Here is a 230,686-nt window from a genome sequence, read left to right on the forward strand (position 1 = left end):
CTGCTCAATGTTTGAGCAGGTCATTCAAGCACGTGGGTCAAATTTCAACGATATTTAATGCCTCAAGTGGGTCAATTCTGGACGATCGTCAACAGACTGTGATCTGATCTTCGTTATTGACAGGTTTGCGTTGCCAACTTAGCATTCAACATATCGCTAAGACAACGAAAGCAATCAAAAATGGAGGACGACATCAAGCAGTCAGCTAAGGGAACCGGCATCATCCAAGTTAGCGGTGACTTACATATCTTCAATATTGCAGCACCTATTCAACCCGAGAAGACATTGAGCTGGGATCAGCGCCAACAGTTGACGAGGCTGGTAATTGAAGTAGAAGACGCCGAAAAATCCATCATCAGTCAAATGCGCATTCGTGTCGCGCTCAACAAAGAGATGGGTGTGAAGGGCGTACAGCAGATGACGCCGGAAATATTTCCAAAGGCGGTTACGTATTTATCTGGCTGGCGCTCTTGTGCTTTAGGTGAGCACCAGTATGAAACCGCAATGATCGCCCAGGTAATACGCATGTGGATAATCGTTCCAACCTTGAAGGCAGAAGTGGAGCAATTCGCATTGCGTCAGTTCGCTACATCCACACTTAAGGATTTGGACTTTTGGAAAATGCGCTGCGTTTTGTCCTTTGTTATGACTTCATGGTCTGAGCATTGGAAGAGGAAAGATTCTTGACGGATATCGTTTATCGCGCAGAAGACATTTGCGCATGGCCAAAACAGCTGTCTCGCTCTATCAAATATTTCTAGTTAGCTTTCAGATTATTCTAGAACGCGGCGCCATAACAATGAGGAAAGAAAACCGCTTCCCATTTTCCACATGGCTAAGCCGCGACTTCAGCGCTAACGTCACTACCTCCACGCATACTCTGTGAAGCATTTCACAAGTACAAAACAATTCCTACCCCGTAATCTGACTGTGTTGCTAACCACACAGTCCGGTTATGGGCGCCACCACAAGCGCGCCCTAGTTGTTTTAGAACGCGCTCATGCCCATCAATACATCAGGTCAACTGACCGATCATTTCAGCATTGCCGAAATGACGTTCAGTCCGACTGCCAACGAAAAAGGCATCGACAATTCTGCGAATGCCTCGATACAAAATAACCTCATACGCACCTGCCAGACGCTTGAGCAAGTTCGCGCGCTGCTAGGCAGCCGATCCATTCGCATCAATTCCGGTTATCGCTGTGATGCGCTTAACCGCGCTGTCGGCGGCTCGACCACCAGCGCCCATTCGTTCGGCCTGGCGGCTGATTTTGTATGCCCTGGCTTTGGTTCGCCATTGGCTATCTGCCGCAAGATCGCCGCCAGCGACATCATGTTTGATCAGCTTATCTGGGAAGGATCCTGGGTACATATCGGCTTGGCGACCGCCGATGCCAAGCCGCGTCGACAAGTATTGACTGCACACTTTTCCCCTGGGAAGTCGACGACTTACACGCCCGGTCTACCAGCATAAAAAACACAAGGGAGAAATATGCCAATTAATGATCATGAAAATGAATTTATCACGCTGGTCACGATCGGCGCCGTCATCGCCTTCGGCAAGTTACTGGTGGGTGGCGAAGCGCTGACAATCCGGCTAGTTTTGGGGCGCGTGATTGTTGGAGCTGGCTTGTCCGCAAGTGCTGGGGCGATGCTGATGCTATTTAAGGATTTGCAACCTACCGCGTTGATTGGTTTGGCATCTGCGCTGGGCATTTTGGGGCAATCGTATTTGGAATTGATTGCAAAAAAAATGATTAACGGAGGCCGCCATAGCGACGCTAACAAGAATGACGGCAACCCATCATGATTGCTCTGTTGCGTTTGTTGTTGGCGTCGTTCCTCGCCGCTTCTCTGGGCTTCGCATCAGGCACATATTTTGGAACATACAGGGCGAGGCTCAAGTGCGATACGGAAAGAAGCGCAGCCACTCTGGCCGGATACCAGACGGAGTTCACCAGGGCGGAGCAGCAGCTAAATCGAAATCAGGAAGCCGGGCATGCCGTCGAGATCAAGCGCCAGAAAATTCATTCCACTTTTCAAATGCTAGAGAGGGAGGCGTCCAATGATGCACCGCATGCTGTTGATCTTTGTGTGCTACCTGCTGAGCGCCTGCAGCGCTGGCGTGCAGCCAATGCCGGCGGCGCCGTTGCGCATACTACCACCGGCGAATTTGACCCAGGCGCTGCCGATCCTGCCACAACCGGCCAGCGGTAAGTTACGCGACCTGGAAGCAAACCATCGGGATGTAGCGTACTTATACCACCAGGCTGCGGCACAAACCTGCGGTCTATTGCACTGGCTTGGCGTTGAGCGCGTCGAATGCCGGACCTTTATTGAAGAGCTGGGTAAACATGAATGAAAACCAATTTGAATTCGCACAAAAAATGGAAGAAGCGGCAAGACTTAGCGGCATCGAACAAAGCCGCCGCGCCTGCGCCGGGACAGGGTGTGCCATCTGTATCACATGCGAGGAACCAATTCCAGTCGCACGCCGCGCCGCAGTCCCACACGCGCAACGCTGTACCGGTTGCCAACAACATCATGAAGGCGTAGGCCGCGGAAGATAAAAAAAGTGCGTCTGCTACTGGGAGGGCTCTTGGTGAAATTCAAAGGCCGTGACATTTGAACGGTCATCAATCACAAGGTAAGAACCGAGGTGCGCAGTAAACCGGAGATCGACGGCGAAGACCGGAGCACTGCATGCGACATGACACATGCGTGGCGAGGAAATCTGATCGAAACGACCTACGCGGCCGTGAACAAGGTCCCAATACATCGCAACCATTTATTTTGATAAATGCGCCACGCTTATAGTAAAAATCGGATCAAATTAAACGTCTGTTGATAATTCTTCAAATCGTCCGTAAAGTCCGTTTAATCAAGCCTTTACGGACATCTCATCTTTCTTCATTCGGATCAATCTAAACATCCCCCCACTGCCGCTAAGAAATGTCAGCAGTTGGCATGAACAAACGCCCCGAGCCATTTTCCATTACCTCGAACGGACATCCGAATGCGGCCTGCAATATATCCGGCTGCAATACGCTATCGGTGCGGCCCTGCCACGATTTTCCGTCGCCCAGCAATAGCACGTGGGTTGCGTAACGGGACACCAGATTGATGTCATGACAGGCGGCGATCACGGCTTTCTGTGACGGTAGCGTATTTGCCAGCTTATGCAGCAATTCCATCACCACGATTTGCGCTGCGGCATCCTGATGGGCAGTTGGTTCATCGAGCAATAACAATAACGGGTCTTGCGTCAGCAGGGTTGCCAACGCCACGCGTTGGCGCTCGCCGCCGGACAGGCGCAGCACATCATGCTCACTGAAGGCCGCCATCCTGACCTGCTCCAACGCTTGCATCGCCAGCTCGCGATCGTCTTCCTTGTCCCAGCCGAAACCGAACTGGTAAGGATGGCGACCGGCGATGACTGCGGCCAGCACACTGCTGGAAAACGCATCGGCCTGCTGCTGCGCCTGCAATCCGCGCAGACGCGCCAGTTGCTGCGCCGAAGTGATCTGGATGTCTTTGCCATGGATCAGGACCCTGCCGCCAGCCGGCTTGTGCAATCCGGCCAGCGTATGCAACAAGGTGGATTTGCCGATGCCGTTGCGGCCCAGCACACACCAGAACTGGCCCGATTCGATTTGCCAGTCGAGCCGTTCGCACAGGATTCTGCGGCCGACGCTGACGCTCAGCTGCTCGGCTCGCAACAATGGCGTAGTAAGTTCGTTCATGCCCGGCTCCGCGACAATAGCCACAGGAATACCGGTACGCCGACCAATGCGGTGATTACGCCTACCGGCAGTTGGGTCGGTGCGACGACGGTGCGCGCCGCCAGATCCGCAAGTGCCAGAACGGCGCCGCCAGTCATGACGCTGGCCGGCAGCAAGATTCGCTGGTCGTTGCCGACCAGCAGGCGGATTGCATGCGGCACCACCAACCCGATAAAGCCAATGGTGCCGGCCACTGTGACCGCTGCTGCAGTTGCCAGCGAAGCCGCAGCCAGCGTCAGCAAACGCAACCGCACCACTGGCACACCGAGCAGTTGCGCAAAACCTTCACCATGCGCCAGCAGGTTCAGTTGGCGTGCATTGAACACACTCCATAGCAGAAGCAGGAACAATAGCAGCGCCGCTGGCAGCAGGAAATGACCATCTTCCAGGTCGCCCATCAACCAGAACAGCATGCCGCGCAATTGGCCGTCCGGCGCCAAGGTCAGCGCCAGCGTCACGATCGCGCCGAAGCCGGCGGCAATCATCACGCCGGTCAAAATCAAGCGATGGCCGCTATGCTGGGCGACGGTCGGGAGACGGCGCAAGGCCTGGCGCGCCAAACCAAACAACAGCAGCACCGCGAGGCCGGCGCCCACAGCCGCACCGAACGCGGCAACCCCGTCGCCCATGAAGCCGAAATGCCCGGCCGCCAGCAACGCCACCAAGGCGCCGGCAGCAGAACCACCGGATAAACCCAAGACGTAGGGATCCGCCAGCGGATTGCGCAATAGCACTTGCATCAATGCGCCTGCAAGCGACAGCAAGCCGCCGACAATGAAAGCGGCTGCCACACGCGGCAGCCGCAAGGAAAGAAAGATTTGATCCGCCACCAGTCTGCAACCGCTGCTGCCGCAAGATGCCGACAAGGCCAGCGCCAGCATCGCAAAGACAGCGAGGCAGCACAAGATGACGGCGGCGCGGCGCAAGGTGATTGTGCTAGTCAATTTGGTCGAATCAAATCGTGGATTAATTGGTGAACGTACAGCAAGTGGGGTGGGCCGTTCTTTTGTGACCGTGAACTCCCATGATAAGCGTTGCCGAAGATTTGGGGTAGCGCCCCACATCCTTGCAGTAGCTCGATAGGCCGTAGCGAGCGCCCCAAGGTCTGGTAGAGAAGCGCAACTGTACTTTAGGGCCTGTTAACATTTAATTTAGGAGTGCGAACGCGCGGCAGGCGTTGCGTGCCTAGGCGCGACGACGCGACGTAGTGGTGCTACGGCAAGGAGAAGCAACAACGGCATGCGACGCCTGCAGCCGTTCCCGAAGGGTTCAAGTCAAAACGTGCGCTGGCCGCGTTGCATGGCTTGTTGGGGCACCAGCCCCAACTGCGCCACGCGCCTTGCCATCACACGTTTTGGCTTGAACGCATCTCCCAAATTAAATGTTAACAGGCCCTAGTACAGTGAGCATCGCAGACCAGAGATTGGGGCGCGCAGTAGGCCTATCGAGTTACTGCTGCCAGCCTATGCCGACGAAAAGCCCTCGCGACGGCTGGTTGTAGCCGTATGCGGTTTGGTAGTCACGATTGAACAGATTCTCGATACGGCCGAACAGGGATACTTGCTTGTTCAACTGATAGCGCGCATTGGCGTTGGCCAGCCAATATGCCGGCAGTTGCGGATTGCCGGGGATATCGGAACGGCTGTCGGTGTACTGCACGTCGCCGCCGATACGCCAGGCGCCGAAGCTCTTGGCGGCGCCCAACGATCCCAGGGTCTTGGCGCGGCGCACCAAGGTCTGGTCGGTCGATTCGTCTTTCGGATCCTGCAAGGTCAGGCTGGCGCGCCAATCGATATCTACCAGCGTGGTGCTGGCGCTCAGCTCCAGGCCCTGGTTCTTGGCACGCGCGATATTGATGGTCTGGAAGGTCACCGGATCGTAACCGAACTGGTCACGGGTACGGGTATCGAACAGGGTCGCACGCAGCAAGGTCGCGCCGGCGGCGTATTGCACACCCACCTCGAAGGACTTGGAACGCTCGGCCTTGAGATTGGTATTGCCATACAGCGGGTCATACAGTTGCACCGGCGTCGGCGCGTTGAATGCGGTCGACGCGTTGGCGATCAGCTTGACGCTATCGGTCAGCGCATAACCGTAGCCGAGATAGCCGGTATTGTCCGAACCGGAACCGCCGACATCGTCATGGCGCAGGTTCAACTGCAACTGATTCGCGCCGATTTTGCCGAGGACGCCAGCGTACACGCTGGAGGTCGAACGCGAATAGCTGTTGCTACTGTTGCCGTAGCTGCTGTTGGAGTTGACGTCGGCCTTTTCGCGACCGGCATCGACGCCGGCAGTTGCCGTCCACATCGGCGACAGGCGCAGTTCATTGGCCCATTGCAGCAGGTTCTGCGTGCTCTTGTAACCGTTGCTGCTGTTGCCGAAATTGGTCAGGTCTTCCAGGTTGTCGCGGTTGACGTTTTGCGACAGCGTCAGGGTCGAAGTCCAATCCTGGGTGAATTGGTTTTTCGAGAACACTGCGATCGACTGGCTCTTCGAATGACCGTTGTTCTGGTCGGTCGGCGTGCCGTAGGCATCGTCGAAAGTGTATTTGGCGTCGTTGGCATAAATGCGCGCGCCGATTTCATTACCCTTGCTCCACTCCTGCGATACCGCTCCGGACACGCTGGTGTTGCCGTCGCCGTTGCGGTTCGGATTGACGTTCGGACTTTGCAGTGGATTCTGCGCGGAAAAGCCGTCGGTCTTGAAGCGGGTCAGCGACAATGCATAACTGGTGTCGCCGCTCTTGCCGCTAACGCCGATATTGCCTTGATACGTACCGCGCGAGCCGGCCTCAACCGATGCGTTGAAAGACGGTGCGCCGCTGCCGCGCTTGGTAAAAATCTGCACCACGCCGCCGATGGCGCCGGAACCGTAGATTGCGGAAACGTTGCCGCGCACGATTTCGATGTGATCGATCTGGTCAGGCAGAATATTTTCCAAGGCCGGCAAACCGTAGGAAGCCTGGCGGCGGATTGGCACGCCGTCGATCAGGATCAACGCTTCCGACGAGTTGGCGCCGCGCATGAACAGCGATGCCTGCTGGCCGGGACCGCCGACGCGGGTGATCTGCATGCCGGCTTCACGTTCCAGCAATGCCGGCAAGTCAGGCGCCTGCGAATTGCGGATGTCTTCGGCGCTGATGACCGTGGTGTGCGGCAATGCATCGGTTTGCGGTTGCTCGACGCGCGCGGCAGTCACAACGACTGGCACCAGGTTCTGGTCCGGCGCGGTTTGCGCGATAGCCGTGCCGAAGCCGATAGAGAGAATAGTAGAAGCGAGCGCAAGCGGCTTCAAGGTCGCGCCGCAGCGGCGTGATAAAGATGAGGTCATGTTTGGATACGATAAGAGTCCCCGGCCTGCTTCCCCGCAAGCCCGGTTGCAACAGCAGCAGTGAATCAGCGCACTGCGCTTCTTCCCCACTCCCCCTGATCTGGCCGGTATCCGGGCTAACAAGTCGGAGCGCATTACCTTCCCATGCCAGGCCAAGCTGAACTCAGCTGGACCGAAACACAGTGGTAGAAGATACGCCCTGTCGACCGATGAAAAAGAAAATATGGATTTCAACCGGCGACGCTTGTTTTACCGTTGCGGGGGCAGCACACGTTGTGCCGGCAATCCTGTCGATCGCGCAGCGCCGTGTTTCCCGTTTAACTGCGGACATGGACATGTCCGCGTGCACCAAAACCCTGCCATTGTACGGCCAGCAACGGTTTGCGGCAATTACGGCATGCTTTGAACGGCTCAGACTGTGGTTAGAACTCATTTCATGAATATCCGTGATATGCGTTCTTGCCAGAAAAGGCTCTGGCAAGGCGTGCGACGCGTCCAATAGCGAGCTATTGGCAAGGAGCGGGAGCGCAACGCGGCCAGCGCCTTTTCTGGCAAGAACCCGAAGGGAACGGGCTATTTGGGCGTATTGCTGCGTTGCGCCGCTTGCCAAGGGAACCACCCTTGGCTGCGCGACGCGCCTTGCACTACATCCCAAATAGCCGCGTTCGCACTCGCGGATATTCATGAAATGCGTTCTAAATTCGCGTTGCCGCGGTACAAGGCGGCCACCATATCGGACTGCGTCACCATGCCCACCAGGCGGTTTTCATCGTCGACAATCGGTATGTGATGGATGCCCAACTCCGACAAAGGCTGTACCAGTTCGACGATGTGCATGTCGTGGGCCGCGCTCTTCACCGTGGAAGTCATGATCTGGCCGACAACTTCCGGCTTGTCCGAATGGGTGCTGGTGGTGCGCCGGATGAACTGCTTCAGCTTCTGATCGAAGCCGGGATACACCTGCAAATCCGCCTGCCGCATGAAATCGGTCTGAGTCACGATGCCGACCAAACGCCGCGCCGTATTGATGACTGGCAAAGCCTTGATGCGATGCTTCAACAGCAACGCCCAGGCGTCTTCCAGCGAGCTGCCGTATTCGACGCTGACGACATCGCGCGACATGATATCGGCGCAGGTGATCTCGCCAAGGCGGCGCCGGTACGCGTGCATTTCGGTTTGCCGGATCAGGCTTTCCAGGTCGTCGCGGCTGACATCGAGCACCTGGTTGTACTGCTGCAGCACGTGGTCCAGATCTTCCTGGGTAAAGCCGACGCGCGCGCCGCTTGGCTGGTCCTTGGTCTGATGCAGCTTGCCGGGATCGGCTTGAGCGACATGCGGATAGCGACGGCGGGTGCCATTATTGAACAGCAGCGCCACCGTCAGCAGCAAGAATGAATTGAGCAGCACCGGCGTCAACACGAAATGAAAGCCCTGGCTAGTCACGGCCGGACCGCCCAGCACCGCGGTCAATGCCACCGCGCCGCTCGGCGGATGCAGGCAACGCAGCGCGAACATCGCGCCGATTGCAGCGGACACGGCAATTGCCGTAGCCAGTACCGGATCGTGAATCCAGCGTGCGCAACCGACGCCGATCACTGCCGCCACCAGGTTGCCGCCGATGATCGACCACGGCTGCGCCAGGGGACTGGCCGGCACGGCGAACAGCAGCACCGCAGAAGCGCCCATCGGCGCGATCAGCAAGGGCAACGCAGCGCCGGGTCCGAGCGCCCAATGACTAATCAGCCCGGTCAGCAATATCCCGAGCAAGGCGCCGCAACAAGCGCGCAGACGTTCGGTGGCGTTGACCACTACTGGTCCTGGAATAAAGCCGCGCAACCATAATTTAAATAAACTCATTATTTTTACTTGTTGTTTTTGTTTCGTGGCGACTAAAAAATCGGCACTCTAAAACGGCTAACCGCCATAAGCGTAGGTGAACTTGTTATTCACAATCCGCCCCATCACGCGCGAGCGCTGGTCCAATCCAACGTGATCCTTGGGATTCATGTTGACTACGCCTTGTGGAATCGTCAGGTCATGCGTATTTTCCAGAGCACCGCGCAGCGCCTCCCGGAACGCCTTGCTACCCGGCTGCGCGGATTTCAGCGCCTGCGGCACCGCGTTGGCGATCAGCATGTAGGCGCCCCACGCATCGGCGGCGAACTGCGTCATGGTGTCGACGCCGTAAGCGGCTTCATAACGCTTGGTGAAATCGAGCGCCGTCTTCCGCACCGGATTGGCCAGCGGCAGCTGCTTGGCCACCACCGCTGGGCCGGTCGGGAAGAAAGTCCCCTCGACATCCTTGCCGCCGACGCGCAGAAAATCGGCAGTAGCGATGCCGTGGGTCTGGTAGATGCGGCCCTTGTAGCCGCGCTCGACCAGTGTCTTTTGCGGCAGCACCGCCGGCGTCGCCGAACCGGCAATCAGCACCGCGTCCGGTTGCGCCGCCATGATCTTGAGGATCTGCCCGGTCACGCTAGTGTCGTTGCGGTTGTAGCGTTCACTGGCCACCACCTTGATTTTCCTAAGCTCGGCCAGATGAGAAAATTCACGCCACCAACTATCGCCATAGGCATCGGCGAAACCGATGAAACCGACGGTCTTGATGCCATTGTCGGCCATGTGCTGGGTCAGGATAGTGGCCATGTGAGAATCGTTTTGCGGCAACTTGAACACCCAGGCGCGCTTGGCATCCTGCGGCTCAACGATGGAAGCCGACGCCGCCAGCGCCAGCATCGGCGTGTGCGCCTCAGCCACCACATCCACCAGCGCCAGTGCTGCCGGCGTGGTGTTTGGGCCGACGATCAGATCGACCTTGTCTTCGCTGATCAGCTTGCGCGCATTGCGCACCGCATTGGTCGGATCGGAAGCATCGTCCAGGATGATGTATTCGACCTTTTGCCCGGCGATCTCTTTCGGCCACAGCAGGATCGCATTTTTTGTCGGCGCGCCGATGGCCGCCGCCGGACCGGTGACGGCGATATCCACGCCTATCCTGATTTGGGCCGAGGCAGCGCCACTCCACAACGACAAGAAGACGGTGGATGACAATAGACTGCAGCGCATGAATTGATTCATCGAATGGCGATCCTGATAGCGGTGACGTGACTGGCGGGCATTTCTACAAGGACAGGATTCTACTGGAATGCGATGCCTCGCACCTAGACCTCCAGGCCCTGCTTGCCATTGCGTTATCCCATATTAATGCGTAAAAGCCGGGCGTTCCTTGATGTGCAACAAGAATGGAATCTTCTGCATTACCCATAGGAAACACTGGCTTTGCGCAGCCAGCGGCTTTGAAACAGGCCTTGATTTTTCGAATAATTCGTATGATGATATGGTCACATTACGATAAAAACATGCTGCTGGAAGAGACAAAATGTTCAATAAACTGAATGCCAACAGAACTTCCCTGAGCGACACCGTCGCCCAGGAACTGCTGAAAAAAATCGAAACCGGCGAGTTCGGTCCCGGCGCAAAACTGCCGACTGAACCGGTGCTCTCCGAGCAATTCGGCGTCAGCCGCACCGTGGTGCGCGAAGCGATTTCCCGCTTGAAGAATGAAGGCGCGGTCGAGCCGCGCCAGGGCAGCGGCGTCTACGTCAGCGAGCAAGGCCATCTGCGGCCGTTGCGCATCCAGTTCGATCAGGCCTCGTCGGCCGATGCGGTGCTGCAGATTGTCGAACTGCGCCGCGCCATCGATGCGGAAGTAGCCGCATTGGCAGCCACCCGCCGCACCCCGCGCCAGCTGAAAGCCATCGAAACCGCGCTGAAAGGCATCGAAGCCGATGTCAACGCCGGTGGGGATGGCGTAATGGCCGATGTCATGTTCCATCGCAGCATCGCCGAAGCAACCGGCAATCCCTTCCTGCTGCAAACGCTGGCCTTCCTCAGCCAATATCTGGAAGCCGCCACCGCGGTCACCCGCAGCAACGAAGCGCGGCGCGATGACTTCATGCGCCAGGTCTACGAAGAACACGCGGCGATTGCAGCGGCGATTGCAGCCGGCGATGCGCTGGCCGCCCGCAACGCGGCGCAAAACCATATGTTCAACGCGGCGCGCCGCCTCGCGCAAGGCGCAACCGACGCCAAGGCCAAAGCGCCACAAAAGAGCAAAGCCAAGAGCGTTACGGCTACCAAAACTCGCTAACCAGATAACCCGTCAATCAGGATCAACAATGACTATCAACGTAGGTGTAATCGGCCTTGGAGCCATGGGCTTGGGCGTCGCCCGTTCTTTGCTGCGCGCCAACCTGCGCACTCATGCGTGCGATGTGCGTCCAGAAGTATTGCAACAGTTCGCCAGCGAAGGCGGCATCGTCTGCCAGACACCCGCTGAACTCGGCGCCTTGTGCGACGTCGTGATCACCGTAGTGGTCAACGCCGCGCAAACCGAGCAGGTGCTGTTCGGTGAGCAAGGCGCAGCGGCGGCAATGCGCCCCGGTAGCCTGGTGATTGCCAGCGCAACCGTGGCGCCGGAATACGCCGTCAAGCTCGGTGAACGCCTGGCCGCACTGGATTTGCTGTTCCTCGACGCTCCACTGTCGGGCGGCGCCGCGCGCGCCGCTTCCGGCGAAATGACCATGATGACCTCCGGCCCTGCCGCTGCCTATGCCAAAGGCAAGACCGTGTTGGCAGCGATCGCCGGCAAGGTTTATCAGCTCGGCGACGCCCACGGTATCGGCTCGAAAGTCAAAATCATCAACCAGTTGCTGGCCGGCGTGCATATCGCAGCGGCGGCTGAGGCGATGGCATTGGGCATGCGCGAAGGCGTCGATCCCGATGCGCTATACGAAGTCATCACCAACAGCGCCGGCAATTCATGGATGTTTGAAAACCGCGTGCCGCATATCCTGAAAGCCGATTACACGCCGCTGTCGGCGGTCGACATTTTCGTCAAGGACCTGGGGCTGGTGCTCGATACCGCCCGTGCCAGCAAATTCCCATTGCCGCTATCGGCTGCTGCACACCAGATGTTCATGATGGCATCCACCGCCGGCCATGGCGGCGAGGACGATTCCGCCGTAATCAAGATTTTCCCCGGCATCACGTTGCCGACCGCGCAGGAGTAATCGATGTCAGCACCACAAACCCAGGCAACAAAACCGCTGCTCGGCTGTATCGCCGATGACTTCACCGGCGCTACCGACCTCGCCAACATGCTGGTGCGTGAAGGCATGCGCACCGTGCAAACCATCGGCGTACCGGACAGTGCACCGCAAGATGTCGACGCCATCGTGGTCGCGCTCAAATCGCGCACCGTGCCTGCGGCAGAAGCCGTGGCCGATTCGCTGGCAGCGCTCGACTGGCTGCAACGGCAAGGCTGCCGCCAATTCTTCTTCAAGTATTGCTCCACCTTCGACTCCACCGCACAAGGCAACATCGGCCCGGTTGCCGATGCGCTGCTGCAAGCGCTGGGCAGCGACTTCACCATCGCTTGCCCGGTGTTCCCGGAAACCGGACGCACGCTGTATCGCGGCCATCTGTTCATCCAGGATCAGTTGCTGAATGAATCAGGCATGCAGAATCATCCGCTGACGCCGATGACAGATCCCAACCTGGTGCGCGTGCTGCAACAGCAAACACCGTCCAAGGTCGGTTTGATCGGCTATCCGATTGTTTCCAAGGGCGCTGAACAGATCGCTACCGAGATCGCCACCTTGCGTCGACAAGGCGTGCGGATGGCGATTGTCGATGCGCTGGAAAACCAGGACTTGTACGCCATTGGCGCTGCCTGTGCGGATTTGCCGCTGGTCACCGGCGGTTCCGGTATCGCGCTTGGCTTGCCCGGCAATTTCATCCGCGCCGGCTTGCTCAAGCCGCAGCAAGGTGCGCAGGCTAGCGCACTTCCAGCGGTAGACGGTTTGTCGGTGGTGTTGGCCGGTAGCGCCTCGAAGGCGACTAACGCCCAGGTCGGTGCGTGGATTGAAAAGCGCCCTGCATTCCGCATCGATCCACTGGCGCTGGCGCGCGGCGAGCCAGTGGTAGCGCAAGCCCTGGCTTTCGCTCAGCAGCACTTGCAACAACAGCCAGCACTGATCTACGCCACCACCACACCCGAACAGGTCAAGCAAGTGCAAGCCGAACTCGGCGTCGAACGTGCTGGCCAGTTGATCGAACAAGCGTTGGCCGATATCGCCGCCGCACTATTGAACAACGGCGTGCGGCGCTTCGTGATTGCCGGTGGCGAAACCTCCGGTGCGGTGGTCAAGGCACTCGGTGTACATGCGTTGCGCATCGGCGCACAAATCGATCCCGGCGTACCGGCGACAGCATCGATTGGCGCGTCGCCAATTGCGCTGGCGCTCAAATCGGGAAATTTCGGCAGCGTCGATTTCTTTGAAAAAGCGCTGCGTCATCTTGGTGAGACACGCATATGAATACACCGGCCAATCCTTCCAGCAGCAACGGTTCACTCAAGGAACAGGCGCTGCGCGAAGAGATCTGCGAGATCGGCGCCAGCCTGTACCGGCGCAATTACACAGTCGGCTCGGCCGGCAACATCAGCGCCCGCCTGGATGACGGCTGGCTGATCACGCCGACCGATGCCTGCCTCGGCAGACTCGCTCCAGCGCAGATCGCCAAGGTCGACTTGAATGGCCAATGGGTCAGCGGCGACAAGCCATCGAAGACATTGACCTTGCACCGTGCGGTGTACGACAACAACCCGCAGATGCAAGCGGTAGTGCACACCCATTCGAGCAATCTGGTAGCACTGACACTGGCCGGTGTCTGGCATGAAAATGAGATTTTGCCGCCAATCACGCCGTACCAGGTGATGAAGGTTGGACGCATTCCGCTGATTCCGTATTGCCGTCCTGGCGATCCGCAAGTGGCGGAGCAGGTCAAATTATTGGCGTCTACCGTGCGCGGCGTATTGCTGGAGCGCCTCGGACCGGTGGTGTGGCATGAAAGCGTTTCGCAGGCGGCATTCGCGCTGGAAGAGCTGGAAGAAACGGCGCGTCTCTGGATGATGTTACGGGATAAGCCGGAGCCGTTGAGCGTTGCGGCCCTGGAGGAATTGCACCGGGTGTTTGGTGCACGTTGGTAGGTGTCACGAGTCAGTACAAACAAGCAAGTACAAGTTGGTAAGTTTCAAATAATAGAAACATCCAGTTCTTTTAAAATCACATATAAGTGGGGATGAAATGTCAGCAACGATCACACAGGCTAGCGCCAGCCTGCCGGCTGAACAAGCCGAAAATCTGTACAAGAAAGTCTTCTGGCGCTTTGTGCCATTCATCATGCTGTGCTACGTGGTGGCCTATCTGGACCGCGTCAACGTCGGCTTCGCCAAGCTGCAGATGTCGCAGGACCTGGGCTTCAGCGAAACCGTTTTCGGCCTTGGCGCCGGCATATTTTTCCTCGGTTACTTCCTGTTCGAGTTACCCAGCAACCTGCTGATGAACAAGGTCGGCGCCAAGCTGTGGATCGCCCGCATCATGATCACCTGGGGCATCCTGTCGGCATGCTTTGCCTGGGTCCAGACCCCAACCCAGTTCTATGTGCTGCGTTTCCTGCTGGGCTTGGCGGAAGCCGGCTTCTATCCCGGCATCATCCTCTACCTGACCTATTGGTTCCCTTCGCATCGGCGCGCTAAAGTGGTCGCGACTTTCATGGCGGCGATTCCGATTGCCGGCATTTTCGGCAATCCCTTGTCGGGCTGGATCATGCAAGCGTTCCACGGTTCCAGCGGCTGGCATGGCTGGCAGTGGATGTTCATGATCGAAGCGATTCCAGCCATTGTGGTCGGCATTGCGGTGGTTTTCGTGATGGACAACAGTATTCGCAAAGCCAAGTGGCTGACTGAATCGGAGAAGGATTTCCTCGAAGCGGAAATCCGCGCTGATCAAAAGGACAAGCACAGCCCGAAATCGACCGCGGCCGTATTCAAGGACATCCGCATCTGGCATATGTGCCTGATCTATTTTTGCATCGTCATGGGCCAATACGGTTTGACGTTCTGGCTGCCGACACTGGTCAAGGCATCCGGCGTGGTCGGCGATTTCAAGATCGGCCTGATCAGCGCGATTCCCTTCCTTTGCGCAGTGTTCGCGATGATCCTGATCGGCCGCCGTTCGGACCGCATGCGTGAGCGACGCTGGCACCTGATCGTGCCGGCATTGCTGGGTGCGATCGGCTTCGTGGTATCGGCCATCGCCGCCGACAATACCGTGATCGCCATCATCTTCCTGTCGCTGGCCGCGATGGGTGTGCTGACTTGCTCACCATTGTTCTGGTCGCTGCCGACTGCTTTCCTTTCAGGCACCGGCGCCGCCGCCGGCATCGCGGTCATCAATTCGGTCGGCAACCTGGCGGGCTTCGTCAGCCCGTTCCTGGTCGGCTGGCTGAAGGATACGACGCATAACAACGAGACCGGCATGTTCATGCTGGCCGGGATGCTGGTGGTCGGCGCGATTGCCATCCTCAAGACGCCAGCCAAGATGGTCAACCGCTAACATGCCGCGTAGGGTGGGCATGTAATGCCCACGCGGATACACAGTCGCTACTGCGTGGGCACTTTGTGCCCACCCTACAAATTACTTTTTTGGAGTTTGCAATGCCACGTTTTGCCGCCAACCTCACCATGATGTACAACGAACACGCCTTTCTTGACCGCTTCTCGGCTGCAGCCAAGGATGGTTTCAAAGGTGTGGAGTTTCTTTTCCCGTATGAATATGCCGCCGCCGACCTGCAAGCACGATTGCAAGACAACGGCTTGACCCAGGCATTGTTCAACGCCCCGCCAGGCGATTGGGCCGCCGGTGAGCGCGGCATCGCCTCGCTGCCGGGACGCGAAGAAGAATTCAAGCGCAGCGTTGCAACCGGACTGGAATATGCGCAAGTGCTGGGCAACAAGAAATTGCACGTGATGGCCGGCCTGATCCAGCCGCAGCAAGATCGCGCCCAGCATCGCGCCGTGTATCTGGAAAACCTGGCCTACGCCGCCGCCCAGGCTGCTGCACACGGCATCACGATTGTCATCGAACCGATCAATACGCGCGACATCCCGGGATTTTTCCTGAACCGCCAGGATGACGCACAAGCGATCTGTGCCGAAGTCGGCGCACATAACCTGCAAGTGCAGTTCGACCTGTACCACTGCCAGATCGTCGAAGGCGACCTGGCAGTCAAACTCAGGCGCGACATGGTGCGTCCGCAGGCTGGCATCGGCCACATCCAGATCGCCGGCGTACCGGAACGGCACGAACCCGATGTCGGCGAAATCAATTACCCCTACCTGTTCGAGCTGATCGATGCGCTCGGTTACCAGGGTTGGATCGGCTGCGAATATCGGCCGCGTGGCGCCACCTCCGCAGGGCTGGGCTGGCTCAAGCCGTGGCTGTAACCAGAACTCATTTCACACAAGGATTCACTCATGCAAATCGTTATCACCGGCGGCGCCGGATTCCTCGGCCAGCGCCTGGCCCGTAGCTTGCTCAAACAAGGCAGCCTACCCGACCGCAGCGGTCAGTTGCAAACCATCAGCAAGATTATCCTGGTCGACGTGGTCGCCGCGAACGGCTTCGACGATGCCCGCATCGAGCAAGTCACCGGCGATATCACCGACAGCGTCTTGCTGGAACGCGTGATCACTACCCAGACTGCCGCCATCTTCCATCTGGCAGCGATTGTCAGCGGCCAGGCGGAAGCGGATTTCGATCTCGGCATGCGCATCAACCTGGACGCCTCGCGCCTGCTGCTGGAACGCTGCCGCGCCTGCGGTCATGTGCCGCGCGTGATTTTCACCAGCTCGGTGGCGGTATTCGGCGGTGTACTTCCTGCCGTGGTGCAGGACGATACCGCGCTCAATCCGCAGTCGTCCTACGGTACCCAGAAGGCAATTGCAGAGCTGCTGCTCAACGACTTCAGCCGCAAGGGCTTCGTCGATGGCCGCGTACTGCGCCTGCCGACCATCAGCGTACGCCCCGGCAAGCCGAACCAGGCCGCGTCATCGTTTGCCAGCGGCATCATCCGCGAACCACTCAACGGCCTGCCTTCGGTATGCCCGGTCGGGCCGAATGTGCGCCTGTGGCTGCTGTCGCCTCGCAAGGTGATCGCCGCCCTGATACATGGCTATTCGCTGTCTGCCGATGCATTGGGGAAAAGCCGCACCATCAATTTGCCGGGCATCTCGGTCACCGTCGCAGAAATGGTCGCGGCGCTGGAACGGGTTGGCGGGAAAGACGTGGCGGCACGCGTGGAATGGAAACACGATGCGGCCATCGACAGGATCATTTCAAGCTGGCCGGGGGCATGGGATGCCAGCCGTGCCAACGCCTTGGGCTTCAGCGGCGACAGCAGCTTCGATGACGTGATTCGCGCTTATATCGAAGACGATTTGCCGGCGGCATAAACGCATGTCGTCAGCCAAATAAAAAAGGCGGCGCCGGGGGACGGCGCCGCCACAAGTCGACTATCTGAGGAGACTCAAAGAGCCGAATTCATTATTTCTGTATATCGTGCAAGGGCATCAGATCGCCCAACCGCCTGCATAAAACGCCGCCAGTGCGACGGCAATCGCCACGGTGCCGAAGTTCAGCTTGCGGTATTCACCGGCAACGATGCGACCGATCACCAGGGTGCAGAAACCCAGCATGATGCCGGTCACGATATTGCAGGTCAGCACGATGAATACGGCGCATACCAGGCCAGCCATGGCGTCGACGGTATCTTCCATGTGCATCCGGCTGACGCTGCTCAGCATCAGCAAGCCGACATACATCAATGCAGGAGCGGTTGCGTACGACGGCACCAGCCCAGCCAGCGGCGAGAAGAAAATCACAGCCAGGAACAGCACGCCGACCACGACTGCAGTCAGGCCAGTCTTGGCGCCGGCAGCAGTGCCAACCGTTGATTCAATATAAGCCGCAGCAGGAGCACCACCGAACAGGCCGGCAAAAATCGAGCTGAGCGAATCCGCCGTCAATGCCTTGCCACCGTTGTGGATGTATCCCTTTTCATTGACTTGCCCGGCTTGGCCGGCTACGGCGCGGATCGTGCCAGTCGCATCGAACACCGCAGTCATCACCAGCGCCAGAACGCTCGGCAACACGGCCATGCTCAGTGCGCCTTTGATATCCATTGCGCCTATCAGCGAAGCATGGCCAGGAGTGCTCAGTGCCGGCCAGGCAAACACACCCGTGTACTTGACGGCTGGATCGAAAATCAGGCCGACGACCGACAGGGCGACAATGACCAGCAGGATACCGCCCGGCACACGACGACGCTCAAGGCCGAAAATCGCAGCCAGGCCGATGACGCTCATGACAACTGGGAACGCAGTGATATGGCCGAGCGCAACCGGCAAGCCATCACCGGCGTTCTTCACCACCAGGCCGACTTCATTCGAAGCGATCAACAACAGGAACAGGCCAATGCCGACGCCAGTGCCGTGCGCAACCCCGGCCGGCAGGTTTTGCAGGATCCAGGAGCGCACGCCGGTTACTGAAATCGCGGTGAACACCAACCCCATCAGGAACACCGCACCGAGGGCGACGTTAGGCGACAATCCTTTGCCCAGCACCAGGCCGAAAGCGGTGAACGCCGTCAGCGAAATCGCGCAACCAACCGCGATCGGCAAACGCGCCCACAAACCCATCAGCAGCGAACCAAACGCGGTTGTCAGACAGACGGCAACGAACACCGCACTGACATCAAAACCAGCCTTGCCCAACATGCCGGGCACCACGAACACTGAGTACACCATGGCCAGGAAAGTGGTGATGCCGGCAACAACCTCACGGCGCTGGGTGCTGCCGCGTGCGCTAATCTGGAAATATTGATCTATTTTGCTTTCGCTGACAGCGATCGCCTCTCCCATGCCCTGGGTGGGCTGGAGTTGTTGTTCAATCATGATCGAATTGCTCCTATGTATATCCGCTGAAGCAGCCGTCGCGCGGCTATCGTCAGGGTGTCTCGTCTTATGTTTTTGTTCGAAGAGCCAGTTACCTGCTTCCCAACCCCTTGGTAACTGCACTGCCGGTCAAATGAATGTAGATAGTTGAACCTGGCGAACAGAGCTTATGGCCATTGGGTAGGTCAACCCATCATTTGAGTTGAATAGCTGCCATTTGCATTTCCATATGCGCAAAAAGGAGCAGTATCAATCCGACAATATCGTACCCGGCGGCGGCGGTACGGTAAGATCACCACTTTATGACTTATGCCCCGCCGACATGAAAACCTGCCATTTTCGAGCCATACCGGCCCGCATGTTAACCGGTCTGCTGACGGTCTTGATGCTTTGCCTGCTGCTGGCACACAGCGGTTCTGTTCATTCAGCACCGGCTGCTGCAGCCAGTGCTAGCGCCAGCACGCCTCCTGCCGCGCCAGCCGCTCCGGCGTCGCCGCTGGAATCGCTGTCCAAGGTCCTGCAAAACTCGCCGGGAACAGGCAGCCTGGTGGCTACGCTGATCCAGGCCGAGCAACAAAACAGCAAAGCCTCGCCAACACAAAAGGGCTTCATCGGGCTGATCTCCAACAGCCTCGGCACCTTCCAGTCGCACCTGCACCAGGTGATCACGCCGGAGAAATACTGGAGCCAGCAGTTCGCGCTGGCCGGGCAGGATTTGTCGACCATACTGGACCGCCAGGATTCTGAAACCGGGCTGCAGGCATTGGCCAACTTCCTGGAAATGCTGGCATTGTTCGGCGTTGTCGCTTTTGCCATCCAGCACATCGGCAAACGCGTGCATCAGCACTTCAAGGTCGATGTCACCTTGCCGCCCGACCCCAGCATGAAGGAATTGTTGCTGTACATCCTGCGCCACATCGCGCCTATCCTGCTAGCCTTGGTGGTTGTCATCTCGGTGGTGATCAGCCTGGAGCCGTCGCTCGGCCGCACGCTGGCTACGGTGCTGCTGTACACATTGATCGGCGGCCGCCTGTTCCAGGCGGTGTGCGCCATCATCTTTTCACTGACGCATGGCGGCCATCGCATGGTGGCCATGCGCATCCTGTTTCAACGCGCCTGGAAACTGCTGTTTGTCATCGGCTGCACCGGCTGGCTTGGCGATGTGCTCGACAATCCGCAAGTCAACGAAATTATCGGCGTGCACCTGTCCAGCGTAGTGGCGACCTTGTCGAGCCTGGTTGCCGCAATCCTGGGTGGTGTATTCGCGTTGCGGTTCCGGCGCCCGGTGGCGCATATCATCCGCAACCGGCCGCTTGAAGTCCGCCGCAATCATCCCGCGCGCATGGAAACCCTGGAAGTGGTTGCCGCACTCTGGTATGTACCGATACTGCTGTTAAGCATCGTGGTCAGTGCCGCCACCATCCTCGATCTCTCCAGCAGCAATTCCGCACTCAACCATGCCTTGGGCAGCGTTGCTCTCATGGTCGCGACATTCTTCATCAACGCCTTGCTGCGGCGGGTACGCAACCGCAAGACCGCGACTGTCCCGTTGCGCCGGCAATCGCCTTACATCGAACGCCTCAAGAATGTCGGTTTCAACCTGCTGCAACTTTGCCTCTGGATCGGCTCCTTTGAGTTACTGACCAGGATCTGGGAACACTCGCTGCTGGAATTCGCGAACGCTACCTTGATCGGCCAGATGATCGTCGCCGCCATCGGCAAGATCGGCATCACGCTGGTGGTAGCGTGGCTGGTCTGGATCATGCTCGATACCTTCATCCAGGAAGCGATCAACCCCAGCCGCACCAGCCGCTATTCGCGCCGCAATCCGAGTACCCGCATGCGCACCATCCTGCCGTTGCTGCGCAATGCGCTGATGCTGACGATCCTGACGATAACGGTCATCACTACCCTCGCCAACCTCGGCATCAACGTCACGCCGCTGCTGGCTTCCGCGGGCGTGGTCGGCCTGGCCTTCGGCTTCGGTTCGCAATCGCTGGTCAAGGACTTGATCACCGGCGTTTTCATTTTGATGGAAGATTCGATGTCGGTCGGCGATTGGGTTGACGTCGGCAACGGCCATGCCGGCACGGTGGAAAACCTGACGATCCGCACAGTCCGCCTGCGCGACAGCAACGGTTCAGTGCACAACGTGCCGTTTTCACAAATCGCGGCTATCAGGAACGATTCGCGCGAATACACGTACGCCACGCTGAAACTGAATATTACCCACGACTCAGATGTCGATCAGGCGCTACGCCTGATGCGCGAAACCGGCGCCGAAATGCTGGAAGACCGCCGCCTGCGCCGCCTGTTGCTGCAACCGATCGAAATCTATGGCGTCAACGGCTTCGACCTGAACGGCGTAGCGCTGCTGGCCGGCATCCGCGCCAAGCCGCAAACCCAGAGTGAAGTAACCCGCGGCTTCAACCTGCGCATCAAGAAGAAAGTCGACGACGAGCCGAGCGTGCACTTTGCCAATGAGTGGTCGAACTTCCCGCTGACGGCGGTGGGGCAGCCGGCGCCGGCAGAGACCGTTGCGCCGGACTTGCCGGCCGCCGGCGCCAAGACTTGATGAGGATTATTTAATACGGCAGCTCAATAACCAGTAATACTCCAGGCGCAAGATGCGCAACTCGCGGGTGATCGGCGAGAGCTTCTTGCGCAAGCCGCTGTCGGTTGGGAAGTTCTTCATGATTTCGTAACGCTCGCCGTTGGGCAAGGTACGGAACTGGTAGGTATTGCCTTCGGCATCGGTGCGCGCGATCGGTGTGCTGACCTCTTCCACGTAGCCGTTGTCGATCATCACCAGCAGGATGTCCTTGCCGAGTTTTTCGCGCAGCTTGGCGATGAATTTCACCTGGTCCTGGCGGCCGACGTGCGACCACCAGAATCCCAGGAAGCAGGCGGTGAACTGCCGCTCCGGCTGAAAATCATTGATGTCCTGCAGCGCAAAACTGGCTGTGTCGGCCGGCAAATTCCTGGACTTGGCCAACGCGATCATTTCCGGATTGATGTCGGTCGCCAGCACCGAATTAGCCGATGCGGCGATCTGCTCGGTCCAGAATCCAGTGCCGCAGGCCAGCTCCAGCACATCGTGGCCTTCCATCAACTCTTGCACGCGCACCTGCAGCGTCAGCAATTCATCCTGACGCTCCGGGCGCTGGTAAATCTCATCGTAAGTTGCGGCACGTTTGGCGTAGTAAGCCACCATATCAGTATTAATCATTTTTCCGACTCATTTTCTAATTTTTTAACTTCTGTTTTTTCAAAATTCTCGACCACTTCAGCTGCCGCCACGCGATACCGCTCCGACAGCGCGTCGTACAGCGGCGGTGCGAAGAAGCGCGAAACGCGGCTGGCAATCAATGCCGTCGCCATCAGCGAGATCACCAATGCATGGCCGTTAATCATTTCCATCACGATCACGAATGCCGTGATCGGCGACTGCGTGACCGCCGCCAGGTAACCCACCATCGCCAATGCAATCAGCATCGGCAGCGAGGTGTGATCGAACAACTGGTGCAACAGGTTGCCGAAGCCGGCGCCGATCGACAGCGACGGTGCAAAAATACCGCCCGGAATGCCCGGCAGATAGGATGACACCATCGACGCCATTTTCAGGAACGGGTAAAACACTGACAGATGCTGCTGCCCTTCCAGCACACCCTTTGCCTCGACATAGCCGCTGCCAAAGGTCGCACCGCCGGCGATCACGCCGATGACCGCCACCAGCAACCCGCACAAGGCGCCAAAGGCAATCGGACGATCACTGCGCAATTGCTGGAGCTGCGCCGGAATCCAGCGCTTGGTATTCAACAGTAGCCAGCAGAATATGCCGCCGGCAATCCCGGTCAGGATGCCGGTGACTAATACCGCCAACGCCAGCATGTCGGTCAACCTGCTGTCGATGTTGATCGTGCCGAAATAAGTGTAATTGCCGTTCAAGCCAAGCGCCACCGCGCCGGCAAAGATGATCACGGTAATCACGACGCCGCTGGCGCGATGTTCGAAACTGCGCGTCAGTTCCTCGATCGCAAACACGATCCCTGCCAACGGTGTGTTGAACGCAGCCGACAAACCGGCCGCCGCACCCGCCAGTATCAAGCGCCGTTCCAGCGCGGCACTGGCGCGTGGATACAGGCGCCGCAGGTTGAACATCAAGGCCGCCCCGACCTGCACTGTCGGCCCTTCGCGACCGATGGTAAAGCCGCCCAGGATGCCGATGAAAGAAATGCCGATCTTGCCCGCCAGGATCTTCAGCGACAATAACGATTGACCGCGCTTGGTGGTGTCCTCTTCCAGCGTCGCGATCACTTGCGGGATGCCGCTGCCTTCAGAACCGGGAAAATAACGGCGCGTAGCCCACACGCACAAGGCGCCGATCGCCGGCGTGATAAACAGGGGCAACCAGAAGTGGGATTGCTGCATCGAGCGAAACATGCCGAAACCGACGTCCATCAGCCAGGCATACAGCACGGCGATCAAGCCGACCAGCACCGCTCCCATCCATAAAATGCCGTATTTACGCCATGCACGCCGCACCTGGCGCAGCGTCTGATCGGAAAAACTGGGGGGGAGCGGATTCATTGGAATTGGGCGCAAAGACATGATTATAAATTATCCCCGCTTGATTCCGGCCAATTCAGCCATCGACATGTCGATCAAGACGGCGCTGGAGCGGCAGGCTGGCCCCGTAAAAACATGATAAAAAAGACAATTTCACGCCACACTTGACGATGCTGCCCAGAGAAACAGGCCGTCTAGATGTGATAACTCTTGAGCCACGCTTTGATGTTTTTGACATCTTCAAATGCCAGCAAATCGCTCTTGAGCGCATTGATGTTTTGCTGGACGCCCTTGATCGCGCTCTTCAGGTGACGCATCGCCAGCGCCGGCGACATCGCCTCCTGCTGATCGAAGTTGAAGCGCATCCGGAACTCCGCCTCCAGCCCGGCAATCTCGTCACGCAGTTCCGCCGACTGCTCGGTCAATACCTTGCTGTAGTGCCGAAGATGCTGTTCCGACAGGGAGTTGATGCGGCTCTGGTCGATCTGCTCGATTTCCAGCTGCAATTCCAGCAAGCCGAGCAGATCTTTCTTGTCATAGGCGATATTCACTCTTTGCATCAACGCGGTCTTGCGCACACGTTCCAGCGGATCCTGCTCGCGGTCGGGATGCAAGGCGCTTGCCAACTTGCGATAGACTTCGCGCACTGATTGACTGGCGTTTTGCAGTTCTTCCTGTTGCTTGGCTTCCCGGGCGGCAGCCTTGGCCGATTTCTTTCGTTTTTTTGAGGCGCGCTCGTGCGCATGTTCCGCCGACGCATGGCGGTCGCTTTCTGCCTCCTGCTCGAATTCCACGAAATCCTCTTGCTGCCATTCCGCTGTATCGACATCGGCGCCGCCATGCATCCGGTAGATCCGTTTCAAATCCGCAGCGTCGCTGTCGCCGATGATGGCGGCACCGACCGAACAGATGATGTGGCTGATCTTTTCCTGATCGTGCCGGCTCAAGCCTTTCGCCGAATAGGCATCGTCGAGCAAGCGCACCAACTGCGCCACCAGCGCGTGGTAGCTGCGCATCAGCGGCTGGTATTGATTGACATGGTGCTGCTGAAGCAAGGGGATCATTTGCTGCCACGCTGCCAGTAGCTGGCGCTCGGTTTCCAGCTTCTTGAGCAGCGCATTGAAGCTTTTCTGTGCCGGCGACAAGCTGGCCTGGCCGTGCTGCTCGACGACGTTGAGCGCCTTGGTGTCTGTTTTTTTCATCGCTTGCGTTACTACTTCTCAGGGTGTGATTTTTCAGATAAAAAAATTGGCTTGGGGCCGTGATTATAAGTTGCCGCGGACGGCGCGCAGCAGAAACCGGCCAAGGGGCGTATCATCTTGTCTGCGCAATAAGTATCAATCCGTATCAAGCTGAACCTTCAAGCTGTGCCTAACAGCAATCAATTACAGATTCCATGCACTGTTCCATCAACCGGCGACTCCGCCGATAAACAATCATATGGCCATCCATTCTGCCTCCGCTCATTCGAGCGACCAGGTTTTACCTTTCCGTGAATCATTGCTTGCCATGCTCGGCATCGCCTTCGTGGTGATGTTGGTGGCGCTTGACTCGACCGTGGTCGGCACCGCCTTGCCAACCATCGTTGCCGAATTGAAAGGCTTCGAGCTGTATGCCTGGGTCGCCACCTCGTATCTGCTGACTTCAGTAATCACTGTGCCGATCTTCGGCCGGCTCGGCGATTTCTATGGACGCAAGCCGTTCGTGCTGGTCTCGATCATCCTGTTCACCGCCGCCTCGATCCTGTGCGGCATGGCCGACAGCATGCTGTGGCTGGTGATTGCGCGCGGCTTGCAAGGCATCGGCGGCGGTATGCTGGTCGGTACCGCATTCGCCTGCATCCCCGACCTATTCCCCGGCGCCCACGTGCGCTTGCGCTGGCAGGTCCTGATGAGCACGGCATTCGGCATCGCCACCGCGGTGGGGCCTTCGCTGGGCGGCTTCCTGACTCAATACTGGGGCTGGCGCTGGGTGTTCTATGTCAACCTGCCGGTCGGCGTGCTGTCGCTGTTCTTCGTCTACAAATACCTGCCGCACCTGCGCCACACCCACCCGGACGCCAAGATCCGTCTCGACTGGCCGGGCGCGCTGCTGATCACTGCGGCACTAGGTTCCCTGCAGCTGTTTGTCGAAATGCTGCCCAAGCACGGCCTGTCGCTGGCCATGTTGGGCCTGCTGGCTTTCAGTATCGTAGCCTTCATCGTGCTCTGGAAATGGGAGCATCATACGCCGCAGCCGATCCTGCCATTCGATCTGCTGTTCGACAAGAAATTGTCGACGCTCTTCCTGCTGTCGGTACTCAGCGGATTTTCCATGTTTTCGCTGATGTTCTACGCGCCACTGCTGTATCAGGGCGGTTTCGGCCTGTCGCCGCAAGAGGCCGGCCTGCTGATTACACCGCTGGTGGCCTGCATCATGGTCGGCAGCATTTCCAACGGCCGCATCATCACCAGGCTGAAGAATCCGAACATCATGCTGTATATCGGATTCTCGTTGCTGGCGCTGTCCTGCCTCGGCGTCGTGATATCGAACCGCTGGACTTCGCATGGCGTCATCGCCGCTTTCATGCTGGTCGGCGGATTGGGCCTGGGTTTCATCCTGCCGAACCTGACCATCTTTATTCAACAGGAAGCCGGCCGTGAACACCTCGGCATCGCGACGGCGCTGATGCAATCGCTGCGCATGATCGGCAGCATGCTTGGCACCGCGATCATCGGCACGCTGATCAATCACATGTATGCCGGCAGCGTGCATCAGGCGCTGAGTGAACAAAAAGCGGATGACTGGTTCAGCAGTTTTTCCGATCCGCAGATCCTGATCAGCCACGAAACCCAAACCACGGTGTTGGCACAACTGGCGAATGCCGGCCATCAAGGTCAGCTATTGCTGGTCGCTGCGCGCGAAGCCTTGATCGGCGCCATTCACATGGGCGTCGGGCTCGCTGTGATAGTGACCGTGATCGCCCTGTGGCTGGTGCGCAGAGTGCCTGCCATCACCTTGCACAGCAAGCTCGAACCGGCCGTCGTCGGCGAATAATCGTATCGATCATCCGGACATTTCTTGTCCGGATGATGTCTACAAACGGTTACATCTCACACTCCCTCGAAGCACATGTAGCAAGATGTTAGTGGCATTCTGAAGTCCTGGTAACTCAAACAGGAAAGAAGGCCAAAATGAAAAAGCTCATCGGACTCGTGGTGCTCGGCATCACCTTGTGTACAGCCATTACCGGCTGCGTCGTCGTGCCCGCACGCGGCTATTACGCTCCCCATCCCTACTACTATCGCTACTAATTTGAACGGCGCGGACTGTATAATTGCCGCGCAGAAATTTTCCGTCTGAATAGCGTCGAATCGAAGCCTCAATCTATTTTCGCCATACAAGAATAATCACGGAGCTGTCATGAAATTGATACACAAACTTACACTATCCCTGCTGTTGATCCCAGCGGTATTACCGCTCGCGGCACAAGCCGACGAACCAGGCCACCACGGCGCGTATCAGCACGCGTTAGCCGACCTGCACGCAGCCCGCTGGTTGATCGACCATCGTCCTGGCGACAACTGGGAAATGGGCAGGAATGAGCAAGTGGCTCTATCTGAAATCGATGCCGCCACGCGCGAAATCACCCAGCTCGGCGAGTATGTAGGCAAGGACATGTACCGCGGAGAACGCCCCGACGCCAACCTCGACCACCGCGGCCGCCTGCATGACGCCGCCGACGCCCTGGCCCGCGCCCGCAACGACGCCGCCCAACGCGAAGACGACCCACGCGTGCTAGAGCTGCAACGTCATGCGCTGCATCGTATTGAAGTGGCGTTGCATGCGACGGAAGATGCGATGCGGGATGCTGGTTATTAAGTAACGGCTAAGAAGCATTGAGTGCCACGGTGTGCACTCCGTGGTTCGTTAAATGGGGTCAGAGTAATTTTCGCAAAAACCGCGAAAAAAAACTCTGACCCCATTTAACTTCTCGGTGTTGGTTTTGATGTTGCAGTTGCTGTTGCTGTTGCTGTTGAAGTTGACGTTGTTTTTGACGTTGCCGTTGTTTTTGACTTTTCGCATGCTGACGTTGCCAAATGAGCCGTGCGACAGTCGGGAATTATGGGACACATGTTTGAGCGCAGCGAGTTTGTGTCCCATCCGACTGGCGCGCGGCTCATTTGGGGACCCGCCGAAGGCGGGCAACGGCTGTGCGATCGCCTTTCTTTGCTTACTTTCTTTGGCGAAGCAAAGAAAGTGAGCGGCCGCCGGGCCGCCCCCGGCAAGCCCCCACGGAGTAGCGACAGTATTAAGTAACGATGATCGCAGTTGTAGATGCACCACCGCACTCACTCCGTAGGCCGTTAAAAGGGGTCAGAGTAATTTTCGGCGAAACCCTGCCGAAAAAAAACTCTGACCCCATTTAACTCTGTCCTATTTAGCTAGTTGCCATTTAGCTGCAACAGCGCATGACCGGCGATCCTACAACTCGTACATATCCTTCTCGCCATTCATCACCTGCTCAATCAACTTGCGATTCATCGTCGGCGCCAGCAACTCGATGAAGGTATAAACATAACTACGCAGATAAGCCCCCTGCTTCACCGCAGCCCGCGAAATATTGGTGCCAAACAGATGCCCAACCGGAATCGACCGCAAGCCAACATCCCGCTCCGCATCGAATGCCATGCCAGCAATGATCCCCACCCCCATGCCCAACTCGACATACGTCTTGATGACATCGGCATCAATCGCCTCCAGCAGCACATCCGGCTTCAAGTTGCGCAAGGCGAACGCGTGGTCGATCTTGGTGCGCCCGGTAAAGGCGCTATCGTAAGTAATCAGCGGGAAAGCAGCGATTTCCTCCAGCGTGATCGCCTTCGATTGCAGCAAAGGATGATCCGGCGGCACCACCACCACATGTTCCCATTGGTAGCATGGCAAGGTCACCAGGCCGTCAGCGTTGACAATCGCCTCGGTCGCCAAAGCCAGGTCGGCCTGGTCATTGCGCACCATGTCGGCCACCTGTTTCGGGTTGCCTTGCAGCAACGACAAACGCACTTTCGGGAATTTCAAGGTAAACGCTTGCACCACCTTAGGGAGCGCATAGCGCGCCTGGGTGTGCGTCGTCGCAATCGTGAAGCTGCCGCTGTCATGCGCCGCGTATTCATTGCCGATGCGCTTCAAGCCGTCGATCTCCTGCATGATCAGCTCAACCGATTTCAGCACCGCCCTGCCCGGCTCGGTCAGGCCGCGGATCCGCTTGCCGTGCCGTGTGAAAATATCAACACCAAGCTCCTCTTCCAGCTCGATGATCGCCTTGGAAACACCTGGTTGCGATGTATACAGTGCCTTGGCGGCCTCAGTCAGGTTATAGTTTTGCCGCACTGCCTCACGGACAAAGCGGAACTGATGGAGATTCATGACTTTTCCTTGGTTTTCTATTTTCTATGTTTCTACTTAAGAATCTGTTTTATATTTCCAAAAAATTATCAAACAGACAAATTTAGAGCCAGGCAGCAAACGCATTCGCTGTATTTGCATATATCAAATGCGCATATAAGCAAATAAATAGTCTGTAGTTGGAGATAGATGTGAAGTTTATTACGATTCTGGGTGTTTAGTACGAGGTGATATGACTGTTTCTTATGTAGTAAGCGGTTTTGCCGTCGGATTACTAGTGGGATTGACTGGTGTCGGTGGCGGATCGCTGATGACGCCGCTACTGACACTGCTGTTCGGCATCCATCCCAGCGTCGCGGTGGGCACCGATCTTGCATTTGCATCGGTGACCAAGGTCGCCGGTACTGTGGCCCACCGCTCGCGCGGCACCGTGCGCTGGGACATCGTCAAATTACTGTCGCTGGGCGCGTTGCCGGCGGCTATCGCTACTGCATTGATACTCAAATATTTCGGCGGCATCAGCGCTGAAATCGGTCAGGTGATCCGCTATTCGATCGCCATCTCGGTGCTGCTGACCGTGATCGCGCTGCTGTTCAAGGGCAAGTTGCAAAAATGGCTGAATGCGCATCCGGAAAAGCATTTGCACGGCAGGAACCTGACGCTAGCAACCGTGGTTGCCGGTGTGGTGCTGGGCGCGCTGGTGACGATGTCATCAATTGGCGCCGGCGCGGTGGGTGCAACCATCCTGGTGCTGTTGTATCCTCGCCTGTCGCCGGCGGAAGTCGCCGGCACCGACATCGCCTACGCGGTGCCGCTGACCGCGATTGCCGCGCTCGGCCACTGGTGGCTGGGATCGATCGACTGGAGCCTGCTGGGATCGCTGCTGCTCGGCTCGGTGCCAGGCATCACGATTGGCTCGCTGGCGGCGCGTGCGGTCCCGGAAAAATTCCTGCGCGGCTTGCTGGCAGTGACCTTGACCACCGTTGCCGTAAAGTTGATTTACTGAATTACCAAGGGACTCGCGACAAGAGTCCCGGCATCTATTTATAAAGGCGTGGTGAGTCTGGCCACAACCCATAAGGAAGACGAAGATGTATCGCTACGATCAATACGATCACCAGATAGTCAAGGAACGCGTCGCCCAATACCGCGACCAGGTACGGCGCCGCTTGTCGGATGAACTGGCGGAAGACGAGTTCCGCATCCTGCGCCTGCAAAACGGCCTGTACATGCAGCGCCATGCCTACATGCTGCGGATTGCCGTGCCTTACGGCCTGCTGTCGGCGCCGCAAGTGCGCAAGTTCGCCCACATCGCGCGCAAGTACGACCGCGGCTACGGCCACTTCACGACCCGTCAGAACATCCAGTTCAACTGGATCAAGCTGGAAGAGTCGCCGGACATCCTGGCCGAACTGGCAACCGTGGAAATGCACGCGATCCAGACTTCCGGCAACTGCATCCGCAATATCACTTCCGACGAGCTGGCCGGTGTTGCCGCCGACGAAGTGATCGATCCGCGTCCGTATGCTGAAATCCTGCGCGAGTGGAGCACCTTCCACCCCGAGTTCGCCTACCTGCCGCGTAAGTTCAAGATCGCCATCAACGGCTCCGAAGAAGACCGCGCGGCGACTGCCGCGCATGATATCGGCCTGGCGATGGCAAGAAATCCGGCCGGCGACATCGGCTTTCGCGTGATGGTTGGCGGCGGCATGGGCCGCACCCCGATCATCGGCAGCGTGATCCGCGAGTTCCTGCCATGGCAGCATGCGTTGACCTACCTGGAAGCGATCCTGCGCGTGTACAACCAGCACGGCCGCCGCGACAACATCTACAAGGCCCGCATCAAGATCCTGGTGAAAGCCATCGGCGCCGAAGAATTCGCGCGCCAGGTTGAGGCAGAATGGCTCGACATCAAGGACGGTCCGGGTACGCTCACCGTCGAAGAACTGCAACGCGTGGCCCAGTATTTCACTGCGCCGGCCTACGAAACATTAGCGGCGACCGATGCCGGCTTCGAAGCCCGCAAGGCTGAGGATAAAGCATTCGCCAACTGGATCAAGCGCAACGTCAAGGCGCACAAGGTTGCCGGTTATGCCGCAGTCATCCTGTCCTTGAAAAAGACTGGTGTCCCACCGGGCGACCTCACTGCCGACCAACTCGATTTCGTGGCCGACCTCTCCGAGCGCTATAGCTTCGGTGAAGTACGCGTCACCCATGAACAAAACCTGGTGCTGGCCGACGTCAAGCAAAGCGAACTGTTCGCACTCTGGCAGGAAGCCAAGGCACAAGGCCTGGCAACCCCGAACATCGGCTTGCTGACCGATATCATCTGCTGCCCGGGTGGTGATTTCTGCTCGCTGGCCAACGCCAAGTCGATCCCGATTGCGCAAGCCATCGCCGAGAAATTCGACAACATCGATTTCCAGCACGACATCGGTGATATCGAACTGAACATCTCCGGTTGCATCAACGCCTGCGGCCACCATCACATCGGCAACATCGGCATCCTCGGGGTCGACAAGGACGGCGCCGAGTGGTACCAGGTATCGATCGGCGGCGCGCAAGGCAACAACACCAGCATCGGCAAGATTATCGGCCCGTCGTTCTCGGCCCACCAGATGCCGGCTGTGATCGAACGCCTGCTCGACGTCTATGTCAAACAGCGCGCCGAAGACGAGCGCTTCATCGATACCGTGCAACGTATCGGCGTCGCGCCATTCAAGGAATTTGTCTACGCCACACCGATCCTGCTGGATCAACCGCATGGGGAGGATGCCTGTGTCTAATTCGGAAATCATCAAGAACCGCGCAGTCGTCGCCGACGACTGGACCGTGCTGCGCCTGAGCGAAGGCGAAACCGCCGACAGCGTCACCATCCCTGCAGGCAAGGTCATCGTACCGCTGGCCGTATGGCAAGCGCGCCGCGCCGAACTGCAGGGCCGTGCGCCGCTGGGCGTATGGCTCAACAGCGACGCCCAGGCTGACACCATCAAAGACGACCTGGAACAGTTCGAAGTCATCGGCATCAACTTCCCGATCTTCACCGATGGCCGCGGCTATTCGATCGCGTTCAACTTGCGCACCCGCTATGGCTACACAGGTGAATTGCGCGCCATTGGCGACGTCCTGCGTGACCAGTTGTTCTACATGCAGCGCGTCGGTTTCAACGCATTCGCTGTCCGCGCCGACAAGAACATCCACGATGCATTGAAGGGATTGACCGATTTCTCGGAAAAATACCAGGCTTCGTGGGACGAAAAAACACCGCTGTTCCGTCGCGTGCAACGCCAGCCGGTTACCCAGGATTGATGATGGGCAGCCCAGCTTTCTCCCTGCCGGATCTGATCGCCGCCACCAAGGCGACACTGGAAAAAATCGCGGCCGAATATACACCCGCGGTATTTGCCTCCAGCCTGGCGGCTGAGGACATGGTGCTGACCGACCTCATCCTGCGCAATCAGTTGCAGGACCGGATCGGCATCTTCACCCTGGAAACCGGACGCCTGCATGCCGAGACGCTGGGCATGCTCGATCGCATCAAGCAAACCTACGACTACGAAGTCACGCCGTATCGGCCGCAAGCGGAAGCCGTTGCCGCCTATGTTGAACAGAATGGCTTGAATGCGTTCTACGACAGTATCGAGATGCGCAAGGAATGCTGCCGCATCCGCAAGATCGAGCCGCTCAACCGCGCCCTGGCCGGCAACAGGGCCTGGATTACCGGTCAGCGCCGCGCGCAATCGCAAACCCGCGCCGAACTGCATGTGCAGGAGCACGACGCTGCGCACGACATGGAAAAATTCAATCCGCTGGCCGACTGGTCGGAAGACGACGTCTGGCAATACATCCGCAGCAACAACGTGCCGTACAACCCGCTGCACGACAAGGGGTATCCGTCGATCGGCTGTGAACCTTGCACCCGTGCGATCCAGCCCGGAGAAGATGTCCGCGCCGGCCGCTGGTGGTGGGAAAACCCGGATTCGAAGGAATGCGGCCTACATGTGGTCGACGGCAAATTGATCCGCATCAAATCCGTCGCGCAATCGAACGCTTGAATCAACGCAGCCATCGCACCTCATCGCACCTTTACATGACAAGACCTGACATGAACACAGTTGTTGAAAAATTTTTCCTGGACAAGGCAGCCAACCGTCACCTCGATTGGCTGGAGTCGGAAGCGATCCACATCATGCGCGAAGTGGCTGCCGAGTGCAGCAACCCGGCGCTGCTGTTCTCGGGCGGTAAGGATTCGGTGGTGATGCTGCGGCTGGCGGAAAAAGCTTTCCGCCCGGGCAAATTTCCTTTCCCGCTGGTGCATATCGACACCGGCCACAATTTTGAAGAAGTCATCACCTTCCGCGACAAGCGCGCGGCCGAACTGGGCGAACGCCTGATCGTCGGCTCGGTCGAAGATTCGATCAAGCGCGGCACGGTACGCCTGCGCAATCCACAAACCGATTCGCGCAACGCCGCGCAAGCAGTCACCCTGTTGGAAACCATCGCCGAATACAAGTTCGACGCCTGCATCGGCGGCGCCCGCCGCGATGAAGAAAAGGCACGCGCCAAGGAACGGATTTTTTCGTTCCGCGACGAATTCGGTCAATGGAATCCGAAAGCGCAACGCCCGGAACTCTGGGACCTGTACAACACCCGCGTCCACCCCGGCGAAAACATGCGCGTGTTCCCGATCTCCAACTGGACCGAACTCGACGTCTGGCAATATATCGCCCGCGAAAAGCTGGAACTGCCACCAATCTATTTCGCCCATCAACGCCAGGTAATCCCGCGCAATGGCCTGCTGGTGCCGCTGACCGACCTGACCCCGGCACGCGAAGGCGAAACCGTGGAAACCCGCGAAGTGCGCTTCCGTACCGTCGGCGACATCTCCTGCACCTGCCCGGTAGCCTCCGATGCAGCGACGGTTGAAGCCATCATCGCCGAAACCGCGGTAACGCAAATCACCGAACGCGGTGCTACCCGGATGGATGACCAGACCTCGGAAGCGTCGATGGAAAAACGTAAAAAAGAAGGATATTTCTGATGAACGCCGTTGTGACAAAAGTTGCCGATACCGGCCCTGCAAACACCGCGCCCCTGGAGCGCGGCCTGCTGCGCTTCATCACCGCCGGTTCGGTAGACGACGGCAAGAGCACACTGATCGGCCGCCTGCTGTTCGACAGCAAGGGCATCTTTGCCGATCAGCTGGACGCCATCTCGCGCGCCAAGCACAAGCGCACAGTCGGCGACACCATCGACCTGTCGCTACTGACCGACGGCCTCGAAGCAGAACGCGAGCAAGGCATCACGATTGACGTCGCCTATCGCTATTTCGCCACGCCGAAACGCAAGTTCATCATCGCCGATACCCCGGGCCACGAGCAATACACCCGCAACATGGTGACCGGCGCGTCGACTGCCGACGCCGTCATCATCCTGATCGACGTCTCCAAGGTAAAGCTCGGCGACGACGGCAGCGTTGAACTGCTGACCCAGACCAAACGTCATTCGACGATTGCCCACCTGCTGCAGATCGAACACGTGATCGTGGCAGTCAACAAGATGGATCTGGTCAACTACGACCAGACCGTTTACAACCGCATCGTCGCTGCCTACCAGGAATTCGCCCAACAGCTCGGCCTGCGCGATGTGCGCCCGATTCCGCTGTCGGCACTGGCTGGCGACAACGTCGTGGTGGCCGGCGACAATATGCCCTGGAACCAGGGCCCGACCCTGATCGAACTGCTGGAATCGCTGAGCGTCTACGACGAATCGCATGACGAACCGTTCCGTTTCCCGGTCCAGCTGGTGGCCCGCCACAACGGCCACGAAGCCAACGATTTCCGCGGCTACATGGGCCGCATCGAAGCCGGCAAGGTCAGCAAGGGCGACAAGCTGGTGGTACAGCCTAGCGGCCAAAGCGCCACCGTCAAGGACATCCTGGTGCTGGAAGGTTCGCTGGAATCGGCCGTCGTCGGCCAGTCAGTGACCTTGCTGCTGGATGAATACTTGGACATTTCGCGCGGCGACATGCTGACTTCGGTCGATCGTGCGCCAAGCCTGCTGAAAACCGTAGCCGCGGATCTCTGCTGGCTGTCTGAAGACCCGCTCGACCTGCGCCGCAAATACTGGATGAAGCACAGCACCAAGCAAGTCGCTGCACGCATCACCAAGGTCGATACGCTGCTGGACATCAATACCCAGGAACGTCGTCCGGCCGAATCGCTGAAACTGAACGACATCGCGCGCGTCTCGTTGAATGTGCAGCAAGCGATTGCCGCCGATTCCTACGATGCGATCCGCGCCACCGGCGCCTTCATCCTGATCGATGAAGTGACGCACCAGACCGTCGCCGCCGGCATGATCCGGCTCGACTGACACCACACTGACGGAAGCGCACGCCATGCAAACCACTCGCCCAGCCAGCAGCACATCAAGCCCCCTCGGCAAGGTCTACCTGATCGGCGCCGGCCCCGGCGCTGCCGACCTGATCACGGTGCGCGGCGCCCGGCTCCTGGCGCAAGCCGACGTGGTGCTGCATGACGCGCTGGTAACCGAAGACATGCTGGCGCTGTGTCCACAAGCCGTGAAAATCGCGGTCGGCAAGCGCTGCGGCAAACTGTCCACCGCACAGCAGTTCATCAACAAGCAACTGGTCGACAGCGCCCACAAATATGCAGTAGTCGTGCGTTTGAAAGGCGGCGATCCCATGCTGTTTGGCCGCGCCGATGAAGAATTGCGGGCACTGGAACAACATGGCATCGAAGTTGAAGTGGTTCCCGGCATCAGCGCTGCGCTGGCGGCAGCGGCGGCTTCGCAGCAGCCGTTGACCAAACGCGGCGTGGCGCGCAGCGTCGCCTTCTTTACGTCGAGCACCGCGCCCGGCGAATCGGATCAAGTCAATATTCCCTCGTGCGACACGCTGGTGCAGTACATGGGTGGCCGTGAAGCAGCGGCAACGGCGCAGCGCTTGCTGGCGCAAGGCCGCGCTGCTTCAACGCCGGTAGTGGTGGTGGAAAACTGCAGCCGCGACAATCAGCGTATTTTGCGCTTGCAGCTAGATCAGCTGGAACAGGGTTTGCAGCAATGCGAAGGTCCGGTACTGGTGATGATCGGTGAAGCCTTGGCAACCCGCGCTACGCAAACGCTTGAGGAAGATCTAGAAAAAATGCAAGAAGCGCCGGCCGAAACGCGGCGCAGCGCAGCTTGACGAAGTAGCCGATCAACGCGCAGTGTGGGCGTTGGATTGCGACGCCAGCGCCTTTTGCAGGATCGGACCGGATTGCTCAATGCGTTCTTCCGGCGACAAGACATTGATCCAGCTGACCAGGCAGGCGGCAGTGACGATCAAGACCGCGAATACTGCTACTCTCTTATTGAAAAATTCCCATTTCATTGTTTACTCCTAACGTGCAGCATCGCATCTACACCACATGTGGCAAGCGATGCACTGTTGCACTCAAATAGCCAGCCATCCCGAGCCATCAAAATGGCATCGGGATAACCTCTTACTACGATTAATAATTTATTGAATATGTTGGCTCAGCGTCCGGAGACGCCGTGCGTCGCCAGTACGCCGTACATGCCAACCTGACGATCGGCCTGGCTGACGCCGCGCTTGACGGCTTTTGCGCCGGTGTTGGCGGACAGTACCGATGCCTGGCTGGAAGTCCAGCCGAAGGTCCAGTTGCTGCCGCTGTTGCCGCTGTTACGATTGTTGGATGTCATACCCAGCAGAGTCTTGATAGTCATCATTTCACCTTTTCATGCCTGGCTTTCCCGATGCTCTTTGACGGACGGGAAGCGGATTGATCATGCAAGGCGATTGCGCATCGTGCCTGCTGTGGCACAAGCGACGGCGACATGAAAATGTATGTCGGTTGTCGATTGCGAGCTGTTCAGCTCAGCCAATCGACACGGGAAAGTGGGAGTGGCTATGCTGATGCAGGCAAGTGCAGGTACGAAGCCGCCTTGCGATTTTTTATTGCTGATGTTTTTATCCGGTTACCCGGACAACTGGAACAGTCCATTTCAATAGCTCCTGATTCAAAATTTCCGGATTACGCCGGCAATGCTGCGCCCCTGGAGGGTGGCACATAGGCCGGTTGTGCGGCACGCGGCGAACGCTGAGGAATGCTTTCCCAACGCACGCTGCGCACACTGACTTCCTGCGCCAGGCGCGTCACCAGTTGTACCAGTCCGGCCCGTTCACGCACCGAGCACATCACTTCAACCGTGATGGCGGTGAGATGGGACTGCACCGCAGGCTCATTCGCCTGGTGAGTGACGTCATAGGACGCCAGCAGCCGACGCATCAATTCTTCCAGGTTTGCCACTTCCGAGTTGCGGCAAGTTGTGACGATGCGATAAGGCAGCCGTGAAGCCGCTTCATGCTGATCGCCGACGGCAAAGGTGGAACGACGCTTGCTGAAAAAAGCATGCAGTTTGTTGAATGGCATGATGTACTCCTTCCCGCTGACGTTGCGCGCGGCGGCCGGACGAATTGCTGCAGCCTGTGCCCACTTTCCGCGCATGCCAGACATCAGGCGTACACGTAGCCGAGCAGGTGCAATTCCTGTCCATCCGGCGTTGAACATCACGATGCCATGGCGCATACAACCGCCACGGGCAAGCCCGACAAGGTTCAAGACGAACTGGAACTGGAATAACACGGCTGAACGCAAACCGCCAAAATGGCAGCACGAACAACGGTATTACATTAAACGGATGGGAGTATCGGTGCGGATTGAAACGATGTTGCTACCGCGATACTACAGCTCGCATATACACAAGCTGTAGCGGAGGGAGGTCTGCTATAGACTATGCGTAATGTGCTGGGCTGAGGACCCATCCACGTCTACTACTAGAACAACTGTCCAAGATATGGACCTCCATGTGATGCAATGCCGGGGAGTATATTTCCGACTGTCCAATCTGTCAAGTAAAAAGACTTTACTTTCGACAAAAAATATGTATCGCCGCGCAACACCCCACGCGTGCTCCTCCCCGTTCTCGCAAATAAAAATACCGTTCAATCTTCACTGAACGGCATCGTATCAATGAGATCAATATGCGCCGACCTTCATCACCCGCAACGTGTGCAGCACCGATCCATGCCGGCACTCCAACACCTTCAGGCGCCGCTCCAGATCCTGGTGATCTGCGGCCGCTGCAAGATAGTTCTGCTCCGCATCCGCTGCACCAGCAATAGCCCGGCGCCGCCACGTGCGAGCCAGGAAGGAAAATAATTTAATATTAGAAAAATTATCGGTAACTGGCATTCGAAGCTCCCGTCGATGACTGCATGAAATATACTTCGGCAATCATTTTTCATTGCCGGTGCATGTAGAATAAGCCGGCCCCGGCTTTCCCAAAAGCCGTATTTTCCATTGGAAATATAAGTTTTTTTAATATGAAGACACGCCTGCCGCCCCTCAAGCCATTGCGCGTATTTGAAGCCGTGGTCCGCACCGGCAGCCTGACACTGGCTGCCGCCGAGCTGCACCTGACGCACAGCGCCGTGAGCCAGCAAATCAAATTGCTGGAGCAGCATTTCGACCAGACCTTGTTCATTCGAGGACAACGCGGGGTCGAGCCGACCGAGGCGGCAAGGGTTTTCTTTGCCGACGTCAAAGCCGGGCTGGATCGCATCGCGCTGGCGTCCGAACAACTGCTCAATACCGGCAAGCTGCGCATCATCCGGGTCAGCTGTACGCCGTCGATGGCGATGCGCTGGCTGATTCCGCGGCTGTCGTCATTCCAGATCGAGAATCCGCGCGTCGAGATTCGGGTCACCACCTCGACTGTCGCGGTGGATGCCATCAAGGAACCGTTCGACGTGCTGATACGGCGCAGCCCGATGCATAGGGCCGAGTACGAATGCATCCGCTTCCTGGACGATGTGCTGACGCCGGTGGCATCGCCACGCTATCTGCAGCAGCACAAGTTCGCCGTCCCGGCCGACTTGCTGCAGGCTTCCCTGCTGCATCTGTCGAGCCGTTCGGAAACATGGACCCGCTGGTTTGGTGAGGTAGGGGTGCCGATCAAAGGTCAATTGCCTGGGCAGATCTACGAACATTTCTTCTTGAACCTGCAGGCGGCGCTGACCGACCTTGGCGTGGCGATGGGATCGTTGGCCCTGATCGAAGACGATCTGGCCCATGGCAGCCTGTTGCCGCTATTTCCAGATCTGCGTTTGCAGGACAAGGGATTTCACTTGCTGTTCCGGCCCAGTCATCAAGACCCGGTACTAACCAACTTCATCGCGTGGCTGCAACTGAAGGGCAAGCAAACTTCCGCCAGTATCAGGAAGTCCCCAGAGGTAAGGTAGAAACGCAGTATTGGGCGATAGCGTTGAGCACATCAGGCTGCTCGCCAACCGCTTGCGCCACGTTGATCGTCATATGCGGATATTGCTGCCGGGCCTGCGCAATCAATGCCGGCAGGTCGCGCCGGACATGGCCGCCCTGCCCAAGGAATATCGGCACCACGCTGACCTCGACGATGCCGTCCGCGGCCAATTGCTGCAGCAAGTGCGGCAGATCCGGCTGCATCAACTCCAGGAAAGCCAGTTTCACTTGCAGGGCCGGCAATTGATGCTGGATCATTTTCTGCAAGGATTCAAACGGCGCCGCCCAGGCTGGATCGCGGGCGCCGTGGCCAAACAGCACCAGCGCTTGCGACACCGTGTTCGATGAGAGTGGTTGCGACATATCAGTCCGATCCTATCGCGGCGCTACTGCCGCTCGATCTTCCACAACGCCGCCATGGCGACCAGCAGGAACAAGCTGCTCGGCAATGCCGCGGTGATGAAAGGCGGCCAGGTATTGAGTAGCCCGAGGTGCGAAAACAGCGTGTTGACCAGCTGGAAGCTGACGCCAATCATGATGCCGGTGAAAATCTTCAAGCTGACGCCGCCGGCACGGAAATGCAGGTAGGCGAACGGTAAGGCCAGCGCCATCATCACGAATACCGACAACGGATACACCAGCTTCTTCCAGAACGCGATGTCGTAGCGCTCGCTGTGCTGGTTGTTCTCCGCCAAATGCCTGGAGTAAGACCACAAATTGTAAGCCGACATGTGATCCGGATCGGCAAACAGTACCGAGAGGATTTCCGGCGTGATTTCGGAAACCAGATCCTTGCTCGGGAAGTTCTTGGTGGCGATCGAACTGGTGATGTCGTCGGTCGAGGTGCCGTTGACGAAATCGGTCTGTACCACGTCTACCATGCGCCAGACATGGTTGCCCTGATAGTTGGCGCTCTTCGCACGGAGCTGCGCCGTCATGTGCAGGTTACGGTCAAACTCATACAGCTTGACGCCCTCCAGCTCGCCGTCCGGGCGGATTTCATCGATATTGATGAAACGCGAGCCGATGATATCGCCGCTCGTGCCATCGGTCCGGATCACATCCTTGCTCCACAGCCCGGTCTTGAATTTCTGCGAAATCGATGAGCCCTTGGATTGCAGTTTCAGCTGTTCCGCCCATTCCGCACTCTTGGGCGAAACGAATTCGCCGATCAGCACCGTCGCCACGACAAACAACAGGCCGATCTTGAACAGCGCCTTGGCTGCCATCATGGTCGACATGCTGGAGACCCGCATGATGGTGAATTCGGAACGCGCAGCAAACTGGGAAAGCGTATAGATGGTGCCGATCAGCGCCGCAATCGGCATCAATTCATAGGCATAGCTCGGCAGCCCCAGCAGCACGACCAGGAAGGCGTGCTGCAGCTTGTAGCCGCCGCGCCCCACGGACGGCAATTCGTTCATCAGGTCGAAGAACGCGAACAACGCCAGGAATGCCGCCAGCGTGAACAAGACAGAACGGACAATCTCGGCCCGGAAATAACGTTGCAGGACCTTCATGTTGCCGCCGATTGTTTGGTTTTGGTCAGGCGTGCATGCTTGATGGCAGACCAAATGACCAAGGGGTGGCAGCGGCTATTGACCTTCAGCCGCCACAGGAACAGCAGGGTAATGATGATCAGCACCGCGAGATGCATCGGCCACCAGGCAAGTCCGAACGACAGGCGTTTCTGCACCACCGCCGCCTGGAAAATATTGGCGACGTTGCTGTAGGTAACAAACAGCAGCAGCGCGATCAACAGGCTGGCAGAACGGCCGACGCGCGGATTGACGAAGCTCAGCGGAATCGCCAGCAGCATCAGGCACAGCGCCATGAACGGCAGCGACAGGCGCCACAGCAGCTCACCCATGTTGAAATTGTTCGGATCCTTCAGCAGATCGGCGGTCGGCAATGCGCGCGCAGACTTGTCGCCATTGACCGCTTGCGAGCCGCTGGCCACCAGCACGCCGTAGCGCTCGAATTCCATGACCCGGAACTCATTCTGGGCCTCAAGCGCGTCGTAACGGCGCCCCTTTTGCAGGATCAGGAATTTATCGCCGTTCTTGTCCAGCTCGACCATGCCTTCCTTGGCCACCACGATGCTGTTCTTGCCATCCTGCTGGGTATTGACGAAGACGTTCTTGACCTTGGTATTGTCGCCGGACATTCCCTCGACAAAGAAAATCCGATTGGCCGCCGCCGATTCCTGGAATTTGCCGGGCGAAACCTTGGAGATATCCTCGCGTTTTTCAAAACGCTCGCGGTATTGGGCACTCTGATTGTTGGCCCATGGCGTCGCCACAAAACTCAGGATTGCGGTCAGCACGATGATCGGCAAGCCGAACATCAGCACCGGCTTGACCCACTTGACCAGACTCTGGCCGGAGGCGAACCAGACCACCATTTCGGAATCCTGATAGCTGCGCGTGACCACCAGCAGCACCGAGATGTAGCCGGTCAGGATCAGCAGGATCGGCAGATAGTTCAAGGATTGGAAACCGATCAGCGCAACCACGTCTTGCGACGCAATTTGTCCTCCGGCTGCCTGTCCCAGAATCTTGATCAGCATCACCGTGATGATAATTGTGAAGAGCGTCGTGAAAACGGCACCAGCGGTGCTAATTAATTCGCGTCGGAGTGCGCGCTGAAAGATCATTGGGGAATATAATTGCGGATCAAAAAAGGAGTAAGTGATGGACTTTAGCATAAAAACCAACGACGCAAAAACCTCAATTGCCTCTCTGAAAGCCGGCTGTATCGCAGTCGGGATCTATGAAAACAAGAAACTCTCGCCACAAGCGCAAGCTCTTGACAAATCTGGTGAAATCACTGCTGCATTAAAGTCCGGAGACATTTCCGGTAAACCAGGCTCGACCCTGTTGCTGCGCAAAATCGCCGGCGTAGCCGCCGAGCGCGTATTGCTGATCGGCCTCGGCCAGGATGGCGAACTGAGCGACAAGGTCATGTCGATGGCAGCCCTGTGCGTGGCGCGCGCGCTGTCAACCTTGGGCGGCAGCGATGCTGTGCTGGCATTGCCGTTCGACGGCATCGCCAAGCAAACCCCGGAACGCGACCTGGCCTGGGCGATTCGCAACAGCATCCTGGTGTTGCGTGATAACAGCTATCGCTCGGATACCCTGAAAAGTAAAAAAGAGACAACATCGAGCGGCATCAAGAAAGTTGCTTTCCTGGTCGCCGCCGCCAAGGCCGTTGCTGCCAAGGAAGCTGTGGCGCAAGGCTTGGCGCTGGCCAACGGTATCGATTTGACCAAAGAATTGGGCAACCTGCCTGGCAACGTCTGCACCCCAACCTACCTGGCCAACACCGCCAAGAAACTGGCCAAGGAATTCAAGTTGTCGGTGGAAGTCCTGGACCGCAAGCAGCTCGAAGCGCTGAAAATGGGCAGCTTCCTGTCAGTTGCACGCGGCGGCGGCGAAGCGCCGAAATTCATCATCATCAAGCACCTGGGTGGCAAAGCCAAGGATGCGCCGACCGTATTGGTTGGCAAGGGCATCACTTTCGACACCGGCGGCATCTCCCTCAAGGGCGGTTCCGGCATGGATGAAATGAAGTACGACATGTGCGGCGCCGGCTCGGTGCTGGGCACCATCCGCGCCATCGCTGAACTGAAACTGAAGCTGAACGTGATCGGCGTCATTCCGGCGACTGAAAACATGCCATCCGGCACGGCGACAAAACCAGGCGACATCGTCACCTCGATGTCCGGCCAGACCATCGAAGTCCTGAACACCGATGCTGAAGGCCGCCTGGTGCTGTGCGATGCGTTGACTTACGTCGAACGCTTCAAGCCGGCTGCCGTGGTCGACATCGCCACCCTGACCGGCGCTTGCGTAACCTCGCTCGGCCATCACAATTCCGGCCTGTTCACTCGCCACGACAGTGCGCATGATGAACTCGCCAACGAATTGCTGAGCGCCGGCAAGGCAACCGGCGACACCGCCTGGCGCATGCCGATCGAAGACAGCTACCAGGAACAGCTGAAGTCGAATTTTGCCGACATGGCAAACATCGGCGGCCCGGCCGGCGGCAGCATTACCGCGGCTTGCTTCCTGGAACGCTATACCAAGAAGTACACTTGGGCCCATCTGGATATCGCTGGCACTGCCTGGAAAAGCGGCGCAGCCAAAGGCGCTACCGGACGTCCGGTGGCTTTGCTGACCACTTTCCTGATCAACCGCGCTGAACGCGCTGCTGCGGGCAAGTAAGCAATCCACGCAACACAAAAAACGGGCGGTTGGCATGCATGTGCCAACCGCCCGTTTTACGTAGGGTGGACACATTTTTGTGTCCACGAGCAGTGATTACTCCAGCGTGGCAACCACCGGTGCATGATCGGACGGCTGCTCCCATTTACGCGGCACCTTGTCGATCACGCAAGCGGTACACTGCGCCGCCAATGGTGGCGACAGCAAAATATGGTCAATCCGCATGCCGCGATTCAGACGGAAACCCATCTGCCGGTAATCCCACCAGCTGAACAGCTTCTCCGGCTGCTCGAACATCCGGAACGCATCAACCAACTCCAGCCCCAACAAGCGCACGAAGGCGGCACGCTCAGGCGGCGACACCAGATTCTGCCCCACCCATGCAGCCGGATCGTGGACGTCACGATCTTCCGGCGCGATGTTGTAATCACCCATCAAGGCCAGTTTCGCATGCTGCTGGCGCTCGCTCTGCAACCAGTCGTGCAAGGCATCCAGCCACTTCAACTTGTACTCGTACTTCTCCGTATCCGGCGCCTGTCCGTTCGGAATGTATGCGCAGACGATCCGTATACCTTCGATGGTGCCGGCAATGATGCGCTGCTGCGGGTCTTCGTAGAGCGGGTTGTTTTTGACCACATCGGTGATCGGATGGCGTGACAGGATGGCAACCCCGTTATAGGTTTTTTGGCCGCTGAACACCACGTGATAGCCGGCAGCTTCGATTTCCGCGACCGGGAATTTGTCGTCGGTCAGCTTGGTTTCCTGCAGGGCGAGTACGTCAACCGGGTTGTCGGCCAACCATTGCAGCACTTGCGGCAGGCGCACCTTGAGTGAGTTAACGTTCCATGTTGCCAATTTCAGCATAATTTCAAATCCTTGTTTGATGCGGGTTGCTCATGGCGCCTGGCACTTGCTTGCACCTGCTCCGCCATTCGGCGCCCCCGTTTTAACCCAAAGGGTTTCAGAGGTGAGGATGTTACCTCACTCGCCGCGTCGCCGGGACACACATCGGTCTTTGCATTATTTTTTATACCATTTTTCGCCCGATTCGCACCCATTCAGCGCCACAGGCCAAACAGCTGCCACAGCGCAAACCCGATCAGGAACAAGCCGGCCAACTGATTAATCCTGCGCATCGTGCCTTGGTCGATCTTGTGCCGCACGACCGCAATCCCGAGTGCCAACGTCAGCCACCAGAGCGCCGATCCGCAACCGATGCCGAGCACCATGATACCCGCATCGCCACCGCCGACAGCGGCGCTGCCGCTAATCGACGCAAACACCGCGACGAAGGACAGAATGGTCATCGGGTTGGTCAGCGTCAGTGCGAATACCGAAGCAAATGCCCGGTGCGGGCGCATCGTATCTACTGCCACTGCAGCTTCACCCGCCGGACGGGCGAACAACATCCGGATACCCATCCAACTCAAGAAAAAGGCGCCGCAAAGCGCCAGCGGTGTCGCCAATGCGACAAAAAAATGCGTCACCGCGGCCAGTCCAAATGCGCCGATAGCGCCATACACGGCATCCGCCGACGCCGCCCCGAGTCCGCTGACAAACCCAATACGCGGGCCATGCATCAATGTGCGCTGGATGCATAGCAAACCGACCGGCCCCACCGGCGCCGCGATTGACAGGCCGATCAGGAGTGCCTTCAGGAACAATATCTTTTCCACGCTGAATCCCTTGTATGTCTGTTCATGTCGACATCGATTATCTCAAGATGAGGGCGCTTCAAACATGGAGAAAATCAGGCGAAACTGCTAAATTGCAGTAACTATTTCTGAAAATATGGATTTCACCGGTGAATACCATGGATATCGATGCCAAAGGACGGAAAATTCTAGCGGCGATCCAGCGCGACGGCCGCATTTCGCTGAAAGCGCTGGCCGACGAATGCGGGCTTTCACTGCCGGCCACCTCGGAGCGCCTGAAACGTCTCGAAGAATCCGGCGTTGTCACCGGCTATCGCGCCGTGGTGGACGCCGCAGCAGTCGGCCGCGGTGTCATGGCGGTGATTGGGATCACTGCTGCGCAGGCCTATAAAACGCGCCTGATCAAATTATTGCAGTCGATGCCGGAAGTGCTGGAATGCCTGCACGTCACCGGCGCCGACTCATACCTGCTGCGCGTGGCGACGCAAGACATCAGCCACCTGGAGCGCTTCGTCGGCAGCATCAACCATTACGGCGAAACCCGGACTTCAATCATCATGTCGATGCCGATTCCGCTGCGCCCGATTGCACTTCCCGACGCCGACTGACCGTCAGCGCCCTGCTTGACCCAATCTGCCTGACCTAATCTGCCTGTCACCAATCTGCAACAGCATTTCCCTGAGAGCGACATCCAGGGAATGAATTTGCAATTCGCCGGTTGACAGAAGTTTCGCAGCATCTATATTATGCATATACATAGATGCATATGCATAAAAAAGGAAAGCGCATGATGGAAAGCCAATGCAGCTGCTCGACCCTGCGCCAGCTGACCCGCAAGATGACCAATATCTACGACCATCACCTGGCCGCGGATGGACTCACCATCAGCCAGTATTCGCTGTTGGCGCGGATCGGCAAGTATGGGCCGATCGGCGTGATTCCGCTGGCGAACGCCATGGGCATGGATCGCAGCACGATGAGTCGCACCCTCAAACCCCTGATCGGCGCCGGATGGATCGAGAGCATCGACCTGCCGCTGGAAATGCTGACCGACAAGCGTTCGTTCGGCGTCATCCTGAGCAGCGAAGGACAGCGAAAATGGAAAAAATCCATGCCCAACTGGCGCAAGGCGCAAGATGAAATCAACGCGATACTGGGCGATCGCACGCATCAGGAATTGAACCGCCTGGTCGACGACGCCAACGCCAAATTTGAACAATCCGAAAACACCATCTCATGAACAAGACCGTACAAGCCATCATGTCGCGCACACGCTTCAGCTACGTGTGGATTATCGTCGGCATCACTTTCCTGGTGCTGCTGTCAGCCGCCGGCATTCGCGCCACGCCATCGGTGATGATCCTGCCGCTGGAGCATGAATTCGGCTGGAGCGTCACCACCATCTCGTTCGTGATATCGGTCAACATCGCATTGTATGGTTTGATCGGGCCGTTCTCGGCGGCCGCCATGCAACGTTACGGCATCCGTCCGATCGTGCTTGGCGCGCTGGTGCTGTTAGCCGTCGGCACCTTCCTCAGCACCTTCATGACAATGCCATGGCACATGGTGCTGGCCTGGGGCATCCTGGTCGGCGCCGGCAGCGGCGTCGCCGCCAATACGCTGGCGGCAACCATCGTCAGCCGCTGGTTCGAAACCCGGCGCGGCCTGGCGATGGGCTTGCTGACCGCCAGCTCGGCCACCGGCCAGATGGTGTTCCTGCCGCTGATGGCCTACATGGTCGAGCATTACGGCTGGCGCTCGGTGGCGATACTGGTTTCCAGCGTAGCCGCGCTGGCGATCCCGCTGGTAGCGATCTTCCTGCCCGAGCGGCCCCAGGATATCGGCATGAAACGCTACGGCCAGTTCGACGAGCTGCCGCCGGACGCCACCAATAAATCGAAGAATCCGCTCAGCATCGCCTTCGAAGCGTTGGGCAAGGCGGTAAAAATCCGCGATTTCTGGCTACTGTTTTTCAGCTTCTTCATCTGCGGCATGAGCACCAACGGCTACATCGGCTCCCACTTCATCGCGATGTGCGGCGACTACGGCATTTCAGCCGTCGGCGGCGCCAGCATCCTTGCCACCATGGGCCTGCTCGATCTGTTCGGCACCACCATGTCGGGCTGGTTGTCGGATCGTTTCAATGCCCGCGTACTGCTGTTCTGGTATTACGGCCTGCGCGGCGTCGCGCTGATTTTCCTGCCGCATGCGTTCGGCCTGAGCTACTTCGGCCTGCCGATCTTCGCCCTGTTCTACGGCCTCGACTGGATCGCCACGGTGCCGCCTACAGTGCGCCTCGCCAATGATGTATTCGGCCGCCTGGCTGCACCGATCGTATTCGGTTGGATCGTCGCCGGCCACCAGCTCGGCGCCGCCAGCGCCACCATGCTGGCCGGCACGCTGCGCAACAGTCTGGGCAGCTATACCCTGTCGTCAATGCTGATGGGCGCGGCCTGCATGATTGCAGCGGTGATGGTGTTGCGCATCAAGGGGCATCATGCTGGTGGCGACTTGATACCCGTCAGTCCGGCATTGAACCGCTGAACGACGCTTGGCCGACCCGCAGTTTCCGGACGGCCTCACAAGACTGCCGTGTGAACTTGAATATTGCCGTTGTCGTCGATAATCTGAAATCGCAGTTCTGCCTTGCCATGCTGCTGCGATGGCAATCCCTTCAGCATGATCCTTCCGGTATCGCCGGGAGCAACCATGGACAGGCTTTCGGTGTTGATTTCCTGGCCATCGACCCCGACAGCAATGCCGGCGAACGAAACATGGTAAGCACTGGGGTTATGCACTTCCAGCGCATGTCCGGTTTCGTTCGCCATCAACTTCCACTGTAATTTTTCCGCCGCATCCGCAGCGTAGCCGGCCAGGTTTGTGGGCCGGAAAAATAATTTGATTCGCGTCCGGAGCGCGAACCGCAACGCATTTTTTGATGCTGCGTCTTCAGACTTTGGCGGCATGGCTCGCACGTTAATCCAGTATAGCGACTCCTTATCGCCAGACACCACGTTGCCCTCGTCCGGCGCGTAAGCGATGCGCAATATCTGGCTTTTTCCCGCATCGAGACGAAATATCGGCGGCGTGAGCGCAAACGGCACATCCATCGATTCAGGCGCCGTATCAGCATCGCCATCGTCGATCCAGGCCTGCACCAAACGCGCTTCGCTTGCTTCGTTATTGCTCAGCCTGAGCGTGATTTCACGACTCTGCGCGGGATAAATTGCACGCGTCGCGCCGATGATAATCTCGGCATGCGCGGGCCCTGCGAGCAAGGCGATGAGGCAAAAAGCAAGCGCATACAAGGAAAGGGAATGGATTTTCATTATGTCGATTTGCAAGGCAATCAGTTATACGACATGTTAATTTCCGCCACGCCATTCGCAACTCCGGGAACGACGTCAGGCAAGGTTTTCGTATAGCGCGCACGCATTGGGTAACTGCCCCCATTCGGAGCGGGCTCCCAATCCAATGCATTCATGCTGTTGGGCGCTGCAGGACGGCCATCCCGGGCCTGCAGTTCAATCCCGACGCCTCTGGCGCCGCCAGGAGTCAGGGCAAACAGATTGGGATTATCGGCGTTCGCCGTGCCGGCAAAACGCATATGCACTTTGACGACACCTGATTTGCAACCTTGCGATGTGATATTGAAATCTTTCCAAGGTGTGAAGCTGCCGACAGGACCGAAAACGCTCGCGCTATGTTCCTGCAAATCCACCGGGGGAACCGAGATGGAACATGTCGTACGAGGAGCATTAATGGAAAATGAATTAAATGTGATGACATGCAAAATGCCGAAAGCGGGCAAAACAGCCTGAAGCTGCCCCGAAATATTGACAGTACCTGCGCCGGTATCGCCAATTTTGACCAATTCAAAAGTTACCCCACCCCATGAACCACCACAATATCCTCCGGCACGGTTTTGATCCGCATAATAACAAGGCGGAGCTCTATTGATAGCGCGGGGAAGTGTCCCTGTATATTCTCCGCCGATACCTCCTGGCGTCACAATGCGTATTGCCAACCCCGAGATGCCGGTGGCATACAGCACTTCGCCCTCATACACAACCTGGCTTAAATTCTGTTCACTCCATACTGTTTTCATGGTGATGGGCGACACCGGACTGGTGCAGTAAATGAACTCCCCGCGACTTGCCAGTGCAGTTGCCGAAACACTGACTAAAACAGATCCTTCCGGAGTATACGGGTCGACTGTCATATCAGGAAATCGCACCACCTCGCTCGGTGGCGGTCCGCCGTTCTTGTACGTGCACTGCTGAGCCTTGAGCGGCAAGACAAGTCCAGTGGAGGCAAAAAATATTATCGTTAACAATAGCTTATTCATATTAATGGTTCAGTTGTTGGTGACTGCGCAGTACCGCCCGCATTTGCGTTCGTTCCAGCTCCGGCAGTGCGCACGCCTTCTTTAGTCAAGCAGAGTCCCTCCACCAAATCAGCTGCGCTTTGGCGCGTCCCTTTCGCCAGGGACGGCAACTGGTAACTGACGCGGCACTGGCTATCGGCTGTCTCACCCCACTTGACCGTGAATGTGCCACCATCGGCCGCGCCGCGCACAAAAGCCTTGCTGGCCTGCCCTACCACGCCGACCACGTCTCCGGCATCATTGAATACCTGTGCCGCGAACGGCATTGCTGCGCCATTTTCCCTCCTGGCTTTGATGATCACGGCGCGACCGCTGACAGTGGCGTACTTGAGCAACGAAACAGCTCCCAAACTGGGAGCCACAGTACGCGATGCTTCCTTCAACTCCACATCTTCGGCCATGCCTTTCGGGTCGATGCTGACAACATTGCGTTGAAACGGCGTGATCTGCGGCAAGACGGCATAACCGCTGCTGTCGATGCGTACGCCGGCGGCGTTGCTGAGTAGGGCGCCCTCTGCATTCGGTACGTAAACCAGAGCAATGGTGTCCCCCAGGGTTTGCGCAAAAGAGAGACCGCCCCCGTGCAGAATAGCGCCGCCATTAGCGCTAAACGACAGTTGGCCGCCACCGCTTGATTGACTCGCCCCGGCACGTAGATTGACTGCATTGCCGCGGTAGCCGACACTCGCATTGAAATTATCACTGCCGCCGTTGGCGTTGTTGTAACGACTGGCGGAAACGCCATAGCTGACATTGCGCTGCTCCCCCAGATTGCCGTTGATCCCGGCCTGCAGATTGCTACCGCGGCTGCTACCTGTATTGCGCGATAGATAGCTGTTCATGCTGGGAGCGTACGCATTTCTGCCCAATGGAATCGACAAGCTGAGCGTGATGCGATTGTCGATACGGCCTGCGTTAAAGGTGGGACCAAAGAATACGCTATCGCCCCGACGCTGTCGTTCAGCAGTCTGCGACGCAGCCTGGATGCGTGAGCGTTGTAGCGACAGGTTCCAGTTGAAACGCTGACCGTTCTGCCCGTATCCAGCGGTCAGCAAAGTTTGACGTCCCTGGCTATTGCCCCAGTAGTCGATCGAACTACCGGACAACATGATTGCGCCGTTACCAAATTTCTGGCTCAGGGAGATATCCAGGCGATTTTTCTGATGCGAGTAACGCGTGAGATCATAACCATGGCCAAAAAGATCGCGGACATTGATAGCATCTGACAAATTCAGATACCCGCTCGTCGAGAAGCGATACGCGCCCAGTGAAAAATTCGTTCCTGACTCCGGCATGTTCTTATTGTATGCAACGCCGTAGCTTTGTCCGTTCAAACTGGTGCCGCCCGCCATCTTGGTGCGTGCGGTGGTGGCGTCCAGCGAGACAGCGCCGATCCGCGTGGCGAATGCCGTGCCAAGCTTTGCCTGCGCATACCCTTGCGACATGGTCGCACCACCGTAGATACTCACGGCATTACTGACGCCATGCTGGATTGCCGCCTGCATTACAAAGGGTGTGTTATCCCGAACCCTGTATTGCTGCAACTGACCAGCGGCGATGCTGTACCTGGTGGTATCGGCGCGCAACAGTTGCGGTAACGCGGCGTAAGGAACCACGAAGGCATTCCTGCGGCCATCGGACTCAGTCACTGTGACCGTCAAATCACCGCCGTAGCCGGTGGGATAAAGATCATCGATGACGAACGGTCCCGGCGCCACGGTGGTTTCGTAAATGCTGTAACCGTTCTGGCTAATTCTGACGTGTGCATTACTTTCGGCAATGCCGCGCACGACGGGTGCATAACCTCTTTGCGATTGCGGCAGCATGCGCTCATCGGACACCAGGCTGACGCCACGCAGGCGCACGCTATCCATGATCTGGCCGCTGGTGAAATTATCGCCAATGATCAGTTGCGATTTCAATTCGGCAATGCTGCGCTGTAAATATGTTGCTGTGTTTTGATAAGGCGAGCGGCCTCTAGCGGAATTCCAGGCTTGTGCGCCTTGAAGGCGCAACCGCCATTCGCCGACATTGATCCCCCCATTCAATCCCAGATACGCTTGCGTACCGCCATTGTTACCAGTCGCCCTGATGCCGCTGAAATTGTAGCCGAGCAAAGCGGCGTTGATGCCATCGTCCCATTGTGAAGACGGAACATAACCTCGTGCCGAGATATTCATGTATATCTGCGGCACACTGATCGACAATCTTTGTTCGCTCGAATTGAACGACAGCACAGCGCCAGGAATCCAATTGCCCAGGTCTCCGCACAAAGCTCCATCCGGCAGCTCACGGGGAACGGCCACCTCACCGAGGCTAGCCACCCCGCGTGCAACCTTGTCCGGATCAACACCAAACTGCACCAGCTTGGCACGATCAAGACATGCCACAGCGCTTTCTTCGCCAGCCAATACGCTGAACGTGATGTCTTGCCTTCCTAAAGAACTTTGGTTGATCGTCACATCAACACGAGAAGTACCGGCCAATAGAATATTTCCCTTGTCAAAGCGCGACAGATCAACCTGCGAACTTGAGCTAGAGGTGAAGACCCCTGAATCGAACGACATCATTGCATGCGGCGCTGCTGACGCCGGCAGTAGCGTGCTAAAAAACACCCCCGCTATCAGGATGGGCGGACGCAAGGCTGCGCAACTGGCATGGAGCTCATTCAAGTTGTCGGAGGCTTGCATACCCATCAATTCGCTTCAAAAAAATGCAATAAAACAGGTTCTTTCGCACACGGACGCAGCAATTCATTCCCCGGCCTCGCGACCGAAGGCGGGAACCCGGACTGCAATGGCGAAAGGGTGTTGGAATTACAGTAGGAGTGGGGCTCGAATGGGGGCGGAGAACGCGCCAAAATCACTGACGACCGAGAATTCAACCTGAGCTCTGTCGGAAGCGACCCCAACCGCTTCCCTGAGTAGAAACTGCTGAGTTCCGCCAGGGGCAACCATCTCGTACTGATCGCTCTGGATCGTTCGGGCACCGTCCTCGTCCCCGGTGAGCAAAGCCACGCTCTGGAACGAAACGTAATAGGGGGAAGGATTACGCACTTCCAGCAGCCGCCCCTGACTGGCCTTGACCAAAGACCAGATCAACTGTGCAGGCGCATCTTCCGACCTCCCGGCCAGTCCCTCCGGTCGAAAAAACAGTTTCGACCGGATTCGAAAGGCAAAGCGCAGCCGGTTGGTATCCTCGCCACTATGTACGTCGGGCGGCATTTCCAGCACGTTCAACCAGAACAGCGACTCCCTATCGGTCGGCAAAGGCTCTTTGGCGTAAACCACGCGTAGTGACTGGGTTTGATCCGGCTCCATACGAAACACAGGAGGAGTGATTGTAAATGGCACATCGCTCTGCTCCGCTGTCGTATTGCCATCACCATCTGCAAGCCACACTTTCACCAGGCGCGGCAGATTTTTATCAGCATTGGTCAGCTTGATGGTTATTTCCCGACTCTGCGCAGGATAGATCTGACGCGTACCATCGATGACCACTCCTGCATGCGCCGGCATCCGTGTCAGCAACCCAACGAAGCAAATGTAAAACGCAAACAGAGACCGCGCTGCAATCTTTTCCCGTAAATAGTGCATCTTTAGCTCAACCTCATTTAACGCAAAGAGCCGCCCCAAAAGTCGGCAGCAATCACGAACATCAATTCATCACGACGGAATACAAAACAGATGTGATTACCGACCCACCTGTAACGGGGCCGCCGGTAGCGATATATTGTGCTGTAAAGTCCAGCCTGGCCTTATTGCCCACGACGACAACTTCGCGTGAAACAGGATTATTAAACAGATGCATTTGAGAATAACCGCCGTTGAGATCGAAAATCTGCACCTCAACATTTGTCGCCGTCCCGGTATTTTTCAGATTGCCGGTCACCGGATTGATCAATGGGCTAAGTGGATCGAAGCTGATTTGGGTACGTGTGCCGTCGGGGCAGCCTGAGTCGCCAGTCGCACCAATGTCTATGTGAAAGCCAGTACTACCGTCGGTTCTACCAGGAGTCGCCAACGAATCGGCCGAGATACTTGGCAGTTCCTTGTCTATGTCGTGGCTTCCCGATCCTGGAGCGCTGCCGTTAATTTGGCATGTCTTGGAGCTAATTGAGCCAGTGAATGTGATCGTGCCGTCTGCAGCAAGAACTGCGTTGGAGGTGAAACCTGCGGCGAATAACAGGGCGATGATAAGCGCTTTCTTTTTCATGAGATTTTCTTCCAGATATATTGATAATGACAGCATCTCCTGCCTCAAGCAGTCATTGCATTATCAAAAGTTTCCACAAAAAAATATGTCAGGGGAGTACGTTTACTTTGTAGGAACTTTCTCATTTCCGTACTTTTGTACGGATTTCAGATAGCCTGCCAAGTGGGCGCGCAATCGCTTTTTCACTCACAAATGAAGCATTTTCTATCGGACGACAGTACGTCTGAATCCACCCCAATTATTGTTGCCACACAACAACAATTTAATATCAAGACGACAATTTATGATTCCAATGGCCTTGGAATCAATCCGAAACGACTCCAACAAAATGAAGATCATCCTCCTGTCATTGTCCACTATCACATCTTCAAGAATGCAGGCACTAGCCTCGATCTGGCACTCCAACAATACTTCGGAGACCAGTGGACAAGCTACGAAGGCAGCCACTCGCATGATTTAAAAACGAGTGCGGACTTGTATGAATTCCTGAAAAAAAACCAAGCCATAAGATCGCTATCGAGCCATCTTGCGCGGCCTCCTCTGCCTCATGCCAATGCGCTGCCGATTGTTTTCTTGAGAAATCCATTGCTGCGGGCACGGTCGGTATACGAATTTACTCGCAAGGATCCGTCGCAGCCATTCAGGGACGCAACTTCAGGTACTTTTTCTGACTATCTTGAGTGGGCTTTATCTGGCGCTCCCGGCGGTGTCGTGATTCGCGACTACCAGGTCATTCACCTGTCTTCAGCATCCTTTGCCGACGGCGGGATACTTGCAGCGCAAGCCACCGAGGAGAGCTTGCGGGAAGCGCGTGCATTACTGGAAAGCTGGCCGGTGCTTGGCGTAGTCGAAAAATACGCGCAATCTCTCAAGGTTATCGAACGCGCTTATCGCACGTCGTTTCCTCAACTGGCGCTGCAGCCGGAACATGTGAACCGTTCCGAGACCTCCAGCCAGGAAGAAACCATCAGGCAAGAAATTGGCGAGAGCCTGTATCAGGAATTCAATCGACAAAACCAGTTCGACAATCAACTGTATCGATATGCAACAACAAGATTGAGCGACTTATGCAAGACTTACAACGTCGAGACGGCTTGCGAAACTGTCTAGCCGGAACTCTGCTTCACCTGCTTGATTGCTGAGCTTCGTTGCTTGCAACATCGGTATTCAAATCAACTTAATCCCGCATACCGCCAACTTGGCCATTTCGCATCTCTCCCGACCAATCTTGCACTGCTGCCAGCAAATCATCCGTCATCTGCTGCGAATTCATGATGATGGTATGGATGGTCGGCAGCAGTTGCAGCGGGAATGAAGCCAACTGCACTTCACTGACCGACAGGATGCCGTCGTTCGGCTCGTCGCCGAACGGCGTCCAGCTGCCGCGCGGGCCTTTGATGCCGGCGTAGATGCGCAGCGGAACCTGTGGGATCGGCAGAGATTCCATGAACTCCTGATTCGCCAGCAGCTGGCCCATTTCGCCAGTGATCAGCCGGAACAAGCGCCACTGTGACAGTTTGATTGCATAACTGGAGGCACGGGTCGGCGGCGCCAGGAAAAAACACATCTGCGGTGCCTGCGCCAATTGCGGTAATACGGCGCGCGTCAACACGCAGCCCAGCGAATGGCCGACCACGATGAAGCGCGCATCGCCGCTGCGGACTGCGATGAAACGCTGCAGGCGATCAACACAAGGTTGCCAGCGCTCGAATGCCGCCGAATAACCAAACAGATGGGGCTTGATGCCGGCCGCGCGCAAGCGTTTGGCCAGCAACAGCATCGACACCGGTGTGCGCCCCATTCCGTGCACCAGGATCGCATGCAACTGTGCACTACAGGTGGCGGTCTGGTTCATGATGCGAGCTAGTCTTTTTTCTGCAATTGCTTTTCAAACGCGACGTCCAGCTTGCTGATCCGCTTCGGTTTTTGCGGACCGTAGGCATTGACGAAACGTACGAAGTCGTCAAGCTCCAATGCCTCGCTGAGACGGATCGGCGCTGCCATGCCGGCGTTCTGGGTCAGGTAGAACAATTCGTCCGCCGTCCGCACCATCGAATAGCGCAGATCGGTGCTGCGGGCATTGAGGCGCTCGACCGCTGCGGTGGCTCGGGTTGATCTCATTGCGCACTCCTGGTGTTTTTCATTTTTTCCAAAACCTGTGTTCCTGTATGGTGATTGCGGCCGGCGCTGTCACAAGGTGCGAAGACTGGAGAAACGCCGCTCGCGTCCATCCAGCGGATCGATAAAGGCGATCTCGCGCGCCAGCAATTTCAACGGCGCCGAGAAGTCGTCGCCCTTGCAGGGATAGACATCCGGATAAAAGGTGTCGTTGATGATCGGTATCCCCAGCGCTGCCAAATGTACACGCAATTGATGCTTCCTGCCGGTCAGCGGATGCAAGCGGTACAAGCTGCAGGTGGCGCGCCGTTCGATCAGTTCGATGCGCGTTTCCGAATTCGGCTCGCCCTCAACTTCCTGCATCCGGAAGAACGGCGTACCATCCACCATGCGACTGCGATACACCAGCGGCAAGGCGAGCTGCGGCGCAGTCGGCGCCAATGCCTCGTAGGTCTTGTCGACCAGCCGTTGCTGGAACAACGATTGATACGCGCCACGGCTGGCGATGTCGTGCGAAAAGACAATCACGCCGGCGGTTTCCCGATCGAGCCGATGAATCGGCGTCAGGTCGGCCAGACCGGTTTGTTTTTTCAGGCGCACCAGCAGGGTTTCGTGCAGGAAGCGCCCGGTCGGAATCACCGGCAGGAAATGCGGCTTGTCGGCCACCAGTATCCGCTCATCCTGATAAAGAATGGAAGCCTCAAACGGAATCGGCGTTTCCGTCGGCGGCTCGCGATAATAGAAAATGCAGCTGCCGCGTCGATACGGGCTATCCGGCGCCAGCCGCAGGCCGTTGCCGTCAACTACCTCGCCGCGCGCCATGCGCGCCACCCAGGTGGCGCTGTCGATGGCTGGGAAGCGTTGTTCCAGAAAGCTCAGCAGATTCGGCCATTCGCCAACCGGCAGCCACAGATAGCTTGGTGCAACGCCATCGATGATCGGCAACGGCGACGATGCAGCCATCACAAAACCCGTTGCCAATAACCGACGTCAATCCAGCGATCGAATTTCTTGCCGACCTGGGCAAAGTGTGCGACTTTTTCAAATCCCATTTTTTCGTGCAAGGCAATGCTGGCGGCGTTCGGCAACGCTATGCCACCGATCACCGTATGCACCGGCAATTTTTGCAGTTCGGCGATCAGGGCGTGGTACAAGGCGCTGCCCAATCCCTTGCCGCCGGCTGCGCCAGACAAGTACACAGAACTCTCCACCGCATGCTGATAGGCTGCGCGAGCGCGCCACTTGGTGGCGTAGGCATAGCCGAGAATCTGGCCATCTTCGACGCATACCAGCCACGGCAGATGTGCCGTGATATCAGCGATGCGCTGGCTCATCTGTTCAGGTGTCACCGGCTCGGTTTCAAAACTGATGGCGGTGTCCAGAATGTAGGGATTGTAAATCTGGCAAATGGCGGCAGCATCGGCGATGGTTGCCTGGCGGATAGCGTGGGTCATGGCGATAAATAAGGTTGCACGGGTGAGTGTACAATCATACCGTGCAATCGCCTGTGCTTGAACGAATCGGCCAAATCAATGGCATCACCCACTCCACTCTATTAGCGATTACCCACGCAAGGCATCCTTGATCTGCTGCAGCGAAGACGGGTCCTCGATGGTTGTCAGGTCGCCCGGGTCGCGGCCTTCGCAGATCGCCTGGATCGAACGGCGCAGCAACTTGCCGGAGCGGGTTTTCGGCAGCAGGCCGACCACATACACCCGCGCCGGCCGGCCGACGCTACCGATCTGCTTGTCGACCACGCGCATGATCTCTGCCTCCAGGGCGGCCCGTCCCTCTGCCGTGTTGTCTGCGACCTTGGGAATCACGAAAGCAACGGCCACCTGGCCTTTCAACTTATCCTCGACACCGACCACCGCCACCTCGGACACATTCGGATGGCTCGAAATGCTTTCTTCGATTTCACGCGTGCCGAGCCGGTGGCCGGCGACATTGATGACATCGTCGGTGCGACCGAGGATGAAATAATAGCCATCGTCATCGCGAATCCCCCAATCGAATGTCGAGTACATCGGCCGCCCGGTTTCCGGGGACGGGGTCGACCAATAGGTATCGACGCAGCGCCGGTCGTCGCCGTAGATGGTTTGCATGCAGCCCGGCGGCAGCGGCCAATCAATCACCACCACGCCCTTCTCGTTGGCACCGCATAACGCACCGGTCGCCTCGTTCAGCAGGCGCACCTTGTAGCCATACATCGGCACGCCGGGACTGCCCAGCTTGCACGGCTTGTCTTCGATATTCTTGGCGATGGTCATGATCGGCCAGCCGGATTCGGTTTGCCAATAATTATCGACAATCGGCACGCCGAGCGCTTCCGATATCCAGCTGGAAGTCGTTTCATCCAGTGGTTCGCCAGCCAGATACAAGGCCTGCAACGACGACAGATCGTACTTCCTCATCAGTTCAGGCGGCTGCTTTTTCAATACCCGGATCGCCGTCGGCGCCGAAAACATGCGCGTCACCTTGTACTTCTCGACGATGCTCCACCAGATGCCGCCGTCAGGTCGGATCGGCAGGCCTTCATACAGTACCGTCGCCATGCCCGCGATCAGCGGCCCATAGACGATATATGAATGGCCCACCACCCAACCGATGTCGGAAGTGCAGAAATAGGTGCCGCCCGGTTTGCTGCAAAAGATGGCGTCCATCGACGTCGCCAAAGCCACTGCGTAACCGCCGACATCACGCTGCACGCCCTTCGGCTTGCCGGTCGTGCCGGAGGTGTACAGGATATAGGACGCTTCATTCGACTCCAGCCAGACCACCGGCACCTTGGCGTCGATATGCAATTGCCGTTGTTCGGCATAATCGGCATCGCGGCCTGGCACCATTTCCATCGGAGCCAGGCCACGGTTGACCAGCAATACGTGCGCCGGCTTGTGCTGCGCCAATTTGATCGCATCGTCCAGCAAACCCTTGTACGGAACCACCTTGCCGCCGCGCGAACCGGCATCGGCGGAGACGATCAATTTAGGCGTTGCATCATCGATCCGGCTCGCCAGGCTGTTCGAGGCGAAACCGCCGAATACCACCGAATGAATCGCACCGATACGGGCGCAAGCCAGCATCGCAAACATCGCCTCGGCAATCATCGGCATATAGATCAGGACCCGGTCGCCGCGGCCGACGCCAAGCGCTTGCATGATGGCGGCGGTGCGGTTGACCTCGGCATGCAGCTCGCGAAAGGAATAGGTTTTTTCAGTATTGGTTTCGGTGGAGATGGCAATCAGCGCCGGCCGCTCGCCACGCGTCCCGATCCAGCGGTCCACCGCGTTATGGCACAGGTTGGTGGTGCCGTCGACAAACCATTTGGTAAATGGCGGATGGCTATCATCAAGCACCTGCGAGAACGGATGGTGCCAGTCGATCCGCCTGGCTTGCTCGCTCCAGAATGCGGACGGATCATCAATCGACCGTTGGTAAAAAGTAGCAAAACTCATGCTGTCTCCTGGTTTTCTTATAAAGAATCGTAGCTTGGGCGCCTCTGCGGGCGCCTCGTGCAATGATCAAATTACATACAGGTCAACATATTCGTTGACAGCCATATCCTCCAGTTTCTTCTGATCCAAAGAAACGTCCAGTATCGCTTGTTGTTGCTTGGCAGGGAGCTGACGCGCCAGGTTGATCTTGAACTTGGCTTCCAGCAGCGGAATGCCCTCCTTGCGGCGGCGCGCATGGCCGAGCGGATATTCGACCACGATTTCCTTTAGCTTCTTGCCATCCTTGAATTCAACCGTCAGCGCATTGGCAATCGAACGTTTCTTTGGATCGTGGTAATCCTTGGTGAAAGCCGTGTCTTCAACACAGACGATCTTGTCGCGCAAGGCATCGATGCGTCGGTCCGAGGCGATGCCGTCTTCGTAATCACCGGCGTTGAGACGGCCGAAGATCAGCGGCACGGCGACCATGTACTGGATGCAGTGGTCACGGTCGGCGGGATTGCTCAGTGGGCCCTGTTTGTCGATGATGCGGATACACGCTTCGTGGGTGCGGATCGTGATCTTGCTGATGTCGTCGACCGACCTGCCGGCCTTGGCCAGCCCGGCATGCAACGTCATCGCCGCTTCAACCGCGGTTTGCGCGTGAAATTCGGCAGGGAATGCAATCTTGAACAGCACATTTTCCATCACATAGGATGCGTACTTGCGCTGGAATTTGAATGGCTGCCCGTCGAACAGCACATCGTAGAAACCCCAGTTCTTGGCGGTCAGTACCGACGGATAGCCCATCTCGCCGGTCTTGGCGATCAATGCCAGGCGCACCGCGCGCGAAGTCGCATCGCCGGCCGCCCAGGATTTGCGCGACCCGGTGTTCGGCGCATGGCGATAAGTGCGCAGCGCCTGGCCATCGACCCAAGCCAGCGACACGGCGTTCAGGATCTCTTCTCTCGTCAGGCCCATCATCTCGGCCACCACCGCGGTCGACGCCACCTTGACCAGCACCACATGATCCAGGCCGACCTTGTTGAAGGAATTCTCCAGCGCGATGCAACCCTGGATTTCGTGCGCCTTGATCATGCCGGTCAGCACATCTTTCATCTTCAGCGGTTTCTTGCCGGCGGCGATCGCATTGCGCGAAAGCCAGTCCGCAGTCGCCAGGATGCCGCCCAGATTGTCGGACGGATGCCCCCATTCGGCTGCCAGCCAGGTATCGTTGAAATCCAGCCAGCGGATCATGGCGCCGATATTGAATGCCGCTTGCACCGGATCAAGTTGGTGCTGCGTGCCCGGTACTTTGGCGCCGTTGGGCACCACGGTACCCGGGACGAGCGGCCCCAGCAGTTTTTTACAAGCCGGATACTCGAGTGCTTCCAGCCCGCAACCCAGCGTATCGATCAGGCAATTGCGCGCAGTATCGTAGGCCAGCTTGGAGTCAATCTTGTATTTGGTTACGTAGTCGACAATATCGACCAGTACCTTGTCGTATTCAGGGCGAACGTTGGAGACATGAGCGGACATTGCATTCCTTCTCAGACAAACATTTTGCAACTGGATGAATCCGTTATTGCATCATCGCCCCATCAGGACAATCAGGGCAATCAGGACATCAACGCACCTTGCATTCGTTGGCCAATTGCTGTCCCAGTTTGGAATTGAGCAGCATCGACTTGGCCGGAATCTGGATCCATACCAGGCCGCTGGCCTTGTCTTCCAGCCGCACCGCGCCGGTAGTCGTAGTGACCGTGATCATCGAATAGCTGCGCCCTTTCCAGTTCAGCTTGACGTCGCCATTGCTTTCATTGGACAAATCGACACGATTGCCCAGTTCACAATAAAAATTACCAACCACCAAGCTGGCCGTCGGTGTCGGCGCCAGGTTCAAGAGGTTCGATACTGCAGGTTCCGGCTTGGTCTCGGCCAGGGGCACGCTGGATCCGCAGCCAGCCAGCAAGGCCGTGAGTGTCAAAGCAGAAGCAATACGGGTGTTCAAAGCAGTCATGTTGTTCCAGTCCTGTGGCGTTAGGTTGCATACGGCGTCGCCGTAGCGACAATATCGGTGCAACGGGTCGATTGGTTGAGCCAGCGCAGGTATTGCCATTCTGCATACAGACGCTCTTTGCCGTTGCCAATCGAGATAAATTTTAAATCTTTCAGACCGACATCATCGGTTTAAGATTGGTTTAAGAACGAATAATCTCATTATTGGTTCCACGCCTGATGATATGCGTATTCCAGCTGAAACGGGGTGCCCAACCGTAGGGTGGGCAGATTTCTGCCCACGCCGAAATTACTCATCGCGTGTCCGGTCTTCCGCGTGGGCACAAGTGCCCACCCTGCCGGGTCTTGCAAATAAAAAATGCCGTTCAGTCTTCACTGAACGGCATTAAAACTTGCACTCCCCCCTGTTTTATTCTCGCTTCTGGCTAATCATCCTTGGCGCCGTCGATCCCCAGTTCCTGGATCTTGCGTGTGATGGTGTTGCGCCCGATGCCGAGGCGCACCGCGGCATCGTTCTTGCGGCCATGCGTGTGGCGCAAGGCGATCTTGATCAGCGCCGACTCGAACTGACGCCCCAGCACATCCATGACATCGGCATCGCCATTGCTCAGCATGTGAGCCGCTTCGGTTTCGAGCAAGGCAATCCAGCTCTGCTTGTCGATGACCGCTGAGCTCGGTGCTGCGGCAATCTCCTGATACGGCGTCGCTACAGCGGATGTCGCCGGCGCCGCCGAGTAATGCGGATCAAACGCCACCGGCCGATTGGCCGGGCTCTCCAATTGCGAGCCATGTTCCCGGCCGCTGACCAGATCCTGCGGCAGATCCTTGATCTCGACCGTCTGGCCGGGCGCCATCACGGTGATCCAGTTGCACAGGTTTTCCAGCTGGCGCACATTGCCCGGCAGTTCCAGGCCGCTCATGAAACGCATCGCATTGTCGGATACCCGCTTGCTTTCGACGCCGAGTTGCTTGGCGCTCTGGCTGAGGAAATAACGGGTCAGGATCGGGATATCTTCGCGCCGTTCGCGCAGACTCGGCAGGCGCAGGCGGATGACGTTGAGGCGGTGATACAAGTCTTCGCGGAACAAGCCTTCGCGCACCCGGGTTTCCAGGTTCTGGTGAGTGGCGGCGATCACGCGCACGTTGGCTTTCAACGACTGATGGCCGCCAACCCGATAGAAATGGCCGTCGGACAGCACCCGCAACAACCGAGTCTGCAAGTCGAACGGCATGTCGCCGATTTCATCGAGGAACAAGGTGCCGCCTTCGGCCTGTTCGAAGCGTCCGCGGCGCGATGCCTGGGCGCCGGTGAACGCGCCGCGCTCGTGGCCGAACAATTCGGACTCCAGCAGATCTTTCGGAATCGCCGCGGTATTGAGCGCGATGAACGGCTGCGATGCGCGCGGGCTGTGCTTGTGCAATGCGCGCGCCACCAACTCCTTGCCGGTGCCCGACTCGCCGGTGATCAGTACCGTCACATTCGATTGCGACAAGCGCCCGATGGCGCGGAACACGTCCTGCATCGCCGGTGCCTGGCCGAGGATTTCCGGCGTTTCGGCCGAGGCTTGTTCGACATTGGCTTCGCGCAGGCTTTCTTCCAGCGCGCGGCGGATCAGTTCGACCGCCTTGTCGACATCGAACGGCTTGGCGAGGTATTCGAATGCCCCGCCCTGGAATGCGGCAACGGCGGAGTCAAGATCAGAAAAAGCAGTGATGATGATGACCGGAACGCCAGGAAATTTGGCCTTGACGGTTTGCAGCAACTCCAGACCGGATGCGCCCGGCATGCGGATGTCGGACACCAGCACTTGCGGCGTGCTCGTTTGCAATGCTTCGATTGCATCGCGTGCATTGGAAAAACTCTTGGTGCTCAGATTTTCGCGGGCCAGCGCTTTTTCAAGCACCCATCGAATCGATTCGTCGTCGTCAACAATCCAGATTGGTTTCATATCTTTTCTCTTTATGCTGCATCAAGAATCCGCTCACGAACTTGCTTGACTGGTTTGTCATTACCACGACGGCCGGCGGGTAAGCCGACCGCAAGTTCACGGCAGCGGTATCAGAATTCTGAAATCGGTACATCCCGGCCGACTTTCGCATTCGATGACACCCATGTGCTGTTGCACGAAGGTTTGCGCCAACGTTAAACCCAAGCCGCTGCCGCCATCGCGGCCCGATACCAATGGATAGAAAATGCGCTCCTGGATCTCGGCCGGGATGCCGGGTCCATTGTCGATGATATGCAAGTCTAGTGCCAGCCGGTAACGGACCTTGGCCAGCGTCACTTGGCGCACCACCCGGCTCTGGAAAGTCAGCTCGGCATCGCCCGCTTTGATGCGTTCCTGCAGCGCTTGTGCTGCATTGTGGGCGATATTCAGGATGGCCTGGATCAACTGTTCCTTGTCGCCGCGAAACTGCGGGATCGACAAATCGTAATCGCGCTTGATGGTCAGCCCGCTCGGGAATTCAGCGACGATCAGGCTACGCACCCGCTCGCACACTTCATGGATATTGACGTCGCCGACGATCTGCGCCAGCCGGTGCGGCGCCAGCAGCCGGTCGACCAGCGTCTGCAGCCGATCCGCCTCCTTGATGATGACTTGCGTGTACTCGCGCAATTCCTTCAGATGGCGCTCCGGCAGCTCCAACTCCAGCAACTGTGCGGCGCCACGAATGCCGCCCAGCGGATTCTTGATTTCATGCGCGAGATTGCGGATCAACTCTTTGTTGACCTGGCTTTGATCCATCAGCCTTTCCTCGCGCTCCAGCTTGAGCTGCTGCACGTTCTCGCGCAACTCGATCAATACCGGCACATCAGGATTATCGAGCGCGGTGACGATAGTGTCGACCCACAGCGGCTCGCGGCCCATGCGCTCGAGGATCAGGTCCTGGCGCGAATCGTCGAACTGGTGCTCCAGCGCCTGTTGAAAAATCGCCAGCAACTGTTCCGGGTTGAGGAATAAGTCCGACAGCGTTTGCTGCACCAGCAAGCGGCAGGAGCTTTCCAGCAGGTTTTCGGCGGCGGCATTGGCAAATACCAGGCGTCCCTGCCGATCGAGCAACAGCACGGCAGACGCCAGCAGGTCGAGGCTGGCAAGCGCCGATCGTTCAGCGGTTTTTGTGGGCATCCGAGGTTCCTATAAGAAAACGTAGTGCAAGCGCATATCCGGCCGGATTCGACGCCGCCATCAAATCGCATTGGAGATGCTGGAAAACACGATGGCGCTGATGGCACCGGCACGATTCGCTGCATTTGAATGGTGCATTTTCCGAGCATAACAAGCTTTGCGAGCGATGTCGGCATGGAATATACAAGATCGCAACATTATGGTGCGTCCGGCATCGGCCTGGTCCGAAAATCGAACCGATTCCTGCCACGCCCGGCAGGCAAAAATAAAGGCCGCAATAGCGGCCTTATGAGTAAAGCAAGGTTGATACCAAGCAGATGAGTTATTTCAGATTCGCCAACTCGCGGTTGAGCGCCTCGATATTTTTCTCGCTGCGCGAGATGTCTTCTTTCATCGATGCCACACGTTCCTGATACTTGGCGTAGTTTTTCTCATTGCCTTGGCGCTCGGGCGCGCCATCGTTGTAGTCTTTCTTGAGGTCAGCCAGGCGCTGTTGTTCATTTCTCAATTCATCCTGCAAGATCTGACGGCGATCATTGTCGCGCGCTTTTTGCGTGCCGTTATCCACTTTAGGAAAATCCGACGGCGTGCTGGCTGCCGGCTTGCTCGAAGCTGCACCACCGCCACCACCCGTGCTCGGCTTGCTGGATGAACTGACAGTCAGCGGCGGCAGGCTCACGCGTTTGCAGCCTTTGGTGTCGCCGGTGTTCTTGTATTCCTTGACGCCATTCTGGTCAACGCACAGAAACACTTCGCTTTGGGCGTGAACACTGCCAGCAGCGATGCCGACCACGGCCAGCAGCAGAAATTGCCGGGAAAAACGCAACATAGGACGCTTCATAGATTTTCTTCGCAATTCAATGGAGACGCTAGTTTATGCCAAGAAACTGGCAATGACAAACCATCCTGCAGATTCATATCATTGCCGAAAACCAGTCTGAAAAAGCAAAAAGGACAGGAAAACCTTTCCTGTCCTTTTATTTCATCGATCTCGCTGAACTGCCGGCCTTGCATGATGCAAGAGCGGCGGTTCAAACTTGCGAAACGACTTATACCGAGTAGTACATGTCGAATTCGATCGGGTGGGTTGTCATGCGGAAGCGTTGAACTTCCTGCATCTTCAGATCCAGGTAAGCATCGATCATGCTGTCGCTGAATACGCCGCCACGGGTCAGGAACTCGCGATCCTTGTCCAAGGCTTCCAGTGCTTCGTCCAGCGAAGAGCAAACGGTTGGGATCAGCTTGTCTTCTTCTGGTGGCAGATGGTACAGATCCTTCGAAGCTGCCTCGCCTGGATGGATCTTGTTCTGCACGCCGTCCAGACCTGCCATCAGCAATGCCGCGAAGCACAGGTATGGGTTAGCCAGTGGATCAGGGAAACGGGTTTCGATACGACGGCCCTTTGGATTGGCCACGTGTGGAATACGGATCGAAGCCGAACGGTTACGTGCCGAGTAAGCCAGTTTGACCGGTGCTTCGAAACCTGGAACCAGACGCTTGTACGAGTTGGTGCCTGGGTTGGTGATCGCGTTCAGTGCCTTGGCGTGCTTGATGATGCCGCCGATGTAGAACAGTGCGAATTCCGACAGACCGGCATAGCCGTCGCCAGCGAACAGGTTCTTGCCGTCTTTCCATACCGATTGGTGCACGTGCATGCCGGAACCGTTGTCGCCAACGATAGGCTTAGGCATGAAAGTGGCAGTCTTGCCGTAGGTGTGAGCCACGTTCCAGACCACGTACTTCAGGTTCTGGGTCCAGTCGGCTCGCTCAACCAGGGTCGAGAACTTGGTGCCGATTTCGTTTTGACCGGCGCCAGCCACTTCGTGGTGATGCACTTCAACCGGAATGCCCAGCGATTCGAGGATCAGGCACATTTCCGAACGCATGTCCTGGAAGCTGTCGACTGGTGGCACTGGGAAGTAGCCGCCCTTGACGGTTGGACGATGGCCGGTGTTGCCGCCTTCGAGCTTGGCGCCGGTGCTCCACGATGCTTCTTCGGAACCGATCTTGACGAAGCAGCCCGACATGTCGGCGCCCCAACGGACGTCGTCGAAAATGAAGAATTCTGGTTCTGGACCGAAATAGGCTGTGTCGCCCAGGCCGGACGATTTCAGGTAGGCTTCAGCGCGCTTGGCGATGGAGCGTGGGTCACGGTCGTAGCCCTTGCCGTCGGATGGTTCGATGACGTCACATTGCATGAACAATGTGGTTTCTTCCATGAACGGATCGATGTTCGCGGTATTTGGATCTGGCATCAGCAACATGTCGGAAGCTTCAATACCCTTCCAGCCAGCAATAGAAGAACCGTCGAATGCATGACCCGATTCGAACTTGTCGATATCGAAATGGGAGACTGGAACAGTTACGTGCTGCTCTTTGCCCTTGGTGTCAGCGAAGCGAAAATCAACGAATTTGACTTCGTTGTCTTTTGCCATTTTCAAGACTTCTGCGGCCGTCATTGCCATGTGAATCTCCTAAAGATGAAAGTACTTGCATAAAAGTACTGCAGTTTTTAAATTGTTCGCCATGCTCAAGATCTGTTGCGCGCGGCTTGCAGCGTCGCAGTAACATCATGGTCAGGCAGTGAGCAAACTATGACCGGACAGCAATTCAGTACGACCAGAACTCAGTGCAGGATGATAGCAGAATCCATGCCACCATCCGTTTTAAGCGCGAGGCTTATTCGGCCTAGTAATATGCTTGCTTGAAAGGCTTAATATGGCGTTTTTCCTGCATCTGGCATGATGACTGCATCAATTTCGACTTACCACATTGGTGCACTTAATAACGGAAGCACTATTTTCGTGCGTTTACTGAATTTGAATTAAGTTACGCACATAATTGGTGCACTCAAATCCGGCGACATATTAATTTACTAATACAACAAATTTCTGGAGCGATACCATGACAACCCGCGACGAACTTCTCACCACAGCCAGGCAACGCGGCCAGGAAGGCCGTCTGCCCTACGCCGGCGCCGTCACGCCGAACGAAGCCTTTGCCTTGTTGCAGGATGATCCCGCGACGATATTGGTGGATGTCCGCACCAATGCCGAACGCGACTGGGTCGGCCGGGTGGTGATTAGTGAAGTGCAGCATGCAGCGGTGCAGTGGTCGCAATATCCGGGCGGTGTCCAGAATGCGGATTTCCTGGCGCAACTGGCGCAGGTCGCGGAAAAAGGCACACCGTTGCTGTTTCTCTGTCGTTCCGGCGTGCGCTCGCAACATGCCGCCAAACTGGCGACCGAGCATGGCTATACCAACTGTTTCAATATCCTGGAAGGCTTCGAAGGCGACAAGGATAACAACGGCCATCGCAAGAACGTCAACGGCTGGTGCAAGGCAGGCTTGCCTTGGTTAGGCGCTTAAGGGCTTAAGTTTTTTGCAGGGCCAGGATACGGTTCTCGTATTTCTGCTCTTCGAACTCGTGCCAAGTCATGCCGATATCGGCGAAGCCATAGGCCTTGTAAAAACCCAGGGCCTGCGTATTGCCGGCCCAGGCCGTCAGCCACAGCCGCTCGCCGGCATTCCGGATGGCGTGGTCCAGCAGCGCGCGGCCTATGCCGCGGCCATGGAAGTGCTCCTGCACATAAAGCGTATCGACCTCGACGCCGCCATAATTGTTCGTGGCGCATGGCGAATCGAGGTCGAGCAGGATATAACCCAGCAGATTCTCGTCGCTGACGTCGACGAACAGACGGTAATCGGGATCATCGATCAGGTCCTGGAAATACGCCGGCGTAAACGTCAACAATACTTCCCGCGCAAGATCGTCGCTGACGCCTTCGGTCGCGTAGGTGTGCAGCCAGACCTGTATCGACAACGCGGTCAGGCTCATGCAATCAGTTTTTAACGCGTCCCGAATCAAATGCTCTCCTCGTTTATCTAAGCGCGGCGTCAATCTGCAAACGATGCAATCGCCACCCGCGCAGCGGCCAGATCCCAGGCCGCCTGTCCAACGGTTTTATACACCGGCAACAACGGTTGCTGCACAAACCCGTGCGCCAGCACATCCGGCAACTCGCGCACTTTATCCCAATCGATCTTTGCCTGCAGCAGATCGCCAGCCTCATGTTTGGCGCTGGCCAGGCAATCCACCACCACCGTGCGGCTATGCAAAAGTTCGGCTGGAAACTCCACCATGTCGGGCTTGAACGCGCCGACGCCGATCGCCAATGTGTTCGCTGCGATATTCACTGGGATCACCGCGCTGCGTGACGTGGTTAGCGCTATCATGACATCGACAGGGGGTACATCCGAGGCCAGTGCAGCAGCAGCCAGCGGCTTGACCGTAATCTGTGGATGGCGCAGCTGCAGTGCATCGCAAAATGCCTGGGTCTTCTGCAAATCGCGCGCAGATACCCAGAACTCATGGACACCGAAATAATCGATCAAGCCATCAGCATGGGCGATCGCCTGCACGCCGGTGCCGATCAACAATGCCGATTTCGGCTTGACCGGCAACAACGCCTCGATGCCAAGCAGGCTTACCGCAGCGGTGCGCCGCGCGGTGACAGTTGGACCATGCAGCAACGCCAGTCGGCGGCCGCTGGCGGCATCGAACACCACCACTTCACCCTGAATTGCCGGCAGCTGATATTGCGCATTATTGGCGTGCACGGTAATCAGCTTGGTCATGCCGATATCGGCGGCGACAGCCGGCATGCACAGCAGCACGCTGGCCGGATCGATTTCCACCACCATCCGCTCGGGGGCATTGATCTCGCCTTCCCGCAGTTGCTGCGCGACCTTGACCAGCGCTGGCACCAGCTCGGAATAAGGCAAAGCGGCGGCGGTACTTGCGGCGTCAAAAATTTTCATGCTTTTCCTCTATGTGCCGAACCGGATTGAGGCGCCACCGCAGCGTGGCGACGTCCTATCTCCGTTCGACATTACGCTCAATCGGGTAACTGCTCAACGCAAGAAGAAACCTTGCGGGAAGGGATCGCTGTCTTCCAGCACCCACTGATTGAAGCCCATGATATGCGCATTGCCGGTGACTTCGGTAATCGCAGCGTCGAACTCGCCGACCTTCGCGGTCTCGATGACCTTTACCCGGAAACAGCTGCCGACGATGCTCTCGTTCACCAGCGTCTGGTTCAGGGCCAGTTTCCCGCGCAGGAACAATTGCGCAGCACGGCCCGAGGTGCCGGTGCCGGTTGGCGAGCGGTCCACTTCGCGATCGGCAAAGATGCAGACATTGGCCTGGTCCGCCGCCGGATCGTTCGGCGCGCCGTCGACAATGGTGCCGTACAGGCTGTCCAGCCCGGGTTCCAGCGGATGCTGGATCTTCACCTTGGCCTTGACCGCCTGCTTGGTTTCCGCGCCCAGCTGGATCAGGCTGCGCACTTGCTCCGGCTTGATCTGGACATTGGCCTGGTCGGCGTTCATGTAGTAGTAGAAGGCGCCACCGAAAACGATATCGCCGGTTACCTTGCCAAAACTTGCGGTCTCGACTTCAACATCGCGTTGGTAGATGAATGCCGGTACGTTGCGGAAGGTGACATCGCCGGCACGCTGGCCATCCCACTCGACCTGGGCTTCAATGAAACCGGCCGGCGTATCGAAGCCGATGCGCGTCAGCGGTACGGTGCGCTCAACGTGATTCAACTCCACCAGCACTTTGCCCAGCGCGATGATGCCGTGGCCGCACATGTCGCTGTAGCCTTCGTTGTGGATGAAGATCACGCCAAAATCGGCCGCCGCAGTAGTTGGCGGCAGCAAATACGCGCCGTACATGTCGGCATGACCGCGCGGCTCGTTCATCAGGAACTGGCGCAAGTCGTCGCGCTGCTCCTTGAGCCAGCTGCGGCGTTCCAGGATCGTCTTGCCGGGAACTGGCGGCAAACCGGAAATCACGATGCGCAGCGGTTCGCCGCCGGTGTGTGCATCGACCGTATGGATTGTGCGTGTGTAACTTAGCATGGGATTTTTTTGTGAAAAGTAACGAGGTAAATTATCGACCTGCGTTTTGAAATGCATAGGCTGGGCACTGCTGCCCGCGAGGAGCGTGAGTCGCACTGGCTCCGGCTATCACGGTAAGGATAGGCATGGGCAAAAGAACTTGCCCACCCTACTGACTCCATGAAGGAGCCCGGACCGGCCACAGAAAAAGGCCGGCTACGCTGACGCAACCGGCCCAGGTAATGCTTAGTAGCTGGTCAGCGCTTGTGGCGCGCCGTCCTTGAAGCGATACACCGTGACTGGCGATTGCTTCAAATCGTGGTTGGCGTCGAATTCATAAACACCGGCCACGCCCTTGTAGTGGATCTTTTCCATTGCAGGCAGATATTGCTTCGGCTCTACCGAATTGGCTTCCTTCATCGCCTGCGCAATCAGCATCATGCCGTCGTAGAACGATGCGGCATAAGTTTCTGCAGGACGGTTGTAACGCTTCTGGTAGTCAGTCGCGAAGGTTTTGCCGGAAGCCAGCTTGTCCAGCAACGCGCCGCCCTGGGTGCAATACACCTGGTCGGTAATTGCGTCGCCGCCCAGACGGCCCATTTCAGGTGCGCAGATACCGTCGCCGCCCAGCAGCAGAGTATTGACGCCCAGTTGCTTCATCTGACGCGTCATCGGGCCACCTTGTGGCGAGTAGCCGCCGTAGAAAATCGCGTCCGGTTTCTTCGACTTGATGGAGGTCAGGATAGCGGTGAAATCGGTTGCCTTGTCGTTGGTGAAATCGTTGCTGACGACCTGGATGCCGTTAGCCTTGGCGACTTTCGCAAACTCTTCCGCCAGACCTTGGCCGTAGGCTGTACGGTCATCGATGATCGAGACTTTCTTGATCTTCAGTTCCTTGGCTGCGTACAAGGCCATCTTGCCGCCCAGTTGGCTATCGCTGGCCGCTACGCGGAACACCGATTTGAAGCCTTGCAAAGTCACCTTCGGATTGGAAGCAACGGTGCCCATTACGATGCCAGCGTCGTTGTAGACGCGCGATGCAGGGATAGTCACGCCCGAGTTGTAAGGACCGACCACCGCCTTGACGCCCATGTCGACCAGCTTTTGCGCTACGCCGACGCCAGCACGCGGATCGGCCTGGTCATCTTCCATTTGCGCTTCAAACTTGATTTTCTTGCCGCCGATAACCAACCCTTGGCTATTCAGCTTGTCGATCGCCATGGCCAGACCGCCCTGGTTGTCGCGGCCTGCCGAAGCTTGAGGGCCGGTCAGCGGGCTGCTAAAGCCGATCTTTACTACTTGTGTCTCCTGCGCCATTGCGAGCGCTGGGAATGCTGCCAGCATAACCATCATCAGTTTGGTCCGTGCGTACATGGCTTTTCCTTTCGTCTGTCTTTAATAGTGTTTTTTTAATATCGGCACGCATCGTCGGGCGTGCGCGCCGGGAAGTCTCTTGCAGATCGAATCCTAGCAGGGACGCCGCCACATTAAATTCTTTTATGCGACGGCTTCCCCGTAGATTCGATGGCAAAATGATCCGATTCCTAGTTGATTTAAATTTTCCCTCATCTCACAAGAAAACAAACTGTTGGCGCACGGCATGCTGATGACGCAGGCCCCCCAGAGGAACTCTCCTGTATCGGCAAGCCTCATCAAGCGGCTGCTCAACTGCTTATTGACCACTAAGAAATTCATCGATCCCGGCTTGCGCAAAGCTGGCGTCTAGCTCTGGTGTGGCGCCGCTGATGCCAATACCTCCCAGGTGCATGCCCTCTTTAGTGATGATCGGCAGACCGCCTTCAAGCAGCAGGAATCCTGGAATGGAACCGTATGGGTTGCCCGGGAGTTTGGCGCTTCTTTCCGCCAAAGTTTTTGTCGATACGGGGAAGCGGGCTGCAGTCGAAGCCTTCATCTGAGACACCTCGATACTGCCGGCACTCGTATCATCCATGCGGCGGAAGTACTTCAGGTTGCCATGCTGATCAACGATGCTGATGACTATCCGAAAATTTTTTGCCGATGCCGCGGCCTCTGCCGCATTCGCCATCTTTTGCGCCATCTCTAGCGTGATCGTGCTTTTTCCGTCATGACGACGCTGTACCTGATCCTGTTTTTCGGGCAATGGCCTTGATGTATCGCGCGAGCCCTCAGGCACTTGCGCGGCTGCGCTGCTACAAACAAGCAGAAGCCCAATCAGAGGGAAAAGAGATTTCATGTTGCTTCCTGTGAAAAATTATCAGCTCCCGGTGCGCTTCCTTTCTTGCGCCATCGGGCTTTGCTCAATCACGGAAACGCATCTTGCCACAAGCAACCTAGTGTTATCTGCCTATGCCCGATGAGCCAATGCAGTCCGCGAGTGTGGGTAGCAACCCACAACATATTGCAATATACACAATATATGCCGCGAGGATAAAAGATTTACCAAAGCGATCTGCGAAGGTTCAGCAGCGTTACGCAAGACAAATAACGGATTATTAAGAGGTCCTGGTGACCAAGAGGTACTAGTGACAATCCGGAACGTTCTGCTCCAGATAGACTTCGAAGGCGACATCGTTGATCCACCTTTTGCGATTGCCGGCCCAGTAACCGTTGCCGCTCCACTCCCGCGATAGTTGCTGCAGGTAGTCGCCGAGGTCTGTATCTGCGGGCCTGACCGCGAAGGTCAATACGGCCGGATTGGCCTCAAGCGGCAGGCTGGCGGAAAATTTCTTCCACTCAGGCAGCTCGAGCAAGCCGTTCAACACGGCGTCGTCATGGACGGCAGCGTCGCAGGCGCCGGTCCTGAGCGCCAGCAAGGCGTCAGCCGGCGCCTTGTACATTTTCTCGCGCGCGCCATATTGCGCCGCCAGTGTGCCGACATATGCACCACCTGCCGCCACGCACAAGGTGCGCCCCTTGAGTTGCGCCACGCGTTTGATGTCGGTATCGCTGCGCATGATCAGCTTGGGGCGTGATTGATAAGCGGTAGGCAAAAGCCGAGCGGACGAAGCCAACGCATCGGCATCGTCTTTCTTCAAATTCAGCAGCAGCACGTCGACCTTCTGTTGCGCCAACAACTGCTGCCGATTTTTTGCCGTCACCTTGAGCATCACCAGACGGACGCCAAGCCGCTTTGCCAGCTCGGCTGCGACGGTACTGTCAAAATTTTCGGGGGTACGGTACTTCGCGCCAGCCGTGTACTCCGGCACCACATAGCCGACGCCGACCACCAACTTGCCGCGCTGCCTGATCTGCTCCAGCGTGCCAGCGGTAGCGGTCATTTGCAGCGCGCAAGCCAGCAGCAGCAGTGCTACGGCTTGGCGGAAGAATAATGACGGCGCGTTCATGGCAGCGGCTCAGACGTACTGGTAACGCAATACCCGATGCTTCAGGTTTTCCAGGATTACCTGATCGATCAAGGCAGCCAAAATGGCGATGGCGAGAATATTCGTCATCACGCCGACCATGTCGGCGGTTTCCCCGGCATAGGCCAGGGTGCGCCCCAATCCCTTGCCGAAACCAATCAGCATTTCCGCCGAAATCAATGCGCGCCAGGCATTACCGAACGCCAGCTGGGCGCCGGTAATCAGCTCCGGCATCACTGCCGGCAGATAAACCCGCTTCAGCATTTCCCAACGTGAAGCGCCCATCACGCGCGCCGCCGATACGTGCACCTGCTGCACGCTTTCAGTCGCATTCATGACGCTCAGCGCTGCCGGGAAAAATGCCGCGAGCGCCACCACCACCATGATCGGCAGATTGCCGAAGCCCATCAGTATCAGGAACAGCGGCACCCAGGCAATCGACGGAATCGATTGCAGGATGATGATGGCCGACTTCAATACTTCACGGAAGAAAAACAGCACCGCACCGATCAGGCCGAAGCCGATGCCGAACAACATCGCCGCTGCATAACCACCGCCGAGCCGGGTCAGGCTGCCCCACAATGCAGTACGAAATTCCGGCGTCTGCACTTCCTGCCACAAGCGTCCCAGCACCGGCAATACGCCCGGCATCAGGAAGTCAGGCAAGGACCACGCCGCGACCTGCCACAACAGAAAAATCAGCAGGATAGCCAGCAACATGGCGAGTTTTTTGCGGTAACCGACTAGTCGGCTTTGAGTACTCATAGATGAACCAGGACAATTCGTATTGATTGAAAAAATCGCGCTAAACAAGAGCAAAGAGCGCGTAAGTAATTCTGAAATGATGGTCTAGCCAACCCCGTCATTCCCGCGAACGCGGGAATCCATTTTCATGATCCTACTCAGTAACTTGGGTCCCGGCGTTGGCGGGGACGACATGCTCAAAGCTTGCGATCTTTCTGCCAATCCAGATCGATGATCGCATTGACGTTGAACGGCTTGCCGTCGCGCGTTTTCAATGAACCTTGTTCTTGCAGGATGTTGGCCAGTTCCTGCATCCGCGCCAGTTCCTTGGGTGTCAACGCGGCGCTGAAAGTCTGGCTCTTGATGGCATCGCGGATCACGGTTTCGCGCGGCAGGTCGCCCTGCTTCAGCGTCTTCAGGGTTGGATCGGCAATGAAGTAAGCGGCGATCAGCTTGGACGCTGCGCTCGGATCTTTTTGCAGCAGATCGATTGCTTCACGTTGCGCGTCCAGCGACTTCCACACCGCGTCGCGGCGTTTCGCCAACGTTTCGCCGGAGGTAATCACCACCATGCACGGGAAAGGCCAGACTTCGCCGACCTCGTAGATTTGTTTGACCGGCGCCACCAGTTTGGCAATGCTGGCCTGCGGTTCGAACAGGAAGGCCGCGTCGACGCGCTTGCCGACCAGCGACTGCACCGCCACTTGTGGACTGACGCCGAGGATATTGACATCGTCAGCTTTCAGGCCGGCGTTCTTCAGCGTCACGCCCTTGAGCACGGTGTCGGCAGTGCTGCCTTCAGCCTGCGACGCCAGCGTATGTCCCTTCAACCCGGCGACATCCTTGATGCCGCTGTCCTCACGCACCACGATTGCATGGTAACCATGCTGGGCGCCCGCCACCACTTTCAGATCGGCGCCTTTGGAAGCCCACGCTGCAGCATTGGTGAAACCCAGCACGCCACTGTCGAGCTGGCCGCCGACGATGGCCTTGATCAGGTCAGTGCCGGATTTGAATTCGATCAGTTCGACATCCAGCCCGTGCTTCTTGTAGAAGCCGCCTTCATACGCTGCGATCGCCTGCGCATCGTCCATCACGCGCAGATAGCCGATCTTGAATTTTTCATTGGCGGACGCTGTCCCTGTCAGCGACAGCAACAACGCCGGAATCAGTAACAACGGCTTCAAATTGAATTTCATGCTGCAACTCCCTCTAGTTTTTTTGTGAATTCATCCTGCTCGGCATGAATCCCGAGCAGGCAAAGAATTTCCCGGCGAATCGCGGCAAATTCGGAAAGATCGTGGGTCTTTTCGTGGTGATTCAGATTGAATTCGCGCAGCACCTTGGCCGGGCGCGGGCTGAATACCAGGATACGGTCAGCCAGGAACAAGGCTTCGTCGACATCGTGCGTCACCAGCAGCACGGTCGGCCGCTCTTCCCGGATCAGTTGCCGCAACGAGTCTTGCAAGGTCATGCGCGTCAACGCATCGAGCGCGCCGAACGGCTCGTCCAGCAACAGCACTTTCGGCTTGGTGATGAATGCGCGCGCCAGCGCCGCGCGTTGCCGCATGCCGCCGGAAACCTGATGCGGGAAATACGCCTCAAAACCTTGCAGGCTGACCTTGGCCAGCCAGTCGCGCGCCTGCTTGCGCGCATCGGCCTTGCCGACCTTTTGCAGTTCCAGCGCCAACGCCACGTTCGCTTCCAGCGTCAGCCACGGATACAGCGCGTTCTCCTGGAACATCAGCATGCGTTCCGGATGCGGTCCTTTGATTTGCTTGCCATCGGCCAGCACCGCGCCGCTGGTGGGCGAACCCAAACCAGCAGCCAAATGCAACAGCGTCGATTTGCCGCAGCCCGACGGGCCGACCAGTGCGACCAATTCACCCTCTTCAATCTCGCGACTGAAATCGTCGATGACCGGCAGGCCAGAGAATTCCTTATTGATTTGCTTAAAAGATAACTTCATCGGGAGCTGGCGGCCTTTGCAATGTTCTGCGCTGCGATTTTCTGTTGGACAGCCCGCTATCGACGATCTGCAGCGGACATAGTTGGCAAGCGTATATAAAGTGGATTTTTTATTTACTTTTCACTTTATCGGTCAACATTCCGCCTTACAACAACTTATAACTTCTATGCTTATGCGAAAAACAGATATAGAAATGCCGCCTTGTATCATTCCTGACTGGTAGCCAAACCCGCCGCCATCACAGGCAACGCCGTCTGCACATCCGGATAACGCAAACGCACGCCCAGTTCCGACTTGATGCGCAGGTTTTGCAGGCGGCGCGACTCGGACATGAAAGACAGCAGCATCGGCGAAACCTGCTGCGCCAGCTCAGCACGCGGCAGCCGGGGCGGCGGCGGCAACGCGAACGCCTGCGCCACCAGGTCGAAATAATCGGCCATTTTCAACTGCGAATCGTCGCTGGCGTGGTAAATACGCAACGGCGAAGCCCTGAAAATCGCGGCAACAATAATCCGCGCCAGGTCGTCGGCATGGATGTGATTGGTGTACACGTCATCAGCAGCGAGCAAGGCCGGCGTCGCCTTCTGCAGTCGCTCCAGAGGCAAGCGGTCAGGAGCATAAATCCCCGGCACCCGCAGGATCGCCAGGTTGCCGCCACGACGCCGGGCCCAATGCCGCAGCACCTGCTCAGCATCGACACGGCGCTTGGCGCGCGCATTGTGCGGACTCAGCAACCGCGTTTCGTCGATCAGTGCACCGCCGCAGTCGCCATAGACGCCAGTGGTGCTGATGTAAACAAGCGTGGTCCGCTCAGGTAAAATAGCGGCCAGGTTGCGGGTGCGCCGGTCTTTTTCCCCCGCAGACTGCGGCGGCGCCAGATGCACAACAATGTTTGCCAGGCGCGCCAATCGCGCCAATGTTGCCGGTTGATCAAGATCAGCCACCAGCGGAACCGCTCCGGCTGCGCGCAGTTCAGCGCAACGAGCGGGCTGGCTGGTTACCGCGAATATCCGGAAATAGGGTTTCAGCAAAGGCAGCAGGCGTAGTCCAACATCGCCACACCCAAGAATCAACAGGCGCGGCTTGCCAAACCGGGCAAGCCGGACGTCATGGTTTTGTTTAATATTTTTCATTACAGGATTGTATGAGTTTCCAGATAACTGTTCAGCCTAGTGGCCGCCAATTTAGTTGCGACGAAGGCGAAACCATTCTCAACGCCGCAATACGCGCCGGCGTCGGCCTGCCGTACGGCTGCAAGAATGGCGCTTGCAGCTCCTGCAAGGGCAAGCTGGTGGACGGCAGCATTACGCACGGCGCGCATCAGGAAAAAGCCCTGCCAGTGAAGGAAGAGGAACTCGGTTTCGCCCTGTTTTGCTGCGCTACGCCGCATTCAGACGTCACCATCGAAGCGCGCGAAGTGGCCGGCGTCGGCGAATTCCCGGTGCGCAAGATGCCAACCCGCGTCGCCAAGATCGACAAGGTCGCCGACGACGTCATCATACTGTCGCTGCAGCTGCCCGCCAACGAACGCCTGCAATACCTGGCCGGCCAATACGTCGAATTCATGCTGCGCGACGGCAAACGCCGCAGCTACAGCATGGCCAATGCGCCTTACAAGGACGATTTCCTGACCTTGCATATCCGCCATATGCCCGGCGGCCTGTTTACCGACCAGGTGTTCGGCAGCATGAAGGAACGCGACATCCTGCGCCTGGAAGGGCCGCTCGGCACTTTCTTCCTGCGCGAAGATTCTGACAAGCCGATGGTGTTGCTGGCTTCCGGCACCGGCTTCGCGCCGATCAAGGCGCTGGTCGAACAAGTTATCCATACCGAATCGCAGCGGCCGATCACCCTGTACTGGGGCGGCCGCCGCCCGCAAGACCTGTACATGATGGCCTTGTGCGAAGAATGGGCAGCCACGCTGCCGAACTTCAAGTTCGTGCCGGTGATTTCGAATGCCCAGGCCGAAGACCAATGGCAAGGCCGTACCGGCTTTGTGCACCAGGCCGTCATCGACGATCTTCCAGATCTGTCCGCCTACCAGGTCTATGCCTGCGGCGCACCGATCGTGGTGGAATCGGCACAGCGCGATTTCGTCGCCCTGTGCAAACTGCCGGCCGAGGAGTTTTATGCCGATTCGTTTACTTCCGAGGCGGATCTGGCTCAGTAAGGCCCTAGGGCATGCCGCGCGTTCGTACTCCTAAATTAAATGCTAACAGGCCCTAGATGGGAACGTGTGACAACAACGACGCAAATATTTTTTGACGCACCACACAAAAGGTCCTAATATTTGCGTCATGAACATGATCAAGACATTGTTGCGACGCCATAGCCCATTGCCATTGCCAGGTAAGCCGTGCGTGTGACCGCTGTCTGATCACGAAGCCACAGGCGATGCCTGTGGTTTTTTTTTGCCCTTTTTTTGGAGTAACGAATATGGAGCACAGCGTGAAATTCAGCGAATACCCGGTCAACGACCTGATGTACATCACCAACCGCCCACCGCTGGTATTTGTGGAAGGCGACGGCATGTGGATGACGGATCACACTGGCAAGCGTTACCTGGACTATTTGCAGGGCTGGGCCGTCAATGCGCTGGGCCATTCGCCGCAGTGCATCCAGGATGCGCTGGTTGCACAGTCCAAGAAAATCCTCAATCCATCGCCGGCTTTCTTCAATGCGCCGTCGATCGAATTGGCCAACCTGCTGACCGCCAACTCCTGCTTCGACCGCGTATTCTTTGCCAACAGCGGCGCCGAAGCCAACGAAGGCGCGATCAAGCTGGCACGCAAATGGGGCAAGAAGAATCCGAACAAGGCCGGCCAGAACCGCTTTGAAATCATCACCTTCAACCACAGCTTCCACGGCCGGACATTGGCCACCATGTCGGCCAGCGGCAAGCCGGGCTGGGACACCATTTTTGCACCGCAAGTACCGGGCTTCCCGAAAGCGGAACTGAATGACCTGGCCAGCGTCGAAAACCTGATCAACGACAAGACCGTGGCAGTCATGCTGGAACCGGTCCAGGGTGAAAGCGGCGTGGTCCCGGCAACCCGCGAATTCATGCAAGCCTTGCGCGAGTTGACCAAGAAGCACGGCATCCTGCTGATCGTCGATGAAGTGCAATCCGGCATGGGCCGTACCGGCGAGCTGTTCGCTTATCAACTGTCAGGCATCGAGCCGGACATCATGACACTCGGCAAAGGCATTGGCGGCGGCGTACCGCTGGCGGCCTTGCTGGCGCGCGAAGAGATCGCGGTGTTCGAAGCCGGCGACCAGGGCGGCACCTACAACGGCAATCCGCTGATGACTGCGGTTGGCGTGGCCGTCATCAAGACCTTGCTGGAACCGGGCTTCCTGCAATCGGTCAAGGACAAGGGCGCCTACCTGAGCAGCGAATTGTTGAAACTTACTGCCAAGCACGGACTCGAAGGTGAGCGCGGCGAAGGCTTGTTGCGCGCGCTGAAACTGGGCAAGGATATCGGACCGCAAATCGTCGATATCGCGCGCGATCTGAATCCGGTCGGCTTGCTGCTGAACTCGCCGCGTCCAAACCTGCTGCGTTTCATGCCGTCGCTGAATGTAACGACTGCTGAAATCGATCAGATGATTGCAATGCTGTCGGATGTGCTGACCCAGCTGGAAAAATAAGCGGTATCAAGAAAGCGAAGGATGGCCGATGACGATTAGAAATTTCCTGGTTCTCTGCTGCGTGTTGTTGCTGGCCGCCTGCGGCGGCGTCAGTTCGGTTCGTCCCGGCTCGGCTGACAACACGCCAATCAGCGACAAGGGCAACGATATCGTCATCTATTCGCTTGGCCTGATCGACACCAACTACCGCTTCGGCGGCAAGAACCCGGAAGCCGGGCTCGACTGCAGCGGCATGGTCAGTTATGTGTACAAGCAGGCGGCCGGCCTCAAGGTCACCGGCAGCGCGGCCGACATCGCACGTCAAGGCCGTCCGATCACCAAGGCCGAGTTGCGGCCCGGCGACCTGGTTTTCTTCAACACCATGCACCGCGCGTTTTCCCACGTCGGCATCTACATTGGCGACGGCCGCTTCATCAATGCGCCGTCAACCAACGGCAAGGTGCGCATAGACCGTCTCGACAACAGCTATTATGCAGCGCGCTTTGAAGCGGTCCGCAGATACTTCGACTGATTGATTTCCAAAAATAAAAACGCCGCTCCGATGCAAACCGGAGCGGCGTTTTTTTGTATGGTGGGCACCTGTGCCCATGCGGAACACGCAAGCTCCGCAAATGGTTGATGCAGGCAACACGTGGGCACAATGTGCCCACCCTACTTCTTTATTTCTTCTTTGGAATGAACAAGTCGGTGATCGTGCCCAAGCCCATTTCAGCCGCAAACATCGGCGTTTCCGACAACGTCGGGTGAGCATGGATGGTCAGCGCCAGATCTTCCAGATCCGCGCCCATTTCCATCGCCAGCACGGTTTCCGCCAACAACTCGCCGGCATTCACGCCAACGATACCGGCGCCGATGATGCGCTTGGTGCTTGGATCCCACAACAGCTTGGTCATGCCGTCGTCACGACCCATCGCCAATGCACGGCCGCTTGCCGCCCACGGGAAATTGGCTTTTTCAAACGGAATGCCCTTGGCCTTGGCTTCGGTTTCGGTCAGGCCCATCCATGCAATTTCCGGATCGGTGTAAGCCACCGACGGAATTGTCATTGCATCGAATTCCACCTTGTGGCCGGCGATCACTTCCGCCGCCACCTTGGCTTCGTTGGTAGCCTTGTGCGCCAGCATCGGATCGCCGCAGATATCGCCGATCGCGAAGATGTGCGGCACGTTGGTGCGCTGCTGCTTGTTGGCCGGGATGAAGCCGCGTTCGTTGACAATGACGCCAGCCTTCTCGGCGGCGATTTCCTTGCCGTTCGGACGACGGCCCACGGCCACCAGCACCATGTCATACAGTTGCGGTTCCGGTGCTGCCGGCGAGCTGCTGTCGGCGCCTTCAAAGGTTGCGCGCAGGCCTTCTTTCAAGGCTTCCAGCTTGGTGACCTTGGTCTTCAAGTGGATCGCTTCGTAGCGCTTTTCGATGCGCTTCTGCAGCGGCTTGACGACATCGCGGTCGGCGGCAGGAATCAGGCCGTCGGCGAATTCGACCACGGTCACCTTGGAACCCAGCGCGTCATAGACGCAAGCCATTTCGAGGCCGATGATGCCGCCGCCGATGACCAGCAGTTTCTTCGGAATCTGACGCAGTTCCAGCGCGCCGGTGGAATCGATCAGGCGTGGATCGTCGTAAGGGAAACCAGGGATTTTCGCGACCGAAGAACCGGCTGCAATAATCGCGTTCTTGAAGCCGACCACCTTCGGACCATCCGCGGTTGCCACGGTGATCGTGTTGGCCGAGCTGAACTCGCCCTTGCCGGTCAGCACTTGCACTTTGCGCGCCTTGGCCAGGCCGGACAAACCGCCGGTCAGTTTCTTGATGACGCTTTCTTTCCAGCCGCGCAAGGCATCGATATCGATTTCCGGAGCCGACATCTTGACGCCGAAATGCGCCATTTCTTCCGCTTCGGTGATGACCTTGGCTGCATGCAGCAAGGCCTTGGATGGAATACAGCCAACGTTCAGGCAAACCCCGCCCAGGCTAGGATAGCGCTCGATCATGACCACGCTCTGGCCAAGGTCGGCCGCGCGGAAAGCCGCAGTGTAACCGCCAGGACCGGCGCCCAGGACTACGGTATCGCACTCGACATCGACCTTGCCGGCATAGCTGGCGGCAGCAGGTGCCGCAACCGCCGGCGCTGCTGCAGGTGCAGGGGCCGCTGCTGCAGCGGCTGGCGCAGCAGCGCTGGTGGTTTCCAGCAGCACGACCACTGAACCTTCGCTGACCTTGTCGCCAACCTTGACTTTGACTTCCTTGATGACGCCGGCCTGGCTTGATGGAATTTCCATGCTGGCCTTGTCCGACTCAACCGTGATCAACGACTGATCCACCTTGACCGTATCGCCAACCTTGACCATCAGTTCGATGACATCGACTTCCTTGACGTCGCCGATATCCGGCACCTTGATTTCAATCGTGCTGGCGACGCCAGCAGCGGCAGGCGCGGCCGGTGCTGCAGCTGGCGCAGCCGCCGGGGCAGGTGCAGATGCAGATGCAGCCGCCGCAGGCGCAGCAGCCGGAGCCGGAGCCGCAGCGGCGCCCGCTGCTTCCACTACCAGCACCAGCGAACCTTCGCTGACCTTGTCGCCGACCTTGACCTTGATTTCCTTGATGACGCCGGCCTGGCTCGATGGAATCTCCATGCTGGCCTTGTCCGATTCGACCGTGATCAGGGACTGGTCAACCTTGACCGTATCGCCCACCTTGACCATCACTTCAATGACTTCGACTTCCTTGACGTCGCCGATATCCGGGACCTTGACTTCAACCATACTCATAACATTCGCTCCATTCTCAATCTTCCGAGAAATTAATTGGTTTAGTGTGGTGCTAAACGACGTGTGGCGTGCTAGCTACGTTTTCATTTCAAAACTGTGAATGCGCAACGGGGTGGCAGAGCTCTTGTCGAACTCGACGCCTGCATGAATGCCGATCTCGGCAATCCGCTGGGCGCTGATATCCTGCTCGTAGACCGCGTACATCGCACCCAGGGCAAAATTGCGGCCACTGCCGATGCCCCAGAAACGATCGAAACTGAATACTTCGCGATACGAATACACACCGAAAATGCCGTAAGGATTGGCGATCAGCGCGGTGATCTGCGATGACTCGTACGGATCGTCCTCATCTTCCTTGGTATTGAGGAAGTATTGATCCTTGAGGATGGTGTGCACCTTGGAAAAGGTTTCGAATACATCGTCGCGATTATTCAGTTTGCAGTCTTCACCCATGCCGGTCAGCAGTTTGCGCATCACTGGAAAGTGAGCGGCAGTGCCGGCCAGCGTGATGTACGACTCACCAACCTGGAATATCTTGTTGTTGACCTCATAGGCATGCGACAAGCGCGTATCGCCGAACGTCACCAGCGAATCCGATGCAATGGCGATCTGCCCATTTTTTTTGACGACAACGCAAGTAGTCATGGTTGCTCTCCAACGATATGCAAATTGACTTGCAAGGCGGGCACCAAGTGCCCGCCCTACATCACAACAATGTCTTGCGCATGTCGGCCAATACTTCAGCCAGATAGACGCTGAAGCGCGCGCCCATCGCACCGTCGACAACGCGGTGGTCGTAGGACAACGATGTCGGCATCATCAGGCGCGGCACGAACTGCTTGCCGTCCCAGACCGGTTTCATCGATGCTTTCGACAAGCCCAGGATAGCGACTTCAGGTGCATTGATGATTGGCGTAAAGGCCGTACCGCCGATGCCGCCCAAGGACGAAATCGTGAAGGTCGCGCCTTGCATGTCGGCCGGCTTCAACTTGCCGTCGCGCGCTTGTGCGGACAGCTCGCCCATTTCCAGAGCGATCTGGCTGATGCCCTTCTTGTCGGCATCCTTGATCACCGGTACTACCAGGCCATTCGGCGTGTCGGCGGCAAAGCCGATGTTGTAGTACTGCTTGAGGATCAGGTTTTCACCCTTGCCGTCCAGCGAGGAATTGAATGCCGGGAATTTCTTCAGCGCCGCGACGCTGGCTTTGATGACGAACGCCAGCATGGTCAGCTTGACCGGCGACTTGGCCTTGGCGAAGCTGTCGTTGGCTTGCTTGCGGAATTCTTCCAGCTCGGTGATATCGGCTTCGTCGAACTGCGTCACGTGCGGAATCATGACCCAGTTGCGATGCAGGTTCGGGCCGCTGAGTTTCTTGATGCGCGACAGTGGCAGCAACTCGGTCGGACCTTGCTTGCTGAAATCCAGCGATGGCCATGCCAGCAGATCCAGGCCGACACCGCTGCCGCCCTTGCTTGCTGCCGCAGCGCCGTTGGTGTTTGCCGAACCGGCAATCACACCCTTGACGTAGTTCTGCACATCTTCGTGGGTGATGCGGGCCTTGATGCCGGTGCCGGCAACGCGGCTCAGGTCAACGCCCAGCTCACGCGCAAATTTGCGCACCGATGGCGATGCATGCGGGATGCCGCCAGCGCTATTGGCCGCTGCTGCTGGCGCCGCTGCAACGGCTGCAGCAGGTGCCGCTACCGGGGCTGGGGCTGGGGCTGCTGCTACCGGCGCAGGGGCCGGAGCGGCTGCCGCCGGTGCAGGTGCTGCCGCCGCTGGCGCGCTGGCCGGCGCTGCTGCGGCTGCATCGGCTTCCAGTACCAGCACCAATGTGCCTTCCTTGACCTTATCGCCCAGCTTGATCTTCAATTCCTTGATCACGCCCGCGTGGCTCGACGGGATTTCCATGCTGGCCTTGTCGGATTCGACCGTGATCAGCGACTGATCAACTTTTACCGTATCCCCGACTTTTACCATCAATTCAATGACTTCAACTTCACTGACGTCGCCGATATCCGGGACTTTGACTTCCACCATACTCATCGCTTAGCTCCATTCATTCTGCCCGCTGTGAAGTACTACCCCATGCTTCACATTCGTGGAAATATGTTTTGTAGGGTGGGCACACTGTGCCCACACGGCAGCCCCAGCTTGTGCTCCGCGTGGGCATTGCATGCCCACCCTACTCGTCCGGTTATTGCTGTTATTGCGTGACCGGATTCGGCTTCTCCGGATTGATACCATACTTGGTAATCGCATCGGCGACAACTGAGGCCTTGATCTTGCCTTCGTCGGCCAGCGATTTCAATGCAGCCACCGCGACGTAATAGCGATTGACTTCAAAGAACTCACGCAGCTTGGCGCGGGTATCGGAACGGCCGAAACCGTCGGTGCCCAGCACTTTATAGGTACGGCCAGCCGGTACGAACGCGCGTGCCTGCTCGGCGAAAGTACGCATGTAGTCGGTGGAGACGATGATCGGGCCGCTAGTGTCTTTCAGGCATTGGGTGATGTGCGCCACGCGTGGTGTTTCCGTCGGGTGCAACATGTTCCAGCGTTCGACGTCCTGGCCATCGCGAGCCAGCAGCGTGAACGACGGCGCCGACCAGACATCGGCATCAACGCCCCAGTCGCTGGCCAGCAATGCCGCGCCTTCGATGACTTCGCGCAGGATCGTGCCCGAGCCCATCAACTGCACACGCAGCTTGTTCTTCTTGCCGCCTTCCTGCAGCAGGTACAAGCCCTTGATGATGCCCTCTTCCTGGCCTTCCTTCAGACCTGGATGGCTGTAGTTCTCGTTCATCAGGGTCAGGTAGTAGAACACGTCTTCCTGGTTGGTGACCATGCGGCGCAAGCCGTCATGCATGATGACTGCCACTTCGTGCGAGAAGGTCGGATCGTAAGGCACGCAGTTCGGGATGGTCGATGCCAGCACATGGCTGTGGCCATCTTCGTGCTGCAGGCCTTCACCGTTCAATGTGGTACGGCCAGCGGTGCCGCCCAACAGGAAGCCGCGGGCGCGCATGTCGCCGGCTGCCCAAGCCAGGTCGCCGATACGCTGCAGACCGAACATCGAGTAATAAGTGTAGAACGGGATCATGACCCGGTTGTTGGTCGAGTACGAAGTCGCCGCAGCAATCCACGAGCTCATGCCGCCAGCTTCGTTGATGCCTTCCTGCAGGATCTGGCCGGCCTTGTCTTCACGGTAGTACATCACCTGGTCTTTATCGACTGGTTCGTACAGCTGGCCGACCTGGCTGAAAATACCGATCTGGCGGAACAGGCCTTCCATACCGAAAGTACGCGATTCGTCGACCATGATCGGCACCACGCGCTGGCCCAGGCTCGGGTCACGCAGCAGTGTGTTCAGGATACGGACGTAAGCCTGGGTCGTGGAAATTTCACGGCCTTCGGCGGTTGGCTCCAACGCGCCCTTGAATGCCGACAATTCCGGCACGATCAACTCTTCGTCAGCCTTTTGGCGACGTTGTGGCAGGTAACCGCCCAACTCTTTACGACGGGCATGCAGGTACTGCATTTCCGGAGTGTCGTCGGCTGGCTTGAAGAACGGCACGCTTGGCAGCTGCTCATCGGAAATCGGCAACTGGAAGCGGTCGCGCATGGCCTTGATGGCTTCGTCGTCCAGCTTCTTGGTGTTGTGCGCGGTGTTGCGCGCTTCGCCCGATTTGCCGAAGCCGTAGCCCTTGATACTCTTGACCAGCAACACGGTCGGCTGGCCCTTGTGTTCCTGCGCCACTTTGAATGCAGCGTAGATCTTGTGCGGATCGTGGCCGCCACGGGTCAGGTGCCAGATGTCGTCGTCGGACATCTTGCTGACCAGTTCCAGCAACTTTGGATGCTTGCCGAAGAAATGCTTGCGCACGAAAGCGCCATCCTTGGCCTTGTAGTTCTGGTATTCGCCGTCGACGGTTTCCATCATCACGCGCTGCAGGATGCCTTCCTTGTCGCGCGCCAGCAGATCGTCCCAGCCTGCGCCCCAGATGACCTTGACCACGTTCCAGCCAGCGCCGCGGAAATCGCTTTCCAGTTCCTGGATGATCTTGCCGTTGCCGCGCACCGGACCGTCCAGGCGCTGCAGGTTACAGTTGACCACGATCACCAGGTTGTCCAGACGTTCGCGGCCGGCCATGCCGATCGCGCCCATCGATTCCGGTTCATCCATCTCGCCATCGCCGCAGAACGCCCAGACCTTGCGGTTAGCCGTGTCGGCGATGCCGCGTGCATGCAGATACTTCAGGAAACGCGCTTGATAGATCGCCATCAATGGGCCCAGGCCCATGGATACAGTCGGGAATTGCCAGAAATCCGGCATCAGCTTTGGATGCGGATAAGAAGACAGGCCGTTGCCATCGACTTCGCGACGGAAATGCAGCAGTTGTTCTTCAGTCAGGCGGCCTTCGAGGAACGCGCGGGCATAGATGCCTGGCGACGAGTGGCCCTGGATGTACAGCAGGTCGCCACCGTGGTTTTCGGAAGGAGCGTGCCAGAAATGGTTGAAGCCGATGCCGAGCATGTTGGCCAGCGAAGCGAAGCTGGACAGATGGCCGCCGAGGTCGCCGTCGAGGCGATTGGCCTTGACCACCATCGCCATCGCATTCCAGCGCATCCACGAGCGCAGGCGCTCTTCGATTTCCAGATCGCCAGGGCAAGGCTCGCCCATGTGGGCCGGGATGGTGTTAACGTAAGCGGTATTGCTGGAAAACGGGATCTGGGCGCCACGACGACGGGCCAGGTCAACCATTCTTTCCATCAGATAGTGGGCGCGCTCAGGGCCTTCGGTTTCGATGACCGCTTCGAGCGCATCAAGCCACTCTTGCGTTTCAATGACATCTGGATCTTTGGCGGCTTGGGCCAAAACCTGGTCGAGCTGGGCTGACATGCTGAGTCTCCTGAATTTGTGCGCCTGTCCAATTTAGCATCGGACTAGCGGGTTGGGTCGCAAGCATCTACGTCACTTTGTAGACGGGTGCCAAATTCTAACAGGACTTTTTTACACTTCCAAATAGCGATATGTGATTTCACAATGCAAAATTATGCTGCACAGCAAGGTGATTTACGTGAAAAATCTGATGCCTTGAGATTCCTTCATGGACATAGTAAAGAGAATATCTGCAAATCTTCCCATGACGCGCCGCAGCAATAGTTGCAGATAGTTATGACTCGAATATCACTTATATCTGTTTCAATATAAGGAATTACAGAAATCCAAATAAAAAAGCGCTAACCTTTTGTCGGTTAGCGCTTTTTCGATACTTATTGACCAGGCCTCCCGTCGCGCGGACATGGCATGCCAAAGGATTGCGTATCCAGTCTTGTATTCGCCCTTATTTGGCAATCTTGACGAACTCACCCTTGAAGGCGGCGCCGGCCATGATGGCGCCGACATGGCATTCGAATTCGGTAGAACTCGAATATTCGATATTGTCGTAGTTACTGACGATATTGACGACAGCATTCGCGCCCAGATCGATGGCGCGCTTTTGCAGGCGCAGCATCGCCGACAAAAATACCCAATGACAGGCTTTTTCGTCGGATTTGCCGAATGCATTGGTCTTCTGGCTGGTTTTATCGACTCCCAATTTGCTCAAGACCGGAGGCGTCGGCTGATTACCAAAATAAAACTTCACGCTGTCACCCAGACGGCTCTGCGCATCGTTGTCCGCCATCGCCGCCGCCAGCGGCAGCATCACCTTGCGATCTGCAGCTTGCGCCGGCAACGTGTTGATCAGCGCGACGGCCACCACTGCGGCCAGCAAAATCTTTCTTTTCATTTTTTCCCTTTTTTTGACTTCAGATTGACAGAGCGATGGCGCAAACCCGGCTAAACGGCCTTGCCGCCATTCTTCTTGGCGCCGATGCGACTTTCCTTACCAGCCAGCAGGTTGCCGATATTTTTAGCGTGGCGATAAATCAGCAGTGCGCTCATCACGACAATCGCCAGCAGGATCATGTCGGGACCTTCCAGCAAGGTGTAGAAGAACGGCGCGAATACGCTGGCAATCAGCGCCGCCAGCGACGAATAACGGAACGCATAGGCGATGATCAGCCAGGTACCGATGGTCGCCAGCCCCAGCCATGGATTGATGCCGATCAGGATGCCGAGCAGCGTCGCCACGCCTTTGCCACCGGCAAAGCGAAAAAACACCGGCCACAGGTGGCCCAGGAAAACCGCCACCGCAGTCAGCGCCACCGCGCCATCGCCTAGGCCGAATTGCGGCCCGAACTTCTGCGTCAGCCATACCGCCAGCCAGCCCTTGAAGCCATCGCCCAGCAATGTCAGTGCGGCAGCGGTCTTGTTCCCGCTTCTCAGCACATTGGTGGCTCCCGGATTGTTCGATCCGTAGGTACGCGGATCCCCCAGGCCAAACACTTTGCTGGTGAGGATGCCAAACGAAATCGAACCGATCAGGTAGGCTGCAATGATGAATAACAATGTGTACATGCGTGTCTCTTTCTCTTCTTTGTCTTTATGGGTTCAGAGCTGTCACTCTTCCAGTGCGCAGCTGACAGGCTGCGCCTGCAGCAGGTCGAGCGCGATGTGCGGCGCCAAACCGATCAGGTAGCCGCGACGGCCGCCGTTAATATAAATCTTTTGCAGCGCCAGGATGCTCTCTTCTATATAGACAGGCATCGCCTTGCGCGTGGCGAACGGCGATGTGCCGCCGATCAGGTAGCCCGAATGGCGATTCGCCACTTCCGGCTTGCACGGTTCGATCGATTTGCAGCCGATCTGCCGCGCCAGGTTCTTGGTCGACACCTTGCGGTCGCCATGCATCAAGACGATCAGCGGCTTGGCCGCCTCGTTCTGCATCACCAGCGTCTTCACCACATGGTGTTCATCCACGCCTAATGCGCGCGCCGATACCGTGGTGCCGCCATGTTCTTCATACTCATAGGGATGTTCGGAAAAGACCGCACCGTGCTTGCGCAGGAATTGCGTCGCCGGCGTCTCTGAAATGTGTTTTGTCATACTGGGCAAGTTGAATACACCGATCGATACCGGGGCATGCAAATAATGTTGTCGTCAAACCTGATGCGGCGACATTATGCAACGAGACTGCGGATTTGTGACATCGTCGTTGATCCGCGCCCCATCCAGTGCATTGCAGCTGATTTTCAAGCAGGCTTAAGGCTGCTTCGGTTCATCGGGAGCAGGTTCGCCGCTGCCCGGTTCCTCAGGTTCCGCAGTTTCGTCGGATTCGACTTCGGTGGAAGAACCCTTCTCCAGCTTGCGCTTCAGCTTTTCTTCCTTTTTCTTTTTCTTCTCTAATTCTTTTTGCCGTTTTTCATATTGAAAATTTGTTTTTGCCAATTGCGCCCCCTAAATAAGCTCTTTATAGATGATGTACAGGATACAGGAGAAGCCAGCGCATTGCGGAACAGAGTTTACGTACTGCCCTCGCCAGAAAAATTAATCTATCGTCAACTAAACCGTTGCGTGCATTATCCTGCCTTGCGCAGAACTTGTCCAAAAAATCACATCCCCGCGCGTTTTAACCTGACAGCCAGGTCAACGTCCGCGCGGATGATGCTCTTCATGTAATTTTTTCAAGCGTTCGCGCGCCACGTGCGTGTAAATCTGCGTGGTCGATATGTCGGCATGACCCAGCAGCAGCTGCACCACCCGCAAATCGGCGCCGTGGTTGAGCAAATGGGTAGCAAATGCATGGCGCAAGGTATGTGGCGACAGCGGCGCATTGATAGCAGCCCGCAATGCGTATTTCTTGATCAGCGTCCAGAACATCTGGCGCGTCATTGCGCCACCACGCGCTGTCACGAATAAGGCGTCATCCATCTGGCCGCTCAGGATCTGGCCACGCGCGTCGTGCAGGTAGCGCACGATCCAGCTGCGCGCCTCCTCGCCGAACGGCAACAGCCGGGTTTTATTCCCCTTGCCGGTCACCCGCAACACGCCCTCCTTCATGCCGACCTCGATCGTCTTCAGCAACACCAGTTCCGACACCCGCAAACCGCTGGCGTACATCAGTTCCAGCATGGTGCGGTCGCGCAGGCCGAGCGGCGTGTTGACATCGGGCGCCGCCAGCAATGCCTCCACTTGCGCTTCCGACAGCACCTTGGGAAAGCGCGGCGCCTGCTTGGCCGAACGCAAGTGCAGGCAGGGATCGGTACTGATGCGGTTTTGCCGCAAGGCCAGCAGGTAGAAACGCTTCAGCACCGCCAGCCGCCGATTCGCCGAGGTGGCCTTGCTGGTATCGTGCTTGGCAAGGAAATAGGCGTTGAGGTCGCCGGCGTCGATCGCGAACAGCGACTTGCGCTCCGGCTGTTCTTGCAGCCACAGCGCGAACAAGCTCATGTCGCGGCGATACGCTTCCAGCGAATTTTTGGCGAGGCCGTCTTCCAGCCACAGGCTGTCGCAAAACTCGTCGATTGCAGTTTGATTGTCGGCAGTCAGCGTCGGCTTCGGTGGACCATCGGCACGCGGTTTCCTCACAAGCCGACCACGCCTTCGTGTTCCAGCAGCCAGCGCTTGACCCGGATATGGAAACCGTCTTCTTCATCGTGATGAGAAAAGCCGCCGATGCCGCCGGCAGCAGTGACGCGATGGCAAGGGATCACCAATGGAAACCAGTTCGATCCGCAAGCCTGGCCGACAGCGCGCGGCGCCGACTCCACCAGCTTGGCGACCTGGCCGTAAGTGAGTACTTGACCACGCGGGATCGCAGAAATCGCTTTCCAGACCCTATGCTGGAAAGCGGTGCCGAGCGGCGCCAGCGGCAGGTCGAAGCGGAAATCGGGTTGCGCGACATAGCGGCCGATCTGCTTCACGACACGCTCAGCCAGTGCGTCGCTCGCGTCTTTTTCGTGGAATGATGGCGGCAGATAAACCAGCTCGCGCACCAGGCCGGCATCGGTGCGAATGCCGATCGCGCCGAACGGTACGGCCACGACAGCAGAGAAATGCTGCGCAGGCAGTTGGCCGCCGGCGACACGTTTGAGTGGACTATCAGAGATGATATTCATGCTGCAGGGCCTATTCACATATTCACATTTGATTTGGGAGTGCCAAGCCGCGGCCAGCACGCGCTCTGCTTGAAACGTATCCCCCCAATCAAATGCTAACAGACCTGAGCATAAAATAAAAAAGGCGCATCTGACGATGCGCCTCAAATTACTTCTATATGCACTCCCGGCTGTTTCGACAGCTTCATTTGGAATGCACGGTCTCCTCAGTATCCCCGGTATCAATACCGTTCTTATGCACCACCACCTTAAAATATTCAATGTCGCCGGCAAGCGCTCCTGCCGACATGCTCAAAAATCAGAATTCTGTGTCACATACCTGTTACTGCCGGAAACCGAAATCCGGTTCAATTTGCCGCACTCTTTGTAGCAACATTAAGTAGCAATATCAAATTGTGGACGCACTGTAACAGGTGTTGCGTCGACTTAACAAATAATTTATATGAATCATTTTTGTGAAACAACATAGGTTTTCACTAAATCCCTATCAAATAAACATTATTAATTTCCACGTGGAAATTAACGTTAAGTATTTGCTTTAAGACATTCCCATATAAAATGACCGGCCACATGGCGACATCGAAATTTCCGATACAAATTGCGGCCGGACCAGGTTAGCAACAGCTAACAATAATCCGCAGCTGCTATGTAACTCCTCTCACCAATATCCGCCACTCCATGTACATCGTCAACCTGCTGCTCCCCGATTTCACCCTGATTCTGCTGGGGGTCGCCCTGCGCCGCCTGAGTAATTGGAGCAGCGACTTCTGGACCGGCGCGGAAAAGCTGGTGTACTTCCTGTTATTCCCGGCGCTGCTGTTCTACTCCACTGCACGGACGCCGCTGCGCTTCGACACCAGCGGCAAGATGCTGGTGGTCGGCTTGCTGGCGCTGGTCGGCGCCATCATCCTGACCTGGCTGGGCAAGCCGTGGATCAAGGCGGCGCCGATGGATTACGAATCCGGCATGCAAACCAGTTATCGCTTCAATTCCTATATGGCGCTGGCGTTGGCCGCCAGGTTGGGCGGCGAGGAAGCCACCGGCATGATGGCTTTGCTGATCGGTTTCGGCGTACCGCTATGCAACCTGGCTGCGGTGCATGCGCTGGCGCACAAGAATGGCGGCCTGTTCAAGGAGCTGGCGCGCAATCCGCTGCTGATCGCCACCGCCTGTGGCTTACTGTACAGCTTGTTGGGATTGCCGATGCCGGAAGTCGCCGGTGCGGTGTTGTCGCGCCTGGGCAATGCGGCACTGGCGCTGGGATTGCTGCTGGTCGGCGCCGGCTTGCACTTGACCGGAGTCCAACGCGCCAAGGCACTGTCGGTCTATTTCCTGGCAGTGAAACTGCTGGCGTTGCCGACCCTGGCTTTCCTGCTTGGGCAGTATTTCCAGCTGGCGCCGGCGCAATTGCAGATCGTAGTGCTGTTTTCTGCGCTGCCGACCGCGTCCAGCTCGTACATCCTGGCGGCCAGGATGGGTGGCAACGGTCCGTTGGTGGCTTTCCTGGTTTCCGCCGGCACCATGTTGTCGGCCTTGACCCTGCCGTTCTGGCTGTGGATGCTGCAGCATTGAAGAGCCGTCAAGCCGCTCTGTGCAGCCATATGTCGATTGAAACAGGCAAAAAATCTAACGCACGAGGTTATGTTTAATGAAAATTAAAAAATTAAGTAAGTCGAATTTATATCTATGGACAGGGCTAAGAAAACAATTATGGCCAGCCCCCTCTGAAACTGCAAATGAATCAGATGGAGAGGAAATTATTCGGTCTGCTCACCTGGTTTCATTTATAGCTCTAGATGATGACGATAAAGGTCTTGGTTTCGCCGACGCGTCGATCAGAAACGACTATGTAAATGGCTGTAGCGACAGTCCCGTCGCCTTTCTTGAAGGAATTTTTGTTACGCCATCGTGTCGAGGAAGAGGGGTCGCGAAACAACTGATCGACGCAGTGCAATCATGGGGATTGGAAAAGGGCTGTAAAGAACTGGCATCAGATACGGCCCTGGACAACGTTACGTCACAAAAAGTACATAACGCGCTGGGATTTAAGGAGACCGAGAAAGTTGTTTTCTTCAAAAAGGAATTAACAAAATCCTTTTAATATCCCTAAGCATCGTATTTACCACCATCCAGTAAAAGCAGAGGTGCGCTGGGTAGCGACAGCGAATCTCCTCAAGCTGCTCCGTGCTGCAGCAAAGCCCACTCAACATGCTCGCGCACCAGCTCGGATGGATCGTCGATACGCGCACGCAAGGCAGCCACAATCTCGGGCGTACTAACATCGGCTGCGGCGGCGTTACCTAAACCCACCGCCATATTGCGCAACCAGCGCTGATAGCCGATGCGGCGAATCGGGCTGCCTTCCATGCGGCTGTTGAACTGCGCTTCAGTCCAGCCAAACAACTCCACCAGCGTGGCCCGGTCCAAGCCGTTGCGTACATCGAAATCGCCCAGCGTGGACGGCTGTGCGAATTTGTTCCAGGGACAAAACAGCTGGCAATCGTCGCAGCCATACACCCGGTTGCCGATCAACGGCCGCAGCTCAAGCGGGATGCTGCCTTTCAACTCGATCGTCAGATAGGAGATACAACGCCGGGCGTCGAGCCGGTAAGGGCCGACAATCGCCTTGGTCGGACAGACATCGATGCAGGCGCTGCACTGCCCGCAATGCGAACTGATCGGCGCATCCAGTGGCAACGGCAGATCGGTCAGGATTTCACCGAGGAAGAAGAACGATCCGGCCTCGCGGTTGAGCAGCAAGGTATGCTTGCCGCGCCAGCCCAAACCGGCCTTCTGCGCCAACGCCACTTCCATCACCGGCGCCGAATCGGTGAATACCCGATAACCGAATTCGCCGATTTCATCCTTGATGCGGTCGGCCAGTTGTTGCAGGCGCGAGCGCAACACCTTGTGATAATCGCGGCCGCGCGCATACAGCGACACCGTGGCCGTATCCGCCGCGGCCTTTTCCAACCTGGCTTGTTCGCGTTGACGCCATTGACCGTCATCGCCCTGGTACTCGCGCGGCAAATAGTCCATGCGCGCCACGATCGCCCGGATCGTTCCCGGCACCAATTCTGCAGGCCGGGCGCGCTTCATTCCGTGCGCTGCCATATAATCCATCTCACCGTGATAGCCGAGCTCTAGCCACGCCTGAAAACCCGCCTCCTGTTGCGCCAGATCGACGTCGGAAATGCGGATATCGGCAAAGCCAAGCTCCCGCCCCCATGCCTTGATGGTGTTGGCCAGAGCGATTAAATTGTGATCCGTTGCAAGCATCGAGCAGGTATTCCGGGAAGACTTTATATAGAGGACTATGTTACGTGATGCCGCATTTTACTACCCACCTGCATGATGAAGCCGGCACCAACGCCTTGGGCGCGGCATTGGCGCGGGCTTTGCTGCCCGGACTTTCGATCCATCTGCAGGGCGATCTGGGCGCCGGCAAGACTGCCCTGACCCGTGCCTTGCTGCACGCCGCCGGCTACCAGGGCCACGTCAAGAGTCCAACTTACACTCTTGCGGAACCTTATGCCATCCGGATTGACCAACAAACGGTCGAATTGATCCATTTCGACTTGTACAGGATGGCCAGTCCGGACGAATTTCTGGAGGCTGGTTTCCGGGAGCATTTCAACAGCACCAATGTCTGTATCGTCGAGTGGCCGGAAAAAGGAGCTCCAGCGTTGCCAGAGCCCGATATTCGTGTATTACTCAGTGTTTCCGGCAAGGGACGTGATGTAGAATTGCAGGCGTTATCTGATAAGGGTAGTCAATGTCTCGCTCGACTGAAATTTGCACCAAACCTCTGAAATCGAAAATCCGCCGGACTGTCCTCAAGGCCGGCGGCACGCTGCTCATTTCAGTCCTCGCGCCGATATCCGCGCGCGCCGCGCAAATTGTCGCGGTGCGGGTCTGGCCAGCAGAAGACTACACCCGCGTCACGCTGGAAAATGACGCCGAACTGAAGACCTCCCATTTCCTGGTGCAGAATCCGGACCGGATGGTGGTCGACATCGAAGGCATCGAACTCAATCCGACCTTGAAAGAACTGGTCGCCAAGATCCAGCCGAACGATCCCTACATCAAGCAAGTCCGCGTCGGTCAGAACCGCCCGAATGTGGTGCGGCTGGTGTTCGACCTGAAGGAAGAAGTCAAGCCGCAGGTGTTTAGCCTGCCGCCGGTCGGCACTTACCAGCATCGTCTGGTGTTCGACCTGTACCCGGTCAACCCGCCCGACCCGATCGCGGCGATGATCGAAAAAGGCGAATGGCCGAGCGGCTCTACCGTCGATCAGGCGCCGCAGGTGGCGCAAGCGCAGGCGCCGCAGGTGGCGCAAGCGCAGCCGCCGCAGCCACAAGCTCAGCAACCAAAACCGCAGGCGCAAACGCCCCAACCGCAACTGCAGCCGGAGCAGCCGCAAATTGCGCGCATCGATCCGAAACCTGATCGCACTCCGACTCCCGGCCTGACCCGCATGATCACCATCGCCCTCGATCCCGGCCATGGCGGCGAGGATCCTGGCGCCACCGGACGTGGCGGCAACCGTGAAAAAGACGTGGTGCTGTCGATCGCCAAACGCCTCAAGGCCAAGATCGAGCAACAGCCGAACATGCGCGTGATGCTGACCCGCGACGCCGATTTCTTCGTCCCGCTTGGTGTCCGTGTGCAAAAAGCGCGCAAAGTGCAAGCCGACCTGTTCGTCTCGATCCATGCCGACGCCTTCGTCACGCCAACCGCGCGCGGCTCCTCGGTGTTCGCACTATCGGAAAAAGGCGCCACCTCAACTGCTGCGCGCTGGATGGCCAACAAGGAAAATTCGGCCGACCTGATCGGCGGCATCAACATCAAGAGCCATGACAAGCAACTGGCCAGCGTCTTGCTGGATTTGTCGACCACGGCGCAGATCAACGACAGCATGAAACTCGGCAGCGCAGTGTTGAGCGAAATCGGCGGCATCAACAAGCTGCACAAGGGCGCGGTAGAGCAAGCCGGCTTCGCAGTGCTCAAGGCGCCGGATATCCCAAGCATCCTGATCGAAACCGCGTTCATTTCCAATCCGGAAGAAGAAGCCAAGCTGACCGACAATGCTTATCAGGACCAGATGGCCGATGCCGTATTGAAAGGCATCAAGAAGTATTTCTCCCACAACCCGCCGCTGGCCAGAAACCGCCTGACCTGACCCTGCGTTCAGCAAGGTCTAAAACAACAAGGGCCTGATGCATCGATATGCATCAGGCCCTTGTTTCATTCCCAAAGCGTTATTAAAACGCCTGGGAATTTCTTTGAGAAGATTACGCGCCGCGCAGTTTGTGATACAGCTTCCAGACCGCACCCGCCGCCACCGGCACCACCGCAGCACCTACGCCGATCAGCACAATGGTGTTCAGATGATCGCGGATGATAGGGATATTGCCGAAGAAATAGCCCGCAGTCACCAGACCGATCACCCAAAGCAGCGCGCCGGTAATATTGAAGAACTGGAATTTCGAGAACGTCATTTCCGATACGCCAGCCACAAACGGCGCGAAGGTCCGCACGATCGGCACGAAACGCGACAGGATGATGGTCTTGCCGCCGTGGTGTTCATAGAAGGCATGCGTCTTTTGCAACGCTGTCTTGTCCAGCCAGCGGTAATCATGGGTATAGACTTTATGCCCGATCAAGCTGCCGATCCAGTAATTCAAGGTATTGCCGGTGGTTGCCGCAATAATCAGCAAGCCCATCAGGACCCAGATGTTCATGTCGCCGGTCGCACAGAATGCGCCTGCGACAAACAGCAATGTATCGCCAGGCAAAAACGGCAGCACAACCAAACCGGTTTCGCAAAAAACAATCAGGAACAGCACCATGTAGATCAGCGTGCCGTATTCCTTGATCAAGAAGCCAAGGGATTTATCGACGTGCAGGATGACATCGATGAATTGCATAAAGTCCATAAGTGGGGTTTCCTCAGTTAGCGCGGGAATAATACACTACGAAAGACAGCAAAAAGACAGATCGGTTGCCTGATTATGTCTGCACTTGCTAAAAAAGCCTTACAACGAGCCATGCGGCAACTCCCAGCCGGCGCCCCGCGCTTCGGTATAATCGCTGCATGAATGCACCGCTCTCCCCTATCCGCCCGATCCAGCAACTGCCGGACAACCTGATTTCGCAAATCGCCGCCGGCGAAGTGGTCGAACGGCCGTCCGCCGTAGTCAAGGAATTATTGGAAAACGCGCTCGACGCCGGCTCCAGCCAGATTACGGTCCGATTGGAGCAAGGCGGCGTCAAACGCATCGCCATCACCGATAACGGCCGCGGCATCACGCCGGAACAATTGCCTTTGGCGCTGGCGCGCCACGCGACCTCCAAAATCGCCTCGCTGAACGACCTGGAAAACGTTGCCACCCTGGGTTTTCGTGGTGAAGCACTGGCCTCGATCGCCTCGGTATCGCAACTGACGCTGACCTCGCGCACCGCCGACGCCGCGCATGCTTCGGAAATCGATGGCAGTACGCTGGCCGTAACGCCATCGTCCGGCGCCCAAGGCACCACCGTCGATGTGCAGGACCTGTACTTCAATACGCCGGCGCGGCGCAAGTTTTTGAAATCGGAACAGACCGAATTCGGCCATTGCGCGGAAGTGGTGCGACGCATCGCCCTGGCGCGGCCGGATGTGTCTTTTTCGTTGACCCACAACGGCAAGACCATCGATCACTGGAACGTCACCGAAATCGCCAAGCGCAGCGCCAGCATCCTCGGCAACGAGTTCGCCAACGCCCGCCTGGCGCTGGACGAAGCCGCCGGGCCACTGCGCCTGCACGGCTTCGTCGGCTTGCCGACCGCCTCCAAGGCGCGTGCCGATGCCCAGTATTTCTACGTCAACGGCCGCTTCGTGCGCGACAAGCTGCTGGTGCATGCGGTACGCGCCGCCTATCAGGATGTGCTGCACGGCGACCGTTATCCTTCATATGTACTTGGGTTAGACCTGGACCCGGCGCTGGTCGACGTCAATGTCCACCCATCGAAAATCGAAGTGCGCTTCCGCGACAGTCGCGCCGTGCATCAATTCGTATTCCACGCCGTCAGCCGCGCGCTGGCGCAAACCTCGGCCACGTCTTTTGGCGCGACACCGGCGCCGCTGGCCGCGCCTACCGGCGCCATGCCCTGGATTCGCGGTTCGCAGGAACATCTGCAGGCAATTCTGCAACCGGGCGCACAACCGCTGCAGCACCAGACTTCGTTCGGCCCGCAATTTGCGCCGGCGACACATGGCGTCGCCCAAACCGCAGCCAATTATGGTGCGCTATTTGCCGATGGCGACCGTTCAGCAAACAACGCGAATGGCTACACCGCGAGCTATGCGCCAGCAATTCCCGCCGCCAATCAAACCCTGCCGGCCGACGATTTCCCGCTCGGCTTCGCGCTGGCGCAATTGCACGGCATCTACATCCTGGCGCAAAACACCAAGGGCCTGGTGCTGGTCGACATGCACGCGGCGCATGAACGCATTCTGTATGAACAGCTGAAAGGCGCGCTGGATGAAGATGCGATGCAGGTGCAGCCGCTGCTGATTCCGGTGACGTTCTTCGCCGATGCGGTCGAAGTCGGCACCGCCGAAGAAAACCGCGACACCCTGCATGCACTGGGCTTCGACATCGCCGCCATGTCGCCCACCACGCTGGCGGTGCGCTCGGTGCCGGCCCTGCTGAAAAACGCCGATGCGCAAACGCTGGCGCGCGATGTGCTGCGCGATGTGCGCGAATTCGGCGGCTCCCGGGTCCTGGTCGAACGCCGCAATGAACTGCTCGGCACGCTGGCCTGCCACACCGCCGTGCGCGCCAACCGCAGCCTGACCATCCCGGAAATGAACGCCCTGCTGCGCCAGATGGAAGCCACCGAACGCGCCGACCAGTGCAACCACGGCCGTCCAACCTGGAGCCAGCTGGCTCTGTCCGATCTGGATAAACTCTTTTTACGCGGACAGTAAGCAGCATGTCATCCCCTTCCGCATCATCCGCGCGCAAGCCGCTGGTTGTCGCCATCATGGGCCCGACCGCGTCCGGTAAAACCGCCTCCGCCCTGGAAATCGCACGCCACATCCCCTCCGAAATCATCTCGGTCGATTCGGCCCTGGTGTATCGCGGCATGGACATCGGCACCGCCAAACCCAGCCCCGAGGAATTAGCCGCCGTCCCGCACCACCTGATCGACATCATGGAGCCGACCCAGTCCTATTCGGCCATGCAATTCCGCGACGATGCGCTGCGCCTGTTCGCAGAAATCCACGCGCGCGGCAAGCTGGTGCTGATGGTCGGCGGCACCATGCTGTATTTCAAGGCCCTGCGCGACGGCCTCGACGAACTGCCGCAAGCCGATCCGGCGCTGCGCGCCCGGCTCGACGCCGAAGCCGCCAAGATCGGCGTCCCCGGCATGCACGCCAAGCTGGCCCAGCTCGACCCGATCACCGCCGCTCGCCTGAAACCCAACGACAGCCAGCGCATCCAGCGCGCGCTGGAAATCATCGAACTCAGCGGCCAGACCATGTCCTCGCTGCTGACCGACCGCCCTGCCCCCGAACTGCCGTTCGACATCTTGCCGCTGGCTTTGGAACCTTCCGACCGCAGCGTATTGCACCAACGCATCGCCCAGCGTTTCGATTTGATGTTAGGTCAACAACATGACGGTCCGGTGGAGGGGGGATTGACGAAGGGCGGCTTAATACAGGAAGTAGAAACCCTGCGCGCCCGCGGCGACCTGCACCTAGGCTTGCCGTCGATGCGCTGCGTCGGCTATCGCCAGACCTGGGAATACCTGGACGGCCAGTACGGCTACCAGGAGTTACGCGAAAAAGGCATCGCCGCCACCCGCCAGCTGGCCAAGCGCCAACTCACCTGGCTGCGCTCCATGCCGGAACGCATCGTGATCGACTGCATCGGCAACCACGTCGCCGAGACCGTCCTGGAGACAGTCAGCAACGCCCTAAAACGATAATAACGTCACAATTTTTGCCAAAAATTCGGGGCAAAATTCTGTTTTTCTTGACAGCTTTTAACGGAAACCGCATAATTGCGGGCTTGTTTGGTGATATAGCTCAGTTGGTTAGAGCACAGCACTCATAATGCTGGGGTCGGTGGTTCAAGTCCACCTATCACCACCACCGACACGTTTCAAGACGTACATTAACCCGCCTCTAGCCTTGTGCTGATGCGGGTTTTTTGTTTTTTGCGGCACTTTTGAGTTCCTTGCATGCAATTTCTTGTATCCATATAGCGGCCAGTTGTCACGCTTGCACATTGCTCCCAACGTCAAAGCAGATTCTTGACGACGCAGCAAAGCTGCAATCTTTCATCGGCAATCGATTGTTGCAGGGTTTAAAAATCAAGGAAGAGGATCAACTGCTAAATGGGGACAGCAAGCTGGGCAACGTGGCCGGCCTGCTCAAGCCAGGTAACTTCACGGCGTTTAACAATGATCTGCGCCAGAAAGGTGATACAAAAATTGATGTGATCCGCCGCGCGATTCTTCAACTCCAGCTGGCCGAGTGTAACCCTACCGGCGTAGTGCTGAATCCAACGGACTGGGCCGACATCGAGTTATAGAAAGATTCTACAGGTCAGTACATTTGGGTTACGTGACGACTGGAGGCGAATCCAAAGTATGGCGCCTGGCCGTTGTGTCTACCAACGCGATTGCGGCAGGAAATCTTCTTGGTTGGCTGTTTCCCGGCCGCAGCAGTCGTCTACGATCGTCAAGAAGCCACTATTGAGATCAGTCGAGAGCACGGGGGACAACTTCGTGAAGAATATACTCACGATTCTGGTAGAAGAACGGCTAGGTTTGGCAGTTGAAGCACCCGGGGCGCTGGTTTATGGGTCTTTTACTGCACCATAACCCAAGATCAAGACGGGGCGATTTATGCTCATTGATTCAAACACAATCTGGAAGACAGTTCCAAATTTGTTGAATGTCATAAATCGCCCGAAAGCGGTCGTCTCAATTTTTCACAGAACGGGACTTTATAAAAAGCATCTGTTGTATCTGTGCACAAGGATAATCCAGTCTAAGATCGATTACTTTGTGTCCCCAATCTGCTTCCTAAGCAGTGCCGCAAGCTCCGGATGATCTTTCCTTTCCGCCAAGGTCGCGGAATCTGCCCCTCCCTTTTTTGCTTTTATATCCGCACCTTTCGCGAGCAGCATCCTGACGACTTCGGCATTACCGTCATCTGCCGCACTGAGAAGTGGTGTCCAACCGTTCTTGTCTGAAAGGTTGGGATTGGCGTTCAAATCAAGCAAGACCTTAACCATCTTCGTCTGGCCACGATTTGTCGAGATGAGAAGTGCAGTCGATCCGTCCTCGGCTCGCGCATCAACGGAGACGCCCTTCTTAGAGCTAAGCGCCTTTGCCAACTGCTCCCCCATTGCCTCCGACGTCCCATAAGCCATAACTTGATCGAGTTGCGGTTCAATCGCCAAGGCCGTTTGAAAATATTTTTCCGCGCCGGCCCCAGCGCCTTGCGCCACCATGTCAGCCCACTTCCGATAGATGGCAAACGCGAGAATACGCCGCCCCATGCCGTAATCCATAACCTTCAGTGCCGCATTGGCCTGCTCGATTGCCTCGTCATTTCGGCCGAGAGTTGCACTCAAATAGTCCGCGTACTCCCCACGTAGCCAAGCATTGGTTGGGCGAAGTTTGATTTGCTTCTTATAAAGCGCGACAACCTTGCTGGCGTCTCCCGACTGCTTGTAACTCCTGATTAAAAAGCCATACGCTGAAGACAACGCCTTTTTGTTGGAAGTGCCGCTTTTTAGCACGCGCCGCCACCGCTCGGTGGCAGCTGAAAACTCACCTCGGGCAATATTCAGGGAAGCCCAGTTCAGTTGTAGCCATGGGTCGTCGGTTCCAAGTATCTCCGCTTGAGTCAACGACTTCGCAGCGTCATCAAGTTGAGTCTGCTCCATCTGAATATATCCAAGATAAACATAGCCTTCTGCAAAACTTGGGTTGATCCGAATCGACTCACGAGCCAGCGCTTCTGCCGTATCAAGCGTTCCCGGTACGTAATTTCCAATCGTGTAGAAATATGTTCCATTCTTTACATTGCGCGAATTGATGTAGCCAGCCATTATCTGAAGGCGCGCTAGCTCCTTAAACGCAAAATAATTTTGAGGGTCCAACTTTAACGCTTCTGCAAGTTTCTGTTGCGCCTGCTCCAGAAGCTGTCCTTCCCCGTGCCAAGAGTTAAGTAGGTCACCAGCCGCTTTGACGTCCTGTTTGCTTTGCGCCACCGACTCTTTCGTTGCTGCGGTTGAAATCCCCGTCACTATAAAAATCAACAAACACCCCGCAATTGATACGGTGGCCTTGAGAATCTTCGCCATAGATCCGCCATTTTTTTGCATAACTACAATTCCTCACCAAAAGTTAGTTTATTTTCAGCAATATTATCAGTAAGAGCATTAGAAATGTGTATTCCATTGCAACTAGAACTCATTTATCTTCTAACAATGACGAGGTAGTCGAGCATCGGCATTCATTGGATCTAAAGTTCAAATACAAGATGAAGCAATTGAGGCGAGTTTGTGACGGGTACAAATGAAAAGCCTGACGACGACAGCCCGCTTTATTTAAGGCTTGGTCAAGAGACCAATCACGGAAGTTAATGAGATAGATAAAGAATTGTTTTTGCGGGTATCAGTGCGGGTACATTTCATTTAATAGGAATGCAAACCATTTTATTAATTGGGTTTACAAGAACTATTCAACTCCACCTATCTCTATTGATCTTGCGCCAAAGCGTAGTACGACTAATGCCAAGGTGTTTGGCCGCCGCCTCACGATTGCCATTGAAACGTGCCAACACATCCGCAATGCTTTCAGCGTCCTCTGACGCGGCACTTGAAGCAATCGGTGCGCTCGCCAGCGCAGGCGACAATGTCCGCGCAGCAAACTCCGGCGCAACGCTGATAATGAAAGCCGGCGACAGCGCCTGCAGCGGCTCAGCTGCCAAAAACAGCGCCAGCCTTTCCATCAGGTTGCGCACCTCACGCGCATTGCCAGGCCACGCATACGCGCCGAGCAAGGGTGCGCAGGCGACGAGTTCGGCGTGCAGGTTTGGATGTGGCCTAGCGCCTAGCGCGGCCAGCGCTTTTTTCAAACACCATTCGGCCAGAACGATCAGATCTTCGGGACGTTCGCGCAGCGGCGCCAGCGTCAGGCGCAATACGGCGAGGCGGTAGAACAGGTCTGCGCGGAAGCGGCCTTCGCGTACGCGCTGTTCGAGATCGCAATGGGTGGCGCTGATGATGCGGACATCGACCGGGATCGGCCGGGTGCCGCCTACCCTTACCACTTCGCGCTCTTCCAGCACCCGTAGCAAACGGGTTTGCAACGGCAGCGGCATTTCGCCGATTTCATCCAGGAACAATGTGCCGCGATGGGCGGCTTCGAACAGGCCGGCATGGCCGCCGCGACGTGAGCCGGTGAATGCCCCCTCTTCGTAACCGAACAGTTCCGATTCCAATAACGACTCCGCAATTGCGCCGCAGTTGACGGCGACAAACGGCTTGTTGCCGGCTAGTGCGCGCGGGTTTTCGCGGTGGATGGCCTGGGCGACCAGTTCCTTGCCTGTGCCGGTTTCGCCTTGAATCAATACCGTGGCTTGCGATTTCGCATATAGCACGATCGACTGGCGCAGGGTTTCCATCATCGGCGAATCGCCGCGCAGGTCGTTGAGGCCGTGCTTGGCGCGCAGCGTGTCGGCCACCGGCGCATTGCGACCATGGCCTTGGCTGCGATTCGATTCCAGTTGCGTCAGCAGCGCAATTTCCAGCGCGTCGTCGAAGGCCTGGCGGATCGATGTCGCGGAATAGACGAAGACCGCAGCCAGGCCGGCTTCTTCGGCCAGATCGGTGATCAGGCCGGCGCCGACAATCGCCTTGACGCCACTGGCCTTGAGTTCATTTATCTGCGCCCGTGCGTCTTCTTCTGTCGCATAGTCGCGTTGCTGGATGTTGAAACCGAAGGCGTTCTGGAATTCCTTGAGCACCGGCATCGTCGACTGGTAAGTGATGATGCCGATGTCGGGCGTGATCTGGCGCGCGCGCGCCAATGCCTGCAGCACGTCGAAGCCGCTGGCCTTGGCGATCACGACCGGCACCGAGAGCCGGCTTTTCAGGTAGGCGCCGTTGGAGCCGGCGGCAATCACGGCGTCGCAGCGCTCGGTTTCCATCCGCTCGCGAATGTAGCGCGCGGCGTCGTCGAAACCGAGATAGATGGGTTCGATGGTCGCGCGATCGTCGTATTCCAGCGTAATGTCGCGGAACAGGTCTGACAGGCGCGAAACCGAAACGGTCCAGATCACCGGCTTTTGGCTGGCGCTAGCAGGATCATTGGCATCGCCGAGCTTACGGCGGGGAGGAAGTGGATGTTGCATGTTTCAAATATGTGGAACATCAATGTTTCAATACACGTAAATGTAACATCGAATGAAACAAATCAATTGCTCAATTTGGCATCAGATGGATTTTATCCTCAACAAAAAATCATCATAAGCCATTGATTTAATGAAACTATTCAAATCCCTGGCACGTTCCCCCGGGAGTCGTTACTTGCGTGGCATGGCGATTGCTCTATAGCAGGAAGATCCATCGTGCAGACATCTGCATGAAACAACCAGCCATTCATCAGGAGAACACATGAGTCAGCATTCCGCAGGCGCCGCCTTCCGCAAGGCGGTACAGGAAGAATCCCCGTTGCAGGTGATCGGCGCGATCAATGCCAATCACGCCTTGCTGGCCAAGCGTGCTGGTTACAAAGCCATTTACCTGTCCGGCGGCGGCGTCGCGGCCGGTTCGCTGGGCTTGCCTGACCTTGGAATTTCCAATCTGGACGACGTGCTGACCGACGTGCGCCGTATCACCGATGTTTGCGATCTGCCTTTGCTGGTCGATGTCGATACCGGTTTCGGCGCCAGCGCCTTCAATGTAGCGCGCACCGTCAAATCGATGATCAAGTTCGGCGCGGCGGCGATCCACATCGAAGACCAGGTCGGCGCCAAGCGCTGCGGCCATCGTCCGAACAAGGAAATCGTCAGCAAGCAGGAAATGGTTGACCGCATCAAGGCCGCCGTCGATGCCCGCACCGACGACAACTTCGTCATCATGGCGCGTACCGATGCGCTGGCAGTGGAAGGATTGGAATCCGCGCTGGATCGCGCGATTGCCTGCGTTGAAGCCGGCGCCGACATGATTTTTCCGGAAGCGATAACCGAGCTGGCGATGTACAAGCAATTTGCCGCCGCGGCCAAGGTGCCTGTGCTGGCCAACATCACTGAATTCGGCTCGACGCCATTGTTTACTGTGGATGAACTGAAATCGGCCGATGTCGGCCTGGTGCTGTATCCGCTGTCAGCGTTCCGCGCGATGAACAAGGCGGCAGAAAACGTCTACGCCGCGATCCGCCGCGACGGCACGCAAAAGAATGTGATCGACACCATGCAGACCCGCATGGAATTGTATGAGCGGATCAACTATCACGATTTCGAGCGGCATCTGGATGCCCTGTTTGCCGCACAAAAGAAATAACGCCCCGATTTCAAGACACCCCGATTCCCTTCCGTCAGGAGACTAAAAAATGAGTGAAGCACAAGCAACTGCGCAGTCGACCCCCTTTAAGCCAAAAAAATCCGTCGCGCTGTCTGGCGTCACCGCCGGCAATACTGCGCTGTGTTCGGTCGGTAAAACCGGCAACGACCTGCACTACCGTGGTTATGACATCCTGGATATCGCCGACACCTGCGAGTTCGAAGAAATTGCCTATCTGCTGGTGCATGGCAAGTTGCCGACTGCCGCTGAACTCAAGGGCTACAAGACCAAACTGAAATCCTTGCGCGGCCTGCCGGCCAGCGTCAAGGCGGCGCTCGAAGCGTTGCCTGCCGCCTCGCATCCGATGGATGTGATGCGCACTGGTGTTTCGGTGCTGGGCTGCACGCTGCCAGAAAAAGATGACCACAATGCACCAGGCGCACGCGACATCGCCGACCGCCTGATGGCATCATTCGGCTCGATGCTGCTGTACTGGTACCACTTCAGCCACAACGGCAAGCGCATCGAAGTCGAAACCGACGACGAATCCATCGGCGGCCATTTCCTGCACCTGCTGCACGGCGAGAAGCCATCGGCCACATGGGAAAAGGCAATGCACGTGTCGCTGATCCTGTACGCGGAACACGAGTTCAATGCCTCCACCTTCACCAGCCGTGTGATCGCCGGCACAGGTTCCGATTTTTACTCGGCCATCACCGGCGCCATCGGCGCCCTGCGCGGTCCGAAGCACGGCGGTGCGAATGAAGTGGCATTGGAAATCCAGAAGCGTTACGACAATCCAGACGAAGCGGAAGCCGATATCCGCAGCCGCGTAGAGAACAAGGAAGTGGTGATTGGTTTCGGCCATCCGGTCTACACCGTCTCCGATCCGCGCAACAAGGTTATCAAGGAAGTGGCGCGCAAGCTATCGGTGCAAGCCGGATCGACTGCGATGTTCGACATCGCCGAGCGCCTGGAAAGCGTGATGTGGGAAGTCAAGAAAATGTTCCCGAACCTGGATTGGTTCTCGGCCGTTTCGTATCACGTGATGGGCGTACCGACCGCGATGTTTACACCGCTGTTCGTGATTTCCCGCACATCCGGCTGGGCCGCGCACATAATCGAACAGCGCATTGACAACAAGATCATCCGTCCATCGGCCAACTATGTCGGCCCGGACAATCTGGAGTTTGTGCCGATCGCCAAACGCTAACGTTAAAATCTCCGTCATTCCCGCGAACGCGGGAATCCATTTTCCCTTCCATCGTCAGCAATGTGGATTCCCGCGTTCGCGGGAATGACGAAGCAAGGTGATATTTTCCTTTCCCGACTGAGCCATGAACACAGCAAACCGCAAACCCCTGCCCGGCACCAAGCTGGATTTCTTCGACACGCGGGCAGCTGTCGATGCGATCCAGCCTGGCGCCTACGATAAACTGCCGTACACCTCGCGTGTGCTGGCCGAGAACCTGGTGCGCCGTTGCGACCCGGCGACACTGACCGACTCCCTGAAACAGTTCATCGAACGCAAACGCGACCTCGACTTCCCGTGGTTCCCGGCGCGCGTGGTGTGCCACGACATCCTGGGCCAGACTGCACTGGTCGACCTCGCCGGCCTGCGCGATGCGATTGCCTTGCAAGGCGGCGATCCGGCGCTGGTCAACCCGGTGGTGCCGACGCAACTGGTAGTGGACCACTCGCTGGCCGTTGAATGCGGCGGTTTCGATGCCGACGCCTTCGACAAGAACCGCGTCATCGAAGACCGTCGCAACGAAGACCGCTTCGACTTCATCAACTGGACCAAGAAGGCGTTCAAGAACGTCGACGTCATCCCGCCAGGCAACGGCATCCTGCACCAGATCAACCTTGAGCGCATGTCGCCGGTGATCCAGGTGAAAGACGGCGTCGCCTTCCCGGACACGCTGGTCGGCACCGACAGCCACACGCCGATGGTGGATGCGCTGGGCGTGATCGCCATCGGCGTCGGCGGCCTGGAAGCGGAAAGCGTGATGCTGGGCCGCGCCTCGTGGATGCGCCTGCCGGATATCATCGGCGTTGAATTGACGGGCAAGCCACAGCCGGGCATCACCGCGACCGACATCGTGCTGGCGCTGACCGAGTTCCTGCGTGCGCAGAAAGTTGTGTCGTCTTACCTGGAATTCTATGGCGAAGGTGCCTCCCACCTGACGCTGGGCGACCGCGCCACCATTTCCAACATGGCGCCGGAGTTCGGCTCCACTGCCGCGATGTTTTACATCGACGAGCAAACCATCAAATACCTGAAGCTCACCGGTCGCGACGATGCGCTGGTCAAGCTGGTGGAACTGTACGCCAAGGAAACTGGTCTGTGGGCCGACAGCCTGAAGAATGCCGAGTACGAACGTGTGATTCGCTTCGACCTGTCTTCCGTGGTGCGCAATATCGCCGGTCCATCCAATCCGCACAATCGCGTGCCGACTTCGGAACTGGCAGCACGCGGCATCAGCGGCACAGTAGAAAACGAACCCGGCTTGATGCCTGACGGCGCCGTGATCATCGCTGCCATCACCAGCTGCACCAACACCAACAACCCGCGCAACATGATTGCCGCCGGCCTGCTGGCGCGCAATGCGAATGCGCGCGGCCTGCTGCGCAAGCCTTGGGTAAAAAGCTCGCTCGCTCCCGGCTCCAAGACAGTCGCGCTGTATCTGGAAGCAGCAGGATTGCTGCCGGAACTGGAAAAACTGGGCTTCGGCGTCGTGGCATTTGCCTGCACCACCTGCAACGGCATGAGCGGCGCCCTCGATCCGGTGATCCAGAAAGAAGTCGTCGAGCGCGACCTGTACGCCACCGCCGTCCTCTCGGGTAATCGCAACTTCGACGGCCGTATCCATCCTTACGCCAAACAGGCTTTCCTGGCCTCGCCGCCGCTGGTAGTGGCCTATGCGATTGCCGGCACCATCCGTTTCGACATCGAAAAGGATATCCTCGGCATCGACGCCGCCGGTCATCCAGTGACCCTGAAAGACATCTGGCCATCCGATGAAGAAATCGACGCCATTGTCGCTGCCAGCGTCAAGCCTGAGCTGTTCCGCAAGGTCTACGAACCGATGTTTGCCGTGGTCGCCGATAACGGCGAGAAAGTCAGCCCTCTGTACGACTGGCGTCCGCAGACCACCTACATCCGCCGTCCGCCGTACTGGGAAGGCGCACTGGCCGGCGCGCGCACGATGAAGGGCATGCGGCCGCTGGCGGTATTGGGCGACAACATCACCACCGATCACCTGTCGCCATCGAACGCCATCATGCTCGATAGCGCCGCCGGCGAATACCTGGCCAAGATGGGCTTGCCGGAAGAGGATTTCAACTCCTACGCCACGCATCGCGGCGATCACCTCACCGCACAGCGCGCCACCTTCGCCAATCCGACACTGAAGAATGAAATGGTAAAGGAAAACGGCAAGGTCAAAGCCGGCTCGCTGACCCGCGTCGAACCGGAAGGCAAGGTCACGCGCATGTGGGAAGCCATCGAGACTTACATGGAACGCAAGCAGCCACTGATCGTGATCGCCGGCGCCGACTACGGTCAAGGCTCCTCGCGTGACTGGGCCGCCAAAGGCGTGCGCCTGGCTGGTGTGGAAGCCATCGTAGCGGAAGGCTTCGAGCGCATCCACCGCACCAACCTGGTCGGCATGGGCGTGCTGCCGCTGGAGTTCAAGGCGGGTGTGAACCGCAACACCTTGCAAATCGACGGTAGCGAAACCTTCGACGTGCTGGGCGAACGTACGCCGCGCACAACGCTGACGCTGGTTATCAATCGCAAGAATGGCGAACGCGTGGAGGTACCCGTGACCTGCCGTCTTGATACCGCGGAAGAAGTGTCGATCTACGAAGCCGGTGGCGTGCTGCAGCGTTTCGCGCAGGACTTCCTTGAATCGTCGACGGCTGCCTGAGATGCGACAGACGCAATCTGGTTTTCGTCCCGCTTAACACGCGCAGCTAACGTCGGAGTGAGTTAATTGGGGTCGGAGTTTTTTTCGCGGTGTTTTCGAAAAAAACTCTGCCCCCAGATGACTCTGCCCTCACATTACTGGACGCATCCGCGTGGGCACAAGTGCCCACCCTACTTTTGATCGAAGAAAACATCATTAGGACAACATGATATGACCCACGCACCCCAGATCAAGACCGCCGCCACCTACATGCGCGGCGGCACCAGCAAAGGCGTGTTCTTCCGCCTGCAAGATTTACCCGAAGCGGCGCAAACACCAGGCCCGGCGCGCGATGCGCTGTTGTTGCGCGTCATCGGCAGCCCGGACCCTTACGGCAAGCAGATTGACGGCATGGGCGGCGCGACTTCCAGCACCAGCAAGACAGTCATCCTGTCCAAGAGCAGCAAACCAGATCACGATGTCGATTACCTGTTCGGCCAGGTCGCGATCGACAAGGCCTTTGTCGACTGGAGCGGCAATTGCGGCAACCTGTCGGCCGCGGTCGGCCCGTTCGCCATCAGTAGCGGCATGATCGATGCCAGCCGCATTCCGCAAAACGGCATCGCCACGATCCGCATCTGGCAAGCCAACATCGCCAAGACCATCGTCGCGCATGTGCCCATCACCAACGGCGCAGTGCAGGAAACCGGCGATTTCGAGCTCGACGGCGTCACCTTCCCTGCCGCAGAAGTACAACTTGAATTCATCGCTCCGGCTGCCGACGAAGATGGCGCAGGCGGCTCCATGTTCCCCACCGGGAACCTGGTGGACGACCTCGAAGTACCTGGCGTCGGCACGTTCAAGGCCACCATGATCAACGCCGGTATCCCGACCATCTTCCTCAACGCCGAAGCGCTCGGCTACACCGGCACCGAACTACAGGACGCCATCAACGGCGATCCCGCCCCACTGGCAAAATTCGAAACCATACGCGCGCATGGCGCACTGCGCATGGGCCTCATCAAGAAGCTAGAGGAAGCCGCCAACCGCCAGCACACGCCGAAGGTCGCCTTCGTCGCCAAGCCAGCCGGCTACGTTTCCTCCAGCGGCAAGCAAGTCGCCGCCGCCGATATCGATCTGCTGGTGCGCGCGCTATCGATGGGCAAGCTGCATCACGCCATGATGGGCACCGCCGCCGTCGCCATCGGCACCGCTGCCGCGATCCCCGGCACGCTAGTGAATCTCGCCGCCGGCGGTGGTTCGTTGAACGCAGTGCGCTTCGGCCATCCTTCCGGCACCTTGCGTGTGGGAGCAGAGGCCAGCCAGGTCAATGGCGAATGGAGCGTGACTAAAGCGATCATGAGCCGCAGTGCGCGGGTGTTGATGGAGGGATGGGTGCGGGTGCCGGGGGATGTGTTTTGATGTTGACCAAACCATACGGTGGCTACGGGCTGTTCGGAATGACCAACAACACAGCCACACCTGGCCATCGCATCGTTGATTTATAACGATACCGAGATATCCATCACCTCAACCAGGCGGAGGCTTCGGCCGCACATCACGCGGCCCGCTGATGCTTTCAAAATTCTGAGGTACTTGTCCGGAGTTATCAACTGGGTAAGGTTGCGATTTCTCAATCGCGCTGCGTACCGCTTCGTCAAATTCGGGATTACCTGACGTTTTGGTTAGCGTCATCCCGGAGACTGATCCATCGGGGAGCAACGATACTGCGAACACTACGCGTGAATTGCTCTCTCTGTCCGCAGCCGATGTCTCATAGAGCGTGTTCGCAGCGATCATGGCCTTTACGCGCGCCATCCAATCGGCATTGTCTGGCGCCTCTTGTAATTTGGCTGGAGGGCTGTTTGCGGTGCCGACATCCGGATCGGCAACTCTGACGTCCTGATCGGATACAGCGTCATCCGATGCTATTTGTTTATATGAATCGGTAGGCGGCTGCGCCACGACCTGCGTCTGCGCTGGTTCTGTCATTCCTTGATCTGCCTGCGTCGGCATCATCTTTGCTTGCGCCTGACGTTGATTCACTGCTGCATCAGACGGCAGTTGTGGGATCGAAACAACGGGATTTTCGCGCGACAGTTTTGCTACATTTCCATCACCACTAGAGACAGCAGCAATTTGATTATTTTGTGGCTCGATCACGGCATAGGACGTTTCGGGCGAAACCGTTATCGAAGCCATCGCAGGGCGCAAAATTGTCGTGGTCAACTCAGATTGACGGCTTTCAGCAGGCGCATTTTCATCCGGCGCTGAACTCCATATTTCGGCATCGACCGATTCCAGTCTGCTGCTTTTCCAACATACACCGAACCACAAGAGCGCAAGCAGCAGTGCGTGAACCGCCATTGCCAGCACGATCGACGCCCATTCGCCACGCTCTTCAGTAATCAATATTGATGCTGACTTCTCCACCTTTCGCCAACCTAGTTACGTTGAACTCCTATGCAGTTTAATTCGTCTCATGCCAGCTAATTCTCCGGGTATTAGAGGAGGACGGTGGTAGTGGTGGCTGCCCTTCTGTACAAATTCCGTTTGAACCACACACAATGGTATGGATTGTGCCAGACGACACCCCGGTCGACGTTTCGTAGGCAGCCGCATTCGTCGACAAAACATTTCCCTGACTGACCGCTACTACGTTGCCAGCAGAGGAAAGTGGCCCCCCGGTCAGGTAATTGAGAAAATATTCGTAACTGGTGCCACCGGCGGTGCACGCCGAAACACTAGGCACATTGGTGACGAATATCACATCGCCCAATGCGAGAATAGGATCGGTATTATCGCGCTCCCCACTGTTCGGCAAATTGATATACCAGCCGTTATTATTGGCAAAACTCACCGCATTATTCGTGCTGGTAATAACATTTTGACCGGTTGCGCAAACACTGGCCGGCGCGTTGCTTGGACACAAACTGGCTGTCAATATCTGCTGTATGAAATTACTGCCGTTAGTTTGCGGACTTGTTGTGAACAACGCACTTCCGGGTATGCTCGCCAGCGTATCCTTGATTGCATAAAATGACTGCTGGCTGGTATTTGATACGTCACTCACACCAAGATAACGACCTGTACCCACATACACTACTGCAGTACCGTTGATGTTTGCAAGCTCTGGTGCGCTGGTAACTGGCTGTGGATTGCCACTTGCATCCTGAAGAGTTACTAGCAACTGCGGTGCTGTACCACCATTGATATCAAAGCGCCACACATTTCCCAACAAATCCCCGCCGTATGCGCGCAGGGCAGTGTTATCGACCAACGGGTAATTGACCCATGCGGAAATTTTCGCCAAACCGCTAGGGTTTGTAGCGCTGCCTCCGGTAGTTGCAGTGGAGTTGATAATGGCACCAGTCTGCGCATTGAGCACATACAGATGCCCCTGTCCGTCTCCGGTTACATTGTTATAGCCAGAAGCGACCAGCACCGCCCAGGTTCCATTCTGCAGTTTCGTGATGACCGGATTGCCATAAGTTTGCCCAAGATTGGCATTGGTAAATTCCCACAACAATGTCGGCGAGGCCGGATTGGTAACGTCCAGTGCGTAGTAGGCTTGGCCGCCATTATTCAGACCACCGACCAGAATGGTATGCCAGGCGCCTCCATAATAAACGTCACCGGTAACTGGTGAGCCATCGACGAAATATTGATGCAAGGTTGCGTAACTTTTGTCGCTCAACGCATAGAGCTTAGGCATGACAGCGGTAGGGACATAAGCCCACAATTCAGCACCACTGCCGGCGTCGAAAGCGTGCAGCATGCCGTCGTTGGCGCCGACATACACCACCCCCTTACGCGTGCTGTTAGCAGTGACAAAGGCCGTGTATCCAGTGTCAGCATATTGGAACAGCGATGCCCCTACATAAGCCGCCTGGGAATCCACGATATCGCCAAGAACATGAGTGCGAACACGATAGTAGTTGGTATTGGTCAATCCCTCATTGGAGCGGTCTCCAAGTATGAAATTGAGCAATGGCTGGCCAGCTGCTGCAGCCTGGTTGGCGGTGCTAAGACAGCTCGCGCCGGCAGTGCAGAATTGCGACAAGTTAGAAATGTTCGGTGCAGTGAAATATGCTCGTTGCGTGGTCGACAAGTTGGACCATGTCAGGGGAGTAAGGGTGCCGCCGCTATTAAAATAGATAGTGCGCTGCGCGAACGGGACCGCGTCCAACTGGGCTGCTGCGGTCCATGTAGTTGCCGTATTCAGCGCACCGGTCGTGACATTAATCGTGCGTTCATTCAACTCCCCGTCCCAGAGGCCGGAAGTATAGGATGAACTGAAAGCAAAATTACTGGTAGACGTAATGTTTGGACTACTAGTCGTCGCCGCTGCCGACGTACTTAGTGTATTGTTGACCGCGTTCAGCACATTTGACAGTCCAACTGCTAACGTACTTGGATCTGTGGCGCTGAAATAAGAGCCGCGTCCATTAACTGCCGCGTGCCACAAATCGTCGATATTTGCCGGAATGCCGGAGACGTTCGGCGTCGGCCACTCACATGGCATGCCGGCGGCGCCAGATGCCGGCTGATTGAGATAGGGCGCGCCGGACGTGTACCAAGGGCAATGGCAAGTGGGGCCGGTGCAAGGCGTTGAACCGCCCATGTTGCTGGCCAGAATTCCGTTCGCCACATCATAGTAATCGTGAATTGTGCTCGATGCAGTTTCTGTCTGATAATTCGGATCAAAAAGCATGTATCCAGGCGCCCCCAGACCCAGTGTGAACAGAGTCATGTGGTGCCAGGATGCAGTATCCTGCGCAGTGGTCGGCACGTTATCCTGGCAAACATTATTCGACGTAACTCCGCTGATGCAATTGCCCAGAGCAGTTGTTCTCAAGTCGTTCATGTAGTAATACATCGCCACATCCGCCAAAGTATTGGAGGTCCCGCTGCCGGAGGAGGAGTTGCCGCTGCAACTCGATGCGCCGTCACAATAAGGTGGTTTGGCAGTAATAGTAAGGCCACCAGCGCCAACCGCTGTACCACCGTCCTGATTGCCGACCGCTGTGTTCTGTAGGCTAGCGGAATTCGACGCAACGTTCCAATAACCATCCGTGGACAGGATAGTGAAATTTTGCTGGCACGAGTACTCGACCGGATCAATTACCTTGACGTTATTGAGAGTGCTGATCTTGTTGGCATACATTTTCCCCACACTCGCCAAAGCCTGAATCAGACCGGTACCGCCGTTGGCTTGCGCGTTATAAACGGTGCTGTACCACGCTTGCTTTTGACTGGCGTTGAACACAAGCGAATTGACCATGTCGCTGCCACCGTTGTTGTTCATTGTTGCGTAACCAACCTTGTAGCTTGTGCCCAGCGATTGAAATGCTAGTCCAAGGCTGGTTTTCATCATGTTGATACGGGTTCGGTAAAAACTGTACCAATTGGCATAATTCTGCCTTTCATCGGTACCGCCAGGACCCGAGGTGCTGGAAACGTTAATCTGTGTAAACGGCGCCCCCGAAAACGTTCCGGGTGTGGAGATTGTAAGGGCGGATCCGCCGCTAGATGCGATAACCGGGGCATAGTTGCCGGCAACATTCGATGGCCCGGTGATAGTTACCGTGACACTCTTGGTGCTACTGGTGCTGGTGCTACATGTACCTGAACTGCAACTGGCAGAAAATCCACCTTTGTTTATATTATTGACGATTTCTTGACCAAGCACCCCTGGATATTTCGTCGCTGCGGCAGCTGCTCCCATGATCGCTGCGCCGTTGACAGTAATGCCTGATACGCCGGTAGTGCCGCTGCCGCCGCCGGCAGTTTTAATGGTGAAACTGGAAATGATATTACCTGGAGTGGTATTGCACTCCGTATAAAACTTGCTGCTTGTGGCGATGTAATTTTTTTGGTACGGTGAAGTCTGGTTGCCGGTATAAAGATAGTAATAGGCCGGAGCGCCAGATTGCAAATTACCACCGGAATAACCATTGTCGGAACTACCATCGTCGAATATGCCAGCTTGAAAACTCGTACTCAAATTCACCGTGCTGCTAGAGGCAACGCCAAAACCATCCACCGGAGCGCGAGTAAAAGACGGCAGGGCATAAGACGTACCAGTAGAACTCACAGGTACCGTATAAGTGACATTCGGGTTATAAAACACGCCATTGCACTGAGCACTGGCATAGCCGAATGTGCCAAGCGGGAAATATGCGTAGGTATATTGGCCGTTAACATAAACTCCCCCTTGATCCGGCAGGAAATCCCAATTCATGCTGCCAGAGTCGTCCATCATGACAAATATATTCGGCAGTACCAGGGATGACGATGAAGTAAATAACGGTGCGGTGGCAAGGTCTGTGCTTGCAGCGTCGGCAAGCACTGGAATTGTCAGCGTCATGCAGAAAATTACCCAGCCGAGGCATCTGAGCGCAGCGGATCTGATGAACGTGATAGGTATAGTCATAGAATGCTCCCGATTCGGCGTGATTGACATCACATTGCGACCACGGCCTGGGTATAGCTGACCGTATTACGCGGCCCCTCAATACGCGACGTGATCTGATAATAGATTTGGCTGTTCAGGGTGAAATTGGCGGCATTGCCGCCTTTCACACTATTTGGTCCCGCCCCGCTGCCAGTAGGCGACTGCACGCATCCCTGAGTCGTATTAACTGCTGGGCACATCCGGACTATTACATACGATACGGTGTAGCCATTGACTGTCGGTAAAGTCCAGACATTGTTGCTACTCACTCCGCCAGCCTTGGTAACCGGACGTGCAACCGGTGTTGGATCGAGGGAGATATTCCAAAACTGATCCCACGTCTGGCTGCTACTTGGCCCCTGATTCGTGGCGAAATAACCATTGGCAGCGATATTATTTTGCAGAGACGTCCCGGTATTCTGTCCTTGCAACCAGGCAATCGCTGCCTCTGTTCCGAAGTCCCCCTGATGAGTCGCGGCTTGGCGAAACGCCATATTGCCGGCGACCAAGGTGGCGTTGTCCACCGAGCGCATCAGCGCTATGCCGGCAAACATCATCGCAACCAGCACGATCAGCATGACAATCAACACGACGCCACGCTGCCGTGCATTCGCTACGGTTTGGTTTGTAGGTTTTAACATCCGGACACCTGTCCCATCCATGCGACATTGTGCAGCGGCACGACTGTCGAATACATCTGATAACGATAGTTCTGCCAGGTTGCACCGGCAGGCAGACCAGCATTGCCGCTCAGGTTGATCGCAATTGGCGTGCCCGCCCCCCAGACCGGTTCGGACCACTTTGGTGATGCAGTGGTGACGGCCGTTTTTGAAAATTCATTGTTACGGGCCACCAGCGCAACACTGACAGCCGAAGTCCGCACCCAGCCGCAAGTAGTGGATGGAGTTGTTTGATCCCAGAGACTTGCTATGCCGGTCATTGCGCCTGGAGTCGAATTATCATGCCCGTAGAGCGCCCGCAAACTGCTGATGTTGCCGGCGATATCGATCCAGTTGCCGCTAGTGGTGGCGCTGGTGCAATCCTTGGTGGTGTCGTTATAGTTACAGGTGGTCAAATTGCCATTGCGAACCGCATAACCGACGATAGTTGGCGCCGGTCCAAGATCATAAAGAATATAAGTATTCGGATTAACATTCGCCACACCGGTTTTTACCGTGACATTGGTGGTTGGCGTACCGGCGACCGTATCGAGCGCCAACCCGCTGCAGGTTGCAGGATTTGCGGGACTCGCCGGTGGTATCTGTGCAGCGACGACGTAATCGTTCTTGTTGTAACCTATCGTCGACTGGAGCGTATATACCGTTGGGCTGGTGACTTGGTTTGTAATCAGATTCCCTTCAGTGGAACCTGCAGGATTGCCGTACGCTACCAACAAGGTATCGGTATTCGCATCGCCAGCGGGAAGGAGCGTAGTGGCTGGATTGATGGTCACTGGAGCCAGTGCCACCGTCTTGCCGGTTGGCAGTTTCACATTGCAGCCGATCAGCCCGGTGGCATTAATCCCGTAACCTGCCTGACTGATATCGCGCTCCATCTCAAACAAGCCGATCGCGCCCGCCACCTGTGCATCGTCGCCACCGGTGGTAGAGCGCTTGAGTCCTTCTGATGCACTAAAGGTTTGCAAGACCACCAGCATGCTGATCAAACCGATGACCAGCGCCACCATAATTTCAGGCAGGCTGAAGCCCCGAGCGCGCTGCAACGAATAGTATGTATTGGCAACCACAAGTGCCCTCTTCTTTGTTTTCACTTGATTAATACAAACTAATTTGCGCATTCACCGTGTACTGGTGCTGCACGCTGTCGTGCGGGGCAGTCCAGAACATCGTGATGGAAACCTGGCTTGTGCAGGTCATAGGCGTGGTCGAAGCGCAACCCGCTACTTGCGGCTGGAACGTCACTATCGGCGCTTTGGTTCCGGGCAGGATTCCCAAGACTGTGCCCGCAGTATTCGTCGCTCCCAGCCATGCGGTATACGCTGCGCCCGGCGGCGAAGAACTGAATGGTGCTTGCAGCGTCGTCGCAGCCGTGGCGGACGTACGATTGCTCACCCACATCTGATTAATATATTTATCCGCCAATTCAGCCGCCGCGCTACGTAATTTGGCGTCGCCTGACTGCGCAACGGCGGTTGTCTGCAAGCCGACAAGCCCAAGTATGCCGAAAGAAAAAATTACGATGGCGCACAGCACTTCGATCAAAAGAACGCCCTTTTGATGTTTGCGGAAATTGAATCGGCGCAAGAATTTATTCGCTTTCATGTCAGCAACCCTGTGGCGTACCGCTTGCAAGATTGGGATTACACATCCGGATACGTCCGTTGTTCGATACCAGAATCCGCATGCAGGTCATCGGGCCGGAAGCCGAGGCGCAGGCGCCGCCGGTCGGATTTGACAGATCCCATTGAGTCGACGAAGCGGTTGGCCAGACGACCTGCCCCAAGCTGCCGAACACAACCAGCCAATTCGCTGCGCCCCCGTTCGATGCCGCCACCACATTGGGTGAGCCACTAGCGCTGAATGTCTGCAAGATGAAAGGGGCATTCGTGGCAATCCATTGCGACACCGTCGCCGGCATTACCGCGCCGCACTGACCAGTCGGATCATTGGTGGTAGAACTACCCAGATTGACCACCCAGTTAGCCTGCCCCGTCGATATCGCACAGCTATTGGTCACAGAAGTGGTCAACTGGAAGCGCACCGTGGTATTGCGCCGCAAGGCTTCAGTACGGGCTTGCTGCAAGCCGTTCTGTATTGATTCCGCCGCATTGCGAATCTGCATGTTTTGCAACCAGCCGCTGAAAGCCGGTATGGCGAGCGCTAGCAAAAAAGCGAAGATCGCCATGGCGACCAGCAATTCAATCAAGCTGAAACCGCCCCGATTGTTACGCAGCACTAGCACACGCCACCCTGGCGAGTAATCCAGCATGTCGTACCGGCTGGCACGGTCCAGCCTGATGGCGGCGCAGTCAGCGTCGTCGTCTTGTTGCCGGATTGATCAATCGTATAAGCGAAGGCGGCCATAGACCCGGTCCCCTGAGCCTTCAAAGTGTAAGCAGTCGCTGTGGCAACGGTACAGGAAAAAGTGAAATAAGGAGCGTTGCTGGAGTTATTCGAACTGGTACATCCAGGAGCGCCAATATAGGTCTGGTTATCCTGGAAAAACTGCTCCATTTGCACCTGTTCAGTTGCCAGCCCATTAGTGGCAATGGGAATCTTCCCTCTGATGACATAGTTGCTATAGGCCGGAATTGCAACGGCACTGAGAATGGCAACGATGGCCGCGACAATCATGACCTCAATCAGTGTAAAACCGTTTCGTTTCGACAGTTTCAGAGCAAGATGGGGGCGCATGGTCATGGTGATTTCCTGTTAGATCACCGTTACTCTATGGCAAATTATTTTAAATGTCAGATTGTCCGGACGAACGTGAGGATATTGCGGATGAGCGGTTGGCGCACGATTCAATAATACCAAAAAGACAATTATTCAAAGCCAGCGTGCGCATGCGCAGCCGGCTTTGTGGAGAAAGATGGAAATGAAGAGCGACTTGAAGTAAAGGCGCATCTACTACAACTTGATTGCGCCCCAGAGGTGTTTTGGTCAAATGGTCGCCAATAGGCGCAGAAAAATATGATTTTTTACCAGAATACCTTCGGAGAAACTCAACGGCCCGCCCAGCAATCTACGGCAGATGCGGCAGGCGCCTTTCCGCCAGTAGCGCCCCTTTTCCCCGTGTTATCCAGCGAAAAAGTTCCGCATTTATCGTTTGGCGTTGGCGTAGCCGTGAGCTCGAACGTACTGCTGGTCGACGCATTGATCTTGTACGCATATCTTGTGCCGCTGTCGGAAATCACCGGCAACGAGAGAGTCGAACCATCTGGCTGACGATAGCTGCTATTGACCGTGTACTGCTGCTGCATCCAATTGGCGTGCTTCAGCAGTGTCGCCATCGCCTGGGCCCGGTAACCTCTCTGCACATACTGAGTATAGTTCGGTATGGCGACCGCTGCCAGGATGGCGACTACCACCACCACGACCATGAGCTCAATCAAGGTGAAGCCGCGCGGCATCGGCGACGCATTTCTGTATTTCATGAATATCCCCTGGATTCGATTTTCAATTTATTAATTTGGCTTGATCGACAACTGTCTCCAACGCCGCACCGCTACGCCCGTCGCCGAATACTGCAGGCAATGCATTTTTCCATCCGAGCCAATCGTATTGATACAGCCGGGCTGTTGCGGATCCGGATTGGGGATCGGGGTCGCAGAACCTACAGTGCCCGGGATTTCGGCGGAACTCAGGTTCGTATTGACTGGGACGTCGTTGACGAACAAATGAAATTTCTCGGAATAAGAGCCACTGAGGAAATTCGCGCCCAGGACTTGAGACGAGCCGCCGCCGGCGCATGGGTCGGCCGTATTCGGAGTCAGCGATGTGTTCAGCAGGATCACATCGTTCAATATCTGCAATGAGCCAACCGTGCGTTCGCCGCTGGACAGGTAATCGATGTACCAGCCGCGCTTGGTTCCCCATGCCACCGGATTGCTGCTCAAGGTGCGGCCGAGCGACTTGCCTGCTGCCGAATACACGTTGGTCAGCGTTTGCACTTGCAACTGGCTGCGACCAGTAACTGCGCCGGCTGGAGGATTATCCCAAATGCCGTACAGGCTCTGCGTGTTGGTATTGGCGAGATCTGCCGACTCAAAGTATTTGCCGGTGCCAAATATCACCAGATGCCCGCCCAACGGATGCGGGGCGATTACCGGAGTTTGCACGATTGGCTGGGCATTCTGCGGGCTGCTTGTGTCTTTAGCGGTAAACAACGTGCTGCCAGTCCATTGGGACACATCGGTGGTATTGCTCAAATCGAATTTCCACAGATTGCCCTGCAAATCGCCGGCATACGCGGCGACCAGCTGGCGCGATGCATTGAACAGCAAGCCTGGCGCCGACAAGCCGTTCGGCGCCGTAGCGCTGCCGACGCCGGTGTCGATTTTCTTGATCAAGGCGCCGGTCTGCACATCGACCAGATACAGCACTGCATGGCGATTCCCGCTTTCATAGCCATTGCCAAAAATGGCGGCCCATTTGTTATTCGCCAGCAGCACTACCGCTGGTGCGCCCAATACATTGCCCATATCGGCATCGGTGGCTGTACTGTTGTACTCCCACGAAACGCTGCTTGCGCCCAGCGTTTCCGGAGTAGTCACATCTATCGCAAAAACGCTTTGCGCGCCGGCGCCGGTGCTGCCCACCAAAATGTTTTTCCAGCCGCCGTTGATGAAGGCATCGCCCTCCGCCATGGGACCATCGACAAAGTAATGATGGCCGTAATTGAGATCGCTCAATGTTTTCAGGTTCGGATACACGCTGTTTGGTATGAAGGCGAATTTTTCCACGCCGTCGCTATCAAAGCCATGCAGCATGCCGTCATTCGCCCCGACATAGATCATGCCCTTGCGCGCCGCCTTGGTCTTCAGGAATGCACCGTAAGTGCTGCCACCGGAGACGCTAGCCGGTAGCGCCGCGTAACCGAAATCGCTTTTCTGGACATACACAGGTGTCGAATTGACGATATCGCCAAGCTTGTTCTTACGATAGCGAAATACGCCAGCGCCGCTGCCGTCAGCTGCGGTTTCCATGGCAGAACTGCCTTTGAGATAATCCACGACATTGGCCGATACCAGCGCTGTCTGCTGAGCAGTAGTCAAGTTGGCCCAGGTAAATGCCCGCGCACTCTTGCTCGTAGTGTCCCAGGTCACGATGTTGCGTTTTGTGTAGTCTGGCAACAAGGTTGCCGCATCCCATTTCGGCGTTGCACCGAAGCTGCCGTCGGCATTAATCGGATAAGCGACAAGGTGCCCGCCCCAGCTGCCGGAATCAAAACTTGGAACATAGGACACTGCGCCAGCGGCGCCTGGCACCACGCCTCCTGGGACCGCAACGCTGCCACCCGAACCTGTCGCCTTGCCAATTTCCGCCAAAATGCTATTGAGGCCGTCTTGCAGACTCTTGGGATTTTTCGCGCTGAAATAACTGCCGTGGCCATTCACCGCGGCGTGCCACAAATCGTCAATCGCTTCCGCCGAATCTGCTTTCGGCACCGGCCAATTGCGGTTGCCATTTTTAATATCTGCATAATGGCCGCTGGTTGCCGTCTTGTAGTCGGACTGATAGTCGAGCGTGCCGTTTGCACCCAGCCCGATGGTATGCGTCGTCATGTGCTGCCAGGTGGCCGGATCGGTTGAGGTCGCGCTGATCTTTCCGACCGTGCCGCCGTTCCCGCTGCGAATGCCGACGTCGGTGATCCAATACTTCATCGCCGTATCCGCCAACGAATTCGAGTTCGTAGTTTTCCCTTCATAAAATGGCGCCGGGAACTGATCACCCGGAGTCAATGCGGTACCTGATACCGGATCATAAGAAACCGGCGCGGGCAAAGCTGGAACCTTGCTGTCCATATTGCCGATCGTGCTCGGTACGGTGCCATTCCAATAGCCATCGGTTGCAAGAATCGTGTAGTTGGCCTGACATTTCAACTGGATCGGATCGGGGGTGGATTTGGCGGCGCCGGTCATGCCATTGCCCATGTAATATTGTCCGACCTGGTTCAACGCATTAATCAACGGCGTGCCGCCACCTGGATTGATCGCATACAGCTTTGCATACCATGCCGATTTCTGGTTCGCGTTAAAAATCGATAACGGTACAAAGTTGGCCGCGCTGCTATTCGTATTGCTGCTGTTGTCGTTGATGGTTGCGAAGCCAACGCGGAAGCGGTCGTTGATGCCGGAAAAGGCGATCCCGAGCGATGTCTTGGTCAGCAGGATCCGCGTCCGATAATACGAAAACCAATTCGCAAAATTCTGGATTTCTTCTGCGTAAGTACAAGTGGAAGCTGCAGCGCAATCCGTGCGAGACGCTGCTTTAGGATAAGTTGCTGTCGTCGACAGGATATCCACGCGCTTGTAGTAACTGTCGGTATCCTCTTTGGTCACTCCGGTCGGCGTGCCGCTGCCGATCCAGTTGTAGTAAAACGCATATTGCGCCAGCGCGTTCTTGTTGGTTTGACTCTGGGTCTTGCAATTGCTGTTGCTGGCAAAGTAGTTGCTGGCCGTGGTCGATGCCACGAAGAGCGGCAACGTATATGTCGAATCGTAGTAGCAGACCGAGTCTATGCTGTTCGGCAGTGTCTTGTTGACCGCCAGGTAGGGATCAATGATCGTCTTGCCGGTGCTGGCGTTACCCATCGACGTGCCGTTGTCTTTCACCGCCGGGGTATACGTTGTGGCCGGGTTGTAATAAATCTGATTCCAGGCGCTGGAATAGTAGGAACGCTGGCTTCTGGCGGCGTTGAATTCCGCGGTGGCGTCGGTGCCGGTCACCGTGCCCCAGACCATACTGCCGGAATTGTCCAGCATGTACATGATGTTGGGCGGCGGCGGCACCGGCAGGAACAGCGGCGATTGCGCTATTTCAGCCATCGCCACACCAGATACTGCTGCCATCCCCAGGCAGACACAATGCGCGGCAAGCCTGACCAGGCGGCCAGGCGACGACGGTCGCGATACGATTGTTCTCAACATGACATTCCCCTGGAATCAGAATTTTAAATAGCTTTGCAGCATGACTTTTGCATTCGCCGTTGCAAACGCTGTGTCAGCGCCAAAAGCGGTGATCCGATAGACCTTGACGTTCAAATCCCGCTTGGATTGCGTCACCCCAAGCGCGATGGTGTCGCTGACGTCTTCGATGATGCATTGTGCGGCGCCGTTGGATAGCGACAAGGTGACCGTTGTCGCCGCCGTTGCCGGCCATGTGTCCCACACATTGCCGCCGGCGATGCCCGGCGTGACCATGGCGGCGATCGCCTTCTCGACATCGCCGGCCTTCGGGGCGATCTTGTTTTTCTGCGCGCCTATTTCACAATGACGCAAACCCTTTTCGGCAGCCTGGAAGGCCAATTGGTGATTTCGCGAATTGGCCGCCATCTTTTCATCCAGCGTCACATTGCGGATCGCAACCGCGCCAATCAACATCATCAGGATCAGGAAAATCAACACCATCGGTAGCGCAATGCCGGATTGCGGAGGTTTTTTATATGCCATAAATATGTCCGGTAAATAATCGGTTGCCGCTCAGTCGAGCAATCAATTTCTCAATCAGTTGCTCAAACTGGCGGTAGCGTTATTACGCAAGGTAAACACGCGTGTCATCGTGGTGTGCAGCAGCCGGTCGCTGGCAACGGTGGGCGTCGTGGCGTTGCATTTGTAGTAGCTTTGACCGGTGCTTCCCGTCACCACATTGTTTGTGCTGTGCATCTCCAGGCACACCGTCACCGTGACCACGCGATCCCAACCCACCTTGTTGTTGCCGTTGATGGCATCGGCTGCACCGGCCTCCGCCGCGTCCGTCGTCGACTTCGTTGGCGCATAGCGATTCCCGGTGTCGATGCCGTAGGTCACCAGCATGTTGTCGACATTACTCAGGATCGGCTGCGGTGTGCCTGCGCCGGCGTAACCTTTGCAGTACAAGGTTTTGGTTGCGGTGTCGAGATAGAAGCTGTTGATGACAACGCCGCCTTGGGTGCTGGTGGCGTTAAACGCTTGAGTCCCGCTGCAATCCGTCCCGGCGCCGCTGATGTTGGTGGCGTCGGAATAAGGTTCGCTGGTGTAGGCGACCGTGAAAGCCGATGGCCCGCCAATACTCGACTGTGCTGGAACCGGCACTGCCGCACAGGTTGGAAGTTTGGCGAGCGGTGTCGCAAAGCCATAGCTGCATCCCGTCAGCCCCTTCAACTTCGCCAACTCAGTCGGACTCTGCGGCGGAAAGTCGGTGGTGTTACCAGTTTGCATATGGCCGAATCCAGCCTGCATCAGGTTGCGCCCGATCAGCGACAGCGCATAGCGGCCGTCTTCCTGTATCCGCGCATTGTCATCATTCAAGCGCGAACTGGCGCGGCTGTTGAAATACAGGCTGCTGAGGAACAACAACAGGATCAGGCCAATGGTTACCGACACCATCAACTCGATCAGCGTGAAACCTCGTATGTTGCGGCGATAAGCGGCCGTGCGCGATGGGGTCATCATCATGGCATCACTGTCGTTTTGATGCAGCGCATCTGACTCTGGATGACATCAGAAGAAAATACCGAGGAATCGCAATCGGAATCCAGTACGCTGGCAAGCGCTCGATCCGGTTCGTTGTAGTACACGGTCACCGTAACGCCCTGGTTAGGACCCGGTGTCGCATTGTAGGCAGACACGGTGCCCCATCCTCCGGCCAAGGCCCGGCTGAGCGCTACGCGCCATTCATAGAGATCCTTTTTCACGATGTCTTGCGGCGTCGCGCAAGCCGATCCGGAGTTATTGGCGCAAGACGGTACATCCGTCGGCGCTGAAGCCGAGTATTTGTCAGTTGTTACATAGCTGACGGCATCTGTTCCGATAGTCGTGGTGACGGAGGTGGCGTTGGCACGCACCCGGTCAGCCATGTCGGCGCCCAGCTGGCTGGCCAGGGAACGGAAATGCGCCACTTTCTGATACTTCAGGGCGGCCATCTGCAAACCCGCCAGTCCCAGCAAGGCGAAGGCCGTGATGGTGATCGAAATCAGTACTTCAATCATGCCGACGCCGCGCTGCCGATGCCGGGGCTTGGCATGCGGTAATTTCTTGTTGAGAAAAGTCATGCTCTTCATTCCTCCCATATGTTTGAACGAAGTCATGCCGGGCACACCTCGGCGCCAGCCGCCAGCGAGCTGACCCGTCCGCTTGGAGAAAAGCAGACCTTCCGCAGAAAATCGTTATTGAATGTGAACGTGAAGGAACCTGGCGGGGCCGGCCACGGTGCGCCGCTGGCGGCATAGGTGATTGCCGTCGCGCCCGATGCGGCGGCGATGCTGGTTCCCGTCGCGAAAGCGCCCTGGCGCGCCAGGACTTGATGGCCGGCGCTGTTTGGAGAATCAGCTGCGGTGCCGACGTATATCAACCATCCGGTGGACCAGTCGCCATTGGCCTTATTGCAGGAATCCGAACCAGTTTCGGCGCCGGAACTGCGGCATATCGTGACAGCGCCGGCGCGCTGGACGGCCTCTGAACGCGCCAGCATGGTAGCCGCAATGAATTCATTAACGTTACCGGACAAGCGGGTCTTGTTAATGAAACTGCCCATCGACGGTACGGCGATCGCCGCCAATATGGCCGCCACCAGTATGGTGATCATCAACTCGATGGTTGTGATCCCCTTGCTGGCAGGAACAATAAAACGCCCATTTTGCTGTCCAAATGACAACAATCTATCAGAATTACTGCTTTGCACGTGACATCCCCCCCCCGGAAAATGCTGATTCAACGAACTCTTATTATATAGTTCACGTTTCCATATAGAAATGATTCTCAACTCCGCTCATCGCCGTTCTCATACCGCTTATCTGTAACAAATTGTAATAATGCAACATATTTTAATTATTTGTGCGTAAACCCAATTTCCTGACGAATGACAGGCGCGCGCCAAACCATCCTGCCCCACCATGAACACAGCCACCGAAATGCTATAATCCGCGCTTCCCGCAGATGGGCCGACATTCGCCCGGAAAGCGGCCCGGCACTGCTGCTGCAAGCGAACGACGTTTTCGCAGTCCGGCGATATTGGCTTCCCTGAGCCATCCCTATATACAGTCCTTGTTCAATGTCATGCGCGAATGCGCGTGATTTTCATCTGATGGAGTAGTTATGTCGGCAACCATGCGGCCAATCCGCCTGTTAGTGATTTTCCTGCTGGCTACGCTGGCGTTTTCCGCAATGGCGATAGAGCGGACTTTTCCAGCATCGACTTTGCGCGGCAAGCTGACCATCACCAGCTATCCGACCGTGACGATCAATGGCAATACCTTGCGCCTGTCACCCGGCTCGCGGATCTGGAATGCCAGCCAGCTGACGCAGATTCCGAACTCCCTGGGCACAGACACTTATCTGGTGAATTACACGCTGAATGCACAGGGCGATGTCGACCGGGTCTGGATCCTGACGCCGGACGAGGCCAGCCAGAAGATCGAGACGCAGCGCAACAGCAACAAACAGTAATTAAGCAGTAACTAAGCGGTAACTCAGCAGTAACTCAGCGGCAACTAAAGAGCAGTCATGGAAAAAACGATACAAAAGAAAGTATTCATCAAGACCTTCGGTTGTCAGATGAACGAGTACGACTCGGACAAGATGGCCGACGTGCTGAACGCGTCCGACGGACTGGTGAAAACCGACCGTCCGGAAGATGCCGACGTGATCCTGCTGAATACCTGCTCGGTGCGCGAAAAAGCGCAGGAAAAAGTATTCTCCGACCTCGGTCGCCTGCGCGAACTGAAGCGCAACAACCCCGACCTGCTGATCGGCGTCGGCGGCTGCGTGGCGTCGCAGGAAGGTGCTGCCATCGTCAAGCGCGCACCGTATGTCGACATGGTGTTTGGTCCGCAAACGCTGCACCGGCTGCCGGAGATGATCAGCCAGCGCCGGTCCACCGGCAATTCGCAAGTCGACATCAGCTTCCCAGAAATCGAGAAGTTCGATCACATGCCGCCAGCCAAGGTGGAAGGCGCAACCGCCTACGTCTCGATCATGGAAGGCTGCAGCAAATATTGCAGTTACTGCGTGGTGCCGTACACCCGCGGCGAAGAAGTCTCACGCCGCTTTGAGGATGTGCTGACCGAAGTGGCCGGATTGGCCGAGCAAGGCGTCAAGGAAATCACGCTGCTGGGACAGAACGTCAATGCCTTCCGCGGCCAAATGGCGGATGGCGAAATCGCCGACTTTGCGTTGCTGATCGAGTACATCGCCGAGATCCCGGGCATCGAGCGGATCCGCTTTGTCACCAGCCATCCGAAGGAATTCACGCAGCGCCTGATCGATACCTACGCCAAGGTGCCGAAGCTGGTCGATCATCTTTATCTGCCGGCGCAACATGGCTCGGATCGCATCCTGTCGGCCATGAAGCGCGGCTACACGGTGCTGGAATACAAATCGGTGATCCGACGCCTGCGCCAGGTACGCCCGAACATCACGATTTCGAGCGACTTCATCGTCGGCTTCCCAGGCGAGACCGATGCTGATTTCGACGCCTTGATGAAGCTGATCACTGATATTGGCTACGACAACAGCTTCAGTTTCCTGTTCAGCCCGCGCCCCGGCACGCCGGCCGCCAACCTGCAAGATGACACACCGCATGAAGTCAAGCTGAAGCGGCTACAGCATCTGCAGGCCGTTATCGAAGAAAATATCGGCAAGATCAGTGCAGCAATGGTTGGCAGCGTGCAGCGGATCCTGGTGGAAGGACCATCCAAGAAAAACCCGGCTGAACTGCAGGGTCGTACCGAGAACAACCGCGTGGTCAATATCGATGGCGGCCCGAACGGCGCGCGCCTGATCGGCCAACTGATCGACGTCAAGATTACGGAAACCTACACCTATACATTGCGCGGCGAAATCGTGCTGGCGGAATGATGGTCAGCCGACGGCGCCAGATAAATAAACATACAAACTGATAAGCACACCACAGCTTGAAAACCAAAACCCCTACCCAGCCGCATTATTTCATCCCGCAACCGCTCGACAATACGCGGCTGGCGCATCTGTGCGGACCGCTGGATGAAAACCTGCGGCAGATTTCTGCGGCGCTGGATGTCTCGATTTTCCGTCGCGGCGACAAATTCATCGCAGCTGGCAGCAATGCCGAACGCGCAGTGCAAATCCTCGACCAGTTTTACGCGATCGCCAACAAGGTGATTTCGGTCGACGAAATACAGCTGGCGCTGGTCGAACAGCGCGCCAAGCTGGGTGTCGGCAAAAAACCGAAAGCGGCCAAGACCAACGGCAGCGAGCCGGACGACGAATCGGTTATCGATCCGGCCGATGCCGAATTGACCGAGACCGACATCGAAAGCCCGATTCTCAAGACCCGCCGCAGCGACCTGCGCGGCCGCACGCCGCATCAAAGCCAGTACATCCGCTCGATCCTGGAGCATGATGTCACGCTCGGTATCGGCCCAGCCGGCACCGGCAAGACCTACCTGGCCGTGGCTTGCGCGGTTGACGCGCTGGAGCGCGATGCGGTCAAGCGCATCGTACTGACCCGGCCAGCGGTCGAAGCCGGTGAACGCCTGGGCTTTTTGCCGGGCGATCTGGCGCAAAAGGTCGATCCGTACCTGCGCCCTGTGTATGACGCACTGTACGATCTGCTCGGCTTTGACCGTACCCAGAAAATGTTCGAGAAGCAGGCCATCGAAATCGCGCCGCTGGCTTACATGCGCGGCCGCACGCTGAACCATGCGTTCATCATCCTCGACGAAGCGCAGAACACCACGCCGGAACAGATGAAGATGTTCCTGACCCGGATCGGCTTCGGCAGCAAGGCCGTGGTCACCGGCGACGTCACCCAGATCGATCTGCAACGCGGCCAGAAGAGCGGCCTGATCGACGCCATGAATATCCTCAAGGATGTGCGCGGCATCGCCTTCACCCGCTTCAACAGCAGCGACGTGGTGCGCCATCCGCTGGTGGCGCGCATTGTCGACGCCTATGAAACTGCATCGCTGGCAGCGCCGGTGGCATCCACGCATGGCGTGATCGAAGCCGCCACGCCGCCAGCCAAACCCGCCGCCCCGGTCCAGACCGGGATTACCAAGACAGCCCGCAGCCGCCATGCCGCAAAAAAATAAACTCTCGTTGTCAGTGCAATATCCCGACCCGCGCCTGAAAGATATCGTCACGCGCCCGCAATTGCGCCGTTGGGTCCAGGCCGCACTGCTGGCGCCGGCCGAACTGACGCTGCGCTTTGTCGATGCCGACGAAGGCCGCAGCCTGAACCGCGACTATCGCGGCAAGGATTACGCCACCAACGTGCTGACTTTTGCCTATTCGGCAGACCAGGATGATGACTTCGGCGGCGGCGAGGCCGAAGATGACGGCGTCACCCGCGCCGATATCATTTTTTGCACCGACGTGCTGCAGCGCGAAGCCGTAGAACAGCGTAAATCGGTGGAAGAGCACACCGCCCATCTGGTGGTGCACGGCGTGCTGCACGCGCAAGGCTACGACCACGAGGACGATGAAGAAGCCGCCGAGATGGAAAACCTGGAAATTGAAATATTAGGAGCCTTGGGCTGGCCCAATCCCTACGCGGATCGCTAAACGCCCTCTCCCTTCCAATAAAAACGCCGCAATCGCGGCGTTTTTTGTTTTTGGACGGCACTCCTGCGCCTCCACACTTAATCCCGATAAATCAATCACTTACCTAAGAAAAAGAAGTAAGGCAGGAGATCTGAGACATCCAAAGTATTGCCAAATAATAATCACATATCTTCCCTTATCTTTTTAATTAATAAGATTATGATGAATTCATGTAATGAATCGGTTTGGCCTGCGACTAAGCCACATGAAAACGATCATTACTCAGCCATCGGAGCCAATCTTGCAGCAAGCCTCGCTGCTTTTGTTGACCATTTCACTCCTTGCACAGGCGGCCTAAATGTCATCCATCGTCCAAAAGAAAACGATCATCCATCCGATCTGGCTGCGCATCACGCACTGGCTCAACGCCCTGGCCGTGATCGTGATGATCCTGAGCGGCTGGCGCATCTACAATGCATCGCCGATTTTCCCGTTCCGCATTCCCAGCGAATGGACGCTCGGCGGCTGGCTCGGCGGCGCCTTGCAGTGGCATTTTGCGGCGATGTGGCTGCTGTTTTTCAATGGCTTGATTTACCTGTTGTTCAATGCCGGCAGCGGCCGTTTGTGGAAGAAATTTTTCCCGCTACGCCCGACCGATGTGCTGCGCGACATGCTCAAGGCGCTCAGCGGCAAGCTGCAGCATGACTCTCTCGATAAATACAACGCGGTACAAAAACTGGCTTATGTCTCCGTCATCCTGGACCTGATCCTGCTGGTGATATCGGGCCTGGCGATCTGGAAATCGGTGCAGTTCCCGTTGCTGCGCGAATTGATGGGCGGCTTCGACACTGCCCGCATCGTGCACTTCTGCGCGATGGCTTTCCTGGTCGCATTCGTTGTAGTGCATGTCGTCATGGTGGCGCTGGTGCCACGCACGCTGCTGGCCATGCTGCGCGGCCGTTGAGGAAAATATCATGATCAAGAAAAGCCTTCTCATTCCGTCGCAACTCGACACCGAATCGATCCTGAAAGACGCCCGCCGCGAACTGGCGCTGCCATCGCGCCGCCTGTTCGCCAAACGCGCACTCACCTTGGGCGGCCTGTCGTTGCTGACCGGCTGCAACATCACCGACCAGGCCTCGGTCAATCAGATGCTGGAGCGTATCTCGCGCCTGAACGACGGCGTGCAGGGATGGCTGTTCGATCCCAAGCGGCTGGCGCCGACCTACACCCAGGCGGAGATGACCCGGCCGTTTCCTTTCAATGCGTTCTATAGCATCGACGAGGTGCCGGAAATCGACGGTAGCGACTATCAGCTGGAAATCAAAGGACTGGCCACCAACAAGCGCCCGTGGACGCTCGAGCAATTGCACAAGCTGCCGCAGAACGAGCAGATCACGCGCCATATCTGCGTCGAGGGCTGGAGCGCCATCGGTCGCTGGGGCGGTGTGCCGTTTTCCTATTTCCTGAAACAGATCGGCGCCGACCTGAGCGCCAAGTACATCGACTTCCAATGCGGCGACGATTACCACACCAGCATCGACATGCCGACTGCACTGCATCCGCAAACCCAGCTCACGCTGACCTATGACGGCGAGATCCTGCCCGCCAAATACGGCTTCCCGATGAAGCTGCGGATGCCGACCAAGCTCGGCTACAAGAATCCCAAACATATCGTATCGATCGAAGTAACAAACAAGTACCCCGGCGGTTACTGGGAAGACCAGGGGTACAACTGGTTCGGCGGATCCTGAAGGCTGGCTTTGCAACCTACTGCGCAGCCAGCTTGACCGGATTCTGTTGATTTTTAACGGCGCTTTTGCCACTTTTAAACTGGAGATTCAAAATGAAAAAAAGCCTCACAATTCTGTTGGTTACCGGCCTGATGATGACTGCCGGCGGTGCTTTTGCCCAAGACGCCATGTCCAAGGATGCGGCTCCTATGGCCAAGGATGCGATGTCTAAAGACGCAATGAGCAAGGACAGCATGTCGAAGGACGCCATGGCCAAGCCACACAAGAAAATGGCGAAGAAAGACGCCATGGCCAAGGACGCCATGTCGAAAGATGCAATGAGCAAGGACGGCATGGCAAAAGATGAAATGAAGAAATAATTATCTTTATTGCAAATACGGCGGGCGCTGCTTTTGGCATCTCCCGCTTTTTTTGTGGTGAAATGGCCGCCTGGAGGCGCAATATGACACTCAGGACGGGGGCGTTTCGTCGTCCTGTCACATATTTGTTGTATCCTATTGCTTCCTCAACAATGTACCCCCAAGGCTAACGCCATATGCCAGAGCACCCTAGTAGCGTCAAATCATTTGACGCTAAACCCCACCGGTCACTATTCGAACGCCTGACCGCACTGATTTCTCCCGAACCTGAAAATCGCGCCGAGCTGCTCGACGTGCTGCAAGATGCACATGAGCGCAACCTGATCGACGCCGACGCGCTGTCGATGATCGAAGGCGTGTTCCAGGTTTCCGACCTCTCCGCCCGCGACATCATGATCCCGCGCTCGCAAATGGACATGATCGACGTCACCAAACCGATCGAGGACTGGATGCCGGAAGTCCTGTCGACCGCCCACTCGCGCTTCCCCGCTGTCGATGGCGAACGCGACAAGGTGATCGGCATCCTGCTCGCCAAGGATTTGCTGCGCTACTACGCCGAAGATTCGTTCGATGTGCGCGACATGCTGCGCCCTGCGGTCTTCATCCCCGAATCGAAACGCCTCAACGTGCTGCTGCGCGACTTCCGCGCCAACCGCAATCACATGGCGATCGTGGTCGACGAATACGGCGGCGTGGCCGGCCTGATCACGATTGAAGACGTGCTGGAACAGATCGTCGGCGACATCGAAGACGAATACGATTTCGACGAAGAAGAAGACAACATCCTCGCCATCCGCGACGGCGACCACGGCGGCCGCTGGCGCGTCAAGGCGCTGACCGAGATCGAACAGTTCAACGAAACGCTGGACACCGCGCTGGCCGACGAAGATGTCGACACCATCGGCGGCCTGGTCGCCAACCACCTGGGCCGCGTGCCGCGCAAGGGCGACGAATTCACGATCGACAATGTGCGCTTTGAAGTGCTGCGCGCCGACGCTCGTCAGGTGCATGTCCTGCTGGTTGAAAAGCTGCCTGACTCCCCTCGGGAAGAGCCTTAAACCAGCGCCAGGCACGGGAAGGCTAAGGCCTTTCCGGCCTGCCGAAAGAAAAACAATATCCCCCTGCCTATGCACTTTCGCCAGATCACCCTTCCCAGACTCTCCTTGCTGCTACCGCTGGCCGCCCTGACCGGCGCCATTAATGTTTTCGCCTTCGCTCCATACGGCCTGTGGCCGCTGCAACTGCTGACCCTGGCATTGCTGATCTTTTGCGTGAACCGTGCGGAGAGCGTCAAACAAGCTGCACTGGTGGGCTGGGCGTATGGCTTCGGCTGGGTGTCGCATGGGGTTTACTGGTTGTACATCTCGATGCACGATTTTGGCGGCATGCCGGGCTGGCTGGCGGCGCTCGCGGTAGCGCTGCTGGCGCTGGCCATGGGGCTGTACACGGCCTTGGGCACCGGACTCGCGCGGTGGCTGCAACGCCGTTGGGCCGCCTCGCCACTGCTGTTGGCGCTGGCGATCTTCCCGGCGCTGTGGGGCTTGACTGAATGGTTGCGCGGCTGGCTGTTCACCGGTTTTCCCTGGCTGATTTCCGGCTATGCCCACACCGTCAGTCCGCTGGCGGGCTTCGCGCCCCTGGTCGGTGTCTACGGCATCGGTTGTATCTCGGCGCTGATCGCCGGTTGCCTGGCGTTGCTGCCGCAACGTCGATTGCCGGCCGTCGCTGCACTGCTGATCCTGGTTGCCGGCTTCGGCCTGCATCGGATTGACTGGACTGCGCCAAGCGGCCAACCGATCTCGGTGCGCCTGTTGCAAGGCAATGTGCCGCAGGAAGAAAAATTCGACGAAGCCCAGATCGGTAACACACTGCGACTGTATGCCGACATGATCCGTGCCGTGCCAGCCGACTTGATCGCTACACCGGAAACCGCAATACCGATCCTGCAAACCCAGCTGCCGCCGGAGTTCCCGGCCGCGCTGATTGCCTTCTCACAGCAAACCGGCAGCAACATCGCGCTGGGTATTCCGTATATCGACGGCCCCAATCGCTATGCAAACAGCATCATCGGGATTGCTCCGCAAGGCAATAGCCCTGCCCACCCCGGATTCCGCTACGACAAGCAGCATCTGGTGCCGTTTGGCGAATTCGTACCGTTCGGCTTCCGCTGGTTTGTCGACATGATGAACATTCCGCTCGGCGATTTCACCCGCGGCGCGCCAGTGCAGGCGCCGTTCTCGGTAAAGGACCAGTGGGTGCTGCCCAACATCTGCTATGAGGATTTGTTCGGCGAAGAAATCGCCCGGCAACTGGCTGCCACCATGGCCTCCGGCGCGCCTACTGCGACCATGCTGTTGAACATGTCGAATATCGCCTGGTTCGGCAACACCATAGCGTTGCCGCAGCATTTGCAGATTTCGCAAATGCGCAGCCTGGAAACCGGCCGCCCGATGCTGCGCGCAACCAACACCGGCACCACGGCGGTCATCGACCCGCATGGCAATGTCAGCGCACAACTGCCGCGCTACAGTCGCGGCACGCTGGCAGTGTCGGTGCAAGGCTATAGCGGCAGCACGCCGTATATCCTGTTCGGCAACCGCCTGTTGCTGGCCGCCGCGCTGCTGATGCTTGCAGGCAGCTGGTGGTGGAGCCGGCGTCGGCGCCGATAGGCTCCTGGCCCGGCCAAGCTACATAAAGCAAGCAAAACCCGCTAAAATCGTGGCTTTTAGCGCGTTCCCCTTTGCGCCCCATATTCCGCTGCTTAATTGGCTGCGTATTTAGCTATATCAACCGGCATTTGCCGTATAGAAAAGCAACAAACGATGCTGACATTTCAACAAATCATTCTCAAATTACAAGATTATTGGGATGCTCAGGGCTGTGCCCTGCTGCAACCCTACGATATGGAAGTCGGAGCCGGCACGTCGCACACCGCGACCTTCCTGCGCGCCATCGGCCCCGAGCCTTGGCGCGCTGCCTATGTGCAGCCATCGCGCCGGCCGAAAGATGGCCGCTACGGTGAAAACCCGAACCGCCTGCAGCATTATTACCAATACCAGGTGGTGCTCAAGCCGGCGCCGGAAAACATCCTCGACCTGTATCTCGGCTCGCTGGAAGCGCTCGGCCTTGATCTCAAACGCAATGATGTGCGTTTTGTCGAAGACGACTGGGAAAATCCGACCCTCGGCGCCTGGGGCCTGGGCTGGGAAGTCTGGCTAAACGGTATGGAAGTGACCCAGTTCACCTATTTCCAGCAAGTCGGCGGCCTCGATTGCAAGCCGGTGCTGGGTGAGATCACTTACGGTATCGAACGGCTGGCGATGTATTTGCAAGGCGTGGAAAATGTCTACGACCTGGTCTGGACCGAATGGGTTGAGCATGGCGTCAAGAAAACCCTGAGCTACGGCGACGTTTTCCACCAGAACGAAGTCGAACAGTCGACCTACAACTTCGAATACGCCAACACCGAATTCCTGTTCCCGCTGTTCGGCAACTACGAAGCCGAAGCCAAACGCCTGCTGGCGGTGCCGCTGGCGCTGCCGGCCTATGAAATGGTGTTGAAAGCGGCGCACACCTTCAATCTGCTGGATGCACGCGGGGCGATCTCGGTCACCGAACGCGCCGCCTACATGGGCCGCATCCGCAACCTGTCGCGCGCGGTGGCGCAAGCCTATTACGATTCGCGGGCCAAGCTCGGCTTCCCGATGTGGGAAATCACGCCGGACAATGCCGATTTGTTATTGAAAGAATTTGGAGATGAATACATGGCGGCAGTAGCGCAGCGCGCAGGGGAATCAGCATGAAGGAGATGCTTTTGAGTCAGACCCTGTTAATCGAAATCTTCACCGAAGAACTGCCACCGAAAGCGCTGGCAAAACTGGGCGATGCCTTTGCCATGGGCATTTTCAACGGTTTGAAAGCGCGCGACTTCCTGGATGATGGCGCACTCGCCACCGCGTTCGCCACGCCGCGCCGCCTGGCGGTCGCCATCAGCAATGTGCGCGCCACCTCGCTCGACAAGACCATGCGTGAAAAAGTGCTGCCGGTGTCGGTAGCGCTGGACGCCGAAGGCAATGCAACCGCGCCGCTGGTCAAGAAGCTGGCAGCACTTGCATCACAAACCGGCGCCGCAGTCATCACACCAAGCGACCTGGAACGCGCGCCTGACGGCAAGAATGAAAGCCTGTTCTACAGCTACACCGCCAAAGGCGTGGCGCTGCCAACCGGCCTGCAGATAGTGCTGGAAGATACCGTCGCCAAACTGCCGATCCCGAAGGTCATGAGTTACCAGCGTCAACACGGTCACGCGGCCGGCCATACCGTGCGTTTTGTGCGCCCGGCGCACCGCCTGCTGGCGCTGCATGGCGAACAGGTATTGCCACTGACTTTGCTGGGCCTGGATGCGGACCGCCTGACCGAAGGCCATCGCTTCCTGTCGCAAGGCGAAATCGCCATTGCCGACGCCAACAGTTATGCGGCGACGCTGGCTGAAACCGGCAAGGTCATCGCCGGCTTCAACGAGCGCAAGGAAAAGATCCGCAGCGCCCTGCTGGAAACCGCTGCGGCCGATCAAGTACTGATGCCGGAAGCGCTGCTGGACGAAGTCACTGCGCTGGTCGAATGGCCAGTGGTGTACGCCTGCAAATTCGAAGACGAATTCCTGAGCGTACCGCAGGAATGCCTGATCCTGACGATGCAGACCAACCAGAAATACTTCGCGCTGACCGACAACGCCGGCAAGCTGCGCTCGCGCTTCCTGATCGTCTCCAACCTGGCGACCGATGAGCCGCAATACATCATCGAAGGCAACGAGCGCGTGGTGCGTCCACGCCTGTCGGATGCGAAATTCTTCTTTGAGCAAGACAAGAAAAAGAAACTGGCCGAACGCGTGCCGCTGCTGGCCAACGTGGTCTATCACAACAAACTCGGCGACCAATTGCAGCGCACCGAACGCGTCAAGGCATTGGCGGTAGCGATTGCCAAACTGCTCGGCGGCGACGCTTCCCTGGCGGAACGCGGCGCGCTGTTGGCCAAGGCCGACCTGCTGACCGACATGGTCGGCGAATTCCCTGAGCTGCAAGGCATCATGGGTAACTATTACGCGCGTCACGATGGCGAAGCCGACGAAGTCGCGCAAGCCGTCTCGGAACATTACCAGCCACGCTTCGCCGGCGATGCCTTGCCGGCAACCGGCACCGGCACCGCGGTGGCGCTGGCCGACAAACTGGAAACCCTGATCGGCATCTGGGGCATCGGCCTGCAGCCGACCGGCGACAAGGACCCGTTTGCCTTGCGCCGCCATGCACTGGGCATCCTGCGCATGCTGCTGGAAAAACGCCTGCCGGTGGCGCTGTCGCAGTTACTGGCGAACGCCGCCCAGCAATTCGCCGGCAATCCCAACTTCAAGGACCCGGGCAGCGATGTATTGCCGTTCCTGTATGACCGCCTGCGCGGATTGCTGCGCGAGCGCGGTTATGCGCAGAACGAAATCGAAGCGGTGGTTGCACAGCAACCGGACCGTCTCGACAACATCATCGAGCGCCTGGATGCGGTGCAAGCATTTGCCGCCCTGCCGGAAGCCGAAGCGCTGGCGGCCGCCAACAAGCGCATCACCAACATCCTGAAGAAGACTGAAGGCGTCGGCAGCACGGTGCACACCGAACTGCTGCGCGACAACGCCGAGCAAGCATTGTTTGCGGCGATGAATGCGGTCAAGCCGGATGTCGATGCAGCGTTTGCCAAGGGCGATTTCAGCACCGCGTTGAAAGCCTTGGCGCAGCTGCGGCAAAACGTCGACGGCTTCTTCAACGACGTGATGGTGATGGCCGATGACGAGCAATTGCGCAACAACCGCCTGGCATTGCTGTCGAACCTGCATGTGATGCTGAACCAGGTCGCCGACATCTCCAAGCTGGCTGCCTAACCTTCTGGCGAACCACTATGAAACTGATCATCCTCGACCGCGACGGCGTCATCAACCATGACTCCGACGCCTTCATCAAATCTCCCGATGAATGGGTGCCAATCAAGGGTTCGCTGGAAGCCATCGCGCGCCTCAACCAGGCCGGTTACCGGGTGGTGGTGGCAACCAACCAGTCGGGCATTGCGCGTGGCTTGTTCGACATGCCGACGCTGACGGCGATCCATCAAAAGATGCATGATGCCGCCCAACATGTCGGCGCCGAAATCGACGCCATCTTCTTTTGTCCGCATGCCGCCGACGACAATTGCGATTGCCGCAAACCGAAGGCCGGCATGTTCCACGATATCGGCAAACGTTTCGACATCAGCCTGCGTGGCGGCGTAGCGACGGTCGGCGATTCCTTGCGCGATCTGCAGGCCGGCTTTATCGCTGGCTGCGCGCCGTATCTGGTGCTCACCGGGAAAGGCGAAAAGACCCGCGAAAAAGGCGGCTTGCCACCCGGTACGCTGGTCTATCCGGACCTGGCTGCAGTGGTAGATTTTTTGTTGAAGAAACCGGTCGAGTTATCGGTTTGATCGCGCTGGTTTGATCGCCTTGAGCAGATCATGAATCACTCCCGCGGCGTCATTCCCGCGCACGCGGGAATCCATTTTTCATCAGTAACCTGGATCTGCCGCCAACGCGGCGACGATCAGGTTTTGAAATACTTAGAATTATCTGGAGCCTGAATGTCACGCTTTTTCCTGTTTCTGCGTTCGTTGCTGTTTTTCCTGTTGATGACAATCCTGACCGTGGTCTGGTCTTTTGCCTGCGTCCTGTTTGCGCCATTTCCATATGCGCGCCGCTACTACCTGACCTCGCGCTGGAACGTCACCGTAATCTGGATGGCCAAGGTCATCTGCGGCATTCGCTACCAGGTCAAGGGCATGGAAAACTTCCCCGACGCACCGGCGATTGTGCTGAGCAAACACCAGTCGGCTTGGGAAACCATTTTCCTGCTGCCGATGACGCCGCGCCCGCTGGTGTTCGTGTTCAAGAAATCGCTCACCTACATTCCATTTTTCGGCTGGGGCATCGCCCTGCTGCGCATGATCCCGATCGATCGCAACAAGGGTCGCGACGCCTTTGCGCAGGTGGTGGTGCAAGGCCGCAAGCGACTGGCCGATGGCCAATGGATCATCATGTTCCCGGAAGGTACGCGTATCCCGGTCGGCCAGACCGGCAAATACAAGAACGGCGGTACGCGCCTGGCAGTCGAGACCAATACGCCGGTGGTGCCGATCGCGCATAATGCCGGTGAGTGCTGGCCCAAGAATTCCTTCATCAAGCAACCAGGGCTCATCACGGTCTCGATCGGCAAGCCGATTTATCCGGAAAACCTGGATAGCAGCGAATTGATGGCCAAAGTCGAAAATTGGATAGAATCAGAGATGCGGGTTATTTCACCGCATGTTTATAAAAAGTAATAATTACCTGAATCCCGGTCGCCATTGAAACTATTGCATCAAAAGCCTTCGAAACCTCGCCTGGGACCAGATGGTCGGTCCCACGGCAAAACGCAGCAGCAACTGGCGTTGCAACTGGATCTATTTGCCGATGACGCAACGGCAATCACGCCGCAAGTTGATTTACCGTCAACACCGCCTGCCCTGCGCCCGGCACCAACTCTGCAACACCAGCAACCCCAACAACCGGAAGTATCGGCAGCGCCGGCGCCAGGCAAGCGCCGCCTGCGCATTGGCGAGCATGTACTCGATTACACCCTGCTGCGCTCCAAACGACGCTCCATCGGCTTCGTGATCAGTGATGACGGCTTGCGCGTCACGGCGCCCAAGTGGGTCACGCTGAGCGATGTCGAACTCGCCATCCGCGAAAAGAAACGTTGGATCTTTACCAAGCTGAGCGAATACCGGGAGCGTTCGACGCGCCGCATGCAACCGCAAATGCAATGGCGCGACGGCGAAACCTTACCGTACATGGGACGCAGCATCACCCTGCGCATCCACGCCACGCAGAGAGCCGGGATTCACTTTGACGAAGCCGCAGATCAGCTCATCGTGTGCCTGCCTGCCGACGCCGGCGAACAGCAACTGAAAGACCGGGTATTGGGCTGGCTGCAGCTCGAAGCCAAACGCGTCTTCGGCGAACGCCTGCCGCTGTATGCAGAAAAGCTTGGCGTAACCTACCAGTCGTTCGCGCTATCGTCAGCCACTACCCAGTGGGGCTCCTGTACTTCGGAAGGCAAGATCCGACTGAACTGGCGGCTGATGCATTTTGCTTTGCCGTTGATCGATTACGTCATCGCACACGAACTGTCGCACCTGCGCGAAATGAACCACAGCCCGCGCTTCTGGGCCACGGTGCAATCGATCTTCCCGGAATTTGAAACTGCCCGCAAAACCTTGCGCGACAGTGCACAGGAAACGCTACCTGTTTTCTGATAAATGCCGTACGCTTTGGTTTCCTGCTGGCGCAAAACCAATATTTACAACACGCTGTAAGATATCGACTTCAATTCGCTGCGTCGCTTCAGTGCTGTATCACCAACACATCACCCTTCCCAACTTCAGAGAAAAATTATGCGTATCCTCCATACCATGCTGCGCGTCGGCAACCTGCAACGTTCGATCGATTTCTACACCAAAGTGCTGGGCATGAAACTGCTGCGCACCAACGACAATCCAGAATACAAATACACCCTGGCATTCGTCGGCTACGGCAGTAATCCAGATCACGCGGAACTTGAATTGACCTATAACTACGGTGTCGAGAGTTACGAGCAAGGTACCGCGTTCGGGCACCTGGCAGTCGCAGTGGAGGATGCCTATAAAGCCTGCGCCGACGTCAAAGCGCAGGGCGGCAACGTGACGCGCGAAGCCGGCCCGGTCAAGGGCGGCAGCACAGTCATCGCGTTCGTGCAGGATCCGGACGGCTACAAGGTAGAGCTGATTGAGCGCAAAGCCGGCAACGGGGCCAGCGAGCAGTTATAAGCCCATCTCAGCGGCTTATGCGCTGGCGGACAAAGCGTTCGCCAGTGCGACGAAGCTTTCCATCGGCACTGCCTCAGGACGCGCCTGTGGATCGACACCGGCATCGATCAGTTGGCTTTCGCTGAACATGCCGGCCAGGCAATTGCGGATTACCTTGCGGCGTTGGGTGAACGCTTTCAGCACCACCGCTTCCAGTTTTTGCTGATCGCAAACCAGCGGCTGGGCAATCGGTATCATCCGCACAATCGCCGACTCAACCCGCGGTGGCGGATCGAATGCGGTGGGCGGCACGATGAACAGCAATTCCATGTTGTAGCGCCATTGCAGCATCACCGATAACCGGCCGAAAGCTTTGCTGCCGGGTTCTGCCACCATCCGTTCCACAACTTCCTTTTGCAACATGAAGTGCTGGTCTTGTACTTGCGGTGCGATCTCGGTCAGGTGAAACAGCAGCGGGCTGGAGATGTTGTATGGCAGGTTGCCGACCACGCGCAATTTCTTGTCGCCGGTCAGCGGGATGCTGCTGAAATCGAACTTGAGCGCGTCGGCGGAGTGGACGTGCAGGCGTGCCGGGTCGAAGTTTTTTTGCAGGCGTGCGACCAGGTCGCGGTCTAGCTCGACGACGTGCAATTGTTTGAGGGATTCCAGCAACAGGCGTGTCATGGCGGCCAGGCCGGGGCCGATTTCGACCATGTTGTCATCGGCCTGCGGATCGATCGCGCTGATGATGTTGTAGAGGACGGTGTCGTCCGTCAGGAAGTTTTGGCCGAAGCGTTTGCGGGCGATGTGTTTCGTCATGTTTTTCTTTAAAAGCTATTGTCCGAAATCTTGGGTGATAACGTTTTCGGAATCATTGTTTGTTGCATGTCTGGCTGGCAAAGGCGATCGTTGCCTGGCGCCGCTCATTGCACGCACGAATCGGGCATCGCCCACAACGCAGTTAAATGGGGTCAGAGTTTTTTTTCGGCGGTTCTTTGCCGAAAATTACTCTGACCCCATTTAACGGGCCACGGAGTAAGTGCGGCGGCGTATTTACAATGAACGGTTGTCGCTACTCAATAAGGTTGCTGCTCCGTTGATACTTGCCGGGAGCGGCCCGGCAGCCGCTCACTTTTTGCTCCGCCAAAAAGTAAGCAAAAAGGCGGTCGCACAGCCGTTGCCCGCCTTCGGCGGGTTCCCAAATACGGCGCGTGGCAGTCGGATGGGACACAAACTCGCTTCGCTCAAACATGTGTCCCATAATTCCCGACTGCCACGCGCCGTATTTGGCAACGTCAGCATGCGAGAAGTCAAAAGCAACAGCACGTCAAAAACAACCGCAACCCCAACTTCAACTGCAACACCAACTTCAAAATCAACTTCAACAGCCTTGTTGCATTTTACCGCTGACGAATATTCAAATTAAGCCTTGCCCTGCCTGCCCGCTTGCACCATCTGCGCTGCGGCGTCCAGTGCGGCTAGCATGCTGCCGTGGTCGGCGTGTCCCAGGCCGGCGGCGGCGAGGTCTAGCGCGGTGCCGTGGTCGACTGAGGTGCGGATGAATGGCAGGCCTAGCGTGATGTTGATGCCGTGGCCGAAGCTGGCGTATTTCAGTACCGGCAAACCCTGGTCGTGATACATGGCCAGCACGCAGTCGGCTTCGGCCAGGTATTTTTGCTGGAACAGGGTGTCGGCTGGGTACGGGCCGCTGACGGCAATGCCTCTTGCCTTGGCAGCGTCCAGTACCGGCGTGATGATGTCGATTTCTTCGCGGCCCAGGTAACCACCCTCGCCTGCATGCGGGTTCAAGCCAGTTACCAGGATGCGCGGCTGTTTCAAGCCAAATTTTTTCTGCAGATCTGCATGCAGGATATCGATGGTGCGACTCAGGCTATCAAAATTGATGGCTGCGGCTACATCCTTCAATGCCAGATGCGTAGTCGCCAGTGCAACGCGTAGCGGCGGCGTGGTCCTGTCCGTTGCCAGCATCATCACGACCTGTCGCGTGGCGCTGCGTTCCGCCAGGTATTCGGTATGGCCGGTGAACGGCACGCCGGCGTCGTTGATCGTGCTTTTCTGCAGCGGTGCAGTAACGATGCCGTCGAAGATTCCTTGCAGGGCGCCGTCGATGGCGAGATCGAGCGTGCGTAATACGGGCCGGCCATTACGTGCATCCAGTTTTCCGGGCTGCACATGTGCTTCCAGCTGACAATCAATCACCGCCACCTGGTCCGGGCCGAAGTTGGGCAAGCCATTGTTGCGCAGCGCTTGCTGCGACAATGCCACCAGGCGGATTTTCGGATCTATTTCGGCGGCGATCATGGCCAGGAAGGCCGCATCGCCAATCAGTACGCTATTGATTTCGGCGCGGCGCTCCCAGGCGGCCCGGATCGATACTTCCGGACCGATCCCGGCCGGCTCGCCGCATGTGACCGCCAGTATCGGCCGACGCCGCACAACGGCGGCATTGGCATTACTTGCAAACTGCTCAGACATTGTTCGTCCTCGATACTGACTTAGTCACGACCCGCTATCAATGGTCGTCGTTGCGATATTCCACGTATGTGCTATCGCGCAACTGACGCAGCCAGTCGTTGGTGGCTTCTTCGGTTTTACGTTCGCGGATCGCCATGCGTGCAGCAAGGCGTTGGCGTTCTTTCGACACATCGTTGGTCTTGCGCTCCAGCACTTGAATCAGGTGATAGCCGAATGGCGATTCGATAGGCTCGCTGATCTGGCCTGGTTTCAATGCATCCATCGCGCGCTCGAACTCAGGTACGGTATCGCCGGCATAAACCCAACCGAGATCGCCGCCTTTTGATGCCGACAGATCATTCGAATATTGTTTGGCCAGGTCTTCAAATTTCGCAGCGTTGTTGTCGATGCGCTCTTTCAAGTCGAGCAGGCGGCGGCGTGCTTCAGCCGCTGTCACGGTTGGCGTCACCTTGATCAGGATATGGCGCACGTGCGTCTGCTGAATCGCGGCGGCGGCCGTATCGGTCGGCGTTGCAGCAGCTGCACGCTTGTTGACCAGCTTGATGATATGAAAACCGTTGGCACTCTTGATAATTGGCGATACCTGGCCAGGATTCAGATTGGCCACTGCTTCCACAAACAGCGATGGCAAGCGATCTTGCGCGCGCCAGCCCATGTCGCCACCGGTCAGCGCGTCGCTGGAATCGGAATAGGCGGCAGCAATCGCAGCGAAATTTCCGCCCGATTTAATTTGCTGCATGGCTTCTTCAGCACGTTTGGCGCGCTGGGCGATTTGCGCGGCGCTTGCATTTTCCGGTACCTGGATCAGGATTTGCGCCAGGTCGAGTTCCTGGGCGGCTTGCTTGTTGGTGGCATCTGCCGCCAGGTAGTTGTCAACTTCAGAGTCCGAAATCTGGATCTTGTTGTCGACTTCGCGTTCACGCAGGCGCTGCAACAATATTTCCTGACGAATTTCTTCGCGGAAAGCCGGGTAAGGAATCTTGTCGTGTTCCAGCTGACGCTGGAAATCCGGCATCGACATCTTGTTCTGTTCGGCAATCCGGCTGATCGCGCGATCCAGCATGACGTCGTCTACAACGATGCCATTCTCTTTCGCCAATTGCACTTCGGCGCGTTCCAGAATCATGCGTTCCAGCAATTGCTTCTGCAACTCAGCCATCGGCGGCACTTCAATGTTCTGCGCTTTCATCCGCAGCACCACGTCATTGACGCGCGACGCCAGCTCTTGCTGGGTAATCACGTCGGTATTCACCACCGCGACGATCGCATCCACAGTCTGCGGAGTCACTGCTGCCTTGGCAGCCTGCTGAACCGGCGCGGCGGCGCTGGTCGGCGCAGGCGCTGCTACAGGCGGTGTCGGCTGAGGCGCCGCACCTTGCGCCCAGGCGCCGGTAGCGGTAGCAGACAACAACGAAAAAACGATTGCCGCGAGTTGGGTTTGATTGGTTTTACGCATAATTGGAAAAACGTTCATAAGTGAAAATGACTGGTTCAACGGCTAATGAAAGAGTCGGGTTGGTTGACATTCTGATAACCTGGGACACTACTACGCAGGGCTTGCATCGGATTGGAGCCGATACTCGACAAACCATTCAACTCAAGTTGCAGAAATATACCCGTAGTCGTGCGAGTTGACGATGTTGGCGTACGTTGGCCCACTACACGGAAAACCCAGCAATCGGCCTTGTATTCGAGTCCAAGCAGGGCTTGCCCGACTGTTTTTTCCTGCAAGGAATAGCTGACGCGGCCAACCCCGTACCAGCGACGAGCCAGCGGCCACTGACCCGATATATCAAACTGCTTCAGATATCGATTCAAAGGATCAAGCGGATCCGTGTTCGTATGATCCAGCTGATAAGAAAAATTGATGACTTTTTTCGGGCCCGGCTGCCACTTGACGGTAGAACTAGCGCGTACCCATTGGTTGTTGCTTTGGCTGTACTGGATGGTATTGTCCAGGTCGAGCGATTGCGAAACCTGGCCGCCCGCCGACAACAGCAAGTCGGAACGGCTGGTGGTGATCGTATCGGTAGGGCCGAGCGCCACACGTGGCTGGGTAAAGTAAATACGCTGGCCGATACCGAGGCGTAAGCGCTCCTGGCCGGATTCCTCGATAAACCGTGAAATCAGCGCAACCGTCAGTTGGTTGGCGTCGCTGATCCGGTCATGGCCGGTGTAGCGGTTTTCAGTAAAAATCTGGGCAAAATTGAAATCCGCGGCGCCACTATCGAATAACGGATACTCGCTCTGGTTATGGTACGGCGTACGCACATAGAACAGGCGCGGCTCCAAGGTCTGGGTTACCGGATTGCCCCAGAACTTCGCATCGCGCTCAAATGTCAGGCCGGTATCCAGCGAGAATGTCGGCAATACCCGGCTGAATTCATTACCCAATACCGTATCGCCCGCGACAGTCGGCGCATTTGGCACGCCCAGTTTATTTGGCGTGATGTTGTAGGCGGTCGCATCCAGCTGGATCTTTGGCGTGATGAAATATCCAGGGCGGATGATCGGATAGGACAATTGCGGATTGATATAGATCCGCTCGCCGCCCAGCGGCATCAAAGTGCTGCTGGCTTGCGAGACGCCGGTAGCTGTCGGGAAATCGTACTGGCTGTTCCAGAAACGCGCATATTGCGCATTCACGGTCCAGTCAAAACCATAGATATCCGGCTTACCGGCAGTCAGTGTGACTTGCGGCATCCGGTCATACGGCCGGCTGATGGTCGGCTGCCCGCTGTCATTGAAATCCTGCAGCACCTGATAGCGCGAGGCCAAAGCCGCCACGCTCCAGAAAGAGCCGCTGTAATTCAGGTCGAACTCGCGATTCAGCAATCGTGCCGCGCTTTGCGTGATGGAATGCGAAAAGTCGTCGGGATAATTATTATCCGAGGCAAAATTGACGTTCCAGCCCATCGTCAGACCTGGCATCAGCGTCTGCGAATGAATCGACTGCACCGCATAGCGGTTGGTCTTGGTCAGCATGTCATCCGGCAGGAACTCGACCTTGGTTTGACCGCTGTAACCAGTACCCATGTAGCGCGCATCGGCGCCCATCTGCAGGCCACGCTGCGTGATGATGTTCGGGTATAGCGTCAAATCGCGATTCGGCGCGATATTGAAATAATAAGGGAGGTTGAACTCCATGCCGCCATTGTTGGTGCTACCCAGGATCGGTGGCAACACGCCGGACTGACGATCATTCGACAACGGGAACGACATGCTCGGCGCGCCCAGGATCGGCACGCTCTTGAAATACAGGACGCCGTTGTGGGCCACCCCTTCACCGATGCCGCTATCGATATCCAGCGTGCTCGACTTGATGTACCAGTCCGGCTTGGTGCTCGGGCAAGTTGTGTAAGTGCCCTTGATGACTGTGGCCTTGTCTTCATCGATGAAATCGATGCGGTCGGCGCTGCCGTGACCATCATTGGCCAGGAAATGGTAAGTCGGATTGGTCAGGAAACCCTGCCCCGAGTCCATGTTCAGACGCAAATCATCGCCGGTGTACTTGTCGCCATAGCGGTTCATGCGCACACAGCCGTGCGCCTCGACTTCATTCTCGACAATCCGGTAAGTTGCCTTGTTGGACTGGACTTCCGTCTGGCCCCGGGTCAAGTCGACATCGTTGTCAAGGTTGATCAGCCGGTCCGGACGGCCGGTCATTTGCTCGGCTTCAACATTGGTCGGCGCATCGCTGTCATTGACGCGCGGCGGCTTGATGTTGGTTTTCGTGGCGGGGACTGGCGTGGTTGACGTCGTCGGCAATGTCGCATCGGTCGCCTGCGCCCAGGCCCACATGGGCATTGACGCCGTCGCCACGATGGACGCCACCAGGACGGTCAGGCGCCGTAATGCCGGCAATTGAGGCGTGGCAGGGCCTGACACAGCCCGACCTGAACGTGACTGGAATTGCTTGGGGAGCGCTGAGGAGGACCGGGTCATGAAATGAATTTGGCAAACACCATAGCAGGCGATTTTTTGAAATTAATCCCTTATTATATGGGAACTCACCACCAACAGCCGTTTTACTGGATTGCTTAATGTCTTTATCACCGTCTGCCCCTGTTTTACCTGATCTGCGCCAGACTCAAATTGTCGAATGGCTAACTACGCTCAGCGACACTCCCACCTTGACCGCAACCTTGCGGCCAGCCTCCGCCGATGCCAGTTTCCGCCGTTATTTCAGGATTGATACGCCGGCCGGCGGCACCTTGATCGTGATGGACGCCCCACCGCCGCAGGAAGATGTGCGGCCTTTCATCGAAATCGGCGCTCTGTTTGGCGGCATCGGCCTGTCCGTGCCGGCTGTGTTGGCACAAGACGTCGAACGCGGTTTCCTGCTGTTGAGCGACCTCGGCAACACCACCTACCTGCAGCAACTCACCAGTGAAGGCAGCAGCGTCGAGAGCGCGCACAAGCTGTACATGGATGCCATCGATGCGCTGGTGCTACTGCAAAGCAAGAGCCAGCCGGATGTACTGCCGGAATATGACCGCGCCTTCCTGTTGCGAGAATTGCAAATATTCCCGGAATGGTATCTGGGCAAGCACCTCAAGGCGACCCTGAGCGACCAGCAAAGCGCCGATCTCAACAAGGTATTCGACGCCATCCTCGCCAACAACCTGGCGCAGCCGCAAGTGTTCATCCACCGCGATTACCATTCGCGCAACCTGATGCTGCTCCCCGAGGGCAATCCCGGCGTGCTCGATTTCCAGGGCGCCCTGTACGGTCCGATCAGCTACGATATCGTCTCGCTGCTGCGCGACGTCTACATCCAATGGGACGAAGCGCAGGTGCTGGACTGGATGATCCGCTATTGGGAGCGCGCCAAGCGCGCCGGCCTGCCGGTCGCCCCGGATATCGACAGCTTCTACCGCGATTTCGAATACATGGGATTGCAGCGCCACCTGAAGATACTCGGCCTGTTCGCGCGCCTGTATCACCGCGACGGCAAGGAAGCCTATCTCAACGATATCCCTGTGGTCATGGATTACGTCCGCAAGACAGCATTGCGCTATCGTGAACTGATACCGCTGGTGCGCATGCTGGACAAGCTGGAAGATAAGACGGTGCAAGTCGGCTATACCTTCTAACCGGAACAGGGTCCCATGAAAGCAATGATATTTGCCGCCGGTCGCGGCGAGCGCATGCGTCCGCTGACCGACACCATCCCCAAGCCTTTGCTCAAGGTCCGCGGTCGGCCGCTGATCGTCTGGCACATCGTCAACCTGGTGCGTGCCGGCATTACCGAGATCGTCATCAACCACGCCCATCTTGGGCACATGATTGAAGAGGCGCTCGGTGACGGTAGTAAATACGGCGCCACCATCCGCTATTCGCCTGAAAGCGTGGCACTGGAAACGGCAGGCGGCATCGCCAACGCCCGCCACCTGCTCGGAGAAGAACCGTTCGTGGCGATAGCCGGCGATGTCTATTGCCCGCATTTCGATTTCGAGCAAGTCAAGAATACGCTGGAAGACAACGACTTGTGGGGCCAGCCCTACCCGCTCGACAAGCGCGACGTGGCCTGGCTGTACCTGGTGAAAAACCCGGCGCACCACCCAGAGGGTGATTTTGGCCTGCACAGCTTTTCAGTCAGCAACGAGCGTGAACCCGGCCATACTTATACCTACTCGGGCATCGGCGTCTATCGTCCCTCGATGTTCGACGCGATCACTCCTGGCCAGCCGGAAAAACTGGTCACGCTGATGCGTGAATACGCAGCGCGCGGCCAGCTTGGCGGCGAAGTGTATCGCGGCGCCTGGACTGACGTCGGCACCATCGAACGCCTGGATCAACTCAACGCGCCGCTGTAAAAACGGCGCACGACAACCTGTCACAACAATTAGGAATGAGCGCCAGCATGACTCCTTACAGCACACGCCGCAGCAAACTGATCGCGCAAATGCAAGCCATGGGAGGCGGCGTCGCCGTCATCTCGACCGCACCGGAAGCAGCCCGCAATGCCGATTCCGATTTCCCATACCGCCACGACAGCAGCTTCTACTACCTGACCGGCTTTACCGAGCCGGACGCGGTGCTGGTGCTGGTTGCCGGCAAGGAGTCGAAATCGATCCTGTTCTGCCGCGAGAAAAACCTGGAGCGTGAAATCTGGGACGGCTATCGTTTCGGACCTGAGGCGGCGCGTGCGGAGCTCGGCTTTGATGCCGCGTTCGCCATCGATGCAATCGACAGCGAAATGCCGAAGCTGTTGGCCGACATGCCGGCGATTTTTTATACGCTGGGCAAGCAAGCCAACCGCGACGCCCAATTGCAAGGCTGGCTCAACAAGCTCGGTGGACAAGCCCGCATCGGCGTCAGCGCACCGGCCGCGATCCACAGCCTGGAGCCGCTGCTGGCCGAGATGCGCCTGTTCAAGGATGCCAGCGAACACGCGATCATGCAGCGTTCGGGACAGATTGCCGCCGGCGCACATCGCCGTGCCATGCGTATCGCGCGGCCCGGTTTGCGCGAATACCATCTGGAAGCGGAAATCCTGCACGAGTTTCGCAGCAATGGCGCTGAATCACCGGCCTATACCTCGATTGTCGCCACCGGCTCGAATGCCTGCGTGCTGCACTATCGCGCCGGCAATGCCGAACTGAAGGACGGTGACCTGGTGTTGATCGACGCCGGCTGCGAATTCGAAAGCTACGCCTCCGACATCACCCGCACCTTCCCTGCCAACGGCGTTTTCTCCGGACCGCAAAAGACCCTGTACGAAATCGTACTGGCGGCGCAACATGCGGCGATTGCCGCCACCCGTCCCGGCCAGCGCTTCATCGATGGCCACAACGCCGCGCTGCGCATACTGGCACAAGGCATGCTCGATACCGGCCTGCTCAACAAGAACAAGGTCGGCACGCTGGATGACGTGATTGCCAATGGCGATTACCGCCAGTTCTACATGCACAGCACCGGTCATTGGATCGGACTCGATGTGCATGACGTCGGCGCCTATCGCGAGCCCGGCGAGAGCGCAGCCGAAGGCGAACCGAAACCGTGGCGCAAGCTGCAGCCCGGCATGGTCACCACGGTCGAGCCGGGCATCTATGTGCGCCCGGGCGAAGGCGTGCCGGAGCAATTCTGGCATATCGGCATCCGCATCGAAGACGACATCTTGGTCACCGCGGATGGCAATATCAACCTGACCAGCGACGTGCCGACAGCGGTCGCCGAGATTGAAGCACTGATGCGCAAATGACCGGCAACCCGTTGCTGGAAAGCCAGGTCCGGTGCGCGCTGGTATCATGACGACCATGAAAACCGCAACTCCCACCATCGTCGTATTCGATCTCGGCGGCGTGCTCATCGACTGGAACCCGGATTACCTGTTCCGCAAGCTGATCGCCGACGAAACCGAACGCAAATGGTTCCTCGCCAACGTCTGCAACAGCGCGTGGAATCTCCAGCAGGATGGCGGCCGGCCATTCAGCGAAGCGATCGCCACCCTCAGTGCCGAACACCCCGAACATGCGCATCTGATTGCGGCATTCCATGCGCGCTGGACCGAAATGATCAACGGCACGCTGGCCGAAGGCATCGCGATTTTCGAGGCACTGGAAACCGCCGGCGTGCCGCTCTTTGCATTGACCAACTGGTCGGCAGAAACCTTTCCTTACGCGTGGGACAACTACCCGTTCCTGCATCGCTTCAAGGATGTGCTGGTGTCTGGGCGCGAACAACTGATCAAGCCGGATGCGCGCATTTATGAACGCATGCTGGAACGCATCCGCCTGCACTATCCTGACGCCGAACCGGGGCAACTCGTGTTTATCGACGATGTCAGAAAAAATGCCGATGCCGCGCGCGAACTCGGATGGCACGCCATCCACCACACGGCTCCTACCGACACCGCGGCGCGGTTGCGCAGCTGGGGCTTGCTGACATGAGCGACTTGATGAATAACACAGGCAGCATCGGCAATCCACATCATCAGACGGATGCCGACATCGCCATCTGCGGCGCCGGCCCGGTTGGGCTGAGCCTGGCCGCATTACTGATAAAGCGCGGCGTTGCCGCAGAACGCATCGCACTGATCGACGCCAAGACCGTAGAACTGGCAAGGCAAGATCCACGCTCGCTGGCCCTCTCGTACGGCAGCCGCCAGATTCTGCAAGAGATACAAGCCTGGCCGATCGCCGCCACCGCGATCCACGAAATCCATGTGTCGCGCCGTGGCCACTTCGGCCGTACCCTGATTGAACGCAATGAATTCCAGCTGCCGGCGCTCGGCTACGTGACCCGCTACGGCACCTTGGTAACCGCCTTGGCGGCTTTGCCCGCACTAGCCAATGTGCAATTGCTGCGGCCGGTGCAAGTCAGCTCCAGCAGCGAGCATGACGACCATGTGGCGCTGCAATTGTCGGATGGCCGCACCCTGCGCAGCAAACTGCTGGTGCAAGCCGAAGGCGGCCTGTTCGGCGCCCAGGATGGCAAATCATTGCAGCGCGACTATCAGCAGATCGGCATCGTCGCCCATGTCCAGGCCAGCGCGCCAGTGGCGCACCGCGCGTTTGAACGTTTCACCGACGAAGGTCCGCTGGCGCTGCTGCCACAAGACGACGGCCACGGTAACAACTACGCGTTGGTATGGTGCGTGCGGCCTGAAACTGCCAGCCGGTTGCTGGCGCTCGACGATGCCGCGTTCCTGGCAGCATTGGCGCAAGCCTTCGGCGGCCGACTTGGACGCTTCATCAAGACATCGAAACGCAACAGCTTTCCGCTCGGCCTGAATGCCCGCCCTGCCGCATCGCCGCGGACCGTAGCGATAGGCAATGCTGCGCAAACCCTGCACCCGGTGGCCGGACAAGGTTTGAACCTGGGCCTGCGCGATGCCGTCATCCTGGCGCGCTTGCTGGCAACCGACATCTCGCCCGACGCGCTGCTTCAGTTCGTCGCCGGCAGAAAAGCCGACCGCAGCATCACCATCCATTTGACCGACGTCATGGCGCGCATTTTCGCCAGTGCGCCGGACGGCGCCATCTCACAAACCCTGCTCGGCCTGTCGCTGGGCCTGGTTGACGTCGTCAAGCCGGCGCGCCGCTTGCTGGCACGGCAAATGATGTTCGGTCAGCGCTAAATTGGACGTCAAAAAATGTTGCGTGGGCACCCCGTGCCCACGCGTAACTGCCATCACTCGTACCGAACATCCACCTCGACATCCCCTGCCCAGTCGGCGGCCATCCAACCTTGTTTGACGTAACGATGGAAGGTCGAATACGGCCAATCGATCACGCGTTGAACATAACCGTGTTTAACCGGGTTCATGTGAATATAGTCGAGATGGCGGGCAAAATCCTTGTCGTCCCGGATTTGATGCTCCCAAAATCGCCTCTGCCAGAGAGTTGATTCTCGATGCGAGTGCTTGCTTCGATTTAGCCATTCAGGCCGCCGATATGCATCGCGACAGGTAGTCGATACTGCATGTTTTATCATCCTCCAGCGCGTCGAAAAATCAGAATCGCCCTCAGGCAATGTCCAAACGCAATGCAGATGATCCGGTAACAATACCCATGCATCGATCGTGAACGGACGTTTTTTTCGTACCGCGTTAACACTGTCCCGCAAAGCAACGCGTATGAGTTCGTCACACAGAATCGCTTGTCTACGGTAACTCACCACCGTGAAGTAAAATGTACTGCCTGCTGCTTTTGAACGGCGGTAGCGGGACATGGGCCTAGATGATTTTAGTGGTCCGCGTGGGCAGAAAAACCTGCCCACCCTACGTTGTGAGGAAACCACGTAGGGTGGGCACGTGTGCCCACGCGAAAGTTGAAGGTCGCTCAACTGTACGTCAAACCAATCCATAGCCGTTACTTGACGTTTCTTTTTAAGAGATTCTTTAGCATTAACACATCCAGAAAAACTCTCAAAAAAAGCCGCGCCGGTTTTACCCGGCGCGGCTTTTTTGCAAACGCAATCGATGTTATTCGACTGCCTTCACCATATCTTCAATCACTTTCTTGGCATCGCCAAACACCATCATGGTCTTGTCCATGTAGAACAACTCGTTGTCGAGACCGGCATAACCGGCGGCCATCGAGCGTTTGTTGACGATCACGGTCTTGGCTTTATAGACTTCCAGGATAGGCATGCCGGCGATCGACGATTTCGGATCCTTCGCTGCCGGGTTGACGACGTCGTTGGCGCCTAGCACCAGCACCACGTCGGCCTGGCCGAATTCACCGTTGATGTCTTCCATTTCGAACACCTGATCGTACGGCACTTCGGCTTCCGCCAGCAGCACGTTCATGTGGCCCGGCATGCGGCCTGCCACCGGATGGATCGCGTACTTGACGATCACGCCCTTGTGGGTCAGTTTCTCGGTCAACTCCTTCAGTGCATGCTGCGCGCGCGCCACAGCCAGACCGTAGCCTGGAACAATGATCACGGTTTCGGCATTACCCATCAGGAAGGCAGCATCGTCGGCAGAGCCCGATTTCACAGGGCGCTGAGCTTGTGCGCCGCCGCTGGAGGCCGCCGCGGCATCGCCGCCGAAGCCACCCAGGATCACGTTGAAGAACGAGCGGTTCATCGCCTTGCACATGATATAAGAGAGAATCGCACCGCTCGAACCGACCAGCGAACCGGCGATGATCAGCATCGAATTATTCAGCGAAAAACCGATGCCGGCAGCAGCCCAACCGGAGTAGCTGTTCAGCATCGACACCACCACCGGCATATCGGCGCCGCCGATCGGGATGATGATCAGCACGCCCAGGATGAAGGCGATCAATGCCATCAGGATGAACGGCAGCCAGGATTGGGTCAGCACGAAAATGATGCCGAGGCCGATCATCGCCACTGCCAGCAGCAGGTTGATGAAATGCTGGCCGCGGAAACTCACCGGCGCGCCTTGGAACAGGCGGAATTTGTATTTGCCCGACAGCTTGCCGAATGCGATCACCGAACCGGAGAAGGTGATGGCGCCGACGAAGGTGCCGATGAACAGTTCGATGCGGTTACCGGTCGGCAGCGCTTCGCCGTGTGCAGCAATGCCGAAAGCCCAAGGCTCCGACACCGCAGCAACGGCAATACACACCGCCGCCAGGCCGATCAGCGAGTGCATCGCCGCCACCAGTTCCGGCATCTTGGTCATTTCGACGCGCTTGGCCAGGAAGGCGCCGATGCCGCCGCCCACTACCACGCCGCCGGCCACCAGCCAGAAGCCCAGGCCGCTGCCCTGCGATTCCGCTTTCAGCTTGACGATCAACGCAATCGTCGTGACCACCGCGATCGCCATGCCGGTCATGCCGAACGCATTGCCGCGCCGCGCCGAGGACGGATGCGACAGCCCCTTGAGCGCCTGGATGAAACAGACCGAGGCGATCAGGTACAGCAGGGTTACCAGGTTCATGCTCATTGCTGGGCTCCCTGGTTTGCCGCCGCTTTCACCTTCGGCTCTTTTTTCTTGAACATTTCCAGCATGCGCTGGGTGACCAGGAAGCCGCCGAATACATTGACCGCTGCCAGCGCCACAGCCAAGGTGCCGGCAATCTGGCCGACCAGACCTTCAGTCAGGCCGGCAGCCAGCATTGCGCCGATGATGATGATCGCAGAGATGGCGTTGGTGACCGCCATCAGGGGCGTATGCAACGCCGGTGTAACGGTCCAGACCACGTGGTAGCCGACGTAGATTGCCAGTACGAAGATGATCAGGTTAGTGATGGTGTGCGTGACTTCCATAGTTTCCCCTTAAAGCGAGCTTGAATGACTTCCGCTACATAATTACCGCAACACCCATCCCGCGAAAGCGGAAATCCATCTTAGTTGCAACGCTATGCGGCAATTTGGATCCCCGCGTGCGCGGGGATGACGAATTTTTAGATCTTTTTCAAACCGGTAATCTTGTTGTTGTCGTCGACAAACACCACTTTCGGCACATAGCTGCGCGCTTCTTCGTCGGAAAGTGGAGCGTAAGTACAGATGATCAGCAAGTCGCCCAGGTGAGCGCAGCGCGCGGCGGCGCCGTTCAGCGAGATTTCGCCGCTGCCGCGCTTGCCGCGGATAGCGTAGGTCGAAAAGCGTTGGCCGTTGTTGACGTTGTACAGTTCGATCTTTTCAAATTCGCGGATATCGGCTGCTTCCAGCAGATCCTCATCGATTCCACACGAGCCCTCGTAGTGCAGGTCGGCTTGGGTAACGGTTGCGCGATGAATTTTGGCGCGCAGCATGATGCGTTGCATATCTTCTTTCTCCGGTCTACGAAATCTCCGGCCGCAGCCGGATGCTTCTTTTACAGCTATTAATTAAATCGGTATTCAGCTACTTGCTGAGTCGGCTTTTCGGGCCACTTATTTGCGCAGGACTTCGCCGCCGCTGCACAACAGCGTCGCGGCGACGATGTCGTCTTCGCGGTTGATCACCAGGCCGCCTTCGGCGTTGATGATCAGCTTGAGGAAATCAAGCAGGTTGCGCGCATACAACGCCGAAGCATCGGCGGCGACCAGCGCTGCCAGATTGCCTTCGCCGATGATATGGACGCCGTGCTTGATGACGGTCTTGCCGCTTTCCGACAGCGGACAGTTGCCGCCCTGATCGACCGCCATGTCGAGGATCACCGAACCCGGCTTCATGGCCTTGACGGTTTCCTCGCTGATCAGCACCGGCGCCTTGCGGCCCGGAATCAGTGCGGTCGTGATGATGATATCGGCCTGCTTGGCGCGTTCATGCACCAGTTCGGCCTGGCGCCGCATCCAGTCGGCCGGCATCGGCCGCGCATAACCGCCGACGCCTTGGGCGATTTCCTTTTCTTCATCGGTGATGAATGGCACATCCAGGAATTTCGCGCCGAGCGATTCGATCTGTTCCTTGACCGCAGGCCGTACATCGGATGCTTCGATCACTGCGCCAAGGCGCTTGGCAGTCGCAATCGCCTGCAAACCGGCGACGCCTGCACCCATGATCAACATGCGCGCGGCCTTGACGGTGCCGGCGGCGGTCATCAGCATCGGCATGAAGCGCTGATAGGTATTGGCCGCCATCAGCACCGCCTTGTAGCCGGCGATGTTGGCTTGCGACGACAACACGTCCATCGATTGCGCCCGTGAAGTACGCGGCGCCGCCTCCAGCGAAAACGCGGTCAGGCCATGACTTGCCATAACAGCAATATTGTCGGCATCAAAAGGGTTCAGCATGCCCACCACCACCGTGCCGCTTTTCAGCAGGGGCAGTTCCTCGGCACTCGGAGCACGCACTTTCAGCACGGTTTCCACGCCGAATGCCGCCGCCGCATCAACCACTTGGGCGCCAGCCGCAGCATAGGCTTCATCGGTAATGCTCGATGAAATGCCTGCGCCAGACTGCACCAGCACCTGGTGCTTGGCCGCCACCAGCTTCTTTACTGTCTCCGGAGTCGCAGCAACCCGGGTTTCGCCAGGCCGCGTCTCGGCGGGGATGCCGATTTTCATGTACTTCTCCCATTGGTTTAAGAATTCTTACCGGAATCTTACACGGAAAAATTGCGCGCAAACAACCTGAGTCTTGATGTAGGTTATTTAATGCGAAATTAATTCCTCAGCCTGATCCTTATTAGAATGCCATGCCACTCCAGCCTCCCCTGTGAAACTGTGCAGCATCGGGAATTGGCCAAGCACGTTAAAATGTCGGATTATCCGAGGAATTTATGACTGACGTTTGGAAACCTTCTGTCACGGTTGCAGCGATCATAGAACACGAGGGCCGCTTCTTGCTCATAGAGGAAGCGACCAGTGACGGCATACGCATCAATCAGCCGGCCGGCCATCTCGACCCCAACGAGTCGCTGGTGCAGGCGGTCGTGCGCGAAACGCTGGAAGAGGCAGCCTACGACTTTACCCCGACCGCACTGGTCGGCATGTACATGGCACGCTATGTATCGGCGCGCACCGGAGAAGCGGTCACTTACTTGCGTTTTGCCTTCTGCGGCGATCTCGGCCAGCAGCACGACCAGCCGCTGGATCACGGCATCCTGCGCAGGCTGTGGATGTCGCGCGACGAATTGGCCGCATGCCAGGAGCGCCACCGCAGTCCGCAAGTGCTGTTATGTATTGACGATTACCTGCGCGGCCAGCGCGCACCGCTGGCGATGCTCAATACGCATCCCAGCGCTTATGGAGTAGAAAATGTCTCATAAAAAACGTGTTGTGATCGGCATGTCCGGCGGCGTCGATTCGTCGGTGTCGGCATGGCTGCTGAAACAACAAGGCTACGAAGTGATCGGCCTGTTCATGAAGAACTGGGAAGATGACGACGATTCCGAATACTGCTCGACCCGCCAGGACTGGATCGATGCGGTCAGCGTGGCCGACGTGATCGGCGTCGATATCGAAGCCGTGAATTTCGCGGCCGAATACAAGGACCGCGTGTTCGCCGAATTCCTGCGCGAGTACCAGGCTGGACGTACCCCCAATCCGGATGTGCTGTGCAATGCCGAAATCAAGTTCAAGGCCTTCCTCGACCACGCGATGAAGCTGGGCGCGGACCTGATCGCCACCGGCCATTACGCCCGCGTACGGCAAGCCGATTCCGGCCGTTTCGAGTTATTGAAGGCGGTCGACGCTACCAAGGACCAAAGCTATTTCCTGCATCGCCTGAACCAGGCGCAATTGTCGCGCACGCTGTTTCCGCTTGGCGAAATCCCGAAAACCGAGGTGCGCAAGATCGCCGAACAGATCCAGCTGCCGAACGCCAAGAAGAAGGATTCGACCGGCATCTGCTTCATCGGCGAACGACCGTTCCGCGAATTCCTGAACCGCTACCTGTCGTACAAGCCGGGCCCGATGAAAACGCCAGACGGCGACACCGTCGGCGAGCATGTCGGCCTCAGTTTCTACACGCTGGGCCAGCGCAAGGGTATCGGCCTGGGTGGCATGAAGAGCCACAAGAACGCCGGCGGTGACAGCGATCCCTGGTATGTCGCCCGCAAGGATGTGGAAAACAACACCTTGTATATCGTGCAAGGGCATGACCACCCCTGGCTGCTGTCGTCAACGCTGCAAGCTGGCCAACTCAGCTGGGTAGCGGGTGAAGCGCCGGCCATCGACAGCCTGTCGGCCAAGACGCGCTATCGGCAGGCAGACATGGCTTGCCGCTTTGACAGCCTGGAAGTCGCGGGCGTGGAAAACTTCACCCTGCGCTTCGACGAACCACAATGGGCTGTTACCCCAGGCCAATCCGCCGTGCTCTACGATGGTGATGTCTGCCTTGGTGGCGGCATCATCGAGTCGTCCGGCAATATTGTCTAAAACGCCCCGGCTGGCTGAGCTGCACTCAGCGGCGAACCAGCCGGCCCGCATTACCTCGATCCAACCCGTTTTCCCCAACCTTGTTTTTGGTATGACTCACAGGCAATTAGTTCCTTTTTATTATTTCCAATATAGAAATAGTAAATTGCCATTACTCCTATTTATTGTTGATCTTGAAGTCTCTACACTGAGCTTCATCGATGGGCGCAACACACAAGCAATCCGAAAAGTAGCAAGTGCGCCGCTCACCGAGGCAGGACCCGACGGGCTGCTCAACGCCTGTTCCGCCGAGCCCGGTGCCATCTATCAACTTATTGGAGAAAAACATGAACGCCAAACAACTTATCGCTGGTCTCGCCGTATTAGCCGCAGCCGGCAGCGCCTTTGCAGTTACCCCATATCCTCCTGAAACACCTTTCGTCTCGACCAAATCCCGCGCTGACGTGCAGGCTGAAGTTGCGCAAGCCCAGAAGGATGGTTCGTTGAACCAGGCGCGCAATGCCTATCCAGCTGTGGCAGCTGCAGGCAAGCCAGTCAGCCGTGCTGAAGTAGTGAGCCAGATCGCCAAGACAGAGCCAGCTATTTACAACGGCAACTGATTTGCCAAGGCATCTGATGCGACACTAACCCTGCGATTTTTTGGGTTAATCAAAACGCCAGCAATGCTGGCGTTTTGCTATTATTTCATCATATTGTCGTACGCCGCGCAGACCAGGCAACTTACAGTGCCTACTCATCACCGTTCAGACCTATTTCCTTCGTTATAATTTTTGGGGCACCATGCGGCTCACCACCCTCTCCAAGCGTCACTCCTCAGTCAGCCTGTTGCTGGCTTGCTCGCTCACACTCCTGCTCGGCGCCTGCGCCGACTTCTCGGGCATCGATCCGCAATCGAAGCTGAACGACGGCAGCAAACTCGCTGCCGGCAAGGCATTGAGCGCCAGCAGCCAGATCGCCTGGCCGACAACCGCATGGTGGCAGGTGTATCGTGATCCGCAGCTTGACGCGCTGGTACAACAGGCCGTCGCCGGCAGCCCCAACCTGAAGATGGCCCAGGCGCGCATCCGCCAGGCCACTGCGCTGGCCGGTTCAGCCCGCTCCGCCACCTTGCCCAAGGTCGGCATGGAAGCCTCCACCACACGCGGCCTGTACTCTTCCGAATATATCTTCCCGCCGCCACTCGGCGGCAGCTGGAACTGGGACAATGAATTCGCCGTCAAGGCCAGCTACGACCTCGACCTGTGGGACAAGGATCGCAGCGCCCTCGAATCGGCGCTCGACACCGTTCAGGTCAGCGCCGCTGAAGCGCGCAGCGCCCAGCTCAACCTGGAAGTCGCAGTCGTACGCGGCTACCTGCAATTGGCCACCCAATACGCATTGCGCGACATCGCCGCCTCAACATTAGCGCAACAAACCGCGCTGGCCGATATCGCCCGGCGCCGCCTGGGTGCTGGCCTCGGCACCCGACTGGAAGTCAGCCAGGCCGAAACCGCGCTGCCGGACGCCCAGGCCAACATCGAAAAAATCGACGAAAACATTGCGCTGCTGCGCAACCAGATCGCCGCCTTGAGCGGCAAAGGTCCGGGCAGCGGCGACAGCATCCAGCGGCCGGCGCTGGCCGCCAACATGATCGGCGCTGACCATAGCAGCGCCCTGCCGATCGGCTTGCCCGACAATGTGCCGGCGCACCTGATCGGCCGCCGCCCCGACGTCATCGCCCAGCGCTGGCGCGTGGAAGCGATGAGCAAGAATATCGACGTCGCCAAGGCATCGTTCTATCCGGATATCAACATCTCCGCCTTCATCGGCCTGCAAGCGCTCGGCTTCACCAATTTCCTCAGCGCCGCCTCCGGCGTGCGCGGCGCCGGGCCGGCGATTTCGTTGCCGATCTTCGACGGCGGCCGCCTGCGCGCCAATCTCGGCGCCCAGACCGCAGCGCTCGACGGCGCGATCGAAAGCTACAACAACACGCTGGTGCAAGCCCTGCAAAGCGTGGCCGACCAGATCGTCAAACTGAAATCGGAACAACAACAGCGGCTGCAATCGGAACAGGCGTTGGCGTTAGCGGGAAAATCCTATGACCTGGCCAAGCGCGGCTACCAGGCCGGCCTGACTGCCTACATCAACGTGATCCAGACCCAGCTGACAATGCTGCAACAGCAACAGCGGGTGGCGCAAACCCGCGCCTCCTATCTGGATAGCTGGGCGCAGCTGATGCAGGCGCTCGGCGGTGGACTGGGCGACGATCTGCCACAGCCAGGCACGGCAGATGTCAGCGCCGTCGATGCCAAGAAATGATCGGCGCCGACCATGAGTGACCTTGCAAGCAGCCGTGAAAACTGGCTCAACCACCTGAAACAAGCCGCCGTTATCTGGATCGACAACCACGGCCAGAACCTGCTGTATGTCAGCAAGATCTTGCTGGCGACCTTGATGGCGCTTGGCCTGTCGCTATTGTTCAACCTATCCAAACCCGGCACGGCGATGGTTACGGTGATCATCGTGCTGCAGCCGCGCAGCGGCCTGGTGCTGGCCAAGGGTTTCTACCGTTTCATCGGCACCACAGTCGGGGTCATCATGTCCGTGATACTGGCCGCCGCGTTCTCGCAGCAGCCGGTGTTGTTCCTGGCGGCAGGCGCCTGCTGGCTGGCGTTCTGCACCGCCGGCTCGACCATATTCCGCAATTTCCAATCCTATGCGTTCGTGTTGGCCGGCTACACGCTGGTCATCGTCGGCCTGCCTGCTGCGCTGCAGCCGGACCAGGCCTTCGATATCGCCACCACCCGCCTGAGCGAAGTGATGCTGGGCCTGTTGTGCGCCGGCGTGGTCAGCGACGTGCTGTTTCCCAAGCACCTGTCCGACGCGCTACTGCTGACGGTGCGCAAACGTTTCGCCGATTTCAAGACCTTCATCGCGCTGGATAACCTGGATGCCTCGGCGCGGCCGGCGCGCGAGCGGATGGTGCTGCGCTTCATCGGCGAAGTGATCTCGCTGGAAGCGCTACGCACCTCATCGGTATTCGAAAGCACCACCGGACATCTGCAAAGTCTGCAGCTGCGGCAATTGAACAATGCGTTCATGACCGCCTCCACCACCTTTCACTCGCTAGATCAACTGTTCGGCCGTCTGCAATCCAGCGGCAAGCACAGCACGCTGAATGCGCTGATGATGGAATACAAGGCAATCGTGCATGCGCTCTCCGACCAGGATCGCAATGTGCTGACACAGGTGCGCAGCGCTTTGCCGCAGCGGCTGCAGGCATTGCGACGCGGCCTGTCCGCCAGCCATGAAGGCGATCGCAGCAATCTGCTCGACTTCGATTCTGCCGCCGAGCTGCTGATCAGGTTCGCCGGCGAGCTGCAGGTCTATGCCCGCATCCACGCGGTGGTGATCCAGGCCGAGATGCACATGCCGGACGATGTCCAGCTTCCTGCGCATTACGTCACCCGCACCGATCCGACATTGATCGTCACCTCGGCGTTGCGCGCTGCTATCGGCTTCATCATTTCGTCGCTGTTCTGGATTCAGTCCGGCTGGGTTTCCGGCACCGATGCAGTAGTCATGGCGACTGTTGTCAGCGCCCTGTTCGCTGCCGCGCCGTCGCCGAACAAAGTTGTGCGGCAATTCCTGATCGGCGCGGCCATCGGCGGCTTTTTCGGCTTTCTGTCGGCTTATTATCTGCAATCGCAAGCCGAAAATTTCACCATGCTTTGCATCGCGCTGGCGCCGTTCATCCTGGCCGGCGCCTGGCTCACCACCACCCAGAAATATTCCGGCATCGGCACCGGCATCCTGCTGTTTTTCTTTTCTTACGCCAGCATCGGCAGCAACTACCAGTTCGACATGCTGGAGCTGCTCAACGGCATGAGCGGCGGCCTGATCGGTGTCGCGGTGGCGTCGGTCATGTATCAGATCATTGATCCGTCCGACAGCCGCTGGATCAAGCGCCGCCTGGCGCGGGCGCTGCGACGCCAGGTCGAGGAAGCCTGCAGCCGACCGCTGCAGGGATTGGCGGGACGTTTTGAAAGTGGCACCCGCGATTTGCTGTCGCGCTTTGCGATTACCCACTCGCTGGATAATCCCGACGACCGCGACATCATGACCTGGCTGTTGTCGGTACTGGAAATCGGCCGTGCCGTGATCCAGCTGCGCCAGGAAATGCTGGAGGTCACAGATTCGCTGGCGCATGAAAAAATCGAGCAAACCATACGCAACATCGGCGCTCTGTTCGCCCGCCCCAATCAGGCCCGTCTGCGCACGACACTGGATTCCGTGCTGGCCGCGATTGCAGTATGCGATGGCCTGCCGGCGGTGCTGGCCAACCTGCACCAGATGCGCGGCGCCATGCTGGAACGCGTTACGGTGCTGACGCCGGCCGAAACTTCACCTATTACTTCCGGAAATTGATCATGCCGCGTGAAATTGCAATATTCGATGCGCTCATTCCAACCTTGCTGCTGATCTTTATCGGCTGCCTGTTCTTGCAGATGGCCATCGATTGGGTCTTCAGCCGCTTGGGCCTGTTTCGCTATGTCTGGCATCCCAGCCTGTTCCGGATCGCCCTGTTCTTTTGTATTTTCGGCGCTGCCGGACTACTGCTGCACGCCATTTAACTTGCCACAAAAAATTGCTCTAAGGTCGACATGAAATCATCCACCATTTTAAAAACCCTGCTGCAGGTCGCCATCACGCTGATCGTCGTGCTGATCGCCTTTTTGCTGACGCGTGCGCTGTGGGAGCGTTACATGAACACGCCCTGGACCCGCGACGGCCGCGTGCGCGCCGATGTCATCAGCGTCGCCGCCGATGTTTCCGGCATCGTGGTGTCGGTGCCAGTCGCCGACAACAGCTACGTGCACAAGGGCGACCTGCTGATGAAAATCGATCCGGCGCGCTACACGCTGGCGCTGGCGCAAGCTGAAGCGGTGGTAACCGAACGCCGGGTCGGCCTGACCACCAAGCAGCGCGACGCCGCCCGCCGCGCCAAGCTCGACGGCGATGTCATCTCCAACGAAAACCGCGAGAACTCCAGCGCCGATGCCTCTGCCGCCCAAGCCATGTACCAAGCCGCGCTGGCTGCACGCGACAGCGCCAAGCTGAATCTGGAGCGCACCGAGGTACGCGCCCCGGCCGACGGCTGGATCACCAACCTCAACGTCCACGCCGGCGACTTCGCCCAGGCCGGCACGCCGAAGCTGTCGGTGATCGACGCCAATTCGTTCTGGGTTTACGGCTATTTTGAAGAAAACAAACTGCCGCTGATGAAGGTAGGCGACGCAGTCGACATGCGCCTGCTGGGCAGCGAACAACTCATCACCGGCCACGTCGACAGCATCTCACGTGGCATTACCGACCGCGACAACGCCCTCGGCACCTACGGCCTCGCCAACGTCAACCCCAGCTTCAACTGGGTCCGCCTGGCGCAACGCGTACCAGTACGCATCCACATCGACAAAGTCCCCGATGGCATCACGCTGGCAGCCGGCATGACCTGCACCGTCATCGTCAAGCCAGGGCAGCGAGTGGCGGAGAAAAAATAGATGGTAATCGAGTGCGAGGGTATGCACTCCGTGGTTCGTTAAATGGGGTCAGAGTAATTTTCGCAAAAAGCCGCGAAAAAAAACTCTGACCCCATTTAACTGCGCAGGGTTGATTTTGACGTTGTTGTTGTTTTTGACGTTGCTTTTGAATTGGCTTTTGCCGTTGCAGTTGCTTTTGACTTTTCGCATGCTGACGTTGCCAAATGGGACGGGTGACAGTCGGGAATTATGGGACACATGTTTGAGCGAAGCGAGTTTGTGTCCCATCCGACTGGCGCACGGCTCATTTGGGGACCCGCCGCAGGCGGGCAACGGCTGTGCGATCGCCTTTTTGCTTACTTTTTGGCGAAGCAAAAAGTAAGCGGCTGCCGGGCCGCCCCCGGCAAGTCTCCACGGAGTAGCAACCGTTTTAATTAGAATCAGACGAACAAAGCTGATACACCACCGCACTCACTCCGAGGCCCGTTAAAAGGGGTCAGAGTAATTTTCGCAAAGAACCGCGAAAAAAAACTCCGACCCCATTTAACTGCGTGGGGGTGGTTTTGACGTTGCCGTTGCTTTTGATGTTGCCGTTGCTTTTGATGTTGCCGTTGCTTTTGACTTTTCGCATGCTGACGTTGCCAAATGAGCCGGGTGACAGTCGGGAATTATGGGACACATGTTTGAGCGTAGCGAGTTTGTGTCCCATCCGACTGGCGCACGGCTCATTTGGGGACCCGCCAACGGCGGGCAACGGCTGTGCGATCGCCTTCTTTTGGTTACTTTTCTTGGCGAAGCAAGAAAAGTGACTAGCTGCCGGGCTACCCCCGGCAAGCTTCTACGGAGCGGTGACCGTACTAAATAACGACGACCGTACATCGTGGATGCACCACCACACTTACTCCGTGGCCCGTTAAAAGGGGTCAGAGTAATTTTCGCAAAAGGCCGCGAAAAAAAACTCCGACCCCATTTAACTGCGTGGGGTTGGTTTTGAAGTTGCTGTTGGTTTTGACGTTGCCGTTGCTTTTGACGTTGCCGCTGTTTTTGACTTTTCGCATGCTGACGTTGCCAAATGAGCCGTGCGACAGTCGGGAATTATGGGACACATGTTTGAGCGCAGCGAGTTTGTGTCCCATCCGACTGGCGCACGGCTCATTTGGGGACCCGCCAACGGCGGGCAACGGCTGTGCGATCGCCTTTTTGCTTACTTTTTGGCGAAGCAAAAAGTGAGCGGCTGCCGGGCCGCTCCCGGCTAGTGTCCACGAAGTGGTAACCGTTTTAAGTAGCACCGGACGAACACCACTGATGCACCGCAGCACTTACTCCGTGGCCCGTTAAAAGGGGTCAGAGTAATTTTCGGCAAAACCCCGCCGAAAAAAAACTCCGACCCCATTTAACTAGGCTGGGTTAGTTTTGATGTTGCCGTTGTTTTTGACTTTTCGCATGCCGACCTTCCCGCTAGTCGTCAACCGCAACTACTTGACCTCCATCGACAACGCCAGCGTCTCCTTGATCTCCTCCATCACCACATAACTCTTCGATTGCGCCGCCCCCGGCAACTGCAGCAACATGTCCCCCAACAGCTTGCGATACTCCGCCATCTCCCGGATACGCGCCTTGATCAGGTAATCGAAATCACCCGACACCAGATGACATTCCAGCACTTCCGGAATACGCAACACTTCACGCCGAAACTGTTCGAAGGCATTCGCCGATTTCTGGTTCAGCGTAATCTCGACAAACACCAGCAGCTTGGCGCCGACCGCCGCCGGATTAATGCGCGCGTAATAGCCATCAATGACGCCGTCGCGCTCCATGCGTTTGACGCGCTCGATACAGGGCGTGATCGACAAGCCGACCTGCTCGCCCAGGTCCTTCATCGACATGCGGCCATCCTGCTGCAACAAACGCAGGATATGGCGGTCCAGCTTGTCCAGCGCGCGGCTCGATTCCTTGTAAATTCTCATGATGGGATACGGGCAGGTTTTTGATCAAATTTTCAGGCACATTTTCAGCATTAATTCCTGAATTAGTGAATTTATACAGTAACAAATGCTACCGAATAGCTAATAGCATAGCGCTTATTACTGTAAATCAAAAACAATTCATTTGCTGGCGTCCGGCATCCTGGAACAAGCAAATCTTGAGCGTGCAGTAGCATATCAACCAAGCAGGTGTGACGGAGATTCCAGATGCGAGTTCTTATCCTTGGCAGTGGCGTAGTTGGCGTCACCAGCGCCTATTACCTGGCGCGCGCCGGCCATGAAGTGACCGTCATCGACCGCCTGCCCGGACCCGCGCAGGAAACCAGTTTCGCCAACGCCGGCCAGATTTCCCCTGGCTACGCCTCGCCTTGGGCCGCACCCGGCATCCCGCTGAAAGCCATGAAGTGGATGCTGCAGGAACACGCGCCACTCTCCATCACCCCCGACGGCACGCTGTTCCAGCTACGTTGGATGTGGCAAATGCTGCGCAATTGCAGCTCGGCACGCTACGCAGTCAACAAGGAACGTATGGTGCGCCTGGCCGAATATAGCCGCGACTGCTTCAAGGTCTTGCGCGCCGATACCGGCATCACCTACGAAGGCCGCCAGCTCGGCACCATGCAGGTGTTCCGCAGCCAGCAGCAACTCGACGATGCGGCCAAGGATATCGATGTATTGAAAGAAACCGGCGTGCCGTTCGAACTGCTGACGCCGGACCAGCTGGCGCAAGCCGAGCCGGCGCTGGAAGCGGTCAAGCACAAACTCAGCGGCGCCCTGCGCCTGCCGAACGATGAAACCGGCGATTGCCAGATGTTCACGACCAAACTGGCAAAGATGGCCGAAGATCTGGGCGTGCGTTTCCGCTATAACGTGCAGATCGATGCTCTGACCTTGTCCAACGGCGAAATCGCCGGCGTCCAATGTGGCTCCGAGCATCTGCAGGCCGACAATTATGTGGTGGCGCTAGGCGCTTATTCGACCGGCTTCCTCGGCTCGCTGCTGGATATCCCGGTGTATCCGCTGAAGGGTTATTCGATCACGGTGCCGATTGTCGATGCGGAAGCAGCGCCGGTCTCCACCATCCTCGACGAAACCTACAAGATCGCCATCACCCGTTTCGACGACCGCATCCGCGTCGGCGGCATGGCGGAGATCGTCGGCTTCAACAAGACGCTCAAACCGAAACGCCGCGCCACGCTGGAAATGGTGGTCAACGACCTGTTCCCGGGCGCCGGCAACACTGCCGCCGCCAGCTTCTGGACCGGCTTGCGGCCGATGACGCCGGACGGTACGCCGATCGTCGGCGCCACCCATATCCGCAACCTGTTCCTCAACACCGGCCACGGCACGCTCGGCTGGACCATGTCTTGCGGCTCGGCGCAATTGCTGTCGGACCTGATTTCCGGCCGGCGGCCGGCGATTGCTTCGGACGATTTGTCTGTCAGCCGCTACAGCAAGGATTTCGGGCAAGCGGCGCATCCTGCCTATGCCTGAAACGCCATCGGCCGGCGCGCAGCAAGTGTGAAATGTGATCCACCCGTTTTTGAGCGATATTTGAGCGATATTTGAGCGACCCAAGATGAACCCACAAGCAGCACACGCCGGTGCAATCCTCACGGTCGACCTGGATGCCATCCGCAGCAACTATCGCCTGCTCAGGCAGCAGGCTGGCAAGGCCAGCGTTGCCGCCGCCGTCAAGGCCAATGCCTACGGCCTCGGCGCCGACCAGGTCGGGCCGGCGCTGGCAGCGGAAGGTTGCCGTCACTTTTTCGTAGCGCATCTGGATGAAGGCATCGCGCTGCGTCCGCACCTGCCGGCCACCGCCGAGATTTTCGTGCTGCATGGCGCGCCACCCGGCACCGAGCGCGAACTGATCGCCCATGGCCTGACGCCGGTGCTCAACAGCCTGCAACAAATCGAAGCCTGGCACGCATTGGCGCAAACCCTTGAACGTCCGTTGCCGGCGATTTTCCAGGTCGATACCGGCATGTCGCGCATGGGTCTGCCGGCGACCGAAGCAGAAGCATGGCTGGCCAATCCGGCTTTCATGAAAAGCATTCCGCCGCTGTTCCTGATGAGCCACTTGGCTTGCGCCGAGCACCAGGGCCATCCGATGAACGCCAGCCAGCTGGCGCGTTTCCAAAGCTGGCGTCAGCGCTTGCCGCATATCGCTGCCAGCCTGGCCAATTCCTCCGGCATCTTTCTCGGCGCCGATTTCCAGTTCGACCTGGTGCGTCCCGGCGCAGCGCTGTACGGCATCGCACCGGTGGCCGGCGCCGCCAATCCCTTGCAGCCGGTAGTGGCGCTGCACGGCCGCATCATCCAGTGCCGCACCATCCAGCGCGGCGACCATGTCGGCTACGGCATCAGCTATAGCGCCACCGAAGAACGGCGCATCGCCACTGTCGGCGTCGGCTATGCCGATGGCTGGCTGCGCAGCATGAGCAACCGTGGCGTCGCCTTCATCGACGGCCAGCCAACACCGATGGTTGGCACGGTATCGATGGATTCGATCACGATCGATGTCACCGGCATCGCCGCAGATCGCGTGCAAGCCGGCGCGACGGTGGAGCTGATCGGTCCGCATCGCAGCGTTGACGACGTGGCGCAACTGGCCGGCAGCATCGGCTATGAAATCCTGACCGACCTCGGACGCCGCTATCACCGCGAATATATCGGCGGCTAATATCGCTGTAGGGTGGGCACTGGTGCCCACGCTGAATGCTTGAGAAAATAAATGAGGGCATTCCGCGTGGGCAGAAAATCTGCCCACCCTACGTTTCCCCCTTCACGGCGTCAAAGTCGTAGAATCAAGCACTTCTGTCACTCTTTCCTTCGCCACCATGACCAACACCGCGTTATCCGCACAGCTCGCCAGCTGGATCGACAACCACTTTGACGAAGAAGTCGAGTTCCTGCAAAAAATCGTCCGTATTCCTACCGATACCCCGCCCGGCAACAACGCGCCGCACGCCGATGCGGTGGCCGAACTGATGAGCGCCTGGGGTTGGCAATCCGAGAAGCACCCGGTGCCAGCCGCCATGGTCAAGGATTACGGCATGGAGAGCATCACCAACCTGATCGTCCGTCGCAAGTATGCAGGCGACGGCCCGACGCTGGCGCTTAATGCCCATGGCGACGTGGTGCCGCCGGGCGAAGGCTGGAGCAAGCAACCGTATGGCGGCGAAATTGAAAACGGCCGCATCTACGGCCGCGCCACCACCGTATCCAAAGGCGATTTCGCTACCTATATTTTTGCGGTGCGCGCGCTGGAAGCGCTGGGCGTGCCGCTCAAGGGCGCGCTCGAATTGCACTTCACCTACGATGAAGAATTCGGCGGCTTGCTGGGCCCTGCCTGGCTGCTGGAAAATCAGTTGACCAAGCCGGACCTGGTGATCGGCCCCGGCTTCAGCTACAACGTCGTCACCGCGCATAACGCCTGCCTGCAGTTTGAGGTCACGGTGCATGGCAAGGCCACCCACGGCTCGATGCCGGAAACCGGCCACGACGCGTTGCAGGCAGCCACCAAGGTGTTGCAAGCGATCTACGCCAAACTGCCGGACCTGAAAAAAATCAGTTCGGCGATTCCCGGCATTACCCACCCGACCATGATCGTCGGCCGCATCGATGGCGGCACCAACACCAATGTGGTGCCTGGCAAGGTCGTGTTGAAAATGGATCGCCGCATGATTCCGGAAGAAGATCCGGTCGCGGTGGAAGCTGACGTGCGGGCCATGATCGAAGCTGCGGTCGATGGCTTGCCCGGCATTCGCGTCGAAATCAAACGCCTGCTGCTTGCGCGCGCGTTGCGTCCGTTGCCAGGTCACGAAAAACTGCTGGCCAGTGTGCAGGCGAACGCGCTGGCGGTTCTCGGCGAAGCGATTCCAGCCAACGGCTCAGCGCTCTACACCGATGCCCGCTTGTACGGTGAACACGGGATTCCGGTGGTGCTGTACGGCGCCGGTCCACGCACGCTGATGGAATCCAACGCCAAGCAAGCTGATGAAAACCTGGCACTGGACGATTTGCGCAAGGCGACCAAGGTCATCGCAATGACCTTGCTGGATTTTCTGGCAGCCTAAGATTTGCGCGGGAATCGTCCCGCGCCAGTCGCATATGGCCGTGGCGGCAAAACCACCGTAACGGCCTGTCCCCTCTCATCTCCCCTGCCTTCCCTGCTCTGCTGCGCCACCTGCTGAAACGTTGCAGCCGACGCCCTTCCACGCAATAAATTTACCCCGACTAAGACGTTGTCTGATAGACATGTATTTAAACGTTTGATAACTTTCGCTTCCTCTACTTTTAAGAGGAATCCATTTCCCGGGGACTGTGTCACTTCCCCGTCAAACGCTCATGCCAGGCCCCATTCTGCAAATTGTTGCCCAACTGACGATTTCACCGGTCTGGCGCCATGAGAACGATCGAGCTGCGGCTATCCGAGCACTGTCCCGAATCTTTTTCGGAGATCGAACAAGCCCGCTCCCACATCCCTTTACCCAACCAGAAAAATTATGGCTTTATCCAAACGATGGCAGCTGTCGGCTTTTGAATACCATGTCGATTTTATTACCGTGCCTGCGCTGTTCGCTCTCGCGATGTGGCTCGGCCCGATTTCAATCTGGCAGATTGTTGCCGGCGCACTGTTATGGTCGCTGATGGAATACGGCATACACCGCTTTTTATTCCACAAATATTTCCGCCGCGATCACTGGGCCCACCACGTCAATCCGAGCGAATACATCGGCATTTCAGGACTTCAGGTTGCACTCGCCTACCTGGTCGCGCTGCTGCCGGCATACTGGCTCGGACTGACTTCGTTGTATGCCGGCATCTTGATTGGTTACATGGCTTACATCACGATCCACTATGTGATGCATCGCCCGCAATCATGGTTGTATCGTTGCATCGGCATGCTGATCAAAAACCACGACATGCATCACCAGAAAGGCATCGAGAAAAATTTCGGTGTCACCTCGCCGCTGTGGGACTGGATATTTTTCAGCTATGCGGCGCCTTCAAGCGCAAGCGCCGGCAAGAATCCTGCCAACGACAAACAGAAATGAGATGCGGGCCGCGTGGTTCAATCCGCTAACGCCCGACACGCGACACGACCCGGCCTGCACCAATTCCACTACCCTGCATGGGGGCGGCGACTTCCCTTTCCCGCCCCCACATCCTTCCCGCTCCCGGCAAGCTCCGCGATGTTCGTGTAACATGATCGCTTGTTGCCATACGCAAAATACGCAAGCAAACCCTGCGTTTGCACGCGTCCAGCTATTCCTGCCAGCGCACTCCTCGTAGTAAATATTTAACCAAGATTTAACCACGCACTGCACCTTGTGCAACCTGAGTAACCAATGACAAACACACCTGCAACTTCAGCGCCGGAGAAATTGCTCCCGGGCTGGCTCCTATTGCTTGGCGCATTGACCGCCATCGGCTCGCTGTCGATCGACATGTATCTGCCGAGCTTCCCTACCATCGCCCAGCAGTTCGGCGTCGGCAGCAATCTGGTGCAGCTGACGCTGGCCAGCTTCCTGGTCGGGCTGGCGGTGGGCCAGATGTTCTACGGTCCGCTGAGCGATCGCTTCGGCCGCAAGCCGCCGTTGTATGTCGGCATGACGCTGTATGTGCTGGGTTCGCTGGCCTGCATGCTGTCGCACGACGTGACGGCGCTGATCGTATTCCGTTTCCTGCAAGGCCTGGGCGGTTGCGCCGGCATGGTGATTGCCCGCGCGGTGATCCGTGATCGGCTCGGCACCACCGGCGCCGCCAAGGCGTTTTCATTGATGATGCTGGTGATGGGGCTGGCGCCGATCCTGGCGCCGCTGATCGGCGGCGCAGTGCTCAAGCTGTGGGGCTGGCGTGTGATTTTCGGCGGCCTGACCGGCTTCGGTTTGTTCTGCCTGATCGCGATCCATTACACGATGCAGGAAACACTCGATCGCCACAAAGCCGAACCGCTGCATCTGGGCCGCACCATCAAACAATACGGCCGGCTGCTGCTGGACCGCCAGTTCGTCGCCTACAGCCTGGTTGGCGGCCTGATCCAGGGCGGCATGTTCGCCTACATTACCGGCTCTTCGTTCGTGCTGATCGAACTGCATGGCATCAAGCCGGAAAATTTCGGCTTCGTATTCGGCACCAATGCGATCGGCCTGATTGCTGCCTCGCAGATCAATGCACGCCTGGTCGGCAAATTTACACTCGACACCATTCTCGGCCGTGCGCTGTGGATACCTGCGATGCTGAGCCTGTTGGTGGCGCTGCTGGTCGCCTGCGGCGTCAACAACCTGCCGATCCTGTTGATCGGCTTCTTCGGCTTCCTCGCCAGCTACGGTTTCATCAGCCCGAATGCGTCGGCGATTGCCTTGTCGCAGCAGGGCAAGCAAGCCGGCACCGCATCGGCCTTGATGGGCACCTTGCAATTCGGTATCGGCATCACGTCCGGCGTGGCGATGAGCCTGTGGCACGACGGCACGGCGCTGCCGCTGATGGTGGTGATGGCAACTTGCGGCCTGGCTGGATTGCTGCTGCATCGCTTCGTCGCGCGGCCGGAACATCAGCGCCTGCTGCAAACGGCAACACCGGCATGAACATGCCAACCGCGGATGCGCTGGTGTCATGGAGCGGCGGCAAGGATTCCTGCCTGGCACTGTGGCGAGCGCAACAAAGCGGCATGCGCATCGCGCGCCTGATTACCGCACTCGATGAAAGCGGTCAGCGCGCCCGCTCGCATGGTGTACCGCCGGCATTGCTGCAGGCGCAGGCGGATGCGCTCGGAGTGCCACTGGCGTTCTACAGCGCCAGCTGGCAGCAATATGAAGAGAAATTCATTGCCACCTTGCGCACTGCCCATGACGACGGCATCCGCAACGCCGTATTCGGCGACATCGATTTGCAAGCACATCGCGACTGGGAAGAAAAGGTCTGCGCCACCGCCGGACTGCAGGCCTGCCTGCCGTTATGGGACCAGCCGCGCCAGCTGCTGGTGGAGGAATTCCTGACGCTCGGTTTCAAGGCGGTGGTGGTTTGCGTCAACGGCAATTATCTGTCCGAGGATTTTTGCGGACGCGAATTCGATGCGGCATTCCTCGCCGATTTGCCGGCCAATGTCGATGCTTGCGGCGAGAATGGCGAGTTCCATACTTTCGTCTATGACGGGCCGGCCTTCGCACAGGCAGTACCGTTCCGCCGCGATTGCATCAGCCATTATCAATCGCCGCCTGAGCTGGGTTCGACGGTCTTTTATTTCCAGGAGTTGCTGACGTCCTCATAACTGCCATTTGTTGCGTAGAATGCGGATTGCCACCTGTCATTTTTTCTTCCGGTTGTTTTCCTTTGCCATTTAACCGTTTCATCTAATCAGTTGAGGACAGAGTAATTCGCCACGCTGCGGTGGCTCTTAAACTCTGTCCCGCAAATTAAGAATATGCAAGCAGGAATGCTCTACGCCATCGCCTCCTACGTTCTATGGGGCCTGTTCCCGATTTACTTCAAGGCGCTTGAAGCAGAGGTTCCGCCGGTCGATATCGTCGCCCACCGGATCGTCTGGTCCTTCCTGTTCCTGCTGATCGTACTGACAGTGCGCAAGCAATGGGCCTGGGTCGGGCCGATGCTGCGCCAGCCGCGCGTGATCGGCGGCTTCGTCGCCAGCGCGCTGCTGCTGACCGCCAACTGGACCACTTACATCTGGGCGGTCAACAACAACCACATCGTCGAAGCCAGCCTCGGCTACTTCATCAACCCGATGGTCAGCGTCGCGCTCGGCCTGGTGTTCCTGCGGGAACGGCCACGACCGCTGCAATGGCTGGCGATCGCCATCGCTGCCGGCGCCGTGCTGTGGCTGACCTGGCAAGCCGGTCATCCGCCCTGGATCGCCCTGACGCTGGCCGTCACTTTCGGCGGCTACGGCTTGCTGCGCAAGACCGCCAGCCTCGGCGCGCTGCCCGGCCTGGCGCTGGAAACCGCGCTGGTGCTGCCGCTGGCGCTGGCCTTCCTGGCGTACACATCGCTGCAGGATCACAACACCTTCAGCAGCGCCTCGACCTCCACCAAATGGCTGCTGGTTGCAGCCGGGCCGATCACTTCGATCCCCTTGCTGATGTTCGCCGCCGGCGCGCGCCGCATTCCACTGTCGCTGGTGGGGGTGCTGCAATACATCACGCCATCGCTGCAATTGCTGTTCGGTGTCTGGCTGTACGGCGAAGAGCTGGATGGCAACCGCCTCAACGGTTTTATCCTCATCTGGTGCGCTTTGGCGCTGTATTCCGCCGAGGGACTGTGGCGAACGTTTAAAATACGTCCAGGCGCGTCGGCATGAAATGCCGGCATTAACAATTCGTCAATCTTGTGCGCATAGGTTATTCTTGGCTGTTCCGGTCCGCTAGCAAGGACCGCTCTATTCACCGCATTACTTTTTATTATCACTGCTCCTCATGGCCCAATACGTCTACACAATGAACAAGGTCGGCAAGATCGTGCCGCCCAAACGCCAGATCCTGAAAGATATTTCGCTGTCGTTCTTCCCCGGCGCCAAGATCGGCGTGCTGGGCCTGAACGGCTCCGGCAAATCGACCCTGCTGAAAATCATGGCTGGCATCGACAAGGATATCCAGGGCGAAGCCGTGCCGATGCCGGGCCTGAACATCGGTTACCTGCCGCAGGAACCGCAACTCGATCCGGAACAGACGGTGCGCCAGGCCGTTGAAGGTGGACTGGGCGAAGCGTTTGAAGCGCAAGCCAAGCTGGACGCTGTGTATGCCGCGTATGCAGAGGAAGATGCCGACTTCGACGCGCTGGCGGCCGAACAGGCGCGCCTGGAAGACATCCTGGCCACTGCCGGCGATGGCAATCTCGATCTACAACTGGAAATGGCCGCCGACGCCCTGCGCCTGCCGCCATGGGACGCCAAGATCGGCGTGTTATCCGGCGGGGAAAAACGCCGCGTGGCGCTGTGCCGCCTGCTGCTGTCGAAGCCGGACATGCTGTTGCTGGACGAGCCGACCAACCATCTGGACGCCGAATCGGTCGACTGGCTGGAACAGTTCCTGCAACGCTTCCCTGGCACCGTGGTCGGCATCACCCATGATCGCTACTTCCTCGACAACGCTGCCGAGTGGATCCTGGAACTGGACCGCGGCCACGGCATCCCGTGGAAGGGCAACTACAGCTCATGGCTGGAGCAAAAGGGCGACCGCCTGAAGCAGGAAGAGGCGACCGAATCGTCGCGCCAGAAAACCATCGCCAAGGAACTGGAATGGGTACGGCAAAATCCGAAGGGTCGTCAGGCCAAGAGCAAGGCTCGTCTGGCGCGCTTCAATGAATTGAGCGAGCACGAATACCAGAAGCGCAACGAAACCCAGGAAATCTTCATCCCGGTCGCCGAACGCCTCGGTAATGAAGTGATCGAATTCAAGAACGTCTCGAAGTCATTCGGCGACCGCATGCTGATCGACAACCTGAGCTTCCGCATCCCGGCCGGCGCCATCGTCGGCATCATCGGCCCGAACGGCGCCGGTAAATCGACGCTGTTCAAGATGATCACCGGCAAGGAACAGCCGGACAGCGGCGAAGTGGTGCTCGGCACCACCGCCAAGGTGTCGATCGTCGACCAGTCGCGCGATACGCTATCGGACCAGAAGACCGTGTTCGAAGACGTCTCGGGCGGCGCCGACATCCTCACCGTCGGCCGCTTCGAAATGCCATCGCGCGCCTACCTGGGACGCTTCAACTTCAAGGGCGGCGACCAGCAAAAAATCGTCGGCAACCTGTCCGGCGGTGAACGCGGCCGCCTGCATCTGGCCAAGACCTTGCTGCAAGGCGGCAACGTACTGCTGCTGGATGAGCCGTCCAATGACCTCGACGTCGAAACCCTGCGCGCGCTGGAAGACGCCTTGCTGGAATTCGCCGGCAGCGTGATGGTGATCAGCCATGACCGCTGGTTCCTGGACCGCATCGCGACGCACATCCTGGCCTTCGAAGGCGAATCGCAAGTGTCGTTCTTCGACGGTAACTACCAGGAATACGAAGCCGACAAGCGCAAGCGTTTGGGTGAAGAAGGCGCCAAACCGAAGCGTATCCGCTACAAGCCTGTGACACGTTAATCAGTGAGCAATCTGGGTGGGCACGAATACGTGCCCACCGTGCTTAAGCTACCGCTTGCACACTACTGCTCTAGACGATGCACCCCTACAAAGATTTTAGTATCTCTTGTTTTTTTGTGGAATATTCACTATCGGTGATCACCCCATTTTTATGAAGAGCATCTAATTCGTTCAATCTGTCCGTAACTGAAGGTTTGCTGCCGGAAGTTGATGTTGAATTGGAATTGCCTTTTGAGGAAGCACGAGGCGGACAAGCTCTTACACATGCCTCAACCTCGGGGTTGCAATTAGCCTGCAATATCAATGGGAAGCCAGCGTATCTTGAAGAACACGCTTGATCATTCATTTGGCACTGCATTCCACATTCTTGTTCAATTTTTGAATAATCAATGCTGGGGCGAACTGCACATGACGATAAAAAAAGAATAGCAAGCACCGGTAAGTTTGAAATTTCCCATCTCATGATGATTCTCCTTGATTAGCAAGCAACAAGTACAAAATCAAAATCATCAAAGTTCGTGTTTAGCATGAGTGTTAAAACATGTCTGAGCGGCTCTTTAAACATGCAACGCAGCCAACACACCTAACACTACACCTATCCCAGCCGCACCATACGACACTTTTTTTAACCACTCTTTACGCGTCAATAAAGTAATCGCTGCCATCGCAATCGCGATCTGGATCGCCGTCATCGCCTGCGCCCAACGATGGTGTTGGTGCAATACCTGCTCAGACTTCTCATCCCAGGCGCTGGTTTCTTCTTCCAGTGCTTGCGCCTTCTTCTGCACGACTTCCTTTTCGCTCTTGTAGCGCTGCGCCTCGGCTGCGTAGTGCGCCGCATCGACGCCAGGAATGTGCGTCGCCAGTTCGGCCAGGTTCTGGCGGCTGGATTTGGCCTGGTAGTAATTCCACTGGTTGGAGGCTTCGGTTTTCTTGATGGCGGCGTTGTTCTTGTTCATCGCCGCTTCGCTTTCGGTGGAACCGGCCTGGTAACTGAACAGGGCGCCGATGGTGGCCATGATGGCGGTCATCACCGCGATTTTCCCGGCGAAATTGTCGCCGCTGGCATGCGCGTGTTCGGTCACGTGTTCCAGGTGATGCTCGTGCGGGCTGGGGACTTCGAATTCTTCTGACATGGAAATTAAGTAGTGGATATGAATAAAATCGTTACGGTTAATGGATGACCATCGAAACAGTGCCCAACCCCAGCGCCCGGCTATCTTTTTTGATCATCAACTGCATCGGCGATACTGGATCGGCAATTGTCATCAAGATGTACAGATTGCCATGGCTGTTGGCCACCACGTCGGCGGGAATGCGGAAACTGCTGCTGCCTTCGTGGTTCTGTTCGGTAAAACGCAGCTCTCCCAATGCGCGTCCGTTCACGGAGACCGGAATGACCTGCAGCGGGTGCTGCCTCGTGACCAGCGCATGGCCGGATATCTCCAGCGTCAGCTCGCCACGGGTCGGTTCCGGCACCGATAACCATACGGCAGCGGCATTGCCATCGGTCCAGCGGCCCCAGGCTTCGGGAACTGACCAATTGCCGATACGGTACAGGTCGGCGTTGCCGTTGAGGCGGAAATCGATCGGCGTACCGAGCGTATATGCCGGCGCCGGTTTGACGGCGGCCTGGACCGAAGCGAATTGCAATTGACTGCATTCGCCGCAACGACGCCAACCCGGCGCCAGCACCTGATAGCCGTCGACCTCGCCCATGAAATCGTCCGGACCGGCATTCAGTTTTGCCTGTTCCCAAAGCGCGTTCGAAAGCGGATCGTGGAAGAAAATATACAAGGTCTGCGGATCGTAACGGCCTGCAAAAACACCCTCTGCAGTTTGCCGTTGCACCGTACCCAGCTCATTCAGATCAATACGGGCGAAGTAGCCATTGTTGATCGACATCCGGTTGTTCGATGTAAACAAGGCTAGCGGAAAATATTCCCATGGAAAGGTCTGCGGCTGCGCGACAGCAATCCGTCGATAATTTTTCGGAACCTGCTGCCAGAAAACGGATTGCAAGGGCTGCGTCCAATGATATCCCCCGATTTCCTTGCGCACCGTCTGCGCGGCGCCATTGCTGTCGACCAGCTGGAAAGCCAGCAACCCGGCCAGCAGACACACTAGCCACTTCTTGCCGATCAGCTTGAAAGCAGCGTAGAACGCAGCGACATAAATCAGGTAGAACACCGGCCAGAACATGCGGCCCGACGCCCGGAAGACAGCACTAGACCATTGCAACCAGCGCGGCAGATGATAGGTAAACAAGTCGTAGTCGCCCCAGCCGATGTAACTGGTCAACGCAATCGCCGTCAGGACCGCAGCGCTCGCAAGCAGTGGCGTCAGCGTCGCCCAACGCCAGCCGAGCGCGGCGCGGCGCTTGCCGGCGACCAGCAGCGTCAGCGCCGCTATAGCCAGCAACGCCAGCACGCCTATACCCAGAAAATTGAAACCCTCATATTGGCCTCCGGTCCTCGGCAGTTCCGGCAGGACGCGCGACCATCCCGCCAGCGGATCGAACAGCGCCAACAGGCTCATGCGGTAATAGCCCAATCCAACCGGGGTGCTCAATCCGCCACGCAGCATGAAATAGCCGGTAACCCACATGACCAGCGCCAGGCAAGCGGCGACCGACAAGCCGTAGACAACCGCCATCCGCAACGATATCTGTTTTTTCAGCCAGCGCTGCAGCGTGTCGGCGCCCCAGATCGCCAGTACCATGGCGAGCAGGTAAGCGTGCGTCAATGTCGCTAGGCATAACAATCCGATCCAGTCGCGCTGGCGGAAATTTTCCCTGAAATACAGATACAGCCCGGCCAGGATCAGCCAATGCGCTGCCAGTGCGTCGCATTCGATATTGATGCGCCACCAAAACGGCGGGGCCAGGACAAAGAACGCCGTGCCCAACAACACGACGATACGATCGGTTGAAAACAGCGACAGCAGCTTGTAGGCGAATACCCCCTGCAGCATCGCGCAAAGCGCCAGCCACAGGCCGATATATTGAAACGGCTCCGGCAGGAGCGCGGCAAAAGGCTTGAGAAGAAAAGCGAAGATCGGCGTCGAATCGGTGAACACGATCGAACTGCCCAGTACCTCGCCATAGCTGCCATTGGCGCCCAGCGGGAATTGCAGCAACGGCGTGTGCCGGAAAAAATTCCAGCCCAGGAAATGCTGGCCGAAATCGCCCCGCATCAGCCATTCGGTGTAGGTCGGCCAGACAATGGCGCCGCCGGTATAAAACACAAACGCAACAAGGCCGATCAGGGCAGCCCAGAATACCGGGGAAATTTTTCTTATCATGGTGTCGGGAATCGTGGGTACGGCATCATTGCGCAATGAACGTCTCGATCGGAACGTCCAGAATGGATTCCCCCAATGAGTCTGCATCAGCGCCACTGTGCGGCCTAATCTTAGCATTATTGTCACCGGGAAATTAGAGGAAATCTGCAGCCGGCGGTCGCCCAGGAACAGCGGCCACAAATGCAAAAGCCGGCTGGATCAAAGACTTGATCGAGCCGGCTTCCGTTGTTGCCTCTATCCAGACGTAGGGCGCTACTCGCCGCCCTAGGTCATGCACACACCATGAATAATCAATAGGTGTAGAACATGCGCTGGATTTCCTTGGTGTCGTTGGTCTTGGTCAAGGCCAGCATCAGCAGGATGCGGGCTTTTTGCGCGTTCAGCGTATCGGAAACCACGAAGTCCAGTTCGTCGTCGTTGGCTTCGCCGTTACGGGCGACGATGCCTTGGCCAACGCGGCTGGCGCGGACGATGATCACGCCCTTCTTGCGAGCTTCAACCAACGGCGTTTTCATCTGCGCGGCAATGCTGCCGTCGCCGACGCCGGCCTGGATGATGCCCTTGGCGCCGGAAGCGACTTGCGCGTCAAGTGCGGCGCGGGTCATGTTGGCGTAGCCGTAGATGATGTCGACTTGCGGCAGCACGTCCAGCTTGCTGACGTCGAACTCGGTATCGACCGTGTTCTTGCGGGTCGACTGACGATAGAAGTAAGCCTTGTTACCCTGGATGTAGCCCAGCATGCCCAGCTCGGTCGACTTGAAGGTGTCTGTGGTCGAGGTGTTGGTCTTGGTGACTTCACGCGCGGCATTGATCTGATCGTTCAGCGACACCAGCACGCCCTTGCCGATCGCATCCTTGCTGCCGGCCAGCAGGACCGCGTTGTACAGGTTGATCGGGCCGTCGGCTGAAATCGCGGTCGAAGGACGCATGGCGCCGACGATTACCACCGGCTTGCGGCTCTTGACGGTGAGGTCGAGGAAGTAAGCGGTTTCTTCGATGGTGTCGGTGCCGTGGGTGATGACGATGCCGTCAACATCCGGTTGCGCCAGCAGCGCGTTGACGCGCTTGGCCAGCTTCAGCCAGTGGTCGTTGGTCATGCTTTCGCTGGCGATCTGGAATACTTGCTCGCCCTTGACGTTGGCGATTTTCTTCAGCTCTGGGACCGCAGCGATCAGCTTCTCGACGCCGACTGTCGCTGAGGTATAGCCGACGGTGGTAGTGCTGTCAGCGCCGGTGCCGGCAATCGTGCCGCCGGTGGCCAGGATCATCACGTTAGGCAGTTTGGCCTGGGTATCTTGCGCGTGCGCCACGGAAGTGGACAGCAACAACGCGCCGAACATCATCAGCGCATAGGAATTGAGGTTGCGCAGTGTAAGTTTGCGGGTAAGCATAAATCTCCTGATTTGTTAGTAATTTGCAATGATCGGTTCCGATCACGCGACGCCGACATTCTTCGATGCGTCTTCGCGCAGCGGAACTGTAGCGGAAAGTCGGCATGCTATTCATGCCATCTATGCATAGGTTCATGCATAAATGTTATATCTATGGTCGCAACCGGCATTGCAAAAACGTCATTACATACGATGAAAAAGCGGCGATTTCAACCGTGTTGCTTCGGGTTGAAACCGCCGTTATCAAGTATGCAAAATCCGCACCACCTGCTGCGGGGATTGCGCTTAGGCCTGATCCGCGACGCTCTTGGCGCCAACTTCGTGCGTGATATGCACTTCGCGCACCGGATAGGGGATCGAGCAGTTGACCGCCGCCAGCGTCGACTTCAGCTGCTGCGCCAGCGACCAGCGCACCGCCCAGTAGTCGGAAGTGCTGGCCCAGGCGCGGATATTCAGCATGACCGCACTTTCAGCATGATCGGTAACCACCACGAACGGCGCCGGCGTCGACAATATGCGGCTATCGGCCAGCAGCAGTTTTTGCAGCGCATTGATCGCCACCACCGGATCATCGTAGTAGCTGATGCCAACCGGGATATCCATGCGACGCGTGGCGTGGCGGCTGTAATTGGTCAGCGCGCTGTTCCACAGCTGGTTGTTCGGCACGAACAGGCAGATGCCGTCGGCCTTGGTCAGCTTGGTGGCGAACAGGCCGATTTCATCGACAGTCCCTTCGACCGTGCCGTTGCCGACATATTCGCCAACCTGGAACGGCCGCAGGAACAGCAGCATCATGCCGGCTGCGATGTTCTGCAAGGTGCCCTGCAAGGCCAGGCCGATGGCCAGGCCGGCAGCACCGAGGATAGCGACGATACTGGCCGTCTGCACCCCGAACTGGCCGAGCACGGCAACCAGTGTAACCAGCCGCACCAGCCACAGCACCACGCTGCGCAGCACCGGACGCAAGGTCGCATCCAGGTTGGCGCGGACCATTCCCCGATCGAGGGCGTTAGCCAGCCGCGACGACAGCCACCAGCCGACCAGCAGCGTGAAAATCGCCAGCACGGCGTTGAGGCCATAGTGCAGCGAAGATTCGAGCAGGACGTTCCAGATCGAGGAAAGTTGATTGACGGCGAGTAAATTCAAGGGCGGGCTCCTTTTGCTTGTGTGAAATAACGCGGACCTGGTCCGCGTATTAAACCGCTATGTTACCAGCCCCAAAAGAATGTCATTAAGTCAATCTTTCACCTTTCTTAAGCCGTCATTGGCGAACGCAGCAATGACGCATGCTCGCACCGGGCTCAGAAACGGTAGCCGACACCCACACCGATCAACCATGGATCGATCTTCACCCTGCTGATCTGCTCGCCACCGGCGTAGACATCGCTGCGGATCTGCACCTTCTTCACATCAAAGTTAAGCGACCAGTTCTTGTCCAGCTTGTAGTCAACGCCGGCCTGCAGCGCTAGGCCCCAGCTGCTGTTATCCAGGCTACCGGCGCCATTCAACAGATCCACGCTGGAAATGCGGGTGTAGTTCACGCCGGCGCCAACATAGGGACTGAACAGCGCGTCAGGCAGGAAGTGATATTGCAACGTCAGCGTCGGCGGCAGATGCTTGAACGTGCCGATCTTCTGGCCGTCGAGCGTGACATCCTGCTTTTGCGGATAAGTCAGCACCAGCTCCGCCGCCCAGTTGGGCGTAAAGAAATAGGAAATATCGACTTCCGGAATGGTCTTGTCGTTGATCTGCAAACGATCCGATGCGCCGATGCCACCGACCGCATCCGATTTGTTCGCCGGTTTCAGGTAGTCGGCGCGCACCCGCACCTGCCACGGGCTTTCCTGCGCGGTGGCGTTGCCCGCTGCAAAACCCAATGCCAATACCATCATCGCCAGTACAGTCTTTTTCATTTTTCGCTCCTGTGTATATCCGTGTCGACCGCACTTTAGCGGCTCACGCAATAAATTAATTTGATATAAATCAAACGATTCCCAGAGCCCGGTCGCCGCAACAACAACAGCACTGGCAGCCAGATAACGCCGGGTTTGCTACCATATGGCTGATTCGCCTGTCGCTCCGGCCGTTCCGGCGACGCAACCAGCTTTCACTTACCTTCTTTAGCGACATTCCCATGAGCAAATTCTGGAGCCCGATCGTCAGCCGCCTGACGCCCTACACACCCGGCGAGCAGCCCAAGCTGAGCAACCTGGTCAAGCTCAACACCAACGAGAACCCATACGGTCCATCGCCGCTGGCGATTGCCGCCATTGCGGCCGAAGTGGGCGACAACCTGCGCCTGTATCCGAATCCGGATGCCGAGCCGCTCAAGCTGGCGATTGCCGAACAGAACGCCGCGCATGGCATCACTCCAGCCCACGTATTTGTCGGCAACGGTTCCGACGAAGTGCTGGCGCATGCATTCCAGGCCCTGCTGCAACACGAAGAGCCGATCCTGTTCCCGGACATCACCTACAGTTTCTATCCGACCTACTGCGGCCTGTATCAGGTCGCGCATCGCACGATTCCGCTGGCGGACGACTTCAGCATCCGCGTCGACGATTATCTCGGCACTGCCAACGGCGGCATCATCTTCCCGAATCCGAACGCGCCAACCGGCTGCCTGCTGCCGCTGGCCGAAGTCGAAAGACTAGTGGCCGGCAATCCCGACAGCGTAGTGATCGTCGACGAAGCCTATGTCGATTTCGGCGGCGACAGCGCGATCCCGTTGGTAGCGCGTTACCCGAATCTGCTGGTGGTGCATACCTTGTCCAAATCGCGTTCGCTGGCCGGTTTGCGGGTCGGCTTCGCGGTCGGCCATCCGGACCTGATCACCGCGCTGGAACGGGTCAAGAACAGCTTCAACTCGTATCCGCTGGACCGTCTGGCAATCGTCGGCGCCACTGCCTCGATCAAGGACCAGCAGCATTTTGAGAAAACCCGCCAGGCGGTAATCTCCAGCCGCCGGCAACTGGTGGCCGGCCTCGCAGTGCAGGGCTTCGACGTGCTGCCGTCAGCTGCCAACTTCGTGTTCGCGCGCCATCCGAACTACGATGCCGCCAAGCTGGCAGCGCGCCTGCGCGGCGACGGCATCATCGTGCGTCATTTCACCAGCGCGCGGATTGCCCAGTTCCTGCGCATCACGATCGGCACTGACGATGCCTGCAAGACCTTGCTGGATGCCTTGCAGCGCCATCTGCAGGAAATGCCGGCGGATTTCTAAGCGCCGTCTCTGTAGATACTGCCGCGAAGGGCGGCGCTGTCGCGTTGCCCTTCGTATTTTGCTGTTCCTTGTCCCGTCCGCCCTCACCTCTCCAGGCCATGTCCGAATCCATCGCGTTACCCGTATCCGCCGGCACTCGCATGCAGCGGGCGGCGCTGCCAGTGCTGTTCCTGTTGCTCGGGGTGATGTACGCCAGCTGGGCCTCGCGCATCCCGGCAATCCGCGATCTGTTGCAACTGGAACCGGCCAGCCTCAGCCTGGTGCTGCTGGGCGGCGGCATCGGCGCGGTCGGATCGTTTCCGATTGCGGCCTGGCTGATCGGCCATTACGGCGCGCGCCGCAGCAGCTGGTATGCCGGCGTCGCGTTGCTGCTCACCATGCCTTGCCTGGCGCTGGCGCCGAACCTGCCGGTGCTGATGCTGGTGATGGTCAGCCTGGGCGCCTGTTCCAGCTGCTTCAATGTCGCCATCAACGCCCTCGGCGCCGCCGTTGAAAAAGCTGCCGGGCGTTCGATCATGTCGCTGCTGCACTCATGGTTTTGCGTCGGCACCTTGTCAGGTGCGTTGCTTGGTAGCGCGGTGGCCGGGCTCGGCATCGGGCCGCTGCTGCATTTCAGCGTGGCCGCCATCGTGTTCGCGATTCCGCTGCGGCTCTGCTATCGGGCGCTGCCGAATGACCGTCCGCAATACATCGCCGGACAAAAACATTTCGCGCTGCCGCACGGTCCGCTGATCGCACTCGGCGTTGTGGCCTTTGGCGGCGCCATCGTCGAAGGTTCGGTCGCGGATTGGAGCGGCGTCTACATGAAAGACCTGCTGTTCGCCAGCGATGGCGTGGCGCCGCTGGCCTTTGCCTTTTTTGCCGGCATGATGCTGTTGACCCGCATCGTCGGCGATCGTCTCAAGGAATCCTTCGGCGCGCGCCGCGTGGTCGCCGGCGGCGCAATATTGGCCGGTGTCGGCATGGCGCTGGCGTTGGTGGTGAACGATATTCCATGGGCTATTGCCGGTTTCGCGCTGACCGGCGTCGGCGTCGCCACCGTTTTCCCGTTCATCTTCAGCGCCGCCGGCCGTCACGGCCCAACGGCGCTGGCCGGCGTCACCACGATGGGATACACCGGCGGCCTGGTCGGTCCGCCGATGATCGGTTTCCTCGCCCACGGCTTCGGTTTGCATGCAGCATTATCGGTAGTCGGCGTGCTGTGCATTGCGGTGGCGATTGCCGCCGGCCGTGCAAAATGGCTGGAGTAAATGTCACTAAGTTAAAATAGCAGCTTGCGTTTTACGCCCACATTCATCATGGAGTCCCTATGACGCTTGCTACATTTTCTTCTTCCCTGTTGCGCAACCTGACCATCGGCGCCGCTGTCGGCGTTACCTTGGCGGCCTGCGCCGGCACACCACAGAAACCGGCTGCGAGCAGTGATCCCGCACTGTCTGCATCACGCTGGGAACTGACTTCCTGGAGCGGCCACACCATCCCGCATGGCGACAATGGCGAACCGGTGATTCTGAATTTCAACGTCGAGAATGGCCAGGGACGCGTCAGCGGCCGCGCCGGCTGCAATCAGTTTACGGCGCCATTTTCAATACGTGGACCGGGCCAGCTGACCATCGTCGAAGCCGCATCGACACGCATGGCATGCCCGGAACCGGCCATGCAATTCGAAGCCGATTTCCTCGACAAGCTGCAAGCAGTCAACCACTACGCGATCACCGGCCCTGTGCTGGAAATGAAAACACTCGATGGCCAGACGCTGAAGTTCTACGCACGTGAAAAGCCAAGCGCCGCCGCGAAAGTCAAATTCATCTACGTCGCCCCGCAAAAAGTAGCGTGCAGCGCCGGCGTGATGCGCACCACCTGCTTGCAGATCCGCGAGCGCAAGGAAGATCCGTGGCAAAACTGGTACGGCAATATCGAGGGCTTCAATTTCGAACCGGGCGTGGCGTATCGCCTGCGTATCCTGGAAGAGAAAGTACCTAATCCGCCGGCCGACGCCAGCTCAATCAAGTGGACGCTGGATCTGGTCGTAGAACAGGAACTGATTTCGAAATAATGACGATGGACGCTCACACCAATTTGCCTGATCTATTGCTGCTGCCCGGCTTCATGCTAGACCAGGCGCTGTGGGACGACATGCGCGATGGCCTGCAGCACTTGGGCCAGCTGCATTTCGGCGATCTCGGCCAGGACGATACGATCAGCGCGATGGCGGCGCGGGTGCTGCAACACGCCCCCGAGCGTTTCGTCCTGATCGGCTTTTCGATGGGCGGCTATGTCGCCCAGGCGATCATGCAGCAAGCGCCGCAGCGGGTCATCGCGCTGGGCTTGCTGAATACTTCGGCGCGCCAGCAGGACGCGCGTGAAATCGCCGGCAACCGGATGCAGCTGGAACTGGCCCGGCAAGTGCCGTTCAAAGGCTTGACCAGCCGCGCGCTGGCGTCCTCGGTGCATCCCGATCGCGCCAACGACCGCGCACTGCTGGATCGCCTGCAGGCGATGGCGCTGCGCAACGGCAAGGAGGTTTTCATCCGCCAATTGTCGGCATTGCGCAGCGACGGCTACGCCGAACTGCAAAAGATTCACTGCCCGACGCTGATCGTTGCCAGCCGCAACGATCAGTTGAGCAGTGTCGCCGAAGCACAGCAGATGCAAGCCCAGATTCCGGCAGCGAAGATGGTGCTGATCGAAGATTGCGGACACATGACGCCACTCGAAAAACCTGAAGAATTGCTACAGATCTTGTCGGATTGGCTGGCCGTTTCCAGCGTCGACAAATCGGCCTGAGCGGCGCGACGTTCATCCTGTCCATCCTGCCGAATTGATTTGCCAAACTGCCGGCCCAATGAAAAAGGGCCGCGCAATCAACGCGGCCCCATGCAACGGCGTGCGACTTGTTACAACGCCAGACGCTTGCGCGCTGCCTGGTATTCCGTCTGCAGGCGATCCACCATCTGCGCCACGCTCGGCACATCATCCATCAATCCTACGCCCTGACCTGCGCCCCAGATATCGCGCCAGGCTTTGGCGCCGGTGCCGCCGGAGCCGAAGTTCATCTTCGATTTGTCGGCTTCCGGCAGGTTGTCAGGATCGAGGCCGGCGTTGACGATGGATTTTTTCAGGTAGTTGCCATGCACGCCGGTGAACAGGTTGGTGTAGACCACATCGGCCGCGGTCGATTCGACGATTGCCTGGCGATAGGCGTCGTCGACGTGCGCTTCCTTGGTCGCCAGCCAGCGCGAGCCAATGTAGGCAAAGTCGGCGCCCATTGCCTGCGCCGCCAGGATTGCATCACCGGTGGCAATCGCTCCCGACAAGGCAATCGGTCCCTTGAAGAATTTGCGCACTTCGCCCACCAGAGCGAACGGCGACAGCGGGCCGGCATGGCCGCCGGCGCCGGCCGCCACCAGGATCAAACCATCGACCCCGGCTTCCAGCGCCTTCTGCGCATGGCGGATCGAAATCACATCGTGCAGCACGATGCCGCCGTAGCTGTGGATCGCATCCATCATTTCCGGCGGCGGCGCGCGCAGGCTGGAGATGATGATCGGCACCTGATGCTGGACGCAGACGGCAACATCGTGCGCCAGCCGGTCGTTCGATTGATGGACGATCTGGTTGACGGCAATCGGTCCGATCTTGGCGTCCGGGTGCTCGGCCTTGTAGGCGGCAAGTTCGGCCTTCAGATCGGTCAGCCAGACATCCAGCAATTCGGCCGGGCGGGCATTCAGCGCGGGAAACGAGCCGACGATGCCGGCCTTGCACTGTGCGGCCACCAGCGCCGGACCGCTGGCGATGAACATCGGCGAGCCGATCACGGGAAGGCTCAGGTTTTGCAACGCGGCTGGCAGTGCCATAACGACCTCTTGAATTGGGATGAGAGAAAACGATTATAGGACGAAGGCGGGAATAAAAAGTACGGTCGTGCTAGATTTCAAGCTCTAAAATCCACTGCAACTTTGCTTTACAACAACATATCTGCGTTGTATCAATGCCTGTCCTCAGTGCCTATCCTCAGTGCTTATTCGCTACCGGTTCAGCAAGAAGCCGTCACGTATCTCTGCAGCGCCGGCACGCACCAGTTGCGCGGCCGTCCATTCGGCCAGCGCGGCATCGCTTAACTGCAGGAAGCGCCGGTTGGCGGCAGCCACCAGCGGCAGCGCCGACAACATCTGCGGCAGTTCATCCAACTTCAGCTGCTGCCGTTCCAGCAGCAGGAATTTCAGCAGCACCTTGATTGCATTGTGGGCGTTGCGCAATGGATCTGCGGCCAGGTAATCGAGCCGTGCAAAGGCCGTCTCCAACGCTGCACCCGCCCCGCTGAACGGGCTGCCGTGGCCGGGAATCACCATTTGCACGTCAAGGCCGGCAATCAGTTCCAGCGTAGCGCGCGCCTCGGCAAAGCCGGAGCTACCGTCCAGCTCCGGAAAAATCACGCCGAAACCGTTTTCCCACAAGGCGTCGGCCGAGATCAGGATGCGCTCCTCGGCGCAGTAGAAAACCAGTGAATGCGGATCGTGGCCGGCGGCCGCCAACACTTGCCATTGCAAATCGCCGAGCATGACCAGGTCGCCATGCTGCAAGGTATCGTCGAAACTGAAACGCGCGCATTGCTGGCCGGTGCCGCTAAAGGTCAGTGCATCCTGATCCCAGCTGCGCACCGCCTCGGCTTCCGAAGCCGGAATCGACGTACGGCAGCGATAGGCATGCTGCAAGGCGGCGTTGCCGCCGCAGTGATCGGAATGCAGATGGGTGTTCAGCAAGCGGTCCAGCGGCCGGCCCTGCAAGCCGTGCGCCACCAGCGCCACGGTCTGCACGGCATGGGTGAGATAGCCGCTATCAACCAGCGCGGTCTGATCACGGCCTAGAAACAGGACGTTGTTGGACGACAGCCAACCGCGTTCCAGCACCCGCATCGTCGGCGGCAACGCACTCATCGCGCCGCCCGTCGTTGCCGGATCAGTTGCCAGATGTGACGTTTCTGTTCAAGGCTGGCGCTACCCCATGCTGCGATTTCATCGATAGTGCGCTGGCAGCCGTCGCACAAACCGCTGGCGGCGCTCATCACGCACACGTTGATGCAGGGTGAAGCGCTGTCGTCATGGACCTGGCGCTCAACGCTGGCGGCAAGCGGCGATACTGGACTGACTGGCTTGATATCGGTGATTTTCACTAGGTCTCTATCTGTTTGGCTGACTACGATGCTGCTCTTGTGGCAACTTGTCCGGCATTTATCTCGTGTTTGTTCATATAATACGCGACACCAGAGCCATCCAGAGCGACACCCGCATGCCCAATATTCTACTGGCCGAAGACGAAAGCGCCATCGCCGACACCGTGATTTATGCACTCGGCAGCGAAGGATTCCAAGTGCATCATTGCCTGATCGGTAGCGATGTATTGCAGCAGGCGCGCAGCGGCCAGTTCGATTTGCTGGTGCTGGATGTCGGCCTGCCCGACATGAGCGGCTTCGACGTCTGCCGCGAACTGCGCCGTTTTTCCTCGCTACCGGTGATTTTCCTGACCGCGCGCGGCGGCGAAATCGACCGCCTGATCGGCCTTGAAATTGGTGCTGACGATTACATGGTCAAGCCGTTTTCACCACGTGAGCTGGCGGCCCGCATTCGTGTTGTGCTGAGGCGTCTGGGTCACACGGAGGCTGTACCAGAAGCCGCGCCAACGGCCACGCTCGGCGCCTTTGAGCAAGACCAGATCGGCATGCGTATCCGCTATGCCGGCCAGACGCTGCAACTGACCCGTTACGAGTATTTGCTGCTGAACATGCTGTTGAGCCGGCCAGGTGGAATTTTCACCCGCAACCAGTTGATGGATTCGATCTGGCACAACGCTCCGGACAGCACCGACCGCACCGTTGATACCCATATCAAGACGCTGCGCATCAAACTGAAAGCCGTGGCGCCGGCAATTGACTTGATCCATACCCATCGCGGCCTGGGTTATTCGGTCGAACCCGACGTCAACGGTACATCGGCCAAGCCATGAAACTCGGCATTCGCGTCCTGCTCGGTTATTTCCTGATCGTCGGCCTGGCCGGCATCTTCATCCAGCGCGTGTTCCTGGCCGAGGTCAAGCCGGCAGTGCGGCAGGCGATGGAAGACACGCTGGTCGATACCGCCAACATCCTGGCCGAGCTGGCGGCCGACGACATGAAGCAGAACCGCATCGCCGACGGCAACTTCGCCAATCGCGTACGCGAATACGGCCATCGCGACATCAATGCAAAAATCTGGGGTTTTCGCAAAACCACGCTGGATTACCGCATCTACGTCACCGATCTGAAGGGCATCGTACTGTTCGATTCCACCGGCCGCGCGGTCGGCCAGGATTACTCGCGCCGCAACGATGTCTACCTGACGCTGCAAGGTAATTACGGCGTGCGTTCCACGCGCGATGTCGACAATGACGACCGCACTACTGTGATGCACGTAGCCGCACCGATCATCGACAACGGCAAGATGATCGGCGTGCTGACTGTGGCCAAGCCCAACAATACCTTGCAGCCGGCGATTTCCCAAAGCGAAAGGACCATCCTGCGCTGGGGCGGCCTGCTGCTGGTGCTGTCGCTGGCGGTCGGACTGATAGTCACCTTGTGGATCAGCCGCTCGCTGGGCGCGCTGCAACGCTATGCCCGCGCCGTCAGCGCCGGCGAACGGGCGCAACCGCCGACCAAGGGCGCCAGCGAAATCGTCGAACTCGGCCGGGCGCTGGAAACGATGCGGCAGAAGCTGGAAGGCAAGCAGTATGTCGAACAATACATCCACAGCCTGACGCACGAAATGAAGAGCCCGCTGGCGGCGATCCAGGGCGCCGCCGAGCTGCTTGACGAGGATTTGCCGGAAGCACAGCGGCGCCGCTTCGCCCACAACATCCGCAGCCAGTCGCAACGGCTGGCGGAACTGATCGAAAAGATGCTGGCGCTGGCCGCCATCGAACATCGGCAGACGCTGGAAAATATCGTCACGATCGATACCGGAAAATTGCTTGAAGATCTGGTCACGTTGCTGGAGCCACGCCTGCGGCAGGCGCAGGTGACGCTGCAGATCGACAATGCGTCACAGCTGCCGGCATTGCGCGGCGAACTGTTCCTGCTGCGCCAGGCATTACTCAACCTGCTGGAAAATGCCATCGATTTCGCGCCGCCCGCGAGTATCATCACCGTCCGCGCCGAATCCGATGCCGCCGGCATGGTGACGCTGGTGGTTACGGACAATGGTCCCGGCATTCCTGACTATGCGCTGGCGCGCGTGTTCGAGCGGTTTTATTCGCTACCGCGGCCGCATAGCAATGAAAAAAGCACCGGCCTCGGTCTGTGCTTCGTGCAACAGGTGGCGCAGCTGCATCACGGCACGATCACTCTGTCCAACCGCAGCAACGGCGGCGCCGAGGCGCGCTTGAACCTTCCTGCAGCACAGGCATGATTTAGCGCCGCTTCACACTGGCTTCACATTCCCTTCCCGGCGGCGCCATATAGCCGCCGTCATCGATTCACACGCTCTTCTTACACTGATGCCGACCGTGACGCTGTGTCACTTTGATCAGATCGAGAGAGACCATGAACCGACCCCTGCTACTCAAAACCCTGGCAATTGTTGCCCTGACCTTACTGATCCTGATCCCGCTGGGCCTGATCCGCGACACCGTCCAGGATCGCCAGCAGCATCGGCAGGAAGCGGTGGCGTCGATCGCTGCCAGCTATGCCGGCAGCCAGACCGTTACCGGACCAATCCTGGTGGTGCCGTACAAGATCCGGATCGACGAATTGACCGGGCAGGATGCCGGCGGCAAGAAAACCTACAGCAGCCGCACCGAAGACCGGCAATATCTGTTCTTTCCGAAAGACCTGCAGATGCAGGGCAAGCTGCTGCCGGCCGAACGCTATCGCGGCCTGCACAAGGTGCATGTGTATGAGTTGCAAAGCCAAGCCAGCGGCAGCATCGAATTTGAATTGCCTTCCCCGGCAAAACTGGAGGCCGACCGGATCAGCCTGCAACAGCCTTACCTGTCGATCGGCATCAGCGATGTGCGCGGCCTGGTCGGTTCACCAACGTTCAAGATCGACGCCAAGCCACTACCAGTGGAACAAGGCGCCGGCAGCTTCGGCTCCGGCATGCACGTCAATCTGCCGGCCGCCACGCTGAACAACGGTGGCAAGTTCGATTTCTCGCTTGACCTGACCCTGGCCGGTACCGAGAACCTGGCGATCACGCCGCTGGCTGACAACAACCGCATCGAACTGGCGTCCAGCTGGCCGCACCCGCAATTCGGCGGCAGCTTCCTGCCACGGACGCGCGAGATTTCGGATAAAGGTTTCCACGCAGTGTGGGAAGTGTCGTCGCTGGCTTCCGGCGCACAACGGGTGTTGCTCACCGGTGGTGGCAGCAAGAGTGCCGTGGAAAACCTGGAAATCCAGCTGGCAGAACCGGTGAACATTTATTCACAAGCCGATCGCGCCACCAAGTACGGCCTGCTGTTCGTGTTGCTGACCTTCGTCGGTTTCTTCATCTTTGAAACCATCAAGCAACTGCCGATCCATCCGATCCAGTATCTGCTGGTCGGCCTCGGACTGGCGATCTTCTTTCTGCTGCTGGTCAGCCTGTCCGAACACATTGAATTCTGGATTGCCTACCTGATCGCCAGCGTCGCCTGTATCGGCTTGCTCGGCTTCTATCTGTCGCAAGTGCTGCGCAGCGTCGCCCGCGCGCTCGGCTTCAGCGCCATGCTGACGCTGCTGTATGGCACGCTGTATGGCTTGCTGGTTTCGGAAGATAACGCGCTGCTGCTGGGTAGCCTGATGCTGTTCGTGATCCTTGCGATCATCATGACCGTCACCCGCAAGATCGACTGGTATAAAACCGCAACCCTGAAAATCGCCACGGACGAGTAAGTGCTGCAGTGGCCTGCTTGCAGCGTCAATCAGGCCCGTAACGCAACGTCCGCCACCGGCGCCGCAGTCATTGACACCAGTTGCTGCGGCGTCAGGTTGAATACCGCATGGGGATGTCCAGCTGCGGCCCAGACACTATCAAGCGCCAGCAGATCCTCATCGATCAACATCACCGTCTTGCCGACATGGCCGATCGGGCAGACGCCGCCAATTGCGTAACCGATGCGCTCCTTGACGAAGCGTGCATCGGCCTTCCCCAGCGGTCCGACGATCGCCGCCACCTTGGCTTCATCGACACGATTGCTGCCGCTCGCAACTACCATCACCGCCGCATCGTCGGCCAGGCGCCGAAACACGATCGACTTGGCAATCTCGGCCACGCTGCAACCCAGTCCGGCGGCTGCCTCGGCCGAGGTCTTGCCGGTTTCCGAGAGCATGACGACTTGCTTGTCGTGGCCGATATCGGCCAGCAGATTGGCGACACGTTGTGCGGTGTCGGGGAGTTTTTGATTTTCCATATTTACGCTATCCACATTGCATGAAACAGATGATCATTCTGCCTGGATCAGCCGGCCACCCGCTTCGCCGCAATCGCATTGCCCGCCCGGCTGACTGCCTTGCGTCCGAGATGCTTCGAAATGAACTGGCCGGCGTCCACCACCGCATCAAGATCGATGCCGGTTTCGATACCCAATCCCTGCATCATGTACAACACATCTTCCGACGATACGTTGCCGGTTGCGCCCTTGGCATACGGGCAGCCACCTAAACCGGCGACTGACGAGTGGTAAATGGAAATACCGACTTCCAGGCTGGCGTAGATGTTGGCCAAAGCCTGGCCGTAGGTGTCGTGGAAATGGCCGGACAAACGCTCGATCGGGAATTCCTGCACCAGCCTTTGCATCACTGTGTGGACTTTGTTCGGCGTGGCGACGCCGATGGTGTCGGCGATATCGATTTCATCGCAGCCGAGGTCGCGCAAGCGATGCAGTACGTCAACCACCGAGTCGATGCCGACTTCGCCCTGATAAGGACAACCAAATACGCAGCTGATGCTGCCGCGCAGGCGTTTGCCTTCCTGCTTGGCGACCTGCGCGACTTCACGGAAGCGCTCGATCGATTCGGCGATTGAGCAGTTGATGTTCTTTTGCGAGAACGCCTCGGATGCGGCGCCGAAAATCACCATCTCGTCAGCACCGGCGGCCAGTGCAGCTTCCAGGCCTTTCATGTTCGGCACCAGCGCGGAATAAATCACGCCAGGCTTGCGCTGGATGGCTGCCATCACTTCCGCCGAGGTGGCCATTTGCGGCACCCATTTTGGCGACACAAATGACGCCGCTTCGATGTTGACGAAACCGGCTTTGGTGAGCTGATCCACCAGCGCGATTTTCACGTCCGCCGGGATGGTTTCCTTTTCGTTTTGCAGGCCGTCACGCGGTCCGACTTCAACGATTTTCACTTTGCTGGGGAATGTCATGGCTTGCCTCGTAATTGTTCTAGTATCCGTTGCTGCGATCGATGATGCCGCTCACCGTCTTGCCTTGTTCCAGCAACTGTATCTTGGCGCAAATCTGCTGCACCGAATCTTCATCCACCGTGATGGCGGAGATATGCGGCGTAATGCTGATACGCGGTTCCTGCCAGAACGGATGTCCTGGCGGCAGCGGTTCCTGCTCGAACACATCCAGCGTCGCCGCGGCGATCTGGCCTTCGTGGATCAACGCCAGCAAATCGGCCTCAACTACATGGCCGCCGCGCGCAACGTTGATCAGATAGGCGCCTTCCGCGCCCTTCTGCAATTTTTCCATATTTTTCCGATTGACGATGCCGCGCGTGGCGTCGGTCAACGGCAGGATGCAAACCAGCACCCGCGACGCCCGCAGGAACTCGTCGAGCGCATCGTCGCCAACAAAATTGCGTACGCCCGGCAACTCCTTGGGAGTGCGGCTCCAGCCGTTCAACGGAAATTCGAAATGCGCCAATGCCGCGGCGATGCGCGAACCAAGCACGCCCAGGCCGAGGATACCGATGCTGAAATCGCGCTTGCTCGGCTCCGGCAACGGCCGCCATTCGCGGCGCGCGGCTTGTTGGCGATAGATGTCGTAACGGCCGAAATAGCCCAATACCGCATGCGTGACATAACTGGCCATCTGGATCGCCATGCCGCCGTCTTCGATACGAATCAGCGGCACGCCGGCCGGCAGTGCGTCGCCCAGTTTCAGGATCGCATCGACACCGGCGCCGAGGTTGAAGATGGCTTTGAGATCGCTGCGTCCTTGCAGCATCGCTGGCGGTGGCCGCCACACCAGTGCGTAGTCGGCGGGGGCATTGTCGCCTTCCTGCCAGAAACGGACTTCGGCTTGCGGCAGCGCCTTGTTGAAATCGGCGATCCAGCGTTCGAAGTCGCTGCCTGGGGGTACGTAACACAGGAGTTTCACTGTTGGGTCCTCTTACTTTTTACAACGCGAATGCGATGGCGCTTACTCCGTGGGCCGTTAATTGGGGTCAAAGTAATTTACGACGATGAAGCTGTCGTAAAAAAATTCTGACCCCGCCTAACTCTTCATCCCGCTTAACTCTCTATGCCGGTTTAAATACCAGCAACTGCGCCGACTCGCTGACCTGGTCGCCGACCGCATACAGCAGTTCTTCGACCAAGCCATCGGCCGGAGCGGCGATGGTGTGTTCCATCTTCATCGCTTCCATGATCAGCAATGGTGCGCCTTTTTTTACCTGCTCGCCTTGCGTCACCAAGAGCGCGACGATCTTGCCAGGCATCGGCGCCGTCAGGCGGCCGCCTTCGGCTTCGGCGTCGCCGGCGTGCAGCATCGGATCGATATAGCCCAGCACATAATGGCTACCGCCATGGAACACGTGGAACTGCTCACCCTGGCGCACCACGGTGCCGCTCACGGTTCTGTCGCCAAGGCTGATTTCGATGGCATTGCCGTTCTGCTGCAATACGGTCATCTGGTTGAATTGCTGTCCTTGATGCTGCGCGTGATGCAACAGCCAGCGCCCGGCTTCGTACATGACATCCACCGGACTGGGAGTGCCGTCGTCGACAAACGCCAGCCGGCGTTGCAGGCTGCCGTTCAAGCGCCAGCCATCGGTATTGGTCCACGGATCGCTGCCGGCATTGTTGACGGCGTTGCGTTCCGACAGCAGCAACGACGCCGAAGCCAGCGCCAGCACTTCAATCGCGACAGGCGCGGCAGCCGGGAACAACGCATCGTGATGCCGTTCAATCAAACCAGTATCCAGGTCGGCTTCGGAAAACGCCTTGCTGCCAATCAGGCGCTGCAGGAATTTGACGTTGCTGGCCAGGCCAACGATCTGATATTCAGCCAAGGCCTTCGCCATGGCCGCCAGCGCCTGTTGCCGATCCTGGCCCCAGACGATCAGTTTGGCGATCATTGGATCGTAGAAAGGTGAGATCGCATCGCCCTCACGCACGCCGGAATCGATACGCACAATGCTGGCGCTGGATTGGCTGACAATGAACTCGTTGGCCGCAGGTGTACGCAAATGACGCAGGGTGCCAATCGACGGCAAGAATCCCTTGTCCGGATTTTCTGCATAGATCCGCGCTTCCAGTGCATGGCCGCTCAGCTTCAGTTGCTCTTGCTTGAGCGGCAGCGGTTGGCCCGCGGCGACGCGCAATTGCCACTCGACCAGGTCAAGGCCGGTAATCATTTCGGTAACAGGATGCTCGACCTGCAAGCGGGTATTCATTTCCATGAAATAGAAAGAACCATCCTGGTTGGCGATGAATTCGACCGTGCCGGCGCCGACATAGCCGACCGCCTTGGCCGCGGCTACCGCCGCTTCGCCCATCGCACGTCGGCGTTCTGCCGTCATGCCCGGCGCCGGCGCTTCTTCCAGCACTTTCTGGTGACGCCGCTGTACCGAACAATCGCGTTCGAACAGGTAGACGCAATCGCCCTGGGTATCGGCGAAGACCTGGATTTCGATGTGACGCGGCCGGGTCAGGTATCTTTCCACCAGCACCTTGTCGTCGCCAAAACTGTTGATCGCCTCGCGTTTGCAAGATGCCAGCGCAGCCTTGAAATCGGCGCTCTGCTCGACGATACGCATGCCCTTGCCGCCACCGCCGGCGCTGGCCTTGAGCAGCACCGGATAGGTGATCTTGTCGGCTTCGGTCTGCAGGAATTCCGCATCCTGGTTGTCGCCGTGATAGCCAGGCACCAGCGGCACCTTGGCTTTTTCCATCAAGGCCTTGGCTGCCGATTTAGAACCCATGGCTGAAATCGCGCTGGCCGGTGGGCCAATGAACACCAGGCCGGCCTTGGCGCAGGCCGCGGCGAACTGCGCATTCTCCGACAGGAAACCATAACCCGGATGAATCGCCTGGGCGCCGGTGGCGAGCGCCACTTCGATGATCTTGTCGGCGCGCAGGTAACTTTCCTTGGCCGCAGGCGGCCCGATCAACACCGCCTCGTCGCATACCGCAACGTGCTTGGCGCCGGCATCGGCTTCCGAATACACGGCCACGGTTTTGATACCCATGCGTCGTGCGGTGGCTGCCACGCGGCAGGCGATCTCGCCACGATTGGCAATCAGGATTTTAGTGAACATGCTGTCTCCTCCTCTTATTTTTGTTCTTATTGTTTTGCTGTGCTATCGGCGGTTACTTCGCAACGCGCATCGAACGCAGACGAGCGCGAATGCATGCCAAGCCGGTCCAGCAATGCGCGGTCTTCCTCAACTTCCGGATTGCCGGTGGTGAGCAGCTTGTCGCCGTAGAAAATCGAGTTGGCGCCGGCCAGGAAACACAGGGCCTGGATGCCGTCACCCATTTGCCGGCGGCCAGCCGACAGACGCACGCGCGCCTTCGGCATGGTGATGCGCGCGACCGCCACGGTGCGGACGAATTCGAACAGGTCGATCGGTGCGATACCGTGCAGCGGTGTGCCTTCAACCTGTACCAGATTGTTGACCGGCACCGATTCAGGATACGGCTCCAGATTGGCCAATTGCGCTACCAGGCCGGCGCGCTGCAGGCGCGATTCGCCCATGCCGACGATGCCGCCGCAGCAAACCTTGATGCCGGCGCCGCGCACGCTGTCGAGCGTGTCGAGGCGGTTCTGGTAATCACGGGTGGTGATGATGTCGCCGTAGATTTCCGGGGCGGTGTCGAGATTGTGGTTGTAGTAATCGAGGCCGGCATTCTTCAGGCGTTCAGCGTGGCCTTCGCCCAACATGCCCAAAGTGGCGCAGGTTTCCAGGCCGAGCGCCTTGACTTCGCGCACCATTTCTTCAACCTTTTCCAGATCGCGATCTTTCGGTTCGCGCCATGCAGCACCCATGCAGAAACGGGTGGCGCCATGCGCCTTGGCTTGACGCGCCGCATCCAGCACGGTATCCAGCGGCAGCATTTTTTGCGCAGTGACGCCGGTGTCGTAGCGCGCCGCTTGCGGGCAGTAGCCGCAATCTTCAGGGCAGCCGCCGGTCTTGATCGACAACAGCGTCGCCAGTTCGACTTCGTTCGGATCGAAATTCTCGCGATGCACCTGCTGTGCCTTGAACAGCAATTCATTGAACGGCATGTTGAACAGGTCCAGCACGGCTTGCACCGGCCACTTGGCATCGGCTGGCAGCACCAGCGGCTTGGCGGCTGGTTGGAATGTAATTGGTTGCGATGACATGATCTAACTTCCTTTGTGTTGAGGGAATAGGGTTAAGAGTGAATGCCGGATGGCAGCGGCCAACCCGGCAAACATGAAAAATCCAGATGATCGGCGGCGGCCTTGACCAGCGCCTTGGCAGGTAACTCGGGCATGCGCGGCACGCGGCCCAGGAACGGTGCCTGGATGCGGCTCTTCAGCGCCGCGATATTGGCGTCGCCGTTAAGCATCGCGGCATCCACCGTATTGGCGACCCAGCCGGCAAGCTGCAGTCCGCGCGCGGCGATTGCCTCGACGGTCAACATGGCATGGTTGATACAGCCGAGCCGCAGGCCCACCACCAGCACCACCGGCAAGCCGAGCTGCTGCGCCAGGTCGGCGGTATCGTGTTTATCGTTGAGCGGCACGCGGAAACCGCCGACGCCTTCTACCACCACGGCATCAGCCAGGCCGGTGAGCTGTCTATAACAGGTCAGGATATGTTCCAGTTCGATCGTCCGCTGTTCCTGCGCTGCGGCGATATGCGGCGCGGTCGGTTGACGCAGCAAAAACGGCGTCGTCAATTCCTGCGGCAATGCCACGCTGGCTTCCGCCGCCAGGACATCCGCATCATCGTTATGCCAGACGCCATCGCGCAGTTCGGCGCCAGCGGCGACCGGCTTCATGCCGGCGCTGCGGACGCCGGTCTTGGTGAGTGCGTGCAACATCGCACCGGCAATCAATGTCTTGCCGATTTCAGTGTCGGTGCCGGCAATGAACCAGGCTGCCTTGAAAGAGTCTGTGGTTTGATCAATCATTGCCGACCACGCTTTCAAAAACCGCAGCGGTACGTGTCGCCAGCAAATCGATTTCCTCATCGTCGAGGATGTACGGCGGCATCAGGTAGACGGTCTTGCCGATCGGCCGCAACAACAATTCCTGTTCCACCGCGCTGGCAAAAAAGCGCCGCGAAAAAGTCGCCGCCTGCGCCTTGTTGTCGATTACCGCATCGAATGCCCAGATCATGCCCTGCTGGCGGAAATGCCGCACTTTCGCATGCTGCGCCAACGGCGCCAGCGCGGCGGTAATACGCTGCGCGCGCTGGCGGTTGGTGTTGATCACATCGTCTTCGTCGAAGATCGCCAGCGTCGCCAACGCAGCGCGACAAGCCAGCGGGTTGCCGGTGTAGGAATGCGAGTGCAGGAAGCCGCGCGCCAGATCGTTATCGTAGAACGCCTGGTAGATTTCATCGCGCGTCATCACCAGCGACAATGGAAGATATCCGCCACTGATGCCTTTCGACAGGCACAGGAAATCCGGCCAGATCGGCGCCTCGCCAGCAGCTGCGGCTTGTTCGGATGCGAAGAAAGTGCCGGTGCGGCCGCAGCCGACGGCGATTTCGTCAAAAATCAGATGAACCTTGTAGCGATCGCATAATGCGCGCAGATCGCGTAAATAGACCGGATCGTGCATCGCCATGCCGGTGGCGCATTGCACCAGCGGTTCGATGATGATGGCGGCGATATGGCTGGAGCGCTGCTGCAGCAACTTCTCCAGCGTCGCGGCGGCGCGGCGCGCCACATCGGCGGCAGTCTCGCCGTCGCGCGCGGCACGGGCATCGGGCGACGCCACCACGTGCGCCTGGCGCAGCAACGGGCCGTAGGCATCGCGAAACAGCGGCACATCGGTCACTGCCAGCGCGCCGATGGTTTCACCGTGATAGCTGCCCTTGAGGCAAACGAATTCCTGCTTGTCGGCATAGCCGGCGTTGCGCCACGCATGAAAACTCATCTTCAGTGCGATCTCGACCGCCGAAGCGCCATCAGACGCATAGAAACAGTGTCCCAATACATTGCCGGTGCGCGCCGCCAGTTGTTCCGACAACTGCACCACCGGTTCGTGCGTGAAGCCGGCCAGCATCGCATGCTCAAGTTGATCGAGTTGATCCTTCAACGCAGCATTGATGCGCGGATTGGCATGGCCGAACAGATTGACCCACCAGGAGCTGATCCCGTCCAGATAACGCTTGCCGTCGGTGTCGTACAGCCAGGCGCCGCGGCCGCGGCCGACCGCAATCAGCGGCACCGTTTCATGGTGCTGCATCTGGGTGCACGGATGCCAGACACTGGCCAGGCTACGCCGGACCAGCTCCGATTGCGGTGCGGGGAGATTTTTTTCAGATTTATTCAATTACATTCCTTGTCATGCCTCGCGCTGACGCGTCGGCATTATTCGCAGCCAGCGCATGCAACGCGCTCGCCAGCTGGTCTACTTGTTCGATACTGTGTGCCGCCGACAACGAAATGCGCAAACGCGCAGTACCCTTCGGCACCGTCGGCGGACGGATTGCCGGCACCCAGATGCCTTGCTCGCGCAAGCCTTCCATCAGGTCCAGCGCCAGTTGGTTATCTTCGACGATCAAAGCCTGCACCGCGGTCTCGGATGGCAGCAGCGGCCACGGCAAACCAGCCAGGCCGCTGCGCAAACGTGCAATCAGTTCACGCAGATGCTGATGCCGCCAATCTTCGTCCTGCATCACCTTGACGGCCGCCAACAAGGCGCTCGCCAGCAACGGTGGGCTGGCAGTAGTGAACACGTAGGTCCGCGCGCGTTGCAGCAGCCATTCAATCAGTAGCGCATCGCCGGCAACGAAAGCACCGGCGACGCCGGCGGCCTTGCCCAAGGTCCCCATGTACAGGATGCGTTGCGACTGGATGCCGAAATGCGCCAGGCTGCCGCGTCCCTGCGGCCCCAGCACGCCGAAACCGTGAGCATCGTCGACCAGCATCCAGGCATCGTATTTTTCGCACAGGGCCAGCAGTTCCGGCAACGGCGCAATATCGCCATCCATGCTGAAGATCGCATCGGTGACAATCAGTTTGCGCGGGCTGCTGCTCTTGGCCAGCAACTGTTCCAGGCGCGCCACATCGGCATGCGGATAAATACGGAACTGCGCGCCGGACAAGCGTGCGCCGTCGATCAGGCAGGCATGGTTCAGACGGTCCGAGAACACCACATCGCCAGGGCCGACCAGTGCCGGGATGGTTCCCATGTTGGCCATGTAGCCGGTCGAAAAATGCAAGGCGCGCGGCATGCCGACGAAAGCCGCCAATGCCTGTTCCAACTCCTCGACCACGCTGGTGTGGCCGCTGATCAGCGCCGATGCGCTGGCGCCGACGCCGTATTTTTCCAGTCCGGCTGCGGCTGCCGCATGTAATGCAGGATGATTCGCCAAACCGAGATAATCGTTGCTGCAAAATGCCAGGTACTGGCGGCCGTCGACATCCAGCAACGGCCCTTGCGGACCGTCAACGATACGACGCTTGCGCAGCAGCTTCTGTTCTTGCAATGCGGCCAGCTGCTCGCGAATCTGATTCAGCAACTCAGGCATAGTGGACTTCCGCCGTTTGTACATGCGCCGCCGGCGATGGCCGCGCAAATTGCAACGGCAAGCGGTTCAAGCTGCGATATACCGCGTTCTCGCCCCAGGATTGCGTGTCGCCGACCAATCCCAGTTGCGGCAGGCGCTGCATTACGCTGCGCATCGCAATTTCCGCTTCCAGATAAGTCAACGTGGCGCCGATACAGACATGCGGGCCGTAACCGAAAGACAGATGCGCACCTTCGTTGCGGCGAATATCGAGCCGGTCCGGATCGGTAAACTTGGCCGGGTCGTGATTGGCCGCGCCGATCAGCGGAATCACCAGGTCGCCCTTCTTCATGACCTGGCCATGCATCTCGACATCGACCTTGAGGCGACGGCCGGTATATTGCACCGGGCTGTCGAAACGCAGCAATTCCTTCAACGCGGATGGCAGCAAGGATGGCTCTGCTTGCAGCGCCTGCCATTGCTGCGGATGCTGCAGCAACGCCAGCATGCCGTTGCCGAGCAGGTTACGCGTGGTTTCATGGCCGGCGAACAGCAGCGTGCAGCATTGCGCCAGCAATTCCTTGGTGGTGATGATGCCGCCGCTGGCTTCGGCGCGGATCAGCTGGCTCATCAAATCGTCGCCAAGGGCTGCCCGGCGCTGCGGCAGCAGTTGGCGGAAATATTCGTTCATCGCGATCAGGCTGACCTGGGCGCGCCGGGCAATTTCCAGCGTCGGCGTCGGGCTGCCGATGAAGGCGGCGATGTCGTCGGACCAGGCGACAAATTCGCTGCGATCTTCGGCGGCGATGCCGAGCATGCTGGCAATCACCAGCGCCGGCAGCGGGCGGGCGAAATCGCGCATGAAGTCAAACTGAGCAAATTCAGCAAACTGTCCGGTGCCGACAGCGGCCTTCGCCAACACGTCGTCCAGCAGACGAGTGACGATGGTCTGGATCTGCGGCGCCAATTCCTGCAACGCTGCCGGTTTGAAGCCGGCGTTCATCACCTGGCGCAGGCGGGTGTGCTGTGGCGCATCGACGAACAGCAGCGAGCGCGAAAAAATGCGCTTGAATTCACGGAGTTCAGTCAATGCCCCCGGTCCGCTGCTATTCGCCCAGCCGCCGGCGCGCCGCACCGAGAAGCGCGGATCGCGCAGCACGGCGGCGACATCGGCATGGCCGGTGAGCAGCCAGGCGCCGCCGCAGAACTCGGGGCTCCAATGCAGCGGCCCTTCGGCACGCAGCGCGTGGTACGCGGGGTAAGGATCGTTCAAAAATGCTTCGTTAATCATTTAATATTGTTTCCAGCACTCGCGTCGGCAAAATCGCCTCCGCAAGAACGAGATTGTATGTGATCGCGACGCAATCACTGTAGCCAGGACGGTTTACGCTTCTCCAGGAAGGCGCGCACGCCCTCCCGGCCTTCGACAGAAGCACGGATCTTGGCGATATCTTCCACGGTATCGGCGATCAGCGTTTCCGTCAGTGGCTGGCCGGCAATCGCCCGCACCAGGCGCTTGGCTTCGGTGACGGCGTTGGGGCTGGCCGCCAATAACGCCTTGAGCAGCTGGTTCACGGATTCATCCAGTGTTTCCGCTGCGACAACTTCATGCACCAGCCCATGCCGCTGTGCGGTTTCTGCCGAAAAGCGCTCGGCGGTAATGAAATAGCGGCGCGCGGCCGATTCGCCGATCGACTTGATGACGTAAGGCGAGATGGTAGCCGGGATCAGGCCGATTTTCACTTCCGACAGGCAGAACTGGGCGCTATCCACGGCAACCACGATATCGCATGCCGACACCAGCCCCAAGCCGCCTGCATAGCAATCGCCCTGTACTTTGGCGATCACCGGCTTCGGACATTGGTAAATGGTGCGCAGCATCGTCGCCAGCTGGGCGGCGTCGGCGCGATTCTGCTCCGGCGTGTAATCCGCCATCGCCTTCATCCAGTTGAGATCGCCGCCGGCGCAGAACGCTGCGCCATTCGCCGCCAGCACGATGGCGCGTACCTCGGCGCTGCCGCCCAGGTCCAGGAAAGCGTGGGTAATTTCCGCAATCATGGTTTCATTGAAGGCATTGCGCACTTCGGGCCGGTTGAGCACGATGGTGGCTACCTGTGCCGCGCGTTGTATAGTCAAAGTCTGGTAAGTCATTTGTTCATCTCCGCTTGCTGCGTTGCCACCGCCAAGTAAATAAAATCCAGTTCCGGACACGCGTAACCCATGGCGGTCAGCGCCGCAGTGATCTGGCCGCGATGGTGGGTGGCGTGGTTGAAAACGTGGCCGAGCACCGCCGTCAGCGGCGCCGCAGCCGAAGCGCCGGTTGCCCGGGTGTATTGCAGATTGCCGGAATAATCCCGTTGCGGATCGCTCGACAGCCATGCGCCCCAATGTTGCGAGGCGTCGGCCACGGCGCGCGCCAGGAGATCGCGCCGGCTTTCCAATTCGGTATCCAGCGCCATTTTCAGCGAAATGCCATCGGCAATGCGTGAATACCAATGGCGCTCACTGACCAGCATATGGTTCAAAGTGCCATGTATCGAATGAAAAAACAGACCGCAATCGCGACGATAATCTTCCTCGTTGATGGCAGCAATCTGTTCGAGCAATTTCTCGGTGGCCCACACATGGTAGCGCGCCAGCGATTCAAAATAAGCTTGCATCATTTTTTCAATGGCTCCGCAGGAAATCCGTTACGGTCCAGGAAATCGGCCACGACCGGCTCCCAGATGCTGAGTCCGCCGGCGAACAGCGTGTGTCCGTTCTTGGCAAATGGCGGCAGCAATTTGTATTCGGCCTGTCCGCCCGCCTTGTTGAAAGCGGCCTGCCAGGCCTGGCTGTATTTCGGCCCAAAATACAGGTCGTTCTCGGTGTAGATCCAGAGCATCGGCACCTTGGTGGTCTTGCCGAATTGCGCGTACATGCTTTCCAGTTTATCGCCCTGGCAAGGCACGCCAGGATGGGCGACCGGATCACCGCCGGCGCCGCCGGCAAAATTGATCGCCGCCACCAGCCCCGCCGGATTCCTGGCCGCAGTCGCAGTGGTCGTATAGCCGCCGACCGATTGGCCGACCAGCAACACGCGTTGCGGATTCACGTAAGGCTGCTGCTTGGCGAAATCGAGAACCGCCAGCACTTCGGTAGATGCGGCATCGGCCATCGGCCCATAGTCTTTCTGGTTGCAGCTGCCGCTATCCTCGGGATCGGGATCGACACCGGCCTCGCCGTAGCCAAGGCGGGTCGGTACGAACACGGCAAACCCGCGCTCTATGAAAAAACGCGCCTGCTGGGTATACCGGAAACGCGGTGGCGTGGCGCGATTCTCGCCGCTACGGCCATGACTGATGATGACGATCGGAAACGGCCCAGCTCCGGCCGGCTTGAACTGCGTCACCGTGACATTACCGCTAACGCTGCGGCCATACAGGTTCTTGACCGTCACCGGCAGCTTGATGACCGCTTCGTTCAAATCCTGCGCCAAGGCCTGCGCGGCGGCATGGCCGGACCACGCGCTGAGCGCAATACATGAGCATCCCAGCGCATGACGCGCTGCCCAACTGGCTGATGACGGTTTCATTTTTTTCATGATGATTGTTTGGCTACACTCATTCACCTGCCAGCGCTGCGGCAGTTCCCGGCGTCGATCGCGGCGCCGGCAAGGCGGCGGCGCTGGCCCGATACACCACGGTGCTGTCGATCGCATACAACTGGCAGTTCCTGCCGCTCAGGTTGTAGCAAAGTTGCAAGGCGCGCACCGCAGGATCCCTTGGCAAATTCTGGTCGGGCGGATTGCCCCAGGTTTGCGTCCAATGACCGTCTTCGGCAATGACAAAAGCCTTGGTACCAACTCTGGTCAACCACAGTTGATAGGCTTCACGGCCCTGCTGATCCAGAAACGGTATGTGCCGGGAGTCGCTGATATCGGCAAAACCGGATGCTGGCGGAAACAAGCGCGCTTCCGACGGCGCCGGCGCGGCGGCGACACCGGCAGGAACGCTGGCAATACGGTCGATCTTGCCCAGCCTGGCTTTGAGATCGACGACTGCGCGCGTGGCCCCCGCATGGCATTCATATTGGGTCGGGCTATTCATCACCGCCAGGCGATCGTAGTAACTGACAATGCCGACCAGCGCGTTGGCGTTCCTGGCGCGTGCCTGCTGCACCAGGTCAAGCAAGGCATTTTGCAAGGCAAGTTTGCAGACATCCGAGTCGTCGCTTCTGACTGCGCGATAGTTGGGCTTGGCCTCGCCTCTGACGTAAATTTCATCCGACAACAAGCTCGTGCCGTCCGGTATCGCTGCGCCGAAGATGATCGACATGTCGCTACCGACAGCCCGCTGGACTACCTTCTGCGCAAATACCGGTTCAACCGGCAGCAGTAACTTGGTATTGCGCGCTTGCGCCGCCGTCGGCCAGAACCCGTTCGCCAGCACGCAGGCAAACGCCAGCCCGAGACAGCTTCTTCTTGAAAAATCGATCATTCCCATTTGCCCCTTGGTGATTGCGTTTCGCTGCTCCCGGCTTGTCGATGCGTGTCGCATCAATTTGCCTTCGGCGCCGGTGCGTCGGACAAGCCGTCGATCTTGGCCAGCTTCGCTTTCAGGTCAACCACCGCGCGGGTTGTGCCAGCGTGGCACTCATACTGGGTCGGGCTGTCCATGACGGTGGCATGGTTGTAGTTGCTGACGATGCCAACCACTGCATTGGCGCCCTGCGCGCGTGCCTGGCCTATCAGTTTGACCATCGCCTTGCGGAAAGCCTGTTGGCAAATCGCCTCATCCTCGTAACCATGCCTGAAACTCGGTTGGACCTCGCCCCTGGCCTGGATGTCCTGCGACACGAACTTCAACCCTTGCGGCACTGCCGCCTCACCGAAGATGATGACCATATCGTCATCGTCGCCCTTGTGCGCCGCTACCTGGCCCGCCGGCTGCGGCTGTGCTTGCGCCTGCGCCGTTTTCGGCGGCACAACTGTATCGATCGGCAGCAGCAACCTGGTGTTGCGCGCCTGCGCGGTTCCTTGCCAGCAGATGGCCGCCAGCGCGCAAGTCAGCACCAATGCCAATTGCGATTTCTTCGTGAGTTTATGCATTTTATTTTTATCCCTGTTGATGCGTATTGTTGAGTTACATGCGGAATACACCGAACTTCGTTTCAGCGATCGGCGCATTCAGCGCCGCGCTCAGACCCAGGCCCAGCACCCTGCGCGTATCGGCCGGATCGATCACGCCGTCGTCCCACAAACGCGCCGACGCGTAATACGGATGACCCTGGTGCTCATACTGATCGCGGATCGGCTTCTTGAACGCCTCTTCCTCATCGGCGCTCCAGCTACCGCCCTTGCCTTCAATACCATCGCGCTTGACGGTCGCCAGGACGCCGGCGGCCTGTTCGCCACCCATCACCGAAATCCGTGCGTTCGGCCACATCCACAGGAAACGCGGCGAATAGGCGCGGCCGCACATGCCGTAATTGCCGGCGCCGAAACTACCGCCGATGATCACCGTCAGCTTCGGCACCGAGGTGGTCGCCACCGCAGTCACCATCTTGGCGCCATTGCGTGCGATGCCTTCATTTTCGTAACGACGACCAACCATGAAGCCGGTGATGTTTTGCAGGAACACCAGCGGGATCTTGCGTTGCGAGCACAGCTCGATGAAGTGCGTGCCTTTCAAGGCCGCTTCTGAAAACAGGATGCCGTTGTTGGCGATGATGCCGACCGGCATGCCGTAGATATGTGCAAAGCCGCAGATCAGCGTAGTGCCGTAACGCGCCTTGAATTCGTCGAACTCACTGCCGTCGACCACGCGCGCAATCACTTCGCGCACATCGAAAGGCTTGCGGGTATCGAGCGGAATCACGCCGTACAATTCCTGCGCCGGATACTTTGGCTCGACCACCGGACGCAATAGCGGACCTTGCGGTTTCTGGCGGTTCAGGTTGGAGACGATGGTGCGCGCCAGCGACAGCGCGTGCGTGTCGTTCTGCGCCAGGTGATCCGCCACGCCGGACAGGCGCGTGTGTACATCGCCGCCGCCGAGGTCTTCGGCGCTGACCACTTCACCAGTAGCTGCCTTCACCAGCGGTGGACCGGCCAGGAAAATCGTGCCTTGGTTCTTGACGATAATCGATTCGTCGCTCATCGCCGGCACATATGCGCCGCCTGCTGTGCACGAACCCATCACCACGGCGATTTGCGGGATGCCCTTGGCCGACAGGTTGGCCTGGTTGAAGAAGATGCGGCCGAAGTGATCGCGATCCGGGAATACTTCATCCTGATTAGGCAGGTTGGCGCCGCCGCTGTCGACCAGGTAAATGCAAGGCAGGTTGTTCTGCTCGGCGATTTCCTGCGCCCGCAAATGCTTCTTCACGCTCAGCGGATAGTAGGTGCCGCCCTTGACGGTAGCGTCGTTGCAGACGATCACGCATTCCTGGCCGGCGATGCGGCCGATGCCGGTAATCACGCCGGCAGCCGGCGCGGCATCGCTGCCATCCTTGTCCTTGTAGACGTGATAGGCAGCCAACTGGGAAAATTCGAGGAACGGTGTGCCCGGATCGAGCAGCATCTGCACCCGTTCGCGCGGCAGTAGCTTGCCACGTGCGACGTGCTTGGCGCGCGCCGCTTCGCCGCCGCCTTCGGCGATCTGCGCCACCTTCTGCCGCAAATCATCGACCAGCAAATTGAGGGCGTTGGCATTCTGCTGGAATTCTTCGCTGCGCGGATTCAGCTTGCTTTCTAACTGGGGCATTGCAATGTCCTTTGTGTCTTGTATTTTGAATTATTATGCGGTGCGGATATCGTTGAGCTTGAGCTCGTCCTTCATCGCTTCGCGAATCTTGAATTTCTGTATCTTGCCGGTTACCGTCATCGGGAAAGCGTCGACAAAACGGATGTAGCGCGGCACCTTGTAGTGCGCGATCTGGCCCAGGCAGAAATCGCGCACGCCCTGCTCATCCAGCGCCTGGCCTGGCCGTCGGATGATCCATGCGCACAATTCCTCGCCATACTTCTGGTCCGGCAAACCGACCACCTGGACATCCTGGATCGCCGGATGGCGATACAAAAATTCTTCTATCTCGCGCGGATAAATATTCTCACCGCCGCGGATCACCATGTCTTTCATGCGGCCGACGATATTGACGTAGCCTTCGGCATCCATCGTCGCCAGGTCACCGGTGTGCATCCAGCCTTCGTTGTCGATCGCTTCGCGCGTCTTTTCCTCGTCGCCCCAGTAACCGTGCATCACCGAATAACCGTGGGTGCACAACTCGCCGGAACTGCCGATAGGCATGATCTCGCCCGACTCCGGATCAACAATCTTGATCTGCAGATGCGGCTGCACGCAGCCCACCGTCGACACCCGCTTTTCCAGCGGCGTGTCGGTCATGCTTTGGCAGCTGACCGGACTGGTTTCCGTCATGCCGTAGGCAATCGTGATTTCCTCAAGATGCATGTCGCGCACCACGCGCTTCATCACCTCGATCGGACACGGCGAGCCGGCCATGATGCCGGTGCGCAGCGTCGACAAATCGAATTCGGCAAAGCGCGGATGATCGAGCTCGGCAATGAACATGGTGGGCACGCCGTGCAAGCCGGTGCAACGTTCTTCCTGTACCGCCTGCAGCACCGACAGCGGCTCGAAGCCGTCGTTCGGGTAGACGATCGTGGCGCCGTGCGTCAGGCAAGCCAGGTTGCCGAGCACCATGCCGAAGCAGTGGTACAAAGGCACTGGAATGCAGAGCCGGTCCTGCGCAGTCAGCTTCATCGCTTCGCCGATGAAAAAACCGTTGTTCAGGATGTTGCGATGAGTCAGCGTCGCCCCTTTGGGGAAACCGGTGGTGCCGCTGGTGAATTGGATATTGATCGGATCGCTGGCTTGTAGGGTGTTTCCAAGCTGTGCCAACTGCGGATCGGACGGATCGCCGCCGGCGATGAAATCCCTGAAGCGCAACATGCCAGGCACGTCGTCGCGGCCAAGCTGGATCACCGTCTTCAATGTCGGCAGACGCGCGGCTTGCAATGCGCCCGGCGTCGCGTGCTGCAATTCCGGCGCCAATGTGCGGATCATCTCCAGGTAATCGCTGGTCTTGAAACTGGTCATCGAAATCAATGCCTTGCAGCCGACATTGTTCAGCGCGTACTCCAACTCGCTGACCCGATAGGCCGGATTGATGTTGACCAGGATGATGCCGGCGTAAGCCGTCGCCAGTTGCGTCAGCAGCCACTCGGCGTTGTTGTGCGACCAGATGCCGATGCGATCGCCCGGCTGCAGGCCAAGCTTGAGCATGGCGCTGGCCAGGCGCCGGGCTTCGGTCTGCAGCTGCCGATAGCTAAGGCGAACCTGCTGATGGCGTGATACCAGCGCGTCGTTGTCTGCAACGCGCTCCACCATGTCGTCGAAAAAACGGCCGATGGTTTGTTCGATCAGCGGCGTGTCCTGACTGCCGCGGTCGATACTTGAATGCAATTGCGTCATGGTCTTGTCTCCTGTTGGATCTTCTTATGCTTTGCGCAATTATTTTTCTTTGTTTGGAAAACTGCCGTCGACGTAGAACCAGCACAAGCGGTCGTCGCCTCCCGCTTCGCGCTCGCGCAAGAAGCTGCTGACTTCATGCAAGCGCTCTGCGCGGCCGCCGATCTTGTAACGCGCCACGAATTCGACTGTGGCGCTATCGCCGTTCGTCTCGTGCTTGCGCACCTCCAGGCCCAGCCATTTCAGGCCCGCTTCAGCGGTGATCGGTTCAAGCGGGCGCGTCGTCCGGTGCCAGGTTGCCTGCAGATAGTCGCCAAGGTTCATCACATAGGCGCTGTAGCGCGAACGCATCAGCGCTTCGGCGCTCGGCGCCACTGCGTCACCGCTGTGATAACGCCCGCAACACTGCGCATACTTGCCGCCGCCGCATGGGCAATCGATGTTCTTTTCTTTCAAATCTTGCCGTCCCGCAGAAATGCTTCGAGCTGGTCGAAACGATCGAAGCCCCAGAACGCTTCGCCGTCGGCAATCACGAAGGGCGAACCGAACACGCCGCGCGCCATCGCCAAATCAACCTCTGCCTTCAACTGGTTCTTGATCGGCAGGCTGTTGATGCCATCGGTCAGGCCGACGGTATCGATGCCGGCATGGTGGCCGATTTCCAGCAGGTGCATCGGCTCGCCGATGTTGATGCCATCGACAAAATACGCCTTGTAGATCTGCCTGGCGAACTTGATCGCCTTGTCCTCGCCTTGCTTGCCGCGCACCCATAGCACGGCGCGCGCCGCGGCCTGGGTCGATATCGGGAAGGCGCCGGGACGTTTGTACGGAATGCCGTGGAAACGCGCGGTGCGCTCGAAATCATGAAACGCGTAGTCGCCCTTGATCGGCACCTGCACCAGCGGCATCGATCCGGTGGTCTTGAATACCGGACCGAGCAGGATCGGATGCCATTCGACATCGCGCTCGTACTTGGTCGCCAGTTCGTCGATACGGGTGGCCGCGAAATAGCCGTACGGAGAGGAAAAATCAAAGTAGAAGTCGATTGCTGCGGCCATCTTTTTACCTTGTATGAATGAATGCCAATTGTTTAATTCGCAACTCGCAAAATCAAATAGCAAAGATCAGTGGGAATCCGCGGAAACTCCGCGAAGTTTCCACCGACTCACACTGATCCTTTTGCTGCTTGCTACTTAATTAATCGAACGGAGATCAAACCAGTTCGACGGCGATCGCAGTACCTTCACCACCACCGATACACAGCGACGCCACGCCGCGCTTGCCGCCCTTGGCCTTCAACGCACCCAGCAGGGTCACGATGATGCGGGCGCCGGAGGCGCCGATCGGGTGGCCGAGGGCGCAGGCGCCGCCGTGGACGTTGATCTTGTCGTGCGGGATGTTGTGTTCCTTCATCGCTGCCATCGGCACTACCGCAAACGCTTCGTTGATTTCGAACAGGTCGACGTCGCCGCTGGTCCAGCCGGTTTTCTTGTAGAGCTTTTCGATGGCGCCGACCGGTGCAGTCGTGAACCAATCCGGTTCCTGCGAATGGCTGGCATGCGCGACGATGCGGGCAATCGGCGTGCAGCCGAGTTTCTTGGCGGTCGATTCGCGCATCAACACCAGGGCGGCAGCGCCGTCGTTGATCGACGACGACGAAGCGGCGGTAATGGTGCCGTCTTTCTTGAATGCCGCACGCAGCGACGGAATCTTGTCGATCTTGGCTTTTTGCGGGCCTTCGTCCTTGTCGATGACGACTTCGCCGGCGCGGCTGGTGACTGTCACCGGCGCGATTTCCCATTTGAAGGAACCATCAGCGGTGGCGGCTTGCGCGCGTTGCACCGAAGCGATGGCAAATGCATCCTGGTCAGCGCGGCTGAAATGGTACTTGGCGGCGCAATCTTCACCGAAAGTACCCATCGAACGGCCGCCGCCGTTGTCGCCCTTGGAGTAGGCATCTTCCAGGCCGTCCAGCATCATGTGGTCGAGGATCGTGCCGTGGCCGATGCGATAGCCGCCGCGCGCTTTCGGAATCAGGTACGGCGCATTGGTCATCGATTCCATGCCGCCCGCAACTACGACTTCATGGGTGCCAGCCAGCAGGCCGTCGAAAGCAAACATGGTCGCTTGCATGGCCGAGCCGCAAACCTTGGAAATGGTGGCTGCATTGGTGCCGACCGGCAGTCCTGCCTTGATCGTTGCCTGGCGCGCCGGAGCCTGACCCTGGCCGGCTTGCAGCACATTGCCGAACAACACGGCGTCGACCTGTTCCGGCTTCAATCCAGCGCGCTCGACGGCAGCCTTGATGGCGACTGCGCCCAGATCACTGGCATTCAACGCCGAAAAATCACCCTGAAACGCACCCATTGGAGTACGGGCTGCACCGACGATAACGATTGGGTCATTCATGTTGCTTCTCCAGATTACGACAACTTGTAAGCTGTCCCGGGAATTGCTCACGGCTGGCGACTGCGTCGCAGGTGATGGTTCTCGGGACGTCTTTGCTGCCTGGTTAGTGAAAAATAAAACTGCTGCGCTAGATTACGAATTCGGTTGCTGCCATCAACTATGTGCTGCGATTTCCCTGTTTACACTTCACACGCATTTTCACAAGAATTACTTGGGGCCATCCGGGAAAATAGCAATCAGCCGGCTGCCGTGTAGGTAAAACGACATTCTTGCGGATAAGGAAAAACGTCGTCGAAATGCCCCTCCAGGATGTGTTGCTTGCGTTGCTGCCAATATTGCTGGGTTAATAAGTCTGCGTGATGTTTAATGAAGTACTTCTTCACGTTCTGGTTACCGAGTAAAAATACACCGAACTGTTCCGGAAAAACATCGTTCCTGGCAACCGGATACCAAGGCTCGGCGGCCATTTCATCTTCCTCGTTGCGCGGCTGCGGGATCGTGCGGAAATTGCAGTCTGTGATGTATTCAATCTCATCATAGTCGTAAAACACGACCCGATTGTGACGCGTGACCCCAAAATTTTTGTACAACATGTCGCCAGGAAAGATATTCGCCGCGACCAATTCCTTGATAGCGTTACCGTACTCGACCACCCCATGTTCCAGCGCCGCCTGGTCGTCGTTCTTCTCGGCGTTACCCAGGTAGATGTTCAACGGCACCATGCGGCGCTCGATGTACAGGTGCTTGATGATGACTTCGTCGCCCTCTTCTTCAACCACCGACGGCGCCACCAGTTTCAGTTCGGCCAGCAATTCATCGGCAAAACGCGCGCGCGGGAAGGCCACGCTGGAATATTCCAGCGTATCGGCCATGCGGCCGACGCGATCGTGGTGCTTGACCAGCAGGTACTTTTCCTTGACCAGCGCCTTGGTGGTTTCCTTCGGCGCCGGGAAATAATCCTTGATGACCTTGAACACATACGGGAACGACGGCAGCGCAAACACCACCATCACCAGCCCGCGGATCCCCGGCGCGATTTCGAAACGGTCCGAAGAATGCCGCAAATGACGCAGGAAATCGCGATAGAACAATGCCTTGCCGAGCTTCTGCAAACCCAGGATCGTATAGATTTCGCTGCGCGGCTTGTTCGGCAGCAGGGTGCGCAGGAATTGCACATAGGCCGACGGCACTTCCATGTCGACCATGAAATAGGCGCGCGTGAAGGAAAACAGGATGGCCAGAATCTTGTTGTCGAACAGCACCGCGTCCAACACCAGCTTGCCGTCGCGGCCATGCAGGATCGGCACCACGAATGGATATTCGCGCGAGCCGTTGATCATCTTGCCAACGACATAAGCGCCTTTGTTGCGGTAAAACAGGTTCGACAGCACCTGGATCTGGTGATTCGGCTCCGGCGGGATGTCGCCGAACGATGCCCTGATCCGCTCCTCGGCCAGCCCGATATCGCGATCCAGATCGGCAAATGGCCGCTGCAACTGGAAATTGGTAATCAGCCGCTTCAGCGTGTAATGCATGCCGTCCTTCTGCGGGTAGTAAACCCGGTAGGTCGGCAGCGCTTCATCGGTGTCGATGTATTCGGTCGACACTGCCGGCCGCACGAAGATGAAATCGTTATGAAAATAGGTGCGGTGCAGGATGTTGCAGCAGACCGAATTGAAGAACGTCTCGGCCAGTTCGGGTTGCTTATGGTAGGTCAGCATGCCGATGTAGTGCAGCTTTACCTCGCGCCAGACCGCATCGGTCAGGTCGTCCTTGTCGTATTCGTCTTCCAGCGCCTGCACGCATTCGTGCACCCGCGCATCGTAAAAATCGATACGCTCGCGCGCGGCAAGCTGCGCAGTGTTCCAGTCGGCATCTTCAAAATGCTGTTTGGCCAGACGGCTGGCTTCGCGGAACAATCGGTAATGCTTGTCGAAGCCGTCCAAGATCATGCGCGCAGTATCGAAAGCGATCTGCGACGACAATAATTTCGGAAAGCTTGCAGACGTAATCACAGCGAAAAGCGCTCCTTCCAGCCGGCCAAGGCAGCAAGGCTGACGCCGATGCCGCCGCATACCACGATCAACGGCCGCTTGTACGGCGTCAATTCAGGTGGCTGTTGATAGGCCACGGCCAGGGCGGCGCCGCAAGCCGGTTCAACCAGGATCCGCATCTGATCGGCAAACGCCAGGCAAGCACTGACCGCCTGGGCATCGCTGACGGTAACGTTGTGGACCTTGTGCTGCTTGGTCCAGGCAAAGGATTGCGCAGAAACCCGCTTGGCCGCCAGGCTGTTGGCAATCGTATTGATTGCTGGCAGCGTCACCAGTTCGTCAGCGCTCACAGCGGCAGATAGCGAGGCTGCGCCTTCTGTCTCCACTGCTATCAAGGGAATGTGCGCCAGGCCGTTGCGATGCAGGCCCGTCAATACGCCGTTCATCAGGCCACCGCCGCCGACCGCACAGATGACGACATCGAAATCGATCCCGAGTTGCTTTGCCTGCAATACCGCCTCATCGATCAGGGTGGCGTTACCGTCCCAGATATCAGCGTGATCGAATGGTGGAATGTAGATGCTGCCGGGCTGTTCGCACAGGCGCAAAGCATACTGGTTGGCTTCATCCCACAAAGCGCCGTGGACGATCACTTCGGCGCCGATGTCGCGGATGCGCTGGCACACTTCGGCGGAGGTAGTTTCCGGCACCACGATGGTGGTTTTGGTGCCCAGTGCCGCGCCGGCGACTGCCGCCGCAAAGCCGGCGTTGCCGCCCGACGGACACACCAGATGGCCGGCACCGCCGGCCACTGCGCGTTGGCATAACAGGCCAATCCCGCGCAGCTTGAAGGAGCCGGACGGCTGGGTGTTTTCCATCTTCAGCAAAACTTGCTTGTCGAGAGCGACCGAAAGTTGTGGATGCTGCAGTAATGCGGTGTGGATGTGCAGTGAAGTCATGTTCTTGCCGCTGTTGTCTGTTTTTCAATTATGCCAAAAATTCGCTGCGGCCAGCGAACCGGCCAGGCAATTATTTCCTGGCCGGCTGGCGGCCATGCATTTTGGCGGGCAGCCGCGATGCTTTGCGCTGACCGTTGGCGCTTAGCGCGTTTCCGCAAACAGTTCGCGGCCGATCAGCATGCGGCGGATTTCGCTGGTGCCGGCGCCGATTTCATACAATTTGGCGTCGCGCCACAAACGTCCCACCGGATATTCATTGATGTAACCATTGCCGCCCAACGCCTGGATCGCTTCACCCGCCATCCAGGTGGCTTTTTCCGCCGAGTACAGGATTGCGCTGGCAGCATCCTTGCGCAAGGCGCGGGCAGCTTCCGGCGTCTTGGCACGGTCGCAAGCCTGGCCGACGGCATAGACATAGGCCTTGCAAGCCATCATGGTCGAATACATATCGGCCAATTTGCCCTGCATCAGCTGGAATTCGCCAATTGGCTGGCCGAACTGCTTGCGGTCGTGCACATACGGCACCACCACATCCATGCAGGCTTGCATGATGCCAAGCGGACCGCCGGACAGCACGCTGCGTTCGTAGTCGAGACCGGACATCAGGACATTGACGCCCTGGCCCAGTCCGCCCAGCACGTTTTCAGCCGGTACTTCGCAATCCTGGAATACCAGTTCGCCGGTGTGCGAACCACGCATGCCGAGCTTGTCCAGCTTCTGTGCGACGCTGAAACCCTTGAAATTCTTTTCGATCAGGAATGCGGTCATGCCACGCGCGCCGGCTTCGATGTCGTTCTTGGCGTAGACCACCAGCACATCGGCGTCCGGGCCGTTGGTGATCCACATTTTTGTGCCGTTGAGCACCCAACGGTCGCCCTTCCATTCGGCGCGCAGCTTCATGCTGACCACGTCGGAACCGGCATTCGGCTCGGACATCGCCAACGCGCCGATGTGGTCGCCGGAAATCAGTTTCGGCAGGTACTTGGCTTTTTGCTCGGCAGTGCCGTTGCGCTTGATCTGGTTGACGCACAGGTTGGAATGGGCGCCGTACGACAAACCGACCGAAGCCGAGGCGCGCGAGATTTCTTCCATCGCGATGATGTGCGCCAGATAACCCATGCCACTGCCGCCGTATTGTTCTTCTGCGGTGATGCCGAGCAGGCCGAGGTCGCCCATCTTTTTCCACAAATCCATCGGAAACTGGTCGTTGCGATCGATTTCGGCGGCACGTGGCGCGATTTCCGCAGCGGCAAACTCCTGGATCGCGCTGCGCAGGGCCTCGATATCCTCGCCGTGGTCGAAGGTCAGGCCTGGTAGGTGAATCATGTTGTCTCCTCTTTTTTCTCTATATTGCGGGACAGGGTATTGCCCTATCGCCAACTGATTGAATCAAATAAAGCGATTAATTACTAAAAAATCAATACGCCGGCTCCGGCGCAGTCGTTCAATCCTTTTGTCCGGCAACCACGGCGTGATCGCTCAGTTGCCCGCTGCTCAACAGACGCCGGCATTCTTCTTCGTGCGCGCTGATCTCAGCCAGGGTCACTTCGATATCCTCGCGCTGCTGCTCCAGATGCTCACGGTGGCGCGCCAGCACTTCCAGGAACAGTTCCAGCTGCGGCGCCGAATCCTTGGGGGTGTCGTACATGTCGACCAGGCTCTTGATCTCCGACAGCGTCAGCCCCAGCCGCTTGCCGCGCAAGGTCAGCTTCAGGCGGGTGCGTTCGCGCGCGGCATAAACCCGGTTGCGACCGCCCGCGCCATCGCGCTTCGGACTCAGCAAACCCTGGTCCTCATAGAAGCGGATCGCCCTCGGGGTAATGTCAAATTCACGCGATAGTTCGGTGATGGTGTAGGTCGGCATGGTCAAATTATCATCATGGGACAGGAAATTCGGGTTTAGCTACAACGGCAGTTAACGTTAACGTAAAGCACATTGTAGGCGCGCCGGCCGAAAATGAAAACACCGAAAAACTACTGGCCCGCTAAATTGGCATCGAAGTTGGGGATTCCCGCCATCGAGGACCGCCTTTACCTCGTTACCTTTGGCTTGCAGCTGCCTGGATAGTCTTCGGCCTGCGCATGACCGGCTCATGCGATTGTTCGGTTTTTATGAATTTCAAAACCGGCGGCGCCATCTTTTTCCTTTCTACCTCGCGCCCTACACTGCTTTCCAACCAATGAGCGATGCATTCCATCATTGCCGAGACCGGGTGTATCCGCACGTCTGACATGGCTGCGCTGCGCTTACTGAACTGAACTGAACATTTTGAAAGTAAATCATGACCACGACCACACTATCCAACGCTCTGCGCAGCATCATCAGTAAAGCGCCACAATCCGCCCGCCGTCTGTTGATCAAGGGCGGCACCATTGTCAGCATGGATGCCGAAGTCGGCAATTTTGCCAAAGGAGACCTGTTGATCGAGGGCGACAAGATCGTCGCCATCGGCCCCGACATTTCAGCAGAGGGTGCCGAGATTATCGACGCCGGCAACATGATCGTCATGCCCGGCATGATCGACACCCATCGTCACGCCTGGGAAGGGCAATTGCGCCGGATCAATCCCAATTCCTCCACGTTGGAAGACTATTGCAATGGCACGCATTTTTCCTTCGCCAAACATTACCGTCCGGCCGATATGTACGTCGGCAATCTATTGACTGCGTTGGGCTGCATTGACGCCGGCATTACGACAATCATCGACAACTCGCACAACGCACGCAGCGCGGAGCACTCGGATGCCGCGGTGGAAGCCCTGCTGGACGCAGGGATACGCGCCGTTCACGCCCCTGGAGCACCACTCGCCGGCGACTGGGACAAGGACAATTGGCCGCGTGACCTGGGACGTTTAAAAGCCAAGTATTTCAATGGCGATCAGCCACTGGTGACTCTGGCGATGATGTCGCAGATCGATCGCGAAATCTGGGCAGAGGCGCGCAAACTGGAATTGCCTATCGTGACCGAGTTCTTCGGCAGGACGATGGCTTCCGAGCTGGATGCCTTGTTCCAGGATGGCCTGCTCGGAACAGACAATATCTTCAACCACTGCACCGACCTCCCGGATGCAACATGGGAAATGCTGCGAGAGGCTGGCGTGCGGGTCAACGTCTGCCCCCGCTCGGATGCGCACTATGCGCTTGAAGATGGCGTCTGCTCCTATCAGAGCGCGTTGAATCACGGCATGAAGCCAGGCCTCAGCGTCGACAATGAGAGTTCTTATAGCGGCGATCTGTTCATGGAAATGCGGGTAGCCTTCTATCTTCAACGCAGCATGGCGCAAAGCTGCCGGCATCATGGACACAGCCATGCTCCTGCTCCGGTGATGATGCAAGAGCTGCTGTCAGCGGCAACGATTGACGGCGCGGCGGTCGCGGGTCTGGCCGACAAGGTGGGCAGTCTCACGGTGGGCAAGCAAGCCGATATCGTCATGATTCGCACGGACGACATCAACCTGTATCCGTCCAACAATGCGCTCGGCTCCATCGTCCATGCCGCACAACCCGGAAATATCGATACCGTCATCATCGGCGGCCAAATGCGGAAGCGCTTCGGCCGTATCGTGAACCTGGACATGGCCGCGCTGGAAGCAGCTACCGAAGAATCGCGCAAGCATCTTTTCGCGGAAACCGGCTATATCGACGACCCGTTCGCGGAAACATTTTCTTTGCCGGCCGCCTGAACAGGAGCATCACATGCCATCCCTTTTGCTACTTCTCGCGTTCGGCGCCGGCGCGGCCATTTCAGCCCAGGCCGCAATCAACGGCCAACTTGCCGCCAGCTTGAGCGGCAACACGATCGCCGCGGCATTGTTCTCGTTTTTCAGCGGAACAATTTTGTTGGCGCTCATTGGACTCTCGCGGGGCGGTCTGAGCGACGCCCTGGCGCAACTTCCGGCGCAACCGTGGTCGCGCCTGATCGGCGGCCTGCTGGGCGCAAGCGCAATTTTCTGCACTGTGCTGCTGGCGCCCAGGATTGGCTTGAGCAATCTGCTGGCGTTGGTCATTGCCGGTCAATTGGTGTCGTCGCTGCTCATCGATAACTACGGTTTGCTTGGCACCGCAGTGCGTCAGGTTTCGCTTGTGAAAATCAGTGGCGCTACAGTCATGCTTGCAGGCGTCCTGCTGACTTTGTTTGGCGACCGGCTAGCAACCCTCGTCTTGACCCGGCACTTGCCTTGACGCAGGCGCCGAAGCCCGTTGGCTATGGAGGTCGATAAATTTCTGTTAATGTTCCTGCTAGGGCCGTTTCGACCAAGTACACATTCACATATTTCATGGCGCCATGGATCGTATTCAAGCGATGCAAGTTTTTTTGAGGGTGGTGGAAACCGGGAGTTTCACCAAGGCGGCGGAGACGCTGTCGATGGCGCCCTCTTCGGTGACCAGCATCGTCAAGAATCTGGAAGAATATCTCCAGGTGCGCCTGCTCCAGCGGACGACGCGGAGCATCAGCTTAACGCCTGATGGCGAGCGATATCATCAACGCTGTCGCGGCATTTTGCAGACTATCGAGGAGGCAGAGGCGGAATTGCATGGCAAGGATCGTCTTCCCAGAGGTCGCTTGCGGGTAGATATGCCCGGTTCGGTAGCACGCGCCCTGCTGTTCCCCAGGATCAAGGAATTTCACGAGCGCTTCCCTGAGATTGACCTGATGATCGGCCTGAACGACAAGCCGGTTGATCTGGTGCAGGAAGGCGTCGATTGCGTTATCCGTACTGGTGAATTGCGCGACTCGGCATTGATTGCGCGACGCCTGGGTTCTTTCCGCTGGATCACCTGCGGCGCGCCATCCTACTTCGAACAGCATGGTGTGCCATTGACGCTGGAAGATCTGGTTCGACATCGCGCTGTACATTATTTTTCAAGCAGCACCGGACGCACTTGGGATTTCCGTTTTCTTCGTGAACAGGCTGAAGTCATTGTTCCCATGGAAGGAACGGTTGCCGTCAATGACACTGAAGGCTACATACAGTGCAGCCTGCAAGGATTGGGGCTGATCCAGCTGGCGGAATATTTGGTCGTCCCCTTGCTCGAATCAGGCCACCTGGTGGAAGTGCTTGCAGAGAATCGCCGCCCACTGGTTTCGCTATCGCTGGTTTATCCGAATACACGCCATCTGTCGCCGGTGGTGCGTGCATTCATTGATTGGATGACGCATATTTGCGCAGAGATCAGATAGTGCGTATGGATCTCAGGGCAAACCGATCACGACGATGCCTGCATCGGGCAATGCCATATCGATCACTCCAATCTCTCGCTCGTTATATTGTGTAGGATTGCGGCTTTACACGGGACGGCCTTGGACGCAAGTCAGCGTCCCAGCTAGTACACTCTGTTCCACAAGCCACCAATAACGAATAGGAAGTTCCAGATGAATGCTCTCGAAGCCCAACTCAGCTATGCGTTTGGCGATACCCTTCCGGCCGCCGGCGCCACGCTCGAAGTCGCGCCCGGTGTGTACTGGCTGCGCATGGGCTTGCCGTTTGCGCTCGATCACATCAACCTGTGGCTGCTGGAAGACAGCATCGAAATAAATGGCAGCGTCCAGCACGGCTGGACCATCGTCGATTGTGGCATTGCCAACGATGCAACACGCGCATCCTGGGAAAGCATTTTCGAAACCCAGCTGCGCGGCTTGCCGGTATTGCGGGTGCTGGTCACGCATTGCCACCCGGATCACGTCGGCCTGGCCGATTGGCTGTGCACGCGCTGGCAGGCGCCATTGTGGATGAGCGCCGGCGAATATCTTTCGGCGCGCATCATGTCGGCCGCACTGCCGGGCGCCGACGGCAGCGCAGCGTTGCCGCATTTTCAGCAGCATGGCATGCACGATCCGGAAGTCGTTGCCAAGGTTGCCCAGCGCAAGTCTTACTATCCGTCGATGGTGCCGAGGGTGCCGCTGGCCTATCATCGCCTGGCCGATCGGCAGGACGTGCGCATCGGCAGTCACCAATGGCGCGTGATCACCGGCTTCGGCCATGCGCCGGAGCATGTGGCGCTGTATTGCGACGACCTGCATCTTTTGATTTCGGGCGATATGGTGTTGCCGCGGATTTCCACCAATGTCTCGGTGTTCGCGATCGAGCCGGAATCCAATCCGGTCCAGCAGTATATGGATTCATTGGAAAAATATCGCGAGCTGCCGACCGATACGCTGGTGCTGCCGTCGCACGGCAAGCCATTCCGCGGTTTGCAGATACGCATCGATCAGTTGCAGCAGCATCACCGCGAGCGGTTGGCGGAAGTGGTGGAAGCCTGCACCGCGGCGCCGCAATCGGCCAGCGATATCGTGCCGATCATGTTCCGCCGCCCGCTGGACGCGCATCAAATGACGTTCGCGCTGGGCGAGGCGTTGGCGCATTTGCACAAGCTGTGGTTTGACGGCACCCTAACCCGCCGCCTTGATGCCGATCAGGTCTACCGTTTCAGCGCGTAGTTAAATGGGGTCGGAGTTTTTTTTCGCGGCCTTTTGCGAAAATTACTCTGACCCCTTTTAACGGACCACGGAGTAGGTGCGGCGGTGTATCAGCCTTGTTCGTCTGACGTTACTTAAAGCGGTTGCTACTCCGTGGGTGCTTGCCGGGGGTAGCCCGGCAGCTACTCACTTTCTTTGCTTCGCCAAAGAAAGTAAGCAAAGAAAGGCGATCGCACAGCCGTTGCCCGCCGTTGGCGGGTCCCCAAATGAGCCGTGCGCCAGTCGGATGGGACACAAACTCGCTGCGCTCAAACATGTGTCCCATAATTCCCGACTGTCACCCGGCTCATTTGGCAACGTCAGCATGCGAAAAGTCAAAAGCAACATCAACGGCAACGTCAAAAACAGCGACAACTTCAAAACCAACAGCAACGTCAAAACCAACCCATCGCAGTTAAATGGGATCAGAGTTTTTTTCGCGGTCTTTTGCGAAAATTACACTTCCCGCGCAACTCTGCCCCCTTTTAACGGACCACGAAGCAATCACATCCAAGCTACTTCTGTATCGCCGCCACAATCATCGCCACACCCAACATCAAACTCCCAGCAACCCGATCCGTAATCCTGGCAAAACTCGGACGCGTCGCTACTGTTTGCATTTTCCCCGCCAGCACCGCATAACCAAGCAGGATAAAGAATTCCGGAATGATCGAACCAGCCGCCAGCCAGACCATCTGCAGCGGCACATTGCCAGCCGGGTTGAGGAATTGCGGCAGGATCGCGATGAAGAAAATCAGGGCCTTGGGATTGGCCAGTTGCAGGGTCAGCCCGCTCAGCCAGATTTTCCAGCCAGAGGGACTCTTGTTATTCAACTGCGATGCGGTAATCGGCGAGGGCCGACCGAATATTGCCGACAAGCCGAGATACGCAAGATAAGCCACGCCCAACCACTTCACCACCGTGAACAAGGTATGGGAAGCGACGATCAACGCGCCCAGGCCGGTCGCCGAGATGGCGAAGTAAATGGCGTTCGCGGTAAGGATGCCGAGGGTTGCGAATAGCGATTTTTTCCAACCGGCCGTAATCCCGTAGGCGACCACCAGCATCACCGCCGGGCCAGGCGACAACGAGAGCACGACTTCGGTGAGTACAAACAAAAAGAAGGAATGAAAATCCATGGATCAGCTCTCGCTCTTGCGCGCCTTGTGCGGCGCTTTGGAAAAGGCAAAATCGTACAGCCAGTTCGGCAACAGCCGCAACAGTTTGGCAACGACGCCCATCTGCCACGGGATCACTTGGTAGCTGCTGCCGCGCTCGACTGCGGCGCCGGTTTTCGCGGCGAATTGCGACACCGGCATCAGGAACGGCATCTTGTAGTGATTGACCTGGGTCATCGGCGTGTCGATATAACCGGGCACGATGGTGACCACCTTGATGCCGCTGTCGCGCAATTCAACCCGCAGCGATTCGCAATAGCTGATCACCGCCGCCTTCGAACCGCTGTAAGCGCCGGCGCCCGGCAGGCCACGAATGCCGGCCACGCTGCCAACACCAACCAGCCGCAAGTCACGCCGGCCCGACTGCGCCTGCCGCTTCATGGTAGCGATGAACGGCGTGAAGGTGGCGACCGTCGCCAGCACATTGGTGGCGAATACTTGTTCGAACACCTGCTGGTCTTCCGCGTATTCAGTCAGCGTGCCTTGGGAAATCCCGGCGCTGGCGATTACCACGTCGACGCCCTCACCGGCAGCGATGAAATCTTCCGCAGCGGCAGTCAGCGCTGCATGGTCATTAACGTCCAGCGCATACAGGCGATGCCGCTCAGGATGCGGCAGGCTCGCCAGCAGTTGTTCCAGCACCGGCTGCCGCCGGGCCACCAGCCCGAGGGCCGCGCCCTGCTCTGCATAATATTGCGCCAGCGCGGCGCCGATACCGCTGGAGGCGCCTGTGATAAATACTCGTTTCATGGTTGCGCCTAATCTTGAGTGGCAATGCACATCGACCGCAGCCGATAAAAAAGCCCGCCCTCTTGCGAGTGGCGGACTTTTCATTATCCATCAGCCGACCATGTCGGCGAAACGGTTTATTTCTTTCCTGCGGCGACCTTGGCTACCAGGCCATCCAAGACTTGCAATGTCGACTTGAACAGTTCCGGCTCGGTCTTGCCTGCGTTCGGATTGGCGCCGACAATCGACGGCGACGTTACGTAGCGGCCATCCACCACCAGCATCGGCACGCCATCAACCTTGTAGGCGTTCTGCAGCTGGGTGGCGCGGGTGACCTTGGTTTGTACGCCGAAGGAATTGTAGATCTCCAGGAACTTGGTCTTGTCGAGACCTTGCTTGACGGCGAAATCGAGGATGCCGGCATCGTTGTTCAGGTTTTGACGCTGTGCGTGGATAGCGTTAAAGACCTTCTTGTGCATTTCTGGAAGCTTGCCCATTGCTTCCAGCGTGTAGTACAGCTTTTTCTGCGCTACGTACGGCGATGTCTTTGGATCGGCGCTCGGATCGCCAAAGTCGACCGGTACGCGCTTGAAGGAAATCTTGTCGCCTTGCTTGGCGATCCACTCTTCCAGGGTCGGCTCCAGCGCATTGCAATGCGGGCAGAAGTAGCCGAAGAATTCCGTCACTTCCACTTTCTTGCCCAGGCCGCTATCGGTCGGTTGCGGATTGTCCAGCACTTTGTAGTCGGTTCCTGCCACTGGATTGGCCGGCGATGCACCCGCGCTGGCTGCAACCAGGCCGAGGCTCAGACTAAGACCGGCAACAGCTAATACTTTTTGAAAAAAACGCATGATTATCCTTTTTCTAGATTTCGAAGAAAATATTTACCAACATCCGCTTAATTATTTAGCAGCGCGTACTACAGCTGCATTAACGCCGTTATCTGACAACTTCCCGCGAATCCGGTTCATTGTTTCGAGCTGATTAAATGGGCCTATCCGCACCCGGTACAGGGAGCCGGTATCGGCCTGGCGTTCGCTGATCTTGGCTTCGAATCCCATCAGGGCCAAACGCGCCTTGGCGCTTTCGGCTTCGGTCTGCTCGCGGAACGCGCCGACCTGCAGGAAATAGATCCAGTTGTCATCGGCGCCGGCCTTGGTCTTGGCTTCGGCGATATCGCCGGCGGCCTTCTTGGTCTTGTCGGCAGTGGATTTATCAACAATCGGGGCAGTCTTGTCCTGCGCCTTGGCGACCAGCGCGTCGAGTTTCTTCTCGGCGGAAACCGGCGGCACGGCTGCCTGCGGGGTGGCATCAGGCGCTGGCGGCGCAAATGCCTTGGCGGCTTCTTTCGACGCATCCTTGTTGCCATACAGGGATTTGTTCGGGTCTGGCAGCTGGTCGCCGCCGGTAGCCGGCGTCGATGCTACCGGTGCGGTGATGGCATCCGGCGCCTTGTCGGCTTTCGTGGTCTTGTTGGTGAATGGCGTCGGTGTCTTGGTGATCATGATCGCCACCACTACCGCTATCGCCAAACCGATGATCAGGCCGAAAATCAGGCCCAGTAAGGTACCGCCAGCCTGCTTATTGTTAAGTTTGCTCATACTTTCCCAATGACATCCTGGTTACGGGGGCCTCTAAAAACCTGCCGGGCTATCCAGCACATTCCAGAGCCCGCCCCCTGCTTTACATGCAAATTACATCCGGGTCGGCGCCGATACGCCCAGCAGCGCCAGGCCGTTGCGCAGCACCTGGCGGGTTGCATACATCAACGCCAGACGCGCCATCTTCAGTGCGTTGTCGTCGACCAACACCCGCTCAGCATTGTAGTAGCTATGCAGCTCGCCCGCCAAATCGCGCAGATAGAACGCTACCTGGTGCGGGCCCAGCTCTTCCAGTGCATGTTGCAGCATGTCCGGATATTCGGCTAGTTTGGCCAGCAGGCTGGCTTCGCGCGGTGCGGTCAGCGGGCTCAGGTCGACCGTGGCCAGGCCGGCCTCGTCGCCGGTCCATTGCGCCAGCACCGAGCAAATACGCGCATGCGCGTATTGCACGTAGTAGACCGGATTTTCGTCGGATTTGGCCAACGCCAGATCGACATCGAACACGAATTCAGTATCTGCCTTACGTGAAATCAGGAAAAAACGCACCGCGTCACGGCCGCGTGTCAGATCGCGCGGGCTGTCCGCAACACCTTCTGCGGCGGTATCTTCGCCGGCCGACCATTCGATCAGGTCACGCAGCGTCACATAAGAACCGGCGCGCTTGGAAATCTTCACTTCCTCGCCATTCTTCATGACGGTCACCATCTTGTGCAGCACGTAATCCGGGTAGCCTTGTGGAATCCCGATATTCAGCGCCTGCAAACCGGCGCGCACGCGGGCGATGGTGCCGTGGTGGTCGCTGCCCTGGATGTTGATGACCTTGCCGAAGCCGCGTTGCCATTTCACTACGTGATAGGCAACGTCCGGCACGAAGTAGGTGTAAGTGCCGTCAGTCTTCTTCATCACGCGGTCTTTGTCGTCGCCGTAGTCGGTGGTGCGCAGCCACAGCGCGCCATCCAGTTCATAGGTGACGCCGGCTGCGATCAAGGCCTCGACCGCGCCGTTGACCTTGCCATCCTTGTACAGCGACGTTTCCAGGTAATAGTTATCGAACTTGACGCCGAAAGCCTGCAAATCCAGGTCCTGCTCGCGGCGCAGGTAGGCCACGGCGAACTTGCGGATCGATTCGATATCTTCGATGTCGCCGCTGGCGGTAGCTGGTTCGCCATCGCTGGCTGAAACTGTCTTCTTGGCCAGGAAATCCTGGGCGATGTCGGCAATATAGTCACCGTTATAGGCATTTTCCGGCCAACCGGTTTCGCCCGGCTTGAAACCCTTGGCGCGCGCCTGCACCGATGTTGCCAGCGTGCCGATCTGAACACCGGCGTCGTTGTAATAAAACTCGCGGGTGACATCAAAACCTTGCACTTCGAACAACGCCGACAACGCATCGCCGAGCGCGCCTTGACGACCGTGGCCGACGTGCAGCGGGCCGGTCGGATTGGCCGAAACGAACTCGACCAGCACTTTCTTGCCGGCGCCGAGCTGACTCTTGCCGTATGCGGCGGCTTCCTGCAGTACCGTCTTGACCACTTGTTGCTTGGCCGCAGCGGTAAGGCGCAGGTTAATGAAGCCTGGACCGGCGATTTCCACAGCCTCGATCAGATTGCCGTCTTTGCTGGCGGCCAGCACTGCCGCCACCAGGGCTTGCGCCAGTTCTCGCGGATTCTTTTTCAGCGGCTTGGCCAGCTGCATCGCAATATTGCAGGCAACATCGCCATGCGACGGATCGCGCGGACGCTCCAGCGTCACAGTCGGCTGCAGCTCGGTGCCAGCAACAATAGGCTGCAATGCGGCGTTGAAAAGGTCGATGATCTGTTGTTTTTGTGGTGCAAGCATAGGATAGGTAGTCAGTGGTACGGGGAACGTACCGGATTATGCAAAAAATCTAGGAAGTCATTCTAACTTCCAGGCAATCTTGATTATACCGGCTTGACGCGGCAATCTTCACCTTGCATGCCCACGACGGCAATACACCATGCAGAAATCCGCGGCGTCCTGCAAGCCGGAAAAACTGCTGCTAAGATGCCTAGCCTTGCCTGCTTATATACAGGCAACGATATTTTGCTGTCTTTTCCGCATCATCCAACAGGAATCCACATGACCCAAACTAACGCACGCGTCGCCGATCATCCGGCCCACCCGCAATTCCTCAGCCGCTGGTCGCCACGCGCCTATGCCAATGACGAGATCTCCGAACAAGAATTGCTGACTATCCTGGAAGCAGCGCGCTGGGCGCCTTCGTCCTACAACTCGCAGCCTTGGCGCTTCGTCTTCGCCCGCCGCGGCACACCGCACTGGAACAGCCTGCTGGGCCTGCTCAATGATTTCAACCGCAGCTGGGCTGAAAACGCCTCAGCGCTGGTGATCGTGTTGTCGAAAACTACTTTTGCGCCACCGGGCAGCAGCGAAGAATTGCCAGCGCCAACCCATTCGTTTGACACCGGCGCCGCCTGGGGCTACCTGGCGCTGCAAGCCAGCCTGTCCGGCTGGCACGCGCACGGCATGGCCGGCTTCGACAAGGAAAAGACCCGCTCGGTGTTGGGCGTACCAGCCAATTTCGCGATTGAAGCGGCGGTAGCCATCGGCAAGATCGGCGACAAGGCAACCCTGCCGGAAGGCCTGCGCGCCAAGGAAGAGCCAAGCCCGCGCCTGCCGCTGCAAGCGCTGGTCTCGGAAGGCACTTTCAAGGCTTAAGCCAATAGTGCGATGCGGATTGCCGGTCAGGCCGGCACCGCATCAGCCACGGTTTTGGTACGTAACAGCAAGGCGCCAAGCACCGCGCCTAAAGCCGCAAAGCACGCTCCTACCAGGAAAGCCGTCTGATAACCGCTGTTGAGCGCATCGATTTGCGCATAGCCGGCAGCCAGCAAACCCTCGCTCTGGGACGCTGCCAAACTGGCAAGCACCGCCAGTCCCAACGCTCCTCCCATCATGAACGACGTATTGACTACGCCCGAAGCCAGCCCGGACTCGGACGGCGCAACATCGCTCATCGCCGCCAGCAGCACCGGATTGAAGGCAATCCCGGCGCCCAGGCCAAGCAGGACCATACCCGGCAACACGTCGGCAATAAAATGGCCATCGACCGGCGCCCGCGCAAACAGCAACAGGCCACAGGCAGCCATCAGCAAGCCGATCGCCAACGGCCGCCGGATGCCGAAGCGCATGACCAATTTGGCTGAGATGCCCAGCGAAAATACCGCCATGATCAGATTCGCCGGCAGGAACGCCAAGCCGACCTGCAACGGGTTGTAGCCAAGCACCAGCTGCAGGTACAGCGCCGACAGGAAAAACCAGGCGAACATCGCCGCCGCCCACAACACACCTACCGCATTGGCCACTGCGACATTACGCAGCTGGAACAGGCGCAACGGCATCAGCGGCGTGTGCACCCGCGTTTCGATCACCAGGAATGCCGCCAGCAATGCCACAGCCAGCGCCAGCTGGCCCAACGTGCGATACGAGGTCCAGCCGGCCTGGTTGCCGTTGACGATCGCATACACCGCCAGCATCAGCGCCGCCGTAACAGTGATGGCGCCGAACACGTCCAAATGCCGCGACAGCACCTGGCCGAGCGCGGCAGGCAGCAAACGTAGCGACAGTATGATGACAACAATGCCAATCGGCAGGTTGACCAGGAAAATCCAGTGCCAGCTCAGGCTGGCGGTCAGCACGCCACCCAGCATCGCGCCCAGGCTGCCGCCGCCGGCGCAGACGAAGCCATAGACTCCCATCGCCTTGGCGCGGTCGCCGTC

General features: G+C 57.9%; 211 protein-coding genes, 1 tRNA gene and 1 riboswitch (1 of these 213 cut by a window edge). Of the genes, 91 read left to right on the forward strand and 121 right to left on the reverse strand.

The window, feature by feature from the left end:
- The first annotated feature begins 180 nt into the window (after positions 1–180).
- From ACIPF8_RS08310 to ACIPF8_RS08330, 5 genes are all read left to right on the forward strand, one after another.
- Positions 181–687, forward strand: coding sequence for a hypothetical protein (locus ACIPF8_RS08310; protein WP_400419486.1), 507 nt, complete (start codon positions 181–183; stop codon positions 685–687).
- Positions 688–1,000: 313 nt separating this feature from the next.
- Positions 1,001–1,474, forward strand: a complete 474-nt coding sequence (locus ACIPF8_RS08315; protein ID WP_400419489.1) for a D-Ala-D-Ala carboxypeptidase family metallohydrolase — start codon at positions 1,001–1,003, stop codon at positions 1,472–1,474.
- Positions 1,475–1,492: 18 nt separating this feature from the next.
- Positions 1,493–1,810, forward strand: a complete 318-nt coding sequence (locus ACIPF8_RS08320) for a holin (protein WP_400419491.1) — start codon at positions 1,493–1,495, stop codon at positions 1,808–1,810.
- On the forward strand, positions 1,807–2,217 hold the full coding sequence (locus tag ACIPF8_RS08325; RefSeq protein ID WP_400419494.1) for a hypothetical protein: 411 nt from the start codon (positions 1,807–1,809) through the stop codon (positions 2,215–2,217). The genes ACIPF8_RS08320 and ACIPF8_RS08325 overlap by 4 nt, the downstream gene beginning before the upstream one ends.
- 170 nt (positions 2,218–2,387) lie before the next feature.
- Positions 2,388–2,570: a TraR/DksA C4-type zinc finger protein gene (locus ACIPF8_RS08330; RefSeq protein WP_400420512.1), complete on the forward strand. Its 183-nt coding sequence runs from the start codon at positions 2,388–2,390 to the stop codon at positions 2,568–2,570.
- A 375-nt stretch (positions 2,571–2,945) separates the two neighbouring features.
- On the opposite strand, the gene ACIPF8_RS08335 is transcribed toward ACIPF8_RS08330, so the two are convergent.
- From ACIPF8_RS08335 to ACIPF8_RS08355, 5 genes are all read right to left on the reverse strand, one after another.
- On the reverse strand, positions 2,946–3,743 hold the full coding sequence (locus tag ACIPF8_RS08335; RefSeq protein ID WP_400419497.1) for an ABC transporter ATP-binding protein: 798 nt from the start codon (positions 3,741–3,743) through the stop codon (positions 2,946–2,948).
- Positions 3,740–4,708, reverse strand: coding sequence for a FecCD family ABC transporter permease (locus ACIPF8_RS08340; protein ID WP_400420514.1), 969 nt, complete (start codon positions 4,706–4,708; stop codon positions 3,740–3,742). The genes ACIPF8_RS08335 and ACIPF8_RS08340 overlap by 4 nt, the downstream gene beginning before the upstream one ends.
- A 523-nt stretch (positions 4,709–5,231) precedes the next feature.
- Positions 5,232–7,115: a TonB-dependent receptor plug domain-containing protein gene (locus tag ACIPF8_RS08345; RefSeq protein ID WP_400419499.1), complete on the reverse strand. Its 1,884-nt coding sequence runs from the start codon at positions 7,113–7,115 to the stop codon at positions 5,232–5,234.
- A gap of 84 nt (positions 7,116–7,199) precedes the next feature.
- A riboswitch (cobalamin riboswitch) is annotated at positions 7,200–7,483 on the reverse strand.
- A 313-nt stretch (positions 7,484–7,796) separates the two neighbouring features.
- Positions 7,797–8,972, reverse strand: coding sequence for an HPP family protein (locus tag ACIPF8_RS08350; RefSeq protein ID WP_400419502.1), 1,176 nt, complete (start codon positions 8,970–8,972; stop codon positions 7,797–7,799).
- 57 nt (positions 8,973–9,029) lie between these two features.
- Positions 9,030–10,193 carry an ABC transporter substrate-binding protein gene (locus tag ACIPF8_RS08355; protein WP_400419505.1) on the reverse strand — a complete coding sequence of 388 codons (1,164 nt, stop codon included), beginning with the start codon at positions 10,191–10,193 and terminating at the stop codon, positions 9,030–9,032.
- A gap of 301 nt (positions 10,194–10,494) precedes the next feature.
- Here ACIPF8_RS08355 and ACIPF8_RS08360 point away from each other — a divergent pair, with 301 nt between their 5' ends.
- The 7 genes from ACIPF8_RS08360 to denD all read left to right on the forward strand — a co-directional run bounded on the left by ACIPF8_RS08360 (position 10,495) and on the right by denD (position 17,472).
- On the forward strand, positions 10,495–11,265 hold the full coding sequence (locus ACIPF8_RS08360) for a FadR/GntR family transcriptional regulator (RefSeq protein ID WP_400419509.1): 771 nt from the start codon (positions 10,495–10,497) through the stop codon (positions 11,263–11,265).
- Positions 11,266–11,293: 28 nt separating this feature from the next.
- Positions 11,294–12,187 (forward strand): L-threonate dehydrogenase, encoded by an 894-nt coding sequence (gene ltnD, locus ACIPF8_RS08365; protein ID WP_400419512.1) that lies wholly within the window; start codon positions 11,294–11,296, stop codon positions 12,185–12,187.
- A gap of 3 nt (positions 12,188–12,190) precedes the next feature.
- Positions 12,191–13,495, forward strand: a complete 1,305-nt coding sequence (gene otnK, locus ACIPF8_RS08370; RefSeq protein WP_400419514.1) for a 3-oxo-tetronate kinase — start codon at positions 12,191–12,193, stop codon at positions 13,493–13,495.
- The gene (locus tag ACIPF8_RS08375; RefSeq protein WP_400419517.1) at positions 13,492–14,166 is read left to right on the forward strand and encodes an aldolase; all 675 of its coding nucleotides are present in this window, start codon (positions 13,492–13,494) and stop codon (positions 14,164–14,166) included. The genes otnK and ACIPF8_RS08375 overlap by 4 nt, the downstream gene beginning before the upstream one ends.
- A 97-nt stretch (positions 14,167–14,263) precedes the next feature.
- The gene (locus ACIPF8_RS08380; protein ID WP_400419520.1) at positions 14,264–15,574 is read left to right on the forward strand and encodes an MFS transporter; all 1,311 of its coding nucleotides are present in this window, start codon (positions 14,264–14,266) and stop codon (positions 15,572–15,574) included.
- A gap of 101 nt (positions 15,575–15,675) precedes the next feature.
- Positions 15,676–16,464 (forward strand): 2-oxo-tetronate isomerase, encoded by a 789-nt coding sequence (otnI, locus tag ACIPF8_RS08385; protein ID WP_400419523.1) that lies wholly within the window; start codon positions 15,676–15,678, stop codon positions 16,462–16,464.
- 30 nt (positions 16,465–16,494) lie between these two features.
- Complete coding sequence (gene denD, locus ACIPF8_RS08390; protein WP_400419526.1) at positions 16,495–17,472, forward strand: D-erythronate dehydrogenase; 978 nt, start codon at positions 16,495–16,497, stop codon at positions 17,470–17,472.
- Positions 17,473–17,589: 117 nt separating this feature from the next.
- Here denD and ACIPF8_RS08395 read toward each other — a convergent pair whose 3' ends face one another.
- On the reverse strand, positions 17,590–18,939 hold the full coding sequence (locus ACIPF8_RS08395) for an NCS2 family permease (protein ID WP_400420516.1): 1,350 nt from the start codon (positions 18,937–18,939) through the stop codon (positions 17,590–17,592).
- Between the two features lie 391 nt (positions 18,940–19,330).
- Between ACIPF8_RS08395 and ACIPF8_RS08400 the strand changes: the two genes are divergently transcribed.
- On the forward strand, positions 19,331–21,547 hold the full coding sequence (locus ACIPF8_RS08400; RefSeq protein WP_400419528.1) for a mechanosensitive ion channel family protein: 2,217 nt from the start codon (positions 19,331–19,333) through the stop codon (positions 21,545–21,547).
- Positions 21,548–21,553: 6 nt separating this feature from the next.
- On the opposite strand, the gene ACIPF8_RS08405 is transcribed toward ACIPF8_RS08400, so the two are convergent.
- The 3 genes from ACIPF8_RS08405 to ACIPF8_RS08415 form a co-directional block, all read right to left on the reverse strand.
- Positions 21,554–22,201, reverse strand: coding sequence for a class I SAM-dependent methyltransferase (locus ACIPF8_RS08405; protein ID WP_400419531.1), 648 nt, complete (start codon positions 22,199–22,201; stop codon positions 21,554–21,556).
- Positions 22,198–23,562, reverse strand: coding sequence for a chloride channel protein (locus ACIPF8_RS08410; protein ID WP_400419534.1), 1,365 nt, complete (start codon positions 23,560–23,562; stop codon positions 22,198–22,200). Before ACIPF8_RS08410 ends, ACIPF8_RS08405 begins: the two co-directional genes overlap by 4 nt.
- 173 nt (positions 23,563–23,735) lie before the next feature.
- Positions 23,736–24,743 carry a molecular chaperone DnaJ gene (locus ACIPF8_RS08415; protein WP_400419537.1) on the reverse strand — a complete coding sequence of 336 codons (1,008 nt, stop codon included), beginning with the start codon at positions 24,741–24,743 and terminating at the stop codon, positions 23,736–23,738.
- A 238-nt stretch (positions 24,744–24,981) separates the two neighbouring features.
- On the opposite strand from ACIPF8_RS08415, the gene ACIPF8_RS08420 reads away from it, so the two are divergent.
- Entirely contained in the window at positions 24,982–26,577 is a 1,596-nt protein-coding gene (locus tag ACIPF8_RS08420) for an MFS transporter (protein WP_400419540.1), read from the forward strand.
- Between the two features lie 366 nt (positions 26,578–26,943).
- Entirely contained in the window at positions 26,944–27,402 is a 459-nt protein-coding gene (locus ACIPF8_RS08425; protein WP_400419543.1) for a hypothetical protein, read from the forward strand.
- A gap of 48 nt (positions 27,403–27,450) precedes the next feature.
- On the opposite strand, the gene ACIPF8_RS08430 is transcribed toward ACIPF8_RS08425, so the two are convergent.
- Together ACIPF8_RS08430 and ACIPF8_RS08435 are read right to left on the reverse strand one after the other, a co-directional pair.
- Positions 27,451–27,867, reverse strand: a complete 417-nt coding sequence (locus ACIPF8_RS08430) for a hypothetical protein (RefSeq protein ID WP_400419546.1) — start codon at positions 27,865–27,867, stop codon at positions 27,451–27,453.
- Positions 27,868–28,005: 138 nt separating this feature from the next.
- On the reverse strand, positions 28,006–28,947 hold the full coding sequence (locus ACIPF8_RS08435; RefSeq protein WP_400419549.1) for a CysB family HTH-type transcriptional regulator: 942 nt from the start codon (positions 28,945–28,947) through the stop codon (positions 28,006–28,008).
- A 211-nt stretch (positions 28,948–29,158) separates the two neighbouring features.
- Between ACIPF8_RS08435 and ACIPF8_RS08440 the strand changes: the two genes are divergently transcribed.
- The 7 genes from ACIPF8_RS08440 (at position 29,159) to cobA (ending at position 36,133) form a co-directional block, all read left to right on the forward strand.
- Positions 29,159–29,932, forward strand: coding sequence for a sulfite exporter TauE/SafE family protein (locus ACIPF8_RS08440; RefSeq protein WP_400419552.1), 774 nt, complete (start codon positions 29,159–29,161; stop codon positions 29,930–29,932).
- A gap of 85 nt (positions 29,933–30,017) precedes the next feature.
- Positions 30,018–31,712 carry a nitrite/sulfite reductase gene (locus tag ACIPF8_RS08445; RefSeq protein ID WP_400419555.1) on the forward strand — a complete coding sequence of 565 codons (1,695 nt, stop codon included), beginning with the start codon at positions 30,018–30,020 and terminating at the stop codon, positions 31,710–31,712.
- Positions 31,699–32,235, forward strand: a complete 537-nt coding sequence (locus ACIPF8_RS08450; protein ID WP_400420519.1) for a DUF934 domain-containing protein — start codon at positions 31,699–31,701, stop codon at positions 32,233–32,235. The genes ACIPF8_RS08445 and ACIPF8_RS08450 overlap by 14 nt, the downstream gene beginning before the upstream one ends.
- Positions 32,235–32,981: a phosphoadenylyl-sulfate reductase gene (locus tag ACIPF8_RS08455; protein WP_400419558.1), complete on the forward strand. Its 747-nt coding sequence runs from the start codon at positions 32,235–32,237 to the stop codon at positions 32,979–32,981. The genes ACIPF8_RS08450 and ACIPF8_RS08455 overlap by 1 nt, the downstream gene beginning before the upstream one ends.
- 50 nt (positions 32,982–33,031) lie before the next feature.
- Entirely contained in the window at positions 33,032–33,967 is a 936-nt protein-coding gene (gene cysD / locus ACIPF8_RS08460) for a sulfate adenylyltransferase subunit CysD (RefSeq protein ID WP_400419560.1), read from the forward strand.
- On the forward strand, positions 33,967–35,301 hold the full coding sequence (locus tag ACIPF8_RS08465) for a sulfate adenylyltransferase subunit 1 (RefSeq protein ID WP_400419563.1): 1,335 nt from the start codon (positions 33,967–33,969) through the stop codon (positions 35,299–35,301). The genes cysD and ACIPF8_RS08465 overlap by 1 nt, the downstream gene beginning before the upstream one ends.
- A 25-nt stretch (positions 35,302–35,326) precedes the next feature.
- The gene (cobA, locus tag ACIPF8_RS08470; RefSeq protein ID WP_400419565.1) at positions 35,327–36,133 is read left to right on the forward strand and encodes a uroporphyrinogen-III C-methyltransferase; all 807 of its coding nucleotides are present in this window, start codon (positions 35,327–35,329) and stop codon (positions 36,131–36,133) included.
- 12 nt (positions 36,134–36,145) lie between these two features.
- Here cobA and ACIPF8_RS08475 read toward each other — a convergent pair whose 3' ends face one another.
- The 4 genes from ACIPF8_RS08475 to ACIPF8_RS08490 form a co-directional block, all read right to left on the reverse strand.
- On the reverse strand, positions 36,146–36,319 hold the full coding sequence (locus ACIPF8_RS08475; RefSeq protein WP_400419568.1) for a hypothetical protein: 174 nt from the start codon (positions 36,317–36,319) through the stop codon (positions 36,146–36,148).
- 146 nt (positions 36,320–36,465) lie between these two features.
- Complete coding sequence (locus ACIPF8_RS08480) at positions 36,466–36,675, reverse strand: hypothetical protein (RefSeq protein ID WP_400419570.1); 210 nt, start codon at positions 36,673–36,675, stop codon at positions 36,466–36,468.
- Between the two features lie 308 nt (positions 36,676–36,983).
- Entirely contained in the window at positions 36,984–37,382 is a 399-nt protein-coding gene (locus tag ACIPF8_RS08485) for a hypothetical protein (protein WP_400419572.1), read from the reverse strand.
- A 606-nt stretch (positions 37,383–37,988) separates the two neighbouring features.
- A complete protein-coding gene (locus ACIPF8_RS08490; protein ID WP_400419575.1) occupies positions 37,989–38,204 on the reverse strand; it encodes a hypothetical protein in 216 nt (71 codons plus the stop codon).
- A 131-nt stretch (positions 38,205–38,335) separates the two neighbouring features.
- Here ACIPF8_RS08490 and ACIPF8_RS08495 point away from each other — a divergent pair, with 131 nt between their 5' ends.
- Positions 38,336–39,253, forward strand: coding sequence for a LysR substrate-binding domain-containing protein (locus ACIPF8_RS08495; RefSeq protein ID WP_400419577.1), 918 nt, complete (start codon positions 38,336–38,338; stop codon positions 39,251–39,253).
- On the opposite strand, the gene ACIPF8_RS08500 is transcribed toward ACIPF8_RS08495, so the two are convergent.
- Genes ACIPF8_RS08500 through lptF form a run of 3 tightly spaced genes read right to left on the reverse strand, consistent with a single transcriptional unit; the run spans position 39,228 to position 41,928 of the window.
- Positions 39,228–39,635: a sirohydrochlorin chelatase gene (locus tag ACIPF8_RS08500; protein WP_400419579.1), complete on the reverse strand. Its 408-nt coding sequence runs from the start codon at positions 39,633–39,635 to the stop codon at positions 39,228–39,230. The genes ACIPF8_RS08495 and ACIPF8_RS08500 overlap by 26 nt on opposite strands.
- A 23-nt stretch (positions 39,636–39,658) precedes the next feature.
- Entirely contained in the window at positions 39,659–40,792 is a 1,134-nt protein-coding gene (lptG, locus tag ACIPF8_RS08505; RefSeq protein WP_400419582.1) for an LPS export ABC transporter permease LptG, read from the reverse strand.
- Positions 40,789–41,928, reverse strand: a complete 1,140-nt coding sequence (lptF, locus tag ACIPF8_RS08510; RefSeq protein ID WP_400419584.1) for an LPS export ABC transporter permease LptF — start codon at positions 41,926–41,928, stop codon at positions 40,789–40,791. Before lptF ends, lptG begins: the two co-directional genes overlap by 4 nt.
- Positions 41,929–41,965: 37 nt before the next feature.
- Here lptF and ACIPF8_RS08515 point away from each other — a divergent pair, with 37 nt between their 5' ends.
- The gene (locus tag ACIPF8_RS08515) at positions 41,966–43,498 is read left to right on the forward strand and encodes a leucyl aminopeptidase (RefSeq protein WP_400419587.1); all 1,533 of its coding nucleotides are present in this window, start codon (positions 41,966–41,968) and stop codon (positions 43,496–43,498) included.
- Positions 43,499–43,594: 96 nt separating this feature from the next.
- Here the strand turns inward: ACIPF8_RS08515 and xth are convergent, their stop codons facing one another.
- Both xth and ACIPF8_RS08525 read right to left on the reverse strand, forming a co-directional pair.
- Positions 43,595–44,359: an exodeoxyribonuclease III gene (xth, locus tag ACIPF8_RS08520; RefSeq protein WP_400420522.1), complete on the reverse strand. Its 765-nt coding sequence runs from the start codon at positions 44,357–44,359 to the stop codon at positions 43,595–43,597.
- Between the two features lie 197 nt (positions 44,360–44,556).
- Positions 44,557–45,174 (reverse strand): LysE family translocator, encoded by a 618-nt coding sequence (locus tag ACIPF8_RS08525; protein WP_400419590.1) that lies wholly within the window; start codon positions 45,172–45,174, stop codon positions 44,557–44,559.
- A gap of 137 nt (positions 45,175–45,311) precedes the next feature.
- Here ACIPF8_RS08525 and ACIPF8_RS08530 point away from each other — a divergent pair, with 137 nt between their 5' ends.
- The 3 genes from ACIPF8_RS08530 to ACIPF8_RS08540 all read left to right on the forward strand — a co-directional run bounded on the left by ACIPF8_RS08530 (position 45,312) and on the right by ACIPF8_RS08540 (position 47,697).
- Positions 45,312–45,761, forward strand: coding sequence for an Lrp/AsnC family transcriptional regulator (locus ACIPF8_RS08530; RefSeq protein WP_400420524.1), 450 nt, complete (start codon positions 45,312–45,314; stop codon positions 45,759–45,761).
- A 179-nt stretch (positions 45,762–45,940) separates the two neighbouring features.
- Complete coding sequence (locus tag ACIPF8_RS08535; RefSeq protein ID WP_400419592.1) at positions 45,941–46,393, forward strand: MarR family winged helix-turn-helix transcriptional regulator; 453 nt, start codon at positions 45,941–45,943, stop codon at positions 46,391–46,393.
- Positions 46,390–47,697: an MFS transporter gene (locus ACIPF8_RS08540; protein WP_400419594.1), complete on the forward strand. Its 1,308-nt coding sequence runs from the start codon at positions 46,390–46,392 to the stop codon at positions 47,695–47,697. Before ACIPF8_RS08535 ends, ACIPF8_RS08540 begins: the two co-directional genes overlap by 4 nt.
- 35 nt (positions 47,698–47,732) lie before the next feature.
- On the opposite strand, the gene ACIPF8_RS08545 is transcribed toward ACIPF8_RS08540, so the two are convergent.
- From ACIPF8_RS08545 to ACIPF8_RS08565, 5 genes are all read right to left on the reverse strand, one after another.
- Positions 47,733–48,482, reverse strand: coding sequence for a molecular chaperone (locus ACIPF8_RS08545; RefSeq protein WP_400419597.1), 750 nt, complete (start codon positions 48,480–48,482; stop codon positions 47,733–47,735).
- A 20-nt stretch (positions 48,483–48,502) separates the two neighbouring features.
- A complete protein-coding gene (locus ACIPF8_RS08550; RefSeq protein WP_400419600.1) occupies positions 48,503–49,501 on the reverse strand; it encodes a fimbrial protein in 999 nt (332 codons plus the stop codon).
- A complete protein-coding gene (locus ACIPF8_RS08555) occupies positions 49,498–52,236 on the reverse strand; it encodes a fimbria/pilus outer membrane usher protein (protein ID WP_400419602.1) in 2,739 nt (912 codons plus the stop codon). The genes ACIPF8_RS08550 and ACIPF8_RS08555 overlap by 4 nt, the downstream gene beginning before the upstream one ends.
- A gap of 120 nt (positions 52,237–52,356) precedes the next feature.
- On the reverse strand, positions 52,357–53,136 hold the full coding sequence (locus tag ACIPF8_RS08560; RefSeq protein WP_400419605.1) for a molecular chaperone: 780 nt from the start codon (positions 53,134–53,136) through the stop codon (positions 52,357–52,359).
- Positions 53,137–53,197: 61 nt separating this feature from the next.
- Complete coding sequence (locus tag ACIPF8_RS08565) at positions 53,198–53,755, reverse strand: fimbrial protein (RefSeq protein ID WP_400419608.1); 558 nt, start codon at positions 53,753–53,755, stop codon at positions 53,198–53,200.
- Between the two features lie 192 nt (positions 53,756–53,947).
- Between ACIPF8_RS08565 and ACIPF8_RS08570 the strand changes: the two genes are divergently transcribed.
- Positions 53,948–54,865, forward strand: a complete 918-nt coding sequence (locus ACIPF8_RS08570; protein ID WP_400419611.1) for a hypothetical protein — start codon at positions 53,948–53,950, stop codon at positions 54,863–54,865.
- Positions 54,866–54,932: 67 nt separating this feature from the next.
- On the opposite strand, the gene ACIPF8_RS08575 is transcribed toward ACIPF8_RS08570, so the two are convergent.
- From ACIPF8_RS08575 to glnA, 11 genes are all read right to left on the reverse strand, one after another.
- Complete coding sequence (locus ACIPF8_RS08575; RefSeq protein ID WP_400419613.1) at positions 54,933–55,610, reverse strand: esterase/lipase family protein; 678 nt, start codon at positions 55,608–55,610, stop codon at positions 54,933–54,935.
- An 8-nt stretch (positions 55,611–55,618) separates the two neighbouring features.
- The gene (locus ACIPF8_RS08580) at positions 55,619–55,876 is read right to left on the reverse strand and encodes a hypothetical protein (RefSeq protein WP_400419617.1); all 258 of its coding nucleotides are present in this window, start codon (positions 55,874–55,876) and stop codon (positions 55,619–55,621) included.
- A 69-nt stretch (positions 55,877–55,945) separates the two neighbouring features.
- Complete coding sequence (locus ACIPF8_RS08585) at positions 55,946–56,836, reverse strand: RluA family pseudouridine synthase (RefSeq protein ID WP_400419619.1); 891 nt, start codon at positions 56,834–56,836, stop codon at positions 55,946–55,948.
- Positions 56,836–57,327, reverse strand: coding sequence for an arsinothricin resistance N-acetyltransferase ArsN1 family B (locus tag ACIPF8_RS08590; RefSeq protein ID WP_061534289.1), 492 nt, complete (start codon positions 57,325–57,327; stop codon positions 56,836–56,838). Before ACIPF8_RS08590 ends, ACIPF8_RS08585 begins: the two co-directional genes overlap by 1 nt.
- 108 nt (positions 57,328–57,435) lie before the next feature.
- Positions 57,436–59,328, reverse strand: a complete 1,893-nt coding sequence (locus ACIPF8_RS08595; RefSeq protein WP_400419623.1) for a propionate--CoA ligase — start codon at positions 59,326–59,328, stop codon at positions 57,436–57,438.
- Between the two features lie 66 nt (positions 59,329–59,394).
- Positions 59,395–60,846 carry a bifunctional 2-methylcitrate dehydratase/aconitate hydratase gene (locus tag ACIPF8_RS08600; protein WP_400419626.1) on the reverse strand — a complete coding sequence of 484 codons (1,452 nt, stop codon included), beginning with the start codon at positions 60,844–60,846 and terminating at the stop codon, positions 59,395–59,397.
- Between the two features lie 88 nt (positions 60,847–60,934).
- A complete protein-coding gene (locus ACIPF8_RS08605; protein ID WP_400419629.1) occupies positions 60,935–61,327 on the reverse strand; it encodes a hypothetical protein in 393 nt (130 codons plus the stop codon).
- Positions 61,328–61,751: 424 nt separating this feature from the next.
- Positions 61,752–63,275, reverse strand: coding sequence for a nitrogen regulation protein NR(I) (gene ntrC / locus ACIPF8_RS08610; RefSeq protein ID WP_400419632.1), 1,524 nt, complete (start codon positions 63,273–63,275; stop codon positions 61,752–61,754).
- Positions 63,276–63,371: 96 nt separating this feature from the next.
- The gene (gene glnL / locus ACIPF8_RS08615) at positions 63,372–64,454 is read right to left on the reverse strand and encodes a nitrogen regulation protein NR(II) (RefSeq protein ID WP_400419635.1); all 1,083 of its coding nucleotides are present in this window, start codon (positions 64,452–64,454) and stop codon (positions 63,372–63,374) included.
- 322 nt (positions 64,455–64,776) lie between these two features.
- Positions 64,777–65,295, reverse strand: coding sequence for a DUF4124 domain-containing protein (locus tag ACIPF8_RS08620; RefSeq protein ID WP_400419637.1), 519 nt, complete (start codon positions 65,293–65,295; stop codon positions 64,777–64,779).
- 208 nt (positions 65,296–65,503) lie between these two features.
- A complete protein-coding gene (gene glnA, locus ACIPF8_RS08625) occupies positions 65,504–66,919 on the reverse strand; it encodes a type I glutamate--ammonia ligase (protein ID WP_400419640.1) in 1,416 nt (471 codons plus the stop codon).
- 439 nt (positions 66,920–67,358) lie between these two features.
- On the opposite strand from glnA, the gene ACIPF8_RS08630 reads away from it, so the two are divergent.
- The gene (locus ACIPF8_RS08630; protein WP_400419642.1) at positions 67,359–67,823 is read left to right on the forward strand and encodes a rhodanese-like domain-containing protein; all 465 of its coding nucleotides are present in this window, start codon (positions 67,359–67,361) and stop codon (positions 67,821–67,823) included.
- A 4-nt stretch (positions 67,824–67,827) separates the two neighbouring features.
- Here the strand turns inward: ACIPF8_RS08630 and ACIPF8_RS08635 are convergent, their stop codons facing one another.
- From ACIPF8_RS08635 to ACIPF8_RS08680, 10 genes are all read right to left on the reverse strand, one after another.
- Positions 67,828–68,292, reverse strand: coding sequence for a GNAT family N-acetyltransferase (locus tag ACIPF8_RS08635; RefSeq protein WP_400419645.1), 465 nt, complete (start codon positions 68,290–68,292; stop codon positions 67,828–67,830).
- Positions 68,293–68,351: 59 nt separating this feature from the next.
- Entirely contained in the window at positions 68,352–69,275 is a 924-nt protein-coding gene (locus tag ACIPF8_RS08640; protein WP_400419648.1) for a delta(1)-pyrroline-2-carboxylate reductase family protein, read from the reverse strand.
- Between the two features lie 93 nt (positions 69,276–69,368).
- Positions 69,369–70,379 carry a trans-3-hydroxy-L-proline dehydratase gene (gene lhpH, locus ACIPF8_RS08645; RefSeq protein ID WP_400419650.1) on the reverse strand — a complete coding sequence of 337 codons (1,011 nt, stop codon included), beginning with the start codon at positions 70,377–70,379 and terminating at the stop codon, positions 69,369–69,371.
- Positions 70,380–70,604: 225 nt separating this feature from the next.
- Positions 70,605–71,732, reverse strand: a complete 1,128-nt coding sequence (locus ACIPF8_RS08650; RefSeq protein WP_400419651.1) for a branched-chain amino acid ABC transporter substrate-binding protein — start codon at positions 71,730–71,732, stop codon at positions 70,605–70,607.
- 298 nt (positions 71,733–72,030) lie between these two features.
- Positions 72,031–72,573 (reverse strand): heme-binding protein, encoded by a 543-nt coding sequence (locus ACIPF8_RS08655; RefSeq protein ID WP_400419654.1) that lies wholly within the window; start codon positions 72,571–72,573, stop codon positions 72,031–72,033.
- Positions 72,574–72,859: 286 nt separating this feature from the next.
- Complete coding sequence (locus ACIPF8_RS08660) at positions 72,860–73,684, reverse strand: transporter substrate-binding domain-containing protein (RefSeq protein WP_400419655.1); 825 nt, start codon at positions 73,682–73,684, stop codon at positions 72,860–72,862.
- Between the two features lie 9 nt (positions 73,685–73,693).
- Entirely contained in the window at positions 73,694–74,467 is a 774-nt protein-coding gene (locus ACIPF8_RS08665; RefSeq protein ID WP_061534299.1) for an ABC transporter permease, read from the reverse strand.
- A gap of 176 nt (positions 74,468–74,643) precedes the next feature.
- Positions 74,644–75,645, reverse strand: a complete 1,002-nt coding sequence (locus tag ACIPF8_RS08670; RefSeq protein WP_400419658.1) for an ABC transporter substrate-binding protein — start codon at positions 75,643–75,645, stop codon at positions 74,644–74,646.
- Positions 75,642–76,415: an ABC transporter ATP-binding protein gene (locus tag ACIPF8_RS08675; RefSeq protein ID WP_400419660.1), complete on the reverse strand. Its 774-nt coding sequence runs from the start codon at positions 76,413–76,415 to the stop codon at positions 75,642–75,644. Before ACIPF8_RS08675 ends, ACIPF8_RS08670 begins: the two co-directional genes overlap by 4 nt.
- A 206-nt stretch (positions 76,416–76,621) precedes the next feature.
- Positions 76,622–77,548 (reverse strand): NAD(P)H-binding protein, encoded by a 927-nt coding sequence (locus ACIPF8_RS08680; protein ID WP_400419663.1) that lies wholly within the window; start codon positions 77,546–77,548, stop codon positions 76,622–76,624.
- Between the two features lie 11 nt (positions 77,549–77,559).
- Here ACIPF8_RS08680 and ACIPF8_RS08685 point away from each other — a divergent pair, with 11 nt between their 5' ends.
- The 3 genes from ACIPF8_RS08685 to ACIPF8_RS08695 all read left to right on the forward strand — a co-directional run bounded on the left by ACIPF8_RS08685 (position 77,560) and on the right by ACIPF8_RS08695 (position 80,577).
- Entirely contained in the window at positions 77,560–78,585 is a 1,026-nt protein-coding gene (locus ACIPF8_RS08685; protein ID WP_400419666.1) for a CDP-6-deoxy-delta-3,4-glucoseen reductase, read from the forward strand.
- A 278-nt stretch (positions 78,586–78,863) separates the two neighbouring features.
- On the forward strand, positions 78,864–80,066 hold the full coding sequence (locus ACIPF8_RS08690; protein ID WP_400419667.1) for an acetylornithine transaminase: 1,203 nt from the start codon (positions 78,864–78,866) through the stop codon (positions 80,064–80,066).
- A gap of 28 nt (positions 80,067–80,094) precedes the next feature.
- Entirely contained in the window at positions 80,095–80,577 is a 483-nt protein-coding gene (locus tag ACIPF8_RS08695; protein ID WP_400419669.1) for a C40 family peptidase, read from the forward strand.
- Between the two features lie 148 nt (positions 80,578–80,725).
- On the opposite strand, the gene lpdA is transcribed toward ACIPF8_RS08695, so the two are convergent.
- From lpdA to ACIPF8_RS08745, 10 genes are all read right to left on the reverse strand, one after another.
- On the reverse strand, positions 80,726–82,837 hold the full coding sequence (gene lpdA / locus ACIPF8_RS08700) for a dihydrolipoyl dehydrogenase (protein WP_400419672.1): 2,112 nt from the start codon (positions 82,835–82,837) through the stop codon (positions 80,726–80,728).
- 75 nt (positions 82,838–82,912) lie between these two features.
- Positions 82,913–83,482: an MFS transporter gene (locus tag ACIPF8_RS08705; protein WP_400419674.1), complete on the reverse strand. Its 570-nt coding sequence runs from the start codon at positions 83,480–83,482 to the stop codon at positions 82,913–82,915.
- 61 nt (positions 83,483–83,543) lie between these two features.
- A complete protein-coding gene (gene aceF, locus ACIPF8_RS08710; RefSeq protein WP_400419677.1) occupies positions 83,544–84,884 on the reverse strand; it encodes a dihydrolipoyllysine-residue acetyltransferase in 1,341 nt (446 codons plus the stop codon).
- Between the two features lie 160 nt (positions 84,885–85,044).
- Positions 85,045–87,741 carry a pyruvate dehydrogenase (acetyl-transferring), homodimeric type gene (gene aceE / locus ACIPF8_RS08715; protein ID WP_400419680.1) on the reverse strand — a complete coding sequence of 899 codons (2,697 nt, stop codon included), beginning with the start codon at positions 87,739–87,741 and terminating at the stop codon, positions 85,045–85,047.
- A 445-nt stretch (positions 87,742–88,186) separates the two neighbouring features.
- Complete coding sequence (locus tag ACIPF8_RS08720; RefSeq protein ID WP_400419683.1) at positions 88,187–88,633, reverse strand: excinuclease ATPase subunit; 447 nt, start codon at positions 88,631–88,633, stop codon at positions 88,187–88,189.
- A gap of 50 nt (positions 88,634–88,683) precedes the next feature.
- Positions 88,684–89,304 carry a glycerol-3-phosphate 1-O-acyltransferase PlsY gene (gene plsY, locus ACIPF8_RS08725; protein WP_400419686.1) on the reverse strand — a complete coding sequence of 207 codons (621 nt, stop codon included), beginning with the start codon at positions 89,302–89,304 and terminating at the stop codon, positions 88,684–88,686.
- A 42-nt stretch (positions 89,305–89,346) separates the two neighbouring features.
- A complete protein-coding gene (gene ybaK, locus ACIPF8_RS08730) occupies positions 89,347–89,832 on the reverse strand; it encodes a Cys-tRNA(Pro) deacylase (RefSeq protein ID WP_400419689.1) in 486 nt (161 codons plus the stop codon).
- 156 nt (positions 89,833–89,988) lie between these two features.
- Complete coding sequence (locus tag ACIPF8_RS08735) at positions 89,989–90,174, reverse strand: hypothetical protein (protein WP_400419692.1); 186 nt, start codon at positions 90,172–90,174, stop codon at positions 89,989–89,991.
- Between the two features lie 198 nt (positions 90,175–90,372).
- Positions 90,373–91,314, reverse strand: coding sequence for a site-specific tyrosine recombinase XerD (xerD, locus tag ACIPF8_RS08740; RefSeq protein WP_400419694.1), 942 nt, complete (start codon positions 91,312–91,314; stop codon positions 90,373–90,375).
- Positions 91,311–91,844, reverse strand: a complete 534-nt coding sequence (locus ACIPF8_RS08745; RefSeq protein ID WP_400419697.1) for a methylated-DNA--[protein]-cysteine S-methyltransferase — start codon at positions 91,842–91,844, stop codon at positions 91,311–91,313. The genes xerD and ACIPF8_RS08745 overlap by 4 nt, the downstream gene beginning before the upstream one ends.
- A gap of 678 nt (positions 91,845–92,522) precedes the next feature.
- On the opposite strand from ACIPF8_RS08745, the gene ACIPF8_RS08750 reads away from it, so the two are divergent.
- Together ACIPF8_RS08750 and aac(6') are read left to right on the forward strand one after the other, a co-directional pair.
- Positions 92,523–93,416 carry an AEC family transporter gene (locus ACIPF8_RS08750; RefSeq protein ID WP_400419698.1) on the forward strand — a complete coding sequence of 298 codons (894 nt, stop codon included), beginning with the start codon at positions 92,523–92,525 and terminating at the stop codon, positions 93,414–93,416.
- Between the two features lie 76 nt (positions 93,417–93,492).
- On the forward strand, positions 93,493–93,945 hold the full coding sequence (gene aac(6'), locus ACIPF8_RS08755) for an aminoglycoside 6'-N-acetyltransferase (RefSeq protein WP_400419701.1): 453 nt from the start codon (positions 93,493–93,495) through the stop codon (positions 93,943–93,945).
- Positions 93,946–94,016: 71 nt separating this feature from the next.
- Here the strand turns inward: aac(6') and queG are convergent, their stop codons facing one another.
- On the reverse strand, positions 94,017–95,123 hold the full coding sequence (gene queG / locus ACIPF8_RS08760) for a tRNA epoxyqueuosine(34) reductase QueG (protein WP_400419704.1): 1,107 nt from the start codon (positions 95,121–95,123) through the stop codon (positions 94,017–94,019).
- Between the two features lie 47 nt (positions 95,124–95,170).
- On the opposite strand from queG, the gene tsaE reads away from it, so the two are divergent.
- Together tsaE and ACIPF8_RS08770 are read left to right on the forward strand one after the other, a co-directional pair.
- Complete coding sequence (gene tsaE, locus ACIPF8_RS08765) at positions 95,171–95,656, forward strand: tRNA (adenosine(37)-N6)-threonylcarbamoyltransferase complex ATPase subunit type 1 TsaE (RefSeq protein WP_400420527.1); 486 nt, start codon at positions 95,171–95,173, stop codon at positions 95,654–95,656.
- The gene (locus ACIPF8_RS08770; protein WP_400419707.1) at positions 95,620–97,026 is read left to right on the forward strand and encodes an N-acetylmuramoyl-L-alanine amidase; all 1,407 of its coding nucleotides are present in this window, start codon (positions 95,620–95,622) and stop codon (positions 97,024–97,026) included. The genes tsaE and ACIPF8_RS08770 overlap by 37 nt, the downstream gene beginning before the upstream one ends.
- A gap of 112 nt (positions 97,027–97,138) precedes the next feature.
- On the opposite strand, the gene ACIPF8_RS08775 is transcribed toward ACIPF8_RS08770, so the two are convergent.
- Positions 97,139–97,783: a VTT domain-containing protein gene (locus ACIPF8_RS08775; RefSeq protein ID WP_400419709.1), complete on the reverse strand. Its 645-nt coding sequence runs from the start codon at positions 97,781–97,783 to the stop codon at positions 97,139–97,141.
- Between the two features lie 158 nt (positions 97,784–97,941).
- Here ACIPF8_RS08775 and mutL point away from each other — a divergent pair, with 158 nt between their 5' ends.
- From mutL to ACIPF8_RS08795, 4 genes are all read left to right on the forward strand, one after another.
- Positions 97,942–99,819, forward strand: a complete 1,878-nt coding sequence (gene mutL, locus ACIPF8_RS08780) for a DNA mismatch repair endonuclease MutL (RefSeq protein ID WP_400419712.1) — start codon at positions 97,942–97,944, stop codon at positions 99,817–99,819.
- A gap of 5 nt (positions 99,820–99,824) precedes the next feature.
- Positions 99,825–100,823, forward strand: a complete 999-nt coding sequence (miaA, locus tag ACIPF8_RS08785) for a tRNA (adenosine(37)-N6)-dimethylallyltransferase MiaA (protein ID WP_400419714.1) — start codon at positions 99,825–99,827, stop codon at positions 100,821–100,823.
- An 89-nt stretch (positions 100,824–100,912) separates the two neighbouring features.
- A tRNA-Met gene (locus ACIPF8_RS08790) sits at positions 100,913–100,989 on the forward strand.
- 136 nt (positions 100,990–101,125) lie between these two features.
- Positions 101,126–101,431 carry a phage major capsid protein gene (locus tag ACIPF8_RS08795; RefSeq protein WP_400419717.1) on the forward strand — a complete coding sequence of 102 codons (306 nt, stop codon included), beginning with the start codon at positions 101,126–101,128 and terminating at the stop codon, positions 101,429–101,431.
- A 471-nt stretch (positions 101,432–101,902) separates the two neighbouring features.
- Here the strand turns inward: ACIPF8_RS08795 and ACIPF8_RS08800 are convergent, their stop codons facing one another.
- On the reverse strand, positions 101,903–103,237 hold the full coding sequence (locus ACIPF8_RS08800) for an ankyrin repeat domain-containing protein (protein WP_400419720.1): 1,335 nt from the start codon (positions 103,235–103,237) through the stop codon (positions 101,903–101,905).
- Positions 103,238–103,596: 359 nt separating this feature from the next.
- The gene (gene prpR / locus ACIPF8_RS08805) at positions 103,597–105,270 is read right to left on the reverse strand and encodes a propionate catabolism operon regulatory protein PrpR (RefSeq protein ID WP_400419721.1); all 1,674 of its coding nucleotides are present in this window, start codon (positions 105,268–105,270) and stop codon (positions 103,597–103,599) included.
- A gap of 262 nt (positions 105,271–105,532) precedes the next feature.
- Between prpR and prpB the strand changes: the two genes are divergently transcribed.
- From prpB to prpF, 4 genes are all read left to right on the forward strand, one after another.
- A complete protein-coding gene (prpB, locus tag ACIPF8_RS08810; protein WP_400419724.1) occupies positions 105,533–106,420 on the forward strand; it encodes a methylisocitrate lyase in 888 nt (295 codons plus the stop codon).
- Positions 106,421–106,469: 49 nt separating this feature from the next.
- Positions 106,470–107,633 (forward strand): 2-methylcitrate synthase, encoded by a 1,164-nt coding sequence (gene prpC / locus ACIPF8_RS08815; protein ID WP_400419727.1) that lies wholly within the window; start codon positions 106,470–106,472, stop codon positions 107,631–107,633.
- Between the two features lie 124 nt (positions 107,634–107,757).
- A complete protein-coding gene (acnD, locus tag ACIPF8_RS08820; protein WP_400419730.1) occupies positions 107,758–110,352 on the forward strand; it encodes a Fe/S-dependent 2-methylisocitrate dehydratase AcnD in 2,595 nt (864 codons plus the stop codon).
- Between the two features lie 210 nt (positions 110,353–110,562).
- Entirely contained in the window at positions 110,563–111,753 is a 1,191-nt protein-coding gene (gene prpF, locus ACIPF8_RS08825; RefSeq protein WP_400419732.1) for a 2-methylaconitate cis-trans isomerase PrpF, read from the forward strand.
- A gap of 108 nt (positions 111,754–111,861) precedes the next feature.
- Here the strand turns inward: prpF and ACIPF8_RS08830 are convergent, their stop codons facing one another.
- The 13 genes from ACIPF8_RS08830 to ACIPF8_RS08890 all read right to left on the reverse strand — a co-directional run bounded on the left by ACIPF8_RS08830 (position 111,862) and on the right by ACIPF8_RS08890 (position 127,035).
- Positions 111,862–112,764, reverse strand: coding sequence for a TonB family protein (locus ACIPF8_RS08830; protein WP_400419734.1), 903 nt, complete (start codon positions 112,762–112,764; stop codon positions 111,862–111,864).
- A gap of 37 nt (positions 112,765–112,801) precedes the next feature.
- Positions 112,802–116,767, reverse strand: coding sequence for a pilus assembly protein (locus ACIPF8_RS08835; protein ID WP_400419736.1), 3,966 nt, complete (start codon positions 116,765–116,767; stop codon positions 112,802–112,804).
- Between the two features lie 29 nt (positions 116,768–116,796).
- Positions 116,797–117,429, reverse strand: a complete 633-nt coding sequence (locus tag ACIPF8_RS08840; protein WP_400419739.1) for a hypothetical protein — start codon at positions 117,427–117,429, stop codon at positions 116,797–116,799.
- Entirely contained in the window at positions 117,423–118,535 is a 1,113-nt protein-coding gene (locus ACIPF8_RS08845) for a PilW family protein (RefSeq protein ID WP_400419742.1), read from the reverse strand. Before ACIPF8_RS08845 ends, ACIPF8_RS08840 begins: the two co-directional genes overlap by 7 nt.
- A gap of 28 nt (positions 118,536–118,563) precedes the next feature.
- Entirely contained in the window at positions 118,564–119,070 is a 507-nt protein-coding gene (locus tag ACIPF8_RS08850) for a hypothetical protein (protein ID WP_400419745.1), read from the reverse strand.
- Position 119,071: 1 nt separating this feature from the next.
- Complete coding sequence (locus tag ACIPF8_RS08855; protein WP_400419748.1) at positions 119,072–119,704, reverse strand: GspH/FimT family pseudopilin; 633 nt, start codon at positions 119,702–119,704, stop codon at positions 119,072–119,074.
- Entirely contained in the window at positions 119,704–120,168 is a 465-nt protein-coding gene (locus ACIPF8_RS08860) for a type IV pilin protein (RefSeq protein WP_400419750.1), read from the reverse strand. The genes ACIPF8_RS08855 and ACIPF8_RS08860 overlap by 1 nt, the downstream gene beginning before the upstream one ends.
- 305 nt (positions 120,169–120,473) lie before the next feature.
- Positions 120,474–120,905 (reverse strand): type IV pilin protein, encoded by a 432-nt coding sequence (locus ACIPF8_RS08865; protein WP_400419753.1) that lies wholly within the window; start codon positions 120,903–120,905, stop codon positions 120,474–120,476.
- Positions 120,906–120,935: 30 nt separating this feature from the next.
- A complete protein-coding gene (locus ACIPF8_RS08870) occupies positions 120,936–124,400 on the reverse strand; it encodes a pilus assembly protein (protein ID WP_400419756.1) in 3,465 nt (1,154 codons plus the stop codon).
- 15 nt (positions 124,401–124,415) lie between these two features.
- Complete coding sequence (locus ACIPF8_RS08875) at positions 124,416–124,922, reverse strand: PilX N-terminal domain-containing pilus assembly protein (RefSeq protein ID WP_400419759.1); 507 nt, start codon at positions 124,920–124,922, stop codon at positions 124,416–124,418.
- 54 nt (positions 124,923–124,976) lie between these two features.
- Positions 124,977–125,906 (reverse strand): PilW family protein, encoded by a 930-nt coding sequence (locus tag ACIPF8_RS08880; protein ID WP_400419762.1) that lies wholly within the window; start codon positions 125,904–125,906, stop codon positions 124,977–124,979.
- Positions 125,903–126,502 carry a type IV pilus modification protein PilV gene (gene pilV, locus ACIPF8_RS08885; protein WP_400419763.1) on the reverse strand — a complete coding sequence of 200 codons (600 nt, stop codon included), beginning with the start codon at positions 126,500–126,502 and terminating at the stop codon, positions 125,903–125,905. Before pilV ends, ACIPF8_RS08880 begins: the two co-directional genes overlap by 4 nt.
- A gap of 32 nt (positions 126,503–126,534) precedes the next feature.
- Positions 126,535–127,035: a GspH/FimT family protein gene (locus ACIPF8_RS08890; protein ID WP_400419766.1), complete on the reverse strand. Its 501-nt coding sequence runs from the start codon at positions 127,033–127,035 to the stop codon at positions 126,535–126,537.
- A 509-nt stretch (positions 127,036–127,544) separates the two neighbouring features.
- On the opposite strand from ACIPF8_RS08890, the gene ACIPF8_RS08895 reads away from it, so the two are divergent.
- From ACIPF8_RS08895 to gloA, 15 genes are all read left to right on the forward strand, one after another.
- Positions 127,545–127,895, forward strand: coding sequence for a hypothetical protein (locus ACIPF8_RS08895; protein WP_400419768.1), 351 nt, complete (start codon positions 127,545–127,547; stop codon positions 127,893–127,895).
- A 69-nt stretch (positions 127,896–127,964) separates the two neighbouring features.
- Positions 127,965–129,305 carry a tRNA (N6-isopentenyl adenosine(37)-C2)-methylthiotransferase MiaB gene (miaB, locus tag ACIPF8_RS08900; RefSeq protein WP_400420530.1) on the forward strand — a complete coding sequence of 447 codons (1,341 nt, stop codon included), beginning with the start codon at positions 127,965–127,967 and terminating at the stop codon, positions 129,303–129,305.
- A gap of 56 nt (positions 129,306–129,361) precedes the next feature.
- Positions 129,362–130,519: a PhoH family protein gene (locus ACIPF8_RS08905; protein ID WP_400419770.1), complete on the forward strand. Its 1,158-nt coding sequence runs from the start codon at positions 129,362–129,364 to the stop codon at positions 130,517–130,519.
- On the forward strand, positions 130,503–130,991 hold the full coding sequence (ybeY, locus tag ACIPF8_RS08910; protein WP_400419773.1) for an rRNA maturation RNase YbeY: 489 nt from the start codon (positions 130,503–130,505) through the stop codon (positions 130,989–130,991). The genes ACIPF8_RS08905 and ybeY overlap by 17 nt, the downstream gene beginning before the upstream one ends.
- Positions 130,992–131,328: 337 nt before the next feature.
- On the forward strand, positions 131,329–131,934 hold the full coding sequence (locus ACIPF8_RS08915; RefSeq protein WP_400419776.1) for a cytochrome b/b6 domain-containing protein: 606 nt from the start codon (positions 131,329–131,331) through the stop codon (positions 131,932–131,934).
- A gap of 10 nt (positions 131,935–131,944) precedes the next feature.
- Positions 131,945–132,724 (forward strand): molybdopterin-dependent oxidoreductase, encoded by a 780-nt coding sequence (locus tag ACIPF8_RS08920; RefSeq protein ID WP_400419779.1) that lies wholly within the window; start codon positions 131,945–131,947, stop codon positions 132,722–132,724.
- 92 nt (positions 132,725–132,816) lie between these two features.
- Positions 132,817–133,083: a pentapeptide MXKDX repeat protein gene (locus ACIPF8_RS08925; RefSeq protein WP_400419782.1), complete on the forward strand. Its 267-nt coding sequence runs from the start codon at positions 132,817–132,819 to the stop codon at positions 133,081–133,083.
- Between the two features lie 176 nt (positions 133,084–133,259).
- Entirely contained in the window at positions 133,260–134,141 is an 882-nt protein-coding gene (locus ACIPF8_RS08930) for an HlyC/CorC family transporter (protein WP_061534339.1), read from the forward strand.
- 69 nt (positions 134,142–134,210) lie between these two features.
- Complete coding sequence (gene lnt / locus ACIPF8_RS08935) at positions 134,211–135,752, forward strand: apolipoprotein N-acyltransferase (RefSeq protein WP_400419785.1); 1,542 nt, start codon at positions 134,211–134,213, stop codon at positions 135,750–135,752.
- Between the two features lie 153 nt (positions 135,753–135,905).
- On the forward strand, positions 135,906–136,886 hold the full coding sequence (gene glyQ, locus ACIPF8_RS08940; protein WP_061534341.1) for a glycine--tRNA ligase subunit alpha: 981 nt from the start codon (positions 135,906–135,908) through the stop codon (positions 136,884–136,886).
- A gap of 11 nt (positions 136,887–136,897) precedes the next feature.
- Positions 136,898–139,006 (forward strand): glycine--tRNA ligase subunit beta, encoded by a 2,109-nt coding sequence (gene glyS, locus ACIPF8_RS08945; RefSeq protein WP_400419788.1) that lies wholly within the window; start codon positions 136,898–136,900, stop codon positions 139,004–139,006.
- A gap of 17 nt (positions 139,007–139,023) precedes the next feature.
- A complete protein-coding gene (gmhB, locus tag ACIPF8_RS08950) occupies positions 139,024–139,581 on the forward strand; it encodes a D-glycero-beta-D-manno-heptose 1,7-bisphosphate 7-phosphatase (protein WP_400419791.1) in 558 nt (185 codons plus the stop codon).
- 153 nt (positions 139,582–139,734) lie between these two features.
- Entirely contained in the window at positions 139,735–140,472 is a 738-nt protein-coding gene (locus tag ACIPF8_RS08955) for a lysophospholipid acyltransferase family protein (RefSeq protein ID WP_400419793.1), read from the forward strand.
- Between the two features lie 24 nt (positions 140,473–140,496).
- Positions 140,497–141,447 carry a M48 family metallopeptidase gene (locus ACIPF8_RS08960; RefSeq protein ID WP_400419796.1) on the forward strand — a complete coding sequence of 317 codons (951 nt, stop codon included), beginning with the start codon at positions 140,497–140,499 and terminating at the stop codon, positions 141,445–141,447.
- A 138-nt stretch (positions 141,448–141,585) separates the two neighbouring features.
- A complete protein-coding gene (gloA, locus tag ACIPF8_RS08965) occupies positions 141,586–141,996 on the forward strand; it encodes a lactoylglutathione lyase (protein ID WP_400419799.1) in 411 nt (136 codons plus the stop codon).
- 15 nt (positions 141,997–142,011) lie between these two features.
- Here the strand turns inward: gloA and rsmA are convergent, their stop codons facing one another.
- From rsmA to ACIPF8_RS08985, 4 genes are all read right to left on the reverse strand, one after another.
- Complete coding sequence (rsmA, locus tag ACIPF8_RS08970; RefSeq protein ID WP_400419802.1) at positions 142,012–142,794, reverse strand: 16S rRNA (adenine(1518)-N(6)/adenine(1519)-N(6))-dimethyltransferase RsmA; 783 nt, start codon at positions 142,792–142,794, stop codon at positions 142,012–142,014.
- A gap of 603 nt (positions 142,795–143,397) precedes the next feature.
- The gene (gene pdxA, locus ACIPF8_RS08975; protein ID WP_400419805.1) at positions 143,398–144,471 is read right to left on the reverse strand and encodes a 4-hydroxythreonine-4-phosphate dehydrogenase PdxA; all 1,074 of its coding nucleotides are present in this window, start codon (positions 144,469–144,471) and stop codon (positions 143,398–143,400) included.
- Positions 144,472–144,508: 37 nt separating this feature from the next.
- Positions 144,509–145,927: a peptidylprolyl isomerase gene (locus ACIPF8_RS08980; RefSeq protein ID WP_400419808.1), complete on the reverse strand. Its 1,419-nt coding sequence runs from the start codon at positions 145,925–145,927 to the stop codon at positions 144,509–144,511.
- A 35-nt stretch (positions 145,928–145,962) separates the two neighbouring features.
- Positions 145,963–148,359, reverse strand: a complete 2,397-nt coding sequence (locus tag ACIPF8_RS08985) for an LPS-assembly protein LptD (protein WP_400419811.1) — start codon at positions 148,357–148,359, stop codon at positions 145,963–145,965.
- Positions 148,360–148,514: 155 nt separating this feature from the next.
- On the opposite strand from ACIPF8_RS08985, the gene ACIPF8_RS08990 reads away from it, so the two are divergent.
- From ACIPF8_RS08990 to ACIPF8_RS09010, 5 genes are read left to right on the forward strand one after another with little or no spacing between them, the layout of a single operon-like run.
- The gene (locus ACIPF8_RS08990) at positions 148,515–149,567 is read left to right on the forward strand and encodes an aminoglycoside phosphotransferase family protein (RefSeq protein ID WP_400419813.1); all 1,053 of its coding nucleotides are present in this window, start codon (positions 148,515–148,517) and stop codon (positions 149,565–149,567) included.
- 15 nt (positions 149,568–149,582) lie between these two features.
- Positions 149,583–150,290: an N-acetylmuramate alpha-1-phosphate uridylyltransferase MurU gene (murU, locus tag ACIPF8_RS08995; protein WP_400419816.1), complete on the forward strand. Its 708-nt coding sequence runs from the start codon at positions 149,583–149,585 to the stop codon at positions 150,288–150,290.
- Positions 150,291–150,325: 35 nt separating this feature from the next.
- Positions 150,326–151,678, forward strand: coding sequence for a Xaa-Pro aminopeptidase (gene pepP / locus ACIPF8_RS09000; RefSeq protein ID WP_400419818.1), 1,353 nt, complete (start codon positions 150,326–150,328; stop codon positions 151,676–151,678).
- Between the two features lie 55 nt (positions 151,679–151,733).
- Positions 151,734–152,366, forward strand: coding sequence for an HAD family hydrolase (locus tag ACIPF8_RS09005; protein ID WP_400419821.1), 633 nt, complete (start codon positions 151,734–151,736; stop codon positions 152,364–152,366).
- Positions 152,367–152,374: 8 nt separating this feature from the next.
- Entirely contained in the window at positions 152,375–153,556 is a 1,182-nt protein-coding gene (locus ACIPF8_RS09010; RefSeq protein WP_400419824.1) for a UbiH/UbiF/VisC/COQ6 family ubiquinone biosynthesis hydroxylase, read from the forward strand.
- A 53-nt stretch (positions 153,557–153,609) separates the two neighbouring features.
- On the opposite strand, the gene ACIPF8_RS09015 is transcribed toward ACIPF8_RS09010, so the two are convergent.
- The 5 genes from ACIPF8_RS09015 to ACIPF8_RS09035 all read right to left on the reverse strand — a co-directional run bounded on the left by ACIPF8_RS09015 (position 153,610) and on the right by ACIPF8_RS09035 (position 157,886).
- Positions 153,610–154,149: an REP-associated tyrosine transposase gene (locus ACIPF8_RS09015; protein ID WP_400419827.1), complete on the reverse strand. Its 540-nt coding sequence runs from the start codon at positions 154,147–154,149 to the stop codon at positions 153,610–153,612.
- A 253-nt stretch (positions 154,150–154,402) separates the two neighbouring features.
- Entirely contained in the window at positions 154,403–155,839 is a 1,437-nt protein-coding gene (locus ACIPF8_RS09020; protein WP_400419829.1) for an NAD(P)(+) transhydrogenase (Re/Si-specific) subunit beta, read from the reverse strand.
- The gene (locus ACIPF8_RS09025; RefSeq protein ID WP_061537387.1) at positions 155,836–156,162 is read right to left on the reverse strand and encodes an NAD(P) transhydrogenase subunit alpha; all 327 of its coding nucleotides are present in this window, start codon (positions 156,160–156,162) and stop codon (positions 155,836–155,838) included. The genes ACIPF8_RS09020 and ACIPF8_RS09025 overlap by 4 nt, the downstream gene beginning before the upstream one ends.
- Positions 156,163–156,299: 137 nt before the next feature.
- A complete protein-coding gene (gene panD, locus ACIPF8_RS09030) occupies positions 156,300–156,662 on the reverse strand; it encodes an aspartate 1-decarboxylase (RefSeq protein WP_061534353.1) in 363 nt (120 codons plus the stop codon).
- A 108-nt stretch (positions 156,663–156,770) separates the two neighbouring features.
- The gene (locus ACIPF8_RS09035; protein WP_061537388.1) at positions 156,771–157,886 is read right to left on the reverse strand and encodes a Re/Si-specific NAD(P)(+) transhydrogenase subunit alpha; all 1,116 of its coding nucleotides are present in this window, start codon (positions 157,884–157,886) and stop codon (positions 156,771–156,773) included.
- 215 nt (positions 157,887–158,101) lie between these two features.
- On the opposite strand from ACIPF8_RS09035, the gene ACIPF8_RS09040 reads away from it, so the two are divergent.
- The 7 genes from ACIPF8_RS09040 (at position 158,102) to ACIPF8_RS09070 (ending at position 165,241) form a co-directional block, all read left to right on the forward strand.
- The gene (locus ACIPF8_RS09040) at positions 158,102–158,590 is read left to right on the forward strand and encodes an NUDIX hydrolase (RefSeq protein ID WP_400419832.1); all 489 of its coding nucleotides are present in this window, start codon (positions 158,102–158,104) and stop codon (positions 158,588–158,590) included.
- The gene (gene mnmA / locus ACIPF8_RS09045; RefSeq protein ID WP_400419835.1) at positions 158,580–159,701 is read left to right on the forward strand and encodes a tRNA 2-thiouridine(34) synthase MnmA; all 1,122 of its coding nucleotides are present in this window, start codon (positions 158,580–158,582) and stop codon (positions 159,699–159,701) included. The genes ACIPF8_RS09040 and mnmA overlap by 11 nt, the downstream gene beginning before the upstream one ends.
- Before the next feature lie 326 nt (positions 159,702–160,027).
- Entirely contained in the window at positions 160,028–160,300 is a 273-nt protein-coding gene (locus ACIPF8_RS09050; RefSeq protein ID WP_400419838.1) for a DUF4148 domain-containing protein, read from the forward strand.
- 181 nt (positions 160,301–160,481) lie between these two features.
- A complete protein-coding gene (locus ACIPF8_RS09055; protein WP_400419841.1) occupies positions 160,482–161,999 on the forward strand; it encodes an efflux transporter outer membrane subunit in 1,518 nt (505 codons plus the stop codon).
- Positions 162,000–162,011: 12 nt separating this feature from the next.
- Positions 162,012–164,108, forward strand: a complete 2,097-nt coding sequence (locus tag ACIPF8_RS09060; RefSeq protein WP_400419844.1) for an FUSC family protein — start codon at positions 162,012–162,014, stop codon at positions 164,106–164,108.
- A 2-nt stretch (positions 164,109–164,110) separates the two neighbouring features.
- Complete coding sequence (locus ACIPF8_RS09065) at positions 164,111–164,314, forward strand: DUF1656 domain-containing protein (protein WP_400419847.1); 204 nt, start codon at positions 164,111–164,113, stop codon at positions 164,312–164,314.
- Positions 164,315–164,344: 30 nt separating this feature from the next.
- A complete protein-coding gene (locus ACIPF8_RS09070) occupies positions 164,345–165,241 on the forward strand; it encodes an efflux RND transporter periplasmic adaptor subunit (protein WP_400419850.1) in 897 nt (298 codons plus the stop codon).
- A gap of 1,454 nt (positions 165,242–166,695) precedes the next feature.
- Here ACIPF8_RS09070 and ACIPF8_RS09075 read toward each other — a convergent pair.
- Complete coding sequence (locus ACIPF8_RS09075) at positions 166,696–167,187, reverse strand: Lrp/AsnC ligand binding domain-containing protein (RefSeq protein WP_061537484.1); 492 nt, start codon at positions 167,185–167,187, stop codon at positions 166,696–166,698.
- 225 nt (positions 167,188–167,412) lie between these two features.
- On the opposite strand from ACIPF8_RS09075, the gene ACIPF8_RS09080 reads away from it, so the two are divergent.
- The 8 genes from ACIPF8_RS09080 to ettA all read left to right on the forward strand — a co-directional run bounded on the left by ACIPF8_RS09080 (position 167,413) and on the right by ettA (position 177,311).
- A complete protein-coding gene (locus ACIPF8_RS09080; RefSeq protein ID WP_400419853.1) occupies positions 167,413–168,699 on the forward strand; it encodes a D-amino acid dehydrogenase in 1,287 nt (428 codons plus the stop codon).
- Positions 168,700–168,784: 85 nt separating this feature from the next.
- The gene (alr, locus tag ACIPF8_RS09085) at positions 168,785–169,891 is read left to right on the forward strand and encodes an alanine racemase (RefSeq protein ID WP_400419856.1); all 1,107 of its coding nucleotides are present in this window, start codon (positions 168,785–168,787) and stop codon (positions 169,889–169,891) included.
- Positions 169,892–170,048: 157 nt separating this feature from the next.
- Positions 170,049–171,287: an ArgE/DapE family deacylase gene (locus ACIPF8_RS09090; RefSeq protein ID WP_400419859.1), complete on the forward strand. Its 1,239-nt coding sequence runs from the start codon at positions 170,049–170,051 to the stop codon at positions 171,285–171,287.
- A gap of 429 nt (positions 171,288–171,716) precedes the next feature.
- Positions 171,717–172,268, forward strand: coding sequence for a sterol desaturase family protein (locus ACIPF8_RS09095; RefSeq protein WP_400419861.1), 552 nt, complete (start codon positions 171,717–171,719; stop codon positions 172,266–172,268).
- 294 nt (positions 172,269–172,562) lie between these two features.
- The gene (locus ACIPF8_RS09100; RefSeq protein WP_400419864.1) at positions 172,563–173,801 is read left to right on the forward strand and encodes a Bcr/CflA family multidrug efflux MFS transporter; all 1,239 of its coding nucleotides are present in this window, start codon (positions 172,563–172,565) and stop codon (positions 173,799–173,801) included.
- Entirely contained in the window at positions 173,798–174,484 is a 687-nt protein-coding gene (locus ACIPF8_RS09105; protein WP_400419867.1) for a diphthine--ammonia ligase, read from the forward strand. The genes ACIPF8_RS09100 and ACIPF8_RS09105 overlap by 4 nt, the downstream gene beginning before the upstream one ends.
- Positions 174,485–174,637: 153 nt before the next feature.
- A complete protein-coding gene (gene rarD, locus ACIPF8_RS09110; RefSeq protein ID WP_400419869.1) occupies positions 174,638–175,528 on the forward strand; it encodes an EamA family transporter RarD in 891 nt (296 codons plus the stop codon).
- Between the two features lie 115 nt (positions 175,529–175,643).
- Complete coding sequence (gene ettA / locus ACIPF8_RS09115) at positions 175,644–177,311, forward strand: energy-dependent translational throttle protein EttA (protein ID WP_400419872.1); 1,668 nt, start codon at positions 175,644–175,646, stop codon at positions 177,309–177,311.
- Between the two features lie 85 nt (positions 177,312–177,396).
- On the opposite strand, the gene ACIPF8_RS09120 is transcribed toward ettA, so the two are convergent.
- The 6 genes from ACIPF8_RS09120 to ACIPF8_RS09145 form a co-directional block, all read right to left on the reverse strand.
- A complete protein-coding gene (locus tag ACIPF8_RS09120) occupies positions 177,397–177,774 on the reverse strand; it encodes an SHOCT domain-containing protein (protein ID WP_400419874.1) in 378 nt (125 codons plus the stop codon).
- A 94-nt stretch (positions 177,775–177,868) separates the two neighbouring features.
- Complete coding sequence (locus tag ACIPF8_RS09125) at positions 177,869–178,447, reverse strand: DUF4337 domain-containing protein (protein WP_400419877.1); 579 nt, start codon at positions 178,445–178,447, stop codon at positions 177,869–177,871.
- 37 nt (positions 178,448–178,484) lie between these two features.
- A complete protein-coding gene (locus tag ACIPF8_RS09130; RefSeq protein WP_400419879.1) occupies positions 178,485–180,614 on the reverse strand; it encodes a DUF6311 domain-containing protein in 2,130 nt (709 codons plus the stop codon).
- Positions 180,615–180,904: 290 nt separating this feature from the next.
- Positions 180,905–181,957 carry a type II asparaginase gene (locus tag ACIPF8_RS09135; protein WP_400420533.1) on the reverse strand — a complete coding sequence of 351 codons (1,053 nt, stop codon included), beginning with the start codon at positions 181,955–181,957 and terminating at the stop codon, positions 180,905–180,907.
- Positions 181,958–182,290: 333 nt separating this feature from the next.
- Positions 182,291–183,151, reverse strand: a complete 861-nt coding sequence (locus ACIPF8_RS09140; RefSeq protein WP_400419882.1) for a mechanosensitive ion channel family protein — start codon at positions 183,149–183,151, stop codon at positions 182,291–182,293.
- 155 nt (positions 183,152–183,306) lie between these two features.
- Positions 183,307–183,918, reverse strand: a complete 612-nt coding sequence (locus ACIPF8_RS09145; protein ID WP_400419884.1) for an OmpW family protein — start codon at positions 183,916–183,918, stop codon at positions 183,307–183,309.
- A 221-nt stretch (positions 183,919–184,139) separates the two neighbouring features.
- Here ACIPF8_RS09145 and hisC point away from each other — a divergent pair, with 221 nt between their 5' ends.
- From hisC to ACIPF8_RS09165, 4 genes are all read left to right on the forward strand, one after another.
- Positions 184,140–185,228: a histidinol-phosphate transaminase gene (gene hisC, locus ACIPF8_RS09150; RefSeq protein WP_400419887.1), complete on the forward strand. Its 1,089-nt coding sequence runs from the start codon at positions 184,140–184,142 to the stop codon at positions 185,226–185,228.
- A gap of 98 nt (positions 185,229–185,326) precedes the next feature.
- A complete protein-coding gene (locus ACIPF8_RS09155; protein WP_400419890.1) occupies positions 185,327–186,478 on the forward strand; it encodes an MFS transporter in 1,152 nt (383 codons plus the stop codon).
- 59 nt (positions 186,479–186,537) lie between these two features.
- Positions 186,538–187,284 carry a DUF4377 domain-containing protein gene (locus ACIPF8_RS09160; RefSeq protein WP_400419893.1) on the forward strand — a complete coding sequence of 249 codons (747 nt, stop codon included), beginning with the start codon at positions 186,538–186,540 and terminating at the stop codon, positions 187,282–187,284.
- 23 nt (positions 187,285–187,307) lie between these two features.
- Complete coding sequence (locus ACIPF8_RS09165) at positions 187,308–188,015, forward strand: alpha/beta fold hydrolase (RefSeq protein ID WP_400420536.1); 708 nt, start codon at positions 187,308–187,310, stop codon at positions 188,013–188,015.
- Between the two features lie 110 nt (positions 188,016–188,125).
- On the opposite strand, the gene ACIPF8_RS09170 is transcribed toward ACIPF8_RS09165, so the two are convergent.
- From ACIPF8_RS09170 to ACIPF8_RS09180, 3 genes are all read right to left on the reverse strand, one after another.
- A complete protein-coding gene (locus ACIPF8_RS09170) occupies positions 188,126–189,085 on the reverse strand; it encodes an NAD(P)H-dependent flavin oxidoreductase (RefSeq protein ID WP_400419895.1) in 960 nt (319 codons plus the stop codon).
- Positions 189,086–189,256: 171 nt separating this feature from the next.
- Complete coding sequence (locus tag ACIPF8_RS09175) at positions 189,257–190,165, reverse strand: MBL fold metallo-hydrolase (protein ID WP_400419897.1); 909 nt, start codon at positions 190,163–190,165, stop codon at positions 189,257–189,259.
- The gene (locus ACIPF8_RS09180; RefSeq protein WP_400419899.1) at positions 190,162–190,401 is read right to left on the reverse strand and encodes a DUF1289 domain-containing protein; all 240 of its coding nucleotides are present in this window, start codon (positions 190,399–190,401) and stop codon (positions 190,162–190,164) included. Before ACIPF8_RS09180 ends, ACIPF8_RS09175 begins: the two co-directional genes overlap by 4 nt.
- A gap of 116 nt (positions 190,402–190,517) precedes the next feature.
- Here ACIPF8_RS09180 and creB point away from each other — a divergent pair, with 116 nt between their 5' ends.
- The 3 genes from creB (at position 190,518) to creD (ending at position 194,133) form a co-directional block, all read left to right on the forward strand.
- On the forward strand, positions 190,518–191,231 hold the full coding sequence (gene creB / locus ACIPF8_RS09185; protein ID WP_400419901.1) for a two-component system response regulator CreB: 714 nt from the start codon (positions 190,518–190,520) through the stop codon (positions 191,229–191,231).
- Positions 191,228–192,667: a two-component system sensor histidine kinase CreC gene (gene creC, locus ACIPF8_RS09190; RefSeq protein ID WP_400419903.1), complete on the forward strand. Its 1,440-nt coding sequence runs from the start codon at positions 191,228–191,230 to the stop codon at positions 192,665–192,667. Before creB ends, creC begins: the two co-directional genes overlap by 4 nt.
- 134 nt (positions 192,668–192,801) lie before the next feature.
- Positions 192,802–194,133: a cell envelope integrity protein CreD gene (creD, locus tag ACIPF8_RS09195; protein ID WP_400419906.1), complete on the forward strand. Its 1,332-nt coding sequence runs from the start codon at positions 192,802–192,804 to the stop codon at positions 194,131–194,133.
- 29 nt (positions 194,134–194,162) lie between these two features.
- Here creD and ACIPF8_RS09200 read toward each other — a convergent pair whose 3' ends face one another.
- From ACIPF8_RS09200 to ACIPF8_RS09310, 23 genes are all read right to left on the reverse strand, one after another.
- Positions 194,163–194,651: a YbaK/EbsC family protein gene (locus tag ACIPF8_RS09200; protein WP_400419909.1), complete on the reverse strand. Its 489-nt coding sequence runs from the start codon at positions 194,649–194,651 to the stop codon at positions 194,163–194,165.
- 47 nt (positions 194,652–194,698) lie between these two features.
- On the reverse strand, positions 194,699–195,610 hold the full coding sequence (locus ACIPF8_RS09205) for a hydroxymethylglutaryl-CoA lyase (RefSeq protein ID WP_400419911.1): 912 nt from the start codon (positions 195,608–195,610) through the stop codon (positions 194,699–194,701).
- Between the two features lie 19 nt (positions 195,611–195,629).
- Complete coding sequence (locus ACIPF8_RS09210) at positions 195,630–196,571, reverse strand: 2-hydroxyacid dehydrogenase (protein WP_400419914.1); 942 nt, start codon at positions 196,569–196,571, stop codon at positions 195,630–195,632.
- Between the two features lie 142 nt (positions 196,572–196,713).
- Positions 196,714–198,732: an acetyl/propionyl/methylcrotonyl-CoA carboxylase subunit alpha gene (locus tag ACIPF8_RS09215; protein ID WP_400419916.1), complete on the reverse strand. Its 2,019-nt coding sequence runs from the start codon at positions 198,730–198,732 to the stop codon at positions 196,714–196,716.
- Between the two features lie 26 nt (positions 198,733–198,758).
- Positions 198,759–199,802, reverse strand: coding sequence for a biotin synthase BioB (gene bioB, locus ACIPF8_RS09220; RefSeq protein ID WP_400419918.1), 1,044 nt, complete (start codon positions 199,800–199,802; stop codon positions 198,759–198,761).
- 32 nt (positions 199,803–199,834) lie between these two features.
- Positions 199,835–200,578 (reverse strand): dethiobiotin synthase, encoded by a 744-nt coding sequence (bioD, locus tag ACIPF8_RS09225; RefSeq protein ID WP_400419921.1) that lies wholly within the window; start codon positions 200,576–200,578, stop codon positions 199,835–199,837.
- Positions 200,571–201,950: an adenosylmethionine--8-amino-7-oxononanoate transaminase gene (bioA, locus tag ACIPF8_RS09230; protein WP_400419924.1), complete on the reverse strand. Its 1,380-nt coding sequence runs from the start codon at positions 201,948–201,950 to the stop codon at positions 200,571–200,573. The genes bioD and bioA overlap by 8 nt, the downstream gene beginning before the upstream one ends.
- Complete coding sequence (gene bioF, locus ACIPF8_RS09235; protein ID WP_400419927.1) at positions 201,943–203,151, reverse strand: 8-amino-7-oxononanoate synthase; 1,209 nt, start codon at positions 203,149–203,151, stop codon at positions 201,943–201,945. The genes bioA and bioF overlap by 8 nt, the downstream gene beginning before the upstream one ends.
- Positions 203,144–204,421 (reverse strand): cytochrome P450, encoded by a 1,278-nt coding sequence (locus ACIPF8_RS09240; protein ID WP_400419930.1) that lies wholly within the window; start codon positions 204,419–204,421, stop codon positions 203,144–203,146. Before ACIPF8_RS09240 ends, bioF begins: the two co-directional genes overlap by 8 nt.
- A 74-nt stretch (positions 204,422–204,495) precedes the next feature.
- On the reverse strand, positions 204,496–205,281 hold the full coding sequence (locus ACIPF8_RS09245; RefSeq protein ID WP_400419932.1) for an enoyl-CoA hydratase/isomerase family protein: 786 nt from the start codon (positions 205,279–205,281) through the stop codon (positions 204,496–204,498).
- The gene (locus ACIPF8_RS09250; RefSeq protein ID WP_400419935.1) at positions 205,278–205,793 is read right to left on the reverse strand and encodes a DinB family protein; all 516 of its coding nucleotides are present in this window, start codon (positions 205,791–205,793) and stop codon (positions 205,278–205,280) included. The genes ACIPF8_RS09245 and ACIPF8_RS09250 overlap by 4 nt, the downstream gene beginning before the upstream one ends.
- Positions 205,790–206,704, reverse strand: a complete 915-nt coding sequence (locus ACIPF8_RS09255) for a dienelactone hydrolase family protein (protein ID WP_400419938.1) — start codon at positions 206,702–206,704, stop codon at positions 205,790–205,792. Before ACIPF8_RS09255 ends, ACIPF8_RS09250 begins: the two co-directional genes overlap by 4 nt.
- Before the next feature lie 28 nt (positions 206,705–206,732).
- Positions 206,733–207,608, reverse strand: a complete 876-nt coding sequence (locus tag ACIPF8_RS09260; RefSeq protein WP_400419941.1) for a hypothetical protein — start codon at positions 207,606–207,608, stop codon at positions 206,733–206,735.
- 59 nt (positions 207,609–207,667) lie between these two features.
- The gene (locus tag ACIPF8_RS09265; protein WP_400419944.1) at positions 207,668–208,219 is read right to left on the reverse strand and encodes a hypothetical protein; all 552 of its coding nucleotides are present in this window, start codon (positions 208,217–208,219) and stop codon (positions 207,668–207,670) included.
- A 34-nt stretch (positions 208,220–208,253) separates the two neighbouring features.
- A complete protein-coding gene (locus ACIPF8_RS09270) occupies positions 208,254–209,876 on the reverse strand; it encodes a carboxyl transferase domain-containing protein (protein WP_400419946.1) in 1,623 nt (540 codons plus the stop codon).
- 33 nt (positions 209,877–209,909) lie between these two features.
- On the reverse strand, positions 209,910–211,604 hold the full coding sequence (locus tag ACIPF8_RS09275; protein WP_400419949.1) for an AMP-binding protein: 1,695 nt from the start codon (positions 211,602–211,604) through the stop codon (positions 209,910–209,912).
- Positions 211,605–211,643: 39 nt separating this feature from the next.
- Positions 211,644–212,057, reverse strand: a complete 414-nt coding sequence (locus ACIPF8_RS09280) for a YchJ family protein (protein WP_400419952.1) — start codon at positions 212,055–212,057, stop codon at positions 211,644–211,646.
- A complete protein-coding gene (locus ACIPF8_RS09285) occupies positions 212,054–212,659 on the reverse strand; it encodes a 2-hydroxychromene-2-carboxylate isomerase (RefSeq protein ID WP_400419955.1) in 606 nt (201 codons plus the stop codon). The genes ACIPF8_RS09280 and ACIPF8_RS09285 overlap by 4 nt, the downstream gene beginning before the upstream one ends.
- Before the next feature lie 154 nt (positions 212,660–212,813).
- Positions 212,814–214,010, reverse strand: coding sequence for an acetyl-CoA C-acetyltransferase (locus tag ACIPF8_RS09290; RefSeq protein ID WP_061534984.1), 1,197 nt, complete (start codon positions 214,008–214,010; stop codon positions 212,814–212,816).
- A 236-nt stretch (positions 214,011–214,246) separates the two neighbouring features.
- Positions 214,247–216,022 (reverse strand): bifunctional isocitrate dehydrogenase kinase/phosphatase, encoded by a 1,776-nt coding sequence (gene aceK, locus ACIPF8_RS09295; protein WP_400420539.1) that lies wholly within the window; start codon positions 216,020–216,022, stop codon positions 214,247–214,249.
- The gene (locus ACIPF8_RS09300) at positions 216,022–216,963 is read right to left on the reverse strand and encodes a pyridoxal-phosphate dependent enzyme (protein WP_400419958.1); all 942 of its coding nucleotides are present in this window, start codon (positions 216,961–216,963) and stop codon (positions 216,022–216,024) included. Before ACIPF8_RS09300 ends, aceK begins: the two co-directional genes overlap by 1 nt.
- A gap of 141 nt (positions 216,964–217,104) precedes the next feature.
- Positions 217,105–218,289 carry an isovaleryl-CoA dehydrogenase gene (locus ACIPF8_RS09305; RefSeq protein ID WP_400419961.1) on the reverse strand — a complete coding sequence of 395 codons (1,185 nt, stop codon included), beginning with the start codon at positions 218,287–218,289 and terminating at the stop codon, positions 217,105–217,107.
- A 118-nt stretch (positions 218,290–218,407) separates the two neighbouring features.
- Positions 218,408–218,827, reverse strand: a complete 420-nt coding sequence (locus ACIPF8_RS09310) for a MerR family DNA-binding transcriptional regulator (RefSeq protein ID WP_400419964.1) — start codon at positions 218,825–218,827, stop codon at positions 218,408–218,410.
- Positions 218,828–219,245: 418 nt separating this feature from the next.
- On the opposite strand from ACIPF8_RS09310, the gene ACIPF8_RS09315 reads away from it, so the two are divergent.
- From ACIPF8_RS09315 to ACIPF8_RS09330, 4 genes are all read left to right on the forward strand, one after another.
- On the forward strand, positions 219,246–220,646 hold the full coding sequence (locus ACIPF8_RS09315) for an amidohydrolase family protein (RefSeq protein WP_400419967.1): 1,401 nt from the start codon (positions 219,246–219,248) through the stop codon (positions 220,644–220,646).
- 13 nt (positions 220,647–220,659) lie between these two features.
- Positions 220,660–221,145, forward strand: a complete 486-nt coding sequence (locus ACIPF8_RS09320; protein ID WP_400419970.1) for a DMT family transporter — start codon at positions 220,660–220,662, stop codon at positions 221,143–221,145.
- Positions 221,146–221,248: 103 nt separating this feature from the next.
- Positions 221,249–222,145, forward strand: a complete 897-nt coding sequence (locus ACIPF8_RS09325) for a LysR family transcriptional regulator (protein WP_400419973.1) — start codon at positions 221,249–221,251, stop codon at positions 222,143–222,145.
- Positions 222,146–222,337: 192 nt separating this feature from the next.
- Complete coding sequence (locus tag ACIPF8_RS09330) at positions 222,338–223,402, forward strand: MBL fold metallo-hydrolase (RefSeq protein WP_400419976.1); 1,065 nt, start codon at positions 222,338–222,340, stop codon at positions 223,400–223,402.
- Positions 223,403–223,935: 533 nt separating this feature from the next.
- Here ACIPF8_RS09330 and ACIPF8_RS09335 read toward each other — a convergent pair.
- The 5 genes from ACIPF8_RS09335 to argS all read right to left on the reverse strand — a co-directional run bounded on the left by ACIPF8_RS09335 (position 223,936) and on the right by argS (position 228,767).
- On the reverse strand, positions 223,936–224,559 hold the full coding sequence (locus tag ACIPF8_RS09335) for a LysE family translocator (protein WP_400419978.1): 624 nt from the start codon (positions 224,557–224,559) through the stop codon (positions 223,936–223,938).
- A gap of 3 nt (positions 224,560–224,562) precedes the next feature.
- On the reverse strand, positions 224,563–225,348 hold the full coding sequence (locus ACIPF8_RS09340; RefSeq protein WP_400419981.1) for an SDR family oxidoreductase: 786 nt from the start codon (positions 225,346–225,348) through the stop codon (positions 224,563–224,565).
- A 116-nt stretch (positions 225,349–225,464) separates the two neighbouring features.
- Positions 225,465–226,178 (reverse strand): thiol:disulfide interchange protein DsbA/DsbL, encoded by a 714-nt coding sequence (locus ACIPF8_RS09345; protein ID WP_400419983.1) that lies wholly within the window; start codon positions 226,176–226,178, stop codon positions 225,465–225,467.
- 51 nt (positions 226,179–226,229) lie between these two features.
- Positions 226,230–226,928: an SPOR domain-containing protein gene (locus tag ACIPF8_RS09350; RefSeq protein WP_400419986.1), complete on the reverse strand. Its 699-nt coding sequence runs from the start codon at positions 226,926–226,928 to the stop codon at positions 226,230–226,232.
- Positions 226,929–227,021: 93 nt separating this feature from the next.
- Positions 227,022–228,767, reverse strand: coding sequence for an arginine--tRNA ligase (gene argS, locus ACIPF8_RS09355; RefSeq protein ID WP_400419988.1), 1,746 nt, complete (start codon positions 228,765–228,767; stop codon positions 227,022–227,024).
- A gap of 261 nt (positions 228,768–229,028) precedes the next feature.
- Here argS and ACIPF8_RS09360 point away from each other — a divergent pair, with 261 nt between their 5' ends.
- Positions 229,029–229,625, forward strand: coding sequence for a nitroreductase family protein (locus ACIPF8_RS09360; RefSeq protein ID WP_400419991.1), 597 nt, complete (start codon positions 229,029–229,031; stop codon positions 229,623–229,625).
- Between the two features lie 26 nt (positions 229,626–229,651).
- Here the strand turns inward: ACIPF8_RS09360 and ACIPF8_RS09365 are convergent, their stop codons facing one another.
- Positions 229,652–230,686, reverse strand: partial view of an MFS transporter gene (locus tag ACIPF8_RS09365; protein ID WP_400419994.1) — the 3' portion only. 417 nt of this gene lie beyond the right edge of the window; only the last 1,035 of its 1,452 coding nucleotides appear in the window; its start codon lies beyond the right edge, outside the window; it ends in the stop codon at positions 229,652–229,654.

The organism is Collimonas sp. NPDC087041, assembly GCF_044745265.1.
Classification (GTDB): domain Bacteria; phylum Pseudomonadota; class Gammaproteobacteria; order Burkholderiales; family Burkholderiaceae_D; genus Collimonas.

Bases quoted from the DNA above. Each gene is read 5' to 3' on its own strand.
- mnmA (WP_400419835.1), top strand. From the start codon at position 158,580: ATGTCTCATAAAAAACGTGTTGTGATCGGCATGTCCGGCGGCGTCGAT.
- ACIPF8_RS09215 (WP_400419916.1), bottom strand. From the start codon at position 198,732: ATGTTCACTAAAATCCTGATTGCCAATCGTGGCGAGATCGCCTGCCGC.
- lptF (WP_400419584.1), bottom strand. From the start codon at position 41,928: ATGATCTTTCAGCGCGCACTCCGACGCGAATTAATTAGCACCGCTGGT.
- rarD (WP_400419869.1), top strand. From the start codon at position 174,638: ATGCAAGCAGGAATGCTCTACGCCATCGCCTCCTACGTTCTATGGGGC.
- ACIPF8_RS08880 (WP_400419762.1), bottom strand. From the start codon at position 125,906: ATGATGATGACCCCATCGCGCACGGCCGCTTATCGCCGCAACATACGA.
- denD (WP_400419526.1), top strand. From the start codon at position 16,495: ATGCAAATCGTTATCACCGGCGGCGCCGGATTCCTCGGCCAGCGCCTG.
- ACIPF8_RS08405 (WP_400419531.1), bottom strand. From the start codon at position 22,201: ATGATTAATACTGATATGGTGGCTTACTACGCCAAACGTGCCGCAACT.
- ACIPF8_RS09010 (WP_400419824.1), top strand. From the start codon at position 152,375: ATGAATAACACAGGCAGCATCGGCAATCCACATCATCAGACGGATGCC.
- ACIPF8_RS09310 (WP_400419964.1), bottom strand. From the start codon at position 218,827: ATGCCGACCTACACCATCACCGAACTATCGCGTGAATTTGACATTACC.
- ACIPF8_RS09265 (WP_400419944.1), bottom strand. From the start codon at position 208,219: ATGCATAAACTCACGAAGAAATCGCAATTGGCATTGGTGCTGACTTGC.
- gloA (WP_400419799.1), top strand. From the start codon at position 141,586: ATGCGTATCCTCCATACCATGCTGCGCGTCGGCAACCTGCAACGTTCG.
- ACIPF8_RS08395 (WP_400420516.1), bottom strand. From the start codon at position 18,939: ATGGGAGAGGCGATCGCTGTCAGCGAAAGCAAAATAGATCAATATTTC.
- ACIPF8_RS08590 (WP_061534289.1), bottom strand. From the start codon at position 57,327: ATGACCCACGCTATCCGCCAGGCAACCATCGCCGATGCTGCCGCCATT.
- ACIPF8_RS08650 (WP_400419651.1), bottom strand. From the start codon at position 71,732: ATGTACGCACGGACCAAACTGATGATGGTTATGCTGGCAGCATTCCCA.
- glnL (WP_400419635.1), bottom strand. From the start codon at position 64,454: ATGCCCACAAAAACCGCTGAACGATCGGCGCTTGCCAGCCTCGACCTG.
- ACIPF8_RS08535 (WP_400419592.1), top strand. From the start codon at position 45,941: ATGATGGAAAGCCAATGCAGCTGCTCGACCCTGCGCCAGCTGACCCGC.
- ACIPF8_RS08640 (WP_400419648.1), bottom strand. From the start codon at position 69,275: ATGAAAATTTTTGACGCCGCAAGTACCGCCGCCGCTTTGCCTTATTCC.
- ACIPF8_RS09340 (WP_400419981.1), bottom strand. From the start codon at position 225,348: ATGAAACGAGTATTTATCACAGGCGCCTCCAGCGGTATCGGCGCCGCG.
- ACIPF8_RS08380 (WP_400419520.1), top strand. From the start codon at position 14,264: ATGTCAGCAACGATCACACAGGCTAGCGCCAGCCTGCCGGCTGAACAA.
- ACIPF8_RS09005 (WP_400419821.1), top strand. From the start codon at position 151,734: ATGAAAACCGCAACTCCCACCATCGTCGTATTCGATCTCGGCGGCGTG.
- ACIPF8_RS09360 (WP_400419991.1), top strand. From the start codon at position 229,029: ATGACCCAAACTAACGCACGCGTCGCCGATCATCCGGCCCACCCGCAA.
- ACIPF8_RS08675 (WP_400419660.1), bottom strand. From the start codon at position 76,415: ATGAAGTTATCTTTTAAGCAAATCAATAAGGAATTCTCTGGCCTGCCG.
- pdxA (WP_400419805.1), bottom strand. From the start codon at position 144,471: ATGTCTGAGCAGTTTGCAAGTAATGCCAATGCCGCCGTTGTGCGGCGT.
- ACIPF8_RS08800 (WP_400419720.1), bottom strand. From the start codon at position 103,237: ATGCAAAAAAATGGCGGATCTATGGCGAAGATTCTCAAGGCCACCGTA.
- ACIPF8_RS08555 (WP_400419602.1), bottom strand. From the start codon at position 52,236: ATGGGTATGCAAGCCTCCGACAACTTGAATGAGCTCCATGCCAGTTGC.
- bioB (WP_400419918.1), bottom strand. From the start codon at position 199,802: ATGTCATCGCAACCAATTACATTCCAACCAGCCGCCAAGCCGCTGGTG.
- ACIPF8_RS08455 (WP_400419558.1), top strand. From the start codon at position 32,235: ATGATGGGCAGCCCAGCTTTCTCCCTGCCGGATCTGATCGCCGCCACC.
- ACIPF8_RS08445 (WP_400419555.1), top strand. From the start codon at position 30,018: ATGTATCGCTACGATCAATACGATCACCAGATAGTCAAGGAACGCGTC.
- ACIPF8_RS08315 (WP_400419489.1), top strand. From the start codon at position 1,001: ATGCCCATCAATACATCAGGTCAACTGACCGATCATTTCAGCATTGCC.
- ACIPF8_RS08475 (WP_400419568.1), bottom strand. From the start codon at position 36,319: ATGAAATGGGAATTTTTCAATAAGAGAGTAGCAGTATTCGCGGTCTTG.
- cysD (WP_400419560.1), top strand. From the start codon at position 33,032: ATGAACACAGTTGTTGAAAAATTTTTCCTGGACAAGGCAGCCAACCGT.
- ACIPF8_RS08665 (WP_061534299.1), bottom strand. From the start codon at position 74,467: ATGAGTACTCAAAGCCGACTAGTCGGTTACCGCAAAAAACTCGCCATG.
- ACIPF8_RS09335 (WP_400419978.1), bottom strand. From the start codon at position 224,559: ATGGATTTTCATTCCTTCTTTTTGTTTGTACTCACCGAAGTCGTGCTC.
- otnK (WP_400419514.1), top strand. From the start codon at position 12,191: ATGTCAGCACCACAAACCCAGGCAACAAAACCGCTGCTCGGCTGTATC.
- ACIPF8_RS09135 (WP_400420533.1), bottom strand. From the start codon at position 181,957: ATGATGTTCGGCGCGTTGTTGCTGTCCACTTCCGTGGCGCACGCGCAA.
- miaA (WP_400419714.1), top strand. From the start codon at position 99,825: ATGTCATCCCCTTCCGCATCATCCGCGCGCAAGCCGCTGGTTGTCGCC.
- lnt (WP_400419785.1), top strand. From the start codon at position 134,211: ATGCACTTTCGCCAGATCACCCTTCCCAGACTCTCCTTGCTGCTACCG.
- ACIPF8_RS08540 (WP_400419594.1), top strand. From the start codon at position 46,390: ATGAACAAGACCGTACAAGCCATCATGTCGCGCACACGCTTCAGCTAC.
- ACIPF8_RS09125 (WP_400419877.1), bottom strand. From the start codon at position 178,447: ATGTCAGAAGAATTCGAAGTCCCCAGCCCGCACGAGCATCACCTGGAA.
- ACIPF8_RS08435 (WP_400419549.1), bottom strand. From the start codon at position 28,947: ATGAATCTCCATCAGTTCCGCTTTGTCCGTGAGGCAGTGCGGCAAAAC.
- ACIPF8_RS08320 (WP_400419491.1), top strand. From the start codon at position 1,493: ATGCCAATTAATGATCATGAAAATGAATTTATCACGCTGGTCACGATC.
- ACIPF8_RS08860 (WP_400419750.1), bottom strand. From the start codon at position 120,168: ATGACCATGCGCCCCCATCTTGCTCTGAAACTGTCGAAACGAAACGGT.
- ACIPF8_RS09255 (WP_400419938.1), bottom strand. From the start codon at position 206,704: ATGAAACCGTCATCAGCCAGTTGGGCAGCGCGTCATGCGCTGGGATGC.
- lptG (WP_400419582.1), bottom strand. From the start codon at position 40,792: ATGAAGGTCCTGCAACGTTATTTCCGGGCCGAGATTGTCCGTTCTGTC.
- ACIPF8_RS09300 (WP_400419958.1), bottom strand. From the start codon at position 216,963: ATGACTTCACTGCACATCCACACCGCATTACTGCAGCATCCACAACTT.
- prpC (WP_400419727.1), top strand. From the start codon at position 106,470: ATGAGTGAAGCACAAGCAACTGCGCAGTCGACCCCCTTTAAGCCAAAA.
- ACIPF8_RS09285 (WP_400419955.1), bottom strand. From the start codon at position 212,659: ATGGCCGCAGCAATCGACTTCTACTTTGATTTTTCCTCTCCGTACGGC.
- ACIPF8_RS09315 (WP_400419967.1), top strand. From the start codon at position 219,246: ATGACCACGACCACACTATCCAACGCTCTGCGCAGCATCATCAGTAAA.
- ACIPF8_RS08660 (WP_400419655.1), bottom strand. From the start codon at position 73,684: ATGAACGCGCCGTCATTATTCTTCCGCCAAGCCGTAGCACTGCTGCTG.
- acnD (WP_400419730.1), top strand. From the start codon at position 107,758: ATGAACACAGCAAACCGCAAACCCCTGCCCGGCACCAAGCTGGATTTC.
- ACIPF8_RS09130 (WP_400419879.1), bottom strand. From the start codon at position 180,614: ATGATAAGAAAAATTTCCCCGGTATTCTGGGCTGCCCTGATCGGCCTT.
- ACIPF8_RS08600 (WP_400419626.1), bottom strand. From the start codon at position 60,846: ATGTCCGCTCATGTCTCCAACGTTCGCCCTGAATACGACAAGGTACTG.
- ACIPF8_RS08580 (WP_400419617.1), bottom strand. From the start codon at position 55,876: ATGAGATCAACCCGAGCCACCGCAGCGGTCGAGCGCCTCAATGCCCGC.
- ACIPF8_RS09095 (WP_400419861.1), top strand. From the start codon at position 171,717: ATGGCTTTATCCAAACGATGGCAGCTGTCGGCTTTTGAATACCATGTC.
- ACIPF8_RS09020 (WP_400419829.1), bottom strand. From the start codon at position 155,839: ATGAGCATGAACCTGGTAACCCTGCTGTACCTGATCGCCTCGGTCTGT.
- lpdA (WP_400419672.1), bottom strand. From the start codon at position 82,837: ATGAGTATGGTTGAAGTCAAGGTCCCGGATATCGGCGACGTCAAGGAA.
- ACIPF8_RS08480 (WP_400419570.1), bottom strand. From the start codon at position 36,675: ATGACTATCAAGACTCTGCTGGGTATGACATCCAACAATCGTAACAGC.
- ettA (WP_400419872.1), top strand. From the start codon at position 175,644: ATGGCCCAATACGTCTACACAATGAACAAGGTCGGCAAGATCGTGCCG.
- ACIPF8_RS08670 (WP_400419658.1), bottom strand. From the start codon at position 75,645: ATGAAATTCAATTTGAAGCCGTTGTTACTGATTCCGGCGTTGTTGCTG.
- ACIPF8_RS08400 (WP_400419528.1), top strand. From the start codon at position 19,331: ATGTTAACCGGTCTGCTGACGGTCTTGATGCTTTGCCTGCTGCTGGCA.
- ACIPF8_RS09075 (WP_061537484.1), bottom strand. From the start codon at position 167,187: ATGAGAATTTACAAGGAATCGAGCCGCGCGCTGGACAAGCTGGACCGC.
- otnI (WP_400419523.1), top strand. From the start codon at position 15,676: ATGCCACGTTTTGCCGCCAACCTCACCATGATGTACAACGAACACGCC.
- ACIPF8_RS08920 (WP_400419779.1), top strand. From the start codon at position 131,945: ATGATCAAGAAAAGCCTTCTCATTCCGTCGCAACTCGACACCGAATCG.
- creD (WP_400419906.1), top strand. From the start codon at position 192,802: ATGAACCGACCCCTGCTACTCAAAACCCTGGCAATTGTTGCCCTGACC.
- ACIPF8_RS08585 (WP_400419619.1), bottom strand. From the start codon at position 56,836: ATGGCTGCATCGTCGCCGTTGCCGATCATCGATGGCGTTGCACCAAGC.
- aceE (WP_400419680.1), bottom strand. From the start codon at position 87,741: ATGTCAGCCCAGCTCGACCAGGTTTTGGCCCAAGCCGCCAAAGATCCA.
- ACIPF8_RS08325 (WP_400419494.1), top strand. From the start codon at position 1,807: ATGATTGCTCTGTTGCGTTTGTTGTTGGCGTCGTTCCTCGCCGCTTCT.
- ACIPF8_RS09270 (WP_400419946.1), bottom strand. From the start codon at position 209,876: ATGCCCCAGTTAGAAAGCAAGCTGAATCCGCGCAGCGAAGAATTCCAG.
- ACIPF8_RS09275 (WP_400419949.1), bottom strand. From the start codon at position 211,604: ATGACGCAATTGCATTCAAGTATCGACCGCGGCAGTCAGGACACGCCG.
- ACIPF8_RS09205 (WP_400419911.1), bottom strand. From the start codon at position 195,610: ATGACATTCCCCAGCAAAGTGAAAATCGTTGAAGTCGGACCGCGTGAC.
- ACIPF8_RS08425 (WP_400419543.1), top strand. From the start codon at position 26,944: ATGAAATTGATACACAAACTTACACTATCCCTGCTGTTGATCCCAGCG.
- ACIPF8_RS08680 (WP_400419663.1), bottom strand. From the start codon at position 77,548: ATGAAAAATATTAAACAAAACCATGACGTCCGGCTTGCCCGGTTTGGC.
- queG (WP_400419704.1), bottom strand. From the start codon at position 95,123: ATGCTTGCAACGGATCACAATTTAATCGCTCTGGCCAACACCATCAAG.
- ACIPF8_RS09290 (WP_061534984.1), bottom strand. From the start codon at position 214,010: ATGAATGACCCAATCGTTATCGTCGGTGCAGCCCGTACTCCAATGGGT.
- ACIPF8_RS08930 (WP_061534339.1), top strand. From the start codon at position 133,260: ATGCCAGAGCACCCTAGTAGCGTCAAATCATTTGACGCTAAACCCCAC.
- aceF (WP_400419677.1), bottom strand. From the start codon at position 84,884: ATGAGTATGGTGGAAGTCAAAGTCCCGGATATCGGCGACGTCAGTGAA.
- prpR (WP_400419721.1), bottom strand. From the start codon at position 105,270: ATGCAACATCCACTTCCTCCCCGCCGTAAGCTCGGCGATGCCAATGAT.
- lhpH (WP_400419650.1), bottom strand. From the start codon at position 70,379: ATGCTAAGTTACACACGCACAATCCATACGGTCGATGCACACACCGGC.
- ACIPF8_RS09240 (WP_400419930.1), bottom strand. From the start codon at position 204,421: ATGATTAACGAAGCATTTTTGAACGATCCTTACCCCGCGTACCACGCG.
- ACIPF8_RS09040 (WP_400419832.1), top strand. From the start codon at position 158,102: ATGACTGACGTTTGGAAACCTTCTGTCACGGTTGCAGCGATCATAGAA.
- ntrC (WP_400419632.1), bottom strand. From the start codon at position 63,275: ATGAAACCAATCTGGATTGTTGACGACGACGAATCGATTCGATGGGTG.
- ACIPF8_RS08530 (WP_400420524.1), top strand. From the start codon at position 45,312: ATGGATATCGATGCCAAAGGACGGAAAATTCTAGCGGCGATCCAGCGC.
- ACIPF8_RS09320 (WP_400419970.1), top strand. From the start codon at position 220,660: ATGCCATCCCTTTTGCTACTTCTCGCGTTCGGCGCCGGCGCGGCCATT.
- ACIPF8_RS09260 (WP_400419941.1), bottom strand. From the start codon at position 207,608: ATGATCGATTTTTCAAGAAGAAGCTGTCTCGGGCTGGCGTTTGCCTGC.
- prpB (WP_400419724.1), top strand. From the start codon at position 105,533: ATGAGTCAGCATTCCGCAGGCGCCGCCTTCCGCAAGGCGGTACAGGAA.
- ACIPF8_RS08310 (WP_400419486.1), top strand. From the start codon at position 181: ATGGAGGACGACATCAAGCAGTCAGCTAAGGGAACCGGCATCATCCAA.
- ACIPF8_RS08355 (WP_400419505.1), bottom strand. From the start codon at position 10,193: ATGAATCAATTCATGCGCTGCAGTCTATTGTCATCCACCGTCTTCTTG.
- ACIPF8_RS09100 (WP_400419864.1), top strand. From the start codon at position 172,563: ATGACAAACACACCTGCAACTTCAGCGCCGGAGAAATTGCTCCCGGGC.
- ACIPF8_RS08695 (WP_400419669.1), top strand. From the start codon at position 80,095: ATGACGATTAGAAATTTCCTGGTTCTCTGCTGCGTGTTGTTGCTGGCC.
- ltnD (WP_400419512.1), top strand. From the start codon at position 11,294: ATGACTATCAACGTAGGTGTAATCGGCCTTGGAGCCATGGGCTTGGGC.
- ACIPF8_RS08575 (WP_400419613.1), bottom strand. From the start codon at position 55,610: ATGAACCAGACCGCCACCTGTAGTGCACAGTTGCATGCGATCCTGGTG.
- tsaE (WP_400420527.1), top strand. From the start codon at position 95,171: ATGCCGCATTTTACTACCCACCTGCATGATGAAGCCGGCACCAACGCC.
- ACIPF8_RS08895 (WP_400419768.1), top strand. From the start codon at position 127,545: ATGTCGGCAACCATGCGGCCAATCCGCCTGTTAGTGATTTTCCTGCTG.
- alr (WP_400419856.1), top strand. From the start codon at position 168,785: ATGAACCCACAAGCAGCACACGCCGGTGCAATCCTCACGGTCGACCTG.
- ACIPF8_RS09160 (WP_400419893.1), top strand. From the start codon at position 186,538: ATGACGCTTGCTACATTTTCTTCTTCCCTGTTGCGCAACCTGACCATC.
- ACIPF8_RS08605 (WP_400419629.1), bottom strand. From the start codon at position 61,327: ATGACTGCTTTGAACACCCGTATTGCTTCTGCTTTGACACTCACGGCC.
- mutL (WP_400419712.1), top strand. From the start codon at position 97,942: ATGAATGCACCGCTCTCCCCTATCCGCCCGATCCAGCAACTGCCGGAC.
- ACIPF8_RS09325 (WP_400419973.1), top strand. From the start codon at position 221,249: ATGGATCGTATTCAAGCGATGCAAGTTTTTTTGAGGGTGGTGGAAACC.
- ACIPF8_RS08360 (WP_400419509.1), top strand. From the start codon at position 10,495: ATGTTCAATAAACTGAATGCCAACAGAACTTCCCTGAGCGACACCGTC.
- ACIPF8_RS09350 (WP_400419986.1), bottom strand. From the start codon at position 226,928: ATGAGCAAACTTAACAATAAGCAGGCTGGCGGTACCTTACTGGGCCTG.
- ACIPF8_RS08550 (WP_400419600.1), bottom strand. From the start codon at position 49,501: ATGAATAAGCTATTGTTAACGATAATATTTTTTGCCTCCACTGGACTT.
- ACIPF8_RS09090 (WP_400419859.1), top strand. From the start codon at position 170,049: ATGACCAACACCGCGTTATCCGCACAGCTCGCCAGCTGGATCGACAAC.
- ybaK (WP_400419689.1), bottom strand. From the start codon at position 89,832: ATGACAAAACACATTTCAGAGACGCCGGCGACGCAATTCCTGCGCAAG.
- ACIPF8_RS08925 (WP_400419782.1), top strand. From the start codon at position 132,817: ATGAAAAAAAGCCTCACAATTCTGTTGGTTACCGGCCTGATGATGACT.
- creC (WP_400419903.1), top strand. From the start codon at position 191,228: ATGAAACTCGGCATTCGCGTCCTGCTCGGTTATTTCCTGATCGTCGGC.
- ACIPF8_RS09060 (WP_400419844.1), top strand. From the start codon at position 162,012: ATGAGTGACCTTGCAAGCAGCCGTGAAAACTGGCTCAACCACCTGAAA.
- ACIPF8_RS08420 (WP_400419540.1), top strand. From the start codon at position 24,982: ATGGCCATCCATTCTGCCTCCGCTCATTCGAGCGACCAGGTTTTACCT.
- ACIPF8_RS08875 (WP_400419759.1), bottom strand. From the start codon at position 124,922: ATGGCATATAAAAAACCTCCGCAATCCGGCATTGCGCTACCGATGGTG.
- ACIPF8_RS08545 (WP_400419597.1), bottom strand. From the start codon at position 48,482: ATGAAAATCCATTCCCTTTCCTTGTATGCGCTTGCTTTTTGCCTCATC.
- ACIPF8_RS08440 (WP_400419552.1), top strand. From the start codon at position 29,159: ATGACTGTTTCTTATGTAGTAAGCGGTTTTGCCGTCGGATTACTAGTG.
- ACIPF8_RS09155 (WP_400419890.1), top strand. From the start codon at position 185,327: ATGTCCGAATCCATCGCGTTACCCGTATCCGCCGGCACTCGCATGCAG.
- ACIPF8_RS08720 (WP_400419683.1), bottom strand. From the start codon at position 88,633: ATGAAAAGAAAGATTTTGCTGGCCGCAGTGGTGGCCGTCGCGCTGATC.
- ACIPF8_RS08990 (WP_400419813.1), top strand. From the start codon at position 148,515: ATGTCTTTATCACCGTCTGCCCCTGTTTTACCTGATCTGCGCCAGACT.
- bioD (WP_400419921.1), bottom strand. From the start codon at position 200,578: ATGATTGATCAAACCACAGACTCTTTCAAGGCAGCCTGGTTCATTGCC.
- ACIPF8_RS08635 (WP_400419645.1), bottom strand. From the start codon at position 68,292: ATGAGCCTGACCGCGTTGTCGATACAGGTCTGGCTGCACACCTACGCG.
- panD (WP_061534353.1), bottom strand. From the start codon at position 156,662: ATGCAACGCATCATGCTGCGCGCCAAAATTCATCGCGCAACCGTTACC.
- ACIPF8_RS09120 (WP_400419874.1), bottom strand. From the start codon at position 177,774: ATGAGATGGGAAATTTCAAACTTACCGGTGCTTGCTATTCTTTTTTTA.
- ACIPF8_RS08745 (WP_400419697.1), bottom strand. From the start codon at position 91,844: ATGAATATCATCTCTGATAGTCCACTCAAACGTGTCGCCGGCGGCCAA.
- ACIPF8_RS08705 (WP_400419674.1), bottom strand. From the start codon at position 83,482: ATGACTACTTGCGTTGTCGTCAAAAAAAATGGGCAGATCGCCATTGCA.
- rsmA (WP_400419802.1), bottom strand. From the start codon at position 142,794: ATGACGAAACACATCGCCCGCAAACGCTTCGGCCAAAACTTCCTGACG.
- ACIPF8_RS08915 (WP_400419776.1), top strand. From the start codon at position 131,329: ATGTCATCCATCGTCCAAAAGAAAACGATCATCCATCCGATCTGGCTG.
- ACIPF8_RS08955 (WP_400419793.1), top strand. From the start codon at position 139,735: ATGTCACGCTTTTTCCTGTTTCTGCGTTCGTTGCTGTTTTTCCTGTTG.
- ACIPF8_RS09200 (WP_400419909.1), bottom strand. From the start codon at position 194,651: ATGGAAAATCAAAAACTCCCCGACACCGCACAACGTGTCGCCAATCTG.
- ACIPF8_RS08375 (WP_400419517.1), top strand. From the start codon at position 13,492: ATGAATACACCGGCCAATCCTTCCAGCAGCAACGGTTCACTCAAGGAA.
- creB (WP_400419901.1), top strand. From the start codon at position 190,518: ATGCCCAATATTCTACTGGCCGAAGACGAAAGCGCCATCGCCGACACC.
- ACIPF8_RS08335 (WP_400419497.1), bottom strand. From the start codon at position 3,743: ATGAACGAACTTACTACGCCATTGTTGCGAGCCGAGCAGCTGAGCGTC.
- ACIPF8_RS09345 (WP_400419983.1), bottom strand. From the start codon at position 226,178: ATGCGTTTTTTTCAAAAAGTATTAGCTGTTGCCGGTCTTAGTCTGAGC.
- ACIPF8_RS08655 (WP_400419654.1), bottom strand. From the start codon at position 72,573: ATGAAATCTCTTTTCCCTCTGATTGGGCTTCTGCTTGTTTGTAGCAGC.
- ACIPF8_RS08630 (WP_400419642.1), top strand. From the start codon at position 67,359: ATGACAACCCGCGACGAACTTCTCACCACAGCCAGGCAACGCGGCCAG.
- ACIPF8_RS08870 (WP_400419756.1), bottom strand. From the start codon at position 124,400: ATGTTGAGAACAATCGTATCGCGACCGTCGTCGCCTGGCCGCCTGGTC.
- ACIPF8_RS08620 (WP_400419637.1), bottom strand. From the start codon at position 65,295: ATGAAGCGTCCTATGTTGCGTTTTTCCCGGCAATTTCTGCTGCTGGCC.
- cobA (WP_400419565.1), top strand. From the start codon at position 35,327: ATGCAAACCACTCGCCCAGCCAGCAGCACATCAAGCCCCCTCGGCAAG.
- ACIPF8_RS09145 (WP_400419884.1), bottom strand. From the start codon at position 183,918: ATGAAAAAGACTGTACTGGCGATGATGGTATTGGCATTGGGTTTTGCA.
- ACIPF8_RS09050 (WP_400419838.1), top strand. From the start codon at position 160,028: ATGAACGCCAAACAACTTATCGCTGGTCTCGCCGTATTAGCCGCAGCC.
- ACIPF8_RS08595 (WP_400419623.1), bottom strand. From the start codon at position 59,328: ATGAGTTTTGCTACTTTTTACCAACGGTCGATTGATGATCCGTCCGCA.
- ACIPF8_RS08770 (WP_400419707.1), top strand. From the start codon at position 95,620: ATGTCTCGCTCGACTGAAATTTGCACCAAACCTCTGAAATCGAAAATC.
- ACIPF8_RS09250 (WP_400419935.1), bottom strand. From the start codon at position 205,793: ATGATGCAAGCTTATTTTGAATCGCTGGCGCGCTACCATGTGTGGGCC.
- ACIPF8_RS09330 (WP_400419976.1), top strand. From the start codon at position 222,338: ATGAATGCTCTCGAAGCCCAACTCAGCTATGCGTTTGGCGATACCCTT.
- ACIPF8_RS09070 (WP_400419850.1), top strand. From the start codon at position 164,345: ATGAAATCATCCACCATTTTAAAAACCCTGCTGCAGGTCGCCATCACG.
- ACIPF8_RS09305 (WP_400419961.1), bottom strand. From the start codon at position 218,289: ATGATTCACCTACCAGGCCTGACCTTCGACCACGGCGAGGATATCGAG.
- ACIPF8_RS09015 (WP_400419827.1), bottom strand. From the start codon at position 154,149: ATGTCCCGCTACCGCCGTTCAAAAGCAGCAGGCAGTACATTTTACTTC.
- ACIPF8_RS08485 (WP_400419572.1), bottom strand. From the start codon at position 37,382: ATGCCATTCAACAAACTGCATGCTTTTTTCAGCAAGCGTCGTTCCACC.
- pilV (WP_400419763.1), bottom strand. From the start codon at position 126,502: ATGACTTTTCTCAACAAGAAATTACCGCATGCCAAGCCCCGGCATCGG.
- glnA (WP_400419640.1), bottom strand. From the start codon at position 66,919: ATGGCAATGACGGCCGCAGAAGTCTTGAAAATGGCAAAAGACAACGAA.
- ACIPF8_RS08835 (WP_400419736.1), bottom strand. From the start codon at position 116,767: ATGACTATACCTATCACGTTCATCAGATCCGCTGCGCTCAGATGCCTC.
- ACIPF8_RS08410 (WP_400419534.1), bottom strand. From the start codon at position 23,562: ATGAATCCGCTCCCCCCCAGTTTTTCCGATCAGACGCTGCGCCAGGTG.
- hisC (WP_400419887.1), top strand. From the start codon at position 184,140: ATGAGCAAATTCTGGAGCCCGATCGTCAGCCGCCTGACGCCCTACACA.
- ACIPF8_RS08865 (WP_400419753.1), bottom strand. From the start codon at position 120,905: ATGAAATACAGAAATGCGTCGCCGATGCCGCGCGGCTTCACCTTGATT.
- ACIPF8_RS08415 (WP_400419537.1), bottom strand. From the start codon at position 24,743: ATGAAAAAAACAGACACCAAGGCGCTCAACGTCGTCGAGCAGCACGGC.
- ACIPF8_RS08685 (WP_400419666.1), top strand. From the start codon at position 77,560: ATGAGTTTCCAGATAACTGTTCAGCCTAGTGGCCGCCAATTTAGTTGC.
- ACIPF8_RS08980 (WP_400419808.1), bottom strand. From the start codon at position 145,927: ATGCGTAAAACCAATCAAACCCAACTCGCGGCAATCGTTTTTTCGTTG.
- ACIPF8_RS08890 (WP_400419766.1), bottom strand. From the start codon at position 127,035: ATGATCACCATACTGGTGGCGGCCATATTGGCGGCGATCGCCGTACCG.
- ACIPF8_RS08570 (WP_400419611.1), top strand. From the start codon at position 53,948: ATGAAGCATTTTCTATCGGACGACAGTACGTCTGAATCCACCCCAATT.
- ACIPF8_RS08465 (WP_400419563.1), top strand. From the start codon at position 33,967: ATGAACGCCGTTGTGACAAAAGTTGCCGATACCGGCCCTGCAAACACC.
- ACIPF8_RS08490 (WP_400419575.1), bottom strand. From the start codon at position 38,204: ATGCCAGTTACCGATAATTTTTCTAATATTAAATTATTTTCCTTCCTG.
- ACIPF8_RS08515 (WP_400419587.1), top strand. From the start codon at position 41,966: ATGGACTTTAGCATAAAAACCAACGACGCAAAAACCTCAATTGCCTCT.
- ACIPF8_RS08345 (WP_400419499.1), bottom strand. From the start codon at position 7,115: ATGACCTCATCTTTATCACGCCGCTGCGGCGCGACCTTGAAGCCGCTT.
- ACIPF8_RS08350 (WP_400419502.1), bottom strand. From the start codon at position 8,972: ATGAGTTTATTTAAATTATGGTTGCGCGGCTTTATTCCAGGACCAGTA.
- ACIPF8_RS08500 (WP_400419579.1), bottom strand. From the start codon at position 39,635: ATGTCGCAACCACTCTCATCGAACACGGTGTCGCAAGCGCTGGTGCTG.
- ACIPF8_RS08565 (WP_400419608.1), bottom strand. From the start codon at position 53,755: ATGAAAAAGAAAGCGCTTATCATCGCCCTGTTATTCGCCGCAGGTTTC.
- prpF (WP_400419732.1), top strand. From the start codon at position 110,563: ATGACCCACGCACCCCAGATCAAGACCGCCGCCACCTACATGCGCGGC.
- pepP (WP_400419818.1), top strand. From the start codon at position 150,326: ATGAGCGCCAGCATGACTCCTTACAGCACACGCCGCAGCAAACTGATC.
- ACIPF8_RS09080 (WP_400419853.1), top strand. From the start codon at position 167,413: ATGCGAGTTCTTATCCTTGGCAGTGGCGTAGTTGGCGTCACCAGCGCC.
- ACIPF8_RS09175 (WP_400419897.1), bottom strand. From the start codon at position 190,165: ATGAGTGCGTTGCCGCCGACGATGCGGGTGCTGGAACGCGGTTGGCTG.
- ACIPF8_RS08330 (WP_400420512.1), top strand. From the start codon at position 2,388: ATGGAAGAAGCGGCAAGACTTAGCGGCATCGAACAAAGCCGCCGCGCC.
- ACIPF8_RS08775 (WP_400419709.1), bottom strand. From the start codon at position 97,783: ATGGACTTTATGCAATTCATCGATGTCATCCTGCACGTCGATAAATCC.
- argS (WP_400419988.1), bottom strand. From the start codon at position 228,767: ATGCTTGCACCACAAAAACAACAGATCATCGACCTTTTCAACGCCGCA.
- plsY (WP_400419686.1), bottom strand. From the start codon at position 89,304: ATGTACACATTGTTATTCATCATTGCAGCCTACCTGATCGGTTCGATT.
- ACIPF8_RS08750 (WP_400419698.1), top strand. From the start codon at position 92,523: ATGTACATCGTCAACCTGCTGCTCCCCGATTTCACCCTGATTCTGCTG.
- gmhB (WP_400419791.1), top strand. From the start codon at position 139,024: ATGAAACTGATCATCCTCGACCGCGACGGCGTCATCAACCATGACTCC.
- ACIPF8_RS09170 (WP_400419895.1), bottom strand. From the start codon at position 189,085: ATGGCACTGCCAGCCGCGTTGCAAAACCTGAGCCTTCCCGTGATCGGC.
- ACIPF8_RS09035 (WP_061537388.1), bottom strand. From the start codon at position 157,886: ATGAAAATCGGCATCCCCGCCGAGACGCGGCCTGGCGAAACCCGGGTT.
- bioF (WP_400419927.1), bottom strand. From the start codon at position 203,151: ATGCCTGAGTTGCTGAATCAGATTCGCGAGCAGCTGGCCGCATTGCAA.
- ACIPF8_RS09025 (WP_061537387.1), bottom strand. From the start codon at position 156,162: ATGGAAGTCACGCACACCATCACTAACCTGATCATCTTCGTACTGGCA.
- ACIPF8_RS09245 (WP_400419932.1), bottom strand. From the start codon at position 205,281: ATGACTTACCAGACTTTGACTATACAACGCGCGGCACAGGTAGCCACC.
- ACIPF8_RS09105 (WP_400419867.1), top strand. From the start codon at position 173,798: ATGAACATGCCAACCGCGGATGCGCTGGTGTCATGGAGCGGCGGCAAG.
- glyQ (WP_061534341.1), top strand. From the start codon at position 135,906: ATGCTGACATTTCAACAAATCATTCTCAAATTACAAGATTATTGGGAT.
- murU (WP_400419816.1), top strand. From the start codon at position 149,583: ATGAAAGCAATGATATTTGCCGCCGGTCGCGGCGAGCGCATGCGTCCG.
- ACIPF8_RS09055 (WP_400419841.1), top strand. From the start codon at position 160,482: ATGCGGCTCACCACCCTCTCCAAGCGTCACTCCTCAGTCAGCCTGTTG.
- ybeY (WP_400419773.1), top strand. From the start codon at position 130,503: ATGCCGCAAAAAAATAAACTCTCGTTGTCAGTGCAATATCCCGACCCG.
- ACIPF8_RS08560 (WP_400419605.1), bottom strand. From the start codon at position 53,136: ATGCACTATTTACGGGAAAAGATTGCAGCGCGGTCTCTGTTTGCGTTT.
- ACIPF8_RS08840 (WP_400419739.1), bottom strand. From the start codon at position 117,429: ATGTTAAAACCTACAAACCAAACCGTAGCGAATGCACGGCAGCGTGGC.
- ACIPF8_RS08850 (WP_400419745.1), bottom strand. From the start codon at position 119,070: ATGAAAGCGAATAAATTCTTGCGCCGATTCAATTTCCGCAAACATCAA.
- ACIPF8_RS08495 (WP_400419577.1), top strand. From the start codon at position 38,336: ATGAAGACACGCCTGCCGCCCCTCAAGCCATTGCGCGTATTTGAAGCC.
- ACIPF8_RS08450 (WP_400420519.1), top strand. From the start codon at position 31,699: ATGCCTGTGTCTAATTCGGAAATCATCAAGAACCGCGCAGTCGTCGCC.
- ACIPF8_RS09065 (WP_400419847.1), top strand. From the start codon at position 164,111: ATGCCGCGTGAAATTGCAATATTCGATGCGCTCATTCCAACCTTGCTG.